Below are 230,686 nucleotides of genomic sequence, written 5' to 3'. Positions count from 1 at the left end.
CCCGACCTCGGCGTCCTGCGCGAGCAGGCCCGCACCGGCACGCTGCCGGCGCTGCTGCGCGACCTGGTGGGCCGCGTCCGCCGCGCCGCGCGCACCCCGGACGACAGCGGCGGCGGGACCCTCACCGCCCGGCTCGCAAACCTGGCCGGCCCCGCCCGGCGAACCGCGGTGATCGACCTCGTCCGCACCGAAGCCGGCGTGATCCTCGGCGGAGGTGGCGCGATCGCGCCGACCCGGGCGTTCCGGGACGTCGGGTTCGACTCGCTGACCGCCGTCGAGCTGCGCAACCGGCTGGCCGCCCGCGCCGGCGTCACCCTCGCGACCACCGCCGTCTTCGACCACCCCAGCCCGGTCGAACTGGCGGATCACCTGCTGGAGAAGCTGTTCGGCACGGTCGAAGCAACCGCCGCGCCCGCCATTTCCGTGGCCCCCGCCGACGACCCGGTCGTGATCGTCGGGATCGGCGTCCGGCTGCCCGGCGGCGTGGCCGGGCCGGACGACCTGTGGGACCTGCTGCGCCGCGGCGGCGACGCGATGACGCCGTTCCCGGCCGACCGCGGCTGGCCCGAAGGGCTCTACGACCCGGATCCCGACGTGCCGGGCAAGTCCTACGCCCGCCACGGCGGGTTCCTGCCCGACGCGGCGATGTTCGACGCCGGGTTCTTCGGCATCTCCGCCCGCGAGGCCCTGGCGATGGACCCGCAGCAGCGGCTGCTGCTGGAAACCTCTTGGGAGGCCCTGGAACGGGCGGGCATCGACCCGGTGTCGCTGCGCGGCAGCCGGACCGGCGTCTTCGTCGGCGCGCTCGCCCAGGGCTACGGCACCGGCGCGGCCGCTTCGGGCGGCGAAGGTTACGTCCTGACCGGGACGTCGTCGAGCGTGCTGTCCGGCCGGGTCTCCTACGTGCTCGGCGCGCGCGGCCCGGCGGTCACCGTCGACACGGCGTGTTCGTCGTCGCTGGTGGCGATCCACCTCGCCGCGCAGTCGCTGCGGTCCGGCGAATGCGGGCTGGCGCTGGCCGGCGGCGTCACGGTGCTGACGACGCCGATGCCGTTCGTCGAGTTCTCGCGTCAGCGCGGGCTGGCGCCCGACGGCCGTTGCAAGTCTTTCGCGGACGACGCGGACGGCACCGGCTGGGCCGAAGGCGTCGGCGTGCTGGTGCTCCAGCGGCTGTCCGACGCCCGGCGCGAAGGCCGTGAGGTGCTCGCGGTGGTCCGCGGGACGGCGGTCAACTCCGACGGCGCGTCCAACGGCCTGACCGCACCCAACGGACCCGCCCAGCAGGCGGTCATCCGTGACGCGCTCGCCGCGGCCGGTCTGACCGCTTCGGACGTCGACGCCGTCGAGGCCCACGGCACCGGCACCACCCTCGGCGACCCGATCGAGGCACAGGCGGTGCTGGCGACGTACGGCCAGGACCGGGAAACGCCGCTGTGGCTGGGTTCCCTCAAGTCCAACATCGGCCACGCCCAGGCCGCCGCGGGGGTCGCGGGCGTGATCAAGATGGTGCTCTCGATGCGCCACGGCGTCCTGCCGAAGACGCTGCACGCCGACGCACCGACGTCCAAAGTGGACTGGTCGGCCGGTGCGGTGCGCCTGCTGGCCGAGGAGGCGGCGTGGCCGGACACCGGACGGCCGCGGCGCGCGGGTGTCTCGTCGTTCGGGATCAGCGGGACCAACGCGCACGTCGTGCTCGAACAGGGCCTGCCTCTTGAGTCCGAAGTGGACACGACGGTGCCGGACCTGCTGCCGGTCGTGGTGTCCGCCCGATCGGCGGCCGGGCTCGAAGCGCAGGCCGGCCGGCTCGCGGACTTCCTGGCCGGCGACGCCGATCTCACCGCGGCCGCCGGTGCGCTCGCGGCCAAGACAGCGTGGGAACACCGCGCGGTCGTGGTGGCCGGAGGCCGCGACGACGTCGTGACCGGGCTGCGTGACCTGGCCGTCCGCGGGGTCGCCGACCCGGCCGGGCGCGGGGTCGGCGTGCTGTTCACCGGCCAGGGCGCGCACCGGCCCGGCATGGGCCGAGGCCTCTACGAGCGGTTCCCGGCCTACGCGACGGCGTTCGACCACGCCTGCGCCGAACTGGACACCCACCTGGCCGGCCCGGTACCGCTGCGCGAGGCCGTCTTCGACGGGCCGCTCGACGAGGCCGCGTTCGCGCAGGCCGGGCTGTTCGCCGTCGAAGTGGCGATGTTCCGGCTGGTCGAGTCGTGGGGCGTGCGGCCGGTCGCGGTCGCGGGCCACTCGCTGGGCGAGCTGGCCGCCGCGCACGTCGCCGGGGTGCTTTCGCTGCCCGACGCGGCGAAACTGGTCGCCGCCCGCGGCCGCCTGATGGGCGCGCTGCCCGCCGGCGGCGCGATGGTCGCCATCGCCGCGCCCGAAACCGACGTCGTCGCCGAGCTGGTCGACGGCGTCTCGATCGCCGCCGTCAACGGCCCCGAGGCGGTCGTCGTCTCCGGCGACGCCACCGCCGTGCATGCGGTGGCCGGCGTGTTCGCCGAGCGCGGCGTGCGGACCAAGACCCTCGACGTCAGCCACGCGTTCCACTCGCCGCTGATGGAGCCGGTGCTCGACGACCTGCGCGCGGTCGCGCGGACCCTGACCCACCGGCCGGCGGCGCTCACCGTGGTGTCGTCGGTGACCGGTGCGGCCGGCGAGCCGCTGACCGCGGACTACTGGGCCGAGCAGGTGCGCCGCCCGGTGCGGTTCGCCGACGCCGTCCGCGCCATGCCGGACGTCTCGGTGCTGCTGGAACTGGGCCCCGACGGCGTGCTGAGCGCGCTGGCCAACGCCCTCGACGACGTCGCGCCCGCCGTGTCGCTGGCCCGCCGGGACCGGCCGGAGGCCGAGACCGCGCTGGCCGCGCTCGCCGAGGTGTTCGTGCGCGGCAACGACGTCGACTGGACGTCGCTCGCGCCCGCCCGGCGGCCGCTTCCGTTGCCCACCACGGCGTTCCAGCGCCGCCGGTACTGGCTCGACGCGGCACCGGCCGGCGATGCCGCCGGGTTCGGCCTGGACGCGGCCCGGCACCCGGTGCTCGGCGTCGTCGTCGAAGACCCGGCCTCGGGCGGCGTCACGCTGACCGGGCGGGCGTCGCACGCGGCCCAGCCGTGGCTGGCCGAGCACCGCATCGACGGCGTGGCCGTCGTCCCCGGCGCGGCCTTGGTCGAGTGGGCCGTCCGGGCGGGCGACCACGTCGGCTGCCCGGTGCTGGACGAACTCGTCGTCGAAGCACCGCTGCCGGTCCCCGAGACCGCCGCGGTGCGGGTCCAGGTCGTCGTCGGCGCGGCCGCGGCGGACGGGCGCCGCGACGTCGCCGTCCACGCCCGGCCCGACCACGGCGGCTCGTGGACCCGGCACGCGTCCGGCTACCTGGCCCCCGCGGTGGCCGTCCCGACGGTTTCCGGCGAAGCCTGGCCGCCCGCCGGTGCCGAACCGGTGGCCCTCGACAACCTCTACGACGTCCTCGCCGAGCGCGGCTACGGCTACGGCCCGGTGTTCCGCGGGCTGACGGCGGCCTGGCGCGACGGCGCGGCGCTGTTCGGCGAGGTCGTGCTCCCGGAACCGGCCGATGTCGCGGGTTTTGTGCTCCACCCGGCCCTGCTCGACGCCGCCCTGCACCTGACCGGCCTCGACACCCCGGCGACCGACGACGACGGCATCGCCCTGCCGTTCGCGTGGAGCCGGGTCGCCGTGCACGCCGGTGGCGCCCGCGAGCTGCGCGTCCGGCTCACCCCGGCCGACGACGGCGCGGTCTCGCTCGACCTCACCGACCTGTCGGGAGCGCCGGTCGCGTCGGTGGGCGGGCTGATCAGCCGTCCCGTCGCTCGCGCCACCCTGTCCGGCGCGGCCGAGGTCGTCCACGGCGTCGAGTGGCGCCCGCTGCCCGCCGGAACCTCTTCGAAAACCGTTGCGGTACAAGCAATCTCGGGCCTGGATGACCTGACGCACCTGGCGGCGAACCCGCCGCGGTGGCTGGTACTCCCAGTGACGCCAGCCGGTGCCACGGACCCGGATCGGGCCCGCGCCGCGATCGCCGGGGTCTTGGCGGTCGCGCGCCCGCTCCTGACCGAGCCCACTTGGGCGGCGACCACTCTGGTCGTGACCACCCGCAACGCGGTCGCGGACGAGACGATCGACCCCGCCGCGGCGGCCGTGTGGGGCCTGGTGCGCTCGATCGGCACCGAGAATCCCGGCCGCGTCGCACTCGTGGATCTCGGCGCGGCCGATCCCGCTTTGCCGCTCGACGCTATCGAGAGCGGCGAATGGCAGCTGGCCCTGCGCGACGGCGAATTCCGCGTCCCCAGGCTGACCGTGCTGCCCGCCGAACCCGTCGGCGAGTGGCTCGACCCGGCCGGCACGGTGCTGATCACCGGCGGTACCGGCGCCCTCGGCGCGGCGGTCGCTCGGCACGTCGTGACCGTCCACGGCGCGCGCAGCGTGCTGCTCGCCTCCCGGCGCGGCCTCGACGCGCCCGGCGCACGCGAGCTGTGCGACGAACTCCGTGACCTGGGCGCCCGAGCCGACGTGGTGACGGCCGACGTCGCCGACCGGGCTCAGGTGCGGGCGCTGCTCGCGTGCGTCCCCGCCGATGCGCCGCTGACGGCGGTCGTGCACACCGCGGGCGTCCTCGCCGACGGCGTCTCGACCGAACTCGACGTCGTCCGCGTCGACGCCGTGTTCCGGCCCAAGGTCGACGCCGCCGTGCACCTCGACGAGCTGACCCGTGACCTCGGCCTGCGCGCCTTCGTGCTGTTCTCGTCCGTGTCGGGCGTGCTCGGCGGCGCGGGCCAGGCCAACTACGCCGCGGCCAACACCTTCCTCGACGCACTCGCGGACCGCCGTCGCGCGGCCGGGTTCCCGGCCGTCTCCCTCGCCTGGGGCCTGTGGGCGCTCGACGGCATGAACGGCGCCCTCGGCACCGCCGACACCGCCCGGATCCTCGGCTCGGGCCTCGGCCTGATCGACCCCGCCCGTGGCCTGCGCATGCTCGACACCGCCGCGAGCGCTTCACAGGCGTCGGTGGTCACCGCCGTCCTCGACCTCGCACGGACAGGCGCGGTCGTCTCGCCGCTGCTGCGTGACCTGGCTAGCCCGGTCCGACGCACCGTCCAAGCGAGTACCGGCGACCTGGTGGCCCGGCTCGTCGAGCTGGACGCGCCCTCGCGCGTCGACGCGCTCCTGCAACTGGTCCTCACCGAAGCCGGCGGCGCGCTCGGCGACGCCGCGGCCCTCGGGCCGGTCCAGGCGTTCCGCGACGCCGGGTTCGACTCCCTGGCCGCGGTCGACCTGCGCAACCGGCTCACCGCCGCGACCGGCGTGCGGCTGCCGCCGACCGTCGCCTTCAACTTCCCCAACGCCACCGCGCTCGCCGAGCACCTGCACAGCGAGCTGTACGCCGAACTCGAAGCGGTCCCCGAACCGGCACCGGCCGAAGCCGTCATCGAAGACGACCCGGTCGTCATCGTCGGCATGGGGGTCCGGCTGCCCGGCGACGTCGCCGGCCCGGCCGACCTGTGGGACCTGCTGGCCCGCGGCGGCGACGCCATCTCGGAGTTCCCCGCCGACCGCGGCTGGGACGAGGACCTCTACGACCCGGACCCCGACGTGCCGGGCAAGTCCTACACCCGCTCCGGCGGCTTCCTGCACGACGCTGGCCTGTTCGACCCCGAGTTCTTCGGGATCTCGCCGCGCGAGGCCCTCGCCATGGATCCGCAGCAGCGGCTGTTGCTGGAAACCTCCTGGGAGGCGCTGGAACACGCCGGGATCGCGCCCGCTTCGGTGCGCGGCCGCGACGTCGGCGTCTTCACCGGCCTGATGTACCACGACTACGGCACCGGGGCGCGCACCGAAGGCCTGGAAGGGCTGTTCGCGACCGGGTCCACCGGCAGCGTCGCCACCGGCCGGGTGTCCTACGTGCTCGGCCTGCGCGGCCCGGCGGTCACGATCGACACGGCCTGTTCGTCGTCGCTGGTGGCGCTGCACCTGGCGGCGCAGGCCCTGCGGTCGGGCGAGTGCTCGATGGCGCTGGCCGGCGGGGCGACGGTGATGGCGACGCCGTCGACGTTCGTCGAGTTCTCCCGCCAGCGTGGCCTTGCCGCCGACGGGCGCTGCAAGGCCTACGCCGAAGCCGCAGACGGCACCGGCTGGTCCGAGGGCGTCGGCGTCCTCGTGCTGCAGCGACGGTCCGACGCGCTGCGCGAGGGCCGCGAGATCCTGGCCGTGGTCAAGGGGATCGCGGTCAACCAGGACGGCGCGTCCAACGGCCTGACCGCGCCGAACGGCCCGGCCCAGGAAGCGGTGATCCGCCAGGCCCTGTCCCAGGCCGGGCTGGCCGCGTCGGACGTCGACGCCGTCGAAGGCCACGGCACCGGCACGACCCTCGGCGACCCGATCGAGGCGCAGGCCCTGCTGGCGACGTACGGCCAGGACCGCGAAACGCCGCTGTGGCTGGGTTCCCTCAAGTCCAACATCGGCCACGCGCAGGCCGCCGCCGGCGTGGCCGGGGTGGTCAAGATGGTCCTCGCGATGCGTCATGGCGTACTGCCGAAGACACTGCACGCCGACACGGCGTCGTCCAAAGTGGACTGGACGGCGGGCGCCGTCCGGCTGCTGACCGAGCCGACGCCGTGGCCCGAGACCGACCGGCCGCGTCGCGCGGCGGTGTCGTCGTTCGGCGTGTCCGGGACCAACGCGCACGTCATCCTCGAACAAGGTCCGCCGGTAAAGGCGCCTCGCGGCGTCGGACGTCGCCAGGTTCCGCTCGTGATCTCGGCCCGGTCGGCCGAAGCGCTCACCGCCCAGGCCGGCCGGATCGCCACGCTCCTCGACGGTCCCGACGCGCCGGCCGAAGCCGCCGTGGCGGGTGCCCTGATGTCGTCGCGGGTCCTGTGGGAACACCGGGCCGTCGTCCTCGGCCAGGTCCAGACCGGGCTCGGCGACCTCGCCGCCGGCGTGCCGGGACCGGACGTCGTGCGCGGGATCGCCGACGCCGCGGGCAAGGTCGCGCTCGTCTTCCCCGGCCAGGGCGCGCAGTGGCCGGGCATGGGCGCGCGGCTGTGGGACTCCGAGCCGGTGTTCGCGGCGCGGATGGCCGAGTGCGACCGCGCGCTGGCGCCGTACGTGGACTGGTCGCTCGCCGACGTCGTCCGCCAGGCGCCGGACGCGCCGTCGCTCGACCGCGTCGACGTGGTGCAGCCGGTGACGTTCGCCGTGATGGTGTCGCTGGCCGCGCTGTGGCAGTCCACCGGGCTGCGCATCGACGCCGTGGTCGGCCACTCGCAGGGCGAGATCGCCGCGGCGTGCGTCGCGGGCGCGCTGTCGCTGGCCGACGCGGCCCGGATCGTCACCCTGCGCAGCGCGCTGATCGGCGACCGGCTCGCGGGTGATGGCGGGATGCTGGCCGTCGGCACGTCCGGCGCCGAAGCCGCCCGGGACATCGAGGACTGGGGCGGCCGGGTCGAGATCGCCGCGGTGAACTCGCCGTCGGCGGTCGTGCTGGCCGGTGAACCGGCCGCGCTGGCGGCCCTGAAGGAGACTTACGAGAGCCGGGACGTCCGCGCCCGGCTGATCCCGGTGGACTACGCCTCGCACACCGTCCAGGTCGACGGCATCGCCGAAGAACTCCTCGATGTCCTCGCCGACGTCACGGCCACCCGGCCCGCCACGCCCTGGTACTCCACTGTGGACAGTCAGTGGGTGACCGGCCCGGTCGCGGCGGACTACTGGGTCCGCAACCTCCGGCAGCCGGTCCGGTTCGCCGAGGCCGTGACGGCGCTGGGGGAGCAGGGCTTCGGCGTGTTCGTCGAGTCCAGCTCGCACCCGGTGCTCACCGCCGGCGTGCAGGACACCCTCGCGGCGGCCGGCGTCGACGCGGTCACCGGCGGCACGCTGCGGCGCGACCAGGGCGACCGGGCCCGGTTCGTCCGGTCGGTGGCCGAGCTGTTCGTCCGCGGCGTCGCGCTCGACGTGGCCACCATCGTCCCGGCCGGGCCGGCGCTGCCCGGCCTGCCGACCACCGCGTTCCGCCGCGAGCACTACTGGCTGCGGCCCGAGACGGTCAGCGACGCGGCCGGCCTCGGGCAGGGCGCCGTGGACCACCCGCTGCTCGGCGCCGTCGTCGAAACCGCCACCGGCGGCGGAGTTCTGCTGACCGGCCTGCTGTCGCACCGGGCGCAGCCGTGGCTCGCCGGCGAGCCGCTGGTGCCCGCTTCGACGCTGGCCGAGCTGGCGATCCGGGCCGGCGACCAGGTCGGCGCGCCCGCGCTCGACCGGCTGAGCGTTCACGAGCCGCTGCTCCTGCCGCCGGACACGACCGTCCGGATCCAGGTCGCCGTCGGGGAACCGGACGAGTCGGCGCGCCGGTCCGTGAGCGTCCACTCGCGCCCGGACACCGGGAGTCCACAGTGGACCCTGCACGCCAGCGGCGTGCTGAGCGACGACGTCCGCCCGTCGTCGGCCGAACCGGGCCCGTGGCCGCCCGCCGGTGCCGAGCAGGCCGACGCCGGTGACGGCGTGACCGCGCTGTGGACCCGGGGCGACGACGTGTTCGCCGAGGTCAGCCTGCCGAGCGACGCCGGCGGCTTCACCATCCACCCGGCGCTGCTCGAGACGGCGCTGCAGCTCGGCCTCGGTGGCGCGGCCGTCCAGCCCACCGAGTGGACCGGGCTGACCCTGCACGCCGCGGGCGCGACGGCCGTGCGCGTCCGGCTCAGCCCGGCCGCCGGTGGCGGTGTCTCGGCCGAGCTGACCGACGAACTCGGCGCCCCCGTCCTGTCGCTGGCCGCGGTGACCGGCACGTCCGTGCGTCCGGCCGTCGCCCGCGCGGGGAACGAGCTGTACGGCGTCACCTGGACCGCCCTGCCCGAAGCGGGGAGCACCCCGGACGGCTCGGTCCGGACGATCATCGGCGTGGCCGACCTCGACGGCCCGGCCGCGGACTGGCTCGTGCTGCCTGTTCCCGGTGACGACGGCACGCCTGAACCGCAGCGGGTTCGCACGACGGTCGGCAACGTCTTGGCCGTCCTGCAAGCCTTCCTGGACGACCCGGCTCTCGGCGCGTCCCGGCTGGTCGTCACCACCAGGCACGCGGTCGGCGTCGACGAGACCGACCCCGTCGCGGCGGCGGTGTGGGGCCTGGTGCGCTCGGCCCAGGCGGAGCACCCCGGCCGGCTGCTGCTGGCCGACACCGAGGGCGTCCCGGCGTCACTCGGTGACCTCGTCGGCCGCGACGAGTGGCAGGTGGCGTTCCGCGACGGCGGCCGCTGGGTGCCGCGCCTGGTCCCGATCGCCGCCGGGGTGCCGGTACCGGTGCTGGACCCCGCCGGCACCGCCCTGATCACCGGCGGCACGGGCCTGCTCGGCGCACTCGCCGCCCGGCACCTGGTCGCCACCCACGGGCTGCGCAGCGTCGTGCTGGCTTCCCGCCGGGGCCCGGCGGCCGACGGCGCCACCGAACTGAGCGACGAACTGCGGGCGCTGGGCGCCCGCGTCGAGATCGTCGCCTGCGACGTCGCCGACCGCGAGCAGGTCCGCGCGCTGCTGGCGCGGGTGCCCGCGGACGCGCCGCTGACGGCGGTCGTGCACACCGCCGGCGTGCTCGACGACGGCGTCGTCACCGCGCTCGACGCCGACCGGCTCGACGTCGTGTTCCGGCCGAAGGTCGACGCCGCCGTCCACCTCGACGAACTGACCCGCGACCTCGGCCTGACCGCGTTCGTCCTGTTCTCCTCGGCCGCCGGGGTCCTGGGCACCGTGGGCCAGGCCAACTACGCCGCGGCCAACGCCTTCCTCGACGCGCTCGCCGCCCGCCGCCGCGCGGCCGGGCTGGCCGCCGTGTCGCTCGCGTGGGGCCTCTGGGCCCCGGCCGGCGGCATGACCGACCACCTCGGCGACGCCGACCTGGCCCGGGTGAGCCGCACCGGCATCGGTGCCCTGGATACGGACCAGGGCCTGCGCCTGCTCGACAGTGCCCTCTCGGCGTCCCGGCCGCTCGTCGTGCCCGTGGTGCTCGACGTCGCGGCCCTGCGCCGCCGGGCCCGCACCGAAGCGGTGTCGTCGATCCTGCGCGGCATCGTCGGCCGCGTCCGCCGTGACGCCCACACCGGGTCCGCCACCAGTAGCCGGTTCGCCGGACTCGACGCCGCCGCGCGCCGGGCTTCGCTCGTGGAGCTGGTGCGCTCCGAGGCGGCGGCGGTGCTCGGCAGCAGTGCTCCGCAGGCCGCGTCGCGGGCGTTCCGCGACGTCGGCTTCGACTCGCTGACCGCGGTGGACCTGCGCAACCGGCTCGCCGCGGCGACCGGCCTGGTGCTGCCGACGACCGTGGTGTTCGACTACCCGAACCCCGGCGCGCTGGGCGGCTACCTGGACGCCGAGCTGTCCGGCGTGACCCCGGCGGTCACGCCGGTGAAAGCCGCGACGGCCGCCGACGACCCGATCGTGGTCGTCGGCATGGGCGTCCGGCTGCCGGGCGGCGTGACCAGCCCCGAAGACCTGTGGGACCTGCTGAGCCGTGGTGGCGACGCCATTGCGGGCTTCCCGGCCGACCGTGGCTGGGACCTGGACCCGGCCGGGTCGTTCGCGCGGCTCGGCGGCTTCCTCGACGACGCCGGGCTGTTCGACCCGGAGTTCTTCGGGATCTCGCCGCGGGAAGCCGTGGCGATGGACCCGCAGCAGCGGCTGCTGCTGGAGACGTCGTGGGAAGCCCTGGAACGGGCCGGGATCGACCCGGCTTCGGTGCGCGGCCGTGACGTCGGTGTGTTCACCGGCGCGGCCGGGCAGGACTACGGCGCGCGGCTGCACGAGGTGACCGGGCCGGGCGAGGGTTTCGCGCTGACCGGGACGTCACCGAGTGTCCTTTCCGGACGCGTGTCCTACGTGCTCGGCGCGCAGGGACCGTCGCTGACGGTCGACACGGCGTGCTCGTCGTCCCTGGTCGCACTGCACCTGGCGGCGCAGTCGCTGCGCTCCGGTGAGTGCTCGGTGGCGCTCGCCGGTGGCGTGACCGTGATGGCCTCGCCCGGCGTGTTCGTCGAGTTCGCGCGGCAGGGCGGGCTCTCGGCGGACGCGCGGTGCAAGGCGTTCTCCGACACCGCGGACGGCACCGGCTGGGCCGAGGGCATCGGCGTCCTCGTGCTGCAACGCCTGTCCGACGCCCGGCGCGATGGCCGGGAGATCCTGGCCGTGGTCAAGGGCACGGCCGTCAACCAGGACGGCGCATCCAACGGCCTGACCGCGCCGAACGGCCCGGCCCAGCAGGCGGTGATCCGCCAGGCGCTGGCCAACGCGGGCCTGCGGCCGTCCGAAGTGGACGCGGTCGAGGCGCACGGCACCGGCACGGTACTGGGTGACCCGATCGAGGCCCAGGCGTTGATCGCGACCTACGGCCAGGACCGGGACGCGGCCCGGCCGCTGCTGCTGGGTGCGTTGAAGTCGAACATCGGGCACACGCAGGCCGCGGCGGGCGTCGCGGGCGTGATCAAGATGATCCTCGCCCTGCGCCACGGCACTCTGCCGCGGACCCTGCACGTCGACCGGCCGTCGGGCCAGGTGGACTGGTCGGCCGGCACCGTGCGGCTGCTCACCGAGGAGACGGCCTGGCCCGAGGGTGACGGCCCGCGCCGCGCCGGCGTCTCGGCGTTCGGCGTCTCGGGCACGAACGCCCACGTCATCCTCGAACAGGCGCCTCCCGCCGAGTCCACTGTGGACGTCGAGCCGGTGGCCGGGATCGTGCCGCTGGTCGTGTCGGCCCGCAGCGAGCGGGCGCTGGCCGCGCAGGCGGACCGGCTGCTGACCGCCCTCGACACCGATCTCAGCGCCGTCGCCGGGGCGCTGGTCTCGTCCCGCGCGGTGTGGGAGCACCGCGCGGTCGTCGTGGCCACGGACCGCGACCGGGCCCTCGACGGCCTGCGCACCGTCGCGTCCGCCGGGCTGCGCCGCGGTGTCGTGCGCGGCGAGGTCGACCCTGCCGTGGACGGCGTCGGCGTCCTGTTCACCGGCCAGGGCTCGCAGCGGGCCGGGATGGGCCGTGAGCTGTACGAGACGTTCCCGGCGTACGCGGAGGCGTTCGACGCGGCGTGCGCGGAACTCGACCCGATCCTGGGGGTTTCGCTGCGGGAGACCGTGTTCGGGACCGAGCTGGACGGCACGCTGTCCACCCAGGCGGGCCTGTTCGCGGTCGAGGTGGCGATGTTCCGGCTCGTGACGTCGTGGGGTGTGCGGCCGAAGGTGATCGCCGGGCATTCGCTGGGGGAGATCACGGCCGCGCACGTCGCCGGGGTGCTTTCCCTGGCCGACGCGGCGAAGCTGGTCGCGGCGCGCGGCCGGTTGATGGCCGACCTGCCGCCGGGCGGCGCCATGGTCGCGATCGAGGCGTCCGAGTCCGACGTGCTCGCCGCCCTTGACGGCGCGGTCTCGATCGCCGCGGTCAACGGACCGCAAGCCGTGGTCGTCTCCGGTGCCGCCGAGGCGGTGCACGCGGTCGCGGCGGAGTTCGCCGCGCGCGGTTGCCGGACCAAGGCGCTGACGGTCGGTCACGCGTTCCACTCGCCGCTGATGGACCCGGTGCTCGACGAGCTGCGCACGGTCGCCGAGTCCTTGACCTACCACGAATCCACGGTCCCGGTGGTGTCCACCGTGACCGGTGCCGTCGTGACGGACGACTGGCGCTCACCCGAGTACTGGGTCGAGCAGGTGCGCCGTCCGGTGCGCTTCGCCGACGCCGTCACCGCGATGGGACCGCTCTCGGTGCTCCTGGAGCTGGGTCCGGACGGCGTCCTCGCGTCGCTCGCCGACGCGCTCGGCGTGCCTGCGGTGGTGCTGACCCGGCGGGATCGGTCCGAGCCCGAGACGGCCGTCCTCGCGCTGGCCGAGCTGTTCGTGCGCGGCAACGACGTCGACTGGTCCGCGCTCGTGCCGGCCCCGCGTCGCGTGGTGCCGCTGCCGACCACGGCGTTCCAGCACCGTCGCTTCTGGGCCGACCCCCCGGCGGCGCGGATCGTCGATGCCGACGCGCCGTTCTGGCGGGCCGTCGAAGCCGGGAACAGCGCGACCCACGGCGACCCCGCCGCCCTGGAAACCGCCTTCGCCGCGCTGTCGCGGTGGCGGCAGGACCAGCAGGACGAGTCGATCGTGCGTTCCTGGTCCTACCAGGTCGAGTGGGAGCCCGTCAGCCACGGAGTCTCGCCGCTCACGGGCCGCTGGCTGGTGCTGGCCGCCGCGGACACGGCCGTCGACGCGATCACCCTCGACCCGGCCGCGGCCGATCTGGCCGAGCGGATCGCCGCGGCCGGCCCGGTCGACGGCGTGGTGTGCCTGCCGGACACCGTGGCCGACCTGGTGGCCGCGGTACGCGCCCTGGTGACCGCCGGGACGACCGCGCGGCTCTGGTGCGTCACCCGCGGCGCGGTCACCACCGGGGAAACCGACCCCGCCCCGGACCCGCACGCCGCGGCGATCTGGGGCCTCGCGCAGACCGTCGCGCTCGAACACCCCGAGCTGTGGGGCGGCATCGTCGACGCCACCGACCCGGCCGAAGCGGTCGCCGTGCTCACCGGCACCCCGGCCGAGGACCAGCTCGCGATCCGCCCAGCCGGTGTGTTCGCGCGCCGCCTGGTCCCGGCACCCGAAGCGCCGTCCGGCGCGGGCTGGACCCCGCGCGGCACCGTGCTGGTCACCACCGCGGCCGACGGCGTGGCGACGCCGGTCCTCGACCGGCTCGCCGCCGACGGCGCGGAACACCTGGTACTGCTGGACTTCCGTGGCGACGCGGCCACGCCGTCCGCCATGCCGGACGGCGTCCGGGTGACGTTCGCGGCCTGCGCCCCTGACGACCGTGACGCCGTCGCCGCGCTGCTCGCGCAGTACCCGCCGGACGCGGTGGTCCACACCGCCGCCGTCACCGGCGATGTCACCGCCGCCGTCGACCTCACTCCGGCGGACTTCGCGGCCGGCGCGGCCGCCGCGTTGCTCGACGAACTCCGGCCCGACCTCGACGCCTTCGTGCTCTTCTCCTCGGTGGCCGGGGTGTGGGGCTCGGCGGGCCAGGGAGCCGCCGCGGCGAACACCGGCTTCCTCGACGCCCTCGCCCACTCGCGACGCGCCCGCGGCCGGACGGCACTCGCCGTGGCCTGGGGCCCGTGGTCGAGCCCGGACGTCCGGCACGCCGGGCCCGCCGACGAGTGGGCGCGCCGCGGCGTGCTGCCGATGCTGGACGCCGACCTCGCCCTGACGGCGTTGGCGCACGCGCTGCGCCACGACCGCCCGGCGGTGGTCATCGCCTCCGTCGACTGGGCGCGGTTCGTCCCGTTGCTCACCGCCCGGCGGCCCAGCCCGCTCCTGCGGGCGCTCGCCGGCGCGGAAACGCCGGTGGCCGGTTCAGCCGCCGACAACCTGCAGGCCCGGCTGGCCGGACTTGACGCCGACGCCCGGTCGGCGCTGCTGGTGGGTCTGGTGCGCACCGAAGCCGCCGACGTGCTCGGCGCCGGTGAAGGCATCGGCGCGCGGCGCTCGTTCCGTGACACCGGGTTCGACTCGCTCACGGCCGTGGAGCTGCGCGATCGCCTGCAGGCGGTGACCGGGCTCGCGTTGTCCCCGACCGTCGTGTTCGACCACGCCGACCCGGTCGCGCTCGCCGCCCACCTCGAGGCCGAGCTGACCACCGGCCCGGCGCCCGTGACGACGGCTGAAGCCGCCGTCACGGTGACCGACGAGCCCATCGCGATCGTCGGCATCGGCGTCCGGCTGCCCGGCGGGATCACCACCCCGGACGGCCTGTGGGAGCTGCTGCGCACCGGCGGCGACGCGATTTCGGCGTTCCCGGCCGACCGCGGCTGGGACGTCGACGGCCTCTACGACGCCGACCCCGACGCGGTCGGCAAGTCCTACACCCGCTCGGGCGGCTTTCTGCGCGACGCGGCCCTGTTCGACCCCGGCTTCTTCGGCATCTCGCCACGCGAAGCCCTGGCCATGGATCCGCAGCAGCGGCTGCTGCTGGAAACCTCGTGGGAGGCCTTAGAGCGGGCGGGCGTCGATCCGACGTCGCTGCGTGGGCAGGACGTCGGCGTCTTCACCGGCCTCTCGTACCAGAACTACGGGCAGGGCGCGCGTGACGCGGACCTCGACGGCCTGCTCTCGATCGGCGGCACCGGCAGCGTCGCGAGCGGCCGGGTGTCGTACGTCCTCGGCGTCCGCGGCCCGGCGATGACGGTGGACACGGCGTGTTCGTCGTCGCTGGTGGCCATCCACCTCGCGGCGCAGGCCCTGCGCTCGGGCGAATGCGCGACGGCGCTGGCCGGCGGCGCGGCGATCATGGGCACCCCCATGCCGTTCGTGGACTTCTCGCGTCAGCGCGCGCTGTCCGCGGACGGCCGCTGCAAGCCGTTCGCGGCGGCCGCCGACGGCACCGGCTGGGCCGAAGGCGCCGGCGTCGTCGTCCTGCAACGGCTCGCGGACGCCGTCCGCGACAGCCGTGAGATCCTCGCCGTGGTCAAGGGCACCGCCGTCAACCAGGACGGCGCCTCCAACGGGCTGACCGCGCCCAGCGGCCCGGCCCAGCAGGCCGTGATCCGCCAGGCACTCGCCAACGCCGGACTGTCCACTTCGGACGTCGACGCCGTCGAGGCGCACGGCACCGGCACCGCGCTCGGCGACCCGATCGAGGCCCAGGCCCTGCTGGCGACCTACGGCCGTGACCGTGACGTCCCGCTCTGGCTGGGCTCGCTGAAGTCCAACATCGGGCACGCGCAGGCGGCTGCAGGAGTCGCGGGCGTGATCAAGATGATCCTCGCCCTGCGCCACGCCGTGCTGCCGAAGACGCTGAACATCGACGAGCCGTCCGCGAAGGTCGACTGGTCGAGCGGAGCCGTCGCGCTGCTGACCGAAGAGACGTCCTGGCCCGAGCTGGGCCGCCCCCGCCGCGGCGCGGTGTCGTCGTTCGGCGTCAGCGGCACCAATGCGCACATCATCCTGGAGCAGGGCCCCGAGGGCGTGCCGGCCATCGAGGACGAGCCGGGCGTCACGCCGCTTGTGGTGACGGCCCGGACCGAGGCGGGACTCGTGGCGCAGGCCGATCGGCTGGCCGGGTTCCTGGTTGCTGATGGCGACTTCGCCGGTGTGGCCGGGTCGCTGGGCGCGGCACGGGCGCGGTGGGAACACCGGGCCGTCGTCGTGGCCGCGGACGCCGCCGAGGCGGTGGCCGGGTTGCGGGCGCTCACCGGACCCGAGGTCGTTCGTGGCGTCACCAGCGCCGACACCGGTCGCACCGTCCTGGTCTTCCCCGGACAGGGTGCGCAATGGCCCGGCATGGGCGCGGACCTGTGGGCCACCGAACCGGTGTTCGCCGCGCGGATGGCCGAGTGCGAGGCCGCCCTGGCGTCGCATGTGGACTGGTCCCTGTCGAACGTCGTGCGCGGCCGGGACGCCGCGGCGCTCGAGCGGGTCGACGTCGTGCAGCCCGTGTCGTGGGCGGTGATGGTGTCGCTGGCCGCGCTGTGGCGCTCGGCCGGGTTGCGCGTGGACGCCGTCGTCGGGCACTCGCAGGGCGAGATCGCGGCGGCCTGCGTGGCCGGCGCGCTGTCGCTCGCCGACGCCGCGCGCATCGTGGCGCTGCGCAGCAAGGTGATCGGCGAAGAACTCTCCGGCCACGGCGGGATGCTCTCGATCGCGACCGGCGCGGACGACGTCGACCTCACGGCCTGGGACGGCCGGGTCGAGCTGGCCGCGGTGAACTCGCCGTCTGCGGTGGTCCTCGCGGGCGAGCCCGCGGCGCTGGCCGAGGTCCGCGACCGCTACGACGCCCGGGGCCTCCGGACGCGGCTGATCCCGGTGGACTACGCCTCGCACACCGTCCAGGTGGCCGGCGTCGCCGAGCAGCTGACCGCCGTCCTGAGCGGGACCGAACCGGCCGCGCCCGCCATCCCGTGGTACTCCACTGTGGATGGTGCTTGGGTGACCGGCCCGCTCGAACCCGGCTACTGGGTGCGCAACCTGCGCCAGCCGGTGCGCTTCGCCGAGGCGATCGCGGCGCTGGGGGAGCAGGGCTTCGGTGTGTTCGTCGAGTCCAGCTCGCACCCGGTGCTGACCGCCGCCGTGCAGGACACGCTGGCCGGCACCGACGTCGTCGTGGCCGGGACGCTGCGGCGCGACCAGGGCGACCGCGCGCGGTTCGTCCGGTCGCTGGCCGAGGTGTTCGTCCGGGGCGTCGACCTGACCTGGGCCGGGTTCCTGCCGGCCCGCCGCGCGTCTTCGGCGATGCCGACGACGGCGTTCCAGCACCGGCACTTCTGGCTGCGGTCCGAGGCGGCCACCGGCGACGCGGCCGGTGCCGGCCTGGTCGACGCCGGCCACCCGCTGCTCGGCGCCGTCGTCGACACCCCGGACACCGGCACCCTGGTGCTGACCGGGCGGCTCAGCCCGGCCCGGCAGCCGTGGCTCGGCGAGTACGTCGTCGACGGCGCGCGCCTGCTCCCGCCCGCGGTCCTGGTGGAACTCGCGATCCAGGCCGGCGACCACACCGGCTGCCCGACCCTGGAGCGCTTCGACGCCGCTTCCGCGGCGATCCTGCCGGACGACGGCGCGCTGCAGGTCCAGGTCGTCGTCGGCGCCGCCGACGACACCGGACGACGCCCGATCGCCGTCCACACCCGGCCGGAAACCGACGACGCCGCGTGGACGTGCCACGCCAACGGCGTCCTCTCCACCGCGCTCGCCACCGCGGCGCCCGCCGAAGAGTGGCCGCCGTCAGGCGCTCAGGCCGTCGACGTCCTCACCGAGCACGGCCCGGCGTTCCAGGGCCTCACGGCCGCCTGGCGCCGCGGCCGCGAGCTGTTCGCCGAGGTCACGCTGCCGGAGCCGATCGACCCCGCGGGCTTCGCGCTGCACCCGGCGTTGCTGGACACCGCGCTGCAGGCGATCGACGGCGACCTGCCGGTCGCGTGGACCGGCGTCACGCTGCACGCCACCGGCGCGACCGTCGTCCGGGCGCACCTCACCCCGGCGGGCGACGGCTGGTCCGCCGAGCTGACCGACCTCGCCGGGCAGCCGGTGCTGTCCGTCGCTTCGGTGACGACCGGCCGCGTCCGCCAGGTGCGGCCGGAACCGGCCGACTCGTCGTACGGCCTCGACTGGCTCGCCCTTCCGGACCTGGTCGCGGCCCCTGCCGGGCGCACACGGACCGTGCAGGACGCCGCCGGCTTCGCCGAACCCGCCGACTGGTACCTGCTGCCCGTCCCGGCCGAACCCGCGACACCCGAAGGAATCCGGGCCGCGACAGGCCGGGTTCTGCGGGTGCTCCAAGCTTTCCTGGCCGACCCGGGTCTCGCGGACGCGCGGCTGGCCGTGCTGACCCGCGGCGCGGTGGACGGCGACGCCGATCCGGTCGCGGCGGCGGTGTGGGGCCTGGTGCGTGCCGCCCAGACCGAGGACGCCGGCCGGATCCTGCTGGCCGACGTCGATCGCGAACTCACCGACGCTGCCCTGCCGGCCGGTGCGGCCGCCGCCGGGGAGTGGCAGATCGCCGTACGCGACGACGTCGTGTCGGCGCCGCGCCTGACCCGGATCACCGCCGAAGCCGAGCGCAAGGCGGTGCTGGATCCCGCGGGCACCGTGCTCGTCACGGGTGGCACCGGCACGCTGGGTGCCGTCGTCGCCCGGCACCTCGTCACCGAGCACGGCGTGCGCAGCCTGCTGCTGTCGTCGCGACGCGGCATCGACGCCGAAGGCGCCGAAGAACTGCGGGCCGAACTCACCGGGCTCGGCGCCCGCGTCGACGTCGTGGCCTGCGACGTCGCCGAGCGCGAGCAGGTCCGCGCGCTGCTGGCGCACGTCCCGGCCGACGCGCCGCTCACCGGCGTGCTGCACCTCGCCGGGCTCCTCGACGACGGCGTGATCGCCGCCCTGGACGCCGGCCGGCTCGACACCGTCTTCCGGCCGAAGACCGACGGCGCGATCCACCTCGACGAGCTGACCCGCGACCACGACCTGGCCGCGTTCGTGCTGTTCTCGTCGGTGTCCGGCCTGATCGGCGGCCCGGGACAGGGCAACTACGCCGCCGCGAACGCGTTCCTGGACGCGCTGGCGACCCGGCGGCGGGCCGCGGGCCTGACGGCGACGTCGCTGGCGTGGGGCCTGTGGGCCCCGGCGAGCGGGATGACCGCGCACCTCGGCACCGCCGACACCGCGCGGATGGCGCGTTCCGGCATGAAGGCGCTCGGCGAGGCGCAGGGCATGCGGTCACTGGACCTCGCGCTCGGCTCGGCCCGTGCCATGGTGGCGCCGATGCTGCTGGACGTCCCGGCGCTGCGGGCCCAGGCCCGCGCGGGTGCCACGCTTTCGCCGCTGCTGCGGACGGTGGTCGGGCACGTCCGGGCCACCGCGACCAACACGGCGGCGGTCACCGGCGTGCCGACGCTGCTGGCCGGCCTCGACACCGCCGCCCGGCGCGCGCTGCTCGTGGAGCTGGTGCGGACCGAAGCGGCCGTGGTGCTCGGCGGGGACACCCCGCTCCCGGAGTCACGGGCGTTCCGGGACGTCGGTTTCGACTCGCTGACCGGCGTGGACCTGCGCAACCGGCTGGCCGCCGCGACCGGGCTGACGCTGCCGTCCACGGTGGTCTTCGACCACCCGAACCCCGGCGCACTGGCCGATTTCCTGCTGGCCGAGCTGTCCGGCGTGGTCCAGGAGGCCGCGCCGGTGACCGCCGCGATGGTGACCACCGACGACCCGGTCGTGATCGTCGGTATGGGCGTCCGGCTGCCGGGCGAGGTGGGCAGCCCGGACGACCTGTGGGACCTGCTGCGCCGCGGCGGCGACGCGATCTCCGCCTTCCCGGACGACCGCGGCTGGGACGTCGACACGCCCTCCACCACCCGCTCCGGCGGGTTCCTGAGCGGCGCCACCCTGTTCGACCCCGAGTTCTTCGGGATCTCGCCGCGCGAAGCCGTCGCGATGGACCCGCAGCAGCGGTTGCTGCTGGAGACGTCGTGGGAAGCCCTCGAACGGGCCGCGATCGACCCGCAGTCGTTGCGCGGCCAGGACGTCGGCGTGTTCGCGGGCGCGTCGCCACAGGGCTACGGCGGCGCCCTCGGCGACAGCGAGGGCTTCGCGCTGACCGGGACGTCACCGAGTGTCCTTTCCGGACGGATCTCGTACGTCCTGGGCGTGCGCGGCCCGGCCGTCACGGTGGACACCGCGTGTTCGTCGTCGCTGGTGGCACTGCACCTCGCGGCGCAGTCGCTGCGGTCGGGCGAGTGCTCGCTGGCGCTGGCCGGCGGTGTGACGGTGATGGCGTCGCCGGGCGTGTTCGTGGAGTTCTCCCGCCAGGGCGGGCTGTCCGCGGACGGCCGCTGCAAGGCGTTCTCGGCCGCCGCCGACGGCACGGGCTGGGCCGAAGGCGCCGGTGTCCTCGTGCTGCAACGGCTGTCCGACGCGGTCCGCGACGGCCGCGAGGTCCTGGCCGTGGTCAAGGGCACCGCGGTCAATCAGGACGGCGCGTCCAACGGTTTGACGGCGCCGAATGGCCCGGCCCAGCAGGCGGTGATCCGCCAAGCGCTGGCCAACGCCGGTCTGGCCGCTGCGGACGTCGACGCGGTGGAAGCTCACGGCACCGGCACGGTGCTGGGCGACCCGATCGAGGCGCAGGCGCTGATCGCGACCTATGGCCAGGACCGGGACGCGACACGGCCGTTGTTGCTGGGTGCGTTGAAGTCGAACATCGGGCACACGCAGGCCGCGGCGGGCGTCGCGGGCGTGATCAAGATGGTGCTCGCGCTGGGCAACGGCGTCCTGCCGCGGACGCTGCACGCCGCCGAGCCGTCGGCCGAGGCCGACTGGTCGGCCGGCACTGTGCGGCTGCTCGCGGAGGAAACCGCGTGGCCGGACCGCGGTGGGCCGCGCCGGGCCGCGGTGTCGTCGTTCGGCGTCTCGGGCACGAATGCCCACGTCGTCCTGGAACAGGCGCCCGCCGCCGACCGGGTCGAGTCCGATGTGGACGTTCCGGTCGTGCCGCTCGTCCTGTCCGCGCGCAGCGAAGAGGCGCTGACCGAGCAGGCCGACCGGCTCGCGGCGTTCCTCGCGGACCGCACCGACCTCGCCGCCGTCGCCGGTTCCCTGCTGTCGTCGCGATCCCGGTGGGAACACCGCGCGGTCGTCGTGGCCCGTGACCACACGAGTGCCCTCGCCGGGCTGCGTGCCGGGACCGCCGTCCGGGGCGAGGTCGATCCCGCCGTCAGCGGCGTCGGCGTGCTGTTCACCGGCCAGGGTGCGCAGCGGCCGGGCATGGGCCGCGAGCTGTACGAGACGTTCCCGGTGTTCGCGGACGCGTTCGACGCCGTGTGCGCGGAGCTGGACCGGTGCCTGGGCGACACCGTCCCGGTACGCGACGTCGTGTTCGCCGAAGCGGGTTCCGCCGTCGCGGCCTTGCTCGACGACACGTTGTTCACCCAGGCCGGGCTGTTCGCCGTCGAGGTGGCGATGTTCTGGCTCGTGCGCTCGTGGGGTGTCCGGCCGCAGGTCCTGGCCGGGCACTCGCTGGGCGAGATCACCGCGGCGCACGTCGCGGGTGTGCTGTCGCTCGAGGACGCGGCGAAACTGGTGGCGGCGCGCGGCCGGCTGATGTCGGACCTGCCGCCGGGCGGCGCGATGGTCGCGATCGAGGCACCCGAAACGGACGTGCTCGCCGCGTTGACCGACGGCGTCTCCATCGCCGCGGTGAACGGGCCGGACTCGGTCGTCATCTCGGGTGCCGCCGACGCGGTGCACGCGGTCGCGGCGGAGTTCGTCGGCCGCGGTCGCCGGACGAAGGCGCTGACGGTCAGCCACGCGTTCCACTCCGCGCTGATGGACCCGATGCTCGACGCGTTCCGTGCGGTCGCCGAGTCCTTGACCTACGGACCGCCGTCGATCCCGGTGGTGTCGATGGTGACCGGCACGCTCACCGACGACCTGCGCACTCCGGAGTACTGGGTCGAGCAGGTGCGCCGTCCGGTGCGCTTCGCCGATGCCGTCACCGCGATGGGCCCGCTGTCGATCCTGCTGGAACTGGGCCCGGACGGTGTCCTCACGTCGCAGGTCGACGCGCCCGGTGTCGTGCTGACCCGGCGCGACCGGCCCGAGGCCGAGACCGCCGTCGCCGCACTGGCCGAGCTGTTCGTGCGCGGCAACGACGTCGACTGGACCGCGCTGGTCCCGGTCCCGCGGCACGCCGTTGTGCTGCCCACGACCGCGTTCCAGCACCGCCGGTTCTGGCTGGCCCCCGTCGCGGCCGGCGACGCCACCAGCCTCGGCCAGGTATCGCTGGACCACCCGCTGCTGGCCGCGGCGATGGAAGCCCCCGGCACCGGCGGCGCCGTGCTGACCGGCCGGCTGTCCACGGCGCTGCAGCCGTGGCTGGCCGACCACGCCATCGACGGCGTGGTGCTCGTCCCCGGGGCGGCCCTGGTCGAGTTCGCCGTCCAGGCAGGCGACCAGTGCGGCGTGCCGGTCGTCGATGAACTGGTCGTCGAGACGCCGATGGTGCTCACCGGCGCCGCGGCGCTGCGGGTGCAGGTGATCGTCGGCGAGACCGACGAGACCGGCCGCCGCGAGGTGACCGTCCACTCCCGCCCGGAGCACGGCACACCCGGCTGGACCCGGCACGCGACCGGCTGGCTGACCACCGAACCCGTCCCCGCCACGGCGCTGTCCGTTTGGCCGCCCGCCGGCGCCCGGCCGGTCGACGTGACCGGCTTCTACGACACCCTCGCCGCGCGCGGCTACGGCTACGGGCCCTCGTTCCAGGCCCTGACCTCGGCCTGGGCCCGCGACCGCGAGTTCTTCGGCGAGGTGACGCTGCCCGAGATCGCCGACCCCGCCGGGTTCGCCGTCCACCCCGCGCTGCTCGACGCGATGCTGCACGTGGCGCTGGTCGGGCTCGGCCCGGACGACGGATCGCCCGTCGCGCTGCCGTTCGCGTGGAACCGCGTCGCGGTGCACGCCACCGGGGCCCGCAGCGTGCGCGTCCACGTCTCGGAGCTGCCCGACGGGTCGGTGGCGATGACCGTCGCCGACCAGACGGGCGCGCCCGTGCTGACACTGGATTCGCTGGTCAGCCGGCCGATGCAGGCCACCGCCGCGGCAGGTGACGACGCGATGTTCGCCGTCACCTGGACGGCGTTGCCGCAGGCGGAATCCCGGCCCGCGGAGGTCCGGTACGTCATGGCGGCCGCCGACGTCACGGAACCGGCGCCCTGGCTGGTGCTGCCGGTCGACGTCGGCTCTCCCGAGCGGTCCGAGCCCGAACGGGCGCGGACGGCCGTCGGCACGGTCCTCGCCGTCCTGCAGACGTTCCTGGCTGACGAGTCCACAGTGGACAGCAAGCTGGTCGTCACCACGACCGGCGCCGTCGCCACGGGCACCGAGGCCGTCGACCCGGTCGCCGCGGCCGTCTGGGGCCTGGTGCGGTCCGCGCAGACCGAGCACCCCGACCGGGTCGTGCTCGCCGACCTCGACGCCCCGGGTGAGTTCGTGCCCGGGATCGCCGCGTTCGTCGAGACCGGCGAGACCCAGTTCGCCCTGCGTGACGGCCGGGTTCTCGTGCCCCGGCTGGTGCAGGCGGGTGCCGGTGAGCTGACCGTGCCCGCCGGGACCACGCCGTGGGCGCTGGCGACGACCGGCGGCAAGACCCTTGACGCGCTGGCGCTGCTGCCGCACCCCGACCTGCCGGAAACCCTGACGGGCAGCCAGGTCCGGCTCGCCGTCCGGGCCGCCGGCCTGAACTTCCGCGACGTCCTGACCGCGCTGGGCCTGTACCCGGGCGACACGGCCCGGCTCGGTGCCGAGGGCGTCGGTGTCGTCACAGCCGTCGGCCCGGACGTCACCGGCCTGCAGCCCGGCGACCGCGTGTTCGGCCTGATGGGGCACAGCTTCGGCCTGGTCGCGGTGACCGAGGCCGACCTGCTCGCCCCGGTGCCGGAAGCGTGGTCCGCCGAGGCGGCCGCGACCGTGCCGGTGGCGTTCCTGACCGCGTACTACGCCCTGGTCGAGCTGGCGGACCTGCGGCCGGGCGAGAAGATCCTGATCCACGCGGCCGCCGGCGGCGTCGGCATGGCCGCCGTCCAGCTGGCCCGTCACCTCGGCGCCGACGTGTTCGCCACGGCGAGCCCGGGCAAGCACGACGTGCTGCGCGGGATGGGCATCCCGGACGACCACATCGCGAACTCGCGCACCCTGGACTTCGCGGCGGCGTTCGGCACCGTCGACGTCGTGCTGAACTCCCTGGCCGGGGAGTTCGTGGACGCGTCGCTGGGGCTGCTGGCCGAGGGCGGCCGGTTCCTGGAGATGGGCAAGACCGACATCCGCGACGCCCACCCCGGCGTGATGTACCGGGCGTTCGACCTCTACGACGGCGGGCCGCCGCTGATCGGGCGGATGCTGGCCCAGCTGGTCGACCTCTTCGAGGCCGGTGCGCTGCGGCTGCTGCCCTTCACCGCCTGGGACGTCCGCGACGCCGTCGCCGCGTTCCGGTACATGGCCCAGGCCCAGCACGTCGGCAAGAACGTCCTCACGCTGCCACGCACGCTCGACCCGGCCGGGACGGTGCTGATCACCGGCGCGGGCGCGCTCGGCACGCTCGTGGCCCGGCACGTCGTCGACCTCGGCGTGCGCAGCGTCGTTCTCGCCTCCAGGCGCGGCGCGTCCGCCGACGGTGCTTCGGAGCTGGTCGCGGAGCTGCGGGAGCACGGCGCCGACGTCGAGGTGGTCGCGTGCGACCTGGCCGACCGCGCTCAGGTGCGGGCGCTGCTGGCGGGGATACCGGCGTTGACCGCGGTGATCCACACCGCCGGGGTCCTGGCCGACGGCGTCGTCGCCGCCCTCGACGCCGAACGCGTGGACACGGTGTTCCGGCCCAAGGTCGACGCCGCCGTCCACCTCGACGACCTCACTCGCGACCGCGACCTGGCCGCGTTCGTGCTGTTCTCCTCCGCCTCCGGCGTCCTCGGCGGGCCCGGGCAGGGCAACTACGCCGCGGCCAACACGTTCCTCGACGCGCTGGCCGTGCGCCGCCGCGCCGCGGGGCACGCCGCGACGTCGCTCGCCTGGGGTCTGTGGCGCCAGGACGGCGGTATGACCGGGCACCTCGCGGCGGCCGACACGACCCGCATGGCGCGGTCCGGCCTCGGCGTCGTCGAAGCCGCCCACGGCATGGCCCTGCTGGACGCCGCGCTGGCCAGTCCGGCCGCGTTGCTCGTGCCGATGGTGCTCGACCTGCCCGCTCTGCGTGCTCAGGCGCGGTCGGGACCGATGGCCCCGATGCTGCGTGAACTGGCCGGCCCCGGCCGGCGCACCGCGCACACCGCCGCGCCCGCCACCGGTGTGCCGGCCGGCCTGGCCGGGCTCGACCCCGAACAGCGGCTGGCCGCGCTGACCGACCTCGTCACCGCCGAAGCCGCGATCGTCCTCGGCGGCGGCCGCGGGATCGGCGCCGCCCGGGCGTTCCGCGACGCCGGGTTCGACTCGCTGACCGCCGTCGAACTCCGCAACCGGCTCACCAAGGCCACCGGTGTGCGGCTGCCCGCGACGGTCGTGTTCGACTACCCGACCCCGCGGGCCCTGGCCGGGTTCGTCGACGGCGAGCTGTTCGGCGCGACCGCCGTGGTGGCCCCGGCGCACACCGCCGTGACCGACGACCCGGTCGTCATCGTCGGCATGGGTGTCCGGCTGCCAGGCGGCGTCGCCACCCCGGACGAGCTGTGGGAGCTGCTGCGCACCGGCCGTGACGCGATCTCGGCGGTCCCCGCCGACCGCGGCTGGGACCTCGGCGACAGCCACCCGCGCTCGGGCGGGTTCCTGCACGACGCGGGCTCGTTCGACCCCGGCTTCTTCGGCATCTCGCCGCGTGAGGCGCTCGCCATGGATCCCCAGCAGCGGCTGCTGCTGGAGACGTCGTGGGAAGCGCTCGAACGCGCCGGGATCGACCCGTCCTCCCTGGGCGGGCGAGACGTCGGGGTCTTCACCGGCCTGGCCTACCAGGGCTACGGCGCGGGCGTGCGGTCGGCGGAGCTGGAGGGCCTGCTGGGCACGGGATCGGCGAGCAGTGTCGCCGCGGGCCGGGTGTCCTACGTGCTCGGGGTGCAGGGTCCCGCAGTCACCGTCGACACGGCGTGTTCGTCGTCGCTGGTGGCGATCCACCTGGCCGCGCAGTCGCTGCGCTCCGGCGAGTGCTCGGTGGCGCTCGCGGGCGGGGCGTCGGTGATGGCGTCGCCGTCGATGTTCACCGAGTTCTCCCGCCAGGGCGCGCTGTCGGGCGACGGCCGCTGCCGCGCGTTCGCCGACTCGGCCGGGGGCACCGGCTGGGCCGAGGGCGTCGGCGTCGTGGTGCTGCAACGGCGGTCCGACGCGCTGCGGGAAGGCCGGGAGATCCTGGCCGTCGTCCGCGGCACGGCCGTCAACCAGGACGGCGCGTCCAACGGCCTGACCGCGCCGAACGGCCCGGCCCAGCAGGCGGTCATCCGCCAGGCCCTGGCCAACGCGGGGCTGCGGCCGTCCGAAGTGGACGCGGTCGAGGCGCACGGCACCGGCACGACCCTCGGGGACCCGATCGAGGCCCAGGCCCTGATCGCGACCTACGGCCAGGAGCGCGACGAGCCGCTGTGGCTCGGCTCGCTCAAGTCCAACATCGGACACGCGCAGGCCGCCGCCGGTGTCGCGGGTGTGCTGAAGATGGTCCTCGCCATGCGGCACGCGACGCTGCCCCGGACGTTGCACGTCGACACGCCGTCGTCCAAAGTGGACTGGGAGTCCGGCGCCGTCCGGCTGCTGACCGACACGACGCCGTGGCCCGAGGCCGGACGCCCGCGCCGGGCCGGTGTCTCGTCGTTCGGCGTCTCCGGCACGAACGCCCACCTCATCCTCGAACAGCATCCTGCGACCGCGGCTCCCGAACCTGAGCCCACCGGTGACGTCCTCCCGGTCGTGGTGTCGGCCCGGTCGGAAGCCGGGCTGGCGGCCGAAGCGCGTTCGCTCGCCGACTGGGTCACCGGCCACGGCGATCTCGGCGCGGTGGCCGCGTCGCTGCTGTCGGATCGCGCGCTCTGGGAGCACCGCGCGGTGGTCCTCGCGACGGACGTCGCCCAGGCCGCGGGCAGCCTGCGCGGCCTCGCGGACGGCGTGCCGGACCCCGGCGTCGTCCACGGCGTCACGCGGACTCCCGGCAAGACCGCGCTGGTCTTCCCGGGCCAGGGCGCGCAGTGGCCGGGCATGGGTGCGGATCTGTGGGACACCGAGCCGGTGTTCGCGGCCCGGATGGCGGAGTGCGCGGCCGCGCTGGCGCCGCACGTGGACTGGTCGCTCGCCGACGTGGTCCGGGGTCGCGACGCCCTCGACCGGGTGGACGTCGTGCAGCCCGTGTCGTTCGCCGTCATGGTGTCGCTCGCGGCGCTGTGGCGGTCCGTCGGCCTGCGGGTCGACGCCGTGGTCGGGCACTCGCAGGGCGAGATCGCCGCGGCCGTCGTCGCGGGCGCGCTGTCGCTGGAGGACGGGGCGAAGATCGTGGCCCGGCGCAGCCTGCTGATCGCCGCCCGGCTGTCCGGGCACGGCGCCATGCTCGCGGTCGGGATCTCCGGTGACGAAGCGGCTCGCGACGTCGAAGACCTGGCCGGCCGGGTGGAGATCGCCGCGGTGAACTCGCCGTCGTCGACGGTCTTGGCGGGCGAACCCGAGGCGTTGAACGGCCTGCGCACGGCTTACGAAGAGCGCGGGGTGCGTGTACGGCTGATCCCGGTGGACTACGCGTCGCACACCGTCCAGGTCGCCGGGATCGCGGACGAGCTGGCCGACGCGCTCGGCGACGTCGCCGCAGCGGCGCCGTCGATCCCGTGGTACTCCACAGTGGACGATCGCTGGGTCACCGAGCCGGTGGCCGACGGCTACTGGCTGCGGAACCTGCGCCAGCCCGTCCGGTTCGCCGACGCCGTGAAGGCGCTGGGGGAGCAGGGCTTCGGCGTGTTCGTCGAGTCCAGCTCGCACCCGGTGCTGACGACCGGCGTGCAGGACACGCTCGGTGAACCCGGCGCGATCGTGGCCGGCACGCTGCGGCGTGACCAGGGCGACCGTGCCCGGTTCCTGCGGTCGATGGCCGAGGTGTTCGCCGAGGGCGCCGACGTCGACTGGACCAGCCTGGTCCCGGCAGGCCGGACGGCGCTGCCCACGACGGCGTTCCAGCGCAAGCACTTCTGGCTCCACGCGGCCACCGACGGGGTCGCCGGGCTGGAGACTACGGAGCACCCGCTGCTCGGCGCGGTCGTCGACATCCCGGAGACGGGCGGGCTGGTCCTGACGGGCCGGGTTTCGCCGGCCACCCACCCGTGGCTCGCCGGCACGCTCGTCGAGCTGGTGATCCAGGCGGGCGACCACGCGGGCTGCCCGGTGGTCGACGACCTGCGGATCGAGACCCCGCTCGTGGTCCCGGCTCGCCTGCGGGTGTCGGTCGGTGCCGCCGACGAGACCGGCAAGCGGCCGGTCACGGTCCACTCGCGCCCGGACGGCGCGGACACCGCGTGGACCCGCCACGCCACCGCGACCGTCGGCACCGACCCGGCGCCGCGTCCGGCGCCGATGCCGGAATGGCCCCCGGCCGGAGCCGAGCCCCTCGACGTCGACGACTGCTACGACCGGCTCGCCGTTCAGGGCCAGACCCCCGGGCGCGGCCTGCGGGCCGCCTGGGCCCGCGGTGAGGACGTCTTCGCCGAAGTCACCCTGCCCGAGGACGTCGAACCCGCCGGGTTCGCGATCCACCCCGCTCTGCTCGACGCCGCGACGCACGTCGTGCTGGCCCGCGCCGGGATGGACCCGGTGGCGGCCGCCGACTGGACCGGCCTGACGGTCCACGCCACAGGCGCCACCACCGTCCGCGTCCACCTCGTGTCCACAGGGGACGGTGGGCACGCGCTCGACCTGACCGACCCGGCGGGCGAGCCGGTGCTCTCGGCCCGGTCCGTGCACACCCGGCGGATCCAGGTCACGACCGCCGCTCGCGAGACGAGCCTCTACGCCCTGGACTGGGTCCCGCTGCCCGAACCGGCCACGGTTCCGGCGGTGACTCCGGTAGAGCTGACCGGCGCCGCGGACCTCGCCGAGGTCCCGGATTGGTTCGTGCTGCGGGTCGACACCGGCGCGCCCTCGCGAACCGAGCCGGAGCGGGTGCGGCAGGTGCTGGAGCACGTTTTGCTTGAGGTGCAAGGCTTCCTGGCCGAACCCGCCTACGCGGACGCCCGGCTGGCGGTCGTCACACGCGGCGCCGTGAGCGTCGCCGACGACGTGCCCGATCCGGTCGCCGCGGCCGTGTGGGGGCTGGTGCGCTCGGCGCAGTCGGAGCACCCGGACCGGCTGCTGCTCGCCGATCTCGACGACGAGGCCGGTCTCGCGGCCGCGGTGGCCGCGGGCGAAGGGCAGGTCGCCGTCCGCGGTGGTCGCGCCTGGGTGCCGCGGCTGCGGCGCACCACCACCGACGACAAGCCGGCTGAACTGGACTCGGCGGGCACCGTGCTCATCACCGGCGGCACCGGCACGCTGGGCGCGCTGGTGGCCCGGCACGTGGTGGCGGCGCACGGCGTCCGCAGCCTGGTCCTGGCCTCCCGCCGTGGCCCCGACGCCGACGGCGCCGAAGACCTGCGGGCCGAGCTGACCGGGCTCGGCGCCCGGGTCGACGTCGTCGCCTGCGACATCGCCGACCGCGAGGCGGTGCGCGCACTGCTGACGCGGGTCCCGGCCGACGCGCCGTTGACCGCGGTCGTGCACACCGCGGGCGTCCTCGACGACGGCGTCCTCGCCGCGCTCGACGCCGACCGGATCGACACCGTGTTCCGGCCCAAGGCCGACGGCGCGGTCCACCTCGACGAGCTGACCCGCGACCGCGACCTGGCCGCGTTCGTCCTGTTCTCCTCCGCCTCCGGCACCCTCGGCGGGCTCGGCCAGGGCAACTACGCCGCCGCGAACGCCTTCCTCGACGCGCTGGCCGAACGCCGCAGCGCCGCCGGGCACGCCGCGACGTCGCTCGCCTGGGGCCTGTGGGCGCCGGCGAGCGGGATGACCGGCGACCTGGCCGCGGCCGACACCGCGCGGCTGGCGCGCTCGGGCATGAAACCGATCGGCGCCGAACAGGGGCTGCGGCTGCTGGACAGCGCGCTGGCCACGACCCGGCCCGCGGTGGTGCCGGTGGTGTTCGACGTCGCCGCGCTGCGGCAGCAGGCCCGCACCGGACCGGTGCCGGCGCTGCTGCGGGAGATCGTCGGGCACGTCCGCGCCACCGCCTCGGCGGCCGGAACCGGTCTGGCGGCCCGGCTGGCCGGGCTCGACACGGCCGGCCGGCGCGAGGTGCTGGTCGAACTGGTCCGCGCCGAAGCGGCCGTGGTCCTCGGCGGCGCGGCACCGGGCGTGTCCCGGGCGTTCCGCGACGCCGGCTTCGACTCGCTGACCGCCGTCGACCTGCGTAACCGGCTCGCGTCGGCGACCGGGCTCGCCCTGCCGTCGACGCTGGTGTTCGACCACCCGAACCCCGCCGCGCTCGCCGACCACCTGGGCTCGCGGCTCGCAGGCACCGAGCCGACAGCCGAAGTAGCCGTCGCCGTCACCAGCACCGACGACCCGGTCGTGATCGTCGGCATGGGTGTCCGGCTGCCGGGCGGTGTGACCAGCCCGGACGGCCTGTGGGAACTGCTGCGCCGCGGCGGCGACGCCATCGCGGAGTTCCCGGCCGACCGCGGCTGGGACGTCGGCTCCACCGGGTCGTTCGCCCGCCGCGGCGGGTTCCTCTACGACGCCGGGCTGTTCGACCCGGAGTTCTTCGGGATCTCCCCGCGCGAGGCCCTGGCCATGGACCCGCAGCAGCGGCTGCTGCTCGAGACGTCGTGGGAAGCCCTGGAGCGGGCCGGGATCGACCCGGTTTCGCTGCGCGGCCACGACGTCGGCGTGTTCACCGGCGCCGCCGCGCAGGACTACGGCACGCGGCTGCACGAAGGCGCCGGCAGCAGCGAGGGGTACGCCCTGACCGGGACGTCGTCGAGCGTGCTGTCGGGCCGGGTGTCCTACGTGCTCGGCCTGCGCGGTCCGGCGGTCACCGTCGACACGGCGTGTTCGTCGTCGCTGGTGGCCCTGCACCTCGCGGCGCAGTCGCTGCGGTCGGGCGAGTGCTCGGTGGCGCTGGCCGGAGGCGCCACGGTGATGGCGTCACCGGGCGTCTTCGCCGAGTTCGCCCGGCAGGGCGGGCTGTCCGCGGACGGCCGCTGCAAGGCGTTCGCCAACGCCGCCGACGGCACCGGCTGGGCCGAAGGCGTCGGCGTCCTGGTGCTGCAGCGGCAGTCCGACGCATTGCGCGACGGCCGCGAGATCCTGGCCGTGGTCAAGGGCACCGCGGTCAACCAGGACGGCGCGTCCAACGGCCTGACCGCCCCCAACGGCCCGGCCCAGCAGGCGGTGATCCGGCAGGCGCTGGCCAACGCCGGGCTGTCCACATCGGACATAGACGTTGTCGAAGCCCACGGCACCGGCACCACGCTGGGCGACCCGATCGAGGCCCAGGCCCTGCTGGCGACCTACGGACAGCGCGATGCCGGACAGCCCGTGCTGCTCGGTGCGCTGAAGTCGAACCTCGGCCACACCCAGGCCGCCTCCGGCGTCGCCGGGGTCGTGAAGATGGTGCTGGCCCTGGGCCACGGCGTGGTACCGAAGACCCTGCACGCCGACGAGCCGTCGTCGCAGGTGGACTGGTCGGCCGGGGCGTTGTCGCTGGTGACCGAGGAGACGGCGTGGCCGGAGCGCACGACGCCGCGCCGGGCCGCCGTGTCCGCGTTCGGGGTGTCGGGCACCAACGCCCACGTCATCCTGGAAGCGGCGCCCGCAGCGCCTGATGTGTCCACAGTGGACGCCGGACCGGTGCCGCTGATCGTGTCGGCGCGCTCGGCCCGCGCGCTGACCGAGCAGGCCGCGCGCCTGGCCGGGTTCCTCCAGGACGGCGCCGACCTCGCCGCGACAGCGGGCTCGCTGGTGGCTGCCCGGACGACGTGGGAGCACCGGCTCGTCGTGCCGGCTCTGGACCGGGACGCGGCCGTGGCCGCACTGCGCGACGGCACCGGGGTCGTCCGCGGCGAGATCGATCCTGCCGCCGGCGGGGTCGGGATCCTGTTCACCGGGCAAGGCGCGCAGCGGCCGGGCATGGGCCGCGAGCTGTACGAGACGTTCCCGGCGTACGCGGCGGCGTTCGACGCGGTGTGCGCGCAGTTCGACCCGTTGCTGGGTATTTCCCTGCGGGAAATCGTGTTCGGTGAGGACATGGACGGCACGCTGTTCACCCAGGCCGGGTTGTTCGCCGTCGAGGTGGCGATGTTCCGGCTCGTCGAGTCGTGGGGCGTCCGGCCGAAGGTGCTCGCCGGGCACTCGCTGGGCGAGATCACCGCGGCACACATCGCCGGGGTGTTTTCCCTGGCAGACGCGGCGAAGCTGGTCGCGGCCCGCGGCCGGTTGATGTCGGCGCTGCCGCCGGGTGGCGCCATGGTCGCGATCGAGGCCGCCGAAGCCGACGTCCTCGCCGCGCTGGGTGACGACGTGTCCATCGCCGCGGTGAACGGGCCGGAGTCCGTCGTGGTGTCCGGTGCCGCCGAGGCGGTACACGCCGTCGCGGCGGAGTTCGCCGCCCGCGGCCGCCGGACCAAGGCGCTGACCGTGAGCCACGCGTTCCACTCGCCGCTGATGGACCCGGTCCTCGACGACCTGCGCGCGGTCGCCGAGACGCTGACCTTCCGGGACGCCGTGATCCCGGTCGTCTCGACCGTCACCGGCACGGTGACCGACGACCTCGGCACCCCCGGCTACTGGGCCGAGCAGGCCCGGCGCCCGGTGCGCTTCGCCGACGCCGTCACCGCGATGGGACCGCTGTCGGTGCTGCTCGAACTCGGGCCCGACACGGTGCTGAGCACGCTGGCCAACAGCCTCGACGGCGTCGCACCCGCCGTCGCGTTCACCCGCCGCGACCACGCGGAAGCCGACACCGCGCGCACCGCGCTGGCCGAACTGTTCGTCCGCGGCATCGACGTCGACTGGAGCACGCTCGTCCCGGCCCCGCCGCGTCCGGTGGCGCTGCCGACGACCGCGTTCCAGCACCGCCACTTCTGGCTCAAGCCCGCCGACACCACGGTCGTCGACGCGGCCGACGCCGCGTTCTGGCAGGCGGTGGACTCCGGCGACGTCTCGTCGCTGGCGGACACCGGCGACGCGGCGGCGTGGGCGGCCGCGCTGCCGCTGCTGGCGCGCTGGCGCCAGGCCCGCCGGGCCGAGTCCGAGCAGCTCGAGTGGACCTACCGGATCGGCTGGGACCGGGTGCTGCCCGGCCGCGCCGTCGCGGGCACCTGGCTGCTGCTGACCGACCCCGGCGCGGCCGAAGACGGTGTCACGGCAGCGTTTACGGCGGCCGGGATGACCACGAAGACCGTCGTGCTGTCACCGCACCGCGACGAGCTGGCCGACCGGATCACCGCGGCCGGCGCGGTGGACGGCGTGCTGTGCGTGGCCGACCGGGTCGAGCAGGTGGTGGTGGCGATCCAGGCGCTGCGCGCCACCGCCACCGGCGGCCGGCTGTGGGCCCTGACCCGGGCCGCGGTCGCCACCGGGGACGCCGACGTCGTCGCCCCGCGCGCGTCGCTGATCTGGGGGCTCGGCCAGGTGGCCGGGCTGGAGCACCCGGACCTGTGGGGCGGGCTGGTCGACGTGCCGGCCGGCGCGGACTCCCGGCTGCTGGCCGACGTCGTCGCCGTGCTGACCGGCGGCAGCGGCGAGGACCAGGTCGCGGTCCGGACCGCGGGCGTGTTCGCCCGCCGCCTGCACCGCGCGCCGGACACCTCGGCGTCCGGCGCGGAGTGGACCCCACGCGGGACCGTGCTCGTCACCGGCGGGACCGGGGCGCTCGGCGGGCACGTCGCCCGCTGGCTCGCCGGGAACGGCGCGGAGCACCTGGTGCTGCTGAGCCGGGCCGGCGACGCCGCCCCCGGCGTACCGGCCCTGGTCGCCGACCTCACCGGCGCCGGGGCCCGGGTCGACGTCGTGGCCTGCGACATCGCCGATCGCGACGCCGTCGCCGCCGTCCTGGCCGCCTACCCTCCGGACGCCGTCGTCCACGCGGCCGGCGTCAACAGCGAGGCCACGTTGATCGAGGACTACGAGGCCGCGGACGTCGCCAAGGTGCTCTCGGCCAAGGTCGACGGCGCCGCGATCCTCGACGAGCTGCTCGGCGACCGGCCCCTGGACACGTTCCTGCTGTTCTCCTCGATCGCCGGGGTCTGGGGTTCGGCGGGGCAGGGCGCCTACGCCGCGGCCAACAGCTACCTCGACGGCCTGGCGCACGCCCGCCGCGCCCGTGGGCTGGCCGCGCACGCGGTCGCCTGGGGTCCCTGGTCGGGCGGCGGCATGGCCGGCCACGGCGACATCGAGCGGGAGCTGCGCCGCCGGGCCGTGCTGACCATGGCCCCCGGGCCCGCGCTCGCCGCGCTGGGCCGGGTGCTCCGGCAGGACCGGCCGGCGGTGGTCGTCGCGGCGATGGACTGGCCGCGGTTCGCGCCGATCTTCACCGCGGCCCGGCCGAGCCCGCTGCTCGGCGGCCTGCCCGAGGTCCGCGAAGCCCTGACCGCCGGCACCGAGCCCGGCACGGGTGCGGACTTGCGCTCGCGGCTGGCCGAACTGCCCGCCGCCGACCGGCTCGAGGTGCTGGTCGAGCTGGTCCGGGCGGAGGCGGGCGCGGTGCTGGGCAGCGTCGAGCCGATCGGCGTGCTCCGGGCGTTCAAGGACGTCGGGCTCGACTCGCTCACCGCGGTCGAGCTGCGCGACAAGCTCGCCGCGGCCACCGGGCTCACGCTGCCCGCGACGGTGGTCTTCAGCTACGCCGACGCCACGGCACTGGCCGGGCACCTGCTGACCCGGCTCGCGCTGCCGGCCCCCGAAGAACCGCCCGCACCCGAACCCGACGACGAGGCCCTGATCGCGGGCATGGACGTCGACGAACTCGTGCGCCTCGCACTGGACGGAACCGACTGATGACCACCGGAGGACCCGTGGGCACGCCCGATGCCAAGCTCGTCGAGGCGCTGCGGAAGGCGCTGCTCGACAACGCGCGGCTGACGAAGGCCAACGCCGCCCTGACCGCCGACGCGGCCGACGACCCGATCGCGGTCGTCGGCATCGGCGTGCGGCTGCCGGGCGGGGTGACCGATCCCGCCGGGATGTGGGCGTTCCTCCGGCGCGGCGGCGACGGGATCACGTCGTTCCCGGCCGACCGGGGCTGGGACCTCGACGGCATCTACGACCCGGACCCGGACGCGGCGGGCAAGTCCTACGTGCGCTCCGGCGGGTTCCTGGCCGACGCGCCCGCGTTCGACCCGGAGTTCTTCGGCATCTCCCCGCGCGAGGCGCTGGCCATGGACCCGCAGCAGCGCCTGCTGCTGGAGACGTCGTGGGAAGCGCTGGAGTACGCCGGCATCGCGCCGACGGCGTTGCGCGGCGAGCGCGTGGGCGTGTTCACCGGGCTGTCCTACCAGGGCTACGGCGGCGGTGCGGCGCCCGTGGAGCTGGAAGGGCTGCTCGCCACCGGATCCGCGGGCAGCGTCGCGGCGGGCCGCGTCTCCTACGTGCTGGGCCTGCGCGGTCCGGCCGTCACCGTCGACACGGCGTGCTCGTCGTCGCTGGTCGCGATGCACCTCGCGGGCCAGTCGCTGCGCGCGGGGGAGTGCCGGCTGGCGCTCGCCGGCGGCGCCACGGTGATGGCGACGCCCGGGGTGTTCCTGGAGTTCTCCCGTCAGCGCGGCCTGGCCGCCGACGGCCGCTGCAAGTCCTTCGCCGACGCCGCCGACGGCACCGGCTGGGCCGAGGGCGTCGGCGTGCTCGTGCTGGAACGCTTGTCCGACGCGCTGCGCGAAGGACGTGAGGTCCTGGCCGTGGTGCGGGCCACCGCGGTGAACCAGGACGGCGCGTCCAACGGCCTGACCGCCCCGAGCGGCCTCGCCCAGGAAGAGGTGATCCGCGAGGCCCTCGCGGCGGCCAAACTGTCCACAGTGGACGTCGACGCCGTCGAGGCACACGGCACGGGCACCGCCCTCGGTGACCCGATCGAGGCCGACGCTGTGCTGGCCACGTACGGTCAGCACCGGGAAACCCCGCTGTGGCTGGGTTCCCTGAAGTCCAACATCGGCCACGCGCAGGCCGCCGCCGGGGTGGCGGGCGTGATCAAGATGATCCTGGCTCTTCGGCACGGCATCCTCCCGAAGACGCTGCACGTCGACGCACCGTCGTCCCAAGTGGACTGGACGGCCGGCGCGGTGCGGCTGCTGACCGAGGAGACACCGTGGCCGGCACTGGACCGCCCACGCCGGGCAGCAGTGTCGTCGTTCGGCGTGTCGGGGACGAACGCACACGTCATCCTGGAGCAGGCGGCCTCTGTGTCCCCTGCGCCTACGTCGTCTGCGCCGGCGATCGTGCCGCTGGTGCTCTCGGCGCGTTCACCGCAGGCGTTGGCCGCACAGGCGGACCGTCTCGCGACGGCACTCGACTCGCAGAACGACCTCGCGGCCGTCGCCGGTTCCCTGGTGTCGTCGCGGGCGCTGTGGGAACACCGCGCCGTGGTGGTGGCCGCCGACCCCCTTGCCGCCCTGCGCGCTTTGGCGGCGGGTGAGTCTCATCCGGGTGTCGTGTGCGGGGAGGCCGACTCCGCCGGCGTCGGCGTCGTGTTCACCGGTCAGGGCGCGCAACGCGCCGGGATGGGCCGCGAGCTGTACGAGACGTTCCCGGCGTTCGCATCGGCATTCGACGCCGTTTGCGCCGACCTTGACCCGCACCTGGCGGTCCCGTTGCGGGACGTGGTGTTCGCCGAGCCCGGCACCGACCTTGCCCGGCTGCTGGACGACACGGCGTACACGCAGGCCGCCCTGTTCGCCGTCGAGGTGGCGATGTACGGCCTCGCCGAGTCGTGGGGCGTGCGTCCGCGCTCGGTGTCCGGGCACTCGCTGGGCGAGCTGACCGCGGCGTACGTCGCCGGGGTGTGGTCGGCGGCCGACGCCGCCAAGCTGGTCGCCGCCCGCGGCCGGCTCATGTCGGCGCTGCCCGCGGGCGGCGCGATGATCGCCGTCACCGCGGCGGAAGCCGAAGTCCGCGAGGTCCTGGCCGAGCACAGCGGACCGGTAGAGATCGCCGCCGTAAACGGCCCGGCGGCCGTGGTGCTGTCCGGCCCGGCGGACGACGTGCACGCCGCCGCGGAAGCCCTCTCGGCCCGCGGGCACCGGACCCGCGCGCTGACGGTGAGCCACGCGTTCCACTCGGCACTGATGGACCCGATGCTCGACGAGTTCCGCGCAGTGGCGGAAACACTCACCTACCGCTCCCCGGCCATCCCGGTCGTCTCCGCGGTGACCGGCGCCCTCTCCACCGACCTCTGCTCGCCCGAGTACTGGACCAGCCAGGCGCGCGAAACCGTGCGCTTCGCCGACGCTCTCTCGGCTTTCGGTGACCTCCCGGTCTCGGTACTGCTGGAACTCGGCCCGGACGGCGTCTTGACCGCGATGGCGAAGTCCGTCGAGGACGCACCGCCCGCGGTCGCCCTGACCCGGCGCGACCGTCCCGAGCCCACGACCGCCTTGACCGCTCTGGCCGAGCTGTTCGTCCGAGGCGCCGTCGTCGAGTGGGGCGCGATAGTGCCCCGCCCGGCCCACCCGGTGCGCCTGCCCACGACGGCGTTCCGTCGCCGCCCCTTCTGGCTCACGGCCGAACCCACGGCAACACCGGACCAAGGCGAGGAAGCCGCCTTCTGGCGCGCCGCCCGAACCGGCGACGCAGCCGCACTGGACCCCGCACTGGCCCCCGACGACCAGGCCGCACTGGCAGCGGTCCCCCCGGTCCTGTCCCGCTGGCGAGCGGCCCGCCGCGACGACTCCGCGGTCCGAGACTGGACCTACGAGGTCACCTGGGACGAGATCACCGAGCCCACCACCCGGCCCGCCACCGGTCGCCGGCTGGTACTGGTCGACCCCGACGACGACGGCGCACTGGCCGCAGCCTTCGCCGGGATGACTGCCGATCTTTCGGCGGACCGCACCCAGCTCGCCGGGCGCCTCGGTGGTGCCGCGGCTGATCGCTCGCCGGACCGCGCCGCATTCGCCGCAGGGATCGCCGAAGCTGGACCCGTCAGTGGTGCCGCGGCTGACCCTTCGCCGGGCCGCGCCGCGCTCGCCGAGAGCGGGCCGGTTGGCGGCGTCGTCGTCGAACTCTCCCTCGATCGCGCCACGCTCGCCGCGCGGATCGCTGCAGCCGGGCCCCTCGATGGCGTTGTGTGCCTGCCCCGACGGGCGGAGCAGCTGGTCGTCGCCGTGCAAGCCCTGGCCGACGCCGGGGGCGGCGCGCGGATGTGGTGCGTGACCCGCGGTGCCGTGCGCACCGGGCCCGCCGACACCGCGCCCGATCCGCGGGCGGCGCAGCTGTGGGGCCTCGGCCGGGCGGCAGCGCTGGAACACCCGGGCCGCTGGGGCGGCCTGCTCGACCTCCCGTCCGAAGTGGACGGTGACCTGCCCGCCCGCGCGGTCGCCCTGGTGACCGCGGACGGCGGCGAAGACCAGATCGCCCTCCGTGCAAACGGCACCTTCGCCCGTCGCCTGGCCCGCAGTGAGGACACAACAGTCGAAGGCTGGCGGCCGCGCGGCACCGTCATGGTCACCGGTGGCTCCGGTGCGCTCGGCGGCCACGTGGCTCGCTGGCTCGCCCGCGCCGGGGCCGAGCACCTCGTGCTGCTCAGCAGGACCGGCACCGCGCCGGACCTGGCCGGCACCCGTGTCACGACCGTGGCCTGCGACGTCACCGATCGCGACGCCGTCGCCGCCGTGATCGCCCAGTATCCGCCCGACGCGGTCGTCCACGCCGCGGGGGCAGCCGCTGATGCGACCGCGCTGGCCGACCACGACGTAGCTGGGTTCAGCAAGGCCGTGGCCGCCCGCGTCGAGGGCGCGGCGATTCTCGACGAGCTGCTCGACGGCCACCCGCTCGACGCGTTCGTGCTGTTCTCCTCCGTCGTCGGCGTGTGGGGCTCGGCCGGGCAGTCCGCGCCCGCTGCCGCCAGTGCTTATCTCGACGCGCTCGCCGAGGCTCGTCGTGACCGCGGCAAGCCCGCGCTCTCCGTCGCCTGGGGGCCGTGGGCCGGGACCGGTGTCGTCGGCACCGCCGCCGACACCGAACGGCTGCGCCGGCGCGCGGTGCTGACCATGGAACCCGACCTGGCCCTGACCGCGCTGCACCGCGTGCTGCGCGGTGACCGGGCGGCCGTCGTCGTCGCGGCCATGGACTGGCCCCGCTTCGCCCCGATCTTCACCGCGGCCCGGCCGAGCCCGTTCTTGCGTGGGCTGCCCGATGCGCGGGACGCCATCGACGCCGCCGAAGCGGCCGTCGCCGCCGATCGGTCGGTCACCAGTGGGCTGCGGGCCCGGCTCGAAGGCCTCGACACCGCCGCCCGGCACGCTGAGCTCACCACGCTGGTCCGTGCGGAGGCCGCACTTGTCCTCGGCAGCGAGGACGCCATCGGCCGGACGCGCGCCTTCCGTGACGTCGGCTTCGACTCGCTGACCGCCGTCGAGCTGCGCGACCGGCTGGTCACCGCGACCGGCGTCGCCCTGCCCGCGACCGTCGTGTTCGACCACCCGAACCCAGCCGCGCTCGCCGAGCACCTGCACGCCGAAATCCTCGGCGTGGACACCGTGGTCGCTGCCCCCGTCGCCGCGGTGGAGGTCACCGACGACCCGATCGTCATCGTCGGCGCCGGTCTGCGCCTGCCCGGCGGCGTCGACAGCCCCGAATCGCTCTGGGACCTCCTCGAAGCGGGCGGCGACGCCATTTCGGGCTTCCCGGCCGACCGCGGCTGGGACCTCGACGCGCTCTACAACCCGGACGCCGACGTCGAGGGCACGACCTACACCCGCTCCGGCGGCTTCCTGCACGACGCGGGCGACTTCGACCCCGGGTTCTTCGGGATCGCGCCGCGCGAAGCCCTCGCCATGGACCCGCAGCAGCGCCTGTTGCTGACGACGTCGTGGGAAGCGCTGGAGTACGCGGGCATCGACCCGGGATCGCTGCGCGGACAGCCGGTCGGCGTCTTCAGCGGCCTGTACTTCCAGGGTTACGGCGTCGGCTCGCGCGAACCGGGCCTCGAGGGTCTGCTGGGCACCGGGACGGCGTCGAGCGTCGCGGCCGGGCGCGTGTCGTACCTGCTGGGCCTCGAAGGGCCGTCGGTCACCCTGGACACGGCGTGCTCCTCGTCGCTGGTCGCGATCCACCTGGCCGCTCAGGCGCTGCGCTCGGGCGAGTGCTCGCTGGCGCTGGCCGGCGGCGTGACGGTGATGGCGACCCCGGGCGTGTTCGTCGGGTTCTCGCGCCAGCGCGGGCTGAGCATCGACGGCCGCTGCAAGTCGTTCGCCGAAGCCGCCGACGGCACGGGCTGGGCCGAAGGCGCCGGCGTCGTCGTCCTGCAACGGCTGTCCGACGCGCGCCGCGAAGGCCGCGAGATCCTCGCCGTGGTCAAGGGCACCGCCGTCAACCAGGACGGCGCGTCCAACGGCCTCACCGCGCCCAGCGGCCGGGCCCAGCAGGGGGTCATCCGGCAGGCGCTGGCCAACGCCGGGCTGTCCACATCGGACGTCGACGCCGTGGAGGCCCACGGCACGGGCACGGTCCTGGGCGACCCCATCGAAGCCCAGGCCCTGCTGGCCACCTACGGCCGGAACCGGGAAACCCCGCTCTGGCTGGGGTCGCTGAAATCCAACGTCGGGCACACGCAGGCCGCGGCCGGGGTCGCCGGTGTGATCAAGATGATCATGGCACTGAAGCACGGCATACTGCCGAAGACCCTGCACGTCGACGCGCCGTCGTCCAAAGTGGACTGGACGACCGGCGAGGTGCGGCTGCTGACCGAGCCGACGCCGTGGCCCGCGCTCGCCCGGCCGCGCCGCGCGGCGGTATCGGCGTTCGGCGTGTCCGGCACCAACGCCCACGTCGTCCTCGAAGCCCCTCCCGAATCCCCTGTGGACGACGAGCCCAGCGTCGGGCTGATGCCGTTGCTGGTGTCCGCTCGATCGGAAACCGGTCTGAACGACCAGGCCGAGCGGCTCGCGGACCATCTGACCGGACGCACAGATCTCGGCGCCATCGCCGGTTCGCTGGTCGCCTCGCGCCCGGTGTGGGAACACCGCGCCGTTGTCCTCGCCACCGACGTAGAAGAGGCAGCCGGACGGCTCCGCACCCTCGACGGCACTGGCGTGATCCGGGGTGTGGCCGACCCGGCCGCACCCGGTGTCGCCGTGCTCTTCACCGGCCAGGGCGCCCAGCGGCCGGGGATGGGCCGGGAGCTGTACGCCGCGTTCCCCGCGTACGCCGAGGCGTTCGACGCGGTGTGTGCCGAACTCGACCGAGGCCTGGCCGGGCTGCCGCCGGTGCGGGACGTCGTGTTCGCCGAGCCGGGCAGCGACCTCGCGGCCTTGCTGGACGACACGGTGTTCGCCCAGGCCGGGCTGTTCGCGGTCGAGGTCGCGATGACACGGCTCGTCGAAACCTGGGGTGTGCGGCCCGAGATCGTGGCCGGGCACTCGCTGGGTGAGCTGACCGCCGCGCACGTCGCCGGCGTGCTGTCCCTGCCCGACGCGGCGACCCTGGTCGCGGCCCGCGGCCGGCTGATGTCGGCGCTGCCCGCCGGCGGCGCGATGACCGCGATCGCCGCGCCCGAGAGCGAGGTCGTCCCGCTGCTGGGCGACCGCGTCGCGCTGGCCGCCGTCAACGGTCCGGAATCCGTGGTGATCTCGGGTGAGTACGACGCCGTGCACGCCGTCGCCGAGCAGTTCGCCGCCCGCGGGGTCCGCACGAAGGCCCTGACGGTGAGCCACGCGTTCCACTCGCCGCTGATGGACCCGATGCTGGCCGACTTCCGCGAGGTCGCGACGCGGCTGACCTACGCCGAGCCGGTCATCCCGATCGCCTCCACCGTGACCGGCGACCGTGCCGGCGCACTGTCCACTCCGGACTACTGGGTCGAGCAGGTCCGCCGCCCGGTGCGGTTCGCCGACGCGGTCGCCGCCCTCGGCCCGCGGTCGGTGCTGCTGGAGCTGGGCCCCGACGGCGTCCTCAGCGGGCTTGCCGCGGCCCTGCCGAGCGGGCCCGCGACGGTTCCGCTGACCCGGCGGGACCGGCCCGAGGTGACGTCCGCACTCACCGCGCTGGCCGAGGTGTTCGTTCGCGGCGGTGACGTCGACTGGGCCGCACTCGCCCCGCGGCCACGCCGGCTGCGACGGCTGCCGGCCACGGCGTTCCAGGAGCGGACGTACTGGCTGCCCGCCGGCACCGGCCTCGCCGACGTGTCGGCGGCCGGGCTCACCGCGGCCGGTCACCCGCTGCTCGGCGCCGTCGTCGAAGCCCCCGAGACCGGCGGCGTGGTGCTGACCGGCCGGATCTCGCGATCGCTGCACCCGTGGCTGGCCGACCACGTCGTCGCCGGTGCCACGGTCCTGCCGGCCGCCGCGCTGGTCGAGCTGGCGATCCGCGCCGGTGACCACGTCGGCTGCCCGACCCTGCGTGAGTTCACTGTGGACACTCCGGTCGCGTTGCCGGAGAACGAGGTCCGGCGCGTCCAGATCGTCGTCGGCGCGGCCGACGACGACGGAAAGCGCGAGGTCAGCGTCCACTCCCGGCCCGACACCGACGGCGCGGCCTGGACCAAACACGCCACCGGCCGGCTCGGCACGGGCGTCGCCACCCCCGCCGCCGTGACCGGCGAGTGGCCGCCGTCCGGCGCGGAACCAGTCGACCTGACCGGGTGCTACGACGGTGACGCCCTGACCGCCCTGTGGCGCCGCGACTCAGAGCTGTACGCCGACCTCACCCTGCCCGAGACGCTGTCCACCGATGGCTTCGCGCTCCACCCGGCACTGCTCGCCGCCGCACTGCACCCGGTGCTCGTCACCGACCCCGGCACCGCCCCGCTGACCCCGGCCGCCTGGACCGACGTCGCGATCCACGCCACCGGCGCGCGCACGGTGCGGGCCCGGCTGACCCCGGCCGGCGACGGCGTCGCGCTGCGCCTGACCGACCCCGACGGCCTGCCCGTGCTCACCGCCGCCGCGGTCCGCCACCAGCGGACGGAAGCGGCCGCCACCCACCCCACCGACGTCCTCTTCGGCGTCGACTGGACACCCCTCGACGTGCCTGCGGCCGCGTCGGACTCGACGTCGCAGGTCGTCACGGAACTCACCGAGACGGCCACGGCCGGGGACTACGTCCTGCTGCCGGTACCCGCGGGCACCGGCAGCACCGAACCCGAACGCGCCCGGTCCACTGTGGACACAGTGCTCAAAGCGATCCAGACACTGCTCACCGAGCCGCGCTGGGCCGGGACCCGGCTCGTCCTGCTCACCCGCAACGCCGTCGCCACCCGGGACGGCGAGACCGTCGACCCGGTCGCCGCCGCGGTGTGGGGGCTGGCGCGCTCCGCCCAGTCGGAAAACCCGGACCGTCTCCTGCTCGCCGACGTCGACGGGATCCCGGACACGGCGACCCTCGACGCCGCGGTCGCCGCCGGTGAAGGGCAGCTCGCCGTCCGGGACAGCGGCACGTGGGTGCCGCGGCTGACCCGGGTCGTCGCCGGCCCGCCCGCCGTCGCCCTCGATCCGGCCGGCACCGCGCTGATCACCGGCGGTACCGGCGCGCTCGGCGCCGTCGTGGCCCGGCACCTGATCACCACCCACGGCTGCGGCACCGTCGTGCTCGCGTCCCGTCGCGGCCCGGACGCCGACGGTGCGCCGGAACTCGCCGCGGAGCTGCGGGAGCTGGGTGCCCGCGTCGAGATCGTGGCCTGCGACGTCGCCGACCGCGACCAGGTCCGCGCGCTGCTGGCCGGGCTGCCCGCGCCGCTGACCGCCGTCGTGCACACCGCCGGGGTGCTGGAGGACAGCGTCGTCACCTCGCTCGACGCCGCCGCGGTCGACCGGGTGTTCCGGCCCAAGGTCGACGCCGCCACCCACCTCGACGAGCTGACCCGGGACCTCGGCCTGGCCGCGTTCGTCCTGTTCTCCTCCGCCGCGGGTGTGCTGGGCGGTCCCGGCCAGGGCAACTACGCCGCCGCGAACACCTACCTCGACGCGCTCGCCACCCGCCGCCGCGCCGCCGGGCACGCCGCCGTGTCGCTCGCCTGGGGCATGTGGGCCCGCGTCGGCATGGGCGGGCGGCTCGACACCGCCGACACCGCGCGGATGGCCCGCTCGGGCATCGGCGCGGTGGACGTCGAGCACGGCATGCGGCTGCTCGACCGCGCGCTCGGCGCGGACCGCGCGGCCCTGGTCCCGGTGGTCCTCGAACCGGCGATCCTGCGCGACTACGCCCGGCTCGGCGTGCTGCCCGCGATCTTCCGCGGCCTGGTCGGCGGCGTCCGCCGCGCCGCGCGCGACGGCGACCCGACCGGCGGCCTGCCGGACCGGCTCGCCGGGCTCGACCCCGCCGAACAGCTCGCGGTGCTGACCGACCTGGTCCGCGCCGAGGCCGCCGTCGTGCTCGGCGACGCCGAGGGCGTGGGCGCGTCGCGCGCCTTCCGCGACGCCGGGTTCGACTCGCTGACCGCGGTGGAGCTGCGCAACCGGCTCACCGTGAAGACCGGCGTCAACCTGCCCTCCACGGCCGTTTTCGACTACCCCAACCCGGAAGCGCTGGCCGGGCACCTGCACACCGAACTGGTCGGATCCGCCGCGCCCGCCGTGGTGGCGTCGGCCGCGACCGCTGCCGACGACGACCCGATCGTCATCGTCGGGACCGCCCTGCGCCTGCCCGGCGGCATCGACAGCCCCGAAGGCCTGTGGGAGCTGCTGCTCGACGGCGGTGACGCGATCGCGCCGTTCCCCGCCGACCGCGGCTGGGACCTCGGCGACCTCTACGACGCCGATCCGGACGCCTCCGGCAAGACCTACGTCCGCCACGGCGGCTTCCTGACCGGCGCCGGGCTGTTCGACCCGGAGTTCTTCGGCATCTCGCCGCGCGAGGCCCTCGCCATGGACCCGCAGCAGCGCCTGCTGCTGACGACGTCCTGGGAGGCCTTGGAACGCGCCGGCGTCTCACCGGTTTCGTTGCGCGGCAAGAACATCGGCGTCTTCCACGGCGCCGCCTACCAGGGTTACGGGCTGGGCGCGCGGACCACCGGGCTGGACGGCCTGCTGGGCACCGGCTCGACGACCAGCGTCGTCGCCGGGCGGGTGTCGTACGTGCTGGGCGTGCAGGGCCCGTCGGTCACGGTGGACACGGCGTGTTCGTCGTCGCTGGTGGCGATGCACTTCGCGGCGCAGGCGCTGCGTTCGGGTGAGTGTTCGATGGCGCTGGCGGGCGGCGTGACGGTGATGGCGACCCCGGCGACGTTCGTCGAGTTCTCGCGTCAGCGCGGGCTCGCCCCCGACGGGCGTTGCAAGCCGTTCGCCGAGGCCGCCGACGGCACCGCGTGGGGTGAGGGCGCCGGGGTCGTCGTGCTCCAGCGCCTGTCCGACGCGCTGCGCGAAGGCCGTCACGTGCTGGCCGTGGTGAAGGGCACCGCGGTCAACTCCGACGGCGCGTCCAACGGCCTGACCGCCCCCAACGGCCCCGCCCAGCAGGCGGTCATCCGGCAGGCGCTGGCCAACGCCGAACTGTCCACTTCGGACGTCGACGTCGTCGAGGCCCACGGCACCGGCACGACACTGGGTGACCCGATCGAAGCCCAGGCGCTGCTGGCGACCTACGGGCAGGACCGGCCCGCCGACCGGCCGTTGCTGCTCGGCGCGCTGAAGTCGAACCTCGGCCACATCCAGGCCGCGTCCGGCGTCGCTGGTGTGGTCAAGATGATCCTGGCCCTCGAGCACGGCGTGCTGCCGAAGACCCTGCACCTGGACGAGCCGTCGTCCCATGTGGACTGGACGGCGGGCTCGGTCCGGCTGCTCGGCGAGCAGACGCCGTGGCCGGAGACCGGCCACCCGCGCCGGGCCGCCGTGTCGTCGTTCGGCGTCTCCGGGACCAACGCCCACGTCATCCTCGAACAGCCGCCGTTCGCCGAGGTCACCGACCGGCCCGCCGAGCCCGCCGGACCGGTCCCGCTGGTGGTCTCGGCCCGTTCCGAAGCCGGGCTCGCCGCACAGGCCGAACGGCTGGCGGCGCACCTGGCCGCGGCGCCGGACGTCCGGCTCACCGACGTCGCCGGTGCCCTCGTGTCCGCCCGGGCCGCGTGGGAACACCGCGCTGTGGTGCTCGCCGCCGATCCCGGCCAGGCCGTGACCGCCTTGCGCGAAGGCGGCGCCATCCGGGGCGAAGTGGACCCCGCCGGTGCCGGTGTCGCATTTCTGTTCACCGGCCAGGGCGCGCAACGCGCCGGGATGGGCCGGGAACTCCACGCGGCGTTCCCGGTGTTCGCCATCGCCTTCGACGCGGCCTGCGCCGAACTGGACCGGCACCTGCCGGAGCACCCGCCGGTCCGCGACGTCGTCTTCGCCGAGCCGGGCACCGACCTCGCCGCGCTGCTGGACGACACCGTGTTCACCCAGGCCGGGCTGTTCGCGGTCGAGACGGCGATGTTCGCGCTGGTCCGCTCGTGGGGCGTCCGGCCGCGCGCGGTCGCGGGCCACTCGCTCGGCGAGATCACCGCGGCCCACGTCGCCGGGGTGCTGTCCCTGACCGACGCCGCGAAACTGGTGGCCGCCCGCGGCCGGCTGATGTCGGCGCTGCCCGCCGGGGGCGCGATGGTCGCGATCGCCGCGTCCGAAGAGGACGTCGCCGCCGCGCTCGACGACCGCGTGTCGCTGGCCGCGGTCAACGGCCCGGAATCCGTGGTGATCTCCGGTGCGCACGACGCCGTGCACGCGGTCGCCGAGGCGTTCGCGGCCCGCGGCTGCCGCACGAAGACGTTGACCGTGAGCCACGCGTTCCACTCGCCGCTGATGGACCCGATGCTGGCCGAGTTCGCGGCCGTGGCCGAGACGCTGGACTACCGGCCGCCGACGATCCCGGTGGTCTCGATGGTGTCCGGCACCGCCGACTGCGCCACGCCCGAACACTGGGTCGAGCAGGTCCGCCGCCCGGTGCGGTTCGCCGACGCCGTCGGCGCGCTGGCCGGCCGGTCGCTGCTGGTCGAGCTGGGCCCGGACGGTGTACTGAGCGGGCTCGCCGGCGCGCTGCCCGGCGCCCCCGCCGCGGTCGCGCTGACCCGGCGCGACCGGCCCGAGGTGCCGACGGCGATGCGCGCGCTGGCCGAGGTGTTCGTCCGCGGCGAGGACGTCGACTGGACCGCGCTGCTGCCCGCGTCGCGGGTCCTGGTCCCGGTGCCGACGACGGCGTTCCAGGACCGGCGGTTCTGGCTGGAGCCCCAAGAATCCGGCAGTGCCGCGGCGCTGGGCCTGACGCCGGCCGCGCACCCGCTCGTGGGCGCGGTGCTGGACACGCCCGGCTCCGACGGTGTCGCGCTGGCGGGCCGGTTGTCGCAGGCCCTGCAGCCGTGGCTGGCCGACCACGCCATCGGCGGGGTCGTGCTCGTGCCGGGTACCGCGCTGGTCGAGCTCGCCGTCCGCGCGGGTGACGACGTGGGTTGCCCGGTGCTCGACGAACTCGTCATCGAGGCACCGCTGCTGCTGCCCGCGGACGCCGTGCTGCGCCTGCAGGTCGTCGTCGGCGAGCTGGACGCGACCGGCCGCCGCGCGGTTGCGGTGTACACCCGCCCGGAGACCGGCGACGCGGGCTGGACGCGGCACGCGGCCGGGTTCCTCGGCACCGCCGTGCCGGCCGCCGCCGCGGCACCCGCGGTCTGGCCGCCGGACGGCGCGCTCCCGCTCGACCTCGACGGCTTCTACACCGCGCTCGCCGACCACGGTTACGGCTACGGTCCGGCTTTCCAGGGCCTGACCGCCGTCTGGTCGCACGGGCCGGAGCTGTTCGGCGAGGTCGTCCTGCCGGAAGCCGCGGCCGACGACGGGTTCGCGATCCACCCGGCCCTGTTCGACGCGGCCCTGCACACCGCGCTGGTCACCGCGGGCTCGGGCGAGCGCGACGGCATCGAGCTGCCCTTCGCGTGGAACCGCGTCGCCGTCCACGCCATCGGCGCGACCACGGTCCGCGTCCGCGTCACCCCCGCCGCGGACGGCGGGATGGCGGTGGAGCTGAGCGACCCGGCGGGCACGCCGGTGCTGTCGGTGGGCTCGCTGGTCAGCCGGCCGGTCACCGCCGCGAAGCTCGACGCCGGACCCGGGATCGGCGCCCTCTACCGGGTTTCCTGGACCGAACTGCCCGCCGTGGGCGAGCCGAACGCCGTCCCCACGAAGACGATCACCGGCCCCGCCGACCTGGCGGGCGACGGTGAACCGGGACTGCTCCTGCTGCCGGTGACCACCGCGCAGCTCCCCGACGACGCCCGGGCCGCGGTGACCACCGTGCTCGAGACCGTCCAGGCGTTCCTCGCCGACGACCGGTGGCGCGGCGCGCGGCTGATCGTCGTCACCGACGGCGCCGTCGACCCGCTCGGTACGCACCCGGCCGATCCGGCGGCCGCGGCGGTCTGGGGCCTGATCCGCTCGGCCCAGCTGGAGAACCCGGGCCGGCTCGTGCTGGCCGACACCCAGGAGACCGTCGGCAGTGCGCTGGCCGCGGCGATCGACGCGGGGGAGAGCCAGTTCGCCGTCCGTGACGGCCGGATCCTGGTGCCCCGCCTGGAAAAGACGCTCACGGACACCGACCGGCCCGCCGGGTTCGACCCGGCCGGGACGGTGCTCGTCACCGGCGGTTCCGGCACCCTTGGCGGTCTCGTGGCCCGGCACCTGGTGACGGTCCACGGCGTCCGGAGCCTGCTGCTGGCGTCCCGTCGCGGCCCGGCCGCGCCCGGTGCGCCGGAGCTGGCGGCCGAGCTGCGCGACCTCGGCGCCGAGGTGCGGCTGGTGGCGTGCGACGTCGCCGACCGCGACCAGGTCCGCGCGCTGCTCGCCGACGTCCCGGCGACCGCGCCGCTGACCGCGGTGGTGCACACCGCCGGCGTGCTCGACGACGGCACCTTCGACGCCCTCGACGCCGCCCGTGTCGACGCCGTGTTCCGGCCGAAGGCCGACGCGGCGGTGCACCTCGACGAGCTGACCCGCGACCTCGGCTTGGGCGCGTTCGTCCTGTACTCCTCGGTCGCCGGGGTGCTCGGCAGCGCCGGGCAGGCCAGCTACGCCGCGGCCAACGCCTTCCTCGACGCGCTGGCCGCCCGCCGCCGCGCCGCCGGGCACCCGGCCGTGTCGCTCGCCTGGGGCATGTGGGCCGAAGCGAGCACCATGACCGCGGGCCTCGGCGAAGCCGACGACGCCCGCGTCGACCGCTCCGGCATGACCCGGCTCGACGCCGCCGCGGGTCTGCGCCTGCTGGACGCGGCGCTGACCGCCGACAACGCCGTGCTCGTGCCGGCCGCGCTGGATCTGCCGGTGCTGCGCGGGCACGCCCGTGCGGGTGTCCTGCCGTCGATCCTCTGGGGCGTGGCCGGGCGCGGCCGCCGGACCGCCCAGGCGGCGTCGGCGTCCACCGGCCTGCTCGCCGAGCTCGCCGGTCTCGACGCCGCCGGGCAGCTGGCCGCGCTGACCGAGCTGGTCCGCGCCGAAGCCGCCGTCGTGCTCGGCAGCGGTGCGGGAATCGGTGTGGCGAAGGCGTTCCGCGACGCCGGGTTCGACTCGCTGACCGCGGTCGAGCTGCGCAACCGGCTGACCGCCGCCACCGGCGTGACGCTGCCCGCGACCGTCGTGTTCGACTACCCGAGCCCGGCCGTCCTGGCCGAACACCTGCACAATGAACTGGCCGGTGACGCGGCCCCCGAAGCCCCCAGTACCACGGTCGCGGTGCGCACGGCGGCGGCCGACGACCCGATCGCCATCGTCGGGATCGGCGTCAAGCTGCCCGGCGGGGTGGCCACGCCCGAGGACCTGTGGGACCTGCTGCGCAGTGGTGGGGACGGGATCACCGAGTTCCCGACCGGTCGCGGCTGGGACGCGGACAGCCTGTACGACCCTGATCCGGACGCCGCGGGCAAGACCTACACCCGCCACGGCGGTTTCCTGCACGACGCCGGGCAGTTCGACCCCGCGTTCTTCGGCATCTCGCCGCGGGAGGCCCTCGCGATGGACCCGCAGCAGCGGCTGCTGCTGGAGACGTCGTGGGAGGCCGTGGAGCGCGCCGGGATCGACCCGACGTCGCTGCGCGGGCAGCGGGTCGGCGTGTTCACCGGCCTGATGTACTACGACTACGGCATGGGTGCCCAGGCCGACGGCCTGGAAGGCCTGCTCGGCACCGGCGGTTCGGGCGGCGCGGCCGCCGGGCGCGTCTCCTACGTGCTCGGCGTGCAGGGCCCGTCGGTCACGGTGGACACGGCGTGTTCGTCGTCGCTGGTGGCGATCCACCTCGCCGCGCAGGCGCTGCGCTCGGGCGAGTGCACGATGGCGCTGGCCGGTGGCGCGACGGTGATGGCCACGCCGGGTCCGTTCATCGGGTTCTCCCGTCAGCGCGGCCTGGCCGCCGACGGCCGGTGCAAGTCGTTCGCCGAAGCGGCCGACGGCACCGCCTGGGGCGAGGGCGTCGGCGTGCTGGTGCTGCAGCGGCTGTCCGACGCGCGTCGCGAAGGCCGTGAGGTGCTGGCCGTGGTCCGGGGGAGCGCGGTCAACTCCGACGGCGCGTCCAACGGCCTCACCGCGCCCAACGGGCCCGCGCAGCAGGCGGTCATCCGCCAGGCGCTGGCCGACGCCGGTCTGGCCGCAGCGGACGTCGACGCCGTCGAGGCGCACGGCACCGGCACCACGCTGGGCGACCCGATCGAGGCGCAGGCCGTGCTCGCGACCTACGGCCAGGACCGGGAGACGCCGCTGTGGCTGGGCTCCCTGAAGTCCAACGTGGGGCACACCCAGGGCGCCGCCGGCGTGGCCGGGGTGATCAAGATGGTCCTGTCCATGCGGCACGGGCTGCTGCCGAAGACCCTGCACGTCGACACGCCGTCGTCCAAAGTGGACTGGACGGCCGGTGCGGTGCGGTTGCTCACCGAGGAGACGGCGTGGCCTGAACTGGGCCGGCCGCGTCGTTCGGCGGTGTCGTCGTTCGGCGTCAGCGGTACCAACGCGCACGTGATCGTCGAACAGGCGCCCGCCGCGGTCGTCGAGGCCGCGCCGGACGCGCCGGCGATCGTCCCGGTCGTGGTGTCGGCCCGCTCCCGGCGTGGCCTGACCGCGCAGGCGGCCCGGGTCGCCGCGCACCTGGAGGCGGGCCACGACCTCGCGGCCGTGGCCGGTTCACTGCTGTCGTCGCGGGCGGTGTGGGAACACCGGGCCGTGGTGCTCGCGGGTGACCGCGACGCCGCGGTGGCCGGGCTGACCGCCGTCGACGGCCCCGGTGTCGTCCGCGGCGAGGTCGATCCCGAGACCTCGGGTGTCGGGATCGTGTTCACCGGTCAGGGCGCGCAGCGGCCCGGGATGGGCCGGGAGCTGTACGCCGCCTACCCGGTGTACGCGGAGGCGTTCGACGAGGTCTGCGCCGCGCTGGACGCGCACCTCGACGGCCGGCCTGCCGTGCGGGACGTGGTGTTCGCCGAGCCGGGCACCGACCTGGCCGCGCTGCTGGACGACACGGCGTTCACCCAGGCCGGGCTGTTCGCCGTCGAGGTGGCGATGTTCCGGCTCGTGCGGTCGTGGGGCGTCCGGCCGAAGCTGCTCGCCGGGCACTCGCTGGGCGAGCTGACCGCGGCCCACGTCGCCGGGGTGCTGTCGCTGGCGGACGCGGCGAAACTGGTCGCCGCCCGCGGCCGGTTGATGTCGGCGCTGCCCGCCGGGGGCGCGATGGTCGCCGTCGCGGCCACCGAAGGCGACGCGCTGAAGGCCATCGAAGCGGTCGACGGGCACGTCTCGATCGCCGCGGTCAACGGGCCCGAATCGGTCGTGCTCTCCGGCGAGCACGAGCCGGTGCACGCGGTCGCCGGCCGGCTCGCCGCCGAGGGCCGCAAGACGTCGGTGCTCACGGTGAGCCACGCGTTCCACTCGGCCCTGATGGACCCGATGCTCGACGAGTTCCGGGCCGTCGCCGAAACGCTCACCTACCGGCCGCCGGCCATCCCGGTCGTCTCCGCGGTGACCGGCACCTTCGCCGACGACCTGGGCTCTCCGGACCACTGGACGGCCCAGGCACGCCGGACGACGCGGTTCGCCGACGTCGTCACCACCATCGCCGGGCGCTCGCCCGCGCTGGTGCTCGAACTCGGCCCGGACGCGGTGCTGTCGGCCCTGGTCGCGGCGGCCGGCACCCCCGCGGTCGCGCTCACCCGGCGCGACCGGCCCGAGGTGGCCACCGCGCTGACCGCGCTCGCCGAGCTGTTCGTGCGCGACGCCGGCGTCGACGCGTCCGCGCTGCTCGCCGGGCCGCGACGCGTGGTTCCGGTGCCCACCACGGCGTTCCAGCACACCGAGTACTGGGTGCGCCCGGCCACCGGTGGCAACGCCGCCGGGCTCGGCCAGGCGGCGCTGGACCACCCGCTCGCCGGCGCGGTCGTGGAGATCCCCGGCGGCGGCTTCGCGCTGACCGGTCGCGTCTCGCGCGAACTGCAGCCGTGGCTGGCCGACCACGTCGTCGGCGGCGTGCTGCTGGTGCCGGGGGCCGCGCTGGTCGAGCTGGCGCTGCGGGCCGGCGCGTACGGCGACTGCCCGATGCTCGACGAGCTGGTGATCGAGGCGCCGATGCTCGTCCCGGAGACCGGCGCCCTGGACCTGCGGGTCGTCGTCGCCGAGGTCGACGACCTCGGCCGCCGCGCGGTCGCGGTGCACTCGCGACCCGACGGTATGGACGTCGAATGGACCCGGCACGCCACCGGCTACCTGACGCCGGCCGTGCCCACCGCCGTGCGCGACACGGCGCCATGGCCGCCCGCGGACGCGGAACCCGTTGCCCTGGAGGACTTCTACGACCTGCTCGCCGAGCAGGGTTACGACTACGGCCCGGTCTTCCAGGGCCTGACCGCCGCCTGGCGCCGCGGCCCGGAGAACTTCGGCGAACTGACGCTGCCCGAGACGGCCGAGGCGCGCGGCTTCACCCTGCACCCCGCGTTGCTCGACGCCGCCCTGCACGCCGGCTTCCTGACCGGGGTCGAGAGCGGCGGCACCCTCGGCGTCCCGTTCGCCTGGAACCGGATCGCGCTGCACGCGCCGGGCGCGGACCGCCTGCGCGTGCGCGTCGCCCCGGCCGCTTCCGGCATTTCGGTGGACCTGACCGACGAAACCGGGGCGCCGGTCCTGTCGGTGGCGTCCGTGGTGAGCCGCCCGCTGCAGGCCGGCGCGCCGCGCCGGGACGACCTGCTGTTCGGCCTCGACTGGGTCCCCTGGGCCGAACCGGCCGTGGCCGAACCCGGCGTCGTACGCGGCATCGACGACCTGACCGGCCCGGCAGCCGACTGGTACGTCCTGCCCGTGGCCGGCGGAACGACACTGCACGAGGCGACGGCCGACGTACTGGCCGTGCTGCGCGCGTTCCTGGCCGACCCGGACCTGCGGGATGCGCGGCTCGCCGTCGTCACCCACGGCGCGGTCGACGCGGCCGGGACCGTCGCCGACCCGGTGCTCGCCGCCGTATGGGGGCTGGTGCGCGCGGCCCAGGCCGAGGAACCCGGCCGCGTGCTGCTGGCCGACCTCGACACCGGCGACGCTCCGATGGACGTCCTCGCGGGCGCCGCGTCGGCGCAGGAATGGCAGGTCGCCGTGCGCGAGGACGCCGTGTGGGTCCCGCGCCTGAACCGCGTCACCGCCGAACAGACGGACGTCGCCGCCCTCGACCCGGCGGGCACGGTCGTGATCACCGGCGGCACCGGCGCGCTGGGCGCGGTCGTGGCCCGGCACGTCGTCGCCACGCACGGGATCCGCAGCCTGGTGCTCGCCTCCCGGCGCGGGCTCGCCGCCGACGGCGCGGCCGAACTGGCCGCCTCGCTGCGGGCACTGGGCGCACGGGTCGACGTCGTGACTTGCGACGTCGCCGACCGTGACCAGGTCCGCGGGCTGCTGGCCGCCGTCCCGGCCGACGCGCCGCTGACGGCCGTCGTGCACACCGCCGGCGTGCTGGGCGACGGCATGATCGGCACCCTCGACCCCGACCGGCTGGCCACGGTGTTCGGCCCGAAGGCCGACGCCGCGAGCCACCTCGACGAGCTGACCCGCGACCTGGACCTGGCGGCGTTCGTCCTGTTCTCCTCCGTCGCCGGCACGCTCGGCAGCGCCGGGCAGGGCAACTACTCGGCGGCCAACGCGTTCCTCGACGCTCTCGCCGCCCGCCGCCGCGCGGCCGGGCACCCGGCGGTCTCGCTGGCCTGGGGTCTCTGGGCCGCCGAGGGCAGCGCCATGACCGGCGGCCTCGGCGCGGCGGACACCGCGCGCATGGCGCGCTCGGGCATCAAGGCGATCGACGCCGAGCAGGGCATACGCGCCCTCGACACCGCGCTGTCCGCCGACCGTGCGGTGCTGGTGCCGCTCGCGCTGGACCTCCCGGTCCTGCGCGGCCACGCGCGCGCCGGTGTGCTGCCCGCGACCCTGCGCGAGATCGTCGGCAAGGTTCGCCGCCCGGCGGACCGGACCGCGGCGGCCGACGGCGTGCTGTCCCGGCTGGCCGGTCTGGACGCCGACGCCCAGCGGACGCTGCTCACCGACCTGGTGCGCACCGAAGCCGCCGTCGTGCTCGGCGGCGCCGACCCGATGGCGGTCTCGACGGCGTTCCGCGACGCCGGGTTCGACTCGATGACCGCGGTGGAGCTGCGCAACCGGCTGAGCACGGCCACCGGCGTCACCCTGCCCGCCACGGTCGTGTTCGACTTCCCGAACCCCGCCGCCCTCGCCGGGCACCTGCTCGGCGAACTGGTCGGCGAGGACGACGTCCGCGTGGTGACCGCGGCGACCGGCGCACTCGCCGACGACCCGATCGTGATCGTCGGCATGGGCGTGCGCCTGCCCGGCGGCGTGGCGACCCCGGACGGCCTGTGGGACCTGGTCCACGAGGGCCGCGACGCCGTGTCGGCGTTCCCCGAGGACCGCGGCTGGGACCTCGGGGCGCTGCTCGGCGGCGACCCGGACGCGACGGGCCGCTCGGTCACCCGTTCCGGCGGCTTCCTGCACGACGCGGGCCTGTTCGACCCCGGTTTCTTCGGCATCTCGCCGCGTGAGGCCCTCGCGATGGACCCGCAGCAGCGGCTGTTGCTCGAGACCTCGTGGGAGGCCCTCGAACGCGCCGGGGTCGATCCGACGTCGCTGCGTGGGCAGGACGTCGGCGTCTTCACCGGCCTGATGTACCAGGGTTACGGCGCGGGCGTGCGGTCGGCGGAGCTGGAAGGCCTGCTGGGCACCGGTTCGGCGAGCAGTGTCGCCGCGGGCCGCGTGTCCTACGTGCTCGGTGTGCAGGGCCCGGCCGTCACGGTGGACACGGCGTGTTCGTCGTCGCTGGTGGCGATCCACCTGGCGGCCCAGTCGCTGCGCTCCGGCGAGTGCTCGGTCGCCCTGGCCGGTGGCGCGACGGTGATGGCGTCGCCGTCGACGTTCGTCGAGTTCTCCCGCCAGGGCGCGCTGTCGGCCGACGGCCGGTGCAAGTCGTTCTCGGACGACGCCGACGGCACCGGCTGGGCCGAAGGCGTCGGCGTCGTGGTGCTGCAGTGGCTGTCCGACGCGCGCCGCGAAGGCCGTCCGGTACTGGCAGTGGTCAAGGGCACCGCCGTGAACCAGGACGGCGCGTCCAACGGCCTGACCGCGCCGAACGGCCCGGCCCAGCAGGCGGTGATCCGCCAGGCGCTGGCCAACGCGGGCTTGCGGCCGTCCGACGTGGACGCCGTCGAGGCCCATGGCACCGGCACCATGCTCGGTGACCCGATCGAAGCGCAGGCCGTCATCGCGACCTACGGCCAGGAGCGGGACGAGCCGCTGTGGCTCGGTTCGCTCAAGTCCAACATCGGGCACTCCCAGGCCGCCGCGGGCGTCGCGGGCGTGATCAAGATGATCCTCGCCATGCGGCACGGCCTGTTGCCGCGCACGCTGCACGCGGGCACGCCGTCGTCCAAAGTGGACTGGGCGTCGGGTGCCGTGCGGTTGCTGACCGACGAGGTCGCCTGGCCCGAGCCCGGGCGTCCGCGCCGGGCCGGCGTGTCGTCGTTCGGCGTCTCCGGCACCAACGCGCACGTCATCCTCGAACAGGGCCCACCGCCCGCCCCGGCCGACGCCGGCGACGGCACGGCGGTGCCCGTGGTGCTGTCCGCGCGCTCGGCCCGCGGTCTGGCCGCGCAAGCCGAGCGCCTGGCGGACTTCCTGGCCGCCGAGGGAGACGCGTCGCTGCCCGAGGTGGCCCGCACGCTGCTGACCGGCCGTGCGGCGTGGGACCACCGCGCGGTCGTCGTGGCCGGCGACGTCGAGACGGCGATCGACGGCCTGCGCGGGGTCGCCGGTGGCCGGTCGGTCGTCGGGGTGCGCACCGGGGCCGTCGTCCCGGCCACCGCGGGTGGGACCGTGCTGGTCTTCCCGGGCCAGGGCACGCAGTGGGCCGGCATGGGCCGCGAGCTGCTCGGCACCGAGCCGGCGTTCGCCGCCCGGATGGCCGAGTGCGAACGCGCGCTGACGCCGCACTTCGACTGGACGCTCTCCGACGTCATCGCCGGCGCGCCCGGTGCGCCGGGCCTGGACCGCGTGGACGTCGTCCAGCCGGTGTCGTGGGCGGTGCTGGTCTCGCTGGCCGCGCTGTGGCAGGCCGCCGGCGTCCGGCCCGACGCCGTGGTCGGCCACTCGCAGGGTGAACTGGCCGCGGCGTGTGTCGCCGGGGCGCTGTCCCTCGAGGACGCCGCGAAGGTGATCGCCGTGCGCAGCAAGCTGATCCGCGACGAGCTGTCCGGGCACGGCACCATGCTGTCGGTGCTGGCCGGCGCCGACGTGGTCGAGCCGCTGCTCGGCGACCTGGCCGGCCGCGTGTCGATCGCCGCGGTGAACGCGCCGGACTCGGTCACGCTCTCCGGCGAGCCCGAGGCGATCGACACCGTCGAGCGCCGGTTGGCCAAGGCGGGGATCATGCGCTGGCGGCCGGAAGGCGTCGACTTCGCCGCCCACACCGCCCAGGTCGAGCCGCTGCGCGAGCGCGTCCTCGCGCAGCTCGCGAACCTCTCACCGCGTACCGCCGAGATCCCGCTGCTGTCCACGACGACCGGCGACTGGGCCGACGGCGAGGAGCTGGACGCCCGGTACTGGTACGAGAACATGCGTCACCCGGTGCGCTTCGCCGACGCCACCCGGACGCTGGCCGAGCGCGGATTCCGGGTGTTCGTCGAGGTCGGGCCGCACCCGGTCCTGACCACCGCGCTGGGGGAGACCCTGGACGACGCGGGAGTGCGTGACGCCGTCGTGTGCGGCACGCTGCAGCGCGGCCAAGGCGACCGGGGCCGGTTCCTGGAGTCCCTCGCCGAGCTGTTCGTCCGCGGCGTCGCCGTCCGCTGGCCCGCGAGCCCGGTTATCGGGTCGGTCGCGGCCGTGCCGACGTCGGCGTTCCAGCACGAGCACTTCTGGCTGGTGCCGCAGGCCGCCACCGACGCGGCCGGGCTGGGCCAGACGGCGCTCGCGCACCCGGTGCTCGGTGCCGCGGTCGAGGACCCGGACACCGGCGGCGTGGTCTTGACCGGGCGGCTCGCGCTGGCCACGCACCCGTGGCTGGCCGACCACGCCGCCCACGGCGTCGTCCTGGTTCCGGGCGCGGCGTTGGTCGAACTGGCCGTCCAAGCCGGCGACCGGGTCGGCGCGTCGGTGCTGGAGGAGCTGGTGATCGAGGCGCCGATGCTCGTGCCCGAGACCACCGCCCTGCGCGTCCACGTCGTCGTCGGGGCGGCCGCGGAACCGGACGGCCGCCGAACCGTCGTGATCCACTCGCGTCCCGAGACCGACGGCGCGGACTGGACTCGCCACGCCTCCGGGACGCTCGCCGAGACCACGGTGCCCGCCGGCGCCGGGCTGCGCGAGTGGCCACCCACCGGCGCGCAAGCGATCGAGGTGGGCGAGCTGTACGACACCCTCGGCGCCCGCGGGTACGACTACGGCCCCGCTTTCCGCGGCCTGACCGCGGCCTGGACGCGCGGTGACGAGATCTTCGCCGAAGTGACGCTGCCGCCGCAGGCCGACGGCACCGGGTTCGTCTTCCACCCGGCCCTGCTCGACGCCGCCCTGCACGCGCCCATGCTGGCGCCGACGACCGGTGACGAAGTCTCGCTGCCGTTCGCGTGGACGGGTGTCGCGGTGCACGCCACGGCCACCGGCGCCGTCCGCGTCCGGCTCACCCCGGCCGACGGCGGCGTCGCGATCGATCTCGCCGACACCGCGGGTGAACCGGTCCTCTCGGTCGGCTCGCTGGTGACCCGGCCCGTCTCGCCCGACCAGCTCACGACCGGCCCGGACGGCGGGACCGACGGGCTCTTCGGCATCGACTGGACCGTGCTGCCGGTCCCGGCCGGCCCGCCGGTCGACGCCGTCTTCCTCGACGGCCCGGCGGACCTGGCCGAGGCGGGCGCTCCGCCGTGGCTGGTGCTGAGGCCCGGCGCCGGCGAGGACGGCGAACCCACACCGCGGCGGGTGCGGACCGTGCTCGCCGACGTCCTCACGACGCTGCAGACCGTGCTCACCGACCCGGCCCGGGAGGACACCCGGCTGGTCGTCACCACCCGGAACGCCGTGGCCACCGAGACCGCCGACCCGGTCGCGGCGGCCGTGTGGGGCCTGGTGCGCGCGGCGCAGACGGAGAACCCCGGCCGCGTCCTGCTCGCCGACCTCGGCACCGACGGTGACCTGCCGCCGGACGTCGTCACGCCGGTGACCGACGCGGGCGAGTGGCAGATCGTCGTCCGGGACGAGCGGGTGCTCGTGCCCCGGCTGGCGGCCGGGACGTCGGAGTCCGACGGCGACCTCCCCTGCACGTTCGGCCCGAAGGGCACGGTGCTGATCACCGGCGGCACCGGCGCGCTGGGCTCGCTGGTGGCCCGGCACCTGGTGACCGAACACGGCGTCCGCGACCTGGTGCTGGTCTCGCGCCGCGGCGGCGGTGCGGACCTCGGCGCCGAGCTGCGGGAGCTGGGGGCGCGCGTCGAGGTGGTGGCGTGCGACGTCGGCGACCGCGACCAGGTGCGCGACCTGCTCGCCCGGGTCCCGTCGGACGCGCCGCTGGCCGGCGTGGTGCACGCCGCGGGCGTGCTCGACGACGGCGTGATCACCGCGCTCGACCCGGCGCGGATCGACACCGTCTTCGGCCCGAAGGCCGACGCGGCGGTGCACCTCGACGAGCTGACCCGCGACCTCGGCCTGACGGCGTTCGTGCTGTTCTCGTCGGTGTCCGGGCTGCTCGGCAGCGCCGGGCAGGGCAACTACGCCGCGGCCAGCACGTTCCTCGACGCGCTCGCGGCCCGCCGCCGCGCCGCCGGGCACCCGGCCGTCTCGCTGGCGTGGGGCCTGTGGGCGCAGGCCAGCGGGATGACCGGCGACCTCGGCGAAGCCGACTTCGCGCGGATGGCGCGATCGGGGATGACGGCGCTCGACGCCGCGCAGGGCCTGCGGCTGTTCGACGCCGGCCTCACCGCGCCCCGGCCGCTCGTGGTGCCGGTCGGCATCGACGTCGCCGGGCTGCGGGCCCAGGCCCGCTCGAGCGGGACGGTGGCACCGATCCTGCGCGGCCTGGTCGGACGCGTCCGCCGGACCGCGACGGCCGCCGCGGCCGGAACCGGCCTCACCACGCGGCTGGCCGGGCTGGATCGCGCCGGCCGGCTCGCGGTGCTGGTCGAGCTCGTCCGCACCGAGGCCGCGGCCGAACTGGGCTACCGCTCGATCGAGGCGATCGACGCGGACCGGCCGTTCCGGGAGCTGGGGTTCGACTCGCTGACGGCGGTGGGCCTGCGCAACCGGCTCGCCACCGCGACCGGGCAGCGGCTGCCCGCCACCGTCGTCTACGACCTCGAAAACGCCACCGCCCTGGCGGACCTGCTGGCGTCCCGGGTAAACACCACAGAGGCGCCGGCGGCCGCCGGGCCCACGTTCGGCGACATCTACCGGACCCTGCTGCAGCAGGGCAAGGGCCGGGAGATGGAACTGCTGGGCGCCACCGCGGCCGCCGCACGGTCCACTTTCGACAGTGCGGACGAGTTCGACGGCGGGACGCGGGTCGTCCGGCTGGCCGAAGGCGACGAAGGGCCGCACCTGATCTGCTTCGCGCCGCTGGCGGCGATGGACGCCGTGCTGAACTTCAGCAGGCTCGCCAACGAACTGCGGGGCGTCAGCGACCTTTCGCTGGTCGTCACACCCGGGTACGCGCCGGGCGAGCCCCTTGCCGCCGGGTTCGACGTGCTGGTGGCCGCGCTCGCCGAGGCGACGCTCCGGTGTGCCGGCGGGCAGCCGTTCGCGCTGTTCGGCATGTCGTCGGGTGGGGTCCTGGCGGCCGCCGTCGCGGCCGAGCTGGAACGGGCGGGCACGATCCCGGCGGCCGTCGTCCTGGTCGACACCTACGTGCCGGACGAGGTGCCGTCGCGGATGCTGCGCTTCCTCAGCCACCAGTACGCGGCCATGCCGGACTCGGCCGACCTCGACTTCGAGAAGATCACGGCGTCCTCGGTGTACACGCTGATGCTGCAGGGCTGGCGGCCGAGCCCGCTCGCCGCGCCGACCCTGGTCCTGCGGCCCACCGACGCGCTGGCCGGGCCGCCCGAGCTGGAACCGCTGGCCGACGAGGAGTGGCACACGCGCTGGCCGGTCGCGCACGACGAGATCACCTTGGCCGGCGACCACTTCTCCCTGAGCAGCCGCGACGTCGCGGCGGCGGCCGAGGCCGTGCGGACCTGGCTCGGCGAGCTGCCGGCCGACCCGGAAGGAACCCTCCCGTGACCGAGCGGATCTTCTTCTCCGAGCGATTCCTGCTCGCCACGCCGCCGGCCGCGCCGATGTGCATCCAGGTCGTGGTCGAGGGCACCGGAAGCCTCGTCCCGGCGGCACTGGCCGACGCCGTCGGGCGCGCCGCCCGCACCTGCCACGGGTCACGGCTGACCCGCCGCGGCGGCCGGTGGCTCGACAGCGGCCGGGCCCCGGCCGTCCGGACCCTCGACGGCGACCGCGTCGACCGCGTGACGTTCGCGGGCGAACCGGCGTTGGAGCGGCCGCTGACCGGGGCCGGCGGTGCGCCGATGAGCGAGGTCGTCCTGCTCACCGGCGCGCGCCCGGCCGTCGTGTTCCGCGTCCACCACTCCCTGATGGACGGCAAGGGCGCGCTGCTCTGGGCGGGCGAAGTGTTCCGCGCGCTGCGCGGCGAAGTCCCGACGGGTCCCGACGCGCGCACGACGATGCGCGACGTCCAGCACCTGCTCGGTCCCCGTCCCGGGCCCGGACCGGCCAAGCCCACGGCGCCGCCGCCGTTGCGCGGGCGCGCCCCGCTGGCCGCGCGGGGGCACTTCTTCCGGCGGCGCACGGTCGACGGCCGGCACCCGGCCGCGGTGGCCAAGATCGCGACCGCGCTGACGGAGCTGTGCGGCCTCGACCCCGCGACGTTCATCGTCCCGGTCGACCTGCGCCGGCACCTGCCCGGCGGCTTCTCGACCGGCCCGCTGACGTCACAGCTGACCCTGCCCGTGCCGCCCGGCTCGACGTGGCAGCGGACGCAGGAGACGCTCCTGCGGCTGGTCGGCGACGGCCGTCACCTGACCGGCTACCCGCACCCGGCGCTGCTGTGGCTGCTCGACCGCGTGCCGCTCCCGGCCTGGCGCGCCCTGTTGTCCACTGTGGACACCGCGATGGCGGTCAAGGGCAAACCCGGGCCCGCCTTCACCGTGAGCCACCTGGGCCTGGTGGACCTGGCCGACTACACGGCCGGCGGCTTCACCGCGACGACCGTCTGCTCGCTGCCGGTGTGCGGTCTGCTGATCACACCGGTGCTCACGATCGTCGAGGTCGACGGGCGCACCGAGATCATCATCTCCGGCGACGACGTCGACGGCCTGGCGGACCGGGCGGAGGCCCTGCTCGACGGCATCGCCGCCGTGCTTTCCCCACCCGAGGCCCAACTGCGCGGCACCGTCACCCCAGCGGTCGACGAGACGCTGGTGAGCCTGTTCGCCCGCCAGGTCGCGCGGACACCCGGCGCGGTCGCCGTCGTCGAGGGGGACACGACCCTCACCTACGCCGAGCTGGCCGCCCGGTCGGACGCCGTGGCGCACACCCTGGTCGAGCGGGGCGTGCGGCCGGGTGACCTCGTCGGCCTGCTCGCCGAGCGCACCGCCGCCACCCTCGCCGGGCTCTGGGGCGTCCTGAAGGCCGGCGCCGCCTACCTCCCCCTGGACCCGAACCACCCCGACGCGTGGCTGGCCGACCTGCTCGCCGACGCCGGCGCCGCCGCGTGCCTGCTCCCCGCGTCCCACGCCCACCGGCCGTGCACGCCCGACGGCTGCACGCGGATCACCCCGGACAACCGGCGTGCGGCGTTTCCGGGAGTGCCGGTGGCGCCCGAGGACCTGGCGTACGTGATCTACACGTCCGGGTCGACCGGGCGGCCGAAGGGCGTCGAGGTCGAGCACCGGCACGTCGTCAACTACGTGCGGTGGGCGATCCGCGAGTACCGGATCGGTGCTGCGACAAGGTTCCCGCTGTTCACCTCGCTCGCCTTCGACCTGCCGGTCACCGCGATCCTGCTGCCGCTGCTCGCCGGCGGCAGCGTCGCGGTGTTCGCCGAGGAGCCCAACCACGTCGGGCTGACGCGGATGCTGCGCGACAGCGGCGTCGACTCGGTCAAGCTCACGCCGTCGCACCTGGAGCTGATCGCCAGGCTCGGGATCACCGCGCCGGGCGTGCGGCTCGCGATCGTCGGCGGGGAACGGCTGGCGGTGCGGACCGCGGCGGCGGCGCGGGCGGCGTTCGGGCCGGACTGCCGCGTCATCAACGAATACGGGCCGACCGAGGTCACCGTCGGCTGCGTCGTCCACGAGTACGACCCCGCCACCGACGTCGGCGCCGCCGTCCCCATCGGCCGGCCTGCCGACAACGTCACGGTGCACCTGCTCGACGACCGGCGCGCCGCCGTTCCGGCCGGCGAGGTGGGCGCGATCCACCTGAGCGGTGCGCAGACCGTCCGCGGCTACCGCGGCCGGCCGGACCTCACCGAGCGGCTGTTCGTGCGCCTGGCCGACGGCAGCCGCGCGTACGCCACCGGCGACCACGCCCGCGTCCTGCCGTCGGGCGCCCTGGACTACCTCGGCCGCGGCGACGACCAGATCAAGGTGCTCGGCCACCGCGTCGAACCCGCGGAGATCGAGCACGCGCTGGAGACCCACCCCGCGATCAGCCGCGCGGCCGTGGTCGCCAGAAGCCGCCCCGGCGACACGGACCGCGTCCCGTGCGCCTACGTCGTCTGCGCCGGGGACGTGCTACCGGCCGACCTCACGGCCCACCTGGCCGCCCGGGTGCCGAAGCACCTGGTGCCATCGGTGTTCGTGGCGGTACCCGACCTCCCGCTGGCGCCCAGCGGCAAGGTCGACGCCCACGCGCTGCCGGACCCGTTCGCGACGGCGGACGTCCCCACGGCCGAACCGGCGGGCCCGACCGAGTCGGCGCTGGCCGCGATCTGGGCCACGACGCTGGGCCTGCCCGAGCGCGACATCGGCCCGGACAGCGACTTCTACTCCCTGGGCGGCACCTCGCTGACGCTGATGGTGATGGTGGCGAAGGTGTGCGCGGAAGTGGTCGCGCCCGAGGACGAGCCCCGTTTCATGGCGGCACTGGGCGAGATCATCGACAGCCCCACCCTGCGCCGGGTCGCACACCTGGCGGCGAGCCCGGTGCGCGTCCCAATCGCGTGAGCGGCGTCAGCCGGCTTGCCCGGCCCACCACGTCCGGCCCGCCTCGGGCAGCGTCGAGATCGGGTCGTAGTACGGGTAACGGCGGTTCAAGGCCTCCGGGTCGTCCAGTTCGATGCCGGTGCGGTAGTTCTTGGTCCAGTAGGAAATGCCCAGCTCACGGTCGTAGTCGGCCAGCTGGTGCACCCACCGCTTCCCGACGTAGGGCACGTCGCAGACGATGCGTGGCGTGGCGTAGCCCGGCAGGTAGCCCATGATCGCGTGCTGCAGCTCCTGCGCCTCGTGCACTGACACCCGCCAGTGCTCGGCGTTCGGGATCATGTCGCACATGTAGAAGTAGTACGGCAGGATGTTCGCCTCGCCCTGCAGGGCGAAGCACAGGTCCAGCAGCTGTGCCGGCGTGGCGTTGACGCCGCGCATCAGGACGCCCTGGTTGCGGACGTCGCGGACGCCGACGTTCAGCGCCGTCTGCGCGGCCTCCGCGACCAGCGGGGTCACCGACTGGGCGTGGTTGACGTGGGTGTGGATCGCCAGGTTGACGCCGCGGCGCTGGGCGGTGACGGCGACGCGCTCCAGGCCTTCGACGACCTTCGGCTGCAGCCAGTGCTGCGGCAGCGCGGCCAGGGCCTTGGTCGCCAAGCGGATGTCGCGGACCGTCTCGATGTCCATCAGGCGCATCAGGAACGACTCGAGCTGCGGCCACGGCACGTTGGCGACGTCACCGCCGGAGACGACCACGTCGCGCACGCCCGGGGTCTTCTTGAGGTACGCGATCATCGCGTCCTGGCGGTCGACCGGCTTGAGGGCCAGCTTGTGCTTCTCGACCTGCTCGGTCGAGTTGCCGACGAGGTCCATCCGGGTGCAGTGGCCGCAGTACTGCGGGCAGGTCGAGATCATCTCGGCCAGCACCTTGGTCGGGTAGCGGTGGGTGAGGCCCTCGACGACCCACATCTCCGCCTCGTGCAGCGAGTCGCGTTCCGAGTGGGGGTGGCTCGGCCACGTCGTGTCGCGGTCGCTCTTGACCGGGAGCATGTAGCGGCGGATCGGGTCGCGGTAGAACGCCTCGGTCACCTTCGCCGGGTCGGTGCCCGCCGTCGGCGCCATCGTGTTGATCATCTGCGGCGGCAGCAGCATCGACATGGTCGCCATCTCGCGCTGGTCGGCGGCCAGGTCGTCGTAGAAGCGGTCCTCCAGCAGGTCGCCCATCAGGGCGCGCAGCTGCTTGGCGTTGCGGATGCAGTGCACCCGCTGCCACTGGGCGTCACGCCACTCCGCGTCGGTCACGCCGTGCCAGCCGGGGAAGCGGCGCCAGTCGGGTTCCACCAGCTCGGCGCGGGCGTACTCGTAGGGCTGGTCGATGGCGGCGGCAGGTGTCACAGGTTCCTGGATCGCAGTCACTTGTACTCCCAGTCGTCGGTTAGGCGTCAAAATATCCTGTCATAACGTTCTCACGGAGTAAATCTTCCTGCATGCTCGCGGATCTTCCCCCAGGTGGCGGAGGGGTCGGCAGGCCGGAGCAGACTCAGGGCGTGACGGACGAACACACCACGCTCCTGCTCGGCGGGCGCATCTACACCCCCGCCGGCCCGGACGCCACGGCCATGGCGGTCACCGGCGGCACCGTCGTCTGGGCCGGCCAGGACGGCCCGGCCCGCGCGCTGCACCCCGGCGCCGAGACCATCGACCTCGACGGCGCTTTCGTGGCCCCCGCGTTCGTCGACGCGCACGTCCACGCCACCGCGACCGGCCTGCACCTGACCGGCCTCGACCTCACGAGCGTCCGGGACCGCGCCGGGCTGCTGGCCGCCGTCCGCGACGCCGTCCTCCCCGGCCAGGTCCTGCTGGCCCACGGCTGGGACGAGACCGCCTGGACCGACCCGCGGCCGCCCAGCCGCACCGAGCTGGACGACGCCGCCGGCGGCGCCCCGGTCTACCTCAGCCGCGTCGACGTCCACTCCGCCCTCGTCTCCACGGCGCTGGTCGAGCTGGCCCCGGCCGCCCGCGGCGCCGACGGCTGGTCGCCCGACGGCCCGCTGACCCGCGACGCCCACCACGCCGTCCGCGCGGCCGTGCGCGCCGCCGTCACCCCCGAGCAGCGCGAACGCGCCCAGCGCGCGTTCCTCGCCGAAGCCGCGAAGCAGGGCATCGTCAGCGTCCACGAGTGCGCCGGCCCCGACATCTCCGGCCGCGACGACCTCGCCGCGCTCCTGGCCCTCGCCGGCCCGGACGGGCCCGAGGTCGTCGGCTACTGGGGCGAGCTCGGCGCCGTCGACACCGCTCGCGAACTGGGCGTGCGCGGCCTGGCCGGCGACCTCTTCGTCGACGGCGCGCTCGGCTCCCGCACCGCCGCGCTGAGCGAGCCGTACGCCGACCACCACGGCTCCGGGGCGCTCTACCTCGACGCCCACCGCATCGGCGAGCACCTCGCCGCGTGCACCGAGGCCGGGCTGCAGGCCGGGTTCCACGTCATCGGCGACGCCGCCACCGCCGAGGTGATCGAAGGCTTCCGCCTGGCCGAGAAGCAGGTCGGCCAGCGCGCCCTCGCCGCGAGCCACCACCGGCTGGAGCACCTGGAGATGGTCACCGCCGAGCAGTCCAAGATCCTCGCCGGCTGGGGTGTCGTCGCCTCGATGCAGCCGCTGTTCGACGCCGCTTGGGGCGGCACGGACGGGATGTACGCCGAACGCCTGGGCGCCGGCCGTGCGGCCGGGCTCAACCCGTTCTCCGCGCTGGCCGCCGAAGGCGTCATGCTCGCCTTCGGCTCCGACGCACCCGTCACGCTACTGGCCCCGTGGGCGAGCGTCCGCGCGGCCGCCTACCACCGGACGCCGGGTGCGGGCCTGTCACCGCGCGCGGCGTTCACCGCGCACACCCGGGCCGGGCACCGCGCCGCCGGCGTCAACGACGGCATCACCGGGAGCCTGGCCCCGGGCGCGCCGGCGCACTACGCGATCTGGGACGCGACCGACCTCGTCGTCGCCACCCCGGACACCCGCGTGCAGCGCTGGTCCACCGACCCGCGCGCCGGCGTGCCGCCGCTGCCGCGCCTCGAGCCCGGTGCCCAGCTGCCGCGCTGCCTGCGCACGGTGCGCGCGGGTGAGGTCGTCTACGACGACTTCACGCCGGGCACCTAGAGTCAGCACCTGTGGCAGTCACCGTGGCGGACCCCGAACCGGGCGCTTCGCACCAACCCACCCGAACCCGGCGCTTCCCGCGAGTGTGGCTGCTGCGGCTGGCCGGCGCGCTGGTGTCCGGTTTCGCCTATTACCTGAGCTTCGCGCCCCGCCCGCTGTGGTGGCTCGCCCCGCTCGCCTTCGCCGGGTTCGCGCTCGTGCTGCGCGGCCGCAGCTTCCGGGGCGCGTTCGGCTACGGCTTCGCGTTCGGGCTCGTCTTCTTCCTGCCGCTGCTGACCTGGCTGCTGGACTTCCTCGGCCCGGACTTCGGCCCGTGGCCGTGGCTCGGCCTGTCGGGCGCGCTGGCGCTCTACTACGGCCTGGCGGGCGGGCTCATCACGCTGGTGGCCCGGCTGCCGCTCGCGCCGCTGTGGGGCGCGCTGATCTTCATCGCGATGGAGACGCCGCGCGCGTGGTTCCCCTTCGGCGGGTTCCCGTGGGGCCGGGTCGCGTTCAGCCAGCCCGAAGGCGCGTTCCTGCCGCTCGCCTCGATCGGCGGCGCGCCACTGGTCGGCCTCGCCGTCGTCTTCAGCGGCTTCTGCCTCGCCGCCCTCGCCGGCCGCCTCTGGGACACCCGTGACGCGGTCCGGCCCGCACTGGGCGCCCGGCGCACCGTCCTGGCCGCCGTCGGCACGCTGCTGCCCGTCGTCGCGGGCCTGGCGCTGTGGCCGACCATCGGGACCGCCGCCCAGGACGGCGAGCGCACCATCGCCACCGTGCAGGGCAACGCCCCCGACATCGGCCTCGCGCTGCAGGGCGAGCGGGACCTGCTGCGCCGCAACACCATCGCCGAGAGCCAGCGGCTGCTGGACGCCATCCGCGCCGGGAAGGTCCCGAAGCCGGACCTGATCCTGTGGCCGGAGAGCGCCACCACCGTCAACGGCCCGGACCCGCAGGTCGACCAGCTCGTCGCGAACTTCGGCGTCCCGGCCCTGATCGGCGCCCTCTACGTGCTGCCGGACCGGCACATCCAGAACTCCGTCATCGTCTGGGACCCGAACACCGGGCCCGGGCAGCGCTACGCCAAGCAGCAGCTGGTGCCCTTCGGCGAGTACGTGCCCGCCCGCAAGCTCGCCGCGCTCGTCACGCCGTTCGTGGACCAGGAGACCGTCGACATGGTCCCGGGCGACGGCGCCAACCAGACCCTGGGCGTCGCCGGTACCCAGGTCGGGGTGTTCGTCTGCTACGAGGCCGCGTTCGACTACCCCGCCCACGACGCCGTGCGCGACGGGGCGGAGCTGCTGGTCGTGCCGACCAACAACGCCTGGTACGGGGACAGCGAGATGAGCGTGCAGCAGCTGGCGATGTCGCGGCTGCGGGCGGTCGAGCACAGCCGGTCGGTCGTGGTGTCCGCCGTCTCAGGGGTCAGCGCCATCGTCGCGCCCGACGGCACGATCACCAGCTCAACCGGCCTTTTCATGGCCGACTCCCTGGTCGGGCGCGTGCCGCTGCGCACGCAGACTACGCTGTCGGATCGACTCGGTGCGTGGACGGAGTACGGGTTGCTGGCACTGGCGATCGCCGGGGTGGCCGGCGGGCTCGTACTCCGTTTTCGCACCCGGCGCAGCAGCGCCGGCACGGCAGGGGACACGGCGGACTGACCGCCGGGGATATCGGAGGAGCACGGATGTCGCAGGCGCCGCGGGGGGCCCGGGGAATCGAGCCGGTGCTGGTGGTGATCCCGACCTACAACGAGCGGGAGAACCTCGGGCCGATCCTGGACCGCCTGCACAAGGCACTTCCGGATGTGGACGTGCTGGTCGTGGACGACGGCAGCCCGGACGGGACCGGTGAGCTCGCCGACGAGCGCGCCGCGGCCAACGAGCGCGTCCACGTGCTCCACCGCACGGAGAAGTCCGGCCTGGGCGCCGCCTACATCGCCGGGTTCCGGTGGGGTCTGGCCCGGGAGTACAACACCATCGTCGAGATGGACGCCGACGGCTCGCACGCGCCCGAGGACCTGCCGCGGCTGCTGGACGCGGTCGGCGACGCCGACCTGGCCATCGGCTCGCGGTACGTGCCCGGCGGCAGCGTGGTGAACTGGCCGGTCAACCGGCAGATCCTCTCCCGCGGCGCCAACGTCTACTCGCAGCTCGCGCTGGGGATGCGCGTGCGCGACATCACCGCCGGGTTCCGCGCGTACCGGCGCCCGGTGCTGGAGAAGCTGGCCCTGGACGAGGTCAACTCGCACGGCTACTGCTTCCAGATCGACCTGACACTGCGCACGGCCGACGCCGGGTTCGACATCGTCGAGGTGCCGATCACGTTCACCGAGCGCGAGATCGGCGAGTCGAAGATGAGCGGCTCGATCATCCGCGAGGCGTTCCTGCGGGTGGCGACCTGGGGCGTGCAGCGCCGCACACAGCAGCTGAAGCGGTTGTTCAAGCGCGGCTGAGCGCCGTCACGATCCAGGCCTTGGAGCCGAGGAAGACGCCGTCGGGGGTCTCACGCGCGGTGAACGCCGTGCGCAGCCGATCCACAGCGGCGTCTTCGTCCTGCCCGGCGAGCAGTTCCTTCGCGTCCTTGAGGCCGAGGGTGAACTCGACCGCCGTCGCGGTGTCGGGCCCGTAACAGACGGGTTCGCGCACTTCGGTGAACTCGACGCCGGTGAAGCCCGCGCCTTCGAGCATCGCCCGCGTGCGTTCCGGGTTGCCGAGAGAGAAGTGCGCGCCGGCGGGTGGCGCTGTCGTGCCGGGCGCCAGGGCGTCGTGGAGCACGGAGTACCACTCGTTGCGGTCGCGCTCCTGCCAGACGAGCAGCACCACACGCCCGCCGGGCCGCAGGGCGCGGGCGATGTTCGCGAAGGCCGCGGGCGGGTCGGGGAAGAACATCGAGCCGAACCGGCTGAGCGCGACGTCGAACCGCGCGGCCGGGAACGGGTGCGTTTGCGCGTCGGCGACCGCGAACGTGGCTTCTCCGCGTTCTGAGGCCGTCGCGATCGCCGCCTCGGAGACGTCGATGCCGAGGACAGTCCCGGTCGCCGACGCCCGCGCGGCCTCCCGCGTCGACTCGCCGGTGCCGCAGCCGACGTCCAGGACGTCCTCGCCGCGGGTGACGGCCGCCGCGGCCCGGAAGCGCTCGTTGTGCGGCCGGACCTCGGCGTCGAACAACGCCGCGAACTTCACCCGGTGCTCGGTCATGTGGTTCCCCCTCAGTGGCCGGCGAGCCGCAGCTCGACGCCGAGTTCTGCAAGTTTCCGCACGTTCGGGTCGGTCTCGTCGGCGTCGGTGATGATTCCGGCGACGTCGGCGAAGGGCAAGACCGCGCACCGCGACGCCGCACCGAGCTTCTCGGCGCTCGCCAGCACGTACGTGTCGGCCGCGCGCCGGGCCAGCGTCCGCTTCATCGCGGCTTCCTCGGCGTCGCCGGTGGTCAGCCCGGCCTCGGGGTGGACGCCGGTGACACCGAGCAGGAAGACGTCGGCGCTGATCGCCTGGGCGGCCTCGGCCGCGGCGGCGCCACAGGTGACCGCGGAGTGCCGGAACAGGCGCCCGCCCAGCAGGAACACCTCGATGCCCTCGTGGTCCAGCAACGCGGCGGCGACGGTCGGGCTGTGCGTCACGACCGTCGCCGCCAGGTCACGGGGCAGCGCCTTCGTGACGGCCAGGGACGTGGTCCCGCCGTCGAGGATGACCGTCGCCCCCGGCCGGACCAGGCCGGCGGCGAGGGCGGCCACCCGGTCCTTGCCCGCGACGGCGATCGACGTCCGGCTCGCGTAGTCGGCGACGGCGGGGGAGACGGGCAGCGCCCCGCCGTAGACGCGCTGGCAGAGCCCGGCCGCGGCGAGGTCCCGCAGGTCGCGGCGGATGCTGTCCTCCGAGACGCCGAGCTCGGCCGCGACGTCCTTGGCCAGCACCTTGCCCTCGGCGGCCAGCCGGCCCAGCAGCAGCTCGCGGCGTTCCCCAACCAACATGCACGATCCTCCTTGTTCGTTCCGAGTCGTGCACATTATGGTCGCGGCATGACCACTACGACAAGCGTGCCCGGCCTCGACGTCCCCGACCACCGCGGCCGCACCGGCCTCGACCGGGCGGGCCGCGACCTGGACCGGAACCCGCGGGTGCGCGTCACCGACGTCGAACTGCTCGCGGCCGGCTGGCACGTGCTGCGCCGCACGACGTTCGACTACGACCACGGCGACGGGCACCGGACGACCGAGCAGCGCGAGACCTACGACCGCGGCAACGGCGCCACCGTGCTGCTCTACGACCTCGAGGGCGCCACGGTGCTGCTGACCCGGCAGTTCCGCTACCCGGTCTACGTCAACGGCCACCCCGACGGGATGCTGCTGGAGGCCGCAGCCGGGCTCCTGGACGACCAGGACCCCGAGACGGCCATCCGCCGCGAGGCGCAGGAGGAGACCGGCGTCCGCATCGGTGAGCTGGAGCACGTGTTCGACGTCTACACGAGCCCGGGCTCGGTCACCGAGCGGCTGCACTGCTACGCGGCGCCGTACCGCCCGGCCGAGCGCGGCGCCGGCGGCGGGCTCGCGGAGGAGGGGGAGGACATCGAGGTGGTCGCGCTGCCGTTCAAGGAGGCCCTGGCCATGGTGGGCACCGGGGAGATCGCCGACGCCAAGACGATCATGCTCCTGCAGTGGGCGGCCCTGGAAGGCCCGTTCAGCCACCAGCCGTGAGGGGCACCCCAGGGACTTATAAGCCCTGAAGGTGCCCCTCACGACATCGGGCGAGCTGCCAGGCCGCCCGGCGGCGCGCACGCCCCGGTCGCGGGTTCACGTGCGGCCGGGGCGTCGCCAGCGGAGCCGTCGTGAGGGGCACCCTCACGACACTGGGCGAGCTGCCCGGCCGGCCCGGCGGCGCGCACGCGGCCGGGCTCACGTGCGGCCGGAGCGTCACCGGCGGAGCGGTCGTGAGGGGCACCTTCAGGGATGTACAAGCCCTGAGGGTGCCCCTCACGACCGACCGAAGGGCCCCGCCAGCCGGTGTGCAGGCATGCGAAAGGCCCCCGCGGGGGGAGGTCGCGGGGGCCTTTCCGTTGTGGTGGGAGCAGGCTACGAGCCGAGTCCCGAAGAGGTCACGCGGACCGGGAGGTCCGGCGGCCCTTCAGCTCGGCGAGACGTTCGTTCAGCAGGTCCTCGAGCTCGGGGATGGTGCGCCGCTCAAGCAGCATGTCCCAGTGGGTCCGCGGCGGCTTGACCTTCTTCTGCTCGGGCTGCCCGCCATCGACGATCTCGGACTCGCTGCCGTGCAGCCGGCATTCCCACACCGTCGGGATCTCGGCGTCGTCGGAGAACGGCACCTCGAACTCGTGGTTCTTGGGGCAGGCGTAGCGCACGGTGCGTCGCGGGGCGAGGTCGTGGTTGCGGTCGGTCTCGTAGCTGACCGCTCCCAGCCGGCTTCCACGAAGAACACGGTCGGCCATGATGGGTCCTTTCAGTCAGCTCCGGGGTGGAGCCAGGGTGGTGCTCACCCTATGCAACGACTCAGGGTCTCCGGGGATTCCCGGTTCACCATGTCGTTGCTCACGATGAGCTGCGTCACCCGCCGGGATCAGCTTCCACTAGTAGGAGGCATTTCGCGCTCCGGCGTGACGTCAATACGGCCTTCTTAGTGCTGATATCCCCCGGATGGGCTACTCGGGCATCTCTCAGGTCAACCGTAACTGACCGTGATGAGCGGTAACGGGCCCCAGGTCACCCGCCCGAAAGTGGCGACGACACAATACCTGATAACGCAAAGTAGCCGTTTCGGCCTCAAATCGTGCTGAAGCTGAAGTTTCAACTACGGATTGTTCGGTATCTGCCACGACCACCGTATCGCCTTCGCGCACAACCTCGCCGTCGAGCACCCGCGCGTTGAACCGCCCGGTCAGCCCGCACCAGCACAGAACCTCCACCTGGACCGGCTGCAGCTCGTCCGCCAGTTCGAACAGACGTGCGGCTCCCGGGAACAGCTTGCTCCGGAAATCCGTCGCGATCCCGAAGCAGTAGACGTCGATCTGGACCTCGTCGGCCAGCTCGGCCAGCTGGTCGACCTGCCCGGGGGAGAGGAACTGCGCCTCGTCCACCACCACGTAGTCCACGTGCTGCCCGCGCGCCCACTCCTGCCGCACCAGGTCACGCACGTCGGTGTCCTCACCGACCTCCACCGCCTGCCGGCTCAGCCCGATCCGGCTGGAGATCTGCGGCGCACCCGAGCGGTCGTGGCGCACCAGCACCAGCCCCCGTCTGCCCTGGCGCGCGTGGTTGTGGTCGATCTGCAGCGCCAGCGTCGACTTCCCGCAGTCCATCGGCCCGTAACAGAACTTCAGCCGGCCCACCGGCGGCGTCCCGCGGCGCGAACCGGCCGCGGGAACCGACGACAGCGCGTCCGTGGGATCGGGGCCGGAGGCCCGGTCGTTCAGCGAGGTCACGACAGCCGACCCTATCGGGGACTACAGCACCTCGGGCGGACGGTTGCCCGCCGCCACGATCGCGCGCCGCACCGGGACCAGCGCGACCAGCACCAGACCGGCCACGAAGAAGATCACCAGCGCCACGATCGCCAGCCGGAACGACCCCGTCGCCTGCCCGACCCCCGCGAACACCAGCGGCCCCAGCCACGACGTCCCGCGCTCGCCCACGACGTAGAGCGAGTAGTACTGCGCGTCCTTGCCCTGCGGGATCATCTGGCTGAACAGCGACCGCGACAGCGCGTTCGTCCCGCCCAGCACCAGCCCGATCCCCACCGCCACCGCCAGGAACTGCACCACCTTCCCCGGCTGGATGAAGTACGCCCCGACCAGCACCACGATCCACAGCACCAGGCTGCCCAGGATCGTCCGCTTCGCCCCGTACCGCCGCGCCACCAGCCCGTGCAGCGTGCCACCCAGGTACGCCACGAACTGGATCACCAGGATCGTCATGATCAGCACTTCGTCGCCGAACCGCAGCTCGTCCTTGCCGTACTGCGCCGAGACCGCCACCACCGTGGTGATGCCGTCGGTGAAGATCAGGTAGCTGCCCAGGAACGCCAGAGTCAGCGGGAACGCCTTCGCCGAGACGATCGTCCGCCGCAGCTCGCCGAACCCCGCCCGCAGCACCGACGTACCCGGCGCCACGTCCACCGGCGTGTGGTCGCGGGGGAGCGCCCGCACCGAGGGAACGGTGAACAACGCCCACCACAGCCCCGAGGTCAGGAAGCAGATCTGCACCGCGGTGCCCTTGGACACCCCGAAGGCGTCGTGGCCGAGGTAGAACCCCAGCTGCAACGCCAGCGCCAGGCCACCGCCCAGGTACCCGAACGCCCACCCCTTCGCCGAGATGTCGTCCCGCTCGTCCGGCCCGCCGATGTCCACCAGGAACGAGTAGTAGACGACCAGCGAGCCGCCGTACCCGATGTTCGCCACGATGAACAGCGCCGCGCCCAGCTGCCAGTCCGACCCGGCCATGAAGAACATCGCCGCCGCCGCGGACGCGCCCAGGAACGCGAACCCGCCCAGGATCCGCCGCTTGTTGCGGCTGCGGTCGGCCACCGCGCCCGCGATCGGCAGCACCAGCACCTGCACCACGGTCGCCACCGACAGCAGGTAACCCCACGTCGAGCCGGCCGGGAAGTGCAGCCCGAACAAACTCACGTCGCAGTTGTGCAGCGTGTCCGACGCGCCGGACGCGTCGACACAAGCGTGGTCCCCGTTAAGGGTGAAGTTCGACTTCGCGTCCTCGGCCGCGATCGTGCTCATGTAGAGCGCGCCGAACACCGTCGTCGTCGACGAATAGAACGGCGAATTCGCCCAGTCGTAGAAATACCAGCCCCAGCGCTCGCGCTTGGTCGAGCGCGTTCCGGCCAGCGTCATCCACGGCTCCTCAGGGTCAAGATCGTCCAGGTCAGCGCGGAGACTACTGGGCGGTACCGCCACCGGTCCCGAAGTTCGCCGAAACCGTGTCCGGTTCGTCGCACCGTGCTCATCCGCCACTTCCGTGGCAATCACATTCGACGCGTCACGGTGTGTCGCTCGGCGGGGTGAACGGTGTTTCGTGTGAGACTCGTGTAAGCAGTGTGTCTCTTGTGGCCAAAGGGGCACCCTCTTACTGTGCTCGCATGATCCACAACCGCCGACGCACCGTGGCGAGAATCCTGCTTCTCGCCTTCGCCGCTTTGGGTCTGCAGCTGACCGTCCCCGCCATCGCCTCCGCGGACCCCGCGTCGAGCGCCTGGGCCAAGCTGCGCATGTGCGAGTCGAGCGGCCGCTACGCCACCAACACCGGCAACGGCTACTACGGCGCCTACCAGTTCGACCTCCCCACCTGGCGCAGCGTCGGCGGCGCCGGCCGCCCCGACCAGGCCGCCGCCCACGAACAGGACTACCGCGCCCTCTACCTCTACCGGATGCGCGGCTGGCAGCCCTGGCAGTGCGCCGGCATGCTCAAGCTCTCCGGTGACGGCGACGCCCGCAGCAAGCGCGTCCCCAGCTACGCCGACTCCGCCTACATCGGCGGCAGCCGACCGGTCCCCGCACCCACCCCGCCACCCCCGAGCGGCAAACCCGCCTGGCCCGGCGTCGTCTACGCCTACGGCGACTGCGCCGCCCCGCTCAAGACGTTCCAGCTCCGCATGAACGCCTTCGGCTACGGCTTCACCGGCACCGGCTGCTACCTCGAGAAGACCAAGGAAGCCGTCCTCGCCCTCCAGCGCGCCAACGGCATCAAGGACTCCGGTCTCCTCGGCCCCAAGACCTGGGACGCCGCCTGGAACGGCAAACCACCCCGCTGACGCCGGCGCCGGGCCGGGGAGCAGCCCCGGCCCGGCCGAGGCGTCACGGCAGGGGATAGAAGTAGTACCCGTCGCCGTCCAGCACGTGGTTCTCCGCCAGGAACCGGGTGAACCGCCGCTGGAACTCCGCGTGGTCGGTGTCCAGCACCGGCCGCACCGTGAACGACGACGTCGCCGAAGCACCCTGCACGCTCTCGTCGACCGGATACGCACCGCACACGTTGGTCAGCCCACCCGAGTGCCGGTTCCAGAACGGCCCCCACGTACTCGCACACCGCGCCTCCGCCGCCACTCGGTGCGCCTGCCGCGTCGCGACGTCGTAGAACAACCGGTTCTGCGGCCCGGTGAACCCGGCCGACCCACCCGACGTCCCCGGATAACCCGCGTACCGCCCGGCCGGCGCGACGTCCCGCACGAACCGCCCCGTCTCCGCGATCGGCAGCTCACCCGCCGAGAAGTCGAACATCGGCGTGAACCACGTCCGCAGCACGCAGTCCGCACCCCGCACGTACGCCGGATCCGACTGCCGCGCCACGTCGCACCGCACACCCGTCCCCATCGACGACCCGGCCAGCGTGAACCGATCGTCCGTCTCCGCCACCAGCCGCGACGACACGGTGTAGGACGTCCGCTTCTCCGCGGCCACCTCCGCCGACGCCTCCGTGGCCGGCGGGTCCTCGCCGTCCAGGGAGAACACCTCCGTGACGTCGGGAGCCGCCTTCCACTCCGCGATGCTCTTCACCACCGGCACGACCGACCGGTCACAGAAACCGGCATCACCCGTCGGCGGCCCGCACAGGATCGACACCCCGAACCGCGCCGTGTCCGCCACGTTGTCCGTCCGCCAGTTCACCAGCCGGTGCGCCATCGCCACCCGCCGCGAGTCCTTCAGCACGTTCAACGTCGAGAACACGTACGCCGACGCCGTCCCGTCCACCGCGCACTCCGGCTCCGGGCACGCGTAGTGCGCGAACTTCAGCTCCGTGAACCAGCACGCCCCGAAAGCGTTCTTCACGTAGTAGCCGTGCCGCGTATCCACATGACACTCGTCGAGCGACAACGGCTGATCCACCGGAGCCGTGTAGGGCTCCGAATTCGGCGGCGGCCCCACCGCCTCACCCGGCACAGCGACCAGACCCAGCAACGCCAGCACGGCGCAGAGCAGCACAACAGCACGTCTTCGCATGGATTCCCTCCCCAAGGAAGCCCGGAACCGGGCGGAAACCCACGCTAGCGAGACCGGTGCGAACCGGTCACTCCGGCGAACAGGTGGACAAAATTCCCGTCACGCCTGCTGCCAGGTGCCCCGCTCGATCAACACCTCACGCAGCAGGTCCGGCCGGTCCGTCACGATCCCGTGCACCCCGAGGTCCAGCAGCGTCCGCATCTCCGCCGGATCGTCGATCGTCCACGTGTGCACCTCGATCCCGGACCGCCCCGCCATCGCCACGAACGACTTGTCCACCACCCGCAACGCCCCCTGCCGCACCGGCACCTGCGCCATCACCCCGAGCACCAGCCCGCCCAGCGGCAGCAGCGGCAGCTTCCCGCGCGCCCACAGGGCCAGCACCGACCGCGGCCCGACCGCCGTCACCAGCTCCGGCCCCGCCAGCTTCCGCAACCGCGCCAGCCGCGCGTCCGAGAAAGACGCCGCCGCCACCCGGTCCCGCGCACCCGTCCGCGCCAGCACGTCCACGAACGGCACCACCGCCTGATCGACCTTCACGTCGATGTTGAACCGCGCCTCCGGCAGCTCCTCCAGCACGTCCTCCAGCCGCGACAACGCGACCTCGCCCCCGACCTTCACGTTCTTCAGCTGCGCCCACGTCTGCGACGCGATCGCCCCCGACCCGTCCGTCGTCCGGTCCAGGTGCGTGTCGTGGTGCACCACCACCACACCGTCCGCCGTCGCGTGCACGTCCGTCTCGATGTACCGGTACCCCTCCGCGAATGCCCGCTGGAACGCCGGCAGCGAGTTCTCCAGCCCCGCCAGCTCGTCGAGGTGCCAGCCACGGTGCGCGAAAGCACGGGGGAGCGGATCGGCCAGGTACGGGAAGGACGCGCGCATCCCTCAAGTGTGCACTTCCGCCATGACCCCGGCATGAGCGGACGATGGCCAGCTAGGGTCTCCCGGGTGAGGGAAGCCGCCGAACTAGCCCAGCCACCCGCGGACGACCTGGCCCCGGCCCGCCGCGGCGCCCCGAAGCACTGCGGCTGGTGTGGCCGACGCCTCCCCGAAGGCGGCAACGTCGGCCGCCGCCGACGCTACTGCGGCCAGTCCTGCCGCCAGCGAGCCTACGAACGCCGCACCGCGCTGCAGCGCAGCGGTCTCCCCGAAGACGCGGTCGTGCTGTCCGACACGGAGATCGCCGCACTGCAGGACCGCCTGTTCCAGCTCCGCTGCGCCGCCGAGGACATCGTCACCGCGGCGGACGACGGCGCCGACGCGGGGGAGCTGCGCGGCCTCGCCGCCGACATCGCCCGCGCAGCCAAGGACCTCGAACAACTCCGCTGACCCACGACGGCGTGCCCTGAAGCCTGTTCACGTGCGAGGTAGCGCTCAAGCGCACGCAGGGCGGAGCGACCGTTCGTGTGTGAGTAAACGCTCAAGCGGACACGTGCACGGCAGTCACGACTGGCCCTTTGGCGCGTAGGGGCAGAGCGCGAGTGGCCCTCTCGCGCTCGGGCCGGCGCGAATGGCCCGTTCGCGCGTGCGACAGGGAGCCAACGGGCCGCTCGTGCACCGGCCCAAGCGCGAGAGGGCCACTCGCGTCCTCGGGCATGGCACAAGTGGCCCGTTCGTGTCTGATGTGGCGCACGAGCGGCCCATTCGCACACACGGCTTGGCGTGAATGGGCCGCTCGTGCGAGATAGAGTCGCCCGCGCACCGGGGCATGGCATGGACTGGCCAGGGGAGCGAGAGCTGGGGTAGCGCACACGAAGGCCACTCCCGTGAGGTGCCTCTCAAGAGAGCCGAGCGGCACGCCCGGCTCGGCGCGTTCGCACAGGGAACTCCGACGCCCATCGGGAAGCTGACGGGGGACAGCCGGCCAGGCGCTGTCTGCTCTTGGCATGCATGGATCGCGGCCCCCACCGTGGTGCGAACGGCCCGTTCGTGCCCGATAACGCGCGAACGGGCCGTTCGCGCGGCCTGCACGACTGGCCCGCTCGCGCCGGTGATGCCCCACAGGCCGCAGAACTCCGCTGACCAGGCTCACTCGACAGCCCCGACCCGCAGAAACTGCCCGAACCGCCGAAACTGCCCGAACCGCCGGTCAGCTCAAGCCGTCCAGGGCGCGGTACGTGCGGTTGCTCGCCGCCGCCGCGCGCTGTTCCCTGCCTGTCGCCTCGATGTAGTTCTGGCTCGTCGCCAAGCTCGCGTGACCCAGCAGCGCCATGATCTCCGACGCCGTCGCGCCGTCCTCCGCCAAGCGCGTCGCGAACGTGTGCCGCAACGCGTGCAGGTTCGCACCCACCGGCACCCGGTCGTGCAGACCCGCGCCCCGGTAACACGACTTCACCAGGTACTCCAGCGCGCCCCGGCCGATCGGCTCGCCCGCGCGGTCCACCAGCAACGGCGAACCAGGGGAGGACCGCACCCCCGGGAACCGCACCCGGCACGACTCCCGGTACCGCTCGATCAGCTCCGCCAGCACCGGCTGCACCGGGATCGACCGATCCCGGCTGCCCTTCCCCTTCACGTGCAACCGCAGCTCACCGGCGCGCCCCACCAGCGATCGCGGCGTCAGCGCCCGCATCTCCGCCGCCCGCAACCCCGCCACCAGCCCCAGCGCGATCACCAGCACGTCCCGCTCCGGCCACGGGTCCCGCGCCCGCCGCGAACCGGCGGCCGCCGCCGACAGGAGCTGCTCCGGGGTTTCCTCACCCCGCAACGGCTTCGGCGTCAACGCCGGCGTCCGCGGCCGCGCCACCGCACCCATCGGGTTGCCCGCCAGCAGCCCGTCCGCCACGCAGAACGTCAGGAACTGGTTCCACGTCGACCAGGCCCGCAGCACCGAGCTCTTCGCGTGCCCGTCCGCGAACACCCCGAACACCGACCGGAGCGCCTGCCCGGTGAGGTCGGCGACCGCCAGGTCCTCGGCGGGGCGGCCGAGCTCCGAAACCAGGAGAGTGGTGATCCCGGCCAGATCCCGGCGGTAGGCGTCAGTGGTGTGCGGCGAGTCCTTGCGCGGCCGGCGGGCGGCGAAGAAGGCTTGCTGGGCCTCGGAAACCTTCATGGTGGATCTTGTACCGTACGGCACCGACAATTTCGCTCACCGGGTCCCGTCCGATTTCATGCATAATTGCCATTATGCATGAAATGTCGGAATCGTCAGGGATCCGCTCCCGGGGGATCCCGGATCTCGTCTGACGGCCTTCGAGACCTCAAGCGGCACATCTGACACACTGCGGGGCATACGCACACATGTTCGACCGGCACCCGCAGGGCGTCCAGGCTTGAGCCAGCCGGGAGCAGATCTCCGGATGGCGCCCGATGAGCCCGTCAAGTCCCGACGACGCGCGTTCGGCCTAACATTGCGTACTCTAGTTTCGTCACCGTGACGTTTTACGGTCGGGTGACGGGACATCGGTCTGCAGCTCCAGGGGATGTCTCTCGCGGCCCTACGGAACACCTCCCTGGGCGCCTCTGCGGCCCGGGAGTCTCTGTACGACGACGCATGACGCTTCACTCCCGGCCGTTCCCTCAGGAGAAGCCGTCCTGACGAAGAACCCCCGCCGAGTTCGGCTTCTTTCGCCCCTCTTGGGTGTCCGTCGCAGGCACTGCCCTAGTGCCGATAATGTACATTATGTCAAGTAACCGGGATCTGGCGCTCCCTCGTCGTCCGAGAGGTCCTTCTGGACCCAGGCGACGTCACGCCAGGCTCCGTGCTTCCAGCCCACCTTCCGGTAGACGCCGGCGGGCTCGAACCCCAGTGCGCGGTGCAGTCCGGCACTCGCGTCGTTCGGCATCGCCATCCCGGCGAACGCCCGCCGGTATCCGCGTTCCCGCAGCCTGCTGAACAACGCCTCGTATAACGCGCGTCCGGCGCCTGTGCGGCGTCGGCCTGGTTCCAGGTAGATGCTCGTCTCGCACGACCACCGGTACGCGGCGCGTTTGGCGAACGGGCCGGCGTAGGCGAACCCCAGTACCTGTCCGTCCTCCTCGAGGACGAGCCAGGCGTGCGCGCCGGCGATGCGGCGGGTCATTTCTTCGGTGTCGGGTGGTTCGGTTTCGAAGGAGATCACCGTGTCGGTGACGTAGGGCGCGTAGATGGCGGCGCAGGCGGCTGCGTCGTCCGGTGTGGCGTCTCGGACCTTCATGGCTCCTATGGTAGCCATAATGGGTCGTATAGTATCAAGTGATGACCGATCCCCTGACCCTTCGGCTGGCGGCGACCGTGCACGCGGCGCGGACGTCCCGAGGCCTGTCCGTCGCCGTGCTTGCCGAGGACTCGGGGGTGTCCCGGGCGATGATCGGGAAGATCGAGCGGGGTGACGTCCAGCCGACGGCGGCGTTGCTGGCGAAGCTGTCGTCCGCGCTGGGGATGACGCTGACGGAGCTGATCGCGCGGGCCGAGGGTGACGAGCGGCGGTTGGTGCGGGCGGCGGAGCAACCGGTGTGGGTGGATCCGGATTCCGGGTACCGGCGCCGGTCGGTCTCCCCCGCGTCCGGGCGGCCGTTGGAGCTGGTGGAGATCGAGCTGCCGGCGGGTGCGGCGGTGCCGTTGCGGGCGAGCACGTTCCTGCACCAGCAGATCTGGGTGCTGGCCGGGCACCTGCGGATGCGGGAGGGTGCCGAGGTGCACGAGCTGGACGCCGGGGACTGCCTGCAGCTGGGGTCCGCGCCGGACCGGGTGTTCGAGAACCCGGGGTCGCTCCCCTGCCGGTACCTGGTCGCGCTGGTCCCCCGCACCACCTGACCAGGTGATCCCGGGTGCCGTCGGGGCGTGGGGCCGTTAGTTTCGCGCGATGCGGTGGCTGCGGAGGGTCTGGTACCGGTGCGCGGAGTTCCTGCTGGTGTTGCTCGGGCTGGGGTGGTTGATCGCGCCGAACACGGGGCTGGACGTGGTGTTCCTGCTGGCGTGGGACGTGTTCGCGCTGATGGCGATCGTGTCGCGGTGGGTGCGGATCCGGCGGTACCGGCTGGTGGGTGACGAGGTGGAGCCGTCGTGGTTGCACAGTCTCCTGGGGCGTCGGTGGAACTTCGCGGCGACGCTGGTGGTGAGTGTGGTCGGGATGACGGCGGGTGGGTTGATCCTGGTGGCGAACGCGATCGCCGACGAGGACGACGAGATGGCGTCGGTGCTGCAGATCAGTGCGGTGCCGGCGGTGCTGGCGGCGTGGATCCTGCTGCACTTCGGGTACGCGGACCGTTATGCGCACCTGCACTACCAGGCGGCGCCGGAGCCGGGGTTGCGGTTCCCGGCGACGGAGCGGCCCAACTTGCTGGACTTCGCGTATTTCGCGTTCACGGTGGGGACGTCGTTCGCGACGTCCGATGTGGAGGTGCGGGCGCGGCCGATCCGGTACACGGTGCTGACGCACAGCGTGGTGTCGTTCGTCTACAACACGGCGATCCTGGGGATCGCGGTGGGTGTGATCACCGGGAAGTAGCGAAGGCGTCGACGCCGGTGAGGTCGGCGGAGAGGGTCCAGAGGCGGTCGGCTTCGGCGGGGTCGGTGGCGTGGGGCCGGACGCCGTAGCGGAGGCCGACGTCGGTGACGCCGCCGCCGGCGGGTGCGGGTTCGGCGATGTCGCAGTCTTCGAGGTAGACGCCGCCGAGGCCGTCGAGCCGGGGTGAGGTGGCGGCCCAGACCTGGGTGGCGGCGCCGGCTTCGGGGGTCTTGAAGTAGGCGCTGGGGGTGCCGTTTTCGTCGATCCAGCCTTGGGCGACGCGTTCGTCGTGCGGGATGTGGCGGGTGAGGTGGGTGAGGATCGAGCCGGGGTGCAGGGCGAAGGCGCGCACTCCCCTGGTGTGGCCGAGGCGGTCGAGGTGGACGGCGAAGAGGATGTTGGCGGTTTTGGCCTGGCCGTAGGCGAGCCACTTGTCGTAGCCGGTCTGGAAGTGGGGGTCGGTCCAGCGGATCGGTGAGAAGTGGTGGCCGCGGGAGGAGACGGCGATGACGCGGGCGCCGTCGGTGATGGCGGGCCAGAGGCGGTTGACCAGGGCGTAGTGGCCGAGGTGGTTGGTGGCGAACTGGGCTTCCCAGCCGGGGCCGACGCGGGTTTCGGGGGTGGCCATGATGCCGGCGCCGGTGATGACGATGTCGAGGCGGCGGCCGGTGGCGTGGAAGCGGTCGGCGAAGGTGTGGACGCTGTCCAGGTCGGCGAGGTCGAGTTCGCCGACTTCGGCGCCGGTGATGCCGGCGAGTGCTTCTTGGGCGACGGCGGGGCGGCGGGCCGGGACGACGACGTGTGCGCCGGCGCCGGCGAGGGCGCGGGTGGTTTCGAGGCCGATGCCGGAGTAGCCGCCGGTGACGAGGGCGAGCTTGCCGGTGAGGTCGATGCCGTGGAGGACGTCCGCCGTGGTGCTGGTGGCGTCGAAGCCGGAGCCGATCTTGTGCTGCGGGGTGCCCATGGTTGCGACCGTAGGAGCTGGAGTGCGCTCCAGGGCAAGTCCGGGTGAGGATGGCGGGGTGGAGCGGGTGCTGGTGCTGGGGCGTGGTGGTGCCGGGAAGTCGACGTTCGCGCGGCGGCTCGGTGTGGTGTGCGGGTTGCCGGTGGTGGAGCTGGACGCGGTGTTCTGGGCGGGCGGGCTCGCGGGGTTGTCGCGGGTGGAGTGGGTGGCGCGGCAGCGGGAGCTGGTGGCGGGTCCGCGGTGGGTGCTGGAGGGTGATCTCGGGCCGTACGACGTGCTGGAGGTGCGGCTGGCGGTGGCGGACACGGTGGTGTTGCTGAACTTCTCGCTGGTGCGGTGTGTCTGGCGGGCGGTGCGGCGGGGCCGGGAGCGGGCGGACTTCTGGTGGTGGGTGGTGGGGTACCGGCGGCGGTCGTTGCCGGGGTTGCGGCGGGTGCTGGCGGAGTCCGGTGCAGACGTCGTGGAGCTGCGCTCCCCTGGTGCGGTGGAACGGTTTCTCAGGAGCGCAGGTTGAGGGCCGCGACGGCGTGGTCGGTCCAGGCGGCGAGGAAGCGGTCCGGGGCGAGGTCGCCGGGGGTGTGTCCGATGAGGACGTCGAGGATCGGGTAGTAGGTCAGGGCGGCGACGAGCACGGCGGCGGTGGCTTCGGGGTCGGTGACGTCGGCTCTGCCCTGGTCCCGCAGGGTGGTGATCCAGGCGGTGCCGCGGGTGTAGAGGGTGGCGAGCACGCCTTGCCACATGCGTTCGAAGAGTTCGGGGAAGCCGGTGAACTCGCGGATCATCAGGCGGATGAGGTCGCGGTCGGCGGCCATGAACGCCCAGACGACGTCGGCGAGCACGCGGAGGGCTTCGCGGGGGTCGTCGGGGAGGTGGGCGTCGGCGGTTTCGGCGGTGCGGGCGGTGAGGCGGTCGAGGTTGTCGTGGACGGCGGCTTCGAGGAGGGCGGCCTTGGACGGGAAGTGCTTGTAGAGGGCGCCGGAGCCGGGGTTGAGGTCGCAGGCGGTCTGGATGTCGGCGATGGAGGTGGCGTCGTAGCCGCGGGTGGCGAAGAGGTGGACGGCCTCGTCGAGGATGCGGCGGCGGGTGACGCCGGGGGTTGTTCGAGCCATAGTGAGAAACTACTCTCTTTCTATGGTGGAAGTGACAGTGGAAGAGACCGTGTCGTGCTCGCCGGAGGCCTTCTTGGCCCTGGTCATGGACCCGCGGCGGTACGCGGCGGTCGACCGCAAGCTGGGGCCGATCGACTGGGTCCGGCGCGAGGGGGACGTCACCGAGTTCCGGTTCCGCTCGCGGCTGCCCGGGCTGGGGCCGGGCCCGAAGATCGTGTCCCGGATGACGCTGACTCCCGGCGAGCGGGTCGACGTCGTGCTCCCCGACCGGCCGGAGAACCGGCCGGCGCGCCGGGTGTCGACGTTCGAGGCGTCCTTCTCCTGCGTGCCGGTCGACGGCGGGATCCGGGTGACGCGGCGGATCGCGTTCGGGTTCGCCGCTCCCCTGCGCCCGCTGCTCGAGCCGATTCTGCGGCGCAAGCTGCGAGCCGACGTCGAGGCGGAGATCCGGGGCGCGAAGGCCGTCTTGGAGCGTTGACTGAAGCAATGAATCAGTGCTTCACTTCTTGACGTGCCCTACCGCCGCACCCCGAAGGTGCAGGAACGCCTCGACGCGCAGCGCGAGACGATCGTCTCCGCCGCCACGCGCCAGCTGGCCGAGCGCGGCTACAGCGGCTGTTCCGTCGCCGCGGTCGCCGAACGGGCCGAGGTGGCCGTCGGCAGCGTGTACCGGCACTTCCCCACCAAAGCCGAGCTGGTCGTGCACGTGTTCCGGCAGGTCGTGACGCGGGAGGTCGAGGCGGTCCGGGCGGCGTCGGCGGGGCTGGACGAGCCCGCCGAGCGGGTCCTGGCCGTGTTCGAGACGTTCGCCCAGCGCGCACTGAAGGCTCCCCGGCAGGCGTACGCCCTGCTCGCCGAGCCGGTCGACGCGCTCATCGACGCCGAACGGCTCGAGTTCCGCCGCGCGTTCACCGACGTCGTCGCCGAGCACGTCGCCGCCGGCGTGCAGGACGGCTCGCTGCCGCCGCAGGACGGCCGGATCACCGCCGCCGCGCTCGTGGGCGCTGCCGCCGAGGTGCTGATCGGCCCGTTGACCAGTGGAAACGAACAGGACGTCGGCGCTCTGCGCGCGTTCGTCCTTCGCGCTCTAGGAGGTTCCGATGCCCGCCACGCATGACGTCGTCAACCAGGTCCCGCCGCTCAGCGGCCACGACGTCGCCGCCGACCCGGCGCTGCTGGACGGCCTCGAGCGCGCCGGGGCGGGCTGGGCCGCGGCCGAGGTGCACGAGCTGGGCCGGCTGGCCGGCAGCGAGCTGGCCCAGGACTGGGGCCGGCTGGTCAACGAGCACGAGCCGGTGCTGCGCACCCACGACCGTTACGGCCACCGGATCGACGAGGTCGAGTTCCACCCGCACTGGCACGACCTGATGACCGTCGCGGTCGAGCACGGGCTGCACGGGACGCCGTGGCGCGACCCGCGGGAAGGCGCGCACGCGGCGCGGGCGGCGAAGTTCTTCGTCTGGGGCCAGGTCGAGGCCGGGCACAGCTGCCCGATCTCGATGACCTACGCCGCGATCCCGGCGCTGCGGGCGAACCCGGAGCTGGCGGCGCGGTACGAGCCGCTGCTGGCGGCGACCGAGTACGACTTCGGACTGCGGGAGCCGACGTCCAAGCGCGGGCTGATCGCGGGCATGTCGATGACCGAGAAGCAGGGCGGCTCGGACGTCCGCGCGAACACCACCACGGCGACCCCGTCCGCGGACGGCAGCTACACCCTGGTCGGGCACAAGTGGTTCACCTCCGCGCCGATGTCCGACATGTTCCTGACACTGGCGCAGGCGCCGGGCGGGCTGTCGTGCTTCCTGCTCCCCCGCGTCCTGCCCGACGGTTCGCTCAACCCGATCCGGCTGCAGCGGCTGAAGGACAAGCTGGGCAACCGGTCGAACGCGTCGTCGGAGATCGAGTACGACCACGCCGTCGGCTGGCTCGTCGGCGAAGAGGGCCGCGGGGTCCGCACGATCATCGAGATGGTCAACAACACCCGCCTCGACTGCGCGCTCGGCAGCGCGTCGGGGATGCGGCTGGGCGCGGTGCGCGCGGTCCACCACGCCACCCACCGCCACGCGTTCGGCAAGGCGCTGGTCGACCAGCCGCTGATGGCGAACGTGCTGGCCGACCTGGTGCTGGAGTCCGAAGCGGCGACGACGGTGGCGATGCGGCTCGCGGCCGCGGGCGACCGGCCCGGCGACCCGCGGGAGCAGGCGTTCCGGCGGCTCGGGCTGGCCGTGTCGAAGTACTGGGTGTGCAAGCGGGCGCCGGCGCACGCGGCGGAGGCGCTGGAGTGCTTCGGCGGCAACGGGTACGTGGAGGAGTCCGGCATGCCGCGGCTCTACCGCGAGGCGCCGCTGATGTCGATCTGGGAGGGCTCGGGCAACGTCGCGGCGCTGGACGCGCTGCGGGCGATGGGCCGGCAGCCGGAGTCGGTGGCGGCGTTCTTCGAGGAGGTCGAGCTGGCCGCGGGTGGTGACGCGCGGCTGGACGACGCCGTCGACCGGGTGCGCAAGGAGCTGACCGACCTGGACGGGATCGAGTACCGGGCGCGGCGGCTGGTGGAGTCGCTGGCGCTGGTGCTGCAGGGTTCGCTGCTGGTGCGCCACGGCGACCCGGCGGTCGCGGACGCGTTCTGCGCGTCGCGTTTCGGCGGTGACTGGGGCATCGCGTTCGGCACGCTGCCGGCCGGCGTCGACACGGGCGCGATCATCGAGCGTGCCGCGGTCCGCTAGCGGCCGAGAGCGTCGAGGGCCGCGGTGACCGCCGCGGCCTTCAGTTCGTCGACGGGGGCGTCGGGGAACTGCATGCAGACGTCCTGCAGGCCGCCGAGGGCGAGGATCGCGCGGGCGGCCTGTTCGAGGGTGGGTTCGGGGCCGCTGATCAGCTCGGTGAGCCGGATGCGCCAGGCCAGGGCCTTGTCGATGAGCCCGAGGTCGGCCAGGGTCGGCATCTCGGCGAGCAGCATGATGACGTCTTCGCGGTGCCGGTAGTTGAAGTCGAAGAACCCCTCGATGAGCTCCCGCACCGGCGCGTCGCCCCGGGCTTCCTGCTCGACCAGGAACTTCTCGCCGTCGTCGAGCAGGGGCTGGACGATGCTGCGCACCAGGTCTTCGCGGGACTGGAAGTGGTAGTACAGCGCGGGTTTGGTGATGCCGAGGACGTCGGCGATGTCCTGGAGGCTGGTGCGCTGGACGCCCTGCTGGGTGAACAGGTCGCGTGCGGTGGCCAGGATGCGCTGCTTGGTGTCGGAGGACGGTTTCGGCACCGGCCCAGCATAACTGACTTAACGATAGGTAAGGAATCGTGGTATGACTTACCTACCGTTAAGTCAGGGAGGTGCTCATGCGGATACTCGTCCAGGGAGCCAGCATCGCGGGTCCGGTGCTGGCCTATTGGCTCACCAGGCACGGCTTCGACGTCACCGTCGTCGAACGCGCGCCGGCGCTGCGCAAGACCGGCGGCCACGCCGTCGACCTCTTCCGCCCGGCCATGGACATCACCGAACGGATGGGCGTCCTGCCGCAGGTCGAGGCCCTCGCCACCGGGACCACGCGGATGACACTGCACCGCGAAGGCGCGCGCCGGCCGACCCGGGTGGACCTGGCGAAGCTCTTCCAGGCCACCTCCGACCGGCACGTCGAGGTCATGCGCGACGACCTCAGCGAGATCTACTACGACGCCGGCCGCGACGACGTCGAGTACCTGTTCGGCGACTCGATCACGGCCATCTCCCCCGACGGTTCGGTGACCTTCGACCACGCCGCGTCCCGGAAGTTCGACGTCGTCGTCGGCGCCGACGGGCTGCACTCGAACGTGCGCCGCCTGGTCTTCGGCGAGGAAGCCGGGCAGACGCGGTTCATCGGCGCCTACCTCGCGGTCCTGTCCCTGCCCGACACCCTCGGCCTCGACGGGGAGACCGTCGCCCACCTCGGCGCCGGGCGCACCGCGGCGATCTACAGCGCCCGGCACATGGACGAGGCCCGCGCGGTGTTCCTCTTCCGCCGCGACGAACCGCTCGACTACCACCACCGCGACGTCGCGCGGCAGAAGCTACTGCTCCGGGAAGCTTTCGTCGGGATGCATCCGCAGGTCGACGGCTGGCTGACCGAACTGGCCGGCGAGCGCACGTTCTACTTCGACTCGATCACGCAGCTGCAGCGCGACACCTGGTCCCAGGGCCGCGTCACCCTGGTCGGCGACGCCGGGTACTGCCCGGGCCCGGCCGTCGGCGGCAGCACAAGCCTCGCCGTGCTCGGCGCGTACGTCCTGGCCGGCGAGCTGGCCGCGGCGGGTGGTGACCACGAGCGGGCGTTCGCCGCCTACGAACGGGAGATGGGCGACCTGGTGCGCAAGAGCCGGGCGTTCGCGCTCGGCGCGGCCCGGAGCCTGATCCCGGGTTCGCGCGCCGGGGTCTGGGCGCTCGCGCGTGGCGGGCAGCTGGTGTCGGCGTTGCCGGCCGGGCTGACCCGGGCGATCGCGAAGCTCAACACCGGCGGCGTGCGGATGCACGACTCGATGACGGTCAAGGACTACGCGGTCACCCCGGTCGGCTGACCCCGTCGTGCTGGTCGGCGGCCTCCTGGACGCGGGCGAGGTGGCGGGTCCACCAGTCCGCGTCGCCGGCGACGTCGTGATCGGCGCCCGGGCGGCCGTCGATCGCCTCCCGGATGATGTCCGCGTGGCCGGCGTGCTGCGCGGTCTCGGCCACGACCCGCACCAGCAGGGAGCCGAACGTCGTCCGCCGGCGCTCTTCCGGCCACCACGAAACTGACGCCGGGGCGTCCAGCGGGAACTGGGCGATCGACTCGTCGGAGTGCCGCCACGCTCGGCGGTAGAGGGTGACCAGCTCCTCGCGGGTCTGCCCGGCCGTGGCCCACATGTCCGCGCTGTCCCAGATCGACGCGTCTTCCACCCACGGCAGCGGCACTGGAGCGGGGCGGCCCACGCTGTCGCCGAGGTACCCGAACTCGACGCCGGCCAGGTGCTTGACCAGGCCCAGCAGGTTGGTCGCCGTCGGCGTCATCGGCCGGCGGACGTCGTACTCGCTCAGCCCGTCCAGCGACGCGAGCAGGCTGTTCCGCGAGTCCTGGAGGTAGCGGTGCAGATCGGCGGCGAGGTCCATGCCGCGCACGCTAGCGCCGGGCACCGACAGAAAGGACCGGGCGGGCGCGCGGGAGGAGCCCGCGCGCCCGCACCCCCAGTGGCCCGGCGGAAGCCGCCGTCACGGGACAGGAGACAGCGAGGTTCACGCTGGATACCGGGAATTCCGGCGCTTTTCAGCCCAGCAGCAGACCGGGGTCGGTCTCCGGCGACCCGGCGGGCCACCACACGCCGCCTTCGCGGCGGTAGGGGTGCCACCGGCCCTGGTGGTCCAGGCGCAGCTGCGTCTCGCCGAGCGTGCAGTGGTTGCGCTCGAACACCGGGTCGACGTCGGCGAGTGCGGCCCGCGCGGCCGCGAGCACCGGCTTCGGCGGCGTCCACGTCGTGTCGAGGACGTCGAGCCCGGCACGGCCGCCGTGCGTCCACGCCGCCACCGCCCGCTCGAACTCCGGGCCGTCACCCAGCCGCGAGGACGGGAACCGCGCGGCCAGCCGGACGGTGTCCTGCCGGCGGCCGGGCCACGGCTCCCCCGCCAGCACCGCGCCGGCCTGCGTCGCGGCGTTGGCCACCAGTAGCGCGAACGCCTCGGCCGGCACCCCGGGTGCCGCCGGGATCGACGGCGCCCCCGCGGGCCGGAACTCCGCCAGGTCCGGCAGCTCTCCCGGCGTCCGGTCGACGTCGGCGGAGACGTCTTCGCGGGGCGCGGTCCGGCTCTCCAGCTCCTCCCGGATCTCCCGCTCGCCCATGCCGCGCATCAGCAGCAGCACGAACGGGTCCGCGTCCAGCAGCCACGACGCCTGGAACGACAACGCCGCCGCGTGCTTGCACGGCAGCTCCCAGCCCGGGCAGTCGCACTCCGGGTCGAGGTCGCCGATCACCGGCAGCAGGTGGACGCCGGCGTCGTCGGCCGCCGCCACCAGGTCGGGCGGCATGTCCCGGTCCAGCAACGCCGCCAGGTGCCCGGCACGCGACGCGACCCGGTCGAGGAACCGCACCCAGTCCCCTTCGGACAGCTCCGCCAGGCTCAGCTGGGTGCGGTACGGGCCACCATCGACGTCATCGACCACCGCGGCGATCCGGCCCGGGCTCACCGTGATCGGCCCGACCAGCCCGGCCGCGGCGTACCGGCGGCCCTGCTTGAGCTGCCGCAGGTCCAGCGCGGTGTCCTCCATCGCGCTCACCCAGGCCCGGCCCCACCACGACGTCGCGAACCGCCCGCGCGTCCCGGTCCTCCCGAACGCGGGGAAGCCCCGCACGCGGTCGTCGCTCATCCGCGGCTCCTCAGTTCGACGAGCTCCGCGAGCTCGGTGTCGGACAGTTCGGTCAGCGCGGCCTCGCCCCCGGCCAGGACCGCGTCGGCCAGGGCCCGTTTCTCCCGCAGCATCGCCGCGATCCGGTCCTCGACCGTGCCCTCGGCGACGAGCCGGTGCACCTGCACCGGCCGGGTCTGCCCGATCCGGTACGCCCGGTCGGTCGCCTGGTCTTCGACGGCGGGGTTCCACCAGCGGTCGAAGTGCACGACGTGATCGGCGCGCGTCAGGTTCAGCCCGGTACCGGCCGCCTTGAGCGACAGCAGGAACACCGGCACCGCGCCGTCCTGGAAGCGCGCCACCAGCTCCTCGCGCCGCGGCACGGGCGTGCCGCCGTGCAGCAGCTGCGTGCCGATCCCGCGCGTGGCCAGGTGCTGCTCCAGCAGCCGGGCCATCGCGACGTACTGGGTGAACACCAGCACCGCGCCGCCCTCGGCGAGGATGGTGTCCAGCAGCTCGTCGAGCAGCTCCAGCTTCCCGGAGCGCCCGCCGGGTGCCTTGAGGTACTGGGCCGGGTGGTTGCAGATCTGCTTCAACGCGGTCAGCAGCTTCACGATCCGGCCGCGCCGCGCCATGCCGTCGCTCGCGGCGATGTCGGCCATCATCTCCCGCACGACCGCCTCGTACAGCGCCACCTGCTCCGGGCTGAGCGCCACCGGCCGGTCCGTCTCGGTCTTGGCCGGCAGCTCCGGCGCGATCCCCGGATCGGACTTGCGGCGCCGCAACAGGAACGGCCGCAGCAGCCGGCCGAGCCGCTCCGCCGTCACCGGGTCACCCGCCTCGATCGGCTTCGCCCAGCGCGCCCGGAACTCCGAGAGCGACCCCAGCAGCCCCGGCGTCGTCCAGTCGAGGATCGCCCACAGCTCCGAGAGCGTGTTCTCCACCGGCGTGCCGGTCAACGCCACCCGCGCCGACGCCGGCACCAGCCGCAACGCCTTCGCCGTGCTGGAGCGGTGGTTCTTGACGTGCTGGGCCTCGTCGGCGACCAGCAGCCCCCACCGCACGCCGGCCAGCGGCGCGGAATCGGTCCGCAGCGTCCCGTAGGTCGTCAGCACAAAACCGTCGACGTCGCCTAGGGAACGAGCCGCGCCGTGGAAACGCCGCACCGGCACGCCCGGGGCGAACCGCCGGATCTCGCGTTCCCAGTTGCCCAGCAGCGACGCCGGGCACACCACCAGCGTCGGCCCGGCCGCCCGGTGCAGGTGCAGCGCGATCAGCGTGACGGTCTTGCCCAGGCCCATGTCGTCGGCGAGGCACCCGCCGAGCCCCAGCTCGGTGACCGTGGCCAGCCACTGCAGCCCGCGCAGCTGGTAGTCCCGCAGCGACGCGGCCAGCCCGGCCGGCGGCACCGGCGGTTCCGGTGGCGCGGCCAGGCGTTCCCGCAGGTCGGCCAGCCAGCCTTCGGTGACGACCTCGACGTGCTCGCCGTCGATCTCGGTGGTGCCGCTCAACACGGCGCCGAGCGCGTCGACCGGGGTCAGCGGCTTGAGCGTCCGCTCGCGGGCCTTCGCCGCGAACGCCGGGTCGATCAGCACCCAGCGATCCCGCAGCCGCACCACCGGACGCCGCGCCTCGGCGAGCGCGTCCAGTTCGGCCTCGGTCAGGACCTCGTCGCCGAGCGCGAGCTGCCAGTCGAAGGCCAGGGCCCGGCCGCCGCCGAAGAACGACGGCAGGTCACCCGGCGCGTCCCCGGCGGCCACGACGGCCCGCGCGGTGAGCGAACCGGCCAGCTCGGCGGGCCAGTGCACGTCGATGCCGGCCGCGGTCAGCCGGGGCGCCGCGGCCGCGACCAGCTCGGTGAGGTCGTCGCCACCGAGCGCCAGCTCGTCCGGGACGGCCGAGGTGAGCAGCGGGCTCAGCGCCGGCCACACCTGCGTACCCCGCCGCAGCGCCAGCACGACGTCGATGCGGGCCCGCGGCCCGAACCGGCCCGTCTCCCACAGCTCCGCCGCGTCCGCGAGCTGCCCGGGATCGGCGAGGCTGTGCACCTGGACCACGGCCCGGTAGCGGCCGGCGTCGAAGCCGTCGGGTGCCTCGACGCGCAGCGACACCCGGATGCCCGAGTCGAGGCCCGCGGCCAGCTCGTCCGCCCAGTCGCGGACGGCGTCGGCGCGCTGGGGCGCGACCGCGGCGAACAACTTGGTGCCGGCGGCCTTCGCCGCGGCGGGTGTGCGGGGCAGCGTGTCGGCGACGGCGTCGAGGAACGCCCGCAGCAACGGCCCCGGCGCCCGGTTTCCGGCGGGCATCGCGGCCGCCAGGTCACGCAGCCACGCGGCCTCCGCCGGCTGCAGCGGGCCGATGCGCCAGGCGTCGTGCCCGGCCTCGGTGACCCCCGGCAGCAGCCGTCCCGCGGCGACCAGCCGCAGCGCGGCCTTCGTCGCCGTCGCCCAGAACACCACGGACGGCTCCGGGTCGTCGCTCGCGAGCAACGCCCGCAGACCGTCCGCTATGGACAGTGCCTTGTCGTCGAGCACCAGGTGGCCCGCTCGTGGCGGTTCCCCCGGCAGGAAATCGGCGTTCAGTTCCCCAGCCTCCCGTATCGGCGCACGGACAGCGGCACGAACACCGCGAGCAGGACCAGCGGCCAGAGGACCGCCATCACCACCGGGTGCGTGCTCACCCAGGACGTCCCCACCACCCCCGGGTTGCCGAACAGGACCCGCGCCGCTGTCACCGTGGAGGACAACGGGTTCCACTCGGCCACGGTTCCCAGCCACGCCGGCATCGTCGCCGTCGCGACGAACGCGCTGGAGAGGAAGCCGAACGGGAACTCACATGTCTGGGCGAGCGTCACCATCGACGGGTCCGTGGTCAGCAGGCCGAGGTAGATCCCGGCCCAGACCAGCGCGGCCCGCAGCAGGAGCAGCAGCGCGAGCGCGGACAGCGTCTCGCCGAGGCTGCCGTGCGGGCGCCAGCCGACCGCGAACCCGCAGCCCACCAGCACGGCCAGCGCGAGGACGGCGTTGACGAGGTCCGCGGCGACCCGGCCGGTGAGCACCGCCGACGGCGCCATCGGCAGCGACCGGAAGCGGTCGGTGACGCCCTTGGTGGCGTCGTCGAGCACCGCGATCATCGTCCCCGACAGGCCGAAGGCCATGGTCATGCCGAACATCCCCGGCATCAGGAACTCGCGGTAGGAGCCGCCGCCCGGCACGGTCATCCCGCCGCCGAGCAGGTAGGCGAAGATCAGCACCATCAGGATCGGGAACGCCACCACCGTGGCGAGCCGGGCCGGGCGCCGGGCCAGGTGGGCGAGGTAGCGCTGGGTCAGCGTCCAGCCGTCGGTGATCGCCCAGGTCATCGCGTCACCCCCGTCAGTTCCAGGAACACTTCGTCGAGCGTCGGGTGTCGGAGGGCCACATCGGCGAACGCCAGCTCGGTCACCGCCAGCTCGCGCACGACGTCGGTCAGCATCGACGGCGCCGCCGGGGCGCTCACGCGCAGCTCCTCGGTGACCGGCTCGGCGCCGGTGACCCGGGCGAGCAACGCCGTCGCCGCGCCCACGACGTCCGGATCGGTCAGCACCAGCTCGATCCGGGTCGCGCCGAGCGAGCCCTTCAGCTCGGCCGGGCTGCCTTCCGCGATGACGCGGCCGTGCTCGACGAGCGAGATCCGGTCGGCCAACCGGTCCGCTTCCTCGAGGTACTGGGTGGTGAGCAGGACGGTCGTGCCGTCGGCCACCAGGGACCGCACCGCGCGCCAGACCTCGATGCGGCTGCGCGGGTCCAGGCCGGTCGTCGGCTCGTCGAGGAACAGGACCCGCGGGGCCGCGAGCAGGGACGCGGCCAGGTCGAGGCGTCGCCGCATGCCGCCGGAGTACGCGGACACCGGCTTCGACCCGGTGTCCGCGAGGTCGAACCGCGCCAGGAGGTCGTCGGCGCGGCGGGTGGCTTCGCGGCGACCGAGGTGGTGCAGCCGGCCGAACAACACGAGGTTCTGCCGGCCGGAGAGCAGTTCGTCGACGGCGGCCTGCTGGCCGACGACGCCGATCGCCGCCCGGACCTTCGCCGGTTCGGTGGCGACGTCGAAGCCGGCCACGCGCGCGACACCGTCGTCGTGCCGCAGGAGTGTGCTCAAGACGCGGACGGCGGTGGTCTTGCCCGCGCCGTTGGGTCCCAGCAGGCCGTGCAGCGTGCCGGCCGGGACCGACAGATCGAACCCGTCGAGGGCGTACGCGGCGCCGTAGCGCTTGCGGAGTCCCTCGGCCTGGATCTGCGGAGTCATCTTCCCCCTTAACTCTGTACTGTGTACGAAGAAGAGGTTAGCACAACTCTGTACGACGTACGGGGATCGAGTGGGCAGAATGAACGGCGTGAGCACCGAAGACGACGGCGGCAGTGACCCGCGACGGGGGATCGAGCTGCTCTGGGGCGTCTCCGCGCCATCGCGACGCGGCCCGAAACCGAAGCTGACCACGGCCGACGTCGTCAAGGCCGGCATCACGATCGCCGACGCCGAGCACCTCGACGCGGTCACCATCCGCCGCGTCGCCGACCACCTCGGCGTCTCCCCCATGTCGCTCTACACCTACGTCCCCGGCCGGGACGAGCTCGTCGAGCTGATGATCGACCACGCCCGCGGCGAGCTGCCGGCCCCCGAACCCGGCCTCGGCTGGCGCGCGGCGCTGACCGCCATCGCCGAAGCGGCCTGGGCCCACTTCCACCGCCACCCCTGGCTGCTGGAAGCCGCGACGACCCGCTCGGTCCTGGGCCCGCACACCTTCGCCAGGTACGAGCACGAGCTGCGCGCGATCGAGGGCATCGGCCTGGACGACGTCGAGATGGACTCCGTGATCACCATCGTCAACGGCCTCGTCCGCGCCACCGCCCGCACCTCCGTCGACGCCGCCCGCCTGGTCCGCGCCAGCGGCCTGACCGACGCGCAGTGGTGGGCGCGCGCCGCGCCGGTGCTGGCCGGCATCCCGGCCGCCGACGCGGCGAACTACCCCCTCGCCTCCCGCGTCGGCCAGGCCGCCGGCGAGACGCACAACGGCGCGTCCGACGCCGCCCACAGCTTCCGGTTCGGCCTCGCCCGCGTCCTCGACGGCATCGAGACGCTGATCAACGCCCGCTCAGAGGGTCAGCGGTAGCGCCGACGGCCGCCAGGTCCCGCCGTCGGGTGCGCGCGGGACGTCGTCGACGGCCAGCGCGAGGTCCGGGAACCGGGCGAACAGTCCCGACAGCGCCACCTCGGTCTGTATCCGCGCGATCGACGCGCCCAGGCAGAAGTGCGGGCCGTGTGAGAACCCCAGCTGCGTCGGCCCGGACCGGGTGACGTCGAGCCGGTCGGCGCCGTCGAACACCCGCGGGTCGCGGTCGGCGGCCACCATCGCCGCCGTCACCCGCTCACCTTCCCGGATCAGGGTGCCGTCGATCTCGACGTCCTCGCGCGCGAACCTCGGCGTGGTCAGCAGCTGCGGGCTGCACCAGCGCATCAGCTCCTCGACCGCGCCCGGCCACAACGCCGGATCCGCGCGCAGCAGCGCGAGCTGGTCCGGGTGCGTGAGCAGGGCTTCGACGGCGTTGGCGATCAGGTTGACCGGCGTCTGCCCGGCCAGCATGAGGTGCCAGACCAGGGTGACCAGCTCGGTGTCGGTGAGCCGGTCGCCGTCCTGGGCGCGGACGAGGTCGCCGATGAGGTCGTCACCCGGCTCGGCCCGGCTGCGCGCGACGACGTCCTTCGCGCCCTCGATGATCACCGGGATGGCCGCGAGGAAGTCCTGGCCCACCCCGCCGGCGACCGCGGCGCCGTACTCCCGCCAGCGCGGCCGGTCCGCGTCCGGAATGCCGACCAGCTCGCAGATGACGTCCATCGGCAGCGGCCGGGCGAAGTGCGGGACCAGGTCGACGACGCCGTCCTCGGCGTGGGCGGGCAGCTCGTCGAGCAGGCGTCCGGTGATGGCCGCCAGGCGCGGGCGGAACTGCGCGGCCCGCTTCGGGGTGAAGGCGGGCGCCACCAGCCGTCGCAGTCGCAGGTGCTCGGCGCCGTCCTGCTCGGCCATGGTCCGCAGGTACTCGAGGCAGTGCTCGGGGATGCCCGGCGGGCGCATGAAGCTCTCCGGCTTCACCTCGAACCGCGCGTCGCTCAGCATCGCGCGGGCCTCCGCGTAGCGGGTCAGCGCCCAGAACGGGCCGAAGCCGGGGATCACCAGCTGCGCCACCGCACCCGCCTCCCGCGCCTGGTCGTAGGCGGTGAACGGGTCGGTGAGCACCTTGAGGTCGGTCAGGTCGATCTCGGGGATCATCGAGGACTCCAAATGGTAAGATCAGATGGTCTTGTCATCTGGATGGTCACGGTATCTTGACCGGCAACACCGGGGCAAGGAGGACGATGGCCGGACTCAGCAGAGCGGAAACGCAGGTGCGCAACCGCGCGAAGGTGCTTTCCGCCGCCCGGGACGAGTTCGCCCGGCGAGGCTTCCGCGACGCCAAGATCGACGTCATCGCCGAGCGGGCCGAGCTCACCCGCGGCGCCGTCTACTCCAACTTCCCCGGCAAACGCGCCCTGTACTTCGCGGTACTGGCCGACCTCGCCGAACACGCACCCCGGCCCGCCACGCCGCCGTCGCACCCGAGCGCGCCGGACGCCCTGGCCGCGTTCGCCCGCGCCTGGGTCGCCCGGCTCCCCCTGGCCACCGACAACGACAGCGAGGACGCCCGGCTCACCCGCGACCTGCTGCCGGAGATCCTCGCCGACGAGCACACCCGCCGGCCGTTCGCGCAGCTCATGCGGATCGACGCGATCCTGCTCGGCCTCGCCCTCGAACGCCTCCACCCGGGCGGACGCCTGGTGCGCGTCGCCGAAGCCGCGTTGACCACGCTGCACGGCGCGAGCCAGCTCGCGGCCGCCGCACCGGGCTTCGGCGAGCCGTTCCACATCGTCACCGCCTGCGAGCGGCTCCTCGAGCTGGAACTCGACGACGACTGGCCCGCCGAACCGCCGATCACCTCCCAGCCCCGGCGCGTCGACGAGCCGTGGCACCCACCCGCCGGGACCGACCTGCTCACCGGCGAGACCGTCCGGCCCGGCGACGGCGTCGTCACCGTCCTCGGCCTGCACCGCGCCGCCGCCTTCGAGGAAGCCGTCCGCACCGGCGCCGACGTCACCGTCGCGCTCGTCACCAGCGACCCGGGCGAACTCGCGCCGCTGACCCGCCTCGCCGTCGCCGACCTGCGCGGGTGCCTCGACCAGGCCTTTCCGGCGCTACAGGAGCCGCGGCTGCGGATCGTCTGCGACGCCTCGGGCACGCTCGCCGCGGCCGCCGGCGTCACCGCGGTCAGCGACGCCACCGAGACGGCCGTCCGTGTCGAAGGCGGCCGGATCGTCGTGCGCGCCGAAGGGTTCGGCGCCTGCCACGCCGTAGCTGTCGAATCGGGGCCGGGCCGTTCGTCGGGACGGTGACAGCAACCGGGAGGAGTGGTGGTGGACGTCGAGACTGCGGTCGCCGAGGCGTTCCGCGAGGAGTGGGGCCAGGTCGTGGCCACGCTCATCCGGATCACCGGCGACTGGGACCTCGCCGAAGAGTGCGCGCAAGAGGCCTTCGCACTCGCGCTGCGCACCTGGCCCCGCGACGGCGTCCCGAAGCGGCCCGGCGCCTGGCTCACCACCACCGCGCGCCACCGCGCCACCGACCGGCTCCGGCGCGAGACCCTCGGCGCCGCCAAGCTCCGGGAGGCCGGCCGCATGCACATCCCACAAGACTTCGACGTCTCCGACGACAGCGACCTGCCCGACGACCGGCTGCGGCTGATCTTCACCTGCTGCCACCCCGCGCTGGCCACCGAAGCCAAGGTCGCGCTCGCGCTGCGCACGCTCGCCGGGCTCAGCACCGCCGAGATCGCCCGCGCCTTCCTCGTCCCGGAAGCGACGATGTCGCAGCGGCTCGTGCGGGTGAAGCGCAAGATCCGCCACGCCCGCATCCCCTACCGCGTCCCGCCCGCGCACCTGCTGCCCGAACGCACCGCCGCCGTGCTCGGCGTGCTCTACCTGACGTTCAACGAGGGCTACTCCGCCACCGCCGGGCCCGACCTGCTCCGCCCGGACCTCGCCGCCGAAGCCGTCCGGCTCGGCCGCGTCCTGGCCCGGCTGATGCCCGACGAACCCGAAGTCCTGGGCCTGCTCGCGCTGATGCTGCTGCAGCACGCCCGCCGCGCCACCCGCGTCGGCCCCGACGGCGAACTCGTCCCGCTCGAAGAGCAGGACCGCACGCGCTGGGACACCGCGCTCATCACCGAAGGCACGCAGCTGCTGGAGACGGCGTTGCGCCGCCGGCAGCCCGGGCCGTACCAGATCCAGGCCGCCATCGCGGCCTGTCACGCCACCGCCGCCACACCCGCCGACACCGACTGGGCGCAGATCGCCGGCCTCTACCGGGAGCTGCGCAGGTTCGTCCCCAGCGCGGTCGTCGCACTCAACCAGGCCGTTGCCGTCGGCATGGCCGACGGCCCCCTCGCCGGGCTCGCCCTCCTCGACGAACTGACCGAGGCGCTCGAGGGCTACCACCTGCTGCCGGCCACCCGCGCCGACTTCCTCCGCAGGCTGGGCCGCCACGACGAGGCCGCACACTGGTACGCCACGGCCCGGGACCTGGCCACGACCGCTGCCGAGCGCAGCTACCTCACCCGAAGAATTTCCGAAACGGTGTCTGTTCCGGCCCATCCCATCCGTCGGGTAGGCGAACCCCGATCCGAGGAGCCGCCATGACCACCCACACCCTCGCCGTACCCGGCGCCCGCATCACCTACGACGTCACCGGCAGCGGCCCCGTCCTGCTGCTGATCCCCGGCGGCCCCGCCGACGCCACCGGCTTCGCCCCGATCCGGCCACTGCTGGCCGAGGACCACACCGTCGTCACGTTCGACCCCCGCGGCATCTCCCGCAGCCCCCTCGACGGCGAACCCGGCGACCACACCCTCCGCGAGCACGCCGACGACGTCCACCGGCTGCTCGCCGAGATCGGCGACGGGCCGGCTGAAGTGTTTGCCAACAGCGGCGGCGCCATCACCATGCTCAACCACGTCGTGCGCCACCCCGGCCAGGTCCGCACCGTCGTCCTGCACGAGCCGCCGGTCACGCGGTACCTCGGCCCGGGCGTGCTCGACGGCCCCGACATCCCGGCGATCTACCGCGAGCACGGCATCGGCGCCGCCATCGGCGCGTTCGCGAAGATGAGCGGTTTCGACATCACCCCGCCCGCCGACCCCACGCCCGAAGAGCTGGCCCGGATGAAGGTGATGGAAGGCAACTTCGCCTACTTCTTCGGCCACCTCATGGCCGCCATCGGCGCCTACGACCCGGACCTCGACGCCCTGCGCGCGGTGACCACCCGGCTGGTCGTCGGCGTCGGCGAGAAGGCCGTCGGGCTGCCCGCCCACGAAGCCGGTCTGGGCCTCGCCGCCGACCTCGGCCTGACCGCAGAGCTGTTCCCCGGCGACCACGGCGGGTTCCTCGCCGAGCCCGCCGCCTTCGCCGTGCGCCTGCGTGAAGTCCTGGAAGGACGTTGAATGCAGTATCTGCTCATGATCTGCGGCGACGAAACCGCCGAAGGACACCAGTACGACGGCTGCGACGGCTGGGGTGAAGACCTGGACCGCCGCGGCAAGATCCGCGGTGGCGGCGGCCTGCGCCCGCCGTCGGAAGCCACCACCATCCGCGTCCGCGACGGCGAGGTCCTGCTCACCGACGGCCCGTTCACCGAGGCCAAGGAGCAGGTCGGCGGGTACGTCGTCCTCGACTGCGACGACCTCGACGAAGCCCTCGACATCGCGGCCGGGCACCCGGCGGCGACCTACGGCAGTATCGAGGTCCGCCCGATCCGCCCGGCCGAGGAGTTCGCCTGATGCCGTCCGTTGTGGACCTGCCCGCCCAGCGCTACGTTGCCGAGCGCGCCACCCTCGCCGTCGCGGAGTTCCCGCGGATCGCCGACCGGCTGCCGCCGTTGATCGGCACGCTGGCCGGGCAGGGGATCGCCCTGGCCGGCGCGCCGTTCTTCCGCTACCGCGTCATCCACCCCGGGATGCGGTTCACCGTCGAGGCCGGCGTCCCGATCGCAGGCACCTTCGCCCCGACGGAACCGGCGTTCACCGACGAGCTGCCGGCCGGGAAGTACGTCCTCGACACCTACGTCGGCGCGCCCGACGGCCTGGCGGCCGCCACCACGTCGGTACTGGCCTGGGGCGCGGAGCAGGGCGTCGCGTGGGACCGCACCGACGGACCCGACGGCGAGGAATCGGGCTGCCGCCTGGAAGTCCTGCGCACCAACCCGCTGGAGGTACCCGACCCGGCGAACTGGGTCACCGACCTGCTCTTCCGCCTCGCCGACTGACACCCAAAGCCGTGAAGGCCTCCTTACCGGCTCTTATGGCCGGTAAGGAGGCCTTCACGGCACTTCCGCGAGTCAGCCACGGCGGGTGAGGAGCGCGGCGACCAGGCAGCCGAAGCCTGCCGTGCTCGCCAGGGTGCGCAGCACGTTCCAGCGCACCCACGACGTCTCGAACTGCGCGCGCAGGGCCGCGTAGTCGTCGCCGCCGTTCTCCAGCGCGTTGTTGAGCGGGATGTTCAGCGTCGCGGTGATCACCAGCGTCGCCACCAGGAACACGAACCCCGCGATCACCCACGGCCGCGGCCCGGGGTCGAGGAAGATCGCCACCCCCGCCAGCAGCGGCGCGCCCAGGAACGTCAGCATGAAGACCGGGTTGACGATCGCGACGTTGATCCCGCGCATCGCCTCCACGAACGTCTTGTCGTCACCGCGCGCCAGGCCCGGCAGCACCGAGCACGAGTAGGCGTAGAACAGTCCCGCGAGCAACCCGGCCGCGATCACCGCGGCCACCAAAACCACCGTCGACATCGGTGTCCCCTTCCCCTTCACCGGGCCCAGACCCCGGTCGCCGCCGCGTCCCGCGCGAAGTCGGCGAAGTCCGTCGCCGGGCGGCCCAGCACCCGGTCGACGTCGTGCGTCACCGACTCGTTGCGCCCGTCCAGCACCCGGGTGAACAGCTCCGTCAGTGCCTCGGCTTCTTCGGCTGGCACGCCGTAGCCGATGGCCGCGGCGGCGTAGTCCTCGGCGGAAACCGGAACATAGCGGACATCCCGTCCCGACGCGGCCGAAATATCCGCGGCCGCGTCGGCGAAGGTCAGCAGCCGCGGCCCGGTCAGCTCGTACAGCCGGCTCGTGTGGCCGGGTTCGGTCAGCGCCTTCACCGCCACGTCGGCGATGTCGCGGACGTCGAGAAACGGCTCGACCACCATCCCCGCGGGCAACGCGATCTCGCCGCCGCGGACGGCGTCGAGCAGGAAGTGCTCACTGAAGTTCTGCGCGAACCAGCTGCACCGCAGGATGGTCCAGCCGATGTCGGCCGCGGCGACGATCCGCTCGCACGCCTCGGCTTCCTCCTCACCGCGGCCCGAAAGCAGCACCAGGTGCCGGACGCCCTCGGCGATGGCCAGCTCGGTGAACGCGCGGATGTCGTCGGCCGCGCCGGGCACGACCAGGTCGGGGTAGTAGGTCAGGTAGACGGCGTCGATGCCCTCGAGCACCGGTGCCCAGGTGGCGCGGTCGGCCCAGTCGAACGGCGGCGCGCCCCGCCGGGACGTGATCCGCACCGGCAGGTCGCGCTCCCGCAGCCGGTCCGCCACCCGGCGGCCGGTCTTGCCCGTGCCGCCCACCACAAGGAAGTTCGTTGTCATGGCCGTGAGTCAACCGGCCCACGGTGAGACTCTCCATAGTTCACAGCCTCGATGGCATGTTCCAGCGTCTACACTCGGGCGCATGGATCCGCTCGCCGCTCTGCTCGACGGCCCCCGCGCGCACGGCGCGTTCCTGCTGCGGTCGGTACTGACCCCGCCGTGGTCGCTGCGCATCGAAGACCGGGCCCCGCTGACGGTCGTCTCGGTGGTGCGCGGCGAAGCGTGGATCGTGCCCGACGGCGGCGAAGCCGTCCAGCTGCGCGAAGGGGACGTCGCGATCGCACGCGGCCCGGACCCGTACGTCGTCGCCGACCACCCCGGGACACCGCCGCAGGCGATCATCCTGCCCGGGCAGGAATGCCGCACGCCCGACGGCGGGCACCTCACCGACTACGCCGACCTCGGCGTCCGGACCTGGGGCCACGGCACTAACGGCCCGGTCGTGCTGCTGACCGGCACCTACGGCATGGAAGGGGAGCTCAGCAAACGGCTCCTCGCGGCGCTGCCCGTGCTGATCGTCCTGCGCGCCACCGACTGGCCGACGCCGCTGGTCGGGCTGCTCGCCGGGGAGATCGGCCGGGACGTCCCCGGCCAGGAAGCCGTCCTCGACCGGCTGCTGGACCTGCTGCTCATCGCGGCGCTGCGGGCCTGGTTCGACCGGCCCGACACCAGCGCGCCCGCCTGGTACCGCGCGCACGACGACCCGATCGTCGGGCAGGCGCTGCGGCTGCTGCAGCACCAGCCGGCCGAGCCGTGGACGGTCGCGAAGCTCGCCGCCGACACCGGCGTCTCCCGGGCCGCGCTGGCCCGCCGGTTCGCCACGACCGTCGGCGAGACCCCGATGGCCTACCTGACCGGCTGGCGGCTCGCGCTGGCCGCGGATTTCCTGCGCCAGCAACGGGAAGCGACGATCGGCGCGGTCGCCCACCAGGTCGGCTACGGCAGCGCGTTCGCCCTCAGCACGGCGTTCAAACGCGAGTTCGGCGTCAGCCCGCAGCTGTACCGGACCCGGGCCGCAGCCGGGTGAGCGCTTCGCCGGTGGCACCGTCGAACGGGACCGAGCTGTGCTCGTGGACGATCTTCCAGCCGCCGTCGCCGCGGCGGAGCCCGGCAGTCGAGCGCACCCACATCGCCACGGCGGTTCCGTCGAGCATGGTGCCGCGCACGCGGAACAGGTAGGACGCGAAGGCGACATCGCCGTCGGCGACGACCTCCAGGTCGCGGATGTCCAGCTCGATCGCGGATCGGTAGGCGCCGAACCACTCCCGCAGCCGGGCCCGTTCCGCTTCACGGCCCGTGTCGCGCAACCGACCGACCGCGTCGAACAACGTGACGTCCTCGGCGTAGCAGGCCAGGAGTGCGTCGAGGTCCTTCGCCGCTACGGCCGCGACGCGGGACTCGATCAGCGCCCCAGGGGTCACTTCAGCTCCTCGCCCAGCTTGTCCAGCCAGTCGCCGGTGCCCTGCTCGCGCCAGGCGGGTTCCTCCGCGCCGTCGAGGAAGGTGCCCTGCTCGGTGAGGACGAGGCGGGTGCCGGCGGCGTCGGGGAGCAGCTCGATCGTCGTCGTCGAGACGGTGGCGAGGGTGTCGCCGCCGGTCAGCGTGGTGGAGTAGACGATCCGCTCGTCGGGGACGATGTCGTGGTAGGTCGAGGCCGCTTCGAGCTTGGTGCCGTTCGGCGCGGTGCCCGTGGTCACCTCGCTGCCGCCGGTCCGGAAGTCCAGCGCGTGGGTTTCCCCGCCGAACCAGCGGGCCTTCGCGGCAGGGTCCGCCCAGGCGTCGAACACCCGCGCGGGTGTCGCGGCGTAGGTGCGTTCCAGGGTGAACGTGCTGTGCGTGACGGTCATGAGGTGCGTCCTTCCGAATTGCCCGGCTCGAGGAAGTCCCCGAGCCGGTCGAGCTTGCTCTCCCACGCGGTGCGCTGGCGCCCGAGCCAGTGCTCGCCGCCGCGCAGCACCTCCGGCACGATCCGGCAGGTGCGCACCCGGCCGACCTTCTCCGAGCGCACGATCCCGGCCGTTTCGAGCACCTGCAGGTGCTGCACGACGGCGGCGAGCGACATCGGCAGCGGCGCGGCCAGCTCACTGACCGACGCCGGACCGCGCACGAGCCGCTCCACCAGAGCCCGCCGCGTCCGGTCCCCCAGCGCGCGGAACACGAGGTCCAGCGCCTCGTCATGGTTAAGCATGTACTTAAGTTAGGCTCACTCGGCTCATTGGTCAAGTAACTGCTTAAGTGTTACTGAGACTTCTTCGTCCTTCAGGGCCGCGCGGACCTGGCTCAGCCGGTGGTCGGCGGCGTCGGCCCGGGCGGTACTGGTGCGCAGCTCGGCGCCCAGGTTCGTGGTGGTCTCGTGCATGGACCGGACGGTCTGCTCGTGGGACGCCTGTACCTCGGCCAGCCGCTGGTCGAAGCCGGCGCGGAGCCGTTCGACGTCGGCCTGAGCCCGATCGGCGGCTTCCTGACGGGCTTTGGCGTGCTCCTCGCGCGCGGCGTCGAGCTTCTGTGAGACGGCTTCTGCTCGGGTTTCGGCGGCCTCCGCACGGACGGTCGCGGCTTCCGCTCGCATGTTGGCGTCCTGACCACGGCCCCGTTCGTCGTCGAGCGCGGTCCGGGTGGCGGCGAGTTCAGCGGTGACGGTGGCGATGGCCGTGGCCCGCTCCCCGGCGAGGGCCGCGGCAGCCTCGGCCCGCTCGGCGACGCGGGCGAGCTCATCCCGCACGGCGGCCAGCTGTCCCTCGGCGCGTTGCTGCTCCTGCACGGCAGCCTTGCGGACGGCGCGCTCCTGATCCCGTTCCCGGCCGGCGGCCGTCTTCTCCTTCTCGGCAACGGCCGCCTGCCGCACGGCTTCTTCAGCGACGTCGCGAGCCTGGGCGGCTTCGGCGTCGGCCCGGCCGCGCTGGAGCCGGTGCTCGTCGGCCTCGGCCAGGGCGGCGTCCCGCTCGGCGAGGGCGGTGGTGGTGGTCGCTTCGAGCTGGTGGCGCAGCGTCGTGAGCGTCTCGACGAGCCCTCGCGCCGGTTCGAGCACCCGGTCGACCTGCCCGGATAACGCCGTGACGGCGGTGTCGTCGAGCGCGGTGTCGCTCTCGCGCAGGGACTCGGCGTCGGCCAGGACGGCTTCGGCGTCGCGGCAGGTGAGGTTCCGCCGTCCCCAGGTCTTCCCGTCCTGGCAGAACCGCGCCCGGCTCCCCCGGCCCACGGCGGGCGGCAGAGCCGCTCCACAGCGTCGGTACTCGCAAACCCGGGCTTGACCAGCATCTTCCGTCATGGTCAAGACTCTATCAAACTTTCTGATTAGAACTAGAAACAGTCGTTCTAAATTAGAAGTGAACTAATAGCGTGCTTGAGTTCGGATAAGGTTACATATCCAAACTCAGATGAGCCTGGAGAAGCCTTGAGGCTTGAAGGGACGCAAAGAGGCGCTCAAAAACTAGGACCCCCTCTCCGGGGCCCGCACACGCCGCCGGACGGCGCCGCGGCCAACGCGCGCCGCTCAACGACGGCGGCCGCGATCTGCCCATCCCCCGCGCGCTGACCGGATCTGACAGTGGCGCGATCTGACTCCACCCCCGCGCGCAGACCGGTGCCGGTGTGGCGCGTGTGACTTCTGGTGCGGCGGGGTGCCGGACCTACGTGATGCGGACCAGCGGTGTTCCGGTAGGTGGCCGAACGTCGGTCCGTTGGAAGCCGACTATCGCGACGGTGCGGAACTGCCGCGTGTCGAACGCCAGCCACACGATCCCGGCTGAACACTGACGAGAAGCCGCAGCAGACCCGGCAGTACGCCAGCCTCAGCAACCACAGACCACAGCCGGCACCGGAACCGGTGGGTCACCGAAAGCAGGTCCGCTCCCAGCCCGGCTGACCACTCACGACCCTCGACAAGGCCGTGGGTGCTAGTTCGGCGTCTCGTTCAACGTGCCGCTGATGTAGCGCACGTTCCCCAGCCGCAGGCCGTCCTCCCTCAAGGGTGGGAGGTTGGCGGCGGCCAGCAGGTCCCCGACCGTTCTTCCGGTCAACGCCCAACCTAGGCCCGCCAGGTAGGGCGCCGCCTCGTTGCGTTCGCCGAAGTAGCGCAGCTTGGCCATTCCCGGGTCGAAACCGCTCTCGCGCCAGCGCTCGGAGACGCGGTTCAGGCTTTCCTTCGTCCGGTCCTCTTCACCCGGCTTCGGGTTGGGACGGCTTTCGGTGGCCAAGCGGCTGCCCGGCGCGCTGAGTTCGGTGATCGTGTCCAGCAGGCTGTCCTGGGCCTCCGGTGGCAGGTAGCCGAGCAGGCCTTCGGCGCTCCACGCGGTCGGCCGCGTCGGGTCGAAACCGGCGTCGCGCAGGGCGGCCGGCCAGTCGTCGCGCAGGTCGGCCGCGGCTACTCGCCTCTCGGCGGTGGGCTCGGCGCCCAGGTCGGCCAGTGCGCGGGTCTTGAACTCGACGACCTGTGGCTGGTCCAGCTCGTACACCACCGTCCCGGCCGGCCACGGCAGGCGGTACGCGCGGGAGTCCAGCCCCGAAGCCAGGATCACGGCCTGTGTGATGCCCGCGTTCGCCGCGTCGAGGAAGAAGTCGTCGTAGAACTTGCCGCGGACCTTGGCCACGTCGATCGCCACGTGCTCGACCAGGTCGCCCGGCGGCAGCTCACCGGACGCCAGCCGGGTGAGGAGGTCGACGCCGACCGCCCGGACGAGTGGTTCGGCGAACGGGTCGGCGAAGAGCGAGCTGTCCTCGCGGGTCGCGATCGCCCGGGCCGCCGCGGCGGCGGTCGCCGTGGTGCCGACGCTGGACGCCAGGTCCCAGGTGTCGCCGTCCTGCCTGGTGGAAGTCATGTTCTGCCCCCGTCTTCGGTTGGAATCGCCGCACTCTAGAACGGGCCGCGAAAAATTTCGGGACCCGTCCCCCGCGGTGATGTCGAGAATGCGGGACCGGCTCCGTCCCAGGGGCGACAGCGACCACTGGAGGAACCGTGCACCAGACCGAGATCACCGAGATCCTGAACCGCCCGTACAGCCAGGAGCTGCTGGCCCGCGACCTGACCCGGCTGGCCTACGTCGCCATGGACGGCACCCCGCGCACCATCCCGATCGGGTTCACCTGGACCGGCTCGCAGATCGTCCTCTGCACCCCGAAGAACGCCCCCAAGCTGCACGCTCTGCGCGCCAACCCGGCGGTCGCCCTGACGATCGACACCGAGGTGCACCCGCCCAAGATCCTGCTCATTCGCGGCCAGGCCGCACTGGACGTCGTCGACGGCATCCCGGAGGAGTACCTGCAGATGAACGGCACCTACGAGATGACGCCCGAGCAGCGCGTCGAGTGGGAGGCGGAGGTGCGTGACCTCTACGACGGTATGGTCCGGATCGTCGTGACCCCGACCTGGGCGAAGCTCATCGACTTCGAGCAGACCCTGCCCAGCGCCGTCGAGGAGCTGATGCACGAACGTGCCGCGCGGCAGAGCGCCTGAGTCCCGAAGACCACCTCGCGAAGGAGATCACCATGACCAAGTACCTGCTGCTCAAGCACTACCGGGGCGCCCCGGCCGCGGTCAACGACGTCCCGATGGACCAGTGGACGCCGGCGGAGCTCACGGCCCACGTCCAGTACATGCAGGACTTCGCCGACCGGCTCGAGAGCACCGGCGAGTTCGTCGAACACCGGCCGCTCTCCCCCGACGGCACGTTCGTCCGGTCCGACGGCGAGGGACGGCCGCCAGTCACCGACGGGCCGTTCGCGGAGACCAAGGACCTCATCGCCGGCTGGACGATCATCGACGTCGACAGCTACGAGCGCGCGCTCGAGCTCGCCGGCGAACTGTCCGCCGCACCGGGTGCCGGCGGGACGCCGATCCAGGAGTGGCTCGAGGTGCGCCCGTTCCTGACCGCGCCCCCGACGATCACGGAGTGACGTCCGTGGACGAAGCCCTGCTGCGGACCCTCACCCCCACCGTGCTCGGCATCCTCGTCCGGCGCGGCGCCGACTTCGCGGCGGCCGAAGACGCCGTGCAGGACGCCCTGATCGAGGCGCTGCGCACGTGGCCGGCCGAGGTGCCGCGCGACCCGCAGGGCTGGCTGATCACCGTGGCGTGGCGCAAGTTCCTCGACGCCACCCGCGCCGAGACGTCCCGGCGGCAGCGCGAGGACCGCGTCGACGACGAGCCCGCGCCCGAGCCGGGCGCGGCCGTGGACGACACGCTCCAGCTGTACTTCCTGTGCGCGCACCCGTCGCTGACCCCGGCGTCGGCCGTCGCGCTCACGCTGCGCGCGGTCGGCGGCCTGACCACGCGGCAGATCGCGCAGGCCTACCTGGTGCCGGAAGCGACCATGGCCCAGCGGATCAGCCGGGCCAAGAAGACCGTCTCGGGCGTCCGGCTCACGCGGACCGGCGACCTCACCACGGTGCTGCGCGTGCTCTACCTCGTCTTCAACGAGGGCTACGGCGGCAGTGTTGATTTGGCCGCCGAGGCGATCCGGCTCACCCGCCAGCTGGCGGTCGGGACCCACGACGAAGAGGTCGCGGGCCTGCTCGCCCTCATGCTGCTGCACCACGCCCGGCGGCCCGCGCGGACCGGGCCCGACGGCAGTCTCGTGCCGCTGGCCGAGCAGGACCGGAGCCGCTGGAACACCCGCCTGATCACCGAGGGCGTCGACATCCTCCAGACGGCGCTGACCGGCGACCGGCTGGGCGAGTTCCAGGCCCAGGCGGCCATCGCCGCGCTGCACGCCGACGCGCAGACGGCCGAGGAGACCGACTGGGTGCAGATCGTCGAGTGGTACGACGAGCTGGTGCGGCTCACCGGCAGCCCGGTGGCCCGGCTCAACCGGGCCGTCGCCGTCGGCGAGGCCGACGGCGCCCCCGCCGGCCTGGCCGCGTTGGCGGACCTCGATCCCGCGCTGCCGCGCTACACGGCCGTCTCGGCGTACCTCCACGAGCGCGACGGCGACGCGGCGGGCGCGGCCCGGCTCTACGCCGAGGCCGCGCGGGCGGCGGCCAGCGTGCCGGAGCGCGACCACCTCACTCGCCAGGCCGCCCGGCTCAATGCCCGGCTACGCGGCTGACGTCAGCCGGGTCCGGAACCCGCGCAGCATCGCCAAGCTCACCGCCGGCAACGCGCAGTCGCCGCGCAGCCGGTCCAGCTCGCCCGGCTTGGCGAGCCGCGTCGGGTCGAGGGGGCTGACGATGTGCGTGTACACCGCCGCCGGGCCGCAGTGGGCCAGTTCCGCCAGGTCGGCCGCCGCTTCGGGGAAGCCGGCGCGGCCGACGACGCCGTCCGGGTGGGTCGCGCGGGTCATCACGTGTCCCGGCCGCTGGAAGTCCGCCGGGGCCGCCGACGGGTCGGCCAGCCGCGAGAGGGTCGTCGCGCGGTCGGTCGCCGAGATGCCCGTGGTGATGCCGTCCGCGGCGTCGACCGTGACGCAGTAGTCCGACGGCTGCTCGAACGCGCCCCACATCCTCGGCAGGCCCAGGTCGTCGCAGCGGCTCCGCGGCAGGGCCGCGATCAGCAGACCCGAGCCGTGCCGGACCAAGAACGCCACCGCCGGCGACGAAACCTCGGCCAGTGGCAGCACGAACACGGCCTCGCGTCCGTTGTGGACGACCGCGGGCCGGCCCCGGCCCAGCTCGTCGGTGACTTCGGCCAGCGCACGCCGGCTCGGGGACAGTTCCAGTACGGACTTCACCACGACACCTTCCGGTCTCAGCGGGCGACGGCGTAGGCCTGCTGACCGCGCGGGCTCGCCGCGGCCAGGACGAGGTCGCCGTCGAACCCCGTCGCGCAGACCTTGCCCAGGGACTTGTCCGGGGCGAGGGCGACGTCGTGGCCGCGCGCCCGCAGTTCCGCGACCACCTCCGGCGGGCAGCTGTTCTCGACGACCAGGCGGTTCGGCCGGGCCGAGCGCGGCGCGAACGACGAGGGCACCTGGTCGGTGTGGAACGCCCGCTGCTCCACGGCCGTCTGCGGACGCAGGCCGCCGTCGACGTGGCTGATGAAGAAGTTGAGCGTCCACTGGTCCTGCTGGTCGCCGCCCGGGGTGCCGAACGCCAGGTGCGGACGGCCGTCCTTGGTGACCAGCGTCGGGCTCAGCGTGGTCCGCGGGCGCTTGCCGGGCGCGACCGTGTTCGGATGCCCCTCTTGCAGCAACGCCATCTGCCCGCGGGTGCCCAGCGGGAAGCCGAGGCCGGGGATGACGGGCGAACTCTTCAGCCAGCCGCCGCTCGGGGTGGCGACGACCATGTTGCCGTCGCGGTCCGACGCGCTGATGCAGCACGTGTCGCCCTTGGCCGCGGTCAGCTTGACCACCGCCGGGATCCCGTCGGCCAGCTGGGCGCGCCAGTCGGCGTCCGGCTCGCCCGGCAGCGGCGGTTCCGGGAACCACCCTTCCAAGCCCGGACGCAATTCGCCGCACGCCCGCTTGCCGATCAACTCACGGCGCGCGGCGGCGTATGCCGGATCCAGGAGTTCCTTGAGCGGGACGTCGGTGTGGGCGGGGTCGCCGTAGAAGGCCTCGCGGTCGGCGAAGGCGAGCTTCGCGCTCTCGACGACCGTGTGGAGGTGGTCGGCGCCGCCGTGGTCCATCGCGGCCAGGTCGAAGCCTTCGAGCAGGCCCAGCTGCTGGAGGAACACCGGGCCCTGCGACCACGGACCGGCCTTGTGCACGGTGTGGCCGCGGTAGTCGGCGCTGACCGTCTGCTCGATGGTGGGTCGCCACGCGGCCAGGTCGTCGCCGGTGAGCAGGCCGCTGTTGCGGCGGCCGGTGGAGTCGAGCGGCTCGGCCGTGGCGAGGAAGTCCGCGATCGTCTCGGCGACGAACCCTTCGTAGAACACGGTGATCGCGGCGTCGATCCGGTTCTCGCGCCCGCCCTTGGCGGCGTCGGCCTCGGCGACGATCCGCCGGTAGGTCGCCGCCAGTGGCTTGTTGCAGATCCGCGCGCCGGGCTTCGGCGACCGGCCACCGGGCAGGTACACCTCGCCGGAGCCGGTCCACTCCTCGCGGAACAGCGGCGCGAGGACGTCGATCATGTCCGCCGCCTTCGGCAGCAGCGGATATCCGTCTTCGGCGTAGGCGATCGCCGGGGCAAGCACGGTGGCAAGATCCAGACGCCCGCGGTCGCGCAGCAGCCGCAGCCACGCGCCGAACGCGCCGGGCACGACCGCCGGGAGCAGGCCGGAGCCGGGGATGGCGTCGACACCGCGGTCGCGGAACGCCTGGGGCGTCGCGGCTTCCGGCATCGGGCCCTGCCCGCAGATCACCTCGACCTCGCCGGTCGCGCCGTCGTGGACCAGGATCGGGACGTCGCCACCCGGGCCGTTGAGGTGGGGTTCGACGACTTGGATGACGAACGCCGTGGCGACGGCGGCGTCGAAGGCGTTGCCGCCGAGGTCGAACATCGCCGTCCCGGCGGCGGAGCCGAGCCAGTGCGTGGACGAGACGGCACCTCGGGTGCCGAGCAGTTCGGGTCGGTCGAGCACGTCAGCTTCCCTTCTCGCGGTCCGGATCGGCCAGCTCGCCGGCCCCCGCCGGCAGCACGGCGCCCGACACCGAGGCCGAGACCGGCCGGCCGTCGGTGACCTGGACCGAGCCGTACAAAGTGGACGGACGGCCCTGTTCGTGGCCCTGGCGCAGCGTGAAATCGCCTCCTGGGAGCCAGCCCGCCTCGACGAGCCAGACACCCAGGCCGAGCGCGGCCGAGGAGCAGGCCGGGTCCTCGGGCATTCCGTAGCCCGGCGCGAACAGCCGCCCGTGCGCGGTGCGGGTCGCCGGGTCCCAGCTGAACACCAGGACGTCGGCGAGGCCGGCGGCCGCCATCCGCGCGAAGTCGGGTTTCGCGGCCGCGACGACGTCGGCGCGCACCGGCAGGAAGTGGAACGCCGGGCCGAACCCGCAGGCAGCGGGAAGGGCGCCGCCGGCCGCGGAGGCGGGCAGGCCGACGGCGCCGAGCAGGACCCTGGCGTCGAGCTTTTCGCTGGCCAGGGGGTTGTTCGCGGTGATCTTGCCCGCGTCGGCGGAGACGTCGAGGGGCAGCAGCTTCGGGCCGCACTCCTGCACGACCCGCCCGGCGGGCACCAGGCCCAGCCGCGCGAGCGTCACCGCCGTGCCGACGCTGGAATGCCCGCCGAACGGCGACTCCGCCTCGGGCGTGAAGACGCGGACGCGGTAGTCCGCGCCGGTCCCGGTCGGGGGCAGCACGAACGCCGTCTCGGTGTGGTTGATCTCGCGGGCCAGCGCCTGCATCCCCGCGGTGTCGAGGTCACCGGCCCGCGGGACGACGCCGAGCGCGCTGCCGGCGTAGACGTGGTCGGCGAACATGTTGACGATCTCGTACGCGGGCATGCTGCTCCTTTCAGGCCAGGTCCAGCTCGTCGAGGACCCGCTCGTCCCCTTGGTAGGGCTCGGACGGCCGGGGCCAGTGCACGACCAGGTCGGTGAAGCCGAGGTCGGCGAAGGTGCCCGAGGCGTCCCGGAAGGACTGCGCCGAATCCAGCACGCCGCCGACGGTCGCCCCTGTCACCAGCAGCTTCCCCGCCGACGCCGGGTCGCGGCCCGCCGCGGCACAGGCGTCTTCGAACGCCCGGAGCTGGTCCTTCAGCTCCGGCACGACCAGGTCCCAGCGCCGCGCGTCGAACCGGCCCGGCGCGCCCGCGGTGATCCACGTTCCGGCGTGCCGCGCGGCCAGGCCCATCGCCTTCGGGCCGGTCGCGGCGACCGCGAACGGCAGCCGCGGGCGCTGCACACAGCCCGGGACCATCCGGGCGCCTTCGCAGCGGTAGTACTGGCCCTCGTACGACGTCACCGGCTGGCGCAGCAGCAGGTCCGTCAGCTCGAGGAACTCCGCGAACCGCCCGGCGCGGCTGCCTTCTTGTCCGGCGCCGAAGACGCTCTCGTCGTAGCCACCGGCCCCGGAGCCGACGCCGCAGATCAGCCGCCCGCCGGAGATGTCGTCGAGCGTCATCAGCTCCTTGGCGAAGGGCACCGGGTGGCGGAACGTCGGGGTCGCGACGAGCGAGCCGAGCCGCATCTTCGACGTCACCCCGGCCGCGGCGGTGAGCGTCGGCAGGCAGCCGAACCAGGTCTCGTCGCGCAGCCAGCGCCACATCAGGTGGTCGTAGGTCCAGGCGTGGTCGAACCCGAGCTCTTCGGCGCGGCGCCAGCGGTCCCGCGCGGCGGACCAGCGCTGCTCGGGCAGCAACACGATGCCGTGGCGCACGGCTCAGTCCGCCGGGGAGCCGGCCGCGCACGCCGCGACGTCGGCGAGGAGGCCGACGAACCCGGCCTCGCAGGAGCGGACCTCGGGACTGGTCAGCTCGGCGGGCGGGTCCTCGGCGTCGGACACCGAGTCGACGCCGTTCTGCGTGACGTCCAGCGCCACGGCGTTGAGCCGTCGCAGCAGCTGCGCCACGACGTCCGGCAGGGACGTCGGCGCCCGCAGCGTCATGAAGTAGTTGTCGTAGACGACGCTCAGCACGTCCGGGTGCGGCGCCTCGGCCGCGCCCGCCGCGTCCTGCAGCAGCGACCGGCCGCTCGGCACCAGCTTGGCGGCGATCCCGCCGTGGACCCGCTGGTAGAAGCCGACTTCGTCGCGCAGGGCCTGGACGCCGGGCGAGTCGTCATCGGGCAGGCCCTTGCCGCGGTAGAGGTCGCGGACGGGGCCGAAGTCCGGCGCCCACGTGCCGCTGAACCCGCGGTGCTGCAGGAACATGCTCGGCCGGATGACCTCGTGGTAGACGTCGATCGGCGTCGAGCTGGTGTAGAGCAGCATCGCGCTGAACCCGCGGGTGAACAGCGCCGCCGAGGCCAGGGCGGCCTCGCGGTCACGCTCGCCGCGTTCGGCCATGGCCAGCTCGCGGGCGACGAGCTGCCACAGCACGAACGTCACCTGGTGGCCGGTGATCCAGCGGAACCAGTACAGCCGGTCGGACGACTCGACGGGCTCGACCGGGCCCGGCACGCCGCTGCGCGAGATGTGCTCCAGGTGGGTGCACAGCCCGGCGAAGCGGGAGCAGGGGCCGTCGCCGCCGGGCTCGGTACCGGCGTCGGGGATGGTCAGCGGTTCGAGGCCGTAGGGGAAGTCGCCGAAGTCCCACCCCTCGCGCACGGGGACCCCGGTCAGCACGGGAACGGTCATGACGCGGCCTCCGGAATCCAGGTGAACTCGTATTCGAGGCCGTTCACGTCGAATGCGTAGAAACTCTGCACGCCGTCGTCGTCGGTGACGATCTCCGTCGCCGGTTCGGCACGCGTGAAATGGAATCGGCCGGATTCGTACAACCGGGTCCAGTGCCGCTGCCACGCGGACATTTCCGCCGGCGAGCCGACCTCCATGCAGACGTGCTGGAATTGCGCGTTGCCGGGCTCGGGCGGTTCATTGCCTTCGCCCGCGCGTTCGAAGAGGTGGAACCGGGTACCGCCGGCCCGCAGCTCGACGAGCTTGACGATGCCCGGCAGCCGGCTGGTGGTCAGTTCGGAGAACTCGTCGAGGTTCCAGTTCTCCTTGCAGCCGAAGAACTCCTGGTACCAGGAGACGCAGTTGTCGAGATCGGCGGTCTGGATCCCCAGGTGGTGGAACGCGGCCGCGCGGAGCGGGGCAAGGGGGGGCGACTCGAGGGTCGCCACGGCGTTCTCGGACATGTCGCCATCCTTTCTTCCGGCGCCGGGAAAGCATTCCCAGACGGCGCCTCGGAGAGTGGCCTTGATCGATCATCGGGGGCGGCGGCGAAACAACCGCCCGATCTCCTTCGACACTACAGTGGTTGCCTCCAGGAAATCAACCTGACGAGAAAAATAATCCATTATCCCTATAGCCGCGCGCCTTCCTCAAGTAACATCGGGAGACATGAGCGAAGACCAGTGGACGAAAATCGACACCTACACCTCGAACCTGATGGTGGAGCACGACGCCGCCCTGGACCTCGCGGCCAAGGCCAGTGCCGAGGCCGGGCTGCCGGAGATCGCGGTGGCACCCAACCAGGGCAAGTTCCTCCACCTGCTCGCCCGCACCCACGGCGCGCGCCGGATCCTCGAGATCGGCGCGTTCGGCGGCTACAGCGCGATCTGGCTGGCCCGCGCGCTGCCGGCGGGCGGCACGCTGACCACGCTGGAGGCCGAACCGTCCTTCGCCGAGGTCGCGCGGCGCAACATCGACAACGCCGGCCTGTCCGACGTCGTGGACCTGCGCGTCGGCAAGGCGCTCGAGACCCTGCCGGAGCTGGCGGGCGGCGAGCCATTCGACCTCGTGTTCATCGACGCCGACAAGGCGAACATCCCGGAGTACTTCGGCTGGGCCCTGAAGCTGACCCGCCCGGGCAGCGTCATCGTCGTGGACAACGTGGTGCTCGACGGGCTCGTCATCGAGGCCGACAGCCCCAACCCGGCGGTGCAGGGCGTGCGCCGGTTCAACCAGCTGGTGGCCGACGAACCGCGCGTCACCGCGACGACCGTGCAGACCGTCGGCAGCCGCGGCCACGACGGGTTCTGCCTGATGCTCGTCGAAAGCTGAGAGACCAGCTGAGAAACCCACGACCGGAGGGCCTTCCCGCACCGCGGGGAGGCCCTCCGTCACGTCGTGGCTCACGTCAGAGCCGATCGGGGTTGATCAGGTCCGGCGCGGTCCAGCCGTCGAGGTCGTACTCGGCCAGGCACTGCTCGGCGAAGCCCTTGTAGCCGTCGACCTGCCCGGACGCCTGCTGCGCGGTGAGCATCTCGATCCGGACGTTCTCGTGGTTGCCCGAGAAGTTCCGCTCGTAGAGCTCGTTGCGCCCGGCGAACTCCGTGCCGACGGAGTCCCAGATCAGCTTCATCAGCTTGACCCGCTCCACGGCGTCGTAGCCCGACGAGCCCCGGACGTACTTGTCCAGGTAGGGCCGCAGCTCCGGGTTCTGGAAGTCGCTGGCGTGCGAGTTCAGGTAGATCAGCGCGCTGCCCAGGTCCTGGTGGATGATCTCCCGCACGCGCGGGTAGCCGATCGTCATGAACCAGCGGTAGGCCATGCCGTAGTCGAGCTTCGGCAGCACCGCGCCGTCCTTCCACGGGTCCGGGTTGAGCGCCATCGCGTCGCTCAGGCCCCAGAACATGTTCCGCCACGCGATGACCTCGCCGATGCGGGTCTGGATGCCGCGGAAGTCCTTGGTGCCGGTGACGTCGACGCCCTTGAGCAGCAGCCCGGCCAGGAAGTCCAGCTTCACGGCCAGCCGCGTCACGCCGTGGAACGTCGAGCGGTTCAGGAACCCCGACGCCGACAGGAAGGTCGCCGCCTTGGCCTGGTCGCCGTAGACGAAGACGTTCTCCCAGGGGATCTTCACCTTGTCGAGCACGAAGATCGTGTCGTTCTCGTCGAGCCGGCTCGACAGCGGGTAGTCGAACGGGCTGCCCGTCGTGTCCGCCTGCAGCGCGTAGGACGGCCGGCAGATGAGCTTCAGGCCCGGCGAGTCCATCGGCAGCGTGGCGACCAGCGCGAACTCGCGCTTCTTCACCGGCAGCCCGTAGTGAGCGATGAAGTTGCCGTGCGTCAGCGCCGAGCCGGTCGCGACGACCTTGGCGCCGCTGACGACCAGGCCGTCGTCCCGCTCCTCCTCGACGTGCACGAACACGTCCCCGACGTCGTCGGCCGCCTTGTGCCGGTCGACGGGCGGGTTGATGATCGCGTGGTTCCAGAAGAGGACCTTCTCCTGCGCCTCGGCGTACCAGCGGCGCGCGTTGCCCTCGAACTCGCCGTAGTAGCCCGGGTCGACGCCCAGGGTGGCGAGGAAGCTCGCCTTGTAGTCCGGGCTGCGGCCGAGCCAGCCGTAGCTCATCTTGGCCCACTCGGCGATCGCGTCCCGGTCGCCGATCAGGTCCTGTGCGGACCTCGGCGCCCGGAAGAACCGGTGCGTGAACCCGCCGCTGCCGGTGTCGGTCGGCGTGGTCAGCACGTCCTGCTTCTCCGGGTCGTGCAGCGCGTCGTACAGCCGCGCGGTCATCCGGGCGGTGTTGCGGAACGCCGGGTGCTTGGTCACGTCGTCGACGCGCTCGCCGTAGGCCCAGATCTCGCGGCCGTCGCGGATGCTCTCCAGGTACTCGTCCCCGGTCAACGGCCGGGTCGTCGTCTCGCTCACTTGCCTGCCTCCCATCGTTGAGGTGTCGGGTCGTCCAGCGACCACGACCAGTGCGGTGCTTCGGGGTCTTCGGCCAGCCGCGGGAACTCGCCGCCGAAGAACAGCAGCGGCCGCCCGCCGGCCAGGTCGAGGCCGGTCACCTCACCGACGTGCAGCACGTGGTCGCCGCCGTCGTAGGCGCGCCACGGGGTGCACTCGACGTGCCCGACCGTGCCGCCCAGCCGCGGCACCGGCGAGTCGAGGTCGACCCACGGCACGTCGTCGTCGGCCAGCGGCTTGCCGGCGAAGTGCATCGCGACGTCCTGCTGGTCCTCGGCGAGGATGTTGACCACGAACGGTCCGTCGCCGAGGTGCTGCACCGAACGGCTGCGCCGGTCCAGGGAGACCAGCACGAGCGGCGGGTCCAGCGACACCGACGTGAACGCGTTGACGGTCGCACCGCGCACCATCGGGCCGCGCCGGTAGGTGACGACGGTGACGCCGGTGGTGAAGTGGCCGAGAAAGGCCCTCAGCCGGGCGCGGTCGAACGCCGGGGCGGTCGCTGTCATGAGCTGCCTCCTTCGGTCGCGTGGTCGACGACGTCGCGCAGGATCGCTGGGCCGTCCTCGGTGAGGAACGACTCGGCGTGGAACTGGATGGTCGCCAGCCGCGGCCCGCGCAGGCCGATGACCTGGTCGTCGAGCCCGCGGACGACGTCGGCGGGCGCCCGGCCGGGTACCGCGACGCGGTCGTCGGCCGTACGCGCGGCGAAGCTGTTGTAGAACCCGACCGCGCGGCGGGTGCCGTCGATCGTCACGTGCGCCTGGCGGCCCTGGTTGGGCCGCGCGAGCCGCTGGACGGGCAGCCCGAGCTCGGCGCAGAGCACCTGGTGGCCCAGGCAGACGCCGACGAGCGGACGGCCTTCGCGCAGCAGGTCCGCGGCCAGCGCGCGCAGCCGGCCGACCTTCGCGCCGCCGACGTCGTTGGGGTCGCCCGGGCCGGGGCCGAGCAACACGAGGTCGTTCTCCGGCAGCTCGCCGGCGTCCCACGGCACGGTCGTCACGTCGCAGTTCACCGACTTGAGCTGGTAGGCCAGCATCGAGGTGAACGCGTCCTCGGCGTCGACGACGGTGATCCGCACCCGGGACCCGGTGCCGGGCCGGGCGCCGTCGAGCCAGAACCGGGACTTCCCGTCGTTGCGCGCCTTCAACGCCGAACGCACCTCGTCGGACGACGTCGACGGCGGTGGCGAGGCCGTGGCGGCGCGGGTTTCGCCGGAGAGTGACTTCAAGACGGCCGACACCTTCGCCGTCGTCTCCGCCGCTTCCGACAGCGGCGCCGACTCGCGCACGATCGTCGACCCGGCGGCCAGCCGGACGTCGCCGCCCGGCGAGATGTCCGCGGTGCGGATGAGGATCGCCGAGTCCAGGGAGCGGCGGCCGTCGTCGTCGCTGCCGACGAGCCCGATGACGCCGCTGTAGTAGCCGCGGCCCTTCGGTTCGTACCGGCGGATCACCCGGCAGGCGTTGACCAGCGGGCTGCCGGTGACGGTCGGCGCGAGCAGCGTGTGCCGCAGCACCTCCGTCAGCGGCCGGCCGGTCTCGCCCTCCAGGGAGTACTCGGTGTGCGCCAGCCGCGACATGCGCCGCAGCCGCGGCCCGGACACCCGGATGCCGCGGTCGCACAGCTCGGCCATCATCTTCAGTTCCTCGTCGACGACCATGCAGAGCTCGTCGGCCTCCTTCTCGTCGTGGAGGAACTCGAGCAGGCCGTCGGCGTCGGCGCCGCCCTCGGGGTAGCGGTAGGTGCCGCTGATCGGGTTCATCGTCACCGTGCGGTCGAACAGCCGGACGTGCTGCTCGGGCGTGCTGCCGAGCAGGTAGCGCTCGCCGGTGAAGACCAGGAACGTCCAGTACGCGCCGGCTTCCGCGCCCAGCAGGCGCTTGAAGACCGCCCGCGCGACGTCGTCGTCGAAGCCGGGGAACCGGCCGCGCAGGCTGCGGGAGAGCACGAAGTTCGCGCCCTCGCCGGCCCCGATCTCGTCGTCGAGGATCCGCTCGACCGTGCGGGCGTACTCGTCGTCGCCGAGGTCGAACGCGCGGTCTTCCAGCGGCGGGACGCCGTCGGGCAGCGCCGCGAGGGTCTCGGCGACGGTGAGCGTGGTCTGGGACTCGATGTCCATCACCTGCAGCGGGACCTGGTCGTCCGGGCAGTCGTACCCGCGCTCGGCGAGCTGCCGGTACGGCAGCAGGACCAGCTTCGTGTGCCGGCCCCGGCCTTCCCACGAGCCGTCGTCCAGGGTCAGGTCGGCCAGCCGCTCGGCGGTGCGGACCGGGCCGGAGACGATCTCGACCTGGTCGCCGCGGCCGCTGCCGGGCCGGTGCAGGATCGCGTACGGCGAGCCCGCGCGGATGGGCAGGGGACTCACGTGACCACCGCCCCTTCCAGCTCGCCGACCAGCGCCGCCGTGGTGGTCGCGACGGCGCAGTTGCGGGCCGCGTAGTCCACCGCGAGCCGGTGCTCGTCCGGGCCGAAGTCGGCGACCGCGTCGGCCACGAAGAACGTCTCGATGTCGTGCGTGAACGCCTCGACGGCGGTGACCAGGCAGCCGACGTGCGCGTAGATCCCGCAGACGATCAGCTGGTCGCGCCCGGCCGCGCGCAGCCGGTCGAGCAGGTCGGTGCGGTGGAATGCGCTGTAGCGCCACTTCGTCAGCACGACGTCGGCCGGTGTCGGCGTGAGTTCGTCGATCACCTGCCGGTCGGCCGGGGTGGCTTTCATGCCCGGACCCCAGATGTCCTGCAGCAGCCCGCGGTCCTCGGGTGTCATCGAGCCGGGCTGGGCGGTGTAGAACACCGGGATGCCCAGCCGGTCGGCCGTTTCCCGCGCCTGGACGACGTTGCGGACGAGCGTGCGCCGCAGTTCGCCGTCCTCGGGGTAGAAGCCGAGGAAGTAGCGCTGCATGTCGTGGATCAGCAGGGCCGCGCGGCCCGGGTGGGGCCGCCAGGTCGCGGTGCTGGCCGGGACGGTGGTGGGCAGGTCGTACGGTTCGATCGTGATGCCGGTCATCAGGCCTCCTTCAGACGGCGCCGAGGGCCGCGCCGCCGTCGACGAGCAGGGTGGCGAGGGTGACGTGCCGGGCCTCGTCCGACAGCAGGAACGCGACGCTGCGGGCGACGTCCTCGGCTGCGCCGATCCGGCCCAGCGGGATGCCGAGCCGGAACTGGCCCGGGTCGCCGTCGACCGTGGCCTGCCGCCCGGTGTCGTCCGTCCACATGGAACGCAGCATCGGCGTGTCGGTCGAGCCGGGCGCGACGACGTTGCAGCGGATGCCGAGCGGCGCGAGGTCCACGCCGAGGCTGTGGGTCAGGCTGGTCGCGGCGGACTTCGACGCGGCGTAGGCGGCCATGTGGCTGCGGGGCACCCCCGCGGCATTGGACGCCACCGTGACGATCGAGCCGCTCTTGCGCGCGGCCATCCGGCGCGACACCGCCCGGCAGACGTGGAACACGCCGGTCGCGTTGACCGCGAACGTCTCGTTCCAGTCCGCGTCGGACAGCTCGGCCACCCGGCCCATCCGCAGTACCCCGGCGACGTTCGCCAGGCCACTGATCGGCCCGAAGCCGGTCTCGACGCGCTCGACGGCCGCGTCGACCTCCGCGCTGGAGGTGACGTCGACGACGTGCGTCTCGACGCTGCGGCCGTCGTCCAGCAACGGCTTCGCGACCTGGGCGAGGGCGTCCTCGTCGCGGTCGAACAAGGCGAGGGTGTGGCCGCGTTCGGCCAGGAGGGTCGCGGTGGCGGCGCCGATGCCGCTGCCCGCGCCGGTTACCAGGGTCACGGTCATGACGCCAGCTCCGTCCTGAGTTCGTGGGCGGCCTCGGGCTGCCAGTGCGCGGTCAGCGCGACGGCCTGGGTGAGGTTGAGCCGCGGGTCGCACAGCGTCGTGTAGCCGGGCCCGCGGGCGGCGGTGATGCCGGCGCCGTGGCATTCGGAGATCTCGCTCGGCGAGGCCTCCATGTGCAGCCCGGCGCACGCGCCGCCCTCCCCCGTGACGATCCGGACGAACTGGCGCAGCTCGTTCATGATGTCCTCGAGCCAGCGGACCTTGAGCCCGTCGTCGGCGACGACGGTGTTGCCGTGCATCGGGTCGCACAGCCACAGCACCGGGTGCCCGGCGTCGCGCACCGCCCGCACCAGCGGAGCGAGTTCCCCGATGCGGGCCGCGCCGAACCGCGGGATCAGCGTGAGCCGGCCGGGCGTGCGGAACGGGTCGATCTGCCCGCAGAGCTTCAGCACGTCCTCGATCGGCGCCTTCGCGCTCACCTTCGCCGCCACCGGGTTGACCACAGTGGACAGCAGGTGCACGTGGGCGCCGTCCGAGCGCCGGGTGCGTTCGCCGATCCACGGCCAGTGCGTCGAGGCGAGGTAGCTGCGGCCGCCGGGCATCCGGCGCACCAGCGGGACCTCGTAGTCCAGCAGCAGGGCTTCGTGGCTGGTCCAGATCCGGCCGGCCGGGTCGGCGCCGGTCCCCCGGCCGAGGCGGCCGATCGACGCGCGGACGCCGAGCGCGGCGTCGTGCGCGTCCAGGATCCGGGTGGGGTCGGGCCGCCGGGCTTCGGCGGTCGGTTCGGGGCTGTTGACGATCGGCCCGCGGTAGACGGGCAGCTCGTGGCCGTCGACGTTCTCGACGTTCTGCGAGCGGGGCTTGGCGTACTGGCCGGCGATCCGGCCGACCTCGAGGACCGGGCGGCCGGAGCCGACCCGCATCACCTCGGCGAGCGTGTCGAGCATGCCGATCTTGCGGGCCACGGCCCGGACGCCGGTGTCGGCCGGGTCTTCGGCGCAGTCGCCCGCTTGAAGCACGCAGAACTCGCCTTCGGCGGCGCGGGCCAGCAGGGACCGCAGCTGCAGCACCTCGGCGGCGCCGACGACGTCTTCACGCTCGGACAGCGTGTCGCGGACGCCGGCGAGCTCGGCCGGGTCGGGCCAGTCGGGTTGCTGGGCGGCGGGGTAGTCGGACAGGGTCTCGTCGCACTGATCGGCGGCGCGGTGCAGGACCGGCCGGGCTCGTGCGGGCAGCGTCTTCCTCATCACGCATTCCTTGCTTGAGCCGGATATCGGGAGCACGGGGACGAATCGGCGTCAGCCGGTGAATTCGCCCGTTTCACGGAAATAGCCGATCATTTTCGTGAACACGGCCGGGGTGATCTCCGGCCAGCACAGGCCCAGCCGGGCGAGCTCGCGCCCGGTGCGCTCGTTGCCGTAGACGTTGTCGCCGATGTCGAGGGCCCCTTCCTGGTAGAGCGGGGCCATCGCGGACAACGGGTTGTCCCGGTCGGCCAGCGCCGCGCGCCACTCCCCGACCGGGATTTCGCGCAGCGGGTAGCCCAGCTCGCGAATGGCTTCGTAAACGACGTCGAAGGTCTTGATGCCGGGGTTGAACAGGTGCCAGGTGCCGTTCTCCGCCGGGCGGGCCTTCGCCAGCCGGACCAGCGCGCGGCCGACGAAGTCGACCGGCAGCAGGTCGGTGTCGTGCTCCTCGGGCGGCGGGACGACGCCGAGGGCGAGGAAGCTCTTGACCTGCCGCCAGAGGAAGTCCTCGGACTGCAGCGCCCCCGTTTCGCTGTCGCCGGCGATCCGGCCGATGCGGTAGATCGTCACCGGCACCCCGCGGTCGCGGGCCAGCCGCGCGACCTCCTCGGCGACCCACTTGCTCTGGGTGTAGCCGATCGTGAGGTCGTGCGCGTCGTCCGGGACGTCGTCTTCGGTGATCGCCTCGGGCCGCGGCTTCGGCGAGAACACCGCCACCGTGGAGGTGTAGTGCACCGGCTTGACCGGCCCCGACGCGGCGAACTCGACGATCCGGGCGAGGCCGTCCACATTGGCCTGTTTGACCGAGGCGTACGGCGCGACGAAGTTGATGTGCGCCGCCGTGTGGTGGATCGTGCCGACGCGGTGGGCGAGGTCGTCGTAGTCCGCTTCGGACAGTCCCAGCCGGTCGGCTGCGAGGTCGCCGGGGACCGCGGAGACGCGGTCGCGGTCGAGGGACTTCCCGATGCCGTAGCGGTCGGCCGTCGCGGCGATCCGGTCCCACGCCGCGTCGGCGTCGGTGGCCCGGACCAGGCAGTGGACCCGGCCGGTGGTCTCGGTCAGCAGCTCGCGCAGCAGGTGGATGCCGAGGAACCCGGTCGCGCCGGTGAGCAGGACGTCCTCGGCGGTGGCGCGCGGTCCGCCGTCGGCGACCCGGACGTGGTCCGGCAGCCGGACGTCGGCCCGCAGGTCGACGCGATCGCCGGTGTCCTCGCCGGAGCGCAGCGCGTCGATGCGCGCGGCCATCCCGCCGACGGTCGGGTTGTCGAACAGCACCCGCAACGGCACGTCGACGTCGAACCGCTTGCGCAGCCGGTACATCAGCTCGGTGGCGAGGATCGAGTGCCCGCCGGCGGCGAAGAAGTCCTCGTCGAGGCCGACCCCGCCGGTGCCCAGCAGGTCGGTCCACGCTTCGGCGATCGCCTGCTCGGTCGGCGTCTCAGGCTCTCGCGACGCGGTCGTCGTGCCCGGGTCGAACAGGTCCGGCAGGGCCTTGCGGTCGATTTTGCCGCTGGGCGCGATCGGCAGCGCGGCGAGCCGCACGAAGTGGGACGGCACCAGGTAGTCCGGCAGCGTCCCGGCGAGCGCGGCCCGCACCCGCACCGGGTCGGGTTCCCGTTCGGTGACGAGGTAGCCGACCAGGCGGCGGTCGCCGGCGCCGAACGTCACCGGGGCCACCGCGGACGCGCTGACCTCGGGCAGCTCGTTCAGCGCCGCTTCGACCTCGGCCGGTTCGACGCGGTAGCCGCGGATCTTGATCTGGGTGTCGGCGCGCCCGAGGTAGTCGAACTCGCCACGGCGGTCGTAGCGGACCAGGTCGCCGGTGCGGTAGAGGCGCCCGAACGGCGTCTCCACGAACCGTTCGCGGGTCTGCTCGGGCAGCCCGTGGTAGCCCGGCGAGACCAGGTCGCCGCCGAGGTACAGCTCCCCCGGCACCCCGGGTGGGACGAGCCGGCCGCCGTCGTCGAGGGCCAGCATCGACAGGCCCCCGATCGGGCCGCCGATGGACGGCGCTTCGGGCCAGCCGGCCGGGTCGCCGCGCAGCTCGTGCGCGGACGCCAGGTGCGTCTCGGACGGGCCGTACATGTTCAGGAACCGGATTTCCGGCCGGCGGGCGAAGAACGCGCGGATCTGCGGGGTGATCACCAGCTGCTCGCCGACGGAGGCGACCTCCACCAGGTCCGGGAACGGCTTGTCCTCGGCGACCGCGGCCAGCTGCTGCACCGCGACGTACGGGAGGTAGGTCCGGGAGATCCGGTGGTCACGCAGGAAGCCGCTGAGCCGGTGCAGGTCCTTCTGCAGGTCTTCGTCGATCAGCACGAGCGTGCCGCCAGCGCAGAGCGTCCCCAGGATCTCCATCACCGAGACGTCGAACGACAACGTCATGTACTGCAACGTCCGCCCGGTCGCGCCGATCGGTGACGTCCGGCGTTGGTACTCGACGAGGTTGGTCACCGTCGCTTCGGTGAGCACGACGCCCTTGGGACGCCCGGTGGATCCCGACGTGTAGATGACGTAGATCTCGTCGTCGCCGGTCTTCAGCCGGCCCAGATCGGTCTCGTCGGTGGCTTCCGCGTCCGCCGACTCCAGCACCAGCGCGACGCCGGAGTCCTCGAGCATGTACTCGATCCGCTCGGCCGGGTACGAGGGGTCGACCGGCACGTACGCCGCGCCCGCCTTCAGGACGCCCAGCAGCGCGACGACCATGTCCGGCGACCGCGGCACGTGGATGCCGACGCGGTCACCGCGTCCGACACCCTTCGCCCGCAGGTCACGGGCCAGCCGGTTGGCGCGGCCGTTGAGCTCCCGGTAGGTCAGGACGCGGTCGCCGTGCTCCAGCGCGGGCGCGTCCGGGGTGACCGCGGCCTGCGTCTCGAACAGCTCCGCGACCGGACGGCGGGTGGTGTCCTCCACCGGCGGCGCGCACCACGCGAGCACCTCCTGCTCCTGGGTGTCCGACAGCAGCCCCAGTTCACCGACGGTGCCGCCCGGGTGCGCGACGAGCGCTTCGAGCAGCCGGACGTACCGGTCGCCGAACTCCTCGACTGTCTCGCGGTCGAACAACGCCGTGTCGTACTCGAACACCCCGCGCAGCGCGGTGCCGTCCTGCTCGACGATCAGCGAGAGGTCGTACTTCGAGCTGCGGCTGACGTAGAGGTCGAGGTCGGCGTCCAGGCCGAGCCGGTCGAGGGCCGCCCAGTCGGAGTCCGGCAGCACGAACATGGTCTGGAAGACCGGCGCGTGGCTCGGGCTGCGGGGCGGGTTGACGCGCTCGATGACCTTCTCGAACGGCGCGTCCTTGTGCCGCAGGGCTTCGGTGATCTCGGTGCCGGCCTGCGCGTACAGCTCCCGCAGCGGCAGCTCGGCGCGGACGCCGTGGCGGAAGACGACCATGTTGACGAAGTAGCCGAGCATCCCGGCCGTCTCGGGCAGGTCCCGCAGCGAAACCGGGCTGCCGATCAGGACGTCGTCCTGGCGGGTGTGCCGGTGCAGGAACGCCGCGTACGCGGCTTCCAGCAGCATGAACAGCGTGACGCCTTCGTCGGCGGCCAGGGCGCGGACCTGCTCGGTCAGCGCCGGCGGCAGGTCGAACCGGACGATGTCGCCGCGGTGCGACTGCTCCAGCGGCCGCGGCCGGTCCGTCGGCAGGTCCAGCAGCGGCAGCGGCCCGGCGAGCCGCTCTTCCCAGTACCCCAGCAGGTCGTCGAGCTTGTCGTCGCGGACGGTCTCCCGCTGGCGGCGGGCGAAGTCGCGGTACTGCGGCCGAGCCGGGCCCTCGTCGAACGGGTCCCCGGCGAGCGCGGCGTGGTAGCGGGTGAACCACTCGGTGAGGAACACCCCGGCCGAGGCCGCGTCGAAGACGATGTGGTGGATGCTGCAGACGACGTGCGCCGGCCCGTCCGGCTCGGCCGCGCAGACCACCTTGACCAGCGGGCCGGTGCCCAGGTCGAACTCGGTGTCGACGACTTCGGCGACCACGTCGTCCAGCGGCCGCTCGGCACTCAGTTCGACGGTCGAGAAGTCGGCGGCCGGGTCGGGGTTGACCTGCTGGAAGACCTCGCCGCCGTCGGCGGTGAACGTCGTGCGCAGGATCTCGTGGCGGGCCAGCACGGCCCGCAGGCTCTCGTGCAGCACGCCGGTGTCCAGCGGGGTCTTGACGGTGAACACGAACGGCGCGTTGTAGGCCGCCGGCCGCGGCGAGTACTGGTCGATGAACCAGATGCCGCGCTGGCCGTAGGAGGCGGGGGCCGAGCCGCTGTCGTGGCTCGCGGTGAGGCCGGGCGGGCCGCCGCGCAGGTCGTCGATGTGCCGGGCCAGGTCCGCGGGGTCCTCGTGGCGCCGGACGTCCTCGGCCCCCAGCGTGATCCCCAGCAGCGCACCGAGCAGCCCGGCGAGCTGCTCGTGGCCGGCCGCACCGTCGACGGTGACGCCGGAACGGGCCCGGCGGATCACCGACTCGAGTGGGTTCTCCATGGTGTCAGTACCTCTCCGATCATCGCGGCCCCCCGTGCGTCGGTTCGGTCTGCCGCTCACCTGGCGGCGGCGCCGGCCCGCAGGGACTCGACGTGCTCGGCGAGCTTGCGGACGGTGCCGTGGCGGAACACGTCCTCGGGCCGGACCTCGACCGCGAAGACCGACTGCAGGCCGGAAGCGAACTTCACGAAGTGCAGGGAATTGCCGCCGTGCCCGACGAACGGGTCGGTGACCGAATAGTCGTCACTGCCGATGATGTCGCGCCACATCTGAAGAATGACCGTTTCGAGGGGGTTCGACATGCGCTGCTCCTTTTCTGCTCGGGGATCTTCCGACGATCGGGCGCGCGGGTCGTGCAGTGCGGCCCGGTCGATCTTTCCGTTGAGGTTCGCCGGCATCGCTTCGAGCCGGCGGAAGTCCGACGGGATCATGTGCTCCGGCAGGGAATCGGCGAGTTGCGCGATCAGTTCACCGGTGCCGATCTCCTGCCCGCTCCACGTCGTGTAGAACGCGACGAGGCTCTTTTCGTTCGCTTCGTTGCCGAACGCCTTGACGACGGCGTGCTCGACGTCGTCGAAGGACTTCAGGGCGAGTTCCACGGCGCTGGTTTCGACACGGAACCCACGGATCTTCACGAGACTGTCGGACCGGCCGACCAGGACGACGTCGCCGTCCGGGGTCAGCCGGGCGAGGTCGCCGGTGCGGTAGCGGGTGCCGCCGTCGACGAACTTCTCGGCTTGGGCGTCCGGCAGGTTCAGGTAGCCGTTGGCGACACCGGTGCCGCCGATGCACAGCTCGCCGACGTCGCCCGGCGGGCACGGCTTGAGGTCCTGGTCGAGCACGTCCATCGTGACGCCGGTGAGCGGCTTGCCGACCGGCACCCGGTCGAGGTCGCGGACCTCGGGCGTGATCGGGTACAGCGAGGAGATCGCGGAGTTCTCGGTGCAGCCGTAGCCGTTGAAGATCGCGGCGGTGGTGTGCTCGGCCGCGGTCGCCAGGTGCGCCGGTGACGGGAAGTCGCCGCTGACCATGATCACGCGCAGCTGCCGCAGGGCGTCCAGTTCGTTGTCGACCAAGAGGTTGAACAGTCCACAAGGCAGGCTCAGCACGCTCACGCCGTGCTTGGTGATCACGTCGCGCAGGTCGGACAGCGACGGCAGACCGGGCGGCAGCAGCACGAGCTCGGCGCCGTTGAGCAGGCTCAGCCAGAACTCGTTGCCGGACGCGGCGAAGGAGAACGCGGCCAGCTGCACCAGGCAGTCGTCCGGGGTGATCGTCAGCTTCGGGTCCGCGACCGCGAGCCGGGCGAGGCCGCGGTGGGCGAGCCGGACGCCCTTGGGCCGGCCGGTGGAGCCGGAGGTGAACAGGATGAACGCGTCGTCATCGGCGGCCGGCGCCTGGTCGAGATCGTGGTCGTCCTGGGACGCGCTTTGCTCCATCAGGTCGGCGACGTGCGCCTGCCGGACCGGCAGGTCCGCTTCCGCCAGCGACGGCTGTCCTTGGTGGACGACCGTGCGCAGGCCGGTCTCCTCGACGATGTGGCGGATCATCTTGGCCGGGTAGGCCGGGTTCAGCGGGACGACGCAGCCGCCCGCCTTGAGCACCGCGAGCAGCGCGACGACGAGGTCGGCCGAGCGGTCCAGATAGAGACCGGCCGGGGCGCCGTCACGCACCTGCGTCAGGCGCAGCGTCCGGGCCAGCCGGTTGGCGCGGGCGTTGAGGTCCGCATAGGACACTTCGGGGCCGTCGCCGCTCAGCGCCGTCCGATGTGGACGCAGCGCGGCGGCGCGTTCGAACAGCCGCGGCAGCACAAGCTCGGGCACGGCCGGGTTCCCGTCGACGGGCATGGATCCCCCTGTTCGGTGCCGATGGCGATCGCCTTTACCGCAAGGAAGCGGCACTAATGATCAATTCAGGCGAGATGATTTCTTTTCAGCAACCAGTATGCAAACGGCCCGGAAGCCTGTCAACCGCGGGCAATATCAATGACCCAGCGTTGCCTTTATCGCCTGAAAACGATTACCCGAGAAAATTGTTTTTCGCCGCGAATTCGCGCGCGTACGGTACCGGCCATTGTGGTCACGGCAACCCGGGCACGGGAATCCGATGTGGATTTCCGACGGTCAGCGGTGCGCACTGGTCCGATCGGCGGAGAGGCGTCGCACGAGCACTCGCGTGCACACGGGGTGACGTCGGCGCGAGCGCGTTTGAGCCGGTCACGGCCGGGGAAACCGTAACGGGACGTGCGCGTCTGGGGGCCAGGCGTGACCGCGCGGATCAGACGTCGCGAAGCGGGAAAGGCTGGGGTGTGGAGTGCAGTGCGTCGGCGACCTTCTGGCAGAGCTCGGCGAAGAGCTGCGCTTCGCCCGATGTGAGCGCGACGCCGGCGACCTTGGCCGTCTCGCGGCGGCCCTGAGCGGCCCGCATGAGGAACTCTTCGCCCTCGGCGGTCAGCGAGGTCGTCTGCTCGCGCCGGTCGGTGCCGCGGGAGGCCTGCTCGATCAGGAACTGGTCCTTGAGCACGCGCAGCACCTTGGACGTGCTCTGGCGCGAGATGCCCAGGGACTCGCCGATCGCCGAGGGCGTCAGCGGGCCGTGGATCCGCAGGGTTTCGAGCACGTCGTACTGCGACCAGGTGATCTTCTCCGGCGTCGCGCGTGTACGCCGCGCCACCAGCACGCATTGCATGTACGACAGCGCGTTCTCGAGTTCGCCGGGTGGGCCCGGCGGAGCGGTCGGGGAACCGTGGAACTTGGTCATAACCCACCTCCGCTTTCGCGGGAAAGCGCACCGCAATCGGAAAGCCCGAGGATATCATCTTCCGTTCGCCCACAGGCCATACGGCGCTCGCGATACACCGGCTGCCGGTCCGTCACCCGGCCGTGACGAACTCGGGATGGTAAAGTGATTGCCCGAAGGCAATCAATCGTCCGATCGACCACCGGGTCGCGTGGCTTCGGCCCCGGGACGAGGAGGCGCAGGTCATGGCGAACCGGCAGACCCGCCGCACCGGCGGCCACATCGTGCTCGAAGGTGCGTGTGAGAACAACCTGAAGAACGTCTCGCTCTGCATCCCCAAGGGTGAGATCACCGTGTTCACCGGCGTATCGGGCTCGGGGAAATCGTCGATCGTGTTCGACACGATCGCGGTCGAGTCCCAGCGCCAGCTCAGCGAGACCTTCAGCTGGTTCATCCGCAACCGGCTGCCCAAGCACGAACGCCCGCGCGCGGAACGGATGTCGAACCTGTCGACGGCGATCGTGGTGGACCAGAAGCCGATCGGCGGCAACGCCCGCTCCACGGTCGGCACGATGAGCGAGATCCACGCGATGCTGCGCGTGCTGTTCTCCCGCTACGGGAAGCCGAGCGCGGGATCGTCGAACCTCTACTCGTTCAACGACCCGCAGGGCATGTGCGAGGAGTGCCAGGGCCTGGGCAAGACCACCAAGCTGGACCTGGACCTGCTGATCGACCGCGACAAGACGCTCAACGACGGCGCACTGGACTCCCCGCTGTTCGCCATCGGCACCTACATGTGGCAGCTCTACGCGCAGTCCGGACTGTTCGATCCGGACAAACCGCTGAAGAAGTTCACGAAGAAGGAGTGGGAGCTGCTGCTGCACGGCGGCGGCTTCCGGGTGGACCGCTCGGGCAAGCGGCAGAACTACTCGAACGAGTACGAGGGTGTCGTCGTCAAGCTCAACCGCCGGTACCTCAAGAACGGCCTCGACACGCTCAAGGAGCGTGACCGCCGCGAAGTGGAGAAGATCGTCGCCGCCGGCCCGTGCGCCGTCTGCAGGGGCGGCCGGCTGAACCAGGCCGCGCTGGCGTCGAAGATCAACGGCAAGAACATCGCCGGCCACTGCGCGCTGGAGGTCAGCGAGCTGATCGCCGAGCTGAAGGCGATCGACATCCCGGCGGCGAAGTCGGTGCTCGCGGGCGCGCTCGCGGCACTGGAACGCGTCGAGTCGATCGGGCTGGGTTACCTCAGCCTCGACCGGGAGACCTCGACGCTCTCGGGCGGTGAGGGCCAGCGGCTCAAGACGGTCAAGCACCTGGGCAGCAGCCTCACCGACCTCACCTACGTCTTCGACGAGCCGAGCGTCGGGCTGCACCCCCGTGACGTGCACCGGCTCAACGAGCTGCTGTGCGCGCTGCGGGACAAGGGCAACACGGTGCTGGTCGTCGAGCACGACCGCGACGTCATCGACATCGCCGACCACGTCGTCGACATGGGCCCCGGCGCCGGCACCCACGGTGGTGAGGTCGTGTTCGAGGGCACGGTCAAGCAGCTGCGCCGCTCCTCGACGCTCACCGGCAAGTGCCTGACGCACATCCCGGGGCTCAAGGAGGGCTTCCGCGAGCCGACCGGGCAGCTGCCGATCAAGCAGGCCGACCTGCACAACCTGCACGACGTGTCGGTCGACGTCCCCACCGGCGTCCTCACCGTGGTGACCGGCGTGGCGGGCTCGGGCAAGAGCACGCTGATCTCGGGCTCGCTGCGCCGGCAGCACCCGGACGCCGTGATGATCGACCAGTCGGCCATCGGGGTTTCGACGCGGTCGACGCCGGCGACCTACCTCGACGTCATGGACGTGATCCGGAAGCTGTTCGCCGAGGCCAACAACGCGCAGCCGGGGTTGTTCAGCTTCAACTCCGAGGGCGGCTGCCCGGAGTGCAAGGGCCGCGGGGTCATCGAGACCGACCTGGCCTACATGGACCCGGTGACGACCGTCTGCGAAGCGTGCGACGGCCGCCGCTACCGCCCCGAGGTGCTGGACAAGACGTTGCGGGGCAAGAACATCGTCGACGTCCTCGCGCTGACCGTCGAGGAAGCCCTCGGCTACTTCACCGAAGAGCCGATCACGAAGAAGCTCGAACTGCTGACCGAGGTCGGGCTGTCGTACCTGACGCTGGGCCAGCCGCTCTCGACGTTGTCCGGTGGTGAGCGGCAGCGGGTCAAGCTCGCGCACCGGCTGCGCGAGACCGGCAACGTCTACCTGTTCGACGAACCGACCACCGGCCTGCACATGGCCGACATCGGGCACCTGCTGGACCTGCTCGACCGGCTCGTGGACGGCGGCAACACGGTCGTGGTGATCGAGCATGACCTCGACGTCGTCAAGCACGCGGACTGGGTGATCGACCTGGGCCCGGAGGCCGGCCGCCACGGTGGCCGGGTGCTGTTCGAGGGCACCCCGGAAAAGCTGCTCGAGGACAAGAAGTCCTACACCGCCGAATATCTGCGCGCGGATCTCGACCACGCCAAGTGATTTCGGCGTTTCCCCTTGACCTGAAAGAAGAACAACTATCCGATAGGAGATGCGCATGTCCCGTGGCACCACGAAGGACCGCCTCCCCGACGGGCAGCTGCGATTCGGCTTCATGTGGCTCAGCTCGCCGACCCCCACCGCGACGTCCAAGGCGGTCGCCGACCGCAACCCGGACGCCCTCGACCCCGCCACGCAGATGGACCTGGCCCGCCGGGTCGAAGACATCGGCATGGACTACGTCTTCTTCGCCGACGGCTACATCACCCACGGCGAGAACAGCGCGCGGATCGGGCACGCGCAGCCGCACATCTCGGCGCCGATCTACGCGCCGGTGGTGATGGCCGCGACCCAGCACATCGGCGTCGTCACCACCATGCACACCCGCTACCTCTCCCCCGGTGTCATCGCCCGCCTCGGTGCCAACCTGGACGCGCTCAGCGGCGGCCGCTGGGGCTGGAACATCGTGCCCGGCTGGAAGACGCCGGAGGCCGAGCTGGTGGGCGCGCCCACCGACACCGACCACGACCTGCGCTACAAGATCACCACCGAAGCCGTCGAAGCGGTCAAGACGCTGTGGGCCGCGCGCGGCGAGCACGTCGAGTTCCACGGCGAGTACCACGACCTGCGCGGCAGCCTGATCGGCCCGCACATCGAGCAGCAGCCGTGGCCGTGCCTGTTCAACGCCGGTGTCTCGGCGGCCGGGCAGGAGCTGATCGCGGGCACCTGCGACTTCGCGTTCACCCCGCTGCCCGACGACTACTCGAAGGTCCGCAAGACCGTCGACTCGCTCGCCGCGCGCACCGAGGCGGCCGGGCGGTCGCCGCTGGACGTCAACATGGCCGGCGCGGTCGGCGTGCTGCTCGGCCGGACCGACGCGGAGGCGCAGGAGAAGTTCGAGTGGGTCCGCGACTCGCTCGACATGGGGGCCGCCCGCGACATCGCGACCGAGCTGATGGGCGGCAGCGAGACCTACCAGGAGAACTACGAGGGCGAGTTCGACGACATCGCCCGCACGATCGGTCTCGCGTGCGGGAGCAAGGTGCTGGTCGGCTCGCCGGAGACGGTCGCCGAGCAGCTCCTGGACCTGCACGACGAGACCGGCGTCCGCGGGTTCATGTTCCTGCCGGTGATGTACGACGCCGAGCAGATCCGGCTGATGGGCGAGGTCTTCCCGTACCTGCAGAAGGCGAACGTCTGGACCCCGCCGGCCGAACGCGGCTGGAGCTGGTGACGCGCTAGCCGCACGCGGCGAGTTTCCGTTCCAGCAACGCTCTTTCCGCGGCGTTGCCGGTCAGCTCGATCGCCGTCGTGTACGCCGTGACCGCGTCCGGCCGGCGCCCGAGGCGCTCCAGCAGGTCCGCGCGGATCGCGTGGTAGAGCGGGAATCCGCCGAGGTCGAGGTCCTCGACCAGGATGAGCCCGGCGGCGGGCCCCTCGACCTCGGCGACGGCGATCGCCCGGTTCAGCGCCACCACCGGGGTCGGGGTGAGTGCGAACAGCTGGTCGTAGAGCTGCTTGACCTGCGCCCAGTCGGTGGGGGCGTCGCTGTGGACGGCGTTGATCGCCGCCTGGATCTGGTACGGGCCCGGCTGGTTCCGCCGCAGGCAGCGGCGGACGATCTCCTGGCCCTCGGCGATCAGGCCCGCGTCCCACCGGGCGCGGTCCTGATCGGCCAGGAGGACGAGGTCGCCGTCGGCGGTGGTGCGGGCGCCGCGCCGGGAGTCGACGAGCAGCATCAGCGCGAGCAAGCCCCAGACCTCGGGTTCGTCCGGTAGCAGGCCGGTGAGGACCCGGGTGAGGCGGATCGCCTCACGGCACAGGTCTTCGCGGACCAGGTCGGCGCCGGCGCTGGCCGTGTAGCCCTCGGTGAAGATCAGGTAGAGCACGGCGAGCACCGCCGCCAGCCGGCCGGGCAGGTCGGCGTCCTGGGGGACGCGGTACGGGATGGCGGCGTCGCGGATCTTGTTCTTCGCGCGGACGATGCGCTGGGCCATCGTGGCCTCGCCGACCAGGAACGCGCTCGCGATCTCGGCGGTGGTCAGGCCGCCGAGCAGCCGCAGGGTGAGCGCGACCTGGGCGGCGGGGGCCAGCGCGGGGTGGCAGCAGGTGAAGATCAGCCGGAGCCGGTCGTCGGGCACGGCGCCCTCCTCGACAGGCTCGGCTCCGGTGTTCGAAAGAGCGGCGTGCAGCAGCGCGGCCTGGGCGTGCTTGTCCGCGCGCGCGGACTCGCGGCGCAGCCGGTCGACGGCCCGGTTGCGGGCGGTGGTGATGATCCAGCCGGCCGGGCTGGGCGGCTGCCCGGTCTCCGGCCACCGCCGGACGGCCTCGGTGAACGCGTCCTGGACGGCTTCCTCGGCGATGTCGATGTTCCCGAAGACCCGCACCAGCACGGACACCGCTCGCCCGTACTCGGCGGCGAAGACGCGTTCGACGCTCATGTGCCGTCGGCGAAGGGCCGCACCTCGACGGGCAGCGGCGCGACGGCGTCGGCGAGCCGGCGGCCCCACGCCAGGGCGGCGTCGAGGTCGGGCGCGGTGATGATGGTGAACCCGCCGAGGTGTTCGCGGCCTTCGGCGAAGGGCCCGTCGGTGCGGAGCGGCTCCCCGGCCCGCACCACGGTGGCGCTCGACGGCGGGTGCAGTCCCCCAGCGAACACCCAGGCCCCGGCCGCCTTGAGGTCGGCGTTGAGCGCGTCGAGCTTCCCGGTGACCCCGGCGAGCACGTCCGGCGTCGGGGTCGGGCCGTCGGGCTGGTAGATGCTGAGCAGGTAGTGCGGCACGGCAGGATCATGGCACGACGACCCGCGCGGGCTCCGGTCCGCGGAGATCGACATCCCGTAACCTCGGCGGGTGCCTGGCGACCTGGAACCGGTGACCGACGCGGCCCTGGCCGCCGCGAGCCCGGAAGACCGGCTCGCGCTGCTGGACGAGGCCGCCACGCGGCACGTCGACGGGCAACGGCCGCCCAACACGCTCAAGGCCTACGCGCAGGACTGGCAGGTGTGGCAGGACTACACCGCCGAGACCGGGATCCCGCCGCTGTCGGCGTCGATCGGCGCGCTGACCGGGTTCGTCGTGTGGCTCGAACGCGGGCGGACGCTGCGCCCGGACGAACGTGTCGTGCCCGAGGTGCCGGAGCGGGCCGCCCCGGCGGCGCCGTCGACGATCGAACGGCGGCTGACCGGCGCACTCGCCGGGCTGCGGCACCACAAGGTCGTCATCGACACCGAGGCGAGCCGCGCGGCCTGGCGCGCGTTGAAGGGCTACCGGCAGCGGCTCGCGCGCGAAGGCGTCAAGCTCGGCCGCGGCAAGGCCACCATGGTCACCCTCCCCGACCTGCGGGCGATGTCGCGGGCCTGCCCGGACACCCTCGCCGGCGCGCGCGACCGGGCGATGCTGCTGATCGGGTTCCCGATCGCCGCGCGGTGCTCGGATCTGGCGAACCTGCTGGTCACCGACGTCGAGCCGGTCGACGACCGGGGCCTGGCGATCACCGTGCGGCACGGCAAGAGCACCGGTGACATGGTCGTGCCGCGGCGGGAGAGCCCGGACACCGATCCGGTCCGGGCGTGGCACGCGTGGCGCTCGGGCGCCGGGATCGGCGACGGGCCCGCGTTCCGCCGGGTCGACCGGCACGGCAACGTCGGCGTGCCGGCGCTGAGCACCACCGGCGTCAACCAGATCCTCACCCGGGCCGGTGTCCGTGCCGGGCTGCCGTACCCGGTGACCGGGCACTCCCTGCGGTCCGGCTTCGCCACGGAGGCGCGCCGCGCCGGGGCCGACGACCTCGCGATCGCCGACCAGGGCCGGTGGGTGCGCGGCAGCCGTGCGCTGTACGAGTACATCCGCCGCGTCGACCAGTGGGACGACAACGCGGCGGGCGTGCTCGACCTCTGACTCACCGGGTCAGCTGCCCTCTCGTCGCGCCGACGACTTCGCCGTCGAGGCGCGCGAGCCAGCTGCCGCAGACGCAGCGCACGTACTCGAGCCGGTGGGAAACGGGCTGGGCCGCGGGCAGTTCGGCGAGCGGCCAGCCGCAGCGGGGGCAGCGGGTGATGTCCATACCCCCGATCGTGCTGTAATGACTCAGTGCACTTCAACCCTTACGGCGGACCGGCCGCACAGGTCGCCGCCGACCTGGTCAACGCGGGTTCGGCCAGCGAGCTGTTCGACGCGATGGCCGGCAACGGCATGTCCATCGCCGCGCTGACCGGCGACGAGGCCGCGCGCATCGGCGCCTGGGCCGCCCGGCTGCGGCCGGTGTTCGCCGCGACGCCGGCCGAACGCGTCGACCTCGTCAACGCGCTGCTCACGGAGTCGGCGTGCCGGCCGTACATCACCAGCCACGACGGCAAACCGCCCCACCTGCACTACTCCGAGGAGGACGCCGGCCCGGTCGGCCGCGTCCGCGCCTACACCTCCGGCGGCCTCGCCCACCTGGTCTGCGAAGCGCCGGACCGGCTCGGCATCTGCGGCCGCGAAGGTTGCGAAACGGCGTACGTCGACACCTCGCGCAACGGCCGCCGCCGCTTCTGCTCGACCCGCTGCGCGACCCGCGTCCACGTGGCCGACCACCGCGCCCGGCAGCTCACGTCCTAGTTCCCCGCCCGCCAGGCGAGGACCATCGGGCTGGGCTCGCCGCCCTCGGCGAACCGCTCGAACGTCAGGCCCGCGTCGAGCACCGCGTGCAGCAGCTCGGGCAGCGGCAGGTGCGCGGCGCCGACCTTGTCGCGCAGGCCCTGGTCGGTCCACGACGCCGTCGTCCAGCCGGCCTCCCGGTAGCCGGGCCGGATCACGACGGCGCGTTCGTCGGAGCGGTCGGCGAACCCGCCGCAGAAGCACGGGTGCACGCCGACGTGCACGAACACGCCACCAGGCGCCAGCACGCGAGCGACCTCGCGCAGCACGGCCGGGTAGACGGGCATGTCGGTGTGCACCATCACGGCCACGACGGCGGGCAGCGACCCGTCGGCGAACGGCAGCGCGCCGGCGTCACCGCGTACCACCGGCAGCCGGTCCGCCGCGTAGCGCAGCATGCCTTCGGAGACGTCGACGCCGAGCGGGATCCGGCCGAGCGACCGGATCAGGTCCGCGTGGACGCCGGTCCCGCAGCCCACCTCCAAACACGGTCCGGAGCCCGGGCCGAGCAGCTCCCGCACGACGGTCCGGATGGCGAGGGGGTCGTCGCGCTGCCCGGCCAGGAAGGACGTCTCGTACCACTCGGCGATCGCGTCGTAAGCCGTCATGGCTCCCGTGTACCGCTCCGCGCCGGAGCGGAGCCAGGGATTCCGCGAAGGGCGGAACCGGGTCTCCGGGTGATCGACGTCGCTGCTTAGACTGGATCACATGAGCAAGCGCTTAGTAGCACTGGGGGACTCGTTCACCGAAGGCGTCGGGGACGACGATCCGGCCGCTCCCAACGGTGTGCGCGGCTGGGCCGACCGCACCGCCGAGGAGCTCGCGGCCCACGAGCCGGGCTTCCGGTACGCCAACCTCGCCATCCGCGGCAAGCTGATGGGACAGGTGCTCGCCGAGCAGCTCGAGCCGGCCCTGGCCATGGCGCCCGACCTCGTGACGCTCTACGCGGGCGGCAACGACCTGATGCGGCCCAAGGTCGACATCGACGCGCTGATGGACGCCTACGAGACCGCCGTCGCCCGGATTCGCGCGACCGGGGCCCGGCTGGTGCTGTTCACCGGGGTCGACGGCGTCGAGGACCCGCTGTTCCGCACGATCCGCGGCCGGGTCGCGATCTACAACGAGCACGTCCGCGGGATCGCGGCCCGCCACGACGCGCTGCTGGTCGACATGTGGGGCATGCGGCAGCTGCGCGACCGGCGGCGCTGGGCGCCGGACCGCTTGCACCTCAACGCTTTCGGCCACACCGAGGTCGCCATCGCGGTGCTGGACGCCCTCGGCGTGACGCACCCGCTCACCGCGGCCACGCTGGGCCCGCGCGAGGTGCTCAGCCCCGCCGAGCGCCGCAGCCGGAACCTCCGGTGGGCCCAGGAGCACGCCGTGCCGTGGGTGCGGCGCCGGCTGCGCGGCGAGTCGTCCGGGGACACGATGACCGCGAAGCGGCCCACGCTGGAGCCGATCGGCTCAGCCGCGCTCCCCCGCTGACGCGCGGGGGCGGAGACCATCGAAGAGGATCGCCACGGCCCGGTCGCGCAGGCGCGCGTCCGGGCCGGCGTACTCGGCGGCCCGCGCGGTGCCGATGATCACCGTGATCAGCTCGCCGACGACGAGGTCGTCGCGGACCGCGCCGACGCCCTGCGCCCGCGAGAGCAGCACGCCGAGCGACTCGATCAGCCGCGCGCCGATGTCGGACTCCGTCTTCGGCACGGTGACGCCGGCCGCGGTGAGCGCCTCGAAGTAGGCGTTCTTGGCGCTCGACATCTCGATCCAGCTGGTCAGGAACGCGAAGAACGCACCACCCGGGTCGCCGGACTCCGCCGCGACGACGCTTTCGGCCTCGTCGACGAACCGCTGCAGCCGCGCGTAGAGCACCGCTTCGAGGAGGGCTTCCTTCGTCGGGAAGTGCCGGAAGACGGTGCCGATGCCGACCCCCGCGGCGCGCGCGACCTCTTCGGTGGGTGCCCCGGTGCCCTTGGTGGCGAAGACGCTCTCGGCGGCTTCCAGCACGCGCGCCCGGTTGCGCCGGGCGTCGGCTCGCAGCGGCTTCGACTCGGTGGGTTCAGCGGCGGCGGGGGTCACCACCCGATGGTAGCTGTGCCTCGTCGGTCAGCGTGTCCAGCAGCCGGGCCAGGGCCCGCGGTACGTGGGAGCGCCAGCCGCCGCCCATGATCCGCCGGGACATCCGCTGGAACTCGTCGTCGGGGTCGAACCCCTCGTGGCTGAGGAAGAGCCGGGTGCCGGTGCCTTCGGGTTCGAGGCGCCAGGTGACCGTCCACTGCGGACCCCAGCGGATGCTGAGCTTGCGCTCGGGTTCGACTTCGAGCACCTCGCAGGCCACCGGCCCGCCGGCGAACCCGGCGGCGGGCACCGGCTCGGCCAGCAGCTCGAACCGGTGCCCCACCACGGGTCTGATGTCGTTGGGCATGCTGATCCAGCGTTCGAGCAGGTCCGGTTCGGTGAGCGCGCGCCACACCTTGCGGGCCGGGTGGGCCAGGAACTGGTCGACGTGGATCGCGATCGGGTCGTCGTCGGTCACAGGTCCTCTTCCTGGTCCAGCAGGTCACGCAGGTTGGCGAGTTTGCCGCGCCAGAAGCGTTCGTACGGGGTGAGCCAGTCCGCGACCTCTTCCAGCGGGGCCGCCTCCAGCCGGTAGACGCGGTTGCGGCCGTGGCGCTGTTCGTCGACCAGGCCGGCCTCCCGGAGCACCCGCAGGTGTTCCGAGAGACTGGGCCGGGCCATCTCGAACCGCTCGGCGATCGCGCCCGCGGCCATCGGGCCGTCGAGCAGCAGCCGCAGCACCTCCCGCCGGGCCGGGCTGGCCAGCGCGGCGAAGACGTCGTCGTTGACCGGCATCAGCGCGGCCGGTTTCCGATGTCGGCCGCCTCGAGCAGGCCGATGCTGTGGCCGTCGAGGTCGGTGGTCTGCAGTCGGAAGTGCCGCGGACCGGCCTCTACGCCGATGACCTGTCGGTCGGTCAGCACGACGCCGGTCCGTGCGCCCTTCGGGGCGACCATCACGAAGTGGCCGCCCTCGGGCGTGCGGCGGTCGACGAGCGTGCCGAACCCGAGTTTCCCGACGTAGAAGTCCCGCGCGCGGGCGTGGTCGGCGACGGGCGGGGTCAGGAACTGGACGTGGGTGACCGGCATGCGGCCGACAATACGTAGGAGATCTCCTACATGTCAACCGGGCTGCCGAACCACCGCTCCAGGGCCGCCCGCAGCGCCTTCCGATCGGTGTCGTCGGGATCCGCCGCGCTCGTCGCCCAGGCGACGTACCCGTCGGGCCGGATCAGCATCGCGGTCGCCTCCTGACCGGCCTTCCCGGTGATGACGTCGACGCGGCCGGCCCAGCCGGCCACCTCGGCGCCCAGCGAGGCCGCCGGGGTCAGGTCGAGCAGCAGCGGCCGGGCCGTCCTGGTCAGCTCGGCGAGCCGCACTCCGTTGGCCGGCACCAGATCCGGGGCCCAGCGGCCGTCGAGCGGGTGGGCGGTGCCCGGCTCGTAGCGGATGTCGGCGCCGGACATCAGGTCCGCGATGTGCTGCACGGTGCTCGGCTGCCGCAGCAGCTCGCCGAACAGCTCCCGCAGTGCCGTGACGTCACTGCCCGGCGCGATGAGCGCGGACTGGGCCTGCGAGTGCATGACGACCCGCTCCGCGACCGGGCGGCGTTCGGCCTCGTAGGTGTCGAGCAGCCCGGCCGGCGCCCGGCCGCCGATCTCGGCGGCGAGCTTCCAGCCGAGGTTGACCGCGTCCTGCAGGCCGAGGTTGAGCCCGGGCCCGCCGATCGCGGAGTGGACGTGCGCCGCGTCGCCGACCAGCAGCACACGACCGGCGCGGAACCGGTCGGCGAGCCGGGTGTTGCGGCCCTTCAGCCGGCGCAGCAGGTGCGGGCCGTCGCCTTCGGGCGGGCCGATCGGCAGGTCGAAGCCGAGAACCCGGCGGACGCTCGCGCGCACCTCGTCGAGGGTCACCGGACGGTCTTCGTCGTCCTCGGCGTCGTCGCCCCACTCGATGGCGGTCACGCCAGTGCCCGCGGCCAGCGGCGCGTAGACGAAGAGCCCGTGTTCGGTGCGGTAGTGGAACAGCGGCGGGATCACGCCGTGGCCCGGCACGCGCAGGCCGCCGGTCGCGGCGTCGATCAGGTCCGCGGGCACGGTGGCGCTGGCGCTGTAGGAGATCGTGCGATCGTCGGTGACGCCGGGGAACCCGATCCCGGCGAGCTTGCGGGTGACGCTCTTGCCGCCGTCCGCGCCGACGACGTACCGCGTGGTCAGCGCGTAGGGCCCGTCCGGGCCGGCGACCTCGACGGTGACCTGCTCGTCGTCCTGGGTCAGGCCGGTCAGCGCGTGGCCCCGGCGGATTCCGACGCCGAGTTCGGCCGCGCGCTCGCCGAACGCGGCTTCGATCCGCCGCTGCGGGACGGGGAGGATGTTCAGCGGGTTGGGCTCGGCGAGGGTGAGGTCGAGGCGCAGCGCCCCGAACACGAAGGCGGGCACGGGCGGGCCGATCGGGCCGGCCAGCCGCTCGTGCAGGCCGCGGCGGTCGAGCAGGCGCACGACCTGGCCGACGAGCCCGTTCGCGCGGGGCGTCGGGCTCGGTTCGGGCAGTGCCTCGAGGACGATCGGGCGGACTCCGGCCAGGGCCAGCTCGCAGGCGAGCATGAGGCCGTTCGGTCCGGCTCCGGCGATGACGACGTCTTCCATGGCGGAACTCCTTGTGCTGAAGCGGAAAAGGGCATGACGAACTCGCCCGGCGGATGCCGGGCGCCCCAGTGGTGCGATAGGTCAGCGCGGTTCGGGCAGGCCGGCGGCGAGCCGGCCGAACACGTCCCGCAGCAGGGTTTCCATCGACGGCGGCGGGTCGCTGCCGAGCCACTGCTGGATCACGACGTGGTGCGCGGCCCCGACCACGGCCGCCACCAGCTGCGGGTAGACGTCCGTGGCGGCGTCGGTGCCGGTGCGTTCGGCGACGGCGAGGGCGAACTCGGCCTCCCCCGCGGTCACCGCCTTGTGCATCTCGCCCTGCAGCGCGGGCTCGGCGACCATCAGCCGGACGCCCTCGATCCACGCCTGGTCCGGCGCGCGCCCCTGCCCCTGCTCGCCGAGCGCGAACCCGGTCAGCACGGCGTGGGTGACGGCCTCCCACAGCGGCTCCCCGACCGGCCGCTCGCGCAGCGCGGCCGCGATGGCCCGCGACCGGTCGTACTGGCGGGCCGCGATGGCCTCGCCCTTGCTGCCGAAGTAGTTGCTGAAGGTCCGGGTGGACACCCCGGCCTCGGCGGCGATGTCCTCGACCCGGACGTTGTCCAGCCCCCGTTCGACGGTGAGCCGGATGGCCGCCCAGCTCAGCGCGACGCGCGTCTCCTGCTTCTTGCGCTCACGGAGGCCGCCGGTGTCGAGGTCCATGACCCCAAGGTACCGAAACTTGCCGAATCTGCAAACCTGCCGATTCGGCAACTTTGATGGAGCCGCCGGAAGTCCTTCACGGCTTGAACAACTTCTCCGTCATCGATCGCCGAATTCGTCGAGGACCGTCACACTGTTGTGTGACGTCGGTCACCGGAGGTGTTGATAGATGGTCCTCGGAGACAATGGAATCACTCACAAGGTGGAGCCGGACAGCAAGTCAGGGCGGGTGCAAGTACGGCGTGCGGCGCTGGCGAGCTCGATCGGCACGACCATCGAGTGGTACGACTTCTTCCTCTACAACACCGCGGCCGCCCTCGTTTTCCCGCACCTGTTCTTCCCCGCGTCGAGCGCCTACGCCGGGGCGATGCAGTCCTTCGCGACCTACGCGGTCGGGTTCGCGGCCCGCCCGGTCGGGGCCGCGATCTTCGGGCACTGGGGTGACCGGATCGGGCGCAAGACGACGCTGATCGTCACGTTGCTGCTGATGGGCATCTCCTCCGGCGTGGTCGGGCTGCTGCCCGGGACGGCGTCGATCGGGTTCGCGGCGCCGTTGATCCTGGTGCTGCTGCGGCTGGTCCAGGGCATCGCGATCGGCGGCGAGTGGAGCGGCTCGGTGCTGCTCGCGATGGAGTGGGGCGACCAGAAGAAACGCGGGCTGCTCGGCAGTTTCGCGCAGATCGGCGTGCCGGTCGGGCTGGTGCTCGGCACCGGCGGCATGACGCTGCTCTCGGCGACGCTCTCCCCCGCGTCCTTCGACTCCTGGGGCTGGCGGCTGCCGTTCCTGGCCAGCCTGATCCTGGTCGCGATCGGCCTGGTGATCCGGCTGAAGATCCTCGAGACGCCGATGTTCGCCAAGCTCATCGAGAAGGGCGAGACCGCGAAGACCCCGGTGCTCGACGCGATCCGCCAGCACTGGCGCGAGATCCTGCTCTCGTCCGGGGTGCGTTTCAGCGAGCAGATGCCGTTCTACCTGTTCACCAGCTACGTGCTGATCTACGTCGTGGCGCGCCACGACTTCAGCAAGACGTTCGTGCTCAACGCGGTGCTCGTCGGCGCCGCACTGGAACTGCTCATGATCCCGTTGTTCTCGCAGCTGTCCGACCGGTACGGCCGCAAGAAGGTCTACCTGACCGGGGTGGTGCTCACCGGGCTGATCGCGTTCCCCTACTTCGCGATCCTGACCAGCGGCGGGCACGCGCTGGTGTTCGTGATCGTCGTCGTGTCGTTCATCCCGCACGCGCTGCAGTACGGGCCGCAGGCCGCGCTCATCGGCGAGAGCTTCCCGACGCACCTGCGGTACGGCGGCGCGGGCCTGGGCTACCAGCTGGCGTCGGTGTTCGCGGGCGGGCCGGCGCCGCTGCTGGCGACGTGGCTGCTGCACCAGACCGGGACGCCGTACTCGATCTCGGGCTACATCGTGCTGTCGGCGATCGTCTCGGTGGTGTGCGTGATCTGGCTGAAGGACCGCTCCCACGCCGACATCGACGACGCGAGCGTCTACCGCCGGGCCTGAAACGCCGTGAAGGCCTCCTTACCGGCCATAAGAGCCGGTAAGGAGGCCTTCACGGACCAGACGTCAGCGGCGCGGGCCACCGAACGGGGGCTGCTGCGGGAACGGCCCGCTGCCCGGGTTCTGCTGCTGGCCACCGAACTGCCCCGGCGGCGGGGTCTGCGGCGGCGGGCCCTGGTAGGCCCCGCCCTGCGGCGGACCGGAGTGCTGCTGGGACTGCAGGGGCGACTGCGGCTGGGGCAGGCCGGCGGGCGGCGTCGATGCCTGCTTCGGCGGTGCGGGCGCGGGGGTGACCTCGGTGCCGCGGTCCTCTTCCGCCTCGGGCTCCGGCGCGGGAGCCTGCTGCTGCTGCGGACGCGGGATCTGCGGCCGCGCGGGCGGTGCGCTGCTCGGCACCCCGAGCGCCGGGACCTCCTGGCGCGCCACGGCTTCCGCGGCCGCGACGGCCTCGGCGACCTTCGGGTCGCTCTTCGTCTCGAACCAGTCGGCGACCTCTTCGTCCTCGAGCTCGGGCTTGGCCGGGACGTCGTCGTCCTTCGCCGGCTCGTAGCGGAAGACGCCGTCGTCGCCCGGAGCGCCGAGCGCGCGGGCGAAGCCTTCGAGGGCCTTGCCGTAGTCGCTCGGGATCATCCAGACCTTGTTCGCGTCGCCCTGCGCCATCTGCGGGAGCGTCTGCAGGTACTGGTAGGCCAGCACCTCCGGCGTCGGGCGGCCGGCCTTGATCGCGGCGAACACCTTCTCGATCGCCTTCGCCTGGCCCTGCGCCTGCAGGTAGCGCGCGGCGCGTTCACCCTGCGCCCGCAGGATGCGCGACTGCCGCTCGGCCTCGGCGGCGAGGATGGTGGCCTGGCGGGCACCTTCGGCCGAGAGGATCTGGCTCTGCTTCTGGCCTTCCGCGGTCTTGATCGCGGACTCCCGCTGACCTTCCGCGGTGAGGATCATGGCGCGCTTCTCACGGTCGGCGCGCATCTGCTTCTCCATCGAGTCCTGGATGGAGGGCGGCGGGTCGATCGCCTTGAGCTCGACGCGGCCGACGCGGATGCCCCAGCGGCCGGTCGCCTCGTCGAGCACGCCGCGCAGCTGGGTGTTGATCGAGTCGCGCGAGGTCAGGGTCTGCTCGAGGCTCATGCCACCGACCACGTTGCGGAGCGTGGTGGTGGTGAGCTGCTCGACACCGACGATGTAGTTCGAGATCTCGTAGACCGCGGCACGCGAGTCGGTGACCTGGAAGTACACGACGGTGTCGATCGACACCGTCAGGTTGTCCTCGGTGATGACGGGCTGCGGCGGGAACGAGACGACCTGCTCGCGCAGGTCGATCCGGGCCCGTACCTTGTCCAGGAACGGAACCAGGAAGGTGAGGCCCGGTGACGCCACTGTCCGGAACCGGCCCAGCCGCTCGATCACGGCCGACTGCGCCTGCGGCACGACCATGATCGCCTTGGCCACCACGATGATCACGAACAGGACCACCGCGATGACGGCTATGAGCGCTGCTGTCCCCAAGAGACCTTCTCCTTACCTAGTACCATTCTTGCGCGGTTGACGGTGTTCCGGGCGCCGCGGGCGGATTCACCGTGAGCTCGAGCCCCTTGGTGGTGATCCCCCAGCGTCCCGTGGTGTCGTGCAGGACCGTCCACACTGTACGGTGCAGGTCCTCCGGTGCGGCGACGGCACGCTCGGCGGTCGTCAGCCCGGTCTCCCGCCGCAGCGCGGTCAAGGTCAGCTGTTCGATCGCGATGGCCGGGTTGCCGATTTCGTAGGTGGCCAGCCGCGGGTCCGTGACGGCGAAAGTGACCTCGAACCCGACGAGGACCTCGTGCCCGTCACCCGCTTCGACGGCCCGCGGCGGGCACGACAGGATCTGGTCGCCGAGGTCGACGCGGGCCCGGACGCTGTCGGCGAACGGGGTCACGAAGTGCCGGCCGGGGCCGAGCACGGTGCGGAACCGCCCGCCGCGCTCGATCACCGCGGCCCGGCCTTCGGGCACGCGCACCAGGCCGAGGCTCACAGCTCGGCCGACACGACGGCGGTGGCCCCGGCGATCTCGACCACGGTGACCGCGGTCCCGGGAGCGATCGGCTCGTGCTGTTCGGAAATGCTGCGCGCGGACCAGACGTCCCCGGCGAGCTTCACCTGCCCCGCTTCGAAATCCACTGTGGACACCACGACGGCGCGGGCACCGATGAGCGCGTCGATGCCGGTGCGGTGACCGGTGCCGGCGAAGAACCGGCGTTTCAGCGCGGGCCGGACCAGCACGAGCATCCCGACCGAGGTCACGGCGAACACGACGGCGTCGATCAGCAGGTTCCCGGTGAGCACGTCGGAGCCCGCACCGAACAACGCGGCGACGCCGAGCATGATCAGCACGAAGTCGCCGGAGAGGACTTCCGCGATCATCAGGGCGATGCCGACGATCAACCAGACCACTGCCCATGCCATGGCTTCATGCTCTCAGATCGTGCCGGTTCGCACCGGCGGAGTGACGGGAAGTGACCCACGCGTGACCTTGGACAAATCGGACATTCAGCTCTCTTCCGTCGGCTCCGTGACGAAGTCGATGAGCCGCTCCACCGCCCCGATGAGCGGGGTCTCGAGGTCGCGGAAACTGCTCACCCCGCTCAGGACACGTTGCCAGCCTTCGAAAGGTTGCCCCCAGCCGAGCGCGTCGCAGATCCCCTGCTTCCACTCGGTGCCGCGCGGGATCTTCGGCCACGCCCTGATCCCGACCGCCCCGGGCCGCACGGCCTCCCAGACGTCGATGTAGGGATGGCCGGTGACCAGCACGTTCGCGTCACGGACGCCCGCGACGAGCCGGGACTCCTTGCTGCCGGGCACGAGGTGGTCGACCAGCACGCCGAGGCGCCGGCCGGGACCGGTGCCGAACTCGGCGATGCGGTCGGAGAGCACGTCGACGCCGTCGAGCGGTTCCACGACGACGCCTTCGACGCGCAGGTCGTGGCCCCAGACGCGTTCGACCAGCTCGGCGTCGTGCTTGCCCTCGACCCAGATGCGCGAGTCGCGGGCGACGCGCGCCTGCAGGCCCTGGACCTTGACCGAGCCGGACGCCGACACCTGCTTGACCGGCGCCTGCACCGTCTTGACCGGCACGAGCGTCACCGGCTTGCCCTCCAGCAGGAACCCGGCGGGTTCGAGCGGGAACACGCGGTGGCGGCCCTTGCCGTCTTCGAGCACGACGTTGCCGTACTCGATCTTGATCACGGCACCGCAGAACCCGCTGGCCGGGTCTTCGACGACCAGGCCGGGCTCGGCGGGGACTTCCGGCACCTTCTTGCGGCGCCGGCCGGCGAGCACGTCGTCATAGGAGTGGGAGCGCACGACCAGCGAAGGTAGTGGCCGGAGCGACCCCGGTGGGTGACGCCACGCCGGTCAGCGCGCCATCTGCAGCAGGGCGTCGGTGAACGGCGTGTGCTCACCGCGGCGCAGCGGGCCGTGCGCGAGCAGCGGAGCCAGCGCGACGCACCAGGCGTGGACGCGCTCGGCGTCGAGGTGCGGCACGTGCGGCGCGAGCAGGGTGATGCCGTCGTCGATCGTGCCGCCCGCCGCCATCGGCAGGAAGGCCCAGTCGACGGCGTCCATGGCCGGGTCCCCGACGCTGGGGCGCGGGTCGATGGCGACCACGCCGCGGTCCGGGCCGGCGTCGAGGACGTTGCCGGGGTGCAGGTCGCCGTGCACGACCGCGACCGGGCCGCCGGTGGCGGCCAGGGCAAGCGCTCGGTTCCGGGCCCTGGCCAGCAGCTCGCGGGTCAGGTGGGGCTCGGCCGCGGACCCGGGGACGGTGCGGTCGGTGATGTCGTACATGAACGTCACCCGGTCGGTGAGCGACGGGAGGTCGGCCGGGGGTGCGACGCTGTGCAGCTGGGTGAGCAGGTCGCCGATCTCGGCCCACGGGACGTCTCGGCCGCGCAGCTCGGTGCCGGGGACCAGGCCTTCGAGCAGGATCGCGCCGGCGTCGAGGTCGGTGTCGAGGAGCTGCACGGCCCGGCGGCAGCCGGTCCACGCGCGCAGCCCCGCGGCCTCGAGCCGGGCGATCTCGGAGTCCGGCGTCAGTTTCAGGACCTGCAGGTCACCATCAGGGTCGGTGCACAGCAGCGTGCGGCCGGTGTTGCCGGGCCGGGCCTCGCGCACCTCCAGGCCCCAGCGGGCGGCAAGCCGGTCGACGAGGTCCGGGAGGGCGTCGCACCACGGGTCGGCCACGTCCGCGCCGAAGCGGGTCACGAGCCGGGCGCGCGCGGCGTCGTCGAGGACCGCCGTCATCAGAACAGGGGCCAGGGAACCGCGCGCCAGTCGTCGCCGGGCTCGGGGAAGATGCCTTCCGCGAGCAGCAGGTCGGTGCGCTCGGCCAGGGCCCGGATCTCGAACCTGGTGATGTGCTCGGCCAGCTGTTCGCCGAGCTTCCCGTCGATCTCCGAGCGCAGCTTCCGCAGCTTCTCGACGGTGTCCGGCGGCACCGGCTCGCCGATCCAGCCCCACAGCACGGTCCGCAGCTTGGGGTCGGTGTGCAGGCAGATGCCGTGGTCGACGCCGTAGACGCGGCCGTCGACGCCGGGCAGCAGGTGCCCGCCCTTGCGGTCGGTGTTGTTGACGACGATGTCGAGCACGGCGAGGTCGCGCAGGCCGGGGTGGTCGGCGTGGGCCAGCACCGCGGGCTCGCCGAACCGGTCGTGGGCGTGCAGCACGACCCGCCAGCCGTCGGGCAGCTCCTCGGGGGCGCGGACCTCGACCAGGTCGTCCTCGGTCGTCTCGATCCACAGCTGGACCATGCCGGGGCCGAACGGGCCGTCGCGCAGCACGGTCGGCGGGATCCCGCCGATGCCGCTGGCCTCGGCGATGATCGCGGTGGCGACCTCGCGGCCGGCGAGCGTGCCGTCGGGGAAGTCCCACAGCGGCTTCTCCCCCGACACCGGCTTGTACACGACGGTGCCGGTGACGCCGTCGAGCTCGATGGCGCAGAACAGGGTGACGTTGGAGGCGTCGACGAGCCGGCCCTCGACGTCGATGCGGCCGTGCGTGACGAGCTCACGCGACGCCGGGTCGGCCGGGTCCGGCTGTGCCACCGGCGTGTCGGCCATGGTCAGTCTTCGCCCGCGTCGGTGTCGCGCCGGTAGCCGTTCTGCCGGGGGCAGATGTGCCCGGCCGGGTCGAGCGGCTCGGCGCACAGCGGGCACGGCTTGCGGCCGGCGTTGACGACGCGGTCGGCGCGCTCGGCGAAGGCCCGCGCGGCGGCCGGGGTGAGGAAGACGCGGACGGCGTCCGGGCCCTCTTCGGTGTCGTCCAGCACGACCGTTTCGTCGACCTCGCCCTCGGTGATGGCGAGCAGCTCGATGACGACGGCGCTGGAGTCGGCGTCCCAGCCGAGGCCCATGGTGCCGACGCGGAACTCCTCCTCGACCGGCACCGTGAGCGGCTCGAGGTCGACGAGGTCGTCGGGCGCGTCTTCGGGCACATCGGCACCGAAGCGGCTCGCCACCTCCTCGAGCAGCGAGCCGAGGCGTTCCGCGAGGACGACGACCTGCTGTTTTTCGATGGAGACGCTGATCGTCCGCACTTCCTCCGAGGCTTGGAGGTAGAAGGTGCGGTCGCCGGGCTCGCCGACGGTGCCGGCGACGAAGCGATCCGGCTGGCGGAAGACGTGGATTACGCGAGACATAGCACCAACGACCCTAGGCCACCGGCGCATGATCGGCATCCGCCGCCCCTCGTTCCCGGGCCGCTAGCCTCTGGGGGTGTCTCCGATCTCCCCGTACGGAACGTGGTCCTCGCCCATCACCGCCGCCGAGGTGGCCGCCGCCGGCGGCGGCCCGCAGTGGCTCGACGTCGTCGGCGAAGAAGTGTGGTGGGCCGAAGCAAGGCCTGGTGAGCAGGGTCGCGTGGCCCTCGTGCGCGCGGTGCCGGGCGGCGGGACCGAGGACGTGCTCCCGGCGCCGTGGAACGTCCGCAACCGGCTGCACGAGTACGGCGGGAGGCCGTGGGTGGCCGTCGGCGGTGTGGTGGTGTTCACGCACTGGGCCGACCAGCGGGTGTACGCCCAGCGGCCCGGGGGTGTGGTGGCGCTCACTCCGGAGCCCGCGGTGCCCCAGGCCGTCCGCTACGGCGACCTCGGACCGGGCCGGCCCGGTGAGGTCTGGGCGGTGCGCGAGCGCAGTGTCGGCGAGCGCCCGGCCGACATCGAACGCGAACTGGTCGCGATCGCGGTGGCCGACGGCGCCGAGCGGGTGCTGGGCGCGAGCCACCACTTCCTGACCGCGGCGAAGCTGTCCCCGGACGGGCGGCACGCGGCGTGGTTCGGCTGGGACCACCCGGCGATGCCGTGGGACGGCACCGAGCTGTGCGTCGCACCCGTGGCCGAGGACGGGACGTTCGGGCCGCACCGGGTGGTCGCGGGCGGCGCGGACGTGTCCGTCTGCCAGGTCGAGTGGGAGTCGGCGGACACGCTGCTGGCGCTGCTGGACCCGGACGGCTGGTGGAACCTGCACCGCGTCGGCCTCGACGGGACGCTGACCAACCTCGCGCCGGTCGAGCAGGAGCTGGGCGGGCCGCTCTGGAAGCCGGGCGCGCGGTGGTTCGCGCCGCTGGGCGGCGGCCGGCACGCGGTGCTGGCGTCGAGCCGGCTGGCCGTGCTGGACGAGGCGGCCGGCTCGGTGACGACCGTGGCGCACCAGCTGACGGCGTGGTCGAGCACCGGGCTCGCCGCCTACGACGGCGGCGTCGCCGGGGTCGCGGCCGGGCCGATCCGCGAGGCCGGCGTCGTGCACTACGCGATCGACGCGGACCTGCTCACCGACCTGACCGAGCAGCCGGAGCTGGCCGTGGCCCACGTGCCGGTGCCGGACGAGCGGGTGTTCACGACGACCGGCGGTGAGACCGTGCCGGTGGTGCTCTACCCGCCGTCCAACCCGGAGTTCATCGCGCCCGAGGGCGCGGTGCCGCCGCTGCTGGTGCACGTCCACGGCGGGCCGACCGGCCAGCACCTGCCGGTGCTGGACCTGGAGATCGCGTACTTCACCAGCCGCGGGTTCGCTGTCGCGGCCGTGAACTACGGCGGCTCGACCGGGTTCGGCCGCGCCTACCGGGAGCGGCTGCGTGAGCAGTGGGGGGTCGTCGACGTCGCCGACTGCGTCGCGGTGGCCGAGGCGCTGGTGGCGGCCGGGCTGGCCGACGGCGAGCGGCTGGCGGTCCGGGGCGGCAGCGCCGGCGGGTTCACCGCGGCGGCGTCGCTGACCACGACGAAGACCTACCGCGCGGGCACGGTGATGTACCCGATCGTGGACCTCGCCGGGTGGACCGGCGACGGCGGCGAGACGCACGACTTCGAGTCGCGGTACCTGGAGGGTCTGGTCGGTTCGCTGCCCGCGCACCGGCAGCGCTACGTCGACCGGTCGCCGCTGGCGAACGCCGGGGCGCTGGCCGGGCCGGTGCTGTTCCAGCAGGGTCTGGAGGACCGGATCTGCCCGCCGGAGCAGGCGGACCGGTTCGTCGCCGGGCTGGCCGGGCGCGGGATCCCGTACGCCTACCAGCGGTTCCCCGGTGAGCAGCACGGGTTCCGCCGCGCGGAGACGATCGTCGCGGCGCTGGAGGCCGAATTGTCCTTCTACGGCCAGGTGTTCGGGTTCGAGGCGCCGGGTGTGCCGCGGCTGGAGCTGTCGCGGTGAGGCCGCCGCGGTTGCGGGCGGGCGACACGCTCGCCCTGGTGGCGCCGGCCGGCCCGGTGCCGGCGGACCTGCTGGAGAAGGCGCTGCCGGTGCTGCGCGGCTGGGGTGTCGAGCTGCGGATCGGGCCGTGCGTGCGCGCTTCGGCGGGGTCACCGCCGTACCTGTCCGGCTCGGACGCCGCGCGGGCGGCGGAGTTCACCGAGGCGTGGTGCGACCCGGGGGTGCGGTGCGTCCTGGCCGCGCGCGGTGGTTACGGCGTGCAGCGGATGCTGGACCTGGTCGATTGGGCGGCGTTGCGTGCGGCGGGGCCGAAGGTGCTGGCCGGGTCGAGTGACGTCACGGCGTTGCACCGGGCGGTGGACGTCCACTTGGGACTGTCCAGTTTGTTCTCCCCGATGCCGGCGAGCGTGCTGTTCGACGACGTCGCGGTGGAGCACCTGCGGCGCGCGTTGTTCGAGCCGGAGCGCAATCTCGTCGTGCGGGGCGCCGCGGCGTCGACCCTGGTGCCGGGCCGCGCGTCGGGGACGCTCGTGGGCGGGAACCTGTCGTTGCTGGCGGGCGGCATCGGAACGCCGGAGCACGGGTCGGCGCGGGACGCGGTCGTGCTGCTGGAGGACGTCACCGAGAGCGTCTACCGGCTGGACCGGATGCTGACGCAGCTGCTGCGCAGCGGCTGGTTCGCCGGGGTCCGCGGGATCGTGCTGGGCTCGTGGGCGGCGTGCGGGTCCCCGGCGGACGTCGAGGCGCTGTTGCTGGAGCGGCTGGGGCCGCTGGGGGTGCCGATGGTGGGCGAGTTCGGGTTCGGGCACGTGGCGTCGTCGCCGACGTTGCCGCTGGGTGTGCCGGTGACCTTGGACGCGGACCTGGGGACGCTGACGTTCGACGCCCCGGCGCTGACATGAGGCTGCCTCCCGAGGAAGCCCGCGCCCGGTTCGCCGCCGCCCGAGTGGCCCGGCTGGCGACGGCGTCGGCGGCCGGTGTCCCGCACCTGGTCCCGGTGACGTTCGCGGTGCACGGCGACCGGATCGTGTTCGCGGTGGACCACAAGCCGAAGTCGTCGTTGGCTCTGCGCCGGTTGGCGAACATCGCGGAGAACCCGGCGGTGAGCTTCCTGACCGACGGCTACGACGAGGACTGGTCACGCCTGTGGTGGACCCGCGCGGACGGCGTCGCGAGGGTCCTCTCCGACGCGGACCGCGCCGAGCCGGTGTCGTGGCTGGTGGCGAAGTACGAGCAGTACGCGGAGCGTCCGCCGGAGCACGCGGTGGTCTCGACCCTGGTCCACACCTGGCGCAGCTGGGCCGGGTCGTGAGTGTTTAGAGGGTTAGAACCCGCCTGAACACTTACGACAAGCCGCGGCAGACCTTCAGGGCGACAGTATTCGGTCGGTTCGGGCGCCCGGGGCTGGTTGGCTGCGCTGGTCGGCGAGGTGATCTTCGCTCACCAGCACGGCGGCTTCGTCGCGTGGCGCGTCGATCCGGCCAAGCTTCCACCCGGCTGTGCGAGCATGCTTTCGCCGGGTTGCGGCAGCTGGGCCCGAAGGTCGTCGAGATCTGGACCGGCGGGGACCCGTTCCACGCGCCGGCGCGGGCGTTGTACGAGAGCCTGGATTGTGTCGCGTTGCCGCTGATGGTCTACTTCCGCGAGCCCTAGTCGCGGATGAACTTCTCCGGGCGGCGCCAGGCGTCGATGAGCCCGAGCGGGTCCGGGCGCAGCAGGGACGCCGCCGAGTAGAGGCTCGCCACGACGACCAGGGCGATGAACCACCAGTCGTACAGCGCCTGCTCGCCCGTCGGGTAGTAGACCAGCGTCACGAACACCACGACCGCGACCACGACCGCGAGGTGGCGGGGTTGCCACTTGAACGCCGACAGCAGCACGAAACCCCAGGTCAGGTACCACGGCAGGGTCGGCGGCATGAGGATCGCCACCGCCAGCAGCGAGATGCCGGCGCGGTAGACGGCCTCGTGGCCGCCGCCGCGGGCCAGCCACCACTGGCGCACTCCGAAGGCGACCAGCAGGAGCATGCCCGCCGCACGGGCGACCGTGACGAACGGCGAGACCTGGACGTCCACCACCAGGTGCACGAGGTTGTAGAAGACCTCGCCGATGCCGGTGGGGATGTTGAGCCAGTTCGCGATGAGCTGCGGGGCCTTGAGGCCGGACCACCAGCCGAGGTTGAGCGACCCCAGCGAGATCCACGTGCCGGCGACGAACACCGGCAGGAACAGCCCGACCGAGGCGGCGCCGGCGCGCAGGAAGTTGCGGACCTTCGACTCGCCCGCCATGTGGTTGGCCCACATCCAGACGATGAACGGCAGCGCGATCGCCGCCGTCGGCTTGATCAGCATGCCGATCGTGACCAGGACGACCGCGAGGACGTGCTTGCGTTCCAGGGCGGCGAGGACGCCGATGGTGAGGAACGCGAGCATCATCAGGTCGTTGTGCGGGCCACCGAAGAGGTGGATGACCATCATCGGGCTGGCCACCGCGAGCCACAGCGCGACCGGGAGCTTGCCGCCGAGGTGCTTGACCAGCCGCGGCAGTGCCCACAGCGTGCCGGCCAGGCCGACCAGCAGGACCAGGCGCATGAGGATGACGCCGAGGATCATGTTGTCGCCGGAGACGGCGACGACGCCCTTGGAGATCAGCAGGAACAGCGGCCCGTACGGCGCCGGGGTGGTCTGCCAGAGCGGGTGGACGTTCTGCACCACGTTCGGCAGCACGTCGAGCTCGGCGGGCCCGTTGGCGTACGGGTCGAGGCCGTAGAGCAGCTGGGCGCCCTGGCCGAGGTAGGAGAAGACGTCGCGGGTGAACAGCGGCGGCGAGATGAGCAGCGGCGCCATCCAGCAGCCGGCGGCGACCAGGATCGGGCGGCTGCCGACGCGGCCCTGCAGGACGTAGCGGCCGAGCCGGACCCACGCCCACACCACGAGGCCGAAGCCGGTGTAGAGGACGGCGTTGGCGAGCATGCGCCCGTGGCCGTAGCGGATCCACGAGAGCGGGCCGTGGCCGAGCACGGGGTCCTTGATGAGGATGCCGCCGGCGCCGAAGGCGGCGAGCATGAGCAGCGTGCTGCCGACGGTGCCCATCGCGATCGTGCGGTACGGGAATCGCGAGGGCACGAGGAGCCGCTCGGCCAGTCCGGTCGAGGACGTCTGCGCGGGGTCGGTGGTGGTCGCCATTTCCGTTCGGAGGTTACACACCTGGCCGAGGTGACCTTTCCGCAGTGCCGGGTTTCGGTGGGACGAGCCCGGCACCGCGGTTTCAGGCCTGCGCGGTCCGGCGCTGGGCGGTGCCGCCGGGCAGGGCGGCCAGCAGGGATTTCGTGTACTCGTGGTGCGGGTCGAGCAGGACCTGTTCGACGGTCCCGGTTTCGACGAGCTCGCCGCGGTACATCACGGCGACGCGGTCGGCGATGTTCCAGGCCAGCCCGAGGTCGTGGGTGATCACCAGGCCGGCCAGGCCGAGTTCGCGCCGCAGCCGCAGCAGCAGCCCGAGGATCTCGCCGCGGACGGACGCGTCCAGTGACGCGACCGGCTCGTCGGCCACGATGACCGATGGTTCCAGCGCCAGGGCCCCGGCGATCACGACGCGCTGGCGCTGGCCGCCGGAGAGCTCGTGCGGGAGCCGGTCGGCGTAGCGCTCCGCGGGCCGCAGTTCGGCGGCCTCCAGGGCCCGGTGGACGACCGCGCGCTCGTCGCGCAGGCCGTGGATGCGGGGGCCTTCGGCGACGGCCTCGTAGACGGTGTGGGCCGGGTTGAGCGCACTGGTCGGGTCCTGCAGCACGAGCTGGACCTGACGGCGGTAGGCCTTGAGCCCGGCCCCGCCGGCCGGCACCGGTTTGCCGGCGTAGCGGACCACGCCGGAGTCGGGTTTCTGCAGGCCGAGCAGGGTGCGGGCGAGTGTCGTCTTGCCGGAGCCGGACTGCCCGACCAGTGCGACGATCTCGTCGCGCGACACCGTGAGGTCGACGCCGGCGACCGCGTCGATCCGCTTGCCGGTGCGGTCGCGGAAGGACACCCGCAGGTTCTCCGCGGCCAGCAGCGGCTCGGTGTCGGCGCCGCGGGACGCCGGTTCCGGCGGCAGCGGCGTGCTGGTGGCCGGGGCGAACCGGGACACCGGGTCGCCGACGGTCGGGAACGCCGCGGCCAGGGCCTGGCTGTGCGGGTGCCGCGGGTCGGCCATCAGCTCGGCGCCGGGGCGTTCTTCGACGATCTCGCCGTCGTACATCACCGCGATGCGCTCGCAGGTGGCGGCGAGCACGGACAGGTCGTGGCTGATCATGATCAGCCCGATGTCCTGTTCGGCGACCAGCCGCGAGAGCAGGGCGAGGACCTGGGCCTGGACGATGACGTCGAGCGCGGTGGTGGGCTCGTCGGCGATGATCAGCCGGGGCGAGCAGGCCAGGGCCATCGCGATCATGACGCGCTGCTTCTGCCCGCCGGAGAGCTCGTGCGGGTAGGCGCCGGCGCGGCCCGGGGGCAGGTCGACTTGGGTGAGCAGGTCGGCGACGCGGGCGTCGATCTCGGCGTCGGACAGCATCCTGCCGTCGGTTGGGTGCAGCCGCAGCGGCTCGGCGATCTGCTCGCCGATCTTGCGGACGGGGTTGAGCGCGTGCATGGCGCCCTGGAAGACCACGGACGCCTCGGCCCAGCGGACCGCGCGCAGCCGGCCCCACTTCATGGCGGTGACGTCTTCGCCGTCGAGGAGGATCTCGCCGCTGATCTTCGCGGTGCGTGGCAGCAGGCGCAGGACGCTCATCGCGACCGTGGACTTGCCGGAGCCGGACTCCCCCGCCACGCCGAGCGTGCCGCCGGGGTCGAGGGTGAGGTCGACCCCGCGCACGGCGGGGATGTCGCCGCCGGCCGTCTCGTAGGTGACGGTGAGGTCCTTGAGCTGCAGCAGCGGGGTCACTTCTTCAACCTCGGGTTGAGCACGGTCTCCAGTCCCCGGCCGACCAGGGTGAAGCAGAGCACGACGAGCACGATGGCGATGCCCGGCGGGAGCAGGTTCCACCAGGCGCCGCGGGTGACGGCGCCGTTGTTGAGGGCGGTCTCCAGCATCGCGCCCCAGGAGACGGCGTTCGGGTCGCCGACGCCGAGGAAGGCCAGGGTGGCGTCGGCGATGACGGCGTTGCCGACGACCAGGGTGGTGTTGGCCAGCACGAGCGGCGCGACGCCGGGCAGGACGTGCTTGCCGACGACGTGCAGGTGGCCCCCGCCCAGTGCCCGGGCGCGTTCGATGTAGGGCCGGCTCTCGATGGTCAGCGTCTGGGCGCGGACCAGCCGCGCGGTGCCGGGCCAGGAGGTCAGGCCGATCGCGACGATGACCGTGGTGACGCCTTGGGGCAGCACGGCCGAGAGCGCGATGGCCAGCACCAGCGACGGCAGGACCAGGAAGAAGTCGGTGAACCGCAGCAGGATCGTCGAGACCCAGCCGCCGAAGTGGGCGGCGGTGATGCCGATGAGCGTGCCGATCAGCACGGACAGCACGGTCGCGGAGAACCCGACGAGCAGCGAGATCCGGGCGCCCCAGAGCGTCATGAGCAGCACGGACCGGCCGTCGATGTCGGTGCCGAGCCAGTACGCGCCACTCGGCGGGCGCAGCGCACCGCCGTTGGCCTTGGTGACGTCGAGGCCGCCCTCGTCGCTGATCACCGGCAGCAGCAGCGCCATCACGACGGTGAGGGCGAGCAGGATCAGCCCGGTGAGCGCGCCCTTCTGGGCGGCGAACTCGGTCCAGGTGCGCGCCGCGGACTGGCGACGCCGCCGCCAGGCGATCGCCCGCGGCGATTCGATGGACTCGACGGACTCGGTGGTCATGAGGTGCGCACCCTCGGGTCGAGCACGCGGTAGAGCAGCTCCGCGAGCAGGTTCATCAGCACGACGGCGCCGGCGAGGACGACGAAGACCCCTTGCAGCACCGGCAGGTCCGGGCCGTGCAGGGCCTGGTAGGTCAGCTGCCCGAGGCCCGGCCAGCTGAACACCGCCTCGACCGAGACGGCGCCGGCGACGACCGCGCCGAACTGCATGAACACCAGCGTCGTGGTGGGCAGCAGCGCGTTCGGGACGGCGTGGCGGCGGCGGACGAGGTCGTCCTTCAGCCCCTTCGCGCGGGCCGTGGTCAGGTAGTCGGCGTTCATCTCCCCCAGCAGCGACGAGCGCATGATCAGCATGTACTGGGCGTAGAACACCGCCAGCAGCGTCACGCAGGGCAGCACCAGGTGGTGCAGGACGTCGAGGGTCTGGGAGAAGACGTCCGGTGCCGCGTCCGGGGAGTGCATGCCGCGGCTGGGGAACAGGCCGTTGGTCGCGACCAGCAGGATCAGGCCGAGCCAGAACTGCGGGACCGACCACAGCGTGAGCGCGATGCCGGTCTGGGTGCGGTCGAACACGCTGTCGCGCCGCCAGGCCGCGCGCGTCCCCAGCCACAGCCCGAGCGCGATGGCGAGCACGGTCGCGCTGCCGACCAGCAGGATCGTCGGCCAGAGGCGTTCGCCGATCATGTCGGCGACCGGGCGCTGCTCCAGGTAGGACGTGCCGAAGTCGCCGTGCAGCAGCTTCCACAGGTAGTCGCCGAACTGCTGGAACACGGGCCGGTCGACGCCGAGGCGCTCCCGGATCTCCGCGATCTGCTTCGGGTCGGTCGGCCGGTCGCGGATCATCGTGGCGACCGGGTCGCCGGGCAGCATCCGGAACAGGAAGAAGAACAGCACGATCACCAGCAGGATGCTGACGAGCGCTTCGCCGGCCTTCTTGAGGACGAACCGGGTGGTGCCGGTCCCGCCGCGGCGCTCGTCGGGGTCGACGAGCGCCGCGGCTTGTTCGGGGGCGGTCATGCGCTACTCGCGGTCTTCGGACGTCTTGTTGCGGCGGCTGATGATGACGAGCCCGCCGGCCACGATCACCACGACGATGACGCCGACGACGATCCACACGACCGTGCCGCTGTCGCCGGAGCCGGCCGAGGCCTCGGTGCCGGCCGGGGTGGCGCCGTAGACGCCCCAGTAGCCGGACTGCTCGAGGATCGCGCCCTCGGGCTGCGGCTGCTTGGCGAAGCCGGAGAACTTGTCCGAGCGGTACGCCTCGAGCGCGTTCTGGTAGTCGAGCACGACGTTGACGGCCTGGCTCGCGAGGCGGGCCTGGGCCTGCTTCACCGTGGCGGCCCGCTGCGTGTCGTCGGTCTCGGTGAGCTGCTTGGCGCGCAGCGCGTCGAACTCGGGGTCGCAGAAGAACGTGTCGGTCGTGGCGCCCTTGCCCTGGGCGTTCGGCCGGGCCGCGCAGGTGTGCAGCTGCAGCGCGGAGTCCGGGTCCGGGTTCGTCGCGTAGCCGGAGATCGCCAGGTCGTAGTTGCCGGCCGTGGTGCGGTCGTTGAGCTCGTCGTCGGAGACGAGCTCCTGCTTGACCGTGATGCCGATGTCCTTGAGCCAGCCGGAGACGTACTGCGCGAGCCGCTGGTCGTAAGGCCGGTTCGCGTGTCCGGTCAGCCGCAGTTCCAGCTTCGCGCCGCCGGGCGCGGCGCGGACGCCGTCGGCGCCCTTGACGTACCCGGCCTGGTCGAGCGCGGTGTTGGCGCCGGCGATGTCGAACCCGACCTTGTCGGCGCCGGCGGGCTCCCAGTGGTAGGCCTGGTAGATCGGCGGGACGATGCCGGTGCCGAGCTGGGCGTGGCCGCCGGCGACCCGGTCGACGATCGTCTGCTTGTCGATGGCCTGCACGATCGCCTTGCGCAGCCGGATGTCCTTGAGGACCGGGTTGCCGTTGCCGATCGGCTGGTTCTGGTTGTTCTGGACGCCGAAGTTGAGGTTGATCTCGTCGTAGCGGCGGCTCGGGGCGGCGTTGGTCGTGATGTTCGGCTGGCCGTTGAGCGAGTCGAACTGGGTCGGGGTGAGCCGGTTGATGACGTCGACCTCGCCCTGGCGCAGCGCGTTCACCGCGGCCTCGGCGTCCTTGAAGATGAGCAGCTGCAGTTCGTCGACCTTCGGCGCGGTGCGCCAGTAGTCCTTGTTGGCCTTGAACTTGACGTACTCGTTCTGCTTGTACTCGGTGAGCTGGTAGGGCCCGTCGCTGACGCCCACGACCGAGATGTCGTCGGTCTTGGGGTCGTTGAGGTCCTTGATCGGCGCCCAGATGTGCTCCGGGACGATCGGGACGTCGAGCAGGTTCATGTCCGACTGCACGGTCTTGGTCTTGATGACCAGCGTGGTGTCGTCGGGCGCGGTGACCGTGTCGAAGTTGGTCACGTAGCTGCCGTTGGCGGTGCGGGCGTTCTCGTCGGTCAGCATCCGGTTGAACGTGAACGCGGCGTCCTTGGCCGTGACCGGCTGCCCGTCACTCCACTTGGCGCCGGAGCGGATCTTGTACGTCCAGGTCAGCTTGTCCGCCGACGGCGTCCACGACTCGGCGAGCGCGGGCGAGGCCTGCGCGGTCTCGGCCGAGGGGATGGTGAGGAACTCGTAGATGAACCGGCCCACCTGGGTGGATGCCGCCAGTGACGCGGTGAACGGGTTCAGGTGGTCGATACCCGTGGTCAGCGCGACCCGCAGCACCTTGCCCTGCTGCGCCTGCGCCGGCGCGGCGAGCGGGATCGCCCCCAGTGTCGCGACGGCGACGATCGCCGCCACGCGGCCGAACCGGCCGGGTCTGCGTTGGAAATGCACCAAAAACCACCCCATCGTTCTCGCTGTGAGCCTCCCCAAGGACGAGAAGTAACCACATACCCGGACAACCGCGCAATATGTTGCCACCTCGGCAGGTGTCCGATCGTTATCGACCGGACAAAGTTCACGCTGCGTGACATTCGGAAGGCGGGATTCGGTGCTCGCGGGTCGCGCGGGCTGGTTAGAGTGCCCCGCATGCGCATCATGATCTCGGCGGACATGGAGGGCGCCACCGGCGTCACCTGGACCGACGACGTCGTGCCCGGTTCGCCGCAGTGGGACCGCTTCCGGCGGCTGTTCACCGGCGACGTCAACGCGGTGCTGGCCGGGCTGTTCGACGCCGGGGCCGGCGACGTCCTGGTGAACGAGGCGCATTCCTCGCAGCGGAACCTGCTGCTGGAGGACCTCGACCCGCGGGCGCGGCTGCTGACCGGGCGGCACAAGCCGCTGTCGATGATGCAGGGCGTCGACTCCGGTGTGGACGGTGTCGTCTTCCTCGGTTACCACGCCGGTGCCGGGTTCGACGGGGTGCTGTCGCACACCTACCTGGAGAACCAGATCACCGGGGTGTGGCTGGACGACGTCCCGGCGAGCGAGGGCCGGTTGAACGCGGCGATGGCCGCGGAGTACGGCGTGCCCGTCCTGCTCGTTTCGGGTGACGACGAAACGTGCGAAGACGCGCGTGATTACGCACCGGACGCGGAGCTGGTCCAGGTGAAGGAGTGCGTCAGCCGGTACGCGGCCATCTGCCTGCCGCCCGCGCGCACGGCGGAGCTGCTGACGACCGCGGCGGCCGACGCGATGGCGCAGGCCGGCCGCCTGGAGCGGCGGGTGGGGCCGCACCGGATCGAGGTCGAGTTCGACGCGAGCCACCTGGCCCAGGCCACCGCGGTGATCCCGACGGTGGAGCAGATCGGCGTCCGCCGGGTCGGGTTCGACGCGGTGACGATGACCGAGGCGATGAAGGCGTTCAAGGTCGTGACGGCGATCGCGGCGGGGGCGGTGCAGGGCATCTATGGCTGACGTCGTCCAGCTCTGCGCGGACCTGATCCGGTTCGACACCACCAACCGCGGCGGGGGTGACGCTTCGCCGGAGCGGCCGGCGGCGGAATACGTGGCCGCGTTCCTGGACGGGCTCGGCATCCCGTCGAAGATCTACGAGGCGGCGCCCGGCCGGGCCAGCGTGATCGCGCGCGTCGCGGGCACCGACCCGTCGTTGCCCGCGCTGCTGGTGCAGGGCCACCTCGACGTCGTCCCGGCGGATGCGGCGGACTGGTCGGTGCCGCCGTTCGCCGGCGAGGTCCGCGACGGCTACCTGTGGGGCCGCGGCGCGACAGACATGAAGGACTTCGTCGCGATGGTGCTGGCCGCGCTGGCCGGCGGGGTGCGGCCGCGGCGTGACGTCGTGCTCGCGTTCGTCGCCGACGAGGAAGACCGCGGCGACTACGGCGCGCACTGGCTGGTCGCGGCGCACCCGGAGCTGTTCGAGGGCTGTGCGGCGGCGATCAGCGAGTCGGGCGGCTACACCTACCACGTGCCCGCCGCCGACGGCCGGATCGTGCACCTCTACCCGGTCGGGACGGCCGAGCGCGGCACGGCGCACCTGCGCCTCACCGCCCGCGGCCGCGCCGGGCACGGGTCGCGGCCCAACGACGAGAACGCCGTCACCCGGTTGGTGGACGCGTTGCACCGGATCGCGGCGCACCAATGGCCGGTGTCGCCGACGCCGACGGTGCAGGCGTTCCTGGAGCGGACCGGCGCGGCCTTGGGCATTCCGGTGGATCTGTCCGATGTGGACGCCACAGTGGCGGCATTGGGCCCGGCGGGCGGGCTGGTCGTGCCGACGGTCCGCAACAGCACGACCCCGACGATGCTGGACGCGGGCTACAAGGTGAACGTGATCCCGACGACGGCGACCGCGCAAGTCGACGTCCGGGTGCTGCCGGGCACCGAGGACGCGCTGTTCGCGGCGCTGGACGAGCTGCTCGGCGAAGGCGTCACGCGCGAGTTCGTCGCGCACCAGCCGCCGGTGCAGGCCCCGGTGGACTCGCCGTGGTTCGCCTCGATGGCCGCGGCTTTGCAAGCCGAAGACCCCGAGGCCGTGGTGGTGCCGTACTGCATGGGCGGCGGCACCGACGCGAAGGCGTTCGCCCAGCTCGGGATCGTGAACTACGGTTTCGCGCCGCTGTGGCTGCCGGCGGGCTTTCCGTACCGGGCGATGGCGCACGGGGTGGACGAGCGGGTCCCGGTGGAGGGCCTGCACTTCGGGACGCGGGTGCTGTCCCGGTTCCTGGAGAGCTGTTAGACCTGGGACTCCGCGCCGACCTCGGCGACGGCCCACACGACGCACCGCACGCCGGGCTGGTCGGTGAACCCCCGGGCGAGCATGTCGTCGTGGTAGCGGCGCGCGTTCGCCTCGTCGGCGTAGACCTGGATCATGTGACCGTCGAGGGTCCAGGTGCCGTGGACGAACCCCGGGGTGCCGACCTTGCTCGAGGCCATGAGCGGCACCTGGGCGCGCAGCTCGTCGATCTTCTCCGGCGCGATGTCCCAGACTCCGATGACGGCCCACATGCCCGGTGAGTCGCGGGCGGGCCGGGCGCGTTACCGGGTGAAGGTGGCCCAGTGGCGGGCGCCGTCGCGGACCGTGCCCAGGCTCACCAGGCGTACGCCGTCCTGGGCGATCGACTCGATCTCCGCGCGGCTGAACGGCCACGGCGGGCTGACCCACGTCTCGACGTCCGTGCTCTCCTCCGCGACCTCGCTGACCAGCGCCGTGCCGCCCGGGGCGAGGAAGCCGGCCAGCGACGTGAGCGCCGCGGGGCGGAAGTCGCGGGGCATCGCCTGGACGTTCATGATCTCCACGACCAGGTCGAACGCCTGGTGCCACTCCCCCGGCGGCTTCAGCAGATCCGCCACGACGTAGTCCACCGCGGACTCCGGGAAGCGGGCGCGGGCGGCCTCGACCGCGGTCGGGGCGACGTCGAAGCCCGTCACCGCCCACCCCGCGGCGGCCAGCAGCTCGGAGTCGTCGCCGAGGGCGCTGCCGACCACCAGCGCGCGGCGGCCCTCGCCGGGGTGCTCGGCCGCCCAGGTCACCAGGTCCGCTTGGGGCTTGCCGCGGGTCCACGGGACTTCCGCCTCACCGCGGGCGGCGGCGGTGTAGAGCTCGTCGAACCACGCGGTCGGGTTGCCCTCGGCGAGCGAGGCGCGGGACAGGACACGGTCGGCGGGCTCCGGGGTCGACATGATCACGACTTTAGCGACGACCCCGGAGCCGCGTGACCGTTTTACCGCGCGACCGGGCGGGATCGCCGCAGGCGGTGCTCGGCCGGACGGTGGAGCCGGTGGCCGCCGGGGTGAAGGCGGTGGTCACGAGCAGGGGCGTCACGACCACGGCGATGGTCCGGACCGTTCTCACCAGGTCCCCCGGTGGTTGGGTTGTCCAGTTCTGGCCAGGTTTGCCGACCGGTCTTGACATCGATGTCACCCGCGCGTTTGTCTTCCTATCGCGCCGCCGGTTTCCCCCGTCGCGCGGTGCCGTTGTTCATCCCCTCCAGAGCTTGGAGCAATGATGCCCCGAAGCGCCAGACCACCGGTCGCCATGATGCTGGCCGCCACCGTGGTCGCCGCCGGCCTGGTCGCCCTCCCCGCGGCCGCCTACGCCGCCGAGGACGCCCTTCCCGCTGATTTCTCGTCCTCGTTCGAGCCGGGTGACCCCCAGCCGACGTGGACCGACACCGTCGACACCGACGCGGCCGGGAAGCCGCGCGCGTTCGGCGTCAACGGCGCGAACGGCACCGCGATCCCCGGCGACATCCGCGGCAAGGTCACCGAGACCAGCGCGAGCAGTGAGAACACCGACGGCGGCGAGGTCGTCGCCAACCTGGTCGACGGCACGTCGGACACGAAGTGGCTGTCCTGGGACCCGACCGCGTGGGCGCAGGTGAACCTGTCGGAGGCCACGTCGGTGACGCACTACGCGATCACCTCGGCCAACGACCACGACGAGCGCGACCCCAAGGACTGGACCCTGCAGGGGTCGGACGACGCGCAGACCTGGACGGACCTGGACAAGCAGGCCGGCCAGACGTTCGGCGCCCGGTTCCAGCAGAAGGACTACAAGCTGGCCGCGCCGAGCGCGCCGTACAAGTTCTTCCGGCTGAACGTGACGGCCAACAACGGCGGCGACATCCTGCAGGCCGCCGAGCTGCTGCTGGCCAACGACGACCCGACGCCGCCGCCGCTGCCGAACATGCGCAGCTTCACCGACTCCGGCCCGACCGGCGGGTACACGAACAAGAACCGCGCCGGCTTCACCGGGCTCAAGGCGTTCCGCTACTCCGGCAGCCAGACCGAGGCCGGGCACGGCTGGTCGTACAACAAGGTCTTCGACGTCAACGTCCCGGTCGTGGCCTCGACCGAGCTCTCGTACAAGGTGCAGCCGCAGTTCATCACCGGCGACCTGAAGTACCCGAGCACCAACGTCGCGATCGACCTGGCCTTCACCGACGGCACCTACCTGCGCAACCTCGGCGCCACCGACCAGTACGGCTTCCCGCTGACCCCGGAAGGCCAGGGCGCCTCGAAGGTGCTCTACGCCAACCAGTGGAACCTGGTGCGCTCGGCGATCGGCTCGGTCGCCAAGGGCAAGACCATCGACCGGATCCTCGTCGGGTACGACAACCCGAACGGCCCCGGCACGCTGCAGGGCTGGCTGGACGACGTGAAGGTCTCGGCCACGCCGACGCCGCCGTCGAGCACCCGGCCGAGCGACAACGTCGTGACCACGCGCGGCACGATGGCCAACAGCACGTTCTCCCGCGGCAACAACTTCCCCGCCACGGCGGTGCCGCACGGGTTCAACTTCTGGACGCCGGTGACCGACGCCGGGTCGAGCAGCTGGCTCTACAACTACAGCACCCAGAACAACGCGCAGAACCTCCCGCAGCTGCAGGCGTTCAGCGTGAGCCACGAGCCGAGCCCGTGGATGGGTGACCGGGAGGCGTTCCAGGTGATGCCGTCCGCGGCCACCGGGGTGCCCGACGCCAACCGCGACGCGCGGGCGCTGCCGTTCAAGCACAGCGACGAGGTCGCGCGGGCGCACTACTACGGCGTCCAGTTCCAGAACGGGATCAAGACCGAGATCGCGCCGACCGACCACGCGGCGATGATGAAGTTCTCGTTCCCGGGCGCGGACTCGAGCCTGATCTTCGACAGCGTCAACAACTCCGCCGGGCTCACGCTCGACCCCGCCACCGGCACGCTCTCGGGATACACCGAGACCAACGTGTCAGCCGGCGCGGGCCGGATGTTCGTCTACGCGGCGTTCGACAAGCCGGTCACCGCGGGCGGCAAGCTCACCGGGCAGGGCCGCGACAACGTCACCGGCTACCTGCGGTTCGCCGCGGGCGCCGACAAGACCGTGAACATGAAGATCGCGACGTCGCTGATCAGCCTGGACCAGGCGAAGAAGAACCTCGCCATGGAGATCGCCCCGGCCGCGACGTTCGACTCGGTGCGTGACGCCGCGCAGAAGGCGTGGGACGACCAGCTCAAGGTGATCGAGGTCGAGGGCGCGTCGAAGGACCAGCTCACGACGCTCTACTCGAACCTGTACCGGCTGTTCCTGTACCCGAACTCCGGGTTCGAGAACACCGGCACCGCCGCCAAGCCCGCCTACAAGTATGCGAGCCCGGTGTCGCCGAAGACCGGCCCGGACACCGCGACCCAGACCGGGTCGAAGGTGGTCGACGGCCAGACCTACGTCAACAACGGGTTCTGGGACACCTACCGCACGACGTGGCCGGCGTACTCGCTGCTCACGCCCGACATGGCCGGGAAGATGGTCGACGGGTTCGTGCAGCAGTACCGCGACGGCGGCTGGATCGCGCGCTGGTCCTCCCCCGGTTACGCGGACCTGATGACCGGCACCAGCTCCGACGTCGCGTTCGCCGACGCCTACCTCAAGGGCGTCAAGAACTTCGACGTCAAGTCGGCCTACGACGCGGCGCTGAAGAACGCCACGGTGACGCCGCCGAACTCGGCGGTCGGGCGCAAGGGCCTGGACCAGGGCATCTTCCTCGGCTACACGCCCAACACCGCCAGCGAGGGCTTCTCGTGGGCGATCGAGGGCTACGTCAACGACTTCGGCATCGCCAACCTGTCGAAGAAGCTGGCCGACGAGGCGGCGCCGAACGACCCGCGCAAGGCGGAGTACCAGGAGAACTACGAGTACTTCACCAGCCGCGCCCAGCAGTACGTGAACCTGTACGACCCGAGCGTCGGGTTCTTCCAGGGCAAGGACGCCAGCGGCAAGTTCACCAAGACGAAGGACCAGTACGACCCGCGCTCGTGGGGCGGCGACTACACCGAGACCGACGGCTGGGGCATGGCGTTCACCGTGCCGCAGGACGGCAAGGGCCTGGCCAACCTCTACGGCGGTCAGGCGGGCCTGGCGACCAAGCTGGACCAGTTCTTCGCCGACCAGGAGACCGCCAACTACCCGGGTTCCTACGGTGGCGTGATCCACGAGATGCGGGAAGCGCGGGACGTGCGGATGGGCCAGTACGGCCACTCCAACCAGCCTTCGCACCACCTGCTCTACATGTACGACTACGCGGGTCAGCCGTCGAAGACGCAGGCGAAGGTCCGTGAAGCGCTCTCGCGGCTCTACAACGGCGCCGAGATCGGCCAGGGCTACGCCGGCGACGAGGACAACGGCGAGATGTCCGCGTGGTACATCTTCAGCGCGCTGGGCTTCTACCCGCTGCAGATGGGCAGCCCGAACTACGCGATCGGGTCGCCGCTGTTCAAGAAGGCGACGATCCACCTGGCCGGCGGCAAGGACCTGGTGATCAACGCGCCGAAGAACAGCGCGAAGAACGTCTACGTCCAGGGCGTCAAGGTCAACGGCAAGGCCTACAGCTCGACGTCGCTGCCGCAGGACGTCATCGCTCGCGGCGGCGTCATCGACTTCGACATGGGCCCCAACCCGTCGAAGTGGGGCACCGCCCCGAACGACGCGCCGACGTCGATCACCAAGGACAACGCGGTGCCGACGCCGTTGCACGACGAAACCGGTCCCGGCAAGGGCACGCTGTCCACTTCGGACGGCTCCGACGCGGGGGCGTTGCTCGACAACACCTCACGCACCCAGGCCGCCGTCACCGGCACCCTGCAGTACCAGCTCGGCTCCACCGACGAAGCCGTCAGCCACTACACGCTGACGTCCCAGACCGGTGCGGGTGACCCGAAAAGCTGGACGCTGAAGGGCTCCTACGACGGCAAGACGTGGGCGGTCGCGGACCAGCAGACGAACCAGAGCTTCGCCTGGCGGCAGCAGACCCGCGCGTTCAAGGTGGCCAACCCGGCGCACTACGCCTACTACAAGCTCGAAGTCACCGCGACCAGCACCGGCGCCCCGGCGCAGCTGGCCGAGTTCGAGCTGCTGGGCAAGCCGGACGCCTCCTGCACTCGCACGATCACGGGTGCGTCGTCCGGGCCGCTGTCAGTTTCGAGCGGCACGGTGTGCCTGCAGGACGCAACGGTCTCGGGTCCGGTCACCGTGGGCGGCGGCGCCTCGCTGATCGTCCGCGGCGGCGAGATCAAGGGCCCGCTCGCCGCGACGGGTGCCGCCCAGGTCGTGCTCAACCGCACGAAGGTGGACGGCCCGGTGGCGATCACCGGGGTGACCGGTCAGGTGTCGATCGAGCTGACGACGGTCGGCGGCCCGGTGGCGCTGACCGGCAACCACGGGCCGGTGCTCACGTCGAGCACGATCGGCGGCCCGCTGGCGTGTGCGATCAACTCGCCGGCCCCGACGGACTACGACCTGCCGAACACCGTCCGCGGCCCGTCCGCCGGACAGTGCGCGAAGATCTAGTCCCGCAGTAGTCAGGTCCGTGAAGGCCTCCTTACCGGCTCTTACCGCCGGTAAGGAGGCCTTCACGGCTTTCGGAATGGACCCGATGATCGCCCGCGGCCCGACGATGGACGGGGACACGCCCACCGGCAGCGTCCACGTCCTCGACCTGCCGGATCCCGCCGCGGCTCGCGCGTTCGCCTTCGACGAGCCGGGCTACCAGGCCGGGGCGTACCGGGACGTGCTGCTGCGCCGGTGGCGCAACACCTTGGGCCGCATCATGGGTGACTTCCCGGGCGGGCGCACCGGTGGCCGCCGGTACCTGGTGCTCGGCCTCGGTTCCGAAACACCGGCCGACCTCGGCCGCCCCGCCCGAGCAAAGCCGTGAAGGCCTCCTTCCCGGCCGTAAAGCCGGGAAGGAGGCCTTCACGGCTTTCGTCAGGGGCGGCGCAGGCCGGCCAGTTCCTTGGCGAGGGTCTCGGCGAAGGGGCCCGGTTCGGACACGAAGCCGAGGTGGTCGCCGGGGAACTCGACGTAGCGGCAGGCCAGGTGCTCGGCCTGCAGCCGCGCGGCTTGGGCGTGGCAGGCGTCCCGGTTGCCGGCGCCGGCGGCGGTGACCACCGGGATCCCGGTGCGGCGGACGGCGTCGAGGTCCGGGGTGGACAGGGCGATCGGCAGGAACTCCCGGCGCAGGAAGTAGTCGGCGGCCGCCGGTTCGGGGAAGTCGGCCGGGGACGCGCCGAGCAGCTCCAGCGCCGGGACCGCGCCGCGCTGCGTGTAGGTGGTCCGGACCTGCCGGGCGAACGCCAGCCGCTGCGGGGCGTCGGGCAGCAGCGCCAGGCTGGGGGCGTCGTGGACGACGAGCTCGGTGACGACGTCCGGCTGGTGCGCGGCCAGCTCGAACGCGATCGACCCGCCGCCGCCCTGGCCGAACACCACCGCGCGGGCCGTGGCGGGGCGGGCCGAGCGGATGACCGCGGCGGCGTCCCGGGCCTGCTGCGCCAGGTCGAAGTCGGTGTCGCGGCCGGTGCTGCGCCCGGTGCGCCGCCGGTCGTAGGTCACCACGGTGTAGTCGTCCGACAGCTGCTCCGCGAGTCCGGCGTAACGCGCGGCGTCACCGCCGAGGCCGGCGATCAGGAGCAGGAGCGGGCCGGCGCCCCGGAGGTCGTAGCTGAGGTCGGCGCCCTCGTGCCGGACGGTGTGCGTGCCCACGCGCCCCTCCCCCTGCGTCGAGTCTGCCGGGCCACACGCTACGCCGTTCGGCCGATACGGTGGGCACATGTCCGACGCCGTGTTCTTCTCCTCTTTCGAAACCGGTGACCCGCAGCCGGTGGACCCCGCGCTGCGGGTCGATCGTGGGCCGGACCGGTCCCCCACGGCCAAGACCGGCGTCGGCTTCACCGGGGCCCACGCCCTGCGCTACACCGCGCGTCCCCGGGGTGTCCTGTTCGAGCTCGACGCACCCGTCACCGACCGCACCGAGCTGTCCTATGTGGTCTTCCCGCGGTCCGACGGGGAGATCCCGGCCTACCACGCGACCTGGGTCAGCCTCGACGTCGAGTTCGCCGACGGCACGTCGGCCGGGTTCGACCCCGTGGACGACAAGACGCTGTGGGTGGACCAGTGGAACCCCGTCCGCCGCGCGCTCGGCGCGTTCGCCGGGCGCCGGATCGCCCGGATCGTGCTGCGGACCGCGTCCCCCGAAGGCGAGATCACCGGCTGGCTCGACGACGTCCGGATCACCGAGCGGGAGGACGCGCCGCGCGAGCCCGCCGACCTCGTCCGCACCACCCGCGGCACGCACTCCAGCGGCGACTACTCCCGCGGCAACAACTTCCCCGCGACGGCGGTGCCGCACGGGTTCAACTTCTGGACCCCGGTCACCGACGCCGGCGTCACCAACTGGATCTACTCCTACCACCGCCACAACGACGAGCAGAACCGTCCCGCGCTGCAGGCGTTCGCGCTGAGCCACCAGCCGAGCCCGTGGATGGGCGACCGGCACACCTTCCACATCATGCCCGGCACCGGCCCGGTCGAGCCGGACCGCCGCAAGCGCGCGCTCGCCTTCTCCCACGACGACGAGACCGACTCGCCGCACCACTACGGCGTCCGGTTCGCCAACGGCATGACCGCCGATCTCGCACCGGCCGACCACGCGGCGATCCTGCGGTGCACCTTCCCCGACAAGCACGGCTGGCTGCTGTTCGACAACGTCGGCCACCGCGGTGGCCTGCGGCTGAACGCCGACACCGGCGTCGTCACCGGCCACACCTGGGTCCGCAGCCGCCTCTCGGCCGGCGCGCGCCGGATGTTCGTCTACGCCCAGACCGACGCCCCCGCCACCCGCGGCACCAAGTACCGCCGGCCCTGGCGGCGCGTCTCGGGCTACTTCGAGTTCGACGGCCCCGAGGTGACGCTGCGGATCGCGACGTCGCTGATCAGCCTCGCCCAGGCCAAACGCAACCTCGAACTCGAGATCCCCGCCGGGACGACGTTCGAGCAGGTCCGGGCGCAGGCGCGGGAGCGGTGGCAGGAGCAGCTCGGCCGGATCGAGGTCGAAGGCGCCACCGACGACCAGCGCACCACGCTCTACTCGAACCTCTACCGGCTGTTCCTGTACCCGAACAGCGCGCACGAGAACACGCCCAAGGGGATCCGGCACGCGAGCCCGGTCGTGCCCCGGCGGTGGCCGAGCACCCGCAAGCGCACCGGCGCGAAGGTCGTGGACGGCGAGATGTTCGTCAACAACGGCTTCTGGGACACCTACCGCACCACCTGGCCCGCGTACGCGCTGCTCACCCCGGCCCACTGCGGAAGGATGATCGACGGGTTCGTCCAGCAGTACCGCGAAGGCGGCTGGATCTCCCGGTGGTCGTCCCCGGGGTACGCCGACCTGATGACCGGCACCAGCTCGGACGTCGCGTTCGCCGACGCCTACCTCAAGGGCGTCCGCGGCTTCGACGTCGAGGCCGCCTTCGACGCCGGCCTGAAGAACGCCACCGTCACCCCGCCGCACCGCTCGGTCGGCCGCAAGGGCCTCGACCGGTCCATCTTCCTCGGCTACACGCCGACGTCCGTCCACGAAGGACTCTCCTGGGCCCTGGAAGGCTGTATCAACGACTTCGGCCTCGCCAACCTCTCGACGGCACTTTCACGTGAAAGTGACGGGCCGCGCGCCCGGATGTATGCCGACTACGCCACCTACTTCCGCGAGCGCGCGCAGCACTACGTCCACCACTTCGACCCGAAGATCGGCTTCTTCCAGGGCCGCAAGCGCGACGGCGGCCGCAAATTCGCCCCCGAGGGCTACGACCCGGCCGCGTGGGGCGGCGACTTCGTCGAGACCAACGCCTGGAACACCGCCTTCACCGCCCCCCACGACGGCCCCGGCCTCGCCGCCCTGCACGGCGGCAACGCCGGCCTCGAAGCCAAGCTCGACACCTTCTTCGCCACCCCCGAAACCGGGCAGCGACCCGGCGCGTACGGCGGCCTCATCCACGAGATGACCGAAGCCCGTGACGTCCGGATGGGCCAGTACGGCCACTCCAACCAGCCCTCACACCACATCCCCTACACCTACAACCACGCCGGCGCACCCGCGAAGACCCAGCGCGTCGTGCGCGAGGTGCTGCGCCGGCTCTACCTCGGCAGCGAGCTCGGCCAGGGCTACCCCGGCGACGAGGACAACGGCGAGATGTCCGCCTGGTACCTCTTCAGCGCCCTCGGCTTCTACCCGCTGGCCGTCGGCAGCCCGCGCTACGCGATCGGCTCGCCGCTGTTCGAGAAGGCGACCGTGCACCTCGGCGACGGCAAGAAGCTCGTCGTCCACGCACCCGGCAACACCGACGACACGGTCTACGTCCGCGGCCTCACCGTCGACGGCGCCCCGCACGACGCCACCACGATCTCCCACGCCACCCTCGCCGGCGGCGCCGAACTCGTCTTCGACCTCACCACCGAACCGACGACCTGGGGCGCCCCGCCGCCGCCCGCCGAACAGCCGGCCCCGGTCACCGACCTCACCGGCACCGCGACCAGCTCCGACGGCACCCGCACGCTGGGCGCGCTGTTCGACGACACCACCGGCACCCAGGTCACCTTCCGCGGCGCCGAGCCGGTCGTCGAGTTCACCGTCACCGGCGACCCCCGCGAGGTCACGATGTACACGCTCACCTCCGGCACCCGCCGCGGCGACCCCAGCGCCTGGACCCTCGAAGGCTCCGACGACGGCACCGACTGGACGACACTCGACGAACGCACCGGCGAACTGTTCCGCTGGCGCCGCCAGACCCGCCCGTTCGTCCTCGCCACCCCGGCCGCGCACGCGCGCTACCGGCTGCGGATCACCGCCACCCGCGGCCGCCGGGCCGCCCTCGCCCAGTGGGAGCTGCTCGCCCGATGAACCACCTCCGCACCGCCGCGCTCGACCGGTTCGCGGCGGCCGACCCCGGCCTGGTCCGGCTGCGCCTGGCCGGCTCCGCGGTCCTCGGCATCATCCTGGCCGTCGGGGCGCTGCTGCCGGCGCACCTGCCGCTGACGGTGATGCTGGTCGGCGCGATCGCGGCGATGATGACGGCGTTCACGGTCAACGACGCCACCCCCGGCGGCCAGGCCGGCACCCTGGCCCTCGCGTTCCTCACCGGCGCCGCGTCGATCACCGTCGCCAGCCTCGGCTCGGTCCTGCCGCCGCTCGACACGATCGTCTTCGTCCTGCTGATCTTCGTCGCCGTCTACGCCCAGCGCTTCGGCCCCCGCGGCACCGCGCTCGGCTCCATCGGGTTCTTCCTGTTCTTCTTCCCGATGTTCCTGCAGACCCACCTCAAGCAGGTCCCGCAGCTGCTGCTCGCGCTCGCTGTCGGCGTGCTGGCCAACACCGTCGTCCGGTTCGTGCTGCTGCGCCGCAACCCCGAGGCCGAGTTCCTCCGGGTCCGCCGCGCCTTCCGCGCCCGGCTCGCCGCCGTCGTCCGCGCCACCGAGGCCCACCTCGCGGTCAACGGCAGCGAACGCACCCGCAAGCAGCTGCGCAGCTCCATCAGCCGGCTCCACGAGTGCGTCCTGCTCATCGAGGACGCCGCCCCCGACGTCGTCGACGCCCGCGCCACCGACCGGCTCCGCCGCCGCGCCATCGAGGTCGAGCTCGCCGTCCAGTGGCTCGCCAGCACCGTGCAGCGCACCTGCTCCGACGAGCTCACCGCCGAAGTCCGCGACGACCTCATCGCCCGGCTCGCCCGCTTCCGCGCCCTGATGGAACGCGACCCGCGCGAACTGCCGCTGATCAGCCAGACCGGCGAGTACAGCCGCATGCTCGTCGAAGGCAGCCGGATCGACGAACACGCCGCGCCCGGCGACGGCGTCCGCAAGGCCCTGGCCGAACTGGCCCTGGCCGACGACCGAGCCCAGCGCGCCGCCGACCCGGAGACCTCGACCGACCCGCTCGACGCCGAAACCGACGACGACGAGCCGACGCGGAAGTTCGCCTACGACAACCAGACCCGCAGCGCCATCCAGGCCGTCGTCGGCGGCGGGCTCGCCGTGCTCGGCGGCGAACTCGTCTCCCACCAGCGCTGGTACTGGGCCGTGCTCACGGTGTTCGTGGTCTTCATCGGCGCCTCCAGCGCCGGCGCCACCTTCGTCAAAGGCGTCCGCCGCCTCGGCGGCACCCTGATCGGCATCTTCGGCGGCGTCCTGCTCGCCCTGCTGGTCGCCGGCAGCACCCCGGCCACCCTCGCCCTGATCCTGGTCTGCGTGTTCGGGATGGTCTACACCGCACGCGTCTCGCAGGTGGTGATGGCGTTCTTCGTCACCAGCATGCTGGGCCTGCTCTACAGCCTGCTCGGCACGTTCAGCTTCGCGGTGCTCTGGATCCGCGTCGCCGAGACCGCCGTCGGCGCCGCCGCCGGGATCCTCGCCGCGGTCGTCATCGTCCCGGTGCGCACCCGCTCGGTCATGCTCGACAACATCACCGAAGTCCTCGACGAACTCACCGAGTTCCTCGAACACGCCGAGGGCCTGCTCGCCGGCGAGGAGAACGTCAACATCATCGAGCTCTCCCGCGACCTCGACCGCGCCGTCGAGCAGGTCCGCACCACGATCGAACCCCTCACCCACCCGGTCAACCTGCGCAGCGCCCGCCGCGACTACGGCTGGCACGTGCTCACCACGCTGGAGACCATCGCCTTCCGCGCCCGGCACGTCGCCGCTCGCGCCCAGCCCGGCCAGCTCGCCGGCGGCGACGTCGACCGGCTCCGGCTGTTCACCGGCCGGCTGCTCGCCAACATCGACGTCCTCCGCAAAGCCCTCGACTCACCGGGCGGCCCCACCCCCGGCACGCTCGTGCGCGACGACGGCACCCCGGTCTCCGACCGCGTCGAGCAGGCCGAGACCCGGGCTGTCCTCTCCAGCCTCAGCCACCTCGACGAAGGCCTCGTCTCCCTCGGCCGCGTCTTCCACGTCGAAGCCACCGATCCCCGGGTCCCGGCGAAACGACCGTGACCAGCGTGCTCGGACCGCGCCGCCCTCAGGCCCGCGTGAGCAGCTCCAGGTTGTGCCCGTCCGGGTCGGCGAAGTAGACGCCCCGGCCCCCGAGCTCGTGGTTGATCTCGTCCGGCACCCGGTGGAACGGGTCGGCCCAGAACGGCGTCCCCGCCGCCCGCAGCCGAGCCAGCGCCGCGTCGAACTCCTCGTCGCCGACCAGGAACGCGTAGTGCTGACCCTGCACCGCGCCCTCGGCCGTCGCGAAGTCCAGCGTGACGCCGTTCGCCAGCCGCAGCTGCCGGAACGGCCCCGCCACCGGCCCCACCGGCAGGCCGAGGATCCCGGCCAGGAAGGCCGCCGACGCCTCCCGGTCCGACGCCCACACGATCGTGTGGGCCAGCTCCACGCCCATCACGCGGCTCCCGGCGTGAACGGCAGCGGGCCGCCGATCGCGCTGAGGTGGATCCCGGCCAGCCGCCAGCCGCCGTCCTCGCGCACCAGGACGTGCGTGGCGCGGAACTTCCCGTCCGCGGGCGCGCCCTTGAACGACGCGGTCTGCTCGTGGACGCCGATGGCGATCGCCGTGTCCCCGAACTCACGCACCTCGACGTCACGCCAGTCGAGGGACTTCGTGACCAGCTCGCCGGTGCGGTAGCGCGCCAGCCACTGCGGCCCGTCCAGGACGAACCCGACCGGGCCGACCAGCCGGAAGCCGCCGGCGACCAATGCGCCGAGCGCCTCGGTGTCGCCCCGCACCTCGGCCTCCGCCCACCGGCGTCCCACCGCCCTGACCTGCTCTTCGGTGCTGCTCATGATCGCGCTCCCCACCAGTCGGTGACTTGACGAAGCAAACGTTAGAAGTCTAACCATTCGATGTCAAACGCTTAGACCTCTCCACATCTGCGCTACGGTCCCCCCGTGCCACCACCCACCACCGCCCCCATCGGCGTCGTCCTCGCCCGCACCGCCAAAACCGCCAGCCGCGCCTTCGACCACGCCCTCACCGCCGCCGGCAGCTCCCAGCCCATCTGGCAGATCCTCATCTCCCTCAAAACCACCCCCGTCGCCAACCAGCGCGAACTCGCCGACGCCGTCGGCATCCAAGGCGCCACCCTCACCCACCACCTCAACGGCATGGAAACCACCGGCCTCGTCACCCGCCGCCGCGACCCCGACAACCGCCGCATCCACGTCGTCGAACTCACCGACCACGGCGAACAGCTCTTCCACCAGCTCGCCACCGCCGCCATCGCCCACGACAAACGCCTCCGCGCCGGCTTCACCGACGACGAGATCACCACCCTCGCGACCCTCCTGCACCGCCTCGCCGCCAACCTCACCGACGAACCCACCCCCGAACCGATCCGGCGAGAGTGACTGGACGCACCCGGACGGCGACCACGGAGAGGGATAGGCTCCGAGGCACAAGCCAAAGTCGTCTCGATTTCAAGCTGGAGTAGCGCTATGACCCAAGCCCCCGTCAACGTGACCGTCACCGGCGCCGCCGGCCAGATCGGCTACGCGCTGCTCTTCCGCATCGCGTCCGGTCAGCTCCTCGGCCAGGACGTCCCGGTGAAGCTGCGGCTCCTCGAGATCCCGCAGGCGGTCAAGGCGGCCGAGGGCACCGCGATGGAACTCGACGACGGCGCCTTCCCGCTCCTCGCCGGCATCGACATCTTCGACGACCCCAAGCAGGCCTTCGAAGGCACCAACATCGCCCTCCTCGTCGGCGCCCGCCCCCGCAGCAAGGGCATGGAGCGCGGCGACCTCCTCGAAGCCAACGGCGGCATCTTCAAGCCCCAGGGCGAAGCCATCAACGCCGGCGCCGCCTCCGACATCAAGGTCCTCGTCGTCGGCAACCCCGCCAACACCAACGCCCTCATCGCCCAGTCCCACGCCCCCGACGTGCCGGCCGACCGCTTCACCGCGATGACCCGCCTCGACCACAACCGCGCCCTCGCCCAGCTCTCCAAGAAGCTCGGCGTCTCCGTCACCGACATCAAGAAGCTCGCCATCTGGGGCAACCACTCCGCCACCCAGTACCCCTCGGTCCAGCACGCCGAGGTCAACGGCAAGACCGTCGACCTCGACCAGGCCTGGCTCGAGAGCGACTTCATCCCCACCGTCGCCAAGCGCGGCGCGGCGATCATCGAGGCCCGCGGCCTCTCCTCGGCCGCCTCGGCCGCGTCCGCCGCCATCGACCACGTGTACACCTGGGTCAACGGCACCAACGACGGCGACTGGACCTCCGCCGCCGTCGTCTCCGACGGCTCCTACGACGTCCCCGAAGGCATCATCTCGTCGTTCCCGGTCACCGCCACGGGCGGCGAGTACCAGATCGTCCAGGGCCTCGAGATCGACGACTTCTCCCGCGCCCGCATCGACGCCTCCGTCGCGGAGCTCGTCGAAGAGCGCGACACCGTGCAGAAGCTCGGCCTCATCTGAGCCTGCTCCTCGTAGCGAAAGGGCCGCCGTCCGATGTGGACGGCGGCCCTTTCCGCGTCAGTACGAGATCCGCGCCAGCTTCCCGATCTCCAGCGCCGTCCACAGTGCACCGTCCGGCCCCACCGCGATCCCGTGCGGCTCCGACCCCGGCGTCGGCAGCTCCACCTCGGTGATCACACCGTCCACCGTGATCCGCCCGATCCGGTTACCACCCCACACCGTGAACCAGCAGGCCCCATCCGGGCCCGCCACGATCGCGTGCGGCCGCGACCCGCGATCCGGCAACGGGAACCCGGCGACCTCCCCGCCGGTGGAGATCCGCCCGATCTGACCCGCCCCGATCTCCACGAACCACAACGCGCCGTCCGGCCCCGCCGTGATCCCCACCGGCGCGGCCGCCTCCGTCGGCAACGGGTACACCGAAACCTCACCGGACATCGTGATCCGCCCGATCGCGTTCGCCTGGTTCAGGGTGACCCACAACGCCCCGTCGGAACCCGCGACGATCATGGACGGGAACGCACCCGAAACCGGCAGCGGAAACTCCGTCACCTCACCCTCGACGGTGATCCGGCCGACCCGATCGGCGTTGATCTCGGTGAACCACAGGGCCCCATCGGGACCCGCCGCGATCCCGTACGGCGTCGGCACCTCGAACGACGAAACCTCACCGCCGGTCGTGATCCGCCCGATCCGATTCCCCTGGTACTCCGTGAACCACAACGCGCCGTCCGGCCCCGGCGTGATCACCGTCGGCCCGGTCGTCGCCGGGTCCAGCTGATAGGTCGTCACCTCATACGCGGTGCTCATGCGGCCGATCTGCCCACTGTGGACCAGCGTGAACCACAACCCGCCATCCGGCCCGGCCACGACCCCGTACGGCCCCTGGCCCGGCACCGCGAACTCCTCGATCGACGCCATCACGCACCCCCATCCCCGGTGATCGCCCGGAGCGAAACTCGCACGCCCACAGCGAACGACGATCACCACCACACCCCCAGCACCCTACGGTCGGGCCCATGACCCTCCTCGCCGTACCCGACATGCAGACACCCGGCCAGTCCTTCACCGACTCCGTCAACGAACAGCTCCTGCGCGACCGCATCGTCTTCCTCGGCACCGAAGTCACCGACGACGTCGCCAACCGGATCGTCGCCCAGCTGCTCCTGCTCGCCGCCGACGACCCCGAAAAGGACATCACCTTCTACATCAACTCACCCGGCGGCTCCGTCACCGCCGGCATGGCCATCTACGACACCATGCAGCTCGTCAAACCCGACGTCTCCACCTGGGGCCTCGGCTTCGTCGCGTCCATGGGCCAGTTCCTGCTGACCTCCGGCACCCCCGGCAAGCGCTACCTGCTGCCCAACACCCGGATCGTCATGCACCAGCCCTCGGCCGGCATCAGCGGCGCCGCCACGGACATCGCCATCCAGGCCGAGGTGTTCGGCAAGATGAAGCTCCGCATGGCCGAGCTCACCGCGCAGCAGACCGGCCAGAGCGTCGAGCGGATCACCGCCGACGCCGACCGCGACCGCTGGTTCGACGCCGGCGAAGCACTGGCGTACGGGTTCATCGACCACATCGTCACCCGCGAACAGGCGACGGCCTGACTTTCCTGGTCTGTGCTGGTTTTGTAGGAGTTGCAGGACTACTAATTTTCTTCAAATCAGCCCCGCGGTATAGGGCGTTATACACTTAGAGATGCTGCTGGACCCGGATGGTGGTCCGGGTCCAGCAGGGTTGGTCAGACGCCGTTGATGCCGCGGCGGATGAGCAGGGGTTCGATCTCGGGGTCGCGGCCGCGGAAGGCGCGGAAGGCGTCCATCGGGTCGACGCTGCCCCCCTTCCCCAGCAGGGTGCGGCGGAAGTGGTCGCCGTTCTCGCGGGTCAGGCCGCCGCTCTCGCGGAACCACTGGACGGTGTCGGCGTCGAGGACTTCGCTCCAGATGTAGGAGTAGTACCCGGCGCTGTAGCCGCCGCTGAAGACGTGCGCGAAGTAGGTGGTGCGGTAGCGCGGCGGGACGCTTTCGAGCGCCACACCGGCCTTCACGAGGGCGGCGGTCTCGAACCGCTGCACCTCCCCCACGTGGTCGTCGACGCCGAGGCCGTGCCAGGCCTGGTCGAGCAGGGACGCCGCGAGGTATTCGGTGGTGGAGAAGCCTTCGCCGTACTGCTGGGCGGCGAGGAGCTTCTCGACCTGCTCGGCGGGCAGCGGCTCACCGGTCACGTGGTGCTTGGCGTAGTGGGCCAGGACCTCCGGCCACAGCATCCACATCTCGTTGACCTGCGACGGGTACTCGACGAAGTCGCGCGGCACGTTGGTGCCGGAGAACGTCGGGTAGCGCACCGCCGAGAGCAGCGCGTGGAGCGCGTGCCCGAACTCGTGGAACGCGGTGACGACCTCGTCGAAGGTCAGCAGGGTGGGCTCCCCCGCCGGCGGCTTGTTGACGTTGAGCACGTTCACCACGACCGTGCGCTCGCCGAGCAGGTCGGACTGGTCGACGAAGGTGTTCATCCAGGCGCCGCCGCGCTTGGCGTCGCGGGTGTAGAGGTCGAGCAGGTACAGCCCCAGCGCGGTGCCGTCGGTGTCGAAGACCTCGAAGGTGCGGACCTCCGGGTGGTAGACGGGCAGGTCGTGACGCTCGGTGAAGGTCAGGCCGTACAGCTTGCTGGCGGCGAAGAAGACGCCGTCCAGGTACACCCGGTCGGCCTCGAAGTACGGCCGAAGGCCCTCGGTGTCGACGTCGAAGCGCTCACGGCGGACCTGCGCGGCGTAGTACGGCCAGTCCGACGGCCGCAGCTTCGCGCCCGGGACGTCGGCCTCCAGCAGCTTCTGCAGCTCCGCGGCTTCGGTGCGGGCGTTCGCGACGGCGGCCGGGGCGAGGCGCTCGAGCAGCCCGGCGGCCGCCTCGGCGGTCTTCGCCGTCTCGTCCGCGATGACGTACGCGGCGTGGTTCGGATAGCCCAGCAGCGCGGCGCGTTCGGCGCGCAGGTGCGCGATCTCGGCGACGACGGCGTTGTTGTCCTGGTCGTTGCCCTGGTTGCCGCGCGCCATCGACGCGGTGTGGATCCGCGCGCGGACGTCACGGTCGCTGAGCGTCTCCAGCGGCGACGCCTGGCTGGTCGGCAGCGTCAGGTTGATGACGTACTTGCCGGTCTCCCCGCGGGAAGCAGCGGCTTCGGCCGCGGTGGCGATCGCGCTGTCACCGAAGCCGGCCAGCTCGGCGCGGTCGCCGATGACGACGGCCAGCTCGTTGGTGTCCTTGAGCAGGTTCTGCTGGAACTTGGTCTGCAGCGTCGAGAGCTGCCCGTTGAGCTCGCGCAGGCGGGCCTGCTCGGCCTCGCCGAGCCCGGCGCCGGCGCGGCTGAAGTCGGTGTGCCGGCGTTCCAGCAGCCGCAGCGACTCCTCGTCCAGCCCCAGCTCTTCACGCTGGGCGTGGAGCGCGTCGATCCGGGCGAACAGCCGCGGGTTGAGGTGGATCGCGTCGTGGTGGGCGGCCAGCTTCGGCGCGAACTCCGCCTGGATGGCCTGGATCTCGTCGGTGCTGTTGGAGCCGGCCAGGTTGTAGAAGACGCTCGCCACGCGGCCGAGCAGCTCCCCGGCGCGTTCGAGGGCTTCGACGGTGTTCTCGAACGTCGGCTCGGCGTCCTGCGCCGCGAGCTGCTCGATCTCGGCGGCGTGCTCGGCCAGGCCCGCCTCGAACGCGGGCCGGTAGTGCTCGTCGGAAATCCGGTCGAAGGGCGGCAGGGCGTAGGGCAGCTCGCTGGGTGCGGCGAACGGATTGTCCGGCGAAATCATCTCGGGGCAGGCTCCTGGTCGGGGAAAACACTCGGTCCCGCCACCCTACGTGCTCCGCCGGGAGCGATGTCAGCGCTTTCCGTAGGTGGCCGGGGTCACCGGCCGGTGGTACCGCCGACGACCGCGTCGCTGCTCGAGGTGTCCTTCGCGGCCTTTTTGCCCCGTTTCGCCGGTTTGGGCGCGGGCGGCACGATGCCGCGGAAGTCACCGCTGTGGTCGTTGACCCGCAGGACGAACGGCCGGGTCTCGGTGTAGCGCACGACCGAGATCGACGACGGGTCGACGACGATCCGCTGGAAGGCGTCGAGGTGCTGGCCGAGGGCGTCGGCGATGAGGGACTTGATCACGTCGCCGTGGCTGCACAGCAACCAGACGGCGTGGTCGCCGTGCTCGGCGGCGATCCGGCGGTCGTGGGCCCGGACGGCGGCCACCGAGCGGGCCTGCATCTGGGCGAGCCCCTCACCGCCGGGAAACACCGCGGCGGAGGCGTGCGCCTGCACGACGCGCCAGAGCGGTTCCTTGGCCAGGTGCTTGAGCTCCTTGCCGGTCCAGTCGCCGTAGTCCACTTCGGACAGCCCGGGCTCGACGGTCTTCCCGATCCCCCGCGCCGCCAGCAGCGGCGCGACGGTCTGCTTGCACCGCAGCATCGGCGACACGACGACGCCGGCCAGCGGGACGCCGTCGAGGCGTTCGACGAGCTTCTCCGCCTGGACCCGGCCCGTGTCGTCGAGGTTCACCTTCGGGGACCGCCCGGCCAGGATGCCGGATCCGTTGGCCGTCGACTTGCCGTGCCTGACCAGAATGACCGTACTCACAGGACCCACCCTACGTTGCCGCCGATCATCCTCCCGGCTGCTGGGCGGCAACGCGGGGATCAGGAGCCGACCGGGCCCGCGTTCGGGTCCAGGGCGCCGGTGAAGATCAGCACGAACAGCAGTACGCCCAGGATCAGGCGGTAGATCACGAACGGCACGAAGCTGCGCTTCTTGATGTAGGCCATCAGCCAGGCGATCACCAGGTAGCCGACGCCGAAGGCGACCAGGGTGGCCAGGATCGTCGGGCCCCACTGGGCCGGCACGCCGCCCGAGCCGATGTCCTTGAGCTTGTACACCCCCGAACCGAACACCGCGGGCAGCGCCAGCAGGAACGAGTACTCCGCCGCCTCGGCGCGGGTGTAGCCCATCAGCAGGCCCGCGCTGGTCGTGCCGCCCGAGCGGGAGACGCCGGGGATGAGCGCCAGCGCCTGGGCGAACCCGAACCCGAGGCCGTGCGGCACGGTCAGGTCGTCCAGGCCGCGCTCCTGCTTCCCGATCCGGTCGGCGACCAGCAGGATCAGGCCGAACACGATGAGCACGGTCGCGGTGATCCGCAGGTCGCGGAACGCGCTGTCGATGGCGTCCTGCAGCAGCAGGCCGAGCACCACGATCGGCAGCGAGCCGACGATGATCAGCCAGCCCAGCCGGGCGTCCGGGTCCCGGCGCCAGTCCGGTTTGTACAGCGAGAAGAACCAGGCCTGCAGGATCTTCCCGATCTTCTTGCCGAAGTAGAGGATCACCGCGAGCTCGGTGCCGATCTGGGTGACGGCGGTGAACGCCGCGCCCGGGTCGTCCCAGCCGACGAGCGCCGCGACGATCCGCAGGTGCGCGCTCGAGGAGATCGGCAGGAACTCCGTCAACCCCTGGACCAGGCCCAGGACGAGCGATTCGAACCATCCCACGTCAGGCCACCCCCGCCAGCTCGAGCGCCTCGACGGCCGTGCGCAGGGCGGCCCCCGGGTCGGGGCTGAACGACGACACCGACAGGGTCGTCACGCCGGCTTCGGCGAATTGGGTCATCTTCTCCGCGATCCGTTCCTTGGGACCCAGCAGCGACGTCGCGTCGAGGAACTCCAGCGGCACCGCCGCCTTCGCCCCCGCCTGGTCGCGGGCCAGGTACTTCTCCTGCACTTCGGCCGCCTCGGCCTCGAAGCCCATCCGGGCCGCCAGCTGGTTGTAGAAGTTCTTCTCCCGGCTGCCCATGCCGCCGAGGTAGAGCGCCGCGTACCCGCGGACGGCGTCCGCGCAGGCCCGCCAGTCGTCGCCGACGACCAGGGGCACGGTCGGGGCGACGTCGAAGCCGTCCATCGAGCGCCCGGCCGCTTGGGCACCGGCCCGGATCTGCGCCAGCTGCTCGCCCGCGTGGGCGGGCGAGAAGAACACCGGCAGCCAGCCGTCGGCGATCTCGCCGGTCAGCGCCAGGTTCTTCGGCCCGATCGCCGCCAGGTACAGCGGGATGTGCTTGCGCGCCGGGCGGACGGTCAGCCGCAGCGCCTTGCCGGGGCCGTCCGGCAGCGGGAGCGTGAAGTGCTCGCCCTCGAACTTCAGCCGCTCGCGGCGCAGCGCACTGCGCACGATCCCGACGTACTCCCGGGTGCGGCCCAGCGGCGACGCGAACCGCACGCCGTGCCAGCCCTCGGACACCTGCGGGCCCGAGACGCCGAGGCCGAGCCGGAACCGGCCGCCCGAGAGCGTGTCCAGGGTCGCGGCGGTCATCGCGGTCATCGCCGGGGTCCGCGCCGGGATCTGCAGCACCGCGGCGCCGACGTCGATCCGCGACGTCTGCGCCGCGATCCAGGAAAGCACCGTCACGGCGTCCGAACCGTAGGCCTCCGCCGCCCACACGACGGCGTAGCCGAGTTCGTCCGCTTGTTTCGCCAGGGCCAGGTTCGCGGGGTCGTTCCCCGCTCCCCAGTAGCCGAGATTCAGTCCGAGTCGCACGGGGCCAGACCCTAACGGGGGCCCTTGTGGGCGACACGACTCACCTTGGTCAGGTCCGGCCGGGGCGGCCCACTAGGCTCGGCGGTCGTGGAAAAGCGACAGCTGGGCCGCTCGGGACTGCGGGTCTCGCGGATGGCGCTCGGCACCATGACCTGGGGTGGCGACACCGACGCGGAGGAAGCGGCGAGCCAGCTGGTCGCCTTCGTCGATGCCGGCGGCACCCTGGTGGACACCGCCGACATCTACGGCGAAGGCGAAGCCGAACGGGTGCTCGGCTCACTTCTGGGTGATCTCGTGCCGCGCGACGACATCGTCCTCGCGACGAAGGCCGTCGCCCGGCGCACCGACGGCCCGTTCGGCGGCGGCGCCTCCCGCGGCGCGCTGCTCTCGGCGCTCGACGGCTCGCTGAAACGCCTCGGCACCGACCACGTCGACCTGTGGCAGCTGCACGCCTGGGACCCGACGGTGCCGGTCGCCGAGACCCTCGCCGCCCTCGAGTACGCCGTCAACAGCGGCAAGGCCCGCTACGTCGGCGTGTCCAACTACTCCGGCTGGCAGCTGGCGACGGCCGCCGCCGGGACCGCCGCGGTCGCGCCGCTCGTCTCCACCCAGGTCGAGTACTCGCTGCTGGAACGCGGGGTGGACCGCGAGGTCGTGCCCGCCGCCGAGCACCACGGCATCGGCCTGCTGCCCTGGGCACCGCTCGGGCGCGGGGTGCTGACCGGCAAGTACCGCAGCGGCACGCCGGCCGACTCCCGCGGCGCCTCCAGCGTGTTCGCCGGGTACGTCGAGCACCACCGCACCGACCGCGCCGCCCGGATCGTGCAGGCGGTCGCGACCGCCGCCGACGGGCTCGGCACGTCACCGCTCGCGGTGGCGCTGGCCTGGGTCCGCGACCGGCCCGGCGTGGTCGCCCCGGTCGTCGGCGCCCGCGACACCGGCCAGCTCACCGGCTCCCTCACGGCGGAGAGCATCACCCTCCCGCCCGCGATCCGGTCGGCGCTCGACGACGTCAGCGCGATCGAGGCCGGCTACCCGGAGCGGTGGCCCCGGTGATCGACACGGTGATCGACACCACGGCAGGTGTCTGTTGGGTGACATGCACGTGACGGCAAGACGATCGTGGAGGATGCTGGTGAAGACCGCCCGTCGAGGGACATCTGGAGGCACCAACGTGCGTCGGCTCACCGCCGCGTCGCGGATCGCGATCCCGCTCGCCGGTGTCCTGGTGCTCGCAGGCTGCTCCTCGGCCAAGTCGGACAGCGACGACCTGCAGATCGTCGCGAACCCGGTGGCCGCGCAGCCGGCCGTCTCCCCCGCTGTCACCGTGAAGCCCGCCGGGCAGGTCCTGCCCGGCGCCGCCGTCTCCGCGGTGGCCGTGTCGGGATCGACGCTGGTCGTCGCTCTTGCTCAGCAGCCGTCTTTGCAGCTCTACGACCTGAATGCGCTCGAGTCACCGCCGGTGAATATGCCGTTATACGGCACAGCTTCGCGGTTGACTGTGGCGCCCGGCCGGGTGGAGATCGCGGAGCCGGGTCAGGGTGTGGTGCAGCAGCTGACGTTGCCGGACCGGAAGCTCACGGAGACGAAGACGGGCGGGCAGCCGGCGTCGAGCATCGCCTACGGCGCCGATCGGCTGGTCGCGATGGGGGCGGCGAAGGACATCCAGGTGCTGCCCGCGAGCGGTCCGGCGCGGACGATCGGCGGGCAGATCTACAGCGCCGACGACGTCCTGGCGGCCGGTGACGGTGTCGTGGTGCTGGATCGCCTGCGCACGGCCGTGTTCTCCGTGGACGTCGCCGGCGGCAAGATCAACGAGGGGCTGCGGGCGGGTGACGGCGCCGCCAACGCCGTCGCGGACTCCTACGGCCGGATCCTGGTGACCGACGCGCGGGCGGGCGCGCTGATCGCGTTCTCGGCGTCGCCGCTGATCATGCGGCAGCGGTACCCGGTGCCGGGTGGCGCGTACGGGATCGCTTACGACGCCAAGCGAAGCCTCGCCTGGGTGACGCTGACGGCACGCAACGAAGTGGTCGGGTTCGACGTCCGAGGCGGTGAGCCGGTCGAGAAGTACCGGTTCCCCACCGTGCGCCAGCCGGACTCGGTGGGGGTCGAGGACCAGAGCGGCCGGGTGATCATCGGCTCCGCCGCCGGAGAAGGGACCCAGGTGATCCAGCCATGACGACGGTCAGCGAGGCGGTGGTCGAAGGGGATTGGGAGTACCGCCGCCTGCACCTGCCCCCGGGTGTGTCCCGGCGTGCGGCGGCGATCCAGCTCTCCATCCACGCGGAGTTCGCCGGCTGGGAACTGCGGAACGTGCGGCTCTACGCCGACGGCACCCGCAAGGTCTGGCTGCGCCGCAAGAAGACGGGCGAGACCCTGCCCGGCGGCCTGCCCACCTGATCGACCAGCGCCGACCGGCCCGGGTGGACGCCGCCCCGGGCCGTCAGACCACGCCGTCGAGCTCGGTGCGCAGGCCGATCGCCTTGACCAGCAGGTGCCGGCCCGCGAACAGGAGCAGCACCGCCGCCGTGCCCGCCACGACCGCCGCGGCCGTGCCGAGCCAGAGGCCGATGACCTCCATGCCGTCCGTGGGTGACGGGATGTCGGCGACGGTCACGTAGGCGAAGACCGCGGCGGTGACCACGGTCGCGGCCGCCGTCGCGCCGACCACGACGTTCGCCCCGGTGAGGGCCGACGGCTGGAACACCGTGCCCCGGCTCGCCCGGCGCAGCAGCATCCCGAGGCCGACGAGTGCTAGCTGGCCGCACGCCACGAACGCGATCGCCGCGGCCACCAGGGGAACCCGGATCGGCGCGTAGGGCGGGAACAGCTCGACTTGGTCGGCCGCGCTCGTCGGGATCACGACGAGCTGGGCGTACAGGCCGACGAGGAACGCGCCGGCGACGACGGTTTGCAGCGAGGCGACGAGTAAGCGAGGCATGTATCGATAGTCGATGCGTACCGCTCGATTGTCAATCGAACACGCGGGCCAGCCAGTCGCCCCAGGTGTTTTCTTCGACCTCGCCGTCCGCGCCGGGTGTGAAAACGTGGTGGGCCGCGACCACCGGACCGCGGAAGCCCCGCATGAACCGGATCATCGCGTCGGGCGTGCGGATGCCGACGGCCTGGTCGTCGGCCACGTAGACGACCCCCTCGACCGGCGTGCGGCCGTCGAGCTCCAGGCGCACCCGGTCCCCTTCGGCGATCCGGGCCGGAAGCCCCAGCGCGGCACCGAGTTTCGCCCAGGCTTCGGTCCAGTCCGGGATCGGCGGCCCGAACGCCGTGACCGGGACCGCGACGCGGCCGGCGAAGTGCGTGACGTACTCGACCAGCGTGCGCAGGAACAGCGCCCGGCCCGACGTCATCGCCTCGAACTCGTCCTCCCAGTCGTCGCCCGGCAGGAAGCCGCTCGTGACGCACCGGATCACCGAGCTGCCGCCTTCGCGCCCCTCGATGAGGAACTCGTAGGCGATGTGCCGGCCGTCGGGCGCGGTGCCGGTGCCGTAGACCAGCCGCTCGAGCGGCTCCCACTCGCGGATCCCGCACTCGGACCGGTAGCCGCCGAAGGCGCCGCGGACCACACCGCCGGTGCCGCCCTCGACCTCGTTGCGGCCCATGAACCACGAGTCGATGCCCGGGCCGGTGGCGATGGCCGCCCACAGCTGTTCCGGCGTCGCGTCGACGTCGGCGACGTCGGTCCGTTCGAAGTCGTGGCCCACGTCAGGACTCCTCCCCCGGCGTCGCCGGCACGCTCGGGTGCACGGCGACGATCACCCGGTGCTTGCGGCCCTTCTCGGCCGTCTCGTCGTGGTACTTCCCCACCAGCGTGGTGACCGCCGTCGCCAGCTCCTCGGCGAACGCGGCCCGGTCGGCCGCCGAGGCGAACCGCACCTCGCCGTCGAGCGCGAAGGTGGCGACCCGCTGGTTCGCCTTGGCCGAGCCGGTGATGAGCACGCCGACGTCACGCACCAGCCGGCCGGCCACCGCCAGCAGCCAGCGGGCCGAGAGCCGGTCCGGCGACCGGGCCGGGTCCGGCTGCACCGCGGCCAGGGCCGCCGGCGAGATGACGTACGAGGACGCCGTGGCCCGCATCATCCGCTCGGTGACGTTGCCCTTCCGGCGCTCCTCGACCAGCTCCACCAGGCCGTGCGCCTCCAGCGCCCGCAGGTGGTAGTTGACCTTCTGCCGCGGCAGGTCGACCCGCCCGGCCAGCATCGTCGCGGACGCCGGTTCCGCCAGCTCGGCCAGGAGCCGGGCCCGGATGGGGTCCAGCGACACCTCGGCCGCCGCCGGATCTTCGATCACCGCCACGGAGAACATGCGCCCAGCATCGTGCCGAACAGAAGAGTTGTCAAGAACTCTCGTCTTGTCGGTAACTCGCGTTCACCAGGGCGAGGATCCGGGGCAGCACCTGCGGCGCGGCCTCCAGCGGCACGACGTGCCCGACGCCCGGCAGCACCACGGCCGTCCCGTCGTCGAGGCCGCCGGCCCACTGCTCGACGTCGGCGGCCCGGACGATGCGGTCCCGCTCCCCCACTATCGCCGTCACCGGCAGGCCGCCGACCTGCGTCAACGCCGCGTCGCGCGCGTAGGCGTCCAGGGCCGGGCGGAACAGGGAGACGGTGTGCGGCCAGTTGCCGCGGATCATCTGCACGGTCAGCTCGACCAGGTCCGGCTCGGGGTCGTCGCCGAAGAGCCACCACCGCAGCCCCGCGCTCACCGCGCGGCTCGTGCGCTCGTGCACCACGCCGAACAGCTTCGAGCCGAGCACCGCTTCGAGGTCGCGGGCCAGCTTGCCCAGCGCGTTCGGCCAGGTCGCCGAGACCTCCGTCGCCAGCGTGCCCGACGACGTCGCCAGCAGCGCCAGCCCGGACACCCGGGCGCGGAACAGCTCCGGGTGCCGCTGGGACAGCGACATGATCGCCAGCCCGCCCATGTCGTGCCCGACCAGCACCACCCGCCCGGCCGGGACCTCACGCTCCAGTAGCTCGGCGAGGTCGTCGCCGAGCTGGGCCATGGTCGCCGTCCCGCGGCGCGCCCGCCCGGACCCGCCGTGGCCGCGCTGGTCGTAGGTCAGCACGGCCACCGGCCCCGCGGCGGCGTCCGGCACCAGCGGCGCGATCCGGTCCCAGCTGCGCTGGTCGAGCGCGTAGCCGTGGACGAACACCACCGCGACCGGCGCGTCCGGGTCGCCCCGGCGGACGACCGCCAGGGGCGTCCCGTCGGCGAGCGCGAAGCCGGTCATCAGGACGTGCGCAGGAACCGGTCCAGCACGCGGGTGCCGAACTTGAGCGCCTCGATCGGGACGCGCTCGTCGACGCCGTGGAACAGGGCCGAGAAGTCGAGGTCCGCGGGCAGCTTGAGCGGCGCGAAGCCGAAGTTGCGGATGCCGAGGTCCTGGAAGGACTTCGCGTCGGTGCCGCCGGAAAGCATGTACGGCAACGTCTTCGCGCCCGGGTCCTCGGCCAGGATCGCCGCGGTCATGGCGTCGACGAGCGCGCCGTCGAAGGTCGTCTCGACCGGCGGCAGCTCCATCCACTCCTTCTCGATGTCCGGGCCGAGCAGCTCGTCGAGCTCGCGGTCGAACGCCTCGAGCCGGCCGGGCAGGATCCGGCAGTCCACCGACGCCTCGGCGACCGACGGGATGACGTTCGACTTGTAGCCGGCGGTGAGCATCGTCGGGTTGGCCGTGTCGCGCAGGGTCGCGCCGATCATCCGGGAGATGTTGCCCAGCTTGGCGACCGAGCCCTCCAGGTCGTCCTCCGGGAAGTCCCAGCCGGTGATCTCGGTGACGCCGGCGAGGAACTCCTTCACGGAGTCGGTGAGCACCAGCGGGAAGCGGTGGTTGCCGAGCTTCGCGACGGCTTCGGCCAGCTTCGTCACGGCGTTGTCGCGGTGGATCATCGAGCCGTGCCCGGCGGTGCCGCGCACGCGCAGCTTCATCCAGCGGATGCCCTTCTCCGCCGTCTCGATCAGGTACGCGCGGACGTCGTCCTTCAGCGTGATCGAGAAGCCGCCGACCTCGCTGATCGCCTCGGTGATGCCTTCGAACAGCTCGGGCCGGTTCTCGACCAGCCACTGGGCGCCGTACTTGCCACCCGCCTCTTCGTCGGCGAGGAACGCGAAGACCAGGTCGCGCGGCGGCACGACGTTGTGCATCTTGTAGTGCCGGGCCAGCGCGAGCGCCATCCCGCACATGTCTTTCATGTCGACCGCGCCGCGGCCCCAGACGTAGTCGTCCTGGATCGCGCCGGAGAACGGGTGGACCGACCACTCGGACGGATCGGCCGGCACGGCGTCGAGGTGACCGTGGATGAGCAGCCCACCCCGGGACCGGTCGGCGCCTTCGAGCCGGACGATCACGTTGTGCCGGTTCTTCCCACCCGACTCGACGTAGGTGATCTCGTAGCCGGCGTCGGTCAGCTTCTCCGCAACGTACTCGGCCGCCGCCCGCTCGCCGACCAGGGTCTCGGGGTCCCCGGTGTTGGTGGTGTCGATGCGGATCAGCTCGCTGGTCAGCGTGACGGCCTCGGCCGCGGCGGCTTCGATCAGGTTCGGTTCGGTCACCGGCCATTCCTATCATTCGCGCGGCCGGGTGCGCTGATCACCGAGGTTCCTGGGATCGGTTCCGGTCTGGTGCCGAGACCACTTCGGACACCGGCGGCAGGTGCCGGTCGAGGACATCCAGGGCCTCCTCGGCGTCGTGGCGGTCGAGCGCGGCGACCAGGGCGCGGTGCTCGGCGTCGACCACCGGCGGCCGCTCCGGCCGGGCCTCCAGGACCCGCACGGCGGCCCGCTGCCGGCGCGACCGCAGTGTGTCGTACGACTCGGTCGGCACGGTGTTGCCCGCCGCGTTCACGGTGGTGACGGGCTGTCCCTGAGACAACACAACACGGTAACGGGCCGAAGTTCCCGTAACGACCTTCCGGAGCGGGAGCGACTATCCACTCGTTCACCGCGAAAGGATCATCGTGACTGCCCCCACGCCTTACCAGCCGGCACCGTCGCCGGTCGCCCAGCCGCCCCGCAACGGGCTCGGCACCGCCGGCTTCGTCCTCGGCCTCGTCGGCTTGATCTTCTCGCCGATCCCCATCATCGGACTGGTCGCCTGGCCGCTGGTGATCATCGGCCTGGTCCTGTCGTTCCTCGGCCTCGGCCGCGCGAACAAGGGCGTGGCCACCAACAAGGGCCTCGCGATCGCCGGGATCGTGCTGTCCGCGATCGGGCTCGTCGTCTGCGTGATCTGGGTGGCCGCGTTCAGCAAGGTCGCCACCGACGCCGCGAACTCGCTCCCGACCGCGCCGCCGGCCCTGACCGGTGCGCCCGCCGCGGCTCAGCCCGGCACCGGCGGCGACCCGGCCGCCGCCAAGCACACCGTCGTGTACAAGGTGACCGGCACCGGCAAAGCCGGCAACATCACCTTCACCACCGACGGCATGACGACGACGAGCCAGGAGTCGAACGTCAAGCTGCCGTGGGAGAAGACCATCGAGCTCCCCGGCGACCAGCCCCTGCAGCTGGTCAGCATCCTGGCCCAGGGCAGCGGGTCCGGGAACCTCAAGGTGACGATCGAGGTCGACGGCAAGGTCTTCAAGGAGGCCACCGCCCAGGGCTACGGGGTCGCCACCGCGAACGGCGACATCGGGACGCTCAGGAACTGAGGGGCCGGGTGGCCGGTGCGATCATCTCGCCGGCCACCGGCGAGCACGGCGGGATCGTTGCCCTGCCGGTCAAGTGGGCGCCGCGAGGTCACTCCCCCGCGGTGCGGCCGCCCAGGGCGCCCGCCAGGTCCGGGCGGCCGTCGATCTTCAGCTTGCGGTACGAGCTCGTCAAGTGCTTCTCGACCGCTCGGCGGCTGATGCTCAGCTGCTCGGCGATCTCCGAGTTCGTCCTTCCGCGCACCGCCAGTTCCGCGACCGTTGCCTCGCCGCGGGTCAGCTCGGCGGTTGCCCGGGCCGGCTCGGTGTGGGTTACCGGGCCGGCCTCGCGGGTCAGCAGGCGGCCCATTCCGCAGGTCTCCGCCAGGGCCTGGGCGCGGGCCAGCAACCGTTGCGCCGCTTCGGGTTCCGTGGGCCGGAGGCGCTCGGCCAGGTCGGCTCGGGCCTTGGCCTCCTCCAGGTCGTCCGGTGAGCGGGCCAGCAGGTCGACCGCCTCGTGCAGCAGCCGGATTCCGTCGCGGCCGGCGTCCAGGGCGGCTAGGACCCGCAGGGCCCGGCCGACCGTTGCGGGTGCGCCCCAGGCGACGCAGCGGCGGTGGTGCTCTTCGGCCAGGCGCCCGGCTTCGTCGGTGCGGCCCAGGCGGTGGGCCAGCAGCGCCGCCGAGGTGCGCCACGGGTAGAGGGCGGGATTGCGCCAGCCGGCCCGGTCGAGCCGGCGGCCGCAGTCGAGGAACTGCGCCAGCGCCGCGCCGGGGTCGTCGGCGGCGGCCAGCGTCCCGCGCAGGCTCCGCTGCACGGCGAGCACGCCTAGGCCGTCGCCGGCCGGGAGGTCGTCCAGCACCGTGCGCGTCAGCGTGCGATCACCGGTCGCGGTCGCGACCAGGCCCAGGATCGTGGGCGGCAGCGCGAGCACGTCGTAGCCGGCCGGCTCCGCGAGCCGGAACGCCCGGCCCGCCGGTTCCCCGGCCGCCGCGGCCCGGCCGCGGGCCAGCAGCGCCAGTGCCCGGTGCACGTCCAGCAGCGCCCGGGTCGCCGCGGTGCCCGCCGCGCCGGTGGCCGACAGCCACGGCGTCACGACGTCGACGCGGCCCGCCGCGACCAGGATTACCGGGACGATCCGCAGCATGGCCCCGGCGCGGACGGACCGCGCGGGCTCGTGGTCCATCAGGCAGGTCGCCCGGCGCGCGGCTTCCTCGGCGTCGATCCGCCCGGCCAGCGTCGCGGCCAGCAGCAGCACGGCCCGCAGCTCGCGTTCGGCCGCCCCGGGGCCCGCCGGGGTGTCGGTCAGCTCGCGCAGCCGGGCCGGCGCCGCGGCCAGCCGGGCCGGGTCCTCCAGCGCGGCGAACCAGTCGTGCGCTTCCAGCCGCAGGGCGAGGTCGCGGTCGTGCCCGGTCAGGGCGGCGGCCGGGCCGAGCTCGCCGGCGACGGCGCGCACGAGCTCGGTCACCAGCGGGCCGCGCGCGGTGATCGTGAACGGGATCCGGGTGACCGCCGCGGCCCGGTCGCGGACCGTCGGCAGCAGCGGCGCGGCCTGGACCAGGTGCCGCACCGCGGACGCCGGGTCGGGGCCGAGCTCGGCGGCGGCCAGCTCGACGAGCAGCGGCGCGCGCCCGGCGCTGCCCGGCGGCAGTTCCAGCAGCGCCCGCCGCAGGTAGCGCGCCGCGGACTCGGGCGCGCCCCGGCGCAGCGCGCCGACGGCGGCCGCCCGCAGCATCTCGATCTCCGGGCCGCCGCACAGCGTGTCCACGCGCAGCAGCTGCCCGGCGATGTCCTCCGCGGGGTAGCCCCGCGCGGTCAGCAGCCCGGCCGCGGTGCGGTGGGCGGCGGCGGTGTCCGCGGCGGACGCGGTCTCTTCGACCACCCGCACCAGCGCGGCCTCGGGTACCAGCCGGCCGTCCGCGGCGACGGTGAGCCAGGGGCCCTGCAGCGCGGCGCGCGCCGCGGCGCAGGCGGCGTCGGCCAGCCCGCTCAGCGCCGTGACGAGCGCGGGTTCGGCGTGCCGCCCCAGCACGACCACGGCCCGGGCGAAGGCCTCGACCTCCGGATCACGCCGGACGAGCACCCGCAGCCGCTCGCGGCGGAGGTCCGCGCCGAGCGCCCGCAGCCGCGCGCGGTCGTCGGCCTTCGCCGTCAACCGGTGCGAGAACGCCCGGTCCAGCAGGGCGCGCAGGTCCTTGGGCCGGCCGCCGGTGAGCTCGTGGCAGGCCGCGGCGAACTCCGGGTCGTGACCGGCGTCGAAGCGCGCGGCGACCAGCCGGCCGGTCGCGGCGAGCGACAGCGGCTCGGCCCGCACGTGGTGGCGAGCGGCGGCCTCGATCTCCGGCACGAACGCGGTGCGCGCGCCCGCGCCGTCGCGCAGGACCGCGCCGATCAGGACGCGCGTCCCGGACAGCCGGGCGACCAGGAAAGCCAGGGCCCGCAGGGAAAGCTCGTCCGCCCAGTGCAGGTCGTCGACGAGCACGACCACCCCGCGGGACCGGCTCAGCCGCGCCAGCAGCGCGTGCAAGCCGTGCAGCAGGGACGCCGGCTCGCCCGGACCGGCCGAGCCGTCGGCCAGCGGGCCGAGCACCTGCCGGGCCACCGGCGGCAGCGCCGGGTCGTCCGGGTCGGCGAGGATCGGCAGCACGAGCTGCCGGACGACGCCGAGCGGGAAGGCCTGTTCGAGCTGCGCCCCGCTCGAACGCAGGATCCGCGCGCCGTGGGCCGCGCCGAGCTGGGCCAGGTGCCGCAGCAGCGCCGAGCCGCCGGCACCGGCTTCGCCGTGGATCAGCAGCAGGCCGCCGCTCCCGGCGTCGGCGTCGCGCACCGCCTCGTCCAGCACCGACAGGTGCGCTTCCCGTTCCAGCAGCACCGGTCAGTCCCCCAGCGTCCAGGTCGCCCAGCGCTCGGTGAGCGCGGAGCGGCCCTTGAGACCGAGCTTGCGGTACACCTTCGTCAGCCGCAGTTCGACCGTGCGCAGCGCGATCGAGAGCTCCCGGGCGATCTCGCGGTTCGGCAGCCCGCGCGCGGCGAGGGCGGCGACGTCCTGTTCGGCGGGCGAGAGCACCTCCGGCCGGCGCGGCTCGAACCGGCGTCCCGGCGGCAGGACGGGTTCGGGCACCGGCTCGGCCGGCTGCCGTTGCGCGGGCACGCTGCGCCGCAGCTCGGCGACCGCGCGTTCCCGCAGGGCGTCGAAGGCCCCGTCGGTGCCCCAGTAGCCGGCCAGCGACAGTTCCTCGGCCGACAGCGCCGCGGCCGCCGCGCCGTCGCCGAGGCTCCGCGACGCGAAGGCGGCGATCGTGCGCCACGGGCAGAGCATCGGGTTCACCCACTGCCGGGACCGCAGGATCCGGCCGCACTCCCGCGCCGCGGCGAGGGCGGCCTCCAGCTCGTCGGCGGCCAGGGCCAGCTCCGCCCGCGCGTACAGGAGGAACGCCTGCCCCGCGGTGTGCTCGCCGCCGCGCGGGAGCGGTTCGGCGGCGAGCCGGCGGGCGCGTTCGGTCCGGCCCAGCTTGAGGTGCGCGGAGATCTCGACGGCGAGGTAGGCCGGGACGAGCGCGGGGTGCCAGCACCGGACGGGCAGCTCCCGCCCGGCGAGGGTGAGGTCGTGGAGGGCGTCGTCGGGCCGGTTGCGCCGCAGGTTCACGACGGCCCGGTGCAGCAGGGCCTGCGCGGTCGCGGCCTTGGCGTCACGACGCCGGGCCGCGGCGGCGACGGCGGTGAGCCCTTCGGCGGCGGATTCCAGCTCGTCGCAGCACAGCAAGGCCCGGCAGGCGGCGATGCGCGGCATGAGCGGCGCGTCCTCACGCACGATGAGGGCCTGCTCGGCCAGGTCGAGCGCCCGGCGGCGGTCCTCGCCCCGGGTCGCGAGCCACCAGGCCTCGGCTCCGGCTTCGGCGGGACCGCCGGGCCGGGTGGTCCGGAGGAGCGGCGCGACGGGCATGACCGGGTCCACCGCGGCTTCCTCCTCGGCGATCCGGCCGAGGGCGACCAGGTCCGAATCCACAGTAGACGGGACGAGGGCGTCCGCCACGGCACTTTCCACAGTGGACACCAACGCGCGGCCGCGCAGCTCCGCCACCGCGCGCCGGGTCGTCTCGACGTCGCCGCGGGCCAGGAGGAGGTCGGCCGCCGTCACGGCCGCGGGCAACGTGCTCAGTTCGGGTTCGGCCAGGATCCGGCGCAGCCGCCCGTCCGCCGCGTCGGGGTCCCGCGTCACCTCCATCGACGCCAGGCGCAGCAGCAACGCCGCGCGCTCCGCCGGATCCAGCGGCTCCAGCAGCACCCGGCGCAGCGCGTCGGCCGCCGCCGACGTGCGGCCCTGCAGGAACCACTGCTCGGCCGCCTCCACCAGGACGGTCCGTGCCCACGGCTCCCCCACCGCCGGCGCCGCGCAGAGCAGGTCGGCCGCCACCGTCGCGCCGGCGCCGATGCCGTGCGCCAGTTCCGCCGCCCGCCGGTGCAGGTCGCCGCGGGCGTCCGCGTCCAGCTCCGCCAGCACTTCCGCCGCCAGGTGCGGTTCGGCGGGCCGCCCGGCCGCCACCAGGCCGCTCGCCACGAGCGGTTCCAGCGCGCCGGCCACCGTGGTCTCCGGCAGGCCCGCCAGCCGGCCCGCGAGCACGACGTCCGATGTGGACACCGACATCGCCCGCAGCAGCGCCAGCGCGTCCGGCGGCAGGCCGCGCCGGACGCGGGCGGCGCGCGCCGACGTCACCGCGCGCCCGATCCGCACCAGGTGGGGTACCTGCTCGGGCTCGGGCGGGCGCCCGTCGGTGCTCCAGCGCGTCACGATCTCGCGCAGCACCGCGGGCCGGCCGGCCGCGATGCTCAGCGCCGCCGTGGTGAACGCCGCCCCGCCCGGCGCCCCCGGGATCTCCCGCAGCAACGCCGCGGTCTCCGCCTCGGTCAGCGGCGGCAGGTCCAGCTGGGTGCCCGGGCCGTCGCCGAGGTAGCGCGCCAGCGGGCCGTGCGCGGCCGCGACCAGCAGGACCGGGCCGGGCCGGGCGGCCATCGCGGCGAAGCACCGCAACGACCAGGCGTCCGCCCACTGGAGGTCGTCGATCGCCAGCACCAGCGGCCCGTCGGCGGCCAGCTCGGCGAACACGTCGCACAGCAACGGGACGGTGGCGTCGCACGGGCCGGCGAAGCACTCGGTCGCCAGGTCCGCGAACCGCGCCGGCGAGTGCAGGGCGGCGACCAGCTGTGACGCCGTGCTGAACGGGATCCCGGTCTCCACCGGCGAGCACGACGCCAGGCCGGCGACGGCGCCGCGTTCGCGGGCGGTGGCGAGCACGTGGCGCAGCAGGGCCGTGCGGCCGGTCCCGGCGGCGCCCGAAACGCCGGCCCGGGCGGGTCGGCCCGCGAAGAGGCCGTCGACGAGGTCGTCGAGCAGGGCGAGCTGGCGCTCCCGGCCGATCAACCGCCCGGCCGGGCGGTGGTGTCCGGAGTTGATCACGGACAGTGGCCGGTGGTACGGCACGGACGACCTCCCTCGGCGCGACGACGGGCGCTCGGACTGGTGGATCCACCAGGGAGGCTAGCTCCGCACTACGGCATCCGCCGACGCCGTGGCCGCCGGACGGGTATTTCCGTCCCCCTTGACCATTCCGGGTGGCACAAGCGGGCAATGCGTGACGGCGGGTGAGGGCTACCACCGCTCACCAGGTGCGCAGGGCCTCCGCGAGATCCGCCCGCCCCTTGATACCCAGCTTGCGGTAGACGCTGGTCAGGTGCACCTCGACGGTGCGCTGGGTGAGGAACAGCGACTCGGCGATCTCCCGGTTGGTCGCGCCGGTCGCCGCCCGCTCGGCGACCCGCCGCTCGCTGCCGCTCAGCGCGTCCGCCGGCGAGTCGGTCCCGCTGCGCATCCGCCCGCCCGCCTCGGTCAGCGCCGGCAGCGCCAGCCCGAGCTGCTGCCTGTCCCGGCTGAGCACGGACAGGTCGATCGAGCGGCGCAACCGTTCCCGCGCGCCCTCGGTGTCGCCCCGGCGCAGCAGCCGGCGGCCCAGCAGGTACTCGGCCTTCGCGAGCTCCAGCTTGGCGGGCGAGCCGGCCAGCACGTCCGCGGCCGCCGACAGCCGCTCGATCGCCGCGTCGCCGTCGGCCAGCACCCCGCGGCCGGTCTCCAGCATGCCGAGGGCCCGCGTGGTGCCCCAGCGGCGGACCGCCGGCTCGACCTCGTCGAGCACGGCCACGCCCTCGGCCACCCGGCCGAGGCCCGCCAGCAGCTCGGCCGAGTCGTACCACCACGGCGCCAGCACCGGGTTGCCGATGCCGCTGCCGCGCAGGCTGTCCCCGCAGGTGCGCAGCACGGTCAGCGCGCCTTCGACGTCGCCCTGCGCCGCCCGCGCCCGGGCCCGGGCCATCAGGAACCAGTGGTACTCCAGGGTGAACTCCGACAGCCGCGGCCGGGTCACCGTGTCCAGCACCTCCTCGGCGCGGACCGGGTCCCCTTGGCGGACCAGCATCGCGCCGAGCGCCGCCTGTGGCATGGAGACACCCGGGGCCCACCGCTCCTGCGTGACGACGTCGAACGAGTACTGCGCGTCCGACAGCCCTTCCGCGAGGTTCCCGGTGAACTCGTGCATCAGCGCGCGGGTGCTCGCGCCGAGGGCGTAGGTCCACGCCTCGCCACGGCTCTGGGCGTGGTTCAGGAGCTCGTTGATCGCGGTCAGCGCCGGCTCGCCGTGGTCACCCAGGTAGAGCGAGAGGACGGCGCCCAGCACGGCCCAGCCGCCGGGGGCGACGTCGCCGATCAGCAGGACCCGGCTCGCCTGGTCGGCCACTTCGGCCGCCGGCCGGCCCTGCAGCGTGCCCAGCGACGAGAGCATGCCCAGCAGCTGGCGTTCCTCGGCGGTGTCGCCGGGCGGCGGCGTGACGTCGCGCAGCCGCGCGCTGACCCGGGGCACGCCGGACTTCTCGTCGAGGCCCGAGAGCAGCAGCGCGGACTCGATCAGCATCCGCAGGGCCCGGTCGGCGGGCGACGGGTCCGGGCCACCGGCGGCGACCAGGGCGTCCAGCGCCTCTTCGCCCAGCGCGTAGGCCCGCTGGGAGTTCTGCGCGGCCAGGGAGATCATCGTGTACTGCATGACGACCGGCACCCGGCGGCGCGGATCGGTCACCAGGCCCAGCACGTGCTCCAGGTGCCGCAGGGACGACGCCGGGTCCAGCTGCCCCTGGACCCGGGACAGGTGCACCAGCACGGCGACGTCGTCCTCGTCGGCCCGCAGGGCGCGGGTCAGGTACCGGGCGGCGGCCGAGGGCGCGCCCCGGCCCTCGGCCGAGACGGCGGCGTCGCGCAGCACGTTGACCATCCACGGCTGCGGCACCGAGTCGAGCAGCAGCAGGTGGACGGCGACCTCCTCGGCGGGCCGGCCGCGGTCGTTGAGCAGGACGGCCGCGCGTTCCCGCAGCCGGGCCAGCTCGGCGGGCGGCACGGAGTCCAGCACCGCGGTGCGGATCAGGTCGTGCGCGTAGTCCAGCCGGTCCGGCGCCAGCAGCTCGCCGGCGCGCAGGGCCCGCACGGCGCCGCTCGCCGGGCCGGGCTGGGTCCCGGCGAGCGCGGCGATCGTCTCCAGGTCTTCGCCGCTCAGCACGGCGATCGCGCGCGCCACGGCGAACGCGCCTTCCGGGAGCCGGTCCAGCAGCGGCCGCGCCACGACCTCGCGGCCGATCCGTTCGAGCAGCGCCACACGCTCGGCGCCCGGCGTCCCCTCGTCCCGCACCCGGCTGACGACCCGGTCGAGCAGGAACGGGTTCCCGCCGGTGAGGTCGAGGACGCGGGCGGCGAAGACCGGGTCCGGCGCCGCGCCGAACGACGACTCCAGGACGTCGGCGACGGCGTCCGGGGACAGCGGCGCCAGGTCGACCGTCAGGCAGCTCAGGGCCGCGCCGATCTCGCCGAGCACCTCCGGCACGGGCTCGTCCGGCCCGGTCCGCTGGGTCATCAGCACCAGCAGCGGCAGGTCTTCGGCGCGGCGCAGCAGGAACCCCAGCCACCGCAGCGACGTCTCGTCGCACCACTGGACGTCGTCGAGGGCGAGCACCACGAGGCCGCGGGCGGCCAGGCCGGCGGTGAGCCAGTGCAGGCCGTGCATCACGGAGTAGGTGTCGGCGCTGCCCTGGCCCTCGCCCAGCGCGGGCACGAGGGCCGGCAGCGCCAGCCGGGCGCTGCCGGTGAGCAGCTCGCCCGCGGCGGCGCCGGCCGGCTGCAGCGGCTCGAACAGCGCGCGGACGGCTTCGTAGGCCGCGACCCCGCTGTCCGGGCAGGCCACCGTGAGCACGGTGGCGGCGATCCCGTCGAGCTCGTCGAGCGCGGCGGCGAGCAGCTTCGTCTTCCCGATCCCCGCGGGCCCGCGCAGCAGGACCGCCTGTCCCGCGCCGACGGCGGCGGCCCGGGCCCGGTCGGCGAGCAGCCGGACCTCCCACTCCCGGCCGGCCAGTTCTGTCCCGGGCAAGGCCCGGAGGCCGCTGCGTAGGGCCACGGATCTCCAGTCTCAGCTGCGATGCGGGGTTTCCGGCGCGGTGCCGGGCGGTGGGTCGCACCGCCTTGCGCTCGCGTACCGGCGCTCGGGACGCCGCCGTCGCGGACGTCACCGAACAGGGCCGAAACCCTTCGATCACCTTACTGGCCGGGCCCCGGGATCCGGTCACCCCGCCCGCGTCCGGGTGAGGTGACAGGATGCGGCGGTGTCTTCCCTGCCCTCCCTCCCGCTCGACGGCGTCACCGTCGTCTCCTGCGAACAGGCGGTTGCGGCGCCGCTGGCCACGCGGCACCTGGCCGACCTCGGCGCGCGGGTGCTCAAGATCGAGCGGCCGGGCAGCGGCGACTTCGCGCGGGCCTACGACGAGACCGTCCGCGGGCTTTCGAGCCACTTCGTCTGGCTGAACCGGTCGAAGGAGAGCGTCACGCTCGACCTGAAGCACGAGGCCGCGCCCGAGGTGATGGGCCGGCTGATCGACGGCGCCGACGTCTTCGTGCAGAACTTCGCCCCCGGCGTCGCCGAGCGGCTCGGGCTCGGCGCCGCCGCGCTGCGGGCGTCACGGCCGGGGCTGATCACGTGCTCGATCTCGGGGTACGGCTCGACCGGCCCGTACCGCGACGCGAAGGCGTACGACCTGCTGATCCAGTCCGAAGCCGGGCTGGTGTCGGTGACCGGCACGGCGGAAGAGCCGGCGAAGAGCGGCATCCCGGCGGCCGACATCGGGGCCGGGATGTACGCCTACTCCGGGATCCTGTCGGCGTTGTTCCACCGCGAACGCACCGGCGAGGGCACCGAGCTGGAGGTGAGCCTGTTCGACGCGCTGATCGAGTGGATGGGCTTCCCGCTCTACTACACGGGTTTCGGCGGCACCCCGCCCCCGCGGGCGGGCACGAGCCACCCGGCGATCGCGCCGTACGGCACGTTCGCCGCCGGCGACGGCACGCAGCTGGTGCTGGCCGTGCAGAACGACCGGGAGTGGGCCGCGTTCTGCCGGCACGCGGTCGGCCGTCCCGAGTGGACGTCCGACGAGCGGTTCGCGACGGGCAGCGCCCGCGTCGCTCACCGGGCCGAGCTGGAGCGGGAGATCGGCGCCATCTTCGCCGGGCTGACCGGCGAGGAGCTGGCGGCGCGGCTGAGCGAGGGCCGGATCGCGCACGCCCGCCGCCGGGAGCTGCCGGAGGTCCTGGAGCACCCGCAGCTGACCGAACGCGACCGGTTCGCCGAGGTCGGCTCGCCCGTGGGACCACTGCGGATGACGCTGCCGCCGGTGACGGTGCCCGGCCGCCCGCCGCGCCTCGACCCGATCCCGGCGCTGGGCGAACACACGGACGCGGTGCTCACGGAGTTCGGCTTCGACGCCGCGGACCTGCGCGAGCGCGGCGCGCTCTAGGCGGTGGCCGCGAGTTCTTCCAGGCGGCGGCCGTCCGGTTTGCCGTTGCGGTTCAGCGGGAAGCTGTCGACGACGACCACCCGGTTGGGGACCTCGTACGGCGGCAGGATCCGGGCCATCCGCTCGCGCCAGTACGCCGGGGCGTGGCCGGCCTCGTCCTCGACGAAGGCGACCAGGCGGCTGCCGTGGCGCTCGTCGGGGACCGCGACGACCTTCGCGCAGCAGCCCGCCTCCGCGACGCGCGCTTCGATCATGTCCGGGTACAGCGTGTAGCCCATCCGGTGGACCGCGCGCTTGCGGCCCAGGACGTGGAGGTTGCCGGCGCCGTCGAGCAGGCCGAAGTCGCCGGTGCGGAACCAGCCACCCGGCTCCGGTGCCACCTCGCCGTCGTCGTCCAGCACCCCGGTCGGCAGGTCGGGGGTGCGCACGAGCAGCTCGCCCACCTCGCCGGGCGCGACCGCGACGTCGGAGTCGTCGACGACGCGGACGTCCACCCCGCGGACCGGGCGGCCGGTGGCGACCGGGTTGCCGGGCACGGCGAAGGAGATGTTGCCGAGCTCCGTGCTGCCGTAGCCGTCCAGCAGGGGCTTCCCGAACTCCGCGCGGTACTCCGCGACCAGCCGGTGGTTCAGCGGCGCGGCGCCGACGCACAGCATCCGCGCGCGCCGCAGCGCGGCCCGCAGGACCGGCCGCTGCCGGGTGATGTTCAGCATGCTGCGGTAGGTCGAGGGCGCGGCGTCGAGCACGGTCGCGCCGCGCAGGCCGGCCAGGCCGAGCGCGTGGTCGAGCCGGCGGTAGGGCACGACCACCAGTGAGCAGCGCACGAGCCAGGCGAGCAGCACGATCGACAGGCCGTACTGGTGGGAGAACGGCAGGAACGGCGCGAGGACGTCGGAACGCGTGTAGCCGAGCGTGTCCGCGGTGCGCCGGAGGTTGGCGAGGAACACGGCGCCGGACTTCACGACCACCTTCGGCCGGCCGGTCGACCCCGACGACGACATGAGCAGGCCGTCGGGCAGCGCGGCCCACGCACCGGCGTCGACACCGCCCGGCAGCGGCCGGGCGGCCGCGGCCAGCTCCGGCAGCAGGATCGCCGGGACCGGGGCGACGCTCGCCGCCGCGGTGGCGTCGTCCACCAGGCACGCCTTGACCTTCGCACGGCTGAGGACGTCGTGGGTGGCCGCCGGGCTGTCCCGGTGGTCGATCAGCACGATCGACGCGCCGAGGTGGACCAGGGCCAGCACCGCCGTGACGTAGCCGATCGAGTTGTCCGCCTTGAGCAGCACGCGATCGCCGCGCCCGAGGCCCCGCGCGGTCAGTTCGGCCGCGATCCCCGCGGCGTCCGCCTCGAGCTCGTCGAGGGTGTACGCGGCGTCGGTCCCGCAGATGGTGGCCATGGCCCGCCCCTTCGTCGCCGGCAAGCTCCTGGCCCGAGTCTCGCCGATCGGGTTCAAGGATTTGTCCAGTACCGGCCGGACGGGTGGCGAGGTGTGCGCATCGCACTAGATTTTCCGCCCGGTGCTGGGCAGCCGCCGAGAGTCCACGATCCACTGGGTCTCCCGTGCGCGGGCAGGGAGACGGAGAAGGGGTACCGGCACATGCGGATGGCTGAGCTGAGCACGGAGTCGGGGGTGCCGGTCGCGACCGTCAAGTACTACCTGCGTGAGGGCCTGCTGCCCGCGGGGCGCCGGATCGGGCCGAACCAGGCGCAGTACTCCGACGAGCACCTCCGGCGGCTCCGGCTCGTCTGCGCGCTCCGCGAGATCGGCGGCCTTTCGCTGGCCGAAGTGGCCGCCGTGCTGGCCGCGCTCGACTCCGGCCACGCCTCCCCCGTCGTGCTGGGCGTCGCCCAGGACGGCCGGGTCAGCACGCGCCCGACCGGCGAGGCCGCCCGGGCGTGGGCGCTGGACCGGGTCCGGGCCCTGCTGGGCGAGCACAGTGTCCAACTCGGCGGCACCGTGGACGCCGCCGATCCCAGCATCGCGAACCTCGTGACCGTCCTGGCCACCTTCCACGCCCTCGGCCACAGCGCCGTCACCGGCAAGCTCGCCGACTACGCCGCGCTGGCCCGGGCGACCGCCGAGGTCGACGCCGGGCTGATCGCGGACGTCGGGCCCGCCCGCCGGCCCGCCGAGACGGCGTTGATCACCACCCTGCTCGGGGAACGGCTCTTCGCCGGGCTCCGCCACCTCGCGCTCGTGAACGTGGTCCGGGCGGAAACCGCGGAGGCCTGACACGCGCCAGGCCTCCGCGGTCTTTCCTCAGCGCGCCTTCCGGGTCAGCGGGTGCCGGCCCGCGTACACGGCGGTGCTGCCGAGGTCTTCTTCGATCCGCAGCAGCTGGTTGTACTTGGCCGTGCGGTCGGCGCGGGAGAGCGACCCCGTCTTGATCTGGCCGCAGTCGACGGCGACCGCGAGGTCCGCGATGGTGGTGTCCTCGGTCTCGCCGGACCGGTGCGAGAGCACGACGCCGTACCCGGCCTGGTAGGCGACCTCGACGGCCTCCAGCGTCTCGGTGAGCGTGCCGATCTGGTTGACCTTGACCAGGATCGCGTTGCCGACGCCGTTGTCGATGCCGTGCTTCAGCAGCTCCACGTTGGTGCAGAAGACGTCGTCGCCGACGAGCTGGCACCGCTCCCCCAGCGCGCGCGTGACGAGCTGCCAGCCGGCGATGTCGTCCTGCGCCATGGCGTCCTCGATCGACGCGATCGGGTACCGGTCGACGAGCCCGGCCAGGTAGTCGACGTGCTCCTCGGCCGAGCGCTTCCGCCCTTCGCCGCGATAGTGGTAGACGCCCTCCTCGTAGAACTCCGACGCCGCGAGGTCGAGCATCAGCACGACGTCGTCGCCCGCCACGTAACCGGCCTTCTCGACGGCGCGGACCACGAAGTCGAGGGCCTCGTCGGCCGAGCCGAGCTGCGGGGCGAAGCCGCCCTCGTCGCCGACGTTGGTGTTGTGGCCGGCGTCGCGGAGGATCTTGCGCAGCGTGTGGAAGATCTCCGAGCCGATCCGGACGGCGTCGGCGAAGTTCGTCGCGCCGACCGGGGCGATCATGAACTCCTGGTAGTCGATGCCGTTGTCGGCGTGGGCGCCGCCGTTGACGATGTTCATCATCGGCGTCGGCAGCAGGTGCGCGTCGGCGCCGCCGAGGTGGCGGTAGAGCGGCAGCACGTGGGTCTGGGCGGCCGCCTTCGCGGCGGCCAGCGAGACGCCGAGGATGGCGTTCGCGCCGAGGCGGGCCTTGTTCGCCGTGCCGTCGAGCTCGATCATCGCGCGGTCGACGGCGGACTGGTCGTCGGCGTCGAGGCCGATGACCGCGCCGGCGAGCTCGCCGTTCACGGCCGCGACCGCGCCGGTGACGCCCTTGCCCAGGTACCGGTGCGGGTCGCCGTCGCGCAGCTCGACCGCTTCCCGGGTGCCCGTCGACGCGCCCGAGGGCACCGCCGCGCGTCCGAACGAGCCGTCGGCCAGCTCGACGTCGACCTCGACGGTCGGATTGCCCCGGCTGTCCAGGATCTCCCGGCCCGTGACTTGGACGATGGCAGTCATTTCACTCCTCGGCGGCGGGTGCCCGCGACTTCGGCGCACCCTGGGATTCGGTTACGGGAAGGTCGTCGTCGACACCACACGCACCCGGCGGGCGCGACTTCGTCGTCGCCGGCCGCCGAGCCGACCCGTTGTACCGCGTCCCCCACTGGGGAAAACCCCAGCGATGGGTCACAGCGGCCGGGCGCGCACCGGCCGTCACGCTATGTTCGACGGGTTCCCCCAGCCGGAGATCGAGAGGACCTGACCGATGCCCATCGCGACCCCCGAGGTCTACGCGGAGATGCTGGATCGGGCCAAGGCGAACGAGTTCGCCTACCCCGCCATCAACGTGACCTCGTCCGAAACCGTGAACGCCGCCATCCGCGGCTTCGCCGAAGCGGAGAGCGACGGGATCATCCAGTTCTCCACCGGCGGCGCCGAATTCGCCTCCGGCCAAAAAGTCAAGGACATGGTCGTCGGCTCCGTCGCCCTCGCCGAATTCGCGCAGGTCGTCGCCGCCCGCTACGACGTCAACGTCGCCCTCCACACCGACCACTGCCCCAAAGACAAACTCGACGGGTTCGTCCGGCCGCTGATCGAGATCTCCGCCGAACGCGTCAAAAACGGCCAGAACCCGCTGTTCCAGTCCCACATGTGGGACGGCTCCGCCATCGACCTCGACGAGAACCTCGTCATCGCGCAGGAACTGCTGGCCAAGACCGCGGCGGCGAACATCATCCTCGAAGTCGAGATCGGCGTCGTCGGCGGCGAAGAAGACGGCGTCGAGGCGGAGATCAACGAAAAGCTCTACACCGCCGAAGGCGACTTCCTCAAAACCATCGACGCGCTCGGCTCCGGCGAGAACGGCCGCTACCTGCTCGCCGCCACCTTCGGCAACGTCCACGGCGTCTACAAGCCCGGCAACGTCAAGCTCCGCCCGGACGTGCTCAAGGGCGGCCAGGAAGCCGCGTCGAAGAAACTCGGCCTCGACGCCGGGTCCAAGCCGTTCGAGCTGGTCTTCCACGGCGGCTCCGGCTCACTGCCGGAAGAAATCCGCGAAGCCGTCTCGTACGGGGTGGTGAAGATGAACGTGGACACCGACACGCAGTACGCGTTCACCCGCCCGATCGTGGACCACTTCTTCAAAAACTACGACGGCGTCCTGAAGATCGACGGCGAGGTCGGCAACAAGAAGGTCTACGACCCCCGCTCCTACCTCAAGGCCGCCGAGGGTGGCATGGCCGCCCGGATCGTGGAGGCCTGCCAGGCCCTCGGCTCGGCTGGTACGAAGCTCAAGTAAGACGAACGCACGAAGGGGCGGCACTTTCACGTGAAAGTGCCGCCCCTTCGTGCGTGTCAGTCCCAGTCGGCGCTCAGCTTCTCGTCCAGCAGCGCGAAGACGTCCTCGTCGCTGGCGGCGTCGAAGTCGAAGCCGTCGCCTTCCACGTCTTCACGGGCGCTCCACGTGCCGCGCAGCTGCTCCAGCCGCGTCGCGATCTCCTCGTGTGAACCCGGGTCGAGCACGGCGTCCTGCAGCACCTTCTCCAGCCGTGCCAGGTCGGCGAGGATCGCCTGCTCCGGCTTCTCCTCCGGGGCGACCAGCTCGGCGAGGTAGGCCGCGAGGTCGCGCGGGGTCGGCTGGTCGAACGCGAGCGTCGCCGGCAGCTGCAGCCCGGTGGCGCCCTCCAGCCGTCGCCGCAGCTCGACCGCGGTGAGCGAGTCGAAGCCCAGTTCGGTGAACGCCTGGTCCGGCCCGACGACGTCCGCCGGCCCGTGTTCCAGCACCACGGCCACCGCGTCGGCGACGACCTCCAGGAGCACCTCGATGCGGTCCGCCGGGGACAGCCCGGCCAGCCGCGGCGCGAGGTCCGCCCGGGCCGGGGCCGCCGCCGCGGTCCGGCGCGGCGGCACCAGCTTGCGCAGCACCGGCGGGACGTCCTGGCCGCGCAGCACCGGCAGGTTCAGGTGGACCGGCACGGCCAGGGGGTCGCCGCCCGCGCGGACCGCGTCGAACACGGCCAGCCCGTCGTCGGCGGCCAGCAGTTCGACGCCGGCCCGGGCCAGGCGCCGGATCTCGGCGTCGGGCAGGGCGGCGGTCATGCCCGCTTCCGGCGTCCACGGCCCCCACGCCAGCGAGACCGCGGGCCGGCCGTGGGCGTGGCGGTGGACGGCGAGGGCGTCGAGGAACGCGTTCGCCGCGGCGTAGTTGGCCTGCCCCGCGCCCCCGATCGTCCCCGCGAGCGAGGAGAACAGCACGAAGCCCGCGAGGTCGTGCCCGGCCGTGAGTTCGTGCAGGTGCCACGCGCCGTCGGCCTTGGGCCGCAGCACCGTCTCGAAGCGGTCCGGGGTCAGCGAGCCGAGGACGCCGTCGTCGAGCACCCCCGCGGCGTGCACCACGGCCGTGAGGTCGACGCCGTCGAGCAAGCTCGCGAGAGCAGCCCGGTCGCCGACGTCGCAGGCGGCGACGGTGACCGCGGCGTCCAGCGCGCGGAGGTCGGCTTCGAGCCCGTCCTCGGCGACGCCGGATCGGCTGACCAGCAACAGCTTCCGCTGCCCGTTCGCGGCGAGCCGCCGGGCGACGAGGGCGCCGAGACCGCCGGTGCCGCCGGTGATCAGGACCGTGCGCTCCGGGTCCCACTCGGTGACGTCGGGGCCGGTGACGACCCGGTCGAGCCGGGCGGCCGACGCGGCTCCGTCCCGAATGGACAGTTCCGGCTCGCCGGCCCCGAGGAAGTCCCGCAGGGGCAGCGAACCGTCGGTGTCGGCCAGGACGAACCGGCCCGGGTTCTCCTGCTGCGCCGAGCGCACCAGGCCCCACACCGCCGCGGCCGCGAGGTCGTCGCCGGTCAGGGCCCCGCTGGTGCGCAGGACGAGCACGTCGTCGAACCGCGGGTCCGCCAGCCAGGCCTGCAGCAACACCAGGACCGCGGTGGTCGCGGCGCGCGTCGCGGCCGTCGGGCCGCCCGGGTACGCCGGGACGGTGACCACGACCGGCCCGTCCACGCCGAGAGCGGCCAAGTCGTCGAGGGCGTGGGCCGGGTCGGTCAGCGTGTGGTCCGGAGCGGTCACCTCCGCCGCGGGGCTCGGTGACAGCGGGGTCCAGGTGAGCCGGTAGAGGTGGCTCGACCGGAGCTGGTCGGCGGCCGGTTCGCGGACCGTCAGGCCGTCGACCGTGGCCACGGGTGCGCCCGCCGGGTCGGTGATGGTGATGCCGATCGTGTCCGGGCCCGCCGGGGCCAACCGGACGCGCAGGTCCGCCGCGCCGGCCTGGTGCAGCGAGACGCCGCGCCAGGTGAACGGCAGGGCGGGCTTGCCGTCCGGGTCGGCCACCATGCTCGGGTGCAGGGCGGCGTCGAGCAGCGCCGGGTGCAGCCCGAACGCGCTGGTCTCCGGGTCGTCGAGCCGTACTTCGGCGAACAGCTCGTCGCCCTGCCGCCAGAGTGCCGTCAGGCCCTGGAACACCGGGCCGTAGTCGAAGCCGCGGTCCGCCAGCAGCGGGTAGGCGTCCGTGAGATCCACCGGCGACGCGCCGGCGGGTGGCCACGCGCTCGTGTCTGACGCGGGTGCCGGGGTGGCCGGGGTGAGCACGCCGGTGGCGTGCCGGGTCCAGGTGCCGCCTTCGAGCAGGGAGTGGACCTCGACCGGCCGGTTCCCGGCGTCGTCGGCCGGGCCGGCCGACACCTGGATCGTGGCGGCGCCGTCGGCGGGCAGGACCAGCGGGGCGAGCAGGGTCAGCTCGTCGACGCGGTCGCAGCCCACCTGCGTCCCGAGGTGGCGGGCCAGTTCGAGGAACGCCGTGCCGGGCAGCACGATCGAGCCGAAGATCGTGTGATCGGCCAGCCACGGCTGGGCCGCCGCGGACAGCCGGCCGGTGCAGACGGCGGTGCCGGACGCGCCCAGGTCGAGCACGCCGCCGAGCAGCGGGTGCCCGGCCGCGCCACGCGCGTCACCCTGACGCACGGGCGGCCAGAAGCGGCGGTGCTCGAACGGATAGCCCGGCAGGTTGGCCCGCGGCCCGGGGGTACTCCAAGCGACGTCGACGCCGGAGACGTACAGCTCGGCCAGAGCGGTCAGGAACGTCCGCTCCTCATCGCGGTCGCGGCGCGCCACCGGGACGACGAGCGCGCCCGGGACGTCGACCAGGCTCGCGAGCACCGCGTCCGGGCCGACCTCGACGAACCGCGTCACGCCGGACTCGGCGAGCCGGTCGACCGCGTCGGCGAACCGCACCGCGTCACGCACCTGCCGGACCCAGTACCCGGGTGACGTGACGTCGCCCGCCGCGATCATCGGCACGGCCGGCGTCGAGAACTCCAGGCCCGCGACGACTTCGCCGAACTCGGCCAGCATCGGTTCCATCAGCAACGAGTGGAACGCGTGCGACACGCGCAGCCAGCGCTGCTTCCCGAACTTCGACGCGACCGCCTCGACCGCGTCTTCGAGCCCGGACAGCACGACCGACTCGGGACCGTTGATCGCGGCGATGTCGACGCCGTCGCTCAGCAGCGGAAGGACGTCCGCCTCGGACGCCCGGACGGCGACCATCACGCCGCCTTCGGGCAGCGCGCCCATCAGGCGCGACCGGGCGGAGACCAGCGTGCACGCGTCGTCGAGCGTCAGCACGCCCGCGATGTGCGCCGCCGCGATCTCGCCCACCGAGTGGCCGGTGACGAAGTCCGGGCGCACGCCCCGCGACTCGAGGAGCCGCGCCGCGGCGACCTCGAACGCGAACAGGCCGGGCTGGGTGTACTCGGTGCGGTCGACGAGATCGGTGTCCAGCGCCGCCCGGACGTCCGGGGCCAGCAGGCTCAAGACCTCGTCGAACGCCGTGGCGAACACCGGGAACCGCCCGGCCAGCCGCCGGCCCATCCCCGGTCGCTGCGCGCCCTGTCCGGAGAACAGGAACGCGGTCGGCCCGGTCAGGACCGTGCCCTCGACGACGTCGGCGGACGGACCCGCCTCGACGTACGCGGCCAGCGCGGCCGCCGGGTCTTCGGAGACCACCGCGACGCGGTGCGGGAACGGTGACCGCAGGGCCAGCGCACGGCCGACGTCACCCGCGTCCAGACGGTCGACGACGCCGACGAGCCGCGCGGCCTGGGCGCGGACCGCGGCGGCGGACCGCGCGGACAGCGGCCAGACGGCGAGCCCGGCGGCCGGTGCGGCGGGCGGCTCGGCGGCCTGCTCGATGATCACGTGGGCGTTGGTGCCGCTGATCCCGAACGACGAGATCCCGGCCCGCCGCGCCCGGCCGACCTCCGGCCAGCCGCGGGTTTCGCCGACCAGCTCGACGGCGCCCGCGTCCCAGTCCACATGGGACGACGGTTCGCCGACGTGCAGCGACTTGGGCACGACGCCGTGCCGCATGGCCTCGACCATCTTGATGATGCCCGCGACGCCCGCGGCGGCCTGGGTGTGCCCGAAGTTGGACTTCACCGAGCCCAGCAGCAAAGGCGTTTCCCGGTCTTGGCCGTAGGTGGCCAGCAGGGCTTGAGCCTCGATCGGGTCGCCCAGTTTCGTGCCGGTGCCGTGGGCTTCGACGACGTCGACGTCCGAAGTGGACAGTCCGGCGCTCGCCAGGGCCTGGCGGATGACGCGTTGCTGCGACGGGCCGTTCGGGGCGGTCAGGCCGTTGGACGCGCCGTCCTGGTTGACCGCGGAACCCCGCACCACGGCGAGGATCTCGTGGCCGTTGCGGAGCGCGTCCGACCGGCGTTCCAGCACCAGCAGGCCGACGCCCTCGGACCAGCCCGTGCCGTCGGCGTCGTCGGAGAACGCCTTGCACCGGCCGTCCGGGGACAGCCCGCGCTGGCGGGAGAACTCGACGAAGGTGGCGGGGGTGGACATCACCGTCACGCCGCCGGCCAGGGCGAGCGAGCACTCCCCCGCCCGCAGCGCCTGCGAAGCCCAGTGCAGCGCCACCAGCGACGACGAACAAGCGGTGTCGACCGTGACGGCCGGTCCTTCGAGGCCGAGCGTGTAGGCGACGCGGCCGGAGGCGACGCTCGGGGCGCTGCCGTAACCCTGCTGGCCTTCGTACTCGCCGCCGGTGAGCAGGCCGCCGTAGTCGCTGTACATCACGCCCGCGAACACGCCGGTCGACGAGCCGCGCAGGCTCACCGGGTCGATCCCCGCGTGTTCCAGGGCTTCCCACGACGTCTCCAGAAGGAGGCGCTGCTGGACGTCGGTGGCGACGGCCTCGCGCGGGCTCATCCCGAAGAACGCGGCGTCGAAGTCGGCCGCGGCGTGCAGGAAACCGCCTTCGCGGGTGTAAGTCGTGCCCACGTGGTCGGGGTCCGGGTCGTAGAGCGCGCCGAGGTCCCAGCCGCGGTCGGCCGGGAAGCCGCCGATCGCGTCGGTGCCGGCGGCGACCAGGTCCCAGAACTCGGCCGGGGAACCGGCGCCGCCCGGGTAGCGGCAGCCCATGCCGACGATGACGATCGGGTCGTCGTCGGCCGCGCGGACCGGACGCGTTTCCGCGGCGGTTTCCTTCGTGCCGACCAGTTCGGCGAGCAGGTGGGCCGTCAGCGCGGCGGCGTTCGGGTGGTCGAAGACGAGCGTCGTGGGCAGCCGCAGCCCGGTCGCGGTGGCGATCCGGTTGCGCAGCTCGACGCCGGTGAGCGAGTCGAAGCCCATGGCCGAGAACGCCCGGCCGGGGTCGATGGACGTGCTGTCGGCGTGCCCGAGCACCGCGGCGACCTGCCCGGCGACCAGGTCCGCGACGACGTCCCGGCGTTCGGCTTCGGTGAGCCCGGCCAGCCGCCGGCCCAGCTCGCCCGTGCTCGCCGCCTTGGCGCGGCGGGTGGTCGCGCGGACCAGCCCCCGCAGCGGCGGCGCGACCTCGCCGGTCGCCGACGCGGCCGGCCGGACCGGTGCGAGCACGGGGGTTTCGGCACCGAGCGCGGCGTCGAACAGCTCCAGGCCGTCCTCGGCGGTGAGGACCGAGATGCCGTCGCGGGCCATCCGGCGGACGTCGGCGTCGGTGAGGTCCGCCGTCATGCCGCCGGTGCCGGACCACGGGCCCCAGGCCAGCGAGACGGCCGGCAGGCCGAGGGCGGCGCGGTGGTGGGCGAGCGCGTCGAGGAACGCGTTGCCCGCGGCGTAGTTCGCCTGGCCCGCGCCGCCGATGGTGCCGGCGATCGAGGAGAACAGCACGAACCCGGCCAGGTCGGCGGTCAGCTCGTGCAGCGCCCAGGCGGCGTCGGCCTTGGTGCGCAGGACGCGGTCGAGCTGGTCGTCGGTCAGGGTCTCGACGGTCGCGTCGTCCAGGACGCCGGCCGCGTGGACGACGGCGGTGAGCGGGTGCTCGAGGCCGTCGACGAGGGCCTTGAGCGCGGCCCGGTCGGTGACGTCGCAGCGGGCGACGGTCACCTCGGCGCCGAGGTCGACGTCGACCTGAGCGCTGCGGCTGACCAGCAGCACGTGCCGCATCCCGTGCTCCCGCACCAGGTGCCGGGCCAGCAGGCGGCCCAGTCCCCCGGTGCCGCCGGTGATCAGGACGGTCCCGTCGGGATCCCAGGTCCACGGCTCGGGTGTGACGTCGGCGCGCACCAGGCGCGGCACGGACAGCTCACCGTCACGCACGCGGACCTGCGGTTCTCCGGCGGCGAAGGCGAGTTCGCCATCGACGAGCAGGAACCGGTCCGGGTGCTCGGTCTGCGCGGAGCGGACGAGCCCCCAGACGGCGGCCGCGGCGAGGTCGGTGCCGTCCGTGGCGCCGCGGGTGTGGAAGACGAGTTTCGCGTCGGCGAAGCGCGAGTCGGCGAGCCAGCCGCGGACCAGGGTGAGCGCTCCGGCGGTGACCTCGTGGACGTCTCCCCCGGTGATCGGGACGACGACGTGGTCCGGCACCTCCGCCAGGTCGGCCAGCGTGCCTTCGAGGACCACGGACGACGTGCTCGGCGCGGCTGTGACCGGGATCCAGTCGAGCCGCAGCAGCGCGTCCTTGACGGCGGACCGGGCGCGGGTGACCGCGGCGGGGCGGAACGTCACGGCGTCGACCGTGGCGACCGGGTTGCCGTCGGCGTCCGCGAGAGCCAGGGAGACCGTGTCGGTCCCGGCCGGGGTGATCCGGGCCTGCAGGAACGACGCGCCGGCGGCGTGCAGCCGGACGCCGCGCCAGCTGAACGGCACGTGCGGGCGGGTGTGGTCCGCGGTGAGGGCCACCGCGTGCAGAACCGAGTCGAGCAACGCGGGGTGCAGGCCGAACGCGGCGGTGTCCTCGCCCAGTTCGATCTCGGCGAAGACGTCGTCGCCGCTGCGCCAGAGCCGGCGCAGGCCCTGGAACGCGGGCCCGTAACCGAGGCCGAGGGTGGCCAGGGTTTCGTAGTCGGCGTCAACCGGGATCGCGTCGGCCGGGCGGGTCACGTCGGTCGCGGCCGTTCCGGTCGACGGCTCCAGGACGCCGGTCGCGTGCCGGGTCCAGCTGCCGTGGTCGCCTTCGGGGCGGGAGAAGACGTCGACGTCGCGCAGGCCCGCGGCGTCCGGTGCGGCGACGCGGATCTGCAGGTGGGCGGCCGTGTCGAGGGCCAGAGGCTCCAGGAGGGTCAGCTCGCGGACGGCCGGGCAGCCGGCCTCGTCGCCGGCGCGGCGGACGAGTTCGACGAACGCCGTGCCGGGCAGCACCGTCGTGCCGAGGACCGTGTGGTCGGCCAGCCACGGCTGCGTCTGCGTCGAGAGCCGGCCGGTGAACAGCAGCCCGGCGTCCTCGGCCAGCTCGACCGACCCGCCGAGCAGCGGGTGCCCGGGCGCGCCGAGACCCAGCCCGGCCGGATCGCCCGCCTTGACGCGGGCGTGCGGCCAGAAGCGCTGGTGCTGGAAGGTGTACGTCGGCACCGGGACCGCGCGGCCGTCGACGAGGCCGTCCCACGAGACCGGCAGGCCGGACACGTAGAGCTGGGCGAGGGCGGTCAGGAACGTGCGGGATTCGTCGTGATCCCGGCGCAGGGCCGGGACGACGACGGCGTCCACGACGTCGGCCGCGAGCCCGGCGAGTACCGCGTCCGGGCCGAGTTCGACGTAGCGATCGACGTCCCACGCTTCGAGGGCGCGCAACGCGTCGAGGTAGCGGACGGGCTCACGCACCTGGCTCACCCAATAAGCGGGCGAGGTGACGATGCCCGCGGCCACGACCGGGATTGACGGCTCGTGGTAGGTCAGCTCCGCCGCGACGGCGGCGAACTCGGCGAGCATCGGGTCCATCAGCGACGAGTGGAACGCGTGCGAGACGCTCAGCCGCTTGGCGTCGCCGAACCGCTCCGCGACGGCCAGCACCGCGGCCTCCGGCCCGGCGATCACCACGGACCGGGGGCCGTTGACCGCGGCCAGGGAGACGTCGTCGCCGAGCAGCGGGAGAACGTCGGCTTCGGTGGCGCGCAGGGCGACCATCGCGCCGCCCGGCGGGAGTGCCTGCATCAGCCGGCCACGCGCGGCGACCAGGCGGCAGGCGTCGTCGAGGGAGAACACGCCGGCGACGTGCGCGGCGGCGATCTCGCCGATCGAGTGCCCGGCGACGTAGTCCGGGCGCACCCCGCGGGCAGTAAGGGCCTGGAACAACGCGACCTCGACGGCGAACAGCGCGGCCTGCGTGTGTTCGGTGCGGTTGAGCGCGGCCGCGTCGTCGCCCCACATGACGTCGCGGACCACCGGGGCGAACCCGGCGAGCACGGTGTCCAGCGCGGCGGCGAACACCGCGTCGGCCGCGGCCAGCTCCCGGCCCATGCCGAGGCGCTGGGAACCCTGGCCGGAGAACAGGAACGCCGTCCGGCCGGTCGCCGGGGTGCCGGTGACGACGTCCGGGTGAGGAGCACTCGCGCTCAAGGCGGCCAAGGCCGCATCGTGGTCCGGGCCGGCGAGGACGACGGCCCGCGCGTCGAAGCGGGACCGGCCGTGGGCCAGGGTCCACGCGATGTCCCGGCGATCGGCGTCGTGTCCGCGGAGGACGGCAGCCTGCGCCCGCAACGCTTCCGGGGTCTTGGCGCTGAGCAGCCACGGGACGGTCGGGGCTTCGGGCCGCGCGGTGGCCGGGGTCGGCGCCGCGGGCTGCTCCAGGATGACGTGGGCGTTCGTGCCGCTGATCCCGAACGACGAGACACCCGCACGACGCGCCCGGTCCGCGTGGGGCCAGGCGGTTTCGGCGGTGGTCAGCTCGACCGCACCCGCGGTCCAGTCGACGTGCTTCGACGGTTCGGTGACGTGCAGCGTCCGCGGCACGACGCCGTGGCGCATCGCCTGGACCATCTTGATGATCCCGGCGACCCCGGACGCGGCCTGGGTGTGCCCGAGGTTCGACTTGACCGAACCCAGCAGCAGCGGGGTTTCCCGGTCCTGACCGTAGGTGGCGAGGAGGGCCTGGGCCTCGATCGGGTCGCCGAGTTTCGTGCCGGTGCCGTGCGCTTCGACGACGTCGACGTCCGAAGTGGACAGTCCCGCGCCGGCCAACGCGGCGCGGATGACACGCTGCTGCGACGGGCCGTTCGGGGCGGTGAGGCCGTTGGACGCGCCGTCCTGGTTGACCGCCGAGCCGCGGACGACGGCGAGGATCTCGTGGCCGTGACGCTTTGCGTCGGAGAGGCGCTCCAGGACCAGGATGCCGACGCCTTCCGACCAGCCGACGCCGTCGGCGCTGTCGGAGAACGGCTTCGAGCGGCCGTCGGCGGCGAGGCCGCGCTGGCGGGAGAACTCGACGAACGCCGCCGGCGTCGACATCACCGTGACGCCGCCCGCGAGGGCGAGGTCGCAGTCGCCGGCCCGCAGGGCCTGGGCCGCCCAGTGCAGGGCGACCAGGGACGACGAGCAGGCGGTGTCGACGGTGACGGCCGGGCCTTCCAGCCCGAGCGCGTACGAGACGCGGCCGGAGGCGACGCTGCCCGCGCTGCCGCTGGTCTTGTACCCCTCGACGTCCTCACTGCCGTCGAGGAGGCGGCTGTAGTCGCTGTACATGACGCCGGCGAACACGCCGGTCGCGCTGCCGCGCAGCGAAGCCGGGTCGACGCCCGCGCTCTCGACCGCGGCCCACGACGTCTCCAGCAGCAGCCGCTGCTGGACGTCGGTGGCGACCGCTTCGCGCGGGCTCATGCCGAAGAAGTCGGCGTCGAAGTCCGCGGCGTCGTGCAGGAACCCGCCGTGGCGGGTGTAGGACGTCCCGGCGTGGTCCGGGTCGGGGTCGTAGAGCGCGCCGACGTCCCAGCCGCGGTCCGCGGGGAACTCGCTGATCGCGTCGCCGCCTTCGCGGACGAGCCGCCACAGGTCCTCGGGCGACGTCACGCCGCCCGGGTAGCGGCAGGCCATGCCGACGATGACGATCGGGTCGCCGTCGACGACTCCCGTCGCGCGGACGGTCTCGACCGGCGCGTCCCCGAAGATCTCCCCGACGATGTGCGCGGCCAGGGCCCCGACGGTCGGGTAGTCGAACACGAGCGTCGCCGGGAGCCGCAGCCCCGTGGCGGCGTTGAGGCGGTTGCGCAGCTCGACCGCGGTGAGCGAGTCGAAGCCGAGTTCGGCGAAGGAGCGGGTCGGCGCGATCTTGCGGGTGCCGGTGTGACCGAGGACGTGCGCGACCTCGTTGGCGACGACGACGCCCGCTTCCTGCAGCCGTTCCCCGGCGGACCGGGTGCGCAGGCGGCGTTCGAGCGCGCCATCGGAGACCGCCGGGGTGCGGCGGGCGGGCGCGCGGACCAGGCCGCGCAGGGGGTGCGGGATCTCGTCGCGGGCCTGGAGAGCGGCGCGGTCGAGGCGGACCGGCAGCAGCACCGGCGCGGCCGCGGACAGCGCCGCGTCGAACAGTTCGAGACCCTGCTCGACCGACAGCGGCGGGAAGCCGGCGCGGGCGAGGCGGTCGAGCCCGGCCTCGCCGAGGTCGGCGGTCATGCCGGTCGTCGGGACCCACGGGCCCCAGGCCAGGGAGACGGCCGGGAGGCCTTCGGCACGGCGGTGGGCGGCGAGGGCGTCGAGGAAGGCGTTGGCGGCGCCGTAGTTGGCCTGGCCGGGGATGCCGAGCGTGCCCGAGACCGAGGAGAACAGCACGAACGCGGTCAGGTCGCCGGTCAGTTCGTGGAGCAGCCAGGCGGCGTCCGCCTTCGGCCGTCGCACGATCGCGAGCCGCTCGGGCGTCATCGCTTCGAGAGGCGCGTCGTCGAGGACACCGGCGGCGTGGACGACGGCGGCCGGCGGGTGGTTCGCCAGCAACGCGGTGAGCTGGGCGCGGTCGGCGACGTCGCAGGCCTCGACGACGACGTCGGCACCGGCGGTCCGCAGCTCCGCCACGAGGTCCGCGGCGCCCGGGCTGTCGGCGCCGCGGCGGCTGACCAGCAGCAGGCGACGGGCCCCGTGCTCGGTCACCAGGTGCCGGGCCAGGACGGCGCCCAGTCCCCCGGTGCCGCCCGTGATCAGGATGGTCCCTTCGGGGTCCCAGGCCGTGCTTTCCGTCGGCACGGCGGGTGCGAAGCGGGCCGCGAGCAGTTTGCCCTCACGCAGCGCGACCTGCGGTTCTTCGGTCGCGAGCACGGCCGGCGGCAGCGTGGACCCGTCGAGTTCGAGGAGGCCGAAGCGACCTGGGTACTCGGCTTGCGCGGCGCGCACGAGACCCCACACGGCGGCGGCCGGGAGGTCGCCCTCACGGGTCACGAAGACCAGCTTCGCGTCGGCGTACCGGTCGTCCGCGATCCAGCGCTGGGCCAGTTCGAGGGCCCGTTCGGCGAGGTCGGCCGATCCCGGCACGTCGGCCGCGTCGCCGGTCAGGCAGGTGACGACGACGTCGGGTACGTCGGCGCGGTCGTCCAGCGCGGCCACTCCGACGCTGAAGGGGTCGTCGCCCAGGAGCGCGACCGAAAGCGAGGTCGCGTCCGGGATCGGCACCGGTGTCCAGTCGAGCTGGAACAGGGAGTCGTTCCGGCGCACGGCGTCACGACCCGCTTCGCGGACGACCAGGGAGTCGATGGTCGCCACCGGGTCGCCGTCGGCGGTCGCCAGTTCGAGACCGATACCGGGGGTCACGCGGACCCGCAGGGCGACGGCTCCGGCGGCGTGCAGCGAGAAACCCTGCCAGGAGAACGGGAGTTCACGCGCGGCCGGGGCGTCCGGGCGGAGCGTCACGGCGTGCAGGGCCGCGTCCAGCAACGCCGGGTGCAGACCGAACCCGGCCGCTTCGGCGTGGTGGGCGGGATCCAGTTCGACTTCGGCGAAGACGTCGTCGCCGCGCCGCCAAGCCGCGCGCAGGCCGCGGAACCGGGGGCCGTAGTCGAAGCCGTCCGCGGCGAAACTCTCGTAGAAGTCGTCCAGGGGCACCGGAATCGCGTCCGGCGGCGGCCAGGCCGTGGTGTCCGAACCAGACACAGTGGACACCGGAGTCGCCGGGCTCAGGATGCCCGTGGCGTGTTCGGTCCAGGCGTCCGCGGTCCGCGAGTGGATGCCGACCGGGCGGCGGCCGCGCTCGTCCGGCTCGCCGACCCGGACCTGCACCTGGACGCCACCCTGCGGCGGCACGACCAGCGGGACCGCCATGGTCAGCTCGTCGATGCGGGGGCAGCCGGTCTCGTCGCCGGCGCGGACGGCCATCTCGGCCAGCGCCGTGCCCGGCAGCAGGACCTGGCCGTAGACGACGTGCTCGGCCAGCCACGGCTGGGTGTGCCGGGAAAGCCGGCTGGTCAGCACGACCTCGTCGGAGCCGGCGAGGCGGACGGTCCCGTCGAGCAGCGGGTGCCCCGGCGCGCCGAGCCCGAGCGACGTCGCGTCGCCGCCGGTCCGGGTGGCCGGCGGCCAGAACAGCTCGCGCCGGAACGGGTAGGTGGGCAGGTCGACGTGGCGGCCGCCGGTCAGGGCCGGCGTCCAGTCGACATCGGCGCCCGAGACGTGCAGCCGCGCGACGGCTTCGGTGAAGGCGATCTCCTCGCCGCGGTCACGGCGCAGCAGCGGCACCGCGACGGCGTCCGGCGCCACGCCCGCGACCAGCGCGGACAGCACCCCGTCCGGGCCGGCCTCGACGAACCGGGACGCACCCGCGGCGGCCAACGCCGTGACGCCGTCGGCGAAGCGGACGGCGTCCCGCGCGTGCCGCACCCAGTGCTCGACGGTGGTGACGTCGGCGTCGGCGCTCACGGTGGAGACGAGCGGCAGGCGCGGCTCGTGGAAGGTCAGGCCCGCGAGGACGTCGGCGAAGTCCGCGAGCATCGGCTCCATGAGCGGCGAGTGGAACGCGTGCGAGACGGTGAGCCGCCGCGTCTTCTCGAAGCACGCGGCGATCGCGACGACGGCGTCCTCCGCCCCGGCGACGACGACCGAACGCGGCCCGTTCACGGCGGCGATCGAGACGTCCGGGCCGAGCAGCGGGCGCACTTCTTCTTCGGTGGCCTGCAGCGCGATCATCGCGCCGCCGGCCGGGAGCGCCTGCATCAGCGCACCGCGGGCGGCGACGAGCGTGCACGCGTCTTCGAGGGACAGGACCCCGGCGGCGTGGGCCGCGGTGATCTCGCCGATCGAGTGGCCGGCGACGAGGTCGGGCTCGACGCCCCAGGACGCGGCGAGCCGCAGCAGCGCGACCTGGAGCGCGAACAGCGCGGGCTGGGCGAACTCGGTGCGGTCGAGCGCGTTCTGGTCGTCGCCGCGGACGACGTCGGCGATGCGGTCGCCGAACCGCGCGAGCACGGCGGCGTGAGCCTCGGCGAACACCGGGAACCGTTGGGACAGCTCATGTCCCATCCCGGTGCGCTGGCCGCCCTGCCCGCTGAAGACGACCGCGGTGCGGCCCGGGACGACCTCGCCGGTGACGGCCGCGGGGTGCGACCCGAGCGCGGTCAGGGCGTCGGCGTGGTCGGCGAGGACGACGGCCCGGTGCGCGAACCGGGAGCGGGTTGTGGCCAGGGAGTGGCCGACGTCCAAGGGGTCGGCGGTCAGCCCGGCCAGCTGCGCGGCCTGGGCGTGCAGGGCCTCTTCGGACTTCGCGGACAGCACCCACGGCACGACTTCCGGCCGGGGCGCCGCGGGGGTGGTCGGTGTGGCGGGCGGCTGCTCGACGATCGCGTGGGCGTTGGTCCCGCTGATCCCGAACGACGAGACCGCCGCGCGGCGCGGGCGGCCCGTCTCCGGCCACGCGGTCGGCTCGGCGAGCAGGGTGACCCCGCCCTCGGCCCAGTCGACGCGCGACGACGGCGTCTCGGCGTGCAGGGTCCGCGGCAGCACGCCGTGGCGCATGGCCAGGACCATCTTGATGATCCCGGCGACACCGGCGGCGGCCTGGGTGTGCCCGAGGTTCGACTTCACGGAACCCAGCAGCAGCGGCGTCTCGCGATCACGGCCGTAGGTGGCGAGCAGGGCCTGGGCTTCGATCGGGTCGCCCAGCGACGTCCCGGTGCCGTGGCCTTCGACCGCGTCGACGTCCGATGTGGACAGTCCGGCGTTGGCGAGGGCCTGGCGGATGACGCGTTGCTGCGACGGGCCGTTGGGCGCGGTGAGGCCGTTGGACGCGCCGTCCTGGTTGAGCGCGGAGCCGCGGACGACGGCCAGCACCGGGTGCCCGAGCCGCCGCGCGTCGGACAGGCGTTCCAGCAGCAGCATTCCGGCGCCTTCGGACCAGCCGGTGCCGTTCGCGCCGTCGCCGAAGGAGCGGCAACGGCCGTCTTCGGACAGGCCGCGCTGGCGGGAGAACTCGACGAACGTCGACGGCGTCGACATCACCGTGACGCCGCCGGCCAGCGCCAGGTCGCACTCCCCCGACCGCAGCGCCTGCGCGGCGAGGTGCAACGCGACCAGCGACGACGAGCAGGCGGTGTCGACCGTGACGGCCGGGCCTTCCAGCCCGAGCACGTAGGACACCCGGCCGGAGGCGACGCTGCCCGCGCTGCCGCTGGTCTGGTAGCCCTCGGCGTCCTCGCTGCCGTCGAGCAGGCGGCTGTAGTCGTGGTACATCACGCCGGCGAAGACGCCGGTGGCGCTGCCGCGCAGCACGACCGGGTCGATCCCGGCGCGCTCGATCGCCTCCCACGACGTCTCCAGCAGCAACCGCTGCTGGACGTCGGTGGCGACCGCTTCACGGGGGCTCATGCCGAAGAACTCGGCGTCGAACTGCCCGGCGTCGTGCAGGAACCCGCCGTGGCGGGTGTAGGACGTCCCGGCGTGGTCGGGATCCGGGTCGTAGAGCGCGTCCAGGTCCCAGCCGCGGTTGGCGGGGAATTCCGAGATGGCGTCGCCGCCGTCGTTGATCAGGTCCCACAGCTGCTCGGGCGTGGTGACGCCGCCGGGGTAGCGGCAGCTCATGCCGACGATGACGATCGGGTCGGTCGTGGTCGCGGCCTTGCGGACCTCGGCGACCGGCGCGTCGGCGTCGAACAGCTCGGCCAGGAGGTGCTCGGCCAGGGCGGTGACGGTCGGGTGGTCGAAGACGAGGGTGCTCGGCAGCCGCAGCCCGGTCGCCGCGGCGAGGCGGTTGCGCAGGTCGACGCCGCTGAGCGAGTCGAACCCGAGGTCGGAGAACGCGCGACCCGGCTCGATCGCGGCCGCGTCGGCGTGCCCCAGCGCCAGGGCGACGTGCGTGGCGACCAGGCCTTTCAGCGCTTCGGCGCGTTCGGCGACGGGGAGCTGGGTGAGCGTGCCGGTGAGGTCCCCGGCGGCCGCGGTGGCCCGGCGGCGGGCCGGGCGGACGAGGCCGCGCAGGACGTGCGGGATCTCCGGCTGCCGGCGCACGGCGGCCAGGTCGAGCGGCAGCGGCAGGACGGCGGGTTCGCCGGTGCCGCGGGCGGCGTCGAACAGCGCGAGTCCGTCCTCTGTGGACACCGGTGGCATGCCCGCTTCGGCGAGGCGCCGCAGGTCGGTGTCCGAGAGCGTCGCCGTCATGCCGCTGCCGGACTCCCACGGGCCCCAGCCGAGCGAGCGCGCGGGCAGGCCGTCGCGGTGACGGCGGCGGGCGAGGGCGTCGAGGAAAGCGTTGGCGGCGGCGTAGTTCGCCTGTCCCGCGCCGCCGAAGGTGCCGACGACCGAGGAGAACAGCACGAAGTCGGTGAGGCCGGTGGTCAGCTCGTGGAGGTGCCAGGCGCCGTCGGCCTTGGCCCGCAGGACCTGCTCGAAGCGTTCGGGGGTGAGGGCGGCGAGGGTGCCGTCGTCGAGGACGCCGGCGGCGTGCACGACGGCGGTGATCTCACGGCCGTCCAGGAGGCGCTCGACGGCGTCCCGGTCGCCGACATCGCACGCGGCGACCTCGACGTGCGCGCCGAGCGCGGCCAGCTCGTCGAGCAGGCCGGGTGCGGTGCGGCCGGACCGGCTGACCAGCAGGAGGTCACGGCGCCCACGGGCGGCGAGGTGCTTCGCGACGGCGCTGCCGAGGCCGCCGGTGCCACCGGTGATCAGGACGGTGCCGTCCCGCTCGTCGACCTCTTGCGGTGTTTCAGTGATCCGCGCGAGCCGGGCGGCGTGGACCTGGCCGTCGCTGATCTTGAGCACCGGTTCGCCGGTGGCCACGACGGCGGTGGTCAGCGGTGTGGAGTCGTCGGTGTCGACGAGCACGAATCGGCCGGGGTGCTCGGCCTGCGCGGAGCGGACGAGCCCCGCGGCGGCCGCGCCGACCGGGTCGGTGCCGTCGAGCGCACCTCGCGTGACGACGACCAGCGTGGCCGCGTCGTCGCGGGTGAGCCAGTGCTGCAGCTGTGTGAGGACCCGGCCGGTTTCGCGGCGCAGGGACAGCGGCACGTCACGCAGGTCTCCGGCGACCGGCCAGGCGACGAACTCGGGCGGTTCGGTCAGCGACGCGGGGTCCTCGGTCTCGAGGATCGGGTCCGCCGCCTGCACCGGGATCGGCGTCCAGTCCAGGCGCAGCAGGGACCGCGCCTGCGTCCGGGTGGCCGGGCCGGTGCGGCGCAGGGTGAGGCGGTCCACCGTGACGACCGGGGTGCCCGACGGGTCGGCGGCGGTGACGCGGATCGCGTCGCCGTCGCCCGGGGTGAGCCGCACGCGCAGGGCGGACGCGCCGGTGGCGTGCAGCGAGACGCCGTGCCACGAGAACGGGACGCTGCCCGTGAAGTCGGGGCTCAGCAGGGAAACCACGCGCAGGGTCGCGTCGAACAGGGCCGGGTGCAGGCCGTAGGCGTCCGGCTGGTCCGTGCTCGGGAGCGCGACCTCGGCGAAGATCTCGCCCTCGCGGCGCCAGGCGGCGGACGGGCCGGGGAACGCGGGGCCGTACCCGAGGCCGTCTTCGGCGAGCCGTTCGGTCAGGCCGGTCAGGTCTAGGGGTTCGGCGTCGGCGGGCGGCCAAGCCTCGAAGTCGTCGGGGGCTGCGGTGTCCGGGACGAGCCAGCCCGCGGCGTGCCGGGTCCAGGGTTCGTCGGTGCCATCCGGGCGGGACGAGAACGTGAACTCGCGGGAGCCGGCGTCACCAGGGGCGCTGACGCGCAGCTGGAGCTGTCGTCCGTCCGCATGGAGGACCAGCGGGGCCTCGATGGTGAGTTCGTCGACGCGCTCACAGCCGAGGTCGGCGCCCGCGGCGAGGGCGAGTTCGACGAACGCGGTGCCCGGCAGGACGGGCTCGCCGTGCACGGTGTGGTCGGCGAGCCACGGCCGGGTCGCGGTGGTGAGCAGGCCGGTGAGCACGACACCGCCGTCGTCGGCGAGGTCGAGCGCCGCGCCGAGCAGCGGGTGCCCCGCGGCGGCCAGGCCGGCGCCGCGGAGGTCGCCGGTGGCGCGCGCGACGGGCCAGAACCGGCTGCGCTGGAAGGGATAGGTGGGCAGGTCGACGGTCCGCGCGCCGCGGCCTGCGAACCACGCGGCCCAGTCGACGGTGGTCCCGGCGACGTGCACCCGGGCGAGCGCTTCGAGGACGGCCACGGTTTCGGGGCGGTCCCGGCGCAGCACCGGCGTGACGACAGCGTCCGCGGCGTCCGCGTCGACCATCCCGGCCAGGACGGCGTCCGGCCCGACCTCTACGTACGTGGTGACGCCGGCGTCGGCGAGCTTCCCTAGGGTGTCGCCGAACCGAACGGTGGCCCGGACGTGCTCGACCCAGTACTCCGGTGACGTCACGTCCCCGGCGGCGATCACCGGGAGCTGCGGCTCGTTCAGGGTCAGCTCGGCGACGACCGCGCGGAAGCCGTCGAGCATCGGGTCCATCAGGTGCGAGTGGAAGGCGTGGCTCACCTTGAGCCGGGTGGTCTTCTCGAACTTCGCCGCCACTTCCAGCACCGCGGCCTCGACGCCGGACAGCACGACCGAACGCGGGCCGTTGACCGCCGCGATGTCGACGCCGTCGGTGAGCGCCGCGCGAACGTCCTCTTCGGACGCTTGCACCGCGACCATGGCGCCGCCCGGCGGCAGGGCCTGCATCAGACGGCCACGCGCCGCGACCAGCGCGCACGCGTCGTCCAGCGTTAGGACACCGGCGACGTGGGCGGCGGCGATCTCGCCGATCGAATGCCCGGCGACGTAGTCGGGGCGCACACCCCATGAGGCGAGCAGTGCTGCGAGCGCGACTTCGATGGCGAACAGTGCGGGCTGGGCGGTTCCGGTCTCGGCGATCAGGGCGGGATCCGTGCCCCAGACGACGTCCCGGAGTTCCGGGTCGAAATGGGCGAGGACCTCGTCCAAGGCCGCAGCGAAGACCGGGTATTCCTCCGCCAGTTCGCGACCCATGCCGAGCCGCTGGGCGCCTTGGCCGGTGAACAGGAAGGCGACGCTTGGTGCAGCCGCTTGGCCCCGGGCCGCCTCTCGCACTCCGTCCGGAGTCGCCAGGAGGACGGCTCGGTGGGTGAAGGTCGCGCGGGTGGTGACCAGGGAGTATCCGGCGTCGAGCGGGTCGAGCCCGGCCAGCCGCCCGACTTGGGCGTCGAGGGCGGCGTCGGAGCGGGCCGAGAGCACCCACGGCACGACCGGCGGGACCGGCCGCGGTTCGGGTGTGTGCGCGGGCGCGGGGGCTTCGATGACGACGTGGGCATTGGTGCCGCTGATCCCGAACGACGAGATCCCGGCCCGCCGCGCCCGGTCGACCGCGGGCCAGTCGCGGGCCTCGGCGACCAGTTCGACCGCGCCGGTGTCCCACTCGACGTGGGACGACGGCGTCCCGGCCCAGAGCGACTTCGGGACGACGCCGTGGCGCATGGCGAGGATCATCTTGATGATGCCCGCGACGCCGGCGGCGGCCTGGGTGTGCCCGAGGTTGGACTTGACGGAACCCAGCAGCAGCGGCGTTTCGCGGTCCTGGCCGTAGGTGGCCAGCAAGGCTTGGGCCTCGATCGGGTCGCCGAGCTTCGTGCCGGTGCCGTGGGCTTCGACGACGTCGACGTCCGAAGTGGACAGTCCGGCGCTCGCGAGGGCCTGACGGATCACGCGTTGCTGGGACGGGCCGTTCGGGGCGGTGAGACCGTTGGACGCGCCGTCCTGGTTGACCGCGGAGCCGCGGACGACGGCGAGGATGCGGTGGCCGTTGCGGAGCGCGTCCGACCGGCGCTCGAGGACCAGGAGGCCGACGCCTTCGGACCAGCCGGTGCCGTCGGCGTCGTCGGAGAAGGACTTGCAGCGCCCGTCGCCGGCGAGGCCGCCTTGACGGGCGAAGTCGAGGAACGTCGCCGGGGTGGACATCACCGTCACGCCGCCGGCCAGCGCGAGGGAGCACTCCCCCGACCGCAGCGCCTGCGACGCCCAGTGCAGCGCGACCAGCGACGACGAACACGCCGTGTCGACCGTGACCGCGGGGCCTTCCAGGCCGAGCGCGTAGGAGACGCGGCCCGAGGCGACGCTGCCGGCGGTGCCGTTGACGTCGAAGCCGCGCGCGTCCGGGTCCTGCCCGGCGGTGACGGCCGCGTAGTCGTGGTACATCACGCCGGCGAAGACGCCGGTGTCGGATCCCTTGAGCGACAACGGGTTGATGCCCGCCTGCTCGAACGCCTCCCACGACGTCTCCAGCAGCAGCCGCTGCTGCGGGTCGGCGCTGAGCGCGTCACGCGGGGAGATGCCGAAGAAGTCGGCGTCGAACTCGGCGGCGCCGTGCAGGAAGCCGCCGGCGCGCGCGAAGTCCGCGTCCGGGACGTGCCAGCCGCGGTCGGCCGGGAAGCCGGTTATCCCGTCGCGGCCCTCGGTGAGGAGGTCCCACAGCTCGTCCGGGGTCGTCACGTCGCCGGGGTAGCGGCAGGCCATGCCGACGACGACGATCGGGTCGTCGGTGCGCGCGGTGGTGACGGTCCGGGTCGGCGCCGGGCTGTCCCCCTCGACGAGGGTCTTGAGGAAGGCGCTGACCGCGTCGGGGGTCGGGTGGTCGAAGACGAGGGTGGCGGGCAGGCGGAGGCCGGTCGCCTCAGCGAGGCGGTTGCGGAGTTCGACCGACGTCAGGGAGTCCAGGCCGAGTTCGCGGAAGGTCAGGGCGGGGTCGACGTTAGCCGCGGAGGCGTGGCCGAGGACGTTCGCGACGGTCGTGACGACGACGGCGCCGAGGTCGGTCGCGGGCTGAGCGGTGGCCGCGCGGCGCGGGCGCGGCGGCGCGAGTCGGTGGAGGATCGGCGGCACGGAGTCGAGGGCCCGCAACGCGGCGCGATCGAGGTGCGCGGCGACGACGACCGGGTCTGGTCCGTCCAGCGCGGCGTCGAACCAGGCGAGACCGTCGTCGACGGAGTGCGTCGGCAGGCCGGCGCGGGCCATCCGCCGCAGCTCGGTGTCGGACAACGTCCCGGTCATGCCGCTCTGCTGCGCCCACGGCCCCCACGCGACGGCCCGGCCGGGCAGCCCCGCGGCCGTCCGGGCCCGGACCAGCTCGTCGAGAGCGGCGTTGGCGGCGGTGTAGGCGCCCTGGCCGCCGTTGCCGAGCACGCCGAAGACGGAGGTGAAGACGACGAAGTTGGTGAGGTCGGGCAGCAGCTCGTGCAGGTGCCAGGCGGCGTCGACCTTGGGCGCGAAGACCCGGGCGAGCCGCTCGGGGGTGAGGGCGTCGAGGACGCCGTCGTCGAGCACCCCGGCGGCGTGGACGACACCGGTGACGGGGTGCTGGGCCAGCAGCTCGGCCAGAGCAACGCGATCGGAGACGTCACAGGCGGCGACGGTGACGTCCGCGCCGCGCTCGGTGAGTTCGGCGGTCAGGTCGGCGACACCGGGAGTCTCAGCTCCACGCCGCCCGGCAAGCACGAGCCGGGTGACCCCGTGGCGAGCGACAAGGTGCCGGGCGACGTGCGCCCCGAGACCGCCGGTACCACCGGTGATCAGGACGGCACCATCACCCCAGCCGGCCGAGGTCGGCTCGGCGACGGTCGCGGTCGCGGGCACCGGGGCGAGGCGAGGTACCTCCACCCGGCCTTCGCGCACGCGGATCTCGGTTTCTCCCGACTCCGGCAATGCGGCCAGGGCAGCTGCCAGCGTCTCGTCCACTTCGGACTCGGCTTCTTCCAGCGACAGCAGGAAGAAGCGGCCCGGACGTTCCGCCTGAGCCGAGCGGACCAAACCCTCCGCAGCCGCCGCGGCTGGGCCGCCGCGGGTGAGGAACACCAGCTGGGCTTCATCCTCCAAGTGGTCACGCAGGTGACCCAGGACCGCCGACGTCACCAAGCGGATGCCGTCCGGAGCCGAGAGGCCTACCGGGTCCGGGACCGGCACCACGAGCACGTCGGCCGCCGAAGGCACCGCGCGGCGGCCCGGTAGGAGTGCATCCAGGTCGTCCGGGCCCACCGACGCCCACGTCAGGTCCGCCGGGGTGCCCAGGTCCTTCGGCGTCCACTCGACGCGCAGCAGCGGTGGCGGGCCCGCCGGGGCCGGGTCGGCCGGCGGGCGCAGGACCAGGGAACCCACCGTCGCGACCGGAGCGTCGGCGGCGTCGGTCAAGGACAGCGTCACCGTGTCCGGGCCCAGCCTGCGGATGCGCAGCCGCACGGCCGAAGCGCCCACCGCGTGCAGTGCGACGTCCGACCACACGAACGGCAAGCGAGCGCGTGGCTCGGCGTCCAGGCCCAAGAACGGGACCAGGTGCAGCGCCGCGTCGAACAGCGCCGGGTGCAGCAGGTAGCCCTCCGCGTCACCCGCCGCGGACGGCAAGGTCAGGTCCGCGCACAGGTCGTCACCCTCGTGCCAGGCCGCCTGGACGCCGCGGAACGCGGGGCCGTAGTCCAGGCCGGCCGCGGACAACGTCCGGTACATCTCCTCGACGTCGAGCGGCGAGGCGGCGGGACCTGACGACGTCAGGACCGGTGCGGCAGCTGAAGGGGCCAAGCGACCGGTGGCGTGCCGCGTCCACGCACCGCCGGGCGTGCGCGAGTGGATGGAGACCTCACGGCGTCCCGCCGGGTCGGGGCCCCCGACGCGGACCCGGATGCTCACGCCGTCGCGTTCCAGGGGCAGGGGCGCCGTCACCGTCAGCTCGGTGAGCGCGCCGCAGCCCAGTTCGACGCCCGCGCGCAGCGCCAGCTCGACGAAACCGGTGCCGGGGAACAGGATCCGCTCTTCGACGACGTGGTCGGCCGGCCACGGCAGCGACGACGGCGAGAGGTGCCCGGTGAACACCGAGCCGTCGTCGCCGGGCAGCTCGACCGCCGCGCCGAGCAGCGGGTGCCCCGGCCGGTCCAGGCCCAGCTCCACCGGGGCGGGACGCGCGGTGACCCAGAACCGCTCGTGCTGGAAGGGGTACGTCGGCAGCGCGACGCGACGCGCGCCCGTCCCGGCGAAGTAGGCGTCCCAATCCAGGGGGACGCCGAGCAGGTGCAGCCGGCCGAGTGCGGCGGCGACGGCCGGTTCCTCGGCGCGGTCGGCGCGCAGCAGCGGCACGGTCGCCGCGCCCGGCAGGGCCCGCGCGATCATGCCCGACAGCGTGGTGTCCGGGCCGATCTCGACGAACGCCTCGGTCCCCGCGGCCTGCAGCGTCGTCACGGCGTCGGCGAACCGCACGGTCGCGACGACCTGCTCGACCCAGTACCCGGGATCCGTCAGCTTCTCGGTTTCGATCCGGCCGGTGACCGTCGAGACGACCGGGATCGACGGCTCGTGGAACGTCAGACCTTCGGCGACGCGGCGGAAGTCGTCGAGCATCGGGGCCATCAGCGGCGAGTGGAACGCGTGCGACACCGAAAGCCGCCGCGTGTCCTCGAACGCCGACGCGACCTGCAGCACCGCATCCGCGACGCCGGAGATCACCAGCGACGAGGGGCCGTTGATCGCGGCGATCGTGACGCCGTCGGCCAGCAGCGGCCGGACCTCGTCCTCGGACGCGCGCAGCGAGACCATCGCGCCGCCCTCGGGCAGCGCCTCCATCAACCGGCCGCGCGCGGCGACCAGCGTGCACGCGTCGGCCAGCGACAGGACACCGGCGACGTGGGCTGCGGCCAGCTCGCCGATCGAGTGCCCGGCGACGTGGTCGGGCCGCACACCGAGCGACTCGGCGAGGCGGAACAACGCGACCTCGAGCGCGAACAACGCGGGCTGCGCGGTACCGGTGCGGTTCAGGACAGCGGCGTCGTCGGTGCCGATCGCAGCGTCGAAGTGGTTGACGACCTCCTGGTACGCGGCGGCGAACACCGGGAACCGGGCGGCGAGCCCGGCGCCCATGCCGACGCGCTGGGTGCCCTGCCCGGCGAACAGCACCGCGACGAGCGGCTCGACCGGCGGCGCCGTCCCGCGGGCGACCTCGGCGAGCCCGTCGGGCCCGGCGAGCAGCACGGCCCGCCGGTCGAACGACGTCCGCGTGGTGACCAGCGACGCGCCGACGTCGACCGGGTCCGCGTCGACCGCGCGCAGCTGCTCGACGGCCGCGTGCAGGGCGTCGTCGGACTGCGCGGACACGACCCACGGCACGACGGCCGGGACGACGTCGCGCGCCGGCTCGGCCGGCTCGAAAGCGGGCGCCTGCTCCAGGATCAGGTGGGCGTTGGTTCCGCTGATGCCGAACGACGAGACCGCGGCCCGGCGTGGCTGCTCCCCCGCCGGCCAGGCACGCGCCGCCGTCGCGAGTTCCACCGCGCCGGCCGTCCAGTCCACGTGGGACGACGGGACGTCGGCGTGCAGCGTGCGCGGCACCGAGCCGTGGCGCATCGCGAAGATCATCTTGATCACGCCGGCCACCCCGGCCGCGGCCTGGGTGTGCCCGATGTTCGACTTCACCGAGCCCAGCACGAGCGGGCTCGGCCGGTCCTGGCCGTAGGTGGCCAGCGCGGCCCGGGCTTCGATCGGGTCGCCGAGGCGGGTGCCGGTGCCGTGCGCTTCGAGGACGTCAACGTCCGATGTGGACAGTCCGGCGTCGCCGAGGGCCTGGCGGATCACGCGTTGCTGCGCGAGGCCGTTCGGGGCGGTGAGGCCGTTGGACGCGCCGTCGGAGTTGACCGCCGAGCCACGGACCACGGCGAGGACGTCGTGGCCGAGTTCGCGGGCCCGCGAAAGCCGTTCGACGACGACCATGCCGACGCCCTCGGCCCAGCCGGTGCCGTCGGCGCCGTCGCCGAACGCCTTGCAGCGGCCGTCCTCGGACAGGCCGCCCTGCTTGGCGAACTCGACGAAGATGCCGGGTTCGGCCATCACCGTGACGCCGCCCGCGATGGCCAGGGACGTCTCGCCGGACAGCACCGACCGGACGGCGAGGTGCAGCGCGACCAGCGACGACGAACACGCCGTGTCCACCGTGACCGCGGGGCCTTCGGTGCCCAGTACGTACGCGAGGCGGCCGGAGACGAGGCTCGGCGAGGTGCCGGTGAGGACGTACCCCTCGGCGTCGCCGGTCGCTTCGGCGAGCTTCGGGCCGTAGTCCTGCGCGGTCGCGCCGACGAACACGCCGGTCGGCGTGCCGCGCAGGGACAACGGCGCGATGCCGGCGCGTTCGAGGGCTTCCCAGGCGACTTCCAGGACCAGCCGCTGCTGCGGCTCCATGGACTGCGCTTCACGCGGCGAGATGCCGAACAGGCCGGCGTCGAACCCGGCGACGTCGTCGAGGAACCCGCCGGGACGGCCGGTGTCCAGGACGGCGGCGGGCCAGCCGCGGTCGCCCGGCATGGCCGCGATCGCGTCGACCTCGCCGTCGACGAGGCGCCACAGGTCTTCGGGCGAGCGGACG

Annotated in this window: 137 protein-coding genes and 1 pseudogene (2 of these 138 running past the window's edge); 53 read left to right on the top strand and 85 right to left on the bottom strand. The window is 73.3% G+C overall.

The genetic code is table 11. The features are described from left to right. The 3 genes and pseudogenes from MUY22_RS37040 to MUY22_RS37030 form a co-directional block, all read left to right on the top strand. Positions 1–35,046: the 3' portion of a type I polyketide synthase gene (locus MUY22_RS37040; RefSeq protein ID WP_247051832.1), read on the top strand. Its footprint begins 8,580 nt before the window's first position; only the last 35,046 of its 43,626 coding nucleotides appear in the window; its start codon lies off the left edge, out of view; its stop codon occupies positions 35,044–35,046. 29 nt (positions 35,047–35,075) lie between these two features. Continuing rightward, a pseudogene (locus MUY22_RS37035) lies at positions 35,076–60,926 on the top strand (type I polyketide synthase); the annotation flags it as partial. Next, positions 60,923–63,883 (top strand): non-ribosomal peptide synthetase, encoded by a 2,961-nt coding sequence (locus tag MUY22_RS37030; RefSeq protein WP_247051830.1) that lies wholly within the window; start codon positions 60,923–60,925, stop codon positions 63,881–63,883. The pseudogene MUY22_RS37035 and the gene MUY22_RS37030, both read left to right, overlap by 4 nt. A 6-nt stretch (positions 63,884–63,889) precedes the next feature. Here MUY22_RS37030 and MUY22_RS37025 read toward each other — a convergent pair whose 3' ends face one another. Next, positions 63,890–65,278, bottom strand: coding sequence for a KamA family radical SAM protein (locus MUY22_RS37025; RefSeq protein WP_247051829.1), 1,389 nt, complete (start codon positions 65,276–65,278; stop codon positions 63,890–63,892). A 131-nt stretch (positions 65,279–65,409) separates the two neighbouring features. Here MUY22_RS37025 and MUY22_RS37020 point away from each other — a divergent pair, with 131 nt between their 5' ends. From MUY22_RS37020 to MUY22_RS37010, 3 genes are read left to right on the top strand one after another with little or no spacing between them, the layout of a single operon-like run. Continuing rightward, positions 65,410–67,014, top strand: coding sequence for an amidohydrolase (locus MUY22_RS37020; protein WP_247051828.1), 1,605 nt, complete (start codon positions 65,410–65,412; stop codon positions 67,012–67,014). 11 nt (positions 67,015–67,025) lie between these two features. Beyond that, on the top strand, positions 67,026–68,654 hold the full coding sequence (lnt, locus tag MUY22_RS37015; RefSeq protein ID WP_247051827.1) for an apolipoprotein N-acyltransferase: 1,629 nt from the start codon (positions 67,026–67,028) through the stop codon (positions 68,652–68,654). Between the two features lie 26 nt (positions 68,655–68,680). Then, the gene (locus MUY22_RS37010) at positions 68,681–69,448 is read left to right on the top strand and encodes a polyprenol monophosphomannose synthase (protein ID WP_247051826.1); all 768 of its coding nucleotides are present in this window, start codon (positions 68,681–68,683) and stop codon (positions 69,446–69,448) included. On the opposite strand, the gene MUY22_RS37005 is transcribed toward MUY22_RS37010, so the two are convergent. Next, a complete protein-coding gene (locus tag MUY22_RS37005; protein WP_247051825.1) occupies positions 69,435–70,193 on the bottom strand; it encodes a class I SAM-dependent methyltransferase in 759 nt (252 codons plus the stop codon). The two genes, MUY22_RS37010 and MUY22_RS37005, sit on opposite strands and share 14 nt — an antisense overlap. An 11-nt stretch (positions 70,194–70,204) precedes the next feature. Next, a complete protein-coding gene (locus MUY22_RS37000) occupies positions 70,205–70,966 on the bottom strand; it encodes a DeoR/GlpR family DNA-binding transcription regulator (protein WP_247051824.1) in 762 nt (253 codons plus the stop codon). Between the two features lie 48 nt (positions 70,967–71,014). Between MUY22_RS37000 and MUY22_RS36995 the strand changes: the two genes are divergently transcribed. Beyond that, positions 71,015–71,689 carry an NUDIX domain-containing protein gene (locus tag MUY22_RS36995; RefSeq protein WP_247051823.1) on the top strand — a complete coding sequence of 225 codons (675 nt, stop codon included), beginning with the start codon at positions 71,015–71,017 and terminating at the stop codon, positions 71,687–71,689. 398 nt (positions 71,690–72,087) lie between these two features. Here MUY22_RS36995 and MUY22_RS36990 read toward each other — a convergent pair whose 3' ends face one another. From MUY22_RS36990 to MUY22_RS36980, 3 genes are all read right to left on the bottom strand, one after another. Beyond that, positions 72,088–72,435 carry an RNA polymerase-binding protein RbpA gene (locus MUY22_RS36990; protein WP_003081521.1) on the bottom strand — a complete coding sequence of 116 codons (348 nt, stop codon included), beginning with the start codon at positions 72,433–72,435 and terminating at the stop codon, positions 72,088–72,090. A gap of 225 nt (positions 72,436–72,660) precedes the next feature. Further along, on the bottom strand, positions 72,661–73,425 hold the full coding sequence (locus MUY22_RS36985) for a thymidine kinase (RefSeq protein ID WP_247051822.1): 765 nt from the start codon (positions 73,423–73,425) through the stop codon (positions 72,661–72,663). A 21-nt stretch (positions 73,426–73,446) separates the two neighbouring features. Next, the gene (locus tag MUY22_RS36980) at positions 73,447–74,847 is read right to left on the bottom strand and encodes an MFS transporter (RefSeq protein ID WP_247051821.1); all 1,401 of its coding nucleotides are present in this window, start codon (positions 74,845–74,847) and stop codon (positions 73,447–73,449) included. A 245-nt stretch (positions 74,848–75,092) separates the two neighbouring features. Here MUY22_RS36980 and MUY22_RS36975 point away from each other — a divergent pair, with 245 nt between their 5' ends. Beyond that, positions 75,093–75,764 carry a transglycosylase family protein gene (locus tag MUY22_RS36975; RefSeq protein ID WP_247051820.1) on the top strand — a complete coding sequence of 224 codons (672 nt, stop codon included), beginning with the start codon at positions 75,093–75,095 and terminating at the stop codon, positions 75,762–75,764. 43 nt (positions 75,765–75,807) lie between these two features. Here the strand turns inward: MUY22_RS36975 and MUY22_RS36970 are convergent, their stop codons facing one another. Next, a complete protein-coding gene (locus MUY22_RS36970; protein WP_247051819.1) occupies positions 75,808–76,950 on the bottom strand; it encodes a hypothetical protein in 1,143 nt (380 codons plus the stop codon). Positions 76,951–77,049: 99 nt separating this feature from the next. Continuing rightward, positions 77,050–77,832, bottom strand: a complete 783-nt coding sequence (locus tag MUY22_RS36965) for a glycerophosphodiester phosphodiesterase (protein WP_247051818.1) — start codon at positions 77,830–77,832, stop codon at positions 77,050–77,052. 66 nt (positions 77,833–77,898) lie between these two features. On the opposite strand from MUY22_RS36965, the gene MUY22_RS36960 reads away from it, so the two are divergent. Continuing rightward, a complete protein-coding gene (locus MUY22_RS36960) occupies positions 77,899–78,279 on the top strand; it encodes a hypothetical protein (RefSeq protein WP_247051817.1) in 381 nt (126 codons plus the stop codon). Positions 78,280–79,039: 760 nt separating this feature from the next. Here MUY22_RS36960 and MUY22_RS36955 read toward each other — a convergent pair. Beyond that, positions 79,040–80,002, bottom strand: coding sequence for a tyrosine-type recombinase/integrase (locus tag MUY22_RS36955; RefSeq protein WP_247051816.1), 963 nt, complete (start codon positions 80,000–80,002; stop codon positions 79,040–79,042). A 568-nt stretch (positions 80,003–80,570) separates the two neighbouring features. After that, entirely contained in the window at positions 80,571–81,086 is a 516-nt protein-coding gene (locus MUY22_RS36950) for a GNAT family N-acetyltransferase (protein ID WP_247051815.1), read from the bottom strand. A gap of 41 nt (positions 81,087–81,127) precedes the next feature. Between MUY22_RS36950 and MUY22_RS36945 the strand changes: the two genes are divergently transcribed. Beyond that, a complete protein-coding gene (locus MUY22_RS36945; RefSeq protein WP_247051814.1) occupies positions 81,128–81,685 on the top strand; it encodes an XRE family transcriptional regulator in 558 nt (185 codons plus the stop codon). A 49-nt stretch (positions 81,686–81,734) separates the two neighbouring features. Next, positions 81,735–82,379 carry a DUF1345 domain-containing protein gene (locus MUY22_RS36940; protein ID WP_247051813.1) on the top strand — a complete coding sequence of 215 codons (645 nt, stop codon included), beginning with the start codon at positions 81,735–81,737 and terminating at the stop codon, positions 82,377–82,379. Here MUY22_RS36940 and MUY22_RS36935 read toward each other — a convergent pair. Next, on the bottom strand, positions 82,366–83,343 hold the full coding sequence (locus MUY22_RS36935) for an SDR family NAD(P)-dependent oxidoreductase (RefSeq protein WP_247051812.1): 978 nt from the start codon (positions 83,341–83,343) through the stop codon (positions 82,366–82,368). The genes MUY22_RS36940 and MUY22_RS36935 overlap by 14 nt on opposite strands. A 58-nt stretch (positions 83,344–83,401) precedes the next feature. On the opposite strand from MUY22_RS36935, the gene MUY22_RS36930 reads away from it, so the two are divergent. Then, positions 83,402–83,857: a DNA topology modulation protein FlaR gene (locus tag MUY22_RS36930; RefSeq protein WP_247051811.1), complete on the top strand. Its 456-nt coding sequence runs from the start codon at positions 83,402–83,404 to the stop codon at positions 83,855–83,857. On the opposite strand, the gene MUY22_RS36925 is transcribed toward MUY22_RS36930, so the two are convergent. Beyond that, entirely contained in the window at positions 83,841–84,452 is a 612-nt protein-coding gene (locus MUY22_RS36925) for a TetR/AcrR family transcriptional regulator (RefSeq protein WP_247051810.1), read from the bottom strand. The genes MUY22_RS36930 and MUY22_RS36925 overlap by 17 nt on opposite strands. A gap of 22 nt (positions 84,453–84,474) precedes the next feature. Here MUY22_RS36925 and MUY22_RS36920 point away from each other — a divergent pair, with 22 nt between their 5' ends. From MUY22_RS36920 to MUY22_RS36910, 3 genes are read left to right on the top strand one after another with little or no spacing between them, the layout of a single operon-like run. Further along, positions 84,475–84,930, top strand: coding sequence for an SRPBCC family protein (locus tag MUY22_RS36920; protein ID WP_247051809.1), 456 nt, complete (start codon positions 84,475–84,477; stop codon positions 84,928–84,930). 33 nt (positions 84,931–84,963) lie between these two features. Then, positions 84,964–85,569, top strand: a complete 606-nt coding sequence (locus tag MUY22_RS36915) for a TetR/AcrR family transcriptional regulator (protein WP_247051808.1) — start codon at positions 84,964–84,966, stop codon at positions 85,567–85,569. After that, a complete protein-coding gene (locus MUY22_RS36910) occupies positions 85,553–87,175 on the top strand; it encodes an acyl-CoA dehydrogenase family protein (RefSeq protein WP_247051807.1) in 1,623 nt (540 codons plus the stop codon). Before MUY22_RS36915 ends, MUY22_RS36910 begins: the two co-directional genes overlap by 17 nt. Here MUY22_RS36910 and MUY22_RS36905 read toward each other — a convergent pair. After that, on the bottom strand, positions 87,172–87,708 hold the full coding sequence (locus tag MUY22_RS36905) for a TetR/AcrR family transcriptional regulator (protein WP_247051806.1): 537 nt from the start codon (positions 87,706–87,708) through the stop codon (positions 87,172–87,174). The two genes, MUY22_RS36910 and MUY22_RS36905, sit on opposite strands and share 4 nt — an antisense overlap. A 77-nt stretch (positions 87,709–87,785) precedes the next feature. Between MUY22_RS36905 and MUY22_RS36900 the strand changes: the two genes are divergently transcribed. Beyond that, positions 87,786–88,997 (top strand): FAD-dependent monooxygenase, encoded by a 1,212-nt coding sequence (locus MUY22_RS36900; protein WP_247051805.1) that lies wholly within the window; start codon positions 87,786–87,788, stop codon positions 88,995–88,997. Here MUY22_RS36900 and MUY22_RS36895 read toward each other — a convergent pair. The 5 genes from MUY22_RS36895 to MUY22_RS36875 form a co-directional block, all read right to left on the bottom strand. Next, positions 88,981–89,565 carry a DinB family protein gene (locus tag MUY22_RS36895; RefSeq protein ID WP_247051804.1) on the bottom strand — a complete coding sequence of 195 codons (585 nt, stop codon included), beginning with the start codon at positions 89,563–89,565 and terminating at the stop codon, positions 88,981–88,983. The two genes, MUY22_RS36900 and MUY22_RS36895, sit on opposite strands and share 17 nt — an antisense overlap. A gap of 154 nt (positions 89,566–89,719) precedes the next feature. After that, a complete protein-coding gene (locus MUY22_RS36890; protein WP_247051803.1) occupies positions 89,720–90,814 on the bottom strand; it encodes an SWIM zinc finger family protein in 1,095 nt (364 codons plus the stop codon). After that, positions 90,811–93,327 (bottom strand): DEAD/DEAH box helicase, encoded by a 2,517-nt coding sequence (locus MUY22_RS36885; protein ID WP_247051802.1) that lies wholly within the window; start codon positions 93,325–93,327, stop codon positions 90,811–90,813. The genes MUY22_RS36890 and MUY22_RS36885 overlap by 4 nt, the downstream gene beginning before the upstream one ends. A gap of 44 nt (positions 93,328–93,371) precedes the next feature. Continuing rightward, positions 93,372–94,154 carry an ABC transporter permease gene (locus MUY22_RS36880; RefSeq protein ID WP_247051801.1) on the bottom strand — a complete coding sequence of 261 codons (783 nt, stop codon included), beginning with the start codon at positions 94,152–94,154 and terminating at the stop codon, positions 93,372–93,374. Further along, positions 94,151–95,077, bottom strand: a complete 927-nt coding sequence (locus MUY22_RS36875) for an ATP-binding cassette domain-containing protein (RefSeq protein WP_247051800.1) — start codon at positions 95,075–95,077, stop codon at positions 94,151–94,153. Before MUY22_RS36875 ends, MUY22_RS36880 begins: the two co-directional genes overlap by 4 nt. A gap of 79 nt (positions 95,078–95,156) precedes the next feature. On the opposite strand from MUY22_RS36875, the gene MUY22_RS36870 reads away from it, so the two are divergent. After that, positions 95,157–95,942, top strand: a complete 786-nt coding sequence (locus MUY22_RS36870) for a TetR/AcrR family transcriptional regulator (protein ID WP_247051799.1) — start codon at positions 95,157–95,159, stop codon at positions 95,940–95,942. Here MUY22_RS36870 and MUY22_RS36865 read toward each other — a convergent pair. After that, positions 95,925–97,097, bottom strand: a complete 1,173-nt coding sequence (locus MUY22_RS36865) for a cytochrome P450 (RefSeq protein WP_247051798.1) — start codon at positions 97,095–97,097, stop codon at positions 95,925–95,927. The genes MUY22_RS36870 and MUY22_RS36865 overlap by 18 nt on opposite strands. Before the next feature lie 86 nt (positions 97,098–97,183). On the opposite strand from MUY22_RS36865, the gene MUY22_RS36860 reads away from it, so the two are divergent. From MUY22_RS36860 to MUY22_RS36840, 5 genes are read left to right on the top strand one after another with little or no spacing between them, the layout of a single operon-like run. After that, positions 97,184–98,254 (top strand): TetR/AcrR family transcriptional regulator, encoded by a 1,071-nt coding sequence (locus MUY22_RS36860; RefSeq protein ID WP_247051797.1) that lies wholly within the window; start codon positions 97,184–97,186, stop codon positions 98,252–98,254. A gap of 21 nt (positions 98,255–98,275) precedes the next feature. Beyond that, the gene (locus tag MUY22_RS36855) at positions 98,276–99,556 is read left to right on the top strand and encodes an RNA polymerase sigma factor (RefSeq protein ID WP_247051796.1); all 1,281 of its coding nucleotides are present in this window, start codon (positions 98,276–98,278) and stop codon (positions 99,554–99,556) included. Next, positions 99,553–100,356 (top strand): alpha/beta fold hydrolase, encoded by an 804-nt coding sequence (locus MUY22_RS36850; RefSeq protein ID WP_247051795.1) that lies wholly within the window; start codon positions 99,553–99,555, stop codon positions 100,354–100,356. The genes MUY22_RS36855 and MUY22_RS36850 overlap by 4 nt, the downstream gene beginning before the upstream one ends. After that, positions 100,357–100,692 (top strand): YciI family protein, encoded by a 336-nt coding sequence (locus MUY22_RS36845; protein WP_247051794.1) that lies wholly within the window; start codon positions 100,357–100,359, stop codon positions 100,690–100,692. Continuing rightward, the gene (locus MUY22_RS36840) at positions 100,692–101,177 is read left to right on the top strand and encodes a GyrI-like domain-containing protein (RefSeq protein WP_247051793.1); all 486 of its coding nucleotides are present in this window, start codon (positions 100,692–100,694) and stop codon (positions 101,175–101,177) included. Before MUY22_RS36845 ends, MUY22_RS36840 begins: the two co-directional genes overlap by 1 nt. A 72-nt stretch (positions 101,178–101,249) precedes the next feature. Here MUY22_RS36840 and MUY22_RS36835 read toward each other — a convergent pair whose 3' ends face one another. Together MUY22_RS36835 and MUY22_RS36830 are read right to left on the bottom strand one after the other, a co-directional pair. After that, positions 101,250–101,702 (bottom strand): DUF1772 domain-containing protein, encoded by a 453-nt coding sequence (locus MUY22_RS36835; protein WP_247051792.1) that lies wholly within the window; start codon positions 101,700–101,702, stop codon positions 101,250–101,252. A 17-nt stretch (positions 101,703–101,719) separates the two neighbouring features. Then, on the bottom strand, positions 101,720–102,541 hold the full coding sequence (locus tag MUY22_RS36830; RefSeq protein ID WP_247051791.1) for an NAD(P)H-binding protein: 822 nt from the start codon (positions 102,539–102,541) through the stop codon (positions 101,720–101,722). Positions 102,542–102,623: 82 nt separating this feature from the next. Here MUY22_RS36830 and MUY22_RS36825 point away from each other — a divergent pair, with 82 nt between their 5' ends. Then, positions 102,624–103,568 (top strand): AraC family transcriptional regulator, encoded by a 945-nt coding sequence (locus MUY22_RS36825; protein ID WP_247051790.1) that lies wholly within the window; start codon positions 102,624–102,626, stop codon positions 103,566–103,568. Here the strand turns inward: MUY22_RS36825 and MUY22_RS36820 are convergent. From MUY22_RS36820 to MUY22_RS36800, 5 genes are all read right to left on the bottom strand, one after another. Then, the gene (locus MUY22_RS36820) at positions 103,528–103,962 is read right to left on the bottom strand and encodes a nuclear transport factor 2 family protein (RefSeq protein WP_247051789.1); all 435 of its coding nucleotides are present in this window, start codon (positions 103,960–103,962) and stop codon (positions 103,528–103,530) included. The two genes, MUY22_RS36825 and MUY22_RS36820, sit on opposite strands and share 41 nt — an antisense overlap. Then, entirely contained in the window at positions 103,959–104,387 is a 429-nt protein-coding gene (locus tag MUY22_RS36815; protein WP_247051788.1) for an SRPBCC family protein, read from the bottom strand. Before MUY22_RS36815 ends, MUY22_RS36820 begins: the two co-directional genes overlap by 4 nt. Continuing rightward, entirely contained in the window at positions 104,384–104,728 is a 345-nt protein-coding gene (locus MUY22_RS36810) for a helix-turn-helix transcriptional regulator (RefSeq protein WP_247051787.1), read from the bottom strand. The genes MUY22_RS36815 and MUY22_RS36810 overlap by 4 nt, the downstream gene beginning before the upstream one ends. Positions 104,729–104,752: 24 nt before the next feature. Continuing rightward, entirely contained in the window at positions 104,753–105,808 is a 1,056-nt protein-coding gene (locus tag MUY22_RS36805; protein WP_247051786.1) for a hypothetical protein, read from the bottom strand. A 628-nt stretch (positions 105,809–106,436) separates the two neighbouring features. After that, entirely contained in the window at positions 106,437–107,357 is a 921-nt protein-coding gene (locus MUY22_RS36800) for an SAM-dependent methyltransferase (protein WP_247051785.1), read from the bottom strand. A gap of 137 nt (positions 107,358–107,494) precedes the next feature. On the opposite strand from MUY22_RS36800, the gene MUY22_RS36795 reads away from it, so the two are divergent. The 3 genes from MUY22_RS36795 to MUY22_RS36785 are packed head-to-tail and all read left to right on the top strand — an operon-like array spanning position 107,495 to position 109,583. Further along, on the top strand, positions 107,495–107,992 hold the full coding sequence (locus MUY22_RS36795; protein WP_247051784.1) for a pyridoxamine 5'-phosphate oxidase family protein: 498 nt from the start codon (positions 107,495–107,497) through the stop codon (positions 107,990–107,992). 32 nt (positions 107,993–108,024) lie between these two features. Continuing rightward, the gene (locus tag MUY22_RS36790; protein ID WP_247051783.1) at positions 108,025–108,432 is read left to right on the top strand and encodes a YciI family protein; all 408 of its coding nucleotides are present in this window, start codon (positions 108,025–108,027) and stop codon (positions 108,430–108,432) included. 5 nt (positions 108,433–108,437) lie between these two features. Continuing rightward, positions 108,438–109,583, top strand: a complete 1,146-nt coding sequence (locus MUY22_RS36785; protein ID WP_247064292.1) for an RNA polymerase sigma factor — start codon at positions 108,438–108,440, stop codon at positions 109,581–109,583. Here MUY22_RS36785 and MUY22_RS36780 read toward each other — a convergent pair. Genes MUY22_RS36780 through MUY22_RS36755 form a run of 6 tightly spaced genes read right to left on the bottom strand, consistent with a single transcriptional unit; the run spans position 109,572 to position 115,151 of the window. Further along, positions 109,572–110,204: a 3,4-dihydroxy-2-butanone-4-phosphate synthase gene (locus MUY22_RS36780; RefSeq protein ID WP_247051782.1), complete on the bottom strand. Its 633-nt coding sequence runs from the start codon at positions 110,202–110,204 to the stop codon at positions 109,572–109,574. The genes MUY22_RS36785 and MUY22_RS36780 overlap by 12 nt on opposite strands. Before the next feature lie 17 nt (positions 110,205–110,221). Beyond that, positions 110,222–111,994 (bottom strand): gamma-glutamyltransferase family protein, encoded by a 1,773-nt coding sequence (locus tag MUY22_RS36775; protein ID WP_247051781.1) that lies wholly within the window; start codon positions 111,992–111,994, stop codon positions 110,222–110,224. Position 111,995: 1 nt separating this feature from the next. Further along, complete coding sequence (locus MUY22_RS36770) at positions 111,996–112,856, bottom strand: PhzF family phenazine biosynthesis protein (RefSeq protein ID WP_247051780.1); 861 nt, start codon at positions 112,854–112,856, stop codon at positions 111,996–111,998. Positions 112,857–112,866: 10 nt separating this feature from the next. After that, entirely contained in the window at positions 112,867–113,730 is an 864-nt protein-coding gene (locus MUY22_RS36765) for an LLM class flavin-dependent oxidoreductase (RefSeq protein WP_247051779.1), read from the bottom strand. Between the two features lie 3 nt (positions 113,731–113,733). Next, the gene (locus MUY22_RS36760; RefSeq protein WP_247051778.1) at positions 113,734–114,648 is read right to left on the bottom strand and encodes a hypothetical protein; all 915 of its coding nucleotides are present in this window, start codon (positions 114,646–114,648) and stop codon (positions 113,734–113,736) included. Further along, positions 114,645–115,151, bottom strand: coding sequence for a VOC family protein (locus MUY22_RS36755; protein ID WP_247051777.1), 507 nt, complete (start codon positions 115,149–115,151; stop codon positions 114,645–114,647). The genes MUY22_RS36760 and MUY22_RS36755 overlap by 4 nt, the downstream gene beginning before the upstream one ends. 205 nt (positions 115,152–115,356) lie before the next feature. On the opposite strand from MUY22_RS36755, the gene MUY22_RS36750 reads away from it, so the two are divergent. After that, complete coding sequence (locus MUY22_RS36750) at positions 115,357–116,019, top strand: O-methyltransferase (protein ID WP_247051776.1); 663 nt, start codon at positions 115,357–115,359, stop codon at positions 116,017–116,019. Positions 116,020–116,095: 76 nt separating this feature from the next. On the opposite strand, the gene MUY22_RS36745 is transcribed toward MUY22_RS36750, so the two are convergent. The 9 genes from MUY22_RS36745 to MUY22_RS36705 all read right to left on the bottom strand — a co-directional run bounded on the left by MUY22_RS36745 (position 116,096) and on the right by MUY22_RS36705 (position 129,919). Continuing rightward, entirely contained in the window at positions 116,096–117,628 is a 1,533-nt protein-coding gene (locus MUY22_RS36745) for a 4-hydroxyphenylacetate 3-hydroxylase family protein (RefSeq protein ID WP_371827526.1), read from the bottom strand. After that, on the bottom strand, positions 117,610–118,161 hold the full coding sequence (locus MUY22_RS36740; RefSeq protein ID WP_247051774.1) for a flavin reductase family protein: 552 nt from the start codon (positions 118,159–118,161) through the stop codon (positions 117,610–117,612). Before MUY22_RS36740 ends, MUY22_RS36745 begins: the two co-directional genes overlap by 19 nt. After that, on the bottom strand, positions 118,158–120,020 hold the full coding sequence (locus tag MUY22_RS36735; protein ID WP_247051773.1) for an anthranilate synthase family protein: 1,863 nt from the start codon (positions 120,018–120,020) through the stop codon (positions 118,158–118,160). Before MUY22_RS36735 ends, MUY22_RS36740 begins: the two co-directional genes overlap by 4 nt. Beyond that, positions 120,017–120,661 carry an isochorismatase family protein gene (locus MUY22_RS36730; protein ID WP_247051772.1) on the bottom strand — a complete coding sequence of 215 codons (645 nt, stop codon included), beginning with the start codon at positions 120,659–120,661 and terminating at the stop codon, positions 120,017–120,019. The genes MUY22_RS36735 and MUY22_RS36730 overlap by 4 nt, the downstream gene beginning before the upstream one ends. A gap of 10 nt (positions 120,662–120,671) precedes the next feature. Then, positions 120,672–121,439, bottom strand: coding sequence for a 2,3-dihydro-2,3-dihydroxybenzoate dehydrogenase (locus MUY22_RS36725; RefSeq protein WP_247051771.1), 768 nt, complete (start codon positions 121,437–121,439; stop codon positions 120,672–120,674). Then, positions 121,436–122,686, bottom strand: a complete 1,251-nt coding sequence (locus MUY22_RS36720) for a 3-deoxy-7-phosphoheptulonate synthase (RefSeq protein ID WP_247051770.1) — start codon at positions 122,684–122,686, stop codon at positions 121,436–121,438. The genes MUY22_RS36725 and MUY22_RS36720 overlap by 4 nt, the downstream gene beginning before the upstream one ends. 51 nt (positions 122,687–122,737) lie before the next feature. Beyond that, positions 122,738–127,159, bottom strand: coding sequence for a non-ribosomal peptide synthetase (locus MUY22_RS36715; RefSeq protein WP_247051769.1), 4,422 nt, complete (start codon positions 127,157–127,159; stop codon positions 122,738–122,740). Between the two features lie 56 nt (positions 127,160–127,215). Beyond that, positions 127,216–129,006 (bottom strand): non-ribosomal peptide synthetase, encoded by a 1,791-nt coding sequence (locus MUY22_RS36710; protein ID WP_247051768.1) that lies wholly within the window; start codon positions 129,004–129,006, stop codon positions 127,216–127,218. Positions 129,007–129,436: 430 nt separating this feature from the next. Then, entirely contained in the window at positions 129,437–129,919 is a 483-nt protein-coding gene (locus MUY22_RS36705; protein ID WP_247051767.1) for a MarR family winged helix-turn-helix transcriptional regulator, read from the bottom strand. A gap of 224 nt (positions 129,920–130,143) precedes the next feature. Between MUY22_RS36705 and MUY22_RS36700 the strand changes: the two genes are divergently transcribed. Both MUY22_RS36700 and MUY22_RS36695 read left to right on the top strand, forming a co-directional pair. Beyond that, positions 130,144–132,432 carry an excinuclease ABC subunit UvrA gene (locus MUY22_RS36700; protein WP_247051766.1) on the top strand — a complete coding sequence of 763 codons (2,289 nt, stop codon included), beginning with the start codon at positions 130,144–130,146 and terminating at the stop codon, positions 132,430–132,432. Between the two features lie 55 nt (positions 132,433–132,487). After that, positions 132,488–133,663, top strand: coding sequence for an LLM class flavin-dependent oxidoreductase (locus tag MUY22_RS36695; RefSeq protein ID WP_247051765.1), 1,176 nt, complete (start codon positions 132,488–132,490; stop codon positions 133,661–133,663). 4 nt (positions 133,664–133,667) lie between these two features. Here MUY22_RS36695 and MUY22_RS36690 read toward each other — a convergent pair whose 3' ends face one another. Both MUY22_RS36690 and MUY22_RS36685 read right to left on the bottom strand, forming a co-directional pair. After that, positions 133,668–134,870, bottom strand: coding sequence for an RNA polymerase sigma factor (locus MUY22_RS36690; RefSeq protein ID WP_247051764.1), 1,203 nt, complete (start codon positions 134,868–134,870; stop codon positions 133,668–133,670). Further along, on the bottom strand, positions 134,867–135,211 hold the full coding sequence (locus tag MUY22_RS36685; protein WP_247051763.1) for a YciI family protein: 345 nt from the start codon (positions 135,209–135,211) through the stop codon (positions 134,867–134,869). Before MUY22_RS36685 ends, MUY22_RS36690 begins: the two co-directional genes overlap by 4 nt. Positions 135,212–135,281: 70 nt before the next feature. Here MUY22_RS36685 and MUY22_RS36680 point away from each other — a divergent pair, with 70 nt between their 5' ends. Next, positions 135,282–136,328 (top strand): site-specific integrase, encoded by a 1,047-nt coding sequence (locus MUY22_RS36680; RefSeq protein ID WP_247051762.1) that lies wholly within the window; start codon positions 135,282–135,284, stop codon positions 136,326–136,328. Between the two features lies 1 nt (position 136,329). On the opposite strand, the gene MUY22_RS36675 is transcribed toward MUY22_RS36680, so the two are convergent. After that, positions 136,330–136,494, bottom strand: coding sequence for a hypothetical protein (locus MUY22_RS36675; protein ID WP_247051761.1), 165 nt, complete (start codon positions 136,492–136,494; stop codon positions 136,330–136,332). Positions 136,495–136,520: 26 nt separating this feature from the next. On the opposite strand from MUY22_RS36675, the gene MUY22_RS36670 reads away from it, so the two are divergent. Beyond that, complete coding sequence (locus tag MUY22_RS36670; RefSeq protein ID WP_247051760.1) at positions 136,521–137,030, top strand: CGNR zinc finger domain-containing protein; 510 nt, start codon at positions 136,521–136,523, stop codon at positions 137,028–137,030. On the opposite strand, the gene MUY22_RS36665 is transcribed toward MUY22_RS36670, so the two are convergent. Next, a complete protein-coding gene (locus tag MUY22_RS36665; protein WP_247051759.1) occupies positions 137,027–137,677 on the bottom strand; it encodes a class I SAM-dependent methyltransferase in 651 nt (216 codons plus the stop codon). The two genes, MUY22_RS36670 and MUY22_RS36665, sit on opposite strands and share 4 nt — an antisense overlap. Before the next feature lie 100 nt (positions 137,678–137,777). Here MUY22_RS36665 and MUY22_RS36660 point away from each other — a divergent pair, with 100 nt between their 5' ends. Beyond that, positions 137,778–138,554, top strand: coding sequence for an SGNH/GDSL hydrolase family protein (locus MUY22_RS36660; RefSeq protein ID WP_247051758.1), 777 nt, complete (start codon positions 137,778–137,780; stop codon positions 138,552–138,554). Here the strand turns inward: MUY22_RS36660 and MUY22_RS36655 are convergent. From MUY22_RS36655 to MUY22_RS36630, 6 genes are all read right to left on the bottom strand, one after another. Continuing rightward, a complete protein-coding gene (locus MUY22_RS36655) occupies positions 138,534–139,148 on the bottom strand; it encodes a TetR/AcrR family transcriptional regulator (protein WP_247051757.1) in 615 nt (204 codons plus the stop codon). The genes MUY22_RS36660 and MUY22_RS36655 overlap by 21 nt on opposite strands. Next, positions 139,129–139,605, bottom strand: a complete 477-nt coding sequence (locus MUY22_RS36650) for an SRPBCC domain-containing protein (RefSeq protein ID WP_247051756.1) — start codon at positions 139,603–139,605, stop codon at positions 139,129–139,131. Before MUY22_RS36650 ends, MUY22_RS36655 begins: the two co-directional genes overlap by 20 nt. After that, a complete protein-coding gene (locus MUY22_RS36645) occupies positions 139,602–139,922 on the bottom strand; it encodes a metalloregulator ArsR/SmtB family transcription factor (protein WP_247051755.1) in 321 nt (106 codons plus the stop codon). The genes MUY22_RS36650 and MUY22_RS36645 overlap by 4 nt, the downstream gene beginning before the upstream one ends. Beyond that, positions 139,922–140,215, bottom strand: a complete 294-nt coding sequence (locus MUY22_RS36640; RefSeq protein ID WP_247051754.1) for a VOC family protein — start codon at positions 140,213–140,215, stop codon at positions 139,922–139,924. The genes MUY22_RS36645 and MUY22_RS36640 overlap by 1 nt, the downstream gene beginning before the upstream one ends. 26 nt (positions 140,216–140,241) lie before the next feature. After that, on the bottom strand, positions 140,242–141,771 hold the full coding sequence (locus tag MUY22_RS36635) for an FAD-dependent monooxygenase (RefSeq protein WP_247051753.1): 1,530 nt from the start codon (positions 141,769–141,771) through the stop codon (positions 140,242–140,244). A gap of 81 nt (positions 141,772–141,852) precedes the next feature. Further along, positions 141,853–142,473 (bottom strand): TetR family transcriptional regulator, encoded by a 621-nt coding sequence (locus MUY22_RS36630; protein WP_247051752.1) that lies wholly within the window; start codon positions 142,471–142,473, stop codon positions 141,853–141,855. 169 nt (positions 142,474–142,642) lie between these two features. On the opposite strand from MUY22_RS36630, the gene MUY22_RS36625 reads away from it, so the two are divergent. Then, positions 142,643–143,989: an MFS transporter gene (locus MUY22_RS36625; protein ID WP_247051751.1), complete on the top strand. Its 1,347-nt coding sequence runs from the start codon at positions 142,643–142,645 to the stop codon at positions 143,987–143,989. A 63-nt stretch (positions 143,990–144,052) separates the two neighbouring features. Here the strand turns inward: MUY22_RS36625 and MUY22_RS36620 are convergent, their stop codons facing one another. From MUY22_RS36620 to MUY22_RS36590, 7 genes are all read right to left on the bottom strand, one after another. Further along, positions 144,053–145,420 (bottom strand): SPFH domain-containing protein, encoded by a 1,368-nt coding sequence (locus tag MUY22_RS36620; RefSeq protein WP_247064290.1) that lies wholly within the window; start codon positions 145,418–145,420, stop codon positions 144,053–144,055. A gap of 88 nt (positions 145,421–145,508) precedes the next feature. Continuing rightward, entirely contained in the window at positions 145,509–145,982 is a 474-nt protein-coding gene (locus MUY22_RS36615; RefSeq protein ID WP_247051750.1) for an SPFH domain-containing protein, read from the bottom strand. An 11-nt stretch (positions 145,983–145,993) separates the two neighbouring features. Beyond that, complete coding sequence (locus MUY22_RS36610) at positions 145,994–146,428, bottom strand: NfeD family protein (protein WP_247051749.1); 435 nt, start codon at positions 146,426–146,428, stop codon at positions 145,994–145,996. 84 nt (positions 146,429–146,512) lie between these two features. Beyond that, complete coding sequence (locus tag MUY22_RS36605; RefSeq protein WP_247051748.1) at positions 146,513–147,325, bottom strand: DUF3097 domain-containing protein; 813 nt, start codon at positions 147,323–147,325, stop codon at positions 146,513–146,515. Positions 147,326–147,376: 51 nt separating this feature from the next. After that, a complete protein-coding gene (locus tag MUY22_RS36600; protein ID WP_247051747.1) occupies positions 147,377–148,264 on the bottom strand; it encodes an aminoglycoside phosphotransferase family protein in 888 nt (295 codons plus the stop codon). Next, complete coding sequence (locus MUY22_RS36595; RefSeq protein WP_247051746.1) at positions 148,264–149,079, bottom strand: SCO1664 family protein; 816 nt, start codon at positions 149,077–149,079, stop codon at positions 148,264–148,266. The genes MUY22_RS36600 and MUY22_RS36595 overlap by 1 nt, the downstream gene beginning before the upstream one ends. Before the next feature lie 2 nt (positions 149,080–149,081). Continuing rightward, complete coding sequence (locus MUY22_RS36590; RefSeq protein WP_247051745.1) at positions 149,082–149,657, bottom strand: DUF3090 domain-containing protein; 576 nt, start codon at positions 149,655–149,657, stop codon at positions 149,082–149,084. A gap of 76 nt (positions 149,658–149,733) precedes the next feature. Here MUY22_RS36590 and MUY22_RS36585 point away from each other — a divergent pair, with 76 nt between their 5' ends. The 4 genes from MUY22_RS36585 (at position 149,734) to MUY22_RS36570 (ending at position 153,312) form a co-directional block, all read left to right on the top strand. After that, a complete protein-coding gene (locus tag MUY22_RS36585; RefSeq protein WP_247051744.1) occupies positions 149,734–151,659 on the top strand; it encodes a prolyl oligopeptidase family serine peptidase in 1,926 nt (641 codons plus the stop codon). Beyond that, a complete protein-coding gene (locus MUY22_RS36580; protein WP_247051743.1) occupies positions 151,656–152,561 on the top strand; it encodes an LD-carboxypeptidase in 906 nt (301 codons plus the stop codon). Before MUY22_RS36585 ends, MUY22_RS36580 begins: the two co-directional genes overlap by 4 nt. Then, on the top strand, positions 152,558–152,971 hold the full coding sequence (locus MUY22_RS36575; RefSeq protein ID WP_247051742.1) for a TIGR03668 family PPOX class F420-dependent oxidoreductase: 414 nt from the start codon (positions 152,558–152,560) through the stop codon (positions 152,969–152,971). Before MUY22_RS36580 ends, MUY22_RS36575 begins: the two co-directional genes overlap by 4 nt. A 152-nt stretch (positions 152,972–153,123) precedes the next feature. After that, positions 153,124–153,312 carry a hypothetical protein gene (locus tag MUY22_RS36570; RefSeq protein ID WP_247051741.1) on the top strand — a complete coding sequence of 63 codons (189 nt, stop codon included), beginning with the start codon at positions 153,124–153,126 and terminating at the stop codon, positions 153,310–153,312. Here the strand turns inward: MUY22_RS36570 and mptB are convergent. The 5 genes from mptB to MUY22_RS36545 all read right to left on the bottom strand — a co-directional run bounded on the left by mptB (position 153,309) and on the right by MUY22_RS36545 (position 160,336). Next, positions 153,309–154,844 carry a polyprenol phosphomannose-dependent alpha 1,6 mannosyltransferase MptB gene (gene mptB / locus MUY22_RS36565; protein WP_247051740.1) on the bottom strand — a complete coding sequence of 512 codons (1,536 nt, stop codon included), beginning with the start codon at positions 154,842–154,844 and terminating at the stop codon, positions 153,309–153,311. The two genes, MUY22_RS36570 and mptB, sit on opposite strands and share 4 nt — an antisense overlap. Before the next feature lie 82 nt (positions 154,845–154,926). Further along, positions 154,927–156,576 carry an ABC transporter ATP-binding protein gene (locus MUY22_RS36560; RefSeq protein WP_247051739.1) on the bottom strand — a complete coding sequence of 550 codons (1,650 nt, stop codon included), beginning with the start codon at positions 156,574–156,576 and terminating at the stop codon, positions 154,927–154,929. Continuing rightward, positions 156,573–157,484: an ABC transporter permease gene (locus MUY22_RS36555; protein WP_247051738.1), complete on the bottom strand. Its 912-nt coding sequence runs from the start codon at positions 157,482–157,484 to the stop codon at positions 156,573–156,575. Before MUY22_RS36555 ends, MUY22_RS36560 begins: the two co-directional genes overlap by 4 nt. Further along, the gene (locus tag MUY22_RS36550) at positions 157,481–158,500 is read right to left on the bottom strand and encodes an ABC transporter permease (RefSeq protein ID WP_247051737.1); all 1,020 of its coding nucleotides are present in this window, start codon (positions 158,498–158,500) and stop codon (positions 157,481–157,483) included. Before MUY22_RS36550 ends, MUY22_RS36555 begins: the two co-directional genes overlap by 4 nt. Positions 158,501–158,503: 3 nt before the next feature. Continuing rightward, the gene (locus tag MUY22_RS36545; RefSeq protein WP_247051736.1) at positions 158,504–160,336 is read right to left on the bottom strand and encodes an ABC transporter substrate-binding protein; all 1,833 of its coding nucleotides are present in this window, start codon (positions 160,334–160,336) and stop codon (positions 158,504–158,506) included. Between the two features lie 180 nt (positions 160,337–160,516). Between MUY22_RS36545 and MUY22_RS36540 the strand changes: the two genes are divergently transcribed. Both MUY22_RS36540 and MUY22_RS36535 read left to right on the top strand, forming a co-directional pair. Next, entirely contained in the window at positions 160,517–161,344 is an 828-nt protein-coding gene (locus MUY22_RS36540) for a M55 family metallopeptidase (protein ID WP_247051735.1), read from the top strand. Beyond that, positions 161,337–162,626, top strand: a complete 1,290-nt coding sequence (locus tag MUY22_RS36535; protein WP_247051734.1) for a M20/M25/M40 family metallo-hydrolase — start codon at positions 161,337–161,339, stop codon at positions 162,624–162,626. The genes MUY22_RS36540 and MUY22_RS36535 overlap by 8 nt, the downstream gene beginning before the upstream one ends. On the opposite strand, the gene MUY22_RS36530 is transcribed toward MUY22_RS36535, so the two are convergent. Both MUY22_RS36530 and MUY22_RS36525 read right to left on the bottom strand, forming a co-directional pair. Beyond that, positions 162,623–162,895 carry a hypothetical protein gene (locus MUY22_RS36530; RefSeq protein ID WP_247051733.1) on the bottom strand — a complete coding sequence of 91 codons (273 nt, stop codon included), beginning with the start codon at positions 162,893–162,895 and terminating at the stop codon, positions 162,623–162,625. The genes MUY22_RS36535 and MUY22_RS36530 overlap by 4 nt on opposite strands. Positions 162,896–162,925: 30 nt before the next feature. Further along, on the bottom strand, positions 162,926–163,570 hold the full coding sequence (locus tag MUY22_RS36525) for a bifunctional 2-polyprenyl-6-hydroxyphenol methylase/3-demethylubiquinol 3-O-methyltransferase UbiG (RefSeq protein ID WP_247051732.1): 645 nt from the start codon (positions 163,568–163,570) through the stop codon (positions 162,926–162,928). 325 nt (positions 163,571–163,895) lie between these two features. On the opposite strand from MUY22_RS36525, the gene MUY22_RS36520 reads away from it, so the two are divergent. Together MUY22_RS36520 and MUY22_RS36515 are read left to right on the top strand one after the other, a co-directional pair. Then, positions 163,896–168,206 carry a GH92 family glycosyl hydrolase gene (locus MUY22_RS36520; RefSeq protein WP_247051731.1) on the top strand — a complete coding sequence of 1,437 codons (4,311 nt, stop codon included), beginning with the start codon at positions 163,896–163,898 and terminating at the stop codon, positions 168,204–168,206. Beyond that, positions 168,121–168,573: a YciI family protein gene (locus MUY22_RS36515; RefSeq protein ID WP_256474745.1), complete on the top strand. Its 453-nt coding sequence runs from the start codon at positions 168,121–168,123 to the stop codon at positions 168,571–168,573. Before MUY22_RS36520 ends, MUY22_RS36515 begins: the two co-directional genes overlap by 86 nt. A gap of 50 nt (positions 168,574–168,623) precedes the next feature. Here the strand turns inward: MUY22_RS36515 and MUY22_RS36510 are convergent, their stop codons facing one another. After that, positions 168,624–169,397, bottom strand: a complete 774-nt coding sequence (locus MUY22_RS36510) for an alpha/beta fold hydrolase (protein ID WP_247051729.1) — start codon at positions 169,395–169,397, stop codon at positions 168,624–168,626. 67 nt (positions 169,398–169,464) lie between these two features. Between MUY22_RS36510 and MUY22_RS36505 the strand changes: the two genes are divergently transcribed. Both MUY22_RS36505 and MUY22_RS36500 read left to right on the top strand, forming a co-directional pair. Further along, on the top strand, positions 169,465–172,590 hold the full coding sequence (locus MUY22_RS36505) for a GH92 family glycosyl hydrolase (RefSeq protein WP_247051728.1): 3,126 nt from the start codon (positions 169,465–169,467) through the stop codon (positions 172,588–172,590). Then, the gene (locus MUY22_RS36500) at positions 172,587–174,680 is read left to right on the top strand and encodes an FUSC family protein (protein WP_247051727.1); all 2,094 of its coding nucleotides are present in this window, start codon (positions 172,587–172,589) and stop codon (positions 174,678–174,680) included. The genes MUY22_RS36505 and MUY22_RS36500 overlap by 4 nt, the downstream gene beginning before the upstream one ends. A gap of 25 nt (positions 174,681–174,705) precedes the next feature. Here MUY22_RS36500 and MUY22_RS36495 read toward each other — a convergent pair whose 3' ends face one another. Together MUY22_RS36495 and MUY22_RS36490 are read right to left on the bottom strand one after the other, a co-directional pair. Then, positions 174,706–175,074: a VOC family protein gene (locus MUY22_RS36495; RefSeq protein ID WP_247051726.1), complete on the bottom strand. Its 369-nt coding sequence runs from the start codon at positions 175,072–175,074 to the stop codon at positions 174,706–174,708. After that, a complete protein-coding gene (locus MUY22_RS36490) occupies positions 175,074–175,475 on the bottom strand; it encodes a nuclear transport factor 2 family protein (protein WP_247051725.1) in 402 nt (133 codons plus the stop codon). The genes MUY22_RS36495 and MUY22_RS36490 overlap by 1 nt, the downstream gene beginning before the upstream one ends. 105 nt (positions 175,476–175,580) lie before the next feature. On the opposite strand from MUY22_RS36490, the gene MUY22_RS36485 reads away from it, so the two are divergent. Next, on the top strand, positions 175,581–176,039 hold the full coding sequence (locus MUY22_RS36485) for a MarR family winged helix-turn-helix transcriptional regulator (RefSeq protein WP_247051724.1): 459 nt from the start codon (positions 175,581–175,583) through the stop codon (positions 176,037–176,039). Positions 176,040–176,126: 87 nt separating this feature from the next. After that, complete coding sequence (locus MUY22_RS36480) at positions 176,127–177,107, top strand: malate dehydrogenase (protein WP_247051723.1); 981 nt, start codon at positions 176,127–176,129, stop codon at positions 177,105–177,107. A gap of 57 nt (positions 177,108–177,164) precedes the next feature. Here MUY22_RS36480 and MUY22_RS36475 read toward each other — a convergent pair whose 3' ends face one another. Beyond that, positions 177,165–178,028, bottom strand: a complete 864-nt coding sequence (locus MUY22_RS36475; RefSeq protein WP_247051722.1) for a virginiamycin B lyase — start codon at positions 178,026–178,028, stop codon at positions 177,165–177,167. A 98-nt stretch (positions 178,029–178,126) separates the two neighbouring features. Between MUY22_RS36475 and MUY22_RS36470 the strand changes: the two genes are divergently transcribed. Further along, on the top strand, positions 178,127–178,720 hold the full coding sequence (locus MUY22_RS36470) for a ClpP family protease (protein WP_247051721.1): 594 nt from the start codon (positions 178,127–178,129) through the stop codon (positions 178,718–178,720). A gap of 134 nt (positions 178,721–178,854) precedes the next feature. Here MUY22_RS36470 and MUY22_RS36465 read toward each other — a convergent pair whose 3' ends face one another. The 4 genes from MUY22_RS36465 to MUY22_RS36450 form a co-directional block, all read right to left on the bottom strand. Continuing rightward, the gene (locus MUY22_RS36465) at positions 178,855–180,909 is read right to left on the bottom strand and encodes a M3 family metallopeptidase (protein ID WP_247051720.1); all 2,055 of its coding nucleotides are present in this window, start codon (positions 180,907–180,909) and stop codon (positions 178,855–178,857) included. Positions 180,910–181,004: 95 nt separating this feature from the next. After that, on the bottom strand, positions 181,005–181,724 hold the full coding sequence (locus MUY22_RS36460; RefSeq protein ID WP_247051719.1) for a histidine phosphatase family protein: 720 nt from the start codon (positions 181,722–181,724) through the stop codon (positions 181,005–181,007). 59 nt (positions 181,725–181,783) lie between these two features. Continuing rightward, positions 181,784–182,626: an undecaprenyl-diphosphate phosphatase gene (locus tag MUY22_RS36455; protein ID WP_247051718.1), complete on the bottom strand. Its 843-nt coding sequence runs from the start codon at positions 182,624–182,626 to the stop codon at positions 181,784–181,786. A gap of 1 nt (position 182,627) precedes the next feature. Continuing rightward, entirely contained in the window at positions 182,628–183,665 is a 1,038-nt protein-coding gene (locus MUY22_RS36450) for an LLM class F420-dependent oxidoreductase (RefSeq protein ID WP_247051717.1), read from the bottom strand. A gap of 87 nt (positions 183,666–183,752) precedes the next feature. On the opposite strand from MUY22_RS36450, the gene MUY22_RS36445 reads away from it, so the two are divergent. The 3 genes from MUY22_RS36445 (at position 183,753) to MUY22_RS36435 (ending at position 186,068) form a co-directional block, all read left to right on the top strand. Further along, entirely contained in the window at positions 183,753–184,721 is a 969-nt protein-coding gene (locus MUY22_RS36445) for an aldo/keto reductase (RefSeq protein ID WP_247051716.1), read from the top strand. Positions 184,722–184,839: 118 nt separating this feature from the next. Then, complete coding sequence (locus tag MUY22_RS36440; RefSeq protein ID WP_247051715.1) at positions 184,840–185,847, top strand: hypothetical protein; 1,008 nt, start codon at positions 184,840–184,842, stop codon at positions 185,845–185,847. Further along, complete coding sequence (locus MUY22_RS36435; protein ID WP_247051714.1) at positions 185,844–186,068, top strand: DUF5703 family protein; 225 nt, start codon at positions 185,844–185,846, stop codon at positions 186,066–186,068. Before MUY22_RS36440 ends, MUY22_RS36435 begins: the two co-directional genes overlap by 4 nt. A gap of 43 nt (positions 186,069–186,111) precedes the next feature. Here MUY22_RS36435 and MUY22_RS36430 read toward each other — a convergent pair whose 3' ends face one another. From MUY22_RS36430 to MUY22_RS36405, 6 genes are read right to left on the bottom strand one after another with little or no spacing between them, the layout of a single operon-like run. Next, positions 186,112–186,609: a DUF2975 domain-containing protein gene (locus tag MUY22_RS36430; RefSeq protein ID WP_247051713.1), complete on the bottom strand. Its 498-nt coding sequence runs from the start codon at positions 186,607–186,609 to the stop codon at positions 186,112–186,114. Positions 186,610–186,640: 31 nt separating this feature from the next. Further along, positions 186,641–187,387, bottom strand: coding sequence for an SRPBCC domain-containing protein (locus MUY22_RS36425; protein ID WP_247051712.1), 747 nt, complete (start codon positions 187,385–187,387; stop codon positions 186,641–186,643). 1 nt (position 187,388) lies between these two features. Then, positions 187,389–187,988: a helix-turn-helix domain-containing protein gene (locus tag MUY22_RS36420; protein WP_247051711.1), complete on the bottom strand. Its 600-nt coding sequence runs from the start codon at positions 187,986–187,988 to the stop codon at positions 187,389–187,391. 31 nt (positions 187,989–188,019) lie between these two features. Further along, positions 188,020–188,913: an alpha/beta fold hydrolase gene (locus MUY22_RS36415; RefSeq protein WP_247051710.1), complete on the bottom strand. Its 894-nt coding sequence runs from the start codon at positions 188,911–188,913 to the stop codon at positions 188,020–188,022. Beyond that, a complete protein-coding gene (locus MUY22_RS36410; protein ID WP_247051709.1) occupies positions 188,913–190,235 on the bottom strand; it encodes a M20/M25/M40 family metallo-hydrolase in 1,323 nt (440 codons plus the stop codon). Before MUY22_RS36410 ends, MUY22_RS36415 begins: the two co-directional genes overlap by 1 nt. A 37-nt stretch (positions 190,236–190,272) precedes the next feature. After that, positions 190,273–190,554, bottom strand: a complete 282-nt coding sequence (locus tag MUY22_RS36405; protein ID WP_247051708.1) for an FCD domain-containing protein — start codon at positions 190,552–190,554, stop codon at positions 190,273–190,275. A gap of 85 nt (positions 190,555–190,639) precedes the next feature. On the opposite strand from MUY22_RS36405, the gene MUY22_RS36400 reads away from it, so the two are divergent. Continuing rightward, positions 190,640–191,329: a DUF4190 domain-containing protein gene (locus MUY22_RS36400; protein WP_247051707.1), complete on the top strand. Its 690-nt coding sequence runs from the start codon at positions 190,640–190,642 to the stop codon at positions 191,327–191,329. 88 nt (positions 191,330–191,417) lie between these two features. Here the strand turns inward: MUY22_RS36400 and MUY22_RS36395 are convergent, their stop codons facing one another. From MUY22_RS36395 to MUY22_RS36385, 3 genes are all read right to left on the bottom strand, one after another. Continuing rightward, entirely contained in the window at positions 191,418–194,177 is a 2,760-nt protein-coding gene (locus tag MUY22_RS36395) for an AAA family ATPase (protein WP_247051706.1), read from the bottom strand. Positions 194,178–194,180: 3 nt separating this feature from the next. Next, positions 194,181–196,784 carry a LuxR family transcriptional regulator gene (locus MUY22_RS36390; protein WP_247051705.1) on the bottom strand — a complete coding sequence of 868 codons (2,604 nt, stop codon included), beginning with the start codon at positions 196,782–196,784 and terminating at the stop codon, positions 194,181–194,183. A 178-nt stretch (positions 196,785–196,962) separates the two neighbouring features. Beyond that, positions 196,963–199,761 carry an AAA family ATPase gene (locus tag MUY22_RS36385; RefSeq protein ID WP_247051704.1) on the bottom strand — a complete coding sequence of 933 codons (2,799 nt, stop codon included), beginning with the start codon at positions 199,759–199,761 and terminating at the stop codon, positions 196,963–196,965. 241 nt (positions 199,762–200,002) lie between these two features. Here MUY22_RS36385 and MUY22_RS36380 point away from each other — a divergent pair, with 241 nt between their 5' ends. Then, complete coding sequence (locus tag MUY22_RS36380; RefSeq protein ID WP_247064288.1) at positions 200,003–201,178, top strand: CaiB/BaiF CoA-transferase family protein; 1,176 nt, start codon at positions 200,003–200,005, stop codon at positions 201,176–201,178. Here the strand turns inward: MUY22_RS36380 and MUY22_RS36375 are convergent. Continuing rightward, positions 201,175–202,575, bottom strand: a complete 1,401-nt coding sequence (locus MUY22_RS36375; RefSeq protein WP_247051703.1) for a class I adenylate-forming enzyme family protein — start codon at positions 202,573–202,575, stop codon at positions 201,175–201,177. The genes MUY22_RS36380 and MUY22_RS36375 overlap by 4 nt on opposite strands. Before the next feature lie 201 nt (positions 202,576–202,776). Here MUY22_RS36375 and MUY22_RS36370 point away from each other — a divergent pair, with 201 nt between their 5' ends. Continuing rightward, complete coding sequence (locus tag MUY22_RS36370; protein WP_247051702.1) at positions 202,777–203,412, top strand: MerR family transcriptional regulator; 636 nt, start codon at positions 202,777–202,779, stop codon at positions 203,410–203,412. A gap of 27 nt (positions 203,413–203,439) precedes the next feature. Here the strand turns inward: MUY22_RS36370 and eno are convergent, their stop codons facing one another. Further along, the gene (eno, locus tag MUY22_RS36365) at positions 203,440–204,726 is read right to left on the bottom strand and encodes a phosphopyruvate hydratase (protein ID WP_247051701.1); all 1,287 of its coding nucleotides are present in this window, start codon (positions 204,724–204,726) and stop codon (positions 203,440–203,442) included. A 247-nt stretch (positions 204,727–204,973) separates the two neighbouring features. Here eno and fbaA point away from each other — a divergent pair, with 247 nt between their 5' ends. Continuing rightward, positions 204,974–206,005, top strand: coding sequence for a class II fructose-bisphosphate aldolase (gene fbaA / locus MUY22_RS36360; RefSeq protein ID WP_247051700.1), 1,032 nt, complete (start codon positions 204,974–204,976; stop codon positions 206,003–206,005). Positions 206,006–206,061: 56 nt separating this feature from the next. On the opposite strand, the gene MUY22_RS36355 is transcribed toward fbaA, so the two are convergent. Beyond that, positions 206,062–230,686, bottom strand: the 3' portion of a protein-coding gene (locus tag MUY22_RS36355) for a type I polyketide synthase (protein WP_247051699.1). The gene runs 2,927 nt beyond the window's last position; the window shows 24,625 of its 27,552 coding nt (coding positions 2,928–27,552); its start codon lies beyond the right edge, outside the window — the gene reads right to left on this strand; its stop codon occupies positions 206,062–206,064.

The sequence above is a fragment of the Amycolatopsis sp. WQ 127309 genome, from assembly GCF_023023025.1.
In the GTDB taxonomy this organism is placed as follows: Bacteria; Actinomycetota; Actinomycetes; order Mycobacteriales; family Pseudonocardiaceae; genus Amycolatopsis.
Note: the sequence above shows the minus strand (reverse complement) of the source record. Positions and strands in the feature narration are given on the sequence as shown.

Bases quoted from the DNA above. Each gene is read 5' to 3' on its own strand.
- MUY22_RS36375 (WP_247051703.1), bottom strand. From the start codon at position 202,575: ATGGCCACCATCTGCGGGACCGACGCCGCGTACACCCTCGACGAGCTC.
- MUY22_RS36850 (WP_247051795.1), top strand. From the start codon at position 99,553: ATGACCACCCACACCCTCGCCGTACCCGGCGCCCGCATCACCTACGAC.
- MUY22_RS36660 (WP_247051758.1), top strand. From the start codon at position 137,778: ATGAGCAAGCGCTTAGTAGCACTGGGGGACTCGTTCACCGAAGGCGTC.
- MUY22_RS36965 (WP_247051818.1), bottom strand. From the start codon at position 77,832: ATGCGCGCGTCCTTCCCGTACCTGGCCGATCCGCTCCCCCGTGCTTTC.
- MUY22_RS36805 (WP_247051786.1), bottom strand. From the start codon at position 105,808: ATGACGGAAGATGCTGGTCAAGCCCGGGTTTGCGAGTACCGACGCTGT.
- MUY22_RS36630 (WP_247051752.1), bottom strand. From the start codon at position 142,473: ATGGACCTCGACACCGGCGGCCTCCGTGAGCGCAAGAAGCAGGAGACG.
- MUY22_RS36675 (WP_247051761.1), bottom strand. From the start codon at position 136,494: ATGGACATCACCCGCTGCCCCCGCTGCGGCTGGCCGCTCGCCGAACTG.
- MUY22_RS36760 (WP_247051778.1), bottom strand. From the start codon at position 114,648: ATGACCGTTCCCGTGCTGACCGGGGTCCCCGTGCGCGAGGGGTGGGAC.
- MUY22_RS36490 (WP_247051725.1), bottom strand. From the start codon at position 175,475: ATGAGCAGCACCGAAGAGCAGGTCAGGGCGGTGGGACGCCGGTGGGCG.
- MUY22_RS36540 (WP_247051735.1), top strand. From the start codon at position 160,517: ATGCGCATCATGATCTCGGCGGACATGGAGGGCGCCACCGGCGTCACC.
- MUY22_RS36880 (WP_247051801.1), bottom strand. From the start codon at position 94,154: ATGACCTGGGCGATCACCGACGGCTGGACGCTGACCCAGCGCTACCTC.
- MUY22_RS36665 (WP_247051759.1), bottom strand. From the start codon at position 137,677: ATGACGGCTTACGACGCGATCGCCGAGTGGTACGAGACGTCCTTCCTG.
- MUY22_RS36645 (WP_247051755.1), bottom strand. From the start codon at position 139,922: ATGCCGGTCAACGACGACGTCTTCGCCGCGCTGGCCAGCCCGGCCCGG.
- MUY22_RS36870 (WP_247051799.1), top strand. From the start codon at position 95,157: ATGAACGGCGTGAGCACCGAAGACGACGGCGGCAGTGACCCGCGACGG.
- MUY22_RS36860 (WP_247051797.1), top strand. From the start codon at position 97,184: ATGGCCGGACTCAGCAGAGCGGAAACGCAGGTGCGCAACCGCGCGAAG.
- MUY22_RS36705 (WP_247051767.1), bottom strand. From the start codon at position 129,919: ATGACCAAGTTCCACGGTTCCCCGACCGCTCCGCCGGGCCCACCCGGC.
- MUY22_RS36945 (WP_247051814.1), top strand. From the start codon at position 81,128: ATGACCGATCCCCTGACCCTTCGGCTGGCGGCGACCGTGCACGCGGCG.
- MUY22_RS36545 (WP_247051736.1), bottom strand. From the start codon at position 160,336: ATGGGGTGGTTTTTGGTGCATTTCCAACGCAGACCCGGCCGGTTCGGC.
- MUY22_RS36435 (WP_247051714.1), top strand. From the start codon at position 185,844: ATGACGACGGTCAGCGAGGCGGTGGTCGAAGGGGATTGGGAGTACCGC.
- MUY22_RS36995 (WP_247051823.1), top strand. From the start codon at position 71,015: ATGACCACTACGACAAGCGTGCCCGGCCTCGACGTCCCCGACCACCGC.
- eno (WP_247051701.1), bottom strand. From the start codon at position 204,726: ATGACTGCCATCGTCCAAGTCACGGGCCGGGAGATCCTGGACAGCCGG.
- MUY22_RS36895 (WP_247051804.1), bottom strand. From the start codon at position 89,565: ATGGACCTCGCCGCCGATCTGCACCGCTACCTCCAGGACTCGCGGAAC.
- MUY22_RS36980 (WP_247051821.1), bottom strand. From the start codon at position 74,847: ATGACGCTGGCCGGAACGCGCTCGACCAAGCGCGAGCGCTGGGGCTGG.
- MUY22_RS36640 (WP_247051754.1), bottom strand. From the start codon at position 140,215: ATGCCGGTCACCCACGTCCAGTTCCTGACCCCGCCCGTCGCCGACCAC.
- MUY22_RS36625 (WP_247051751.1), top strand. From the start codon at position 142,643: ATGGTCCTCGGAGACAATGGAATCACTCACAAGGTGGAGCCGGACAGC.
- MUY22_RS36480 (WP_247051723.1), top strand. From the start codon at position 176,127: ATGACCCAAGCCCCCGTCAACGTGACCGTCACCGGCGCCGCCGGCCAG.
- MUY22_RS37000 (WP_247051824.1), bottom strand. From the start codon at position 70,966: ATGTTGGTTGGGGAACGCCGCGAGCTGCTGCTGGGCCGGCTGGCCGCC.
- mptB (WP_247051740.1), bottom strand. From the start codon at position 154,844: ATGGCGACCACCACCGACCCCGCGCAGACGTCCTCGACCGGACTGGCC.
- MUY22_RS36525 (WP_247051732.1), bottom strand. From the start codon at position 163,570: ATGTCGACCCCGGAGCCCGCCGACCGTGTCCTGTCCCGCGCCTCGCTC.
- MUY22_RS36900 (WP_247051805.1), top strand. From the start codon at position 87,786: ATGCGGATACTCGTCCAGGGAGCCAGCATCGCGGGTCCGGTGCTGGCC.
- MUY22_RS36520 (WP_247051731.1), top strand. From the start codon at position 163,896: ATGCCCCGAAGCGCCAGACCACCGGTCGCCATGATGCTGGCCGCCACC.
- MUY22_RS36935 (WP_247051812.1), bottom strand. From the start codon at position 83,343: ATGGGCACCCCGCAGCACAAGATCGGCTCCGGCTTCGACGCCACCAGC.
- MUY22_RS36955 (WP_247051816.1), bottom strand. From the start codon at position 80,002: ATGAAGGTTTCCGAGGCCCAGCAAGCCTTCTTCGCCGCCCGCCGGCCG.
- MUY22_RS36800 (WP_247051785.1), bottom strand. From the start codon at position 107,357: ATGACTTCCACCAGGCAGGACGGCGACACCTGGGACCTGGCGTCCAGC.
- MUY22_RS36635 (WP_247051753.1), bottom strand. From the start codon at position 141,771: ATGGAAGACGTCGTCATCGCCGGAGCCGGACCGAACGGCCTCATGCTC.
- MUY22_RS36465 (WP_247051720.1), bottom strand. From the start codon at position 180,909: ATGATTTCGCCGGACAATCCGTTCGCCGCACCCAGCGAGCTGCCCTAC.
- MUY22_RS36420 (WP_247051711.1), bottom strand. From the start codon at position 187,988: ATGTTCTCCGTGGCGGTGATCGAAGATCCGGCGGCGGCCGAGGTGTCG.
- MUY22_RS36745 (WP_371827526.1), bottom strand. From the start codon at position 117,628: ATGGGAGGCAGGCAAGTGAGCGAGACGACGACCCGGCCGTTGACCGGG.
- MUY22_RS36415 (WP_247051710.1), bottom strand. From the start codon at position 188,913: ATGACCGGCTTCGCGCTCGCCGACGGGACGCCCCTGGCGGTCGTCCGC.
- MUY22_RS36770 (WP_247051780.1), bottom strand. From the start codon at position 112,856: ATGCCCGCGTACGAGATCGTCAACATGTTCGCCGACCACGTCTACGCC.
- MUY22_RS36750 (WP_247051776.1), top strand. From the start codon at position 115,357: ATGAGCGAAGACCAGTGGACGAAAATCGACACCTACACCTCGAACCTG.
- MUY22_RS36910 (WP_247051807.1), top strand. From the start codon at position 85,553: ATGCCCGCCACGCATGACGTCGTCAACCAGGTCCCGCCGCTCAGCGGC.
- MUY22_RS36475 (WP_247051722.1), bottom strand. From the start codon at position 178,028: ATGGCGTCGATCGAGGAGTTCGCGGTGCCGGGCCAGGGGCCGTACGGG.
- MUY22_RS36740 (WP_247051774.1), bottom strand. From the start codon at position 118,161: ATGACAGCGACCGCCCCGGCGTTCGACCGCGCCCGGCTGAGGGCCTTT.
- MUY22_RS36835 (WP_247051792.1), bottom strand. From the start codon at position 101,702: ATGTCGACGGTGGTTTTGGTGGCCGCGGTGATCGCGGCCGGGTTGCTC.
- MUY22_RS36755 (WP_247051777.1), bottom strand. From the start codon at position 115,151: ATGTCCGAGAACGCCGTGGCGACCCTCGAGTCGCCCCCCCTTGCCCCG.
- MUY22_RS37010 (WP_247051826.1), top strand. From the start codon at position 68,681: ATGTCGCAGGCGCCGCGGGGGGCCCGGGGAATCGAGCCGGTGCTGGTG.
- MUY22_RS36575 (WP_247051742.1), top strand. From the start codon at position 152,558: ATGAGGCTGCCTCCCGAGGAAGCCCGCGCCCGGTTCGCCGCCGCCCGA.
- MUY22_RS36600 (WP_247051747.1), bottom strand. From the start codon at position 148,264: ATGACGGCGGTCCTCGACGACGCCGCGCGCGCCCGGCTCGTGACCCGC.
- MUY22_RS36505 (WP_247051728.1), top strand. From the start codon at position 169,465: ATGTCCGACGCCGTGTTCTTCTCCTCTTTCGAAACCGGTGACCCGCAG.
- MUY22_RS36940 (WP_247051813.1), top strand. From the start codon at position 81,735: ATGCGGTGGCTGCGGAGGGTCTGGTACCGGTGCGCGGAGTTCCTGCTG.
- MUY22_RS36720 (WP_247051770.1), bottom strand. From the start codon at position 122,686: ATGAGGAAGACGCTGCCCGCACGAGCCCGGCCGGTCCTGCACCGCGCC.
- MUY22_RS36555 (WP_247051738.1), bottom strand. From the start codon at position 157,484: ATGACCACCGAGTCCGTCGAGTCCATCGAATCGCCGCGGGCGATCGCC.
- MUY22_RS36590 (WP_247051745.1), bottom strand. From the start codon at position 149,657: ATGTCTCGCGTAATCCACGTCTTCCGCCAGCCGGATCGCTTCGTCGCC.
- MUY22_RS36925 (WP_247051810.1), bottom strand. From the start codon at position 84,452: ATGGCTCGAACAACCCCCGGCGTCACCCGCCGCCGCATCCTCGACGAG.
- MUY22_RS36610 (WP_247051749.1), bottom strand. From the start codon at position 146,428: ATGGCATGGGCAGTGGTCTGGTTGATCGTCGGCATCGCCCTGATGATC.
- MUY22_RS36620 (WP_247064290.1), bottom strand. From the start codon at position 145,420: ATGGTCGTGCCGCAGGCGCAGTCGGCCGTGATCGAGCGGCTGGGCCGG.
- MUY22_RS37005 (WP_247051825.1), bottom strand. From the start codon at position 70,193: ATGACCGAGCACCGGGTGAAGTTCGCGGCGTTGTTCGACGCCGAGGTC.
- MUY22_RS36535 (WP_247051734.1), top strand. From the start codon at position 161,337: ATGGCTGACGTCGTCCAGCTCTGCGCGGACCTGATCCGGTTCGACACC.
- MUY22_RS36370 (WP_247051702.1), top strand. From the start codon at position 202,777: ATGCGGATGGCTGAGCTGAGCACGGAGTCGGGGGTGCCGGTCGCGACC.
- MUY22_RS36865 (WP_247051798.1), bottom strand. From the start codon at position 97,097: ATGATCCCCGAGATCGACCTGACCGACCTCAAGGTGCTCACCGACCCG.
- MUY22_RS36715 (WP_247051769.1), bottom strand. From the start codon at position 127,159: ATGGAGAACCCACTCGAGTCGGTGATCCGCCGGGCCCGTTCCGGCGTC.
- MUY22_RS36840 (WP_247051793.1), top strand. From the start codon at position 100,692: ATGCCGTCCGTTGTGGACCTGCCCGCCCAGCGCTACGTTGCCGAGCGC.
- MUY22_RS36990 (WP_003081521.1), bottom strand. From the start codon at position 72,435: ATGGCCGACCGTGTTCTTCGTGGAAGCCGGCTGGGAGCGGTCAGCTAC.
- MUY22_RS36550 (WP_247051737.1), bottom strand. From the start codon at position 158,500: ATGACCGCCCCCGAACAAGCCGCGGCGCTCGTCGACCCCGACGAGCGC.
- MUY22_RS36730 (WP_247051772.1), bottom strand. From the start codon at position 120,661: ATGACCGGCATCACGATCGAACCGTACGACCTGCCCACCACCGTCCCG.
- MUY22_RS36950 (WP_247051815.1), bottom strand. From the start codon at position 81,086: ATGAAGGTCCGAGACGCCACACCGGACGACGCAGCCGCCTGCGCCGCC.
- MUY22_RS36470 (WP_247051721.1), top strand. From the start codon at position 178,127: ATGACCCTCCTCGCCGTACCCGACATGCAGACACCCGGCCAGTCCTTC.
- MUY22_RS36970 (WP_247051819.1), bottom strand. From the start codon at position 76,950: ATGCGAAGACGTGCTGTTGTGCTGCTCTGCGCCGTGCTGGCGTTGCTG.
- MUY22_RS36530 (WP_247051733.1), bottom strand. From the start codon at position 162,895: ATGTGGGCCGTCATCGGAGTCTGGGACATCGCGCCGGAGAAGATCGAC.
- MUY22_RS36595 (WP_247051746.1), bottom strand. From the start codon at position 149,079: ATGGCCGACACGCCGGTGGCACAGCCGGACCCGGCCGACCCGGCGTCG.
- MUY22_RS36710 (WP_247051768.1), bottom strand. From the start codon at position 129,006: ATGCCCGTCGACGGGAACCCGGCCGTGCCCGAGCTTGTGCTGCCGCGG.
- MUY22_RS36700 (WP_247051766.1), top strand. From the start codon at position 130,144: ATGGCGAACCGGCAGACCCGCCGCACCGGCGGCCACATCGTGCTCGAA.
- MUY22_RS36500 (WP_247051727.1), top strand. From the start codon at position 172,587: ATGAACCACCTCCGCACCGCCGCGCTCGACCGGTTCGCGGCGGCCGAC.
- MUY22_RS36790 (WP_247051783.1), top strand. From the start codon at position 108,025: ATGACCAAGTACCTGCTGCTCAAGCACTACCGGGGCGCCCCGGCCGCG.
- MUY22_RS36920 (WP_247051809.1), top strand. From the start codon at position 84,475: ATGGTGGAAGTGACAGTGGAAGAGACCGTGTCGTGCTCGCCGGAGGCC.
- MUY22_RS36975 (WP_247051820.1), top strand. From the start codon at position 75,093: ATGATCCACAACCGCCGACGCACCGTGGCGAGAATCCTGCTTCTCGCC.
- MUY22_RS36830 (WP_247051791.1), bottom strand. From the start codon at position 102,541: ATGACAACGAACTTCCTTGTGGTGGGCGGCACGGGCAAGACCGGCCGC.
- MUY22_RS36695 (WP_247051765.1), top strand. From the start codon at position 132,488: ATGTCCCGTGGCACCACGAAGGACCGCCTCCCCGACGGGCAGCTGCGA.
- MUY22_RS36825 (WP_247051790.1), top strand. From the start codon at position 102,624: ATGGATCCGCTCGCCGCTCTGCTCGACGGCCCCCGCGCGCACGGCGCG.
- MUY22_RS36430 (WP_247051713.1), bottom strand. From the start codon at position 186,609: ATGCCTCGCTTACTCGTCGCCTCGCTGCAAACCGTCGTCGCCGGCGCG.
- MUY22_RS36875 (WP_247051800.1), bottom strand. From the start codon at position 95,077: ATGACTCCGCAGATCCAGGCCGAGGGACTCCGCAAGCGCTACGGCGCC.
- fbaA (WP_247051700.1), top strand. From the start codon at position 204,974: ATGCCCATCGCGACCCCCGAGGTCTACGCGGAGATGCTGGATCGGGCC.
- MUY22_RS36815 (WP_247051788.1), bottom strand. From the start codon at position 104,387: ATGACCGTCACGCACAGCACGTTCACCCTGGAACGCACCTACGCCGCG.
- MUY22_RS36690 (WP_247051764.1), bottom strand. From the start codon at position 134,870: ATGAGCGTCGAACGCGTCTTCGCCGCCGAGTACGGGCGAGCGGTGTCC.
- MUY22_RS36890 (WP_247051803.1), bottom strand. From the start codon at position 90,814: ATGAGCGACGACCGCGTGCGGGGCTTCCCCGCGTTCGGGAGGACCGGG.
- MUY22_RS36845 (WP_247051794.1), top strand. From the start codon at position 100,357: ATGCAGTATCTGCTCATGATCTGCGGCGACGAAACCGCCGAAGGACAC.
- MUY22_RS36495 (WP_247051726.1), bottom strand. From the start codon at position 175,074: ATGGGCGTGGAGCTGGCCCACACGATCGTGTGGGCGTCGGACCGGGAG.
- MUY22_RS36810 (WP_247051787.1), bottom strand. From the start codon at position 104,728: ATGCTTAACCATGACGAGGCGCTGGACCTCGTGTTCCGCGCGCTGGGG.
- MUY22_RS36725 (WP_247051771.1), bottom strand. From the start codon at position 121,439: ATGACCGTGACCCTGGTAACCGGCGCGGGCAGCGGCATCGGCGCCGCC.